We start from the raw sequence: 230686 nt of genomic DNA, 5'->3' as shown, positions 1-230686 counted from the left end.
GGGGCGCTGCGACAGCATCCTTTCAGGTAGAAGGAGCAGTTGAAGAAGATGGAAAAGGACTCTCAGTCATCGATGTAATGCCAAAGAATCCTGCTATAACAGATTTTTCTGTTGCTGTGGATCATTATCATCATATAGAGGAAGACGTTGCCCTCATGGCAGAATTAGGTTTGAAGGTTTACCGTTTCTCCATTGCCTGGACACGCATTTTTCCAAATGGGAATGGGGAGGTCAATCAAGCTGGAGTAGATTTTTACAATCGATTAATTGATGCCTTGATAAAACATCAAATTGAGCCGTTAGTGACTATATACCATTTTGATTATCCGCAAAGTCTTGTCGAGCAATACGGAGGATGGATTTCCAGAGAAAGTATTGAAGATTACCGGGCCTATGCAGAGTTTTTATTTAAAACATATGGGGACCGCGTCAAATACTGGCTGACAATTAATGAACAGGATCATGTTGTGCGTATCCCGTCGCGTCTGGGATTAACCGGCGAGGATCATTATGAACAGCTGAGGCTCGGATATCAGGCAAATCACCATATGTGTGTGGCAACTGCGTTGACTATTAAAACGTTCCACGAGTTGGGGATGGAAGGAAAGATTGGTCCTGCTGTTTCTTATTCTATGGTACATCCTGCAAGTTCTCATCCAGATGATATTCTTGCGAGCAAAGACGCCATGTTAATTAAACACAATTATCTAATGGATTTACATTGCTATGGAGAATATAGCTACAGCTTTCAAAGATATTTGGAGGAGAGAAATTTTACTCCAGCAATAGAGGAAGGCGATTTGGAATTAATGAAGCAATATCCTCCTACGATGCTGGGAGTAAACTATTACTTCTCTGAAGCGGTTCGCGCGTTTCCTGCTACAGAAGAATTTCCGATCGGTTACCAAAAGAAATCGCTTCTTCCGGAAGCAGAGGCTGGAGTTTTCGAGGTTGTTAAGAATGAAAATCTGGCTGCAACAGACTGGGGCTGGGAAATTGATCCTGTCGGGCTGCGATTGACATTACGGGAGCTTTACGATCGTTATAAGCTGCCAATGATTATTACGGAAAACGGCATTGGTGCCTACGATAAATTAGAAGAAGGTGACATGATCCGGGACGATTACCGGATTTCTTATTTGAGAGAGCATATTAAACAGGTAAAGCTTGCAATTAATGATGGAGTACCAATGTTAGGATACTGTGCATGGTCATTTATGGATCTGGTCAGCGGCCGGAATGGTATGGAGAAACGCTACGGTTTTGTTTATATTAATCGGGAAGATTTCGATTTTAAGGATATGCGGAGAATTAAAAAGGACAGCTTTCATTGGTATCAAAAGGTCATTGCTTCTAATGGCGAGGATTTGTAATTCTTAATAAATCATTCAAATAAAGGAGGATTTGGTATGAATCATCAGCAGTTGGCAAAGGATATTCTTTCTCTTGTTGGAGGAGAAGAAAATGTGGGAAGCGTTACCCACTGCTATACAAGATTACGCTTTAATTTAAAAAATAATGATTTAGCTGATAAAGAGAAGATTGAATCACTTGATGGCGTAATACGCGTCCAGATTCAGAGCGGGCAATTTCAAGTAGTTATCGGTAATGAGGTTGGAAAAGTATACAAGGAAATAGAAAAGCAGGGTAATTTTGATAGCGGAGAGAGTGACAACTCTCACGCTGTACAAGAGCAGAAAAAAGGAAATATTATTGGCCGTTTCTTTGAAGTAATTGCCTCTATTTTCACCCCGATTATTCCGGCAATTGCCGGGGCGGGATTAGTTAAAGGGATTCTTGGTTTGGTTACTACATTGGAGTGGGCTCCTGCAGACAGTGATATCGTAGCTGTATTAAACATTGTCGCAGATGCAGTGTTCTACTTCCTGCCATTCTTTCTTGCTGTATCAGCTGCCAGGAAGTTTAAAACGAATGAATTTATTGCACTTGCATTAGCTGGCGGGTTAATGTATCCAACCTTGATTGAAGGAGCTAAAGCAATTGCTGAAGGCGGAGCAGAAGGGATGGCGTTATTTGGTATCCCGCTTCCATTTATAAATTACAGCTCCACTGTTATTCCCATTATTATTTCTGTATGGCTATTAAGCTACGTATACAAATGGGTGGATGCTATTATGCCAAGTGCGGTCCGAATTATTTTCACCCCGACGATTGTATTACTCATTATGATTCCTTTTGAGCTGGTTGCAATTGGTCCGCTTGGATCGTATCTCGGTATCGGATTAGCAGATGGCATTACCTGGCTATTTGAACACGCTGGTATTCTCGCAGGGGGAATTCTGGGTGCAACACGTCCACTGTTAGTTATTGTCGGAATGCATTATGGATTAATGCCAATCGCGATACAAAATATTGCTGTTCTTGGTTTTGACTATTTGGTTCCAGTATTTCTTATGGCGAATATGGGGCAGGCAGCTGCTGCTCTTGCGGTGTTTATGAAGACCAAAAATAAAGATTTGAAAACAATAGCTGCTTCCTCTACGGTTTCTGCATTCCTTGGAATAACGGAGCCTGCTATGTACGGGGTAAACCTGCGGCTGAAGAAACCGTTTATTGCAGCATTAATTGGGTCCGGTATCGGAGGAGCCTTTATAACAGGGTTCGGCGTAACCGCATCTGCTTTCGTGTTACCAGGTTTAACAAGTCTGCCCGTGTTTAGCGGTCCGAAATTTATCTATTTGATTATTGGATTAATCATTACAATAGCAGTTACAATGGTACTTACCTTTGTACTGGGATTTAAAGATATGGAAAGTAAAAATGAAAAGAAAGAAGTAAAGGAAACTCCAGCTGTTAAAGATGAACAGCAGCCTGCAACCAAAGAAACAGCTGTAAACAGTCCGCTGGAAGGGAATATTATTCCGCTTCAAGAGGTAAGTGATCCAACCTTTGCAGAAGGTCTTTTAGGGAAAGGAATAGCTGTGGAACCAGACAAAGGGGAAGTTATTGCTCCCTTTAACGGGTCCATAGAATCGCTGTTTCCAACCAGGCATGCGATTGGTTTACGTTCAGAACAAGGTTTGGAGTTATTAATTCATATCGGTCTGGATACAGTAAATCTCGAAGGAAAGTATTTCGAAGCGCATGTAGAGCAGGGTCAAGCTGTCAAACAAGGAGATGTGCTTATTACGTTTGATATTGAAAAAATTAAGAGCGCTGGATATCCGACAGTTACCCCTGTTATTGTAACAAACAGTGCTGATTATCAGGATGTACTTGCTAATGATCAAACGGGTCAGATTAAGCAGGACGAATGGCTTTTAAAAGCAGTAAAGGAGTAATTTAGCGATAATAAATTTAAGTAAAAAAAACGTGCTGCATACCATATCACAATGCAGCACGTTTTATTTACTTTGTTTTTTTTAACCTAAAAAACAAGCTGATTTTCCTTCTCCTGAATCAATTCCACAATTTCATTCTTCTCATTCATCACAGCAACCTTTGGCACATGCTTTTTAACTTCTTCCTGGTTTAACTGTACATAAGAAATAATGATAATGATATCATCGATTTGTACCAGCCTGGCAGCTGCACCGTTCAGACAGATTTTACCGCTTCCGCGTTCTCCTGCAATCACATAGGTTTCCAGACGTGCGCCATTGTTGTTGTTCACAATAGCAACTTTTTCATTTGGCAATATATCGACGGCATCTAAAATATCGGCATCAATCGTGATGCTGCCAACATAATTTAAGTTAGCCTCTGTCACTCGCGCACGGTGAATCTTGCCGTTCATCATTGTTCTAATCATGATTGTCTCCTTTAATAATGATATTATCAATTAGTCTGGCTTTGGAAAATTTCACAGCCAGAGATATAAAAATTTGACCAGCGATCTGTGGCTGCTCCACCAGCTCCGGATAGCTGTAAACAGCGATATCCTCTACGCTTCCAGAAGTGTTTTGGGTAAGGTGCTCATTAATTATATTAATCAAAACAGCGCTGTTTCTTTCCCCGGCATCGTATCGCTCTTTTGCTTTAATCAGGCTTTGGTATAAATGGACTGCCTCCTGCCGCTCCTGTCCGGTTAAATAGACATTGCGTGAACTTTTGGCCAGACCATCTGCTTCCCTGATTGTATCAACCCCGATAATTTCAATGGGATGATTAAACTCTGCAACCATTCTTTCAATAATTGCAAGCTGCTGTGCATCCTTTTTTCCAAAATAAGCAAAATCGGGACGGATGATATTAAATAGTTTATTTACGACGGTAACAACACCGTCAAAATGGCCGGGGCGTTTGGCTCCTTCCAGTACTTCAGCCATACGGTTTACTTTTACCGAAAGAGCTAATGGTCTTGGATACATTTGCTCTACACTCGGATAGAAAACATAATCGGTTCCAAGTGCGTCCAATTTTTCCTGATCGCTGTCAATATCTCTTGGATAAGCATCGAAATCTTCATTCGGGCCAAATTGAAGCGGGTTTACAAATACGCTGACAACAGTGATGTCATTTTCTTTCAAAGAGGCCTTAACCATCGTTAAATGACCATCATGCAGGGCTCCCATTGTAGGGACAAGGCCAATTTGCTTTTGCTCTTTTTTTAATGCTCTTACTATATCTTTCATTTCTTGTACCGTTGTTATTCGTTGGGTCATGCGTCTACCTCATCCATAATTTGTTTCTTATACGTAAATTCAGGTGAAGGGAAGACGCCTGCTTTTACTTCCTCATGATAAGCTTTTAGTGCATCCACACCAGTTGTAAAGTCTCCGTAGCGTTTTACGAATTTCGGCTTACGGTCCACACCATAGTTTAACACGTCATGGTAAACAAGTACTTGCCCGTCGGTATCTGCTCCAGCGCCGATACCAATGACAGGAATGGATAAATTTCTGGAAATGGTGGCTGCAAGGTCACTTGGAATTGCTTCCAGGACAAGCATGACAGCTCCGCTTTGTTCGACCAGTTTTGCTTCTTCAATCAATGTCTCAGCTTCTTCTTTAGACGCTGCCTGTAGCTTATAGCCGGTAATGCCGAAGCTTTGAGGGGTCAAGCCCAGATGAGCGACGACCGGAATTCCATTCTGTGTGCATTTTTTAATTAAAGGAGCGGTATGTGCTCCCTCGATTTTCAGTGCATTGGCTTTTGTTTCCCGATATAATTCAACTGCATGCTGCATATCTATTTTTTCATCCACACCAGCTGCCCCAAATGGCATATCCACAACCATAAATGTATCATTTGCTCCCCGGCGTACAGCTTTGCCATGGTGTTTCATATCATCTAGTGTTACTTGAACGGTGCTATCATAACCAAGGACTGTCATGCCGAGTGAGTCTCCGACAAGGATAATATCCAGCCCGGCCTGCTCTGCCTGCTTGCCGCTCGGATAATCATATGCTGTGAGCATTGTTATTTTCTCTCCGTTATTTTTCATTTCCATGAAATCTTTAAGGAGTTTCACTTCTAAATCACCTACTATTTTTATTCTTCTTCTTATTATAAAATTATCTGTATAGATTCACAATGGCAAGTTATTAGCTTGAGGAAAAAGGTGGAGAAGCAGAAATGTATAAATTTGGAGTTATTGGACCCGGTGCAGTCGGTTCTGTCATCGGAGAATCCTTGCAAAACAGCGGATATCATGTGACTTTTATAGGCAGAAAAGAAGGAGATGTGTGTATTGAACGAGTAGATAAACCAGAAAATACCACTTTTCCTGTAGAAGCCATTTTTGAAGTGGATACGGTTTTTGACTATTTATTCATCACGGTGAAAGGAACACAATTGGAAGGGATTATGCCATATTTGGATAAGCTGACGCATGAAAGTACAGTTTGTATTCTTTGTCAGAATGGCTATGGACAGCTGGATAAATTCCAAATACCAGGTGATGTATATCAAGCTGTTGTTTATATTAGCGGGCAAAAGAAAGGAAATGTTGTCACGCATTTTCGTGATCGAATCTTGATTTTACCGGAGAATACAGTAACCAAAAAATTAACAGAAGTGGTTGCAGCAACTAATCTTGATATCCAATTACGAGCCAATTATCAGAATGAGATCTGGTATAAATTAATTGTTAATGTCGCGATTAACTCCGTAACAGCGCTCAGCAGAAATACGGCGCTTATTTTGCAGGAGGAAAAAGTACAGAACCTGTGTAAAAAGTTAATTCAAGAAGGAGTTGAAATTGCTGCTGCAGAGGGTGTATATTTCCAGGAAAAGATAACAGAGGAAATTATGCAGATCTATGCCGGGTATCCTTCTCAGATGGGAACAAGTATGTATTATGATATGATAAATGACCAGGCAATGGAAGTAGATTATATTCAAGGTTTTTTATATGCGAAAAGTAAAGAGCATGACCTTGATACACCTTGTTTGGATACGGTTTACAGTCTGCTTTTGGCAAGTGAGATGAAGGGTTAGTATATAGATGGTGTGTACAGTTTCTCTTTGTTCAGGAATGATAGTATAAAGAGAAACTGTATTTTTGCTGAAAAGTATTGTCATTATAGCAATCACCATTTTTGTGATATACGAACGAATCAAAAGTTACATGTGTTTCTGGGGAGTAATCTCAATAAAATGAAAAATAAGGGTTTACAAATAAAGCGGTTTCAATTAGAATATATTTAAATTGGTTATAACCAATAGCGATAATGATATAGCTTATAAGGATAAAGGTCTACTAGAAATTTAGAAGACCTTTTATAAATATCCAAATTGGTTATGTCAACATAACCAATTTGGATGAAATTTCTATACTTTATATAAGAAAGGAGGGAAAAGATGATTTATCAAGCGTTAAGCCAAAATACGATTCTATTAAATGAAAGCGCTGTCGATTGGAGGGAAGCAGCAAAAAAAGCCGGGGGACCGCTATTGGATAATCAATCTATTAAAAAAGAGTATATTGCGGATATGATAGAGTCTGTTCACGAGTTTGGTCCTTACATTGTAATCGCCCCGGGTATTGCGTTATTTCATGCACGACCCGAAGGAAATGTGAACGAAATTTGTTTAAGTTTACTTACACTTGAAAAGCCTGTTGAATTTGGAGCAGGTGATAAAGACCCGGTTGATTTATTATTTGCTCTGGGGGCTGTAGATCATGATTCTCATCTGCAATTAATGGCGGAATTGATGAAAATATTGAAGGATAGTCGACTAATCGAGAGAATCAGAACGGCAACAGATGCAAATAAAGTATTAGAAATGATTAAAAAGAAATTGGAGGAGTAGTCTATGTTATACAAACAATTTTTTTCAAAAGTAGAAGATATCTTAAAAGAAGTTTCACAGAAAGAAGAAAAGAATATTTTGGAGGCAGCTAAAATTATTGAAACATCGATAAAAGATAATGGGGTATTACACGTATTTGGTTGTGGTCATTCACAGATGTACGCAATGGAACTATTTTATCGTGCGGGAGGTTTAGTTCCGGTTAATGCAATTTTATCACCGCCGTTATCGTTGGCCCCTTCAGCTCCGTTAAGCACTTTTTCAGAAAGACAGGAAGGGCTGGCCAAGGTGATACTTAATAACGAAAATGTAGCATCACAAGATGTCATGTTAATTGTATCTACGTCTGGAAGAAACGCCACCCCGATTGAAATGGCTTTAGAAGCCAAAGAAAGAGGAATGAAAGTCATTGTATTAACATCAATGGCATTCACAGAAGAAGTGGAATCCAGACATAAAGACGGTAAAAAGCTCTATCAATTAGCTGACGTCGTACTGGATAATCATGGCGATGCCGGAGATGCCATTATGGAAGTTCATGGATTGGAAGCAAAATTCGGGCCTACATCATCAATTATTGGTTTTACTATCCTGCAAAGTGTTGTAGTCCAAGCAATTGATAATCTTGTCAAAAGTGGAGAGGCGCCTCCTGTATATGTCAGTTCCAATTTAGATCAAGGTGATCAAATAAATAGACAGCATATAGAAAAGTACCGGAATCGGTTAACTTGCTTATAAATCTATAAATGGAGGGATTCATAATGGAAATTATTACAGTATGTGGAATGGGATTTGGAACGAGTTTAATGCTTAAAATGACAGTTGACGATATATTGGCAAAAGAAGGGATAAAAGCAGAAGTAAGTGCACTTGACGCTGGATCGGCGAAAGGAAGAACAGCAGATTTAATAATGGCTTCAGCGGATTTAGAATCAGCGCTGGAAGGAGTAGAGATAGATAAAATATATATTCACAACCTAACAGACGATGATGAAATAGAGAAAAAACTACTTAGTTATTTAAATCAAAAAGAGTAAGGGGAGTTCATTTTTAAACGATGCTGAAATAACTGATTTGCCAATATAAGGAGGTCAAAAAATGTTAAGGGCAATAGCGGAAATTTTAACAGTACCGGCCATTACTCTAGGTCTTGTAGCATTGCTCGGTTTATTATTGCAACGGAAAGAAGTTACAGAAGTTGTAAAAGGCACGATAAAAACGATTTTAGGTATACTCATTTTAGGGGCAGGCTCATCATTAATCGTTTCAAATTTAGCTCCTTTTGCAGCCATGTTTGAAGAAGCATTTAATTTAAAAGGAGTTGTTCCAGTAGATGAAGCCATTGTAGCAGCATTGGTTGACTCTGTAGCAGCCATTGGAAGAATGACATCTTTTATTTTATTATTTGGTTTTTTAACAAATGTTTTGTTGGCTCGTTTGACACCTTTTAAGTATATTTTTCTAACTGGTCATATGATGTGGATCTTGGCGGGGGCTCTGGCTTGGGGTTTCTATGATTTAGGTGTATCTGAAACAAATGGAATTATTTTTGGCTCATTGATTCATGGAATGACATTAGTGTTATTGCCAGCAATCGCACAACCCATTGTCCGGAAAATTACAGGTAACGATAAAGTAGCCTATGGGCATCTGACAACTACTGGAGTCGTGTTATCTGCTTTGGTTGGGAAGGCGGTAGGGGATAAAGCACATGATAGTGAATCGATTAAAATGCCGGAGAAATTAAGCTTTTTTAAAGATACTGCCGTTTCCGTATCCGTTGTTATGTTTGTGATTTATATTATTACTGCTTTATTTGCGGGTCCAGAAGTAGTAAATCCATTATCTGACGGACAGAACTACCTTGTGTTTAGCACACTAAATGCCCTGGGATTTGCTGCGGGAGTACTTGTTCTATTACAAGGTGTCAGAATGTTTCTTGGTGAAATTGTTCCCGCTTTCAGAGGAATTGCCTTAAAGCTTGTTCCTGGAGCCAAGCCTGCTCTGGATGTGCCAATTTTCTTTCCATATGCACCGAACGCGCTGATGTTAGGGTTCATCTTTTCCATTATAGGTATGGTCATTGGCATGTTTGTTTCCATTCTATTTGGCACAATTGTTCCTCTTCCATCAATTATTGGTGGATTCTTTACAGGAGGTATTGCAGGTATATTTGGGAATGCCTTGGGAGGCAGAAGAGGAGCGATGGTATCTGGATTTGTTTATGGTATTATCCTGACAATACCAGTTGCGCTTTTCTATCCTTTATTTGGGTTAGATGTTTATGGAGTAGAAGGTCTGGCCTTCCTGGTTCCAGATGGCATCATTGTCCTGGCACTAATCAAATTGTTCTTTACTTTGAAAATACCGATTCCAGGATTTATATTAGCAGTGATTGCATTAGTCCTATTAAGTATTTTTTATAAGAAGAAGCAGGCATCTATTGAATAGATAAGCTCAATTTGATTTGAATATACAGAGTTAACCTTTGACTGAATGCGCTTCTTTATAATAGATAAAAACTTTTTTAAGGAGGAGCAACATACATGATTCATAAACGAAAGATTTTCTTTATAGGGTTGGTATTTTTGCTGGGTTTCACTTTTATAGATATCAAAATTGCAGCTGCAGAAGAGGAAGATGGATGGAAGTTGATGTACCATGAAGATTTTCGAGATGTATTATCATTTGATGAGATACCATGGGAAATAGACAGTTATGGAGATAACAGTCCTTGGCATGTAGATCATTTAGATGATGATGGAGAATTTTTTCAAATTCAAGGTGGAACTGATTTTGAGAAGCAGTTGGAAAGCTTTGATTTATTGAGGAAGCGGGCTAGCTTTGGTGAAGATGGATGGCTGACAGCCGAGTTTGCAGTGCGGGATTATGATAAAGATGGTCATCCCGATACAGAGGCTTCTTTTACAAATGTGAGTCAGGATAATCAACAAGCTGCTGAACTGACTACCAGCTTTGATTCTGGTTTGATTATTCGTTCAACAGAAGCACTTCCATCTGAATATCGTGTAGAATATACCCTGAAAGGCATAGATTTTGGAGGGAAGCGAGATGGATCCTTTGATTATGATGACAAACACAATGGGTATACAATCGATGAGAGAAAATCGAATTTCCCTTGGAAGCGTCAGGGAGATTTCTCAGGGGAATCCAGTCATCTGAATACGAACTTCGGGGATGTTACGCAAGAAAATGGATATTATTTCTTGTCCATTATGGATTATGAAAATCCGGCTCCACATAATAATATTTTTATCCATAATCACCGTAAAGTAGGAATGGATGCATATAATGTTAGTTCTTCATGGAATAGTGGTTATGCTGTTTGTAATCCGCAAACTGGAGAATTATACAGCCAGGCGGACGAGCAAAGTTCCAATAATGCAATTAATGGAATCTTTTTTGCGGGCGATACATTTAGAGATGAATCTATTGGCTATAATTCGTTTATGTTTGAAACAGAATGTGGTTCATTCTATGATGATGATACAGAATACTCTATTATTTCTAATGCAGAAATACAGCCTGAGCTCATGCCGGAAGAATCTTATACATTCGCAATAGAACGTACAGATAACAGCTATGTAATGGAGATGTCAGGCAACTTCAAGCATGTTGGTCAGCAAACATTTAGATATGAAAGAGATTTTATTGAAGATGGAAGACCAATTTGGCATTATAATAATACACCTGAAGAATATAACGGGGAATTTAATTCTACACTGACCTTTGAAGGCCCTCATGGAAACTATTCTGTTGAACAATGGCCGGAGGATTCTGCTTATCCAGATTATTTTCTGTTAGGTATACCTCATATTAATTATTATGAAGGTTCTGCGGTAATAGACGATGTGAAGCTATTTGTTCCTGGGCAGAATGAGTTTGAATAATAGGGCGATTATAGATGGGAAGTAATAGCAGATAGAGACTGTCGGTGCTTCAGTTTTGGCTTATCAACTGCGATATTTTATTGGCTGTTGCTAAATAAGCCGTATATATCTATTCTTTCCTATGATATAATCGCAGTAATTTAGCAGTATTTGATTAACCTCCTTTATTCATGTATGTATTTCATGAATAAAGAATATATGTGCAGGGAAGATATAAAGCAATGGATAAAAATAATAGATTGCCTCTTTATTTACAATTAATGGAGGATTTAATAAAAAAAATAGATGAAAGTTATTATCTTGAAGGAGAGAGACTGCCTCCGGAACGGGAGCTATGTGAGATTTACAAATTAAGTAGAATCACTGTGCGTCAGGCTTTACAAGAATTAGAAAGAGAAGGATATATTTATAAGGTGCGTGGTGCAGGAACGTTTGTATCAGCGAAACGCTACAATCAGCATCTTGTAAAACTTTATAGTTTCACAGAAGAGATGAAAAAGAATGGAAAAGAGCCATCTACGGTTGTCTTGGATTTTGAAGAGGCAGTCGTAGATGAACGGCTGGCAAGTAAATTAAACATTTCTCCCTTTGAAATAGTTATTAAAGTGATCCGACTGCAGCTTGCGGATGATGAGCCCTTGCTTTATGAGACAACTTATTTACCGAAAAAGTTTTTTCCAAACCTCTCAAAAGAAGATTTAGAGTCAAGATCGATGTACCAAATTTTTATAGAGGACTATTCGCTTGGAGTTACAAAAGCAATTGAAAGCTTTAAGGCCACAACATTACGTGAAGAAGAAGCGAAGCATTTTCAATTACCTCCTAATCAGTCAGCCATGATGATTAAACGATATGCATATCATAATGAGTATCTGATTGGTTATACACTGGGAATTGCGCGTGGAGATAAGTTTGACTATACAGTAGAATTGACCTAGCTTTTTTTACGAGGGTAATATAAAGAAATAAATTATATAAGAATATGGAGTTAAAAGGAGATTCAGGCAAATATCAGATGAAAGATCTGATATTTGCCTGAATTCTTTTTTCTTTATTTTTGAAGTCATCCTGATTGTAACATAATCTCTTTTTTTGTGACTAACATGCCATATGAATAGTAAATGTAAAATTCAATCGCAGATGGTCCATCTATAAAAATATGTTGAATGGAGTGTCGTTTTACCTTTCCATGTTTTGTAATTTTGCTTCTGTGGTATTAGTAGATGTGAAAAACATAAGTCATATTCGTATCTATTTTTTCTAATCAGATAGCAGAGAAAGGAGAACTTAACATGGAAGCGCCTGGACGACAGAAGAAAAAAAGCTTAGTTGAGAAAAGCATTGTTATTCCTTCTATTGTGATTATAGCAATATTTAGTGCTCTATTTGCAATGTATACAAGCGAATCTAAGCAATTATTGGACAGTATTTTTAATACATTAGTAGATTCCTTTAAATGGGGTTATTTATGGTATGCCTTGCTTATCGTTATAGCTGCAGTGTATTTTTCATTTTCTAAATATGGGAAAGTAGTTTTGGGTGATCCGGCAAAGAAGCCAAGATACAACTTATTTGAATACGCATCTATTTTGATTGCAATGGGGCTTGGTTCAACAATTATGCGGACGGGTTTGACGCAATGGAGTGAAGTTGCGAATGATCCGCCGTTTGGATTGGAAGCAGGATCAATGGAAGCAATTCTTGCAGGGAATTCCTACAGTATGTTTTTATGGACCTTTCAGACCTTTGCCGTTTTTGTTATGGTAGCGCCAGCGATGGGATATCTATTATATGTCCGGAAAAAACCAAAAATGCGTATTTCAGAGGCGTGCCGTGTTATATTCGGCGACAGGTTTACAGATGGAATTGGCGGGATTATTCTTGATATTTTATTCTTAGTCAGCATTTTAGCCGGGGCCGCAGTGACATTAGGTCTTGGTACGCCGATTGTTACGTATAATCTGGCGGAAGTATTGAATATTAAGGTGACATTTCCTTTTACAGTAATTGTTACATTAGTATGGGTTTTAGGGTTTTCCATCAGTGCTTATGTAGGTATTGATAAAGGAATCAAACGGTTAAGTGCATTGAATATGTATCTTGCAGGAGCTTTTGCTCTCCTTATTCTTGTCATTGGGCCAGGAATCTTTATTATGAATTTCTTTTCTGATTCCGCACGATATTTAATCAATAATTATATGAACTTTTCTCTGTACACCAATTCACTTGACATGGAGGGAGGTACACATATTGAGAGTCATACCGTCTTTTGGTTTGCTTACAATGCAACCTGGGCGATGCTTCATGGTGTTTTTGCGGCAATTGTATCCAAAGGCAGAACGATTAAAGAAATGATTTTAACGTATCTATTGGCGCCTACGCTATTATCCTGGATTGCGACAGGCGTTCTGGGAGGGCTGAGTGTTCACAGGCAGGTGACAGATGCAGTGCCAGTGCTGGATATTGTTCAAAATCAAGGCTTGGAGCAATCGATTCCTGCTATTTTGAGCTCGTTGCCATTCCCGGCATTAACTATCATCTTATTTACGATTATTGCGACGGTTTTCTTAATTACTACATTAGATTCAACAACTTACACTGTAGCTACCTATATGTCCAATCAGGATATGACAAAATCTACGCCATATAAGTCGTTAAGAATTTTAGTGGCAGTTTTAATTACTATGCTTGCTCTAACGCTTATGAGTGTAGGAGGTCTTTCTCCACTGGAAGTGCTATCGGGATTGATGGGAATACCAATCATTATTATTCAGGTGCTAACGGTCTATGCTGCTAAAAAAATGATGGACGAGGACCGGGCCTGGATTAAAAATGTTCGAAAAGCAAGGTATTCTGCCGAGAAGCAGACCGATTGATAAGCGTGAATTGTCAGAGAAGACAGGGCGCGTAAAATTATGCCCATGAAATAAATAAAACGGATCTTTCATAAGCAGGAGCGGAATTAGTCCGCCCGTCATGAAAGATCCGTTTTTATTTTATGAAATCCCGGTATTTTTAAAAGACCAGATGTCAATATATTCTACTGTCGCTTCCATTCCTTCTGTGTATAACTCTATACCGTTGCTTGCGAGGTCTGGATAAATTCGTGTGGAGAGCGCTGCCTCACCATCATTCACGAATACCTCAACAGAGCATGTATCGACAAACACATGAAGTGTAATTTCGTTATTGTCAGTGCGCAAGGGCGCTTTATTAACAGCTTTATGTGAAAGTTCTCCTGCATGTGTTGTATCGACCATTACTTCATTTGTTGCCGGATCATAGGAAACGATTGTTTGCTCAGAACCATCCTCTGATTGACGTAGACGTAAGCCGACTTTTCCGTCTTTTTCGTTCTCAAGTAATGTCCATTTGCATTTTAATTCATAGCTGTGTTTGAAAGTCTTATTGGAATTAAGATCATAAGCGTCCTCTTTTGATAGCGCAAGTTTACCATAATGCTTATGGATATCCCGTAGTGCACGTAGTTCCTGAACTGGATGAGAGCATACGAACCCGTCTTCCCCCAATGTGAGCTCGCGGGGAATTGTCATAGCACCGGACCACTTATCCACTTTGGATGGGAATTCTGTAAAAGGGAAATCCATCCAGGCAATAAGGATACGTCGTCCTTTATCGTCCTCAAAAGTCTGTGCAGCATAGAAGTCGATTCCATAGTCAATTTCCCGCTGTGATTCGGGTGTGAAAATGCCCTTCTCATAATCCATGCTGCCTGTCATAACCGTACTTTTTCCATTATCTGTGTTCATTGGAGATGTTATCAATACATACTTATCTCCAAGCGGAAATAGATCTGGACATTCCCACATATCCCCTTGAGTGCCGTCACTTTTCGCAGCAATGCCTACATATTCCCATTCCGTCAGATTACTGGATTTGTATAGTGCAATTGCGCCATCATTATCTACGGCTGTTCCCACAACCATATACCAGAATTCCCCATGTTTCCATACTTTCGGATCCCGGAATTCATTGCTTAAGCCCTCGGGACTTTTGCTGATAACTGGATTTGCAGGATGTTTTGTGAAATGTATCCCATCTGTTGAAGTTGCAATAGCCTGCACTTCCTTATTTTCAATACCTTCTAAATGCCCAGTATAGATCAGTGTCATGACATCTCCGTTCATTACGGCAGAGCCTGAGAAACATCCCATCTCGTTCTTTGCTTCATCATACTCATAGTCTTCAGATGGGGCTAAAGCAACTGGTTCATGGTTCCAGTGAACGAGGTCTGTACTTGTGGCATGTCCCCAGTGCATCGGTCCCCAATGAAAGCTATATGGGTTGAACTGGTAAAATAAATGGTAAACCCCGTTATGTTGGATAAGACCATTAGGGTCGTTTATCCAGCCTACAGGAGCCATAAAATGATAGTTGAGACGATATGAAGCATCCTTTAACTCACCTTTTAAATTGGCCACTGATTGATTGGCGAGTGAAAGCTGTTCATTGTGTGTCTTCTGCTGGTTCATATTGAATATCCTCATTTCGTTTTGATTTGTGATTACTTAAGAAAAAGATAGCAGCAACTGTGAAAACATAGACAATTGCGCCAAGGACGAAAAATGTCGTTATAAAACCTGTGTTATCATAAAGCTTGCCAATTACAGATGAAAAGGCAATAACACCGATTTCGCCTGATATTTTAAAACCAATCAGGTAAATTGTAGCAGAAAGCCTCTGATCAAAATTAAGTGCAATATATTTAAAAATAGCAATGAGCAGGATAGGCAGTTCAATCCCGTGAAGCAGCTTGATTAATGAAATAGCAATCGTACTGTCAACCAGTGCAGAGCCTATTATACGGGTACCCATAATAACACCGGCCAAAATCAATGATTGCTTTGCTCCAACTTTATTAACAATAAATGGTGCAGCAAACAGCATAGCTGATTCAAGAAAAACCTGGAATGAATTTAAATATCCAAATACTTGATATCCCATGTCCGTATCAGTGAAATGCTGTGTGAAATAAACTGGAAACAGCTGAACATCATAAATCGTGTAAATACAAGCAGTTCCAAAAAGGAATAGAACAAAATACCAAAACTTTTTCACTTTGACAATGGAGACAATATCCTTTATACGTAAACTTGCTGTCTTATCTTCTTCTGTTTCATTTACATCGACTTTAAAGAAGCAGTTTAAAAGAAAGAAGCCAACCCCTGCAACGGAAGCAATCCAAAAATTAAGATGGGGATTAATGCTGAGCAGTAATCCTGCAGTTAGCGTAGCACATGCGTATCCAATGGAGCCCCACATTCTTGATGTTCCATATTCGAAGTTGAATTTCCGACTCAGTTTCTCGGCGTATGATTCAAGGAATGCAACCCCTGCGATGAAACCGGCACCAAAATAAAAACCGCCTAGAATAGCACCGATCGTAAAGTTTGACTGCAGGAGCGGTTCGTATACATAAATGATAAATGGTCCTGTTCCGATAAGGAAAATACTCTGAAACCAGATTAAATATTTTTTGGTGCCAATTTTATCCTGAATAACACCATATAGCAGCATAAATATCAATGAAAGGAATGAATTGATTGAAAAAACGGTTCCTGTCTGAGAGCCTGTTAAACCGAGTGTCCCGTTTAACCAAATGGAATAAAAAGACCACCAGATTGACCAAGTTATAAAGAAAAGAAACAGATAGCCGGATGAAAACCAGTAATTTTTATTTTTAAACATATGCATTGTTATCACCTATTCTCTAAATGTAGTAAAATAATATTATAAAAGGGATGGTTTACGGGTCGAAAAAAGTAACAAATAAAGCTGAAAAGTTTTTTAAAACCTCCTTTGTGAATATATCAAGAATACGTATTCACTAACGATGTTATTTATTATATTCCTTGAAAAATAGTAAGTCAATGATTTTAGAAAACGATTTCTAGGTTAATCATGTATTTTTATTGGCATATGCTGCTTGCTGTTGCAATGTTAGACGGGAATAATTCAGACGGCAGTTGATCTGTAATTATGATAAAAATTTATGTTAAAGACCTTATATGAAATATTAATCTATTTATGAGAATACGAATTCACGAAAAGAAAGGGAGTCTGCTATGGCTAAATTGACAATGAAAGAAATTGCTAAACTGGCAAATGTTTCACAATCTACTGTCTCGCGTGTTATTAACGGGAATGAGAAAGTTAATGAAGATGCAGCAAAACGGGTGCTTAAGGTTATTGAAGATGTAGGGTATATTCCGAATAGCGCTGCACAAACTTTGAAAAGAAGCCAATCCAAAATTATTGGTGTGTGTGTCACAGAAACGTATAATCCTTATTTTGTAGAACTGGTTGATGTATTAGAATCCGAAGCTAGAAAACTTGGGTATAGTATTCTCCTGCATAATTCCAAACATAATCCAATTACAGAATGGGAGAGTATTCAGAATTTTATAGCCCGCCAGGCGGATGGAGTAATTTGTATACCTACGGGTGAGTACAACTTAAAACGAATGAATAAACTTGGTATCCCGACGGTAATCATTACACAGAACCATCAATCATTGGATAGCGTCGGTCTTGATCATATGCAGGCGGGGAAAATTGCCGCTGAAAAATTTATACATGCAGGGCATAAAAAATTCGGATTTATTGGGACGGCACTGGATGATAAATTTTTAGGATATAAAAGTGTATTGTACGAAAATGGCTTCGAGTTTGATTTGAACAATTTTATCCGCGTGGAAGAGACTTCTACGAACAATTATCTGATCCGGCAGGATATTGAAGCCTACTTAAAGGAGAAGCAAGAGCAGCTTGATTTCACATGTATTTTTGCCGGGAACGATTTGGTGGCTCTCGAATTTTTGGAAATGGCCCAGGAAAGAAAAATTCGTATACCTGAAGACATCAGTTTAATTGGCTTTGATGATACATACCTTTCTAAAATTATGGGGATTTCCAGTATTCATCAGCCGATTGAAGACATGGTGAAAACAACACTTGAGGTTCTTCTCAACCGTATTGAAAATGAAGTATCCACGGAAAAAGTTGATATCAAGCTGGAGCCCGTATTAATTGAACGGACAAGCTCTAATTATAAAAAGGTATAAAATAGATGTTTGTCTATAAAGTGCTTTTACTGGAGAGCTGTAAATATAATAAGCGTCTTGTTTGAGGATGCTTTAAAAGAAAAGAGGAGTTTATTCATGAAGAAGAAAGTATATTTAAATCATGATGGCGGTGTAGATGACTTGATCTCACTGTTTTTATTATTACAAATGGAAGATGTCGAGGTAGCAGGGGTCGGAGTTATTCCGGCAGACTGTTATTTAGAGCCGGCTGTTTATGCAAGCCGTAAAATTATTGACCGTTTTGGAAAAGGGCAGGATGTGGAGGTATCTGCATCTACTTCCCGCGGGAAAAATCCATTTCCAAAGGATTGGCGGATGCACGCTTTCTTCGTAGATGCACTCCCTATATTAAATGAGTCTGGGAAGATAGAAGCAAAGCTTGCAGAAGAAGCAGCACACGAGCATCTGGTAAAGGTACTACGTAAAAGTGATGAGAAAATAACACTTGTATTTGTCGGTCCTTTAACAGACCTGGCAAGAGCATTGGAAACCGCCCCGGATATTGAAGAGAAAATTGAAAAGCTTATCTGGATGGGCGGAACATTTCTGGAGAACGGCAATGTTGAGGAGCCGGAGCATGATGGGACCGCGGAATGGAATGCTTTCTGGGATCCGGAGGCTGTGAAAACAGTGTGGGATAGTTCGATTGAAATTGATTTAATCGCTTTGGAAAGCACGAATATGGTTCCATTGACAATTGATGTCAGAGATAGATGGGCGGCTGATCGCCGGGATATCGGAATTGATTTCCTTGGACAGTGCTATGCGATGGTCCCGCCGCTTGTACATTTTCAAACGAACTCCACTTATTTCTTATGGGATGTATTGACAACCGCGACAGTTGGAAAGCCTGATCTGGTAAAGAAAAAAGAAGTCAAAAGTATCGTTCATCCCGGTGGGGCCAGTCAAGGGAAAACCGAGATTACAGAGTCAGGGCGTCCTGTTCAGTTTGTTTATGAAGTTAATCGTGGTGCTTTCTTTGATTATATTACAGGGTTGGCAAGACAAGAAAAATAAGATGAATATGTATGAGAAAACCAAGTCTTTTTTTAGGAGGACTTGGTTTTTTGCGTGCCAGAAAAAATTTTACTCTAATAAAGAAACCAGAAATAAATCAATGCTCCAAGTAAGAAGCCGAAAATAAATAGAACCCCTCTTTTCATAATAACTCTCCTCGCTCTTATGTATTGTCTTACTTGTTATTGTACTAAAGAGAGGAGACGATGCAATTTCGGACATTAAAGATATAAAAAAGAGTCATTCAATTTAAAAAGGATGCTTAATTAGCGTAATACATAATACACATGATATCTCTATTATCTTTAAATAATTTGAACTTTAGAATATAGCCTGATAAAAAAATGAGATTTTATATAAGAAAAATTGACCTTCATAAGGTTACTTCTAATAGTTATAAAATATATGTCGAGAAAGCGTTGACAAAATAAAATAGCGATGTTAGTATCTTTTTTAGATTCAACTTAGATCTATGTTAGATTTTAGGAGGTGGGATACTTGAAAAGATTGATATTAGGTTTTTATGGTGACGATTTCACTGGATCAACAGATGCAATGGAAGCACTGGATCAATATGGGTTAAAAACAATTTTATTTTTAAAAATACCAAATGAAAAGATGATGGAGCGTTTCCAGGATGTTGATTGTGTGGGAGTAGCGGGAACTGCCCGTGCGAAAAATAAAAATGGCATGGAAAAAGAATTAGTTCCTGTTTATGATTTTTTTCAAAAAATAAATCCGTATTTTGTTCATTATAAAGTTTGTTCTACCTTTGATTCATCACCAGACGTAGGGAGTATCGGGTTTGCCGGTGATCTTGCCCGAAATTATTTTAATAAAGGCAGTTTCCCTTTATTAGTAGCGGCTCCTATGTTAGGGAGATATACAGTATTTGGGAACCATTTTGCTGCTTTTCAAGATAAAGTATATCGTCTGGACAGACATCCTGTAATGTCCAGACATCCAGTAACCCCAATGGATGAAGCTGATTTAGCTGTGCATTTGCAGAAACAGACAGAACAGCAGATAGATAAAGTCAGTATTTTAGACCTGGAAGAGCAGAATGTATCTGAAATCATTGAGAAGCATGCTGAAGAGGACAATATTGTATTGTTTGATGCACTAAATGATGTTCATATGGAGAAAGTATCTCAAATACTTTGGAAAATGAAGGGAACAGATACTCAATTTCTATTAGGCTCCTCCGGCATTGAATATGCTTTGGGAGATGCAATGAAAAGGAATCAAGCAGCTTCTCGGACAGGAAAGGACATAGTATACTCCAAGATAGAGAAAATATTCTCTGTTTCCGGCAGTGTATCCGAAGTAACAAAGCAGCAGCTGGAGAACGCGGAGAAGGCTGGATTCCATTTAGAACAAATACCGTATGAATTATTTACTGATGAGGAAAAAGCTGAGGAATTCCTGGAAAATATAGTGAAGAAAATAGAGCGTAAGAAAAAGGTAATTATTTATACAGCTAAAGGCCCTGATGACCCCATCATTGAAAAAACAAAACAGCATTTACGAAAAGAAGGTATTTCTAAGGAAGATAGAGGGATTTACATCGGAAAGAGATTAGGAGAGTGGACCAAGAAGGTTTTAGACCAGATAGAGATTAAGAGGTTAATTATATCTGGGGGCGATACTTCAGGGTTTGTTACATCTAATTTAGATATTTTTGGGCTGGAAGTGCTGGATTCTATTGCGCCGGGTGCCCCTTTATGTTTAGCATATTCAGAGAGACCTAAATTTGATGGACTAGAGATTGCATTGAAGAGTGGTCAGTTAGGCGGACCGCAATTCTTTGAGAAAGTCTATCATTCCGGTTCTTAATAAACTAAGGGAATGAGCGTAATTATGTTATTAAAAGATGTTGCTTATCAGAAAATCAAAGAAAGAATATTAGAAGAAAATTATGAACCCGGAAGATTCCTGTCAGAAAGAACATTAATAGATGATTTGGGAATGAGTAAGACACCGATAAAAAATGCACTGGTTCGATTAGAATCGGAAGGCTTTGTAACAGTTTCTTCAAAGCAGGGAATTATTGTGAATGATATATCTATTGAAAGAATCAATGATATTTATAATCTGCGGGTTGCTTTAGAAACTTTTAATTGTAATGAGATTTATAAACGCATAACAAAAGAACAATGCAATGAATTAGAAGAGATTGTCCATGCTACGGAGAAAGCGGCAGAGGAAGAGGATGTCAGCTTATTCGCAACACTGGATCATGAATTTCATTTAGCGATTAGTGAATTTGCCGGGAATACAGAGATTACTAAGATTTTATTAAACTATCAAGATCATTTGCGTAGAATTACGTTACGTCATTTAAAGAAAGATCCAGGAAGAGTAAGGAAGTTTTACCAGGAGCATATAGAAATCCTGGAGGCACTTAAAACAAAAGACAAACGAAGCTCAGAATTGATGAGAGATCATTTGATAGATTCAAAAATGATTTATTTCCAATAGATGAGTTTGGAATAGGGAGAGAGAATCATGAAAGCAGTATTTGTAGATGATGCAGAGAAAGTAGTTGTTAAAGAAGCAGCATTACCAGAGTTGAAGGAAGATGAGGTTCAGATCAAAGTGTCGGTAGCAGGGATTTGCGGATCGGATATTCACACCTATAAAGGCTTGCATCCTTTTAGAAAGCCTCCAGTTATTATTGGGCATGAAGTTGCTGGAGAGGTAGTCGAAGTAGGGGAGAAGGTAACTCATTTTAAGGTGGGAGACCGGGTTACTGTTGAACCTCAGATTGGTACAGGGGAAAGTGAAGGAATTATGACAGGGAATGTGAATTACTCTGATAACCGCTTAGCGCCGGGAATGGGAGATTGGCTGGGAACCATGGCAGAGTACTTTATTGCGCCGGAAACTCAGGTTCTTGCATTGCCTGATACAGTTACGTATGACGAGGGAGTGCTTGTAGAGCCTTTGGCAGTCGGTGTGCATGCTGCTTACAAGGGGGAAGTACAGCCAACAGACAGAGTTGCTATTTTAGGAGCGGGCCCAATTGGTCTATTAACGCTTATTGCTGTTAAAGATAGAGGTGCAGAAAATATTGTTGTTACGGATGTACTCGAATATTCTTTAGACAAAGCAAAAGAAATGGGAGCTTCCAGTGTCATTAATATTAAAGACAATCAAAATTGGGTTAATGAAGCGAAACAGACATTGGATAAGGGGTCATTTGATAAAGTTTTCATTACTGCCGGAGTTCCGGGGATTGTTAATGATGCGCTGAATTTATTAAAAAAAGGCGGTCGTGTAGTAACTGTAGCGATGTTCCATGGACAACAGGAAATTGATATTGAGCAGCTGCAGCAAAATGAAAAAGAAGTAGCTGGATGTATGACATACAATCGTCCTGACTCGGAGAAGGCTCTGGAAATCATCACAAAAGGTGAATTAAACGTTACCAAGGTTATATCTCATAAATTGCATTATGAGCAAGCTGGAGAAGGATTTAAGATGGTCGATAAAAAGCTGGACAATTCTGTGAAAGTTCTTATTTCTTTTGAATAGGAGGATAAAAATGAAATCAAAAATAGTATTTTTACTCTTATCAATAACGGCCCTTTTTTTAGCTGCTTGTAATCAGGGAACTGCTGATGGAAAAGAAACAAAAGTATTGCGGCTTGGACATATTCAAAATGAATCCAATGCTTGGCATAAGGGATCATTGAAATTTGCTGAGCTGGTCGAAGAAAAAACAAACGGTTCTGTCAAAGTAGAGGTTTACCCAAGCTCTACTTTGGGAGAGGATCGTGATTTAGTAGAGGGGATGCAAATAGGGACGGTAGATTTTGCATTAGTAGCCGGGGTTATGTCCAACTTCTATGAACCTTATTCTATTTTGGAATTACCTTATCTATTTCATGATTTAGATCACCTGGAAGAGTTTGTTTATGGCGATGATGGTAAGCGGTTGCAGGGGGATATGCTGGAAGAGACGGGAGTAAGAGGTCTGGAATTTTGGTTGCGTGGCCCCAGAGAATTAACCACGAATAAATTGGTAGAGAAGCCGGAAGATTTAAAAGGACAAAAAATTCGTGTACCTAATATTGAAGCATCTGTAGAAGGATGGAAAGCAATGGGAGCCAGTCCGACACCGATGAATTTTGGTGAGGTTTATTCCTCTCTGCAAACAGGTGTCATAGACGCACAGGAAAATCCAATAGAATTTACTGCCAGTGCCCGTATCCAGGAAGTGCAGGACTATCTGGTGATGACAGATCACGTATTTGGCTATGTTCAGCTTTTAATGAGTGATAAAACATTTGAAGGACTAACCGAAGACGAAAGAGATGCCGTTCTAGAAGCAGCAGCAGAGGCTAGAAACTATCAAAATGATTTGGTTTTTCAGGAAGAGGAAGAAGCTGTTCAAGCCATGCTTGATGCAGATGTAGAAATTATCGAAGTTGATCAGGAGCCATTTAGAGAGGCAGTGCAAGATATTAATGAAAAATTAGCTGACAAGTATGGGAGAGAGCTATATGACACCATACAGGGTATGAGGGAGTAAAGCTTATGAATAAGTATATTAAAATAATAGACAAAATAAATAGTGGTGTGAAGTATCTGTTAGCTGTATTGCTGGTTATTCTGGCTATATTAGTCGTATTACAGGTAACAACTCGTTTTATTATCAATATTCCTCTCAGCTGGACAGAAGAGTTAGCAAAATATCTAATGATCTATATTGTATTCCTTGGATCTGGTCTTGCTTTTCGTAACAATCAGCATATTGCAATTGATTTTCTTCTAGAGGTTTCAGGCCCGAAAACAAGAGAGAAACTGGGAAAACTTATTTTATGGATAAGTGCTATTTTTTGCTTGGCATTAGCGTACTTTGGAGCACATCTTACCTATCTGGTAATTGATCAGTCTACGCCAACTTTACAATATTCTATGGCTTGGGCTTATGCTGCTATGCCTATAGGTTCCCTTTTGATGTTCTTTAATATTATTGCAGCGGGAATAGACCCGGATAAAAAAAGTGTGGAAGGTGATGTCCAATGATTTTTGTTTTAGTTGTATCTTTACTCTTGTTATTTTTAATTGGTGTTCCAGTCGCCATTTCATTGGGAATTTCATCTAGTTTAGCACTTTTAGTAGCAGGAGATATTCCATTACTTGCTTTGCCACAACAAGCATTTGTCTCTCTGGACTCATTTCCATTACTAGCCATTCCTCTCTTCATACTGGCTGGATCTTTGATGGAGCACGGCGGGATATCACAAAGATTAATAAACCTGGCAAATGCTGCAACAGGCCATGTATCAGGTGGCCTGGCCATTGTAACAGTTGTAACTACAATGTTTTTTGCTGCCATTACTGGATCAAGTGTAGCAGCCACAGCGGCACTCGGAGCAATTTTAATCCCTGCGATGATAAAAAGAGGCTACGAAAAAGAGTTTGCCGGCGGCGTTCAATCTATTTCAGGTACACTTGGCATTATTTTGCCTCCAAGTATTCCATTGATTCTTTATGGTACAGCTGTCGGAGCCTCTATAGGAGACCTGTTTGTTGCTGGAATGGTTCCCGGGGTGATAATTGGAATTGGCTTAGTTATTACAGTATATATTCTTGCTAAAAAGAGAAATTACTCAAAGGAACCAAAAAAATCAGGAAAAGAAATTTGGAAAGCATTTGTAGAAGCGATTCCGGCCTTAATTATGCCAGTTATTATTTTAGGCGGAATTTATAGTGGCATTTTTACTGCAACAGAGGCTGCGGGAGTAGCGGTAGCATATGCCTTTATTGTGAGCGTTGTATTCTATCGGGCAATTACGAAAGAGAATATTAAAGAAATCTTAACGCAAGCATCTTTAACTACTGCTACACTTATGCTGATTCTTTCTACAGCAGGACTGTTCAGCTGGATCTTAACGATTGAAAATATTCCACAGCAGGTTGCTGGGTTCATAACCTCTATTTCAGATAATCCAATGATATTCTTAGGAATTGTTATCCTCTTGTTATTAATAGTTGGAATGTTTATGGAAACAAATGCTTCTATTATTATTTTAGCGCCAATACTTGTTCCGGTAGCTGCAGAGCTTGGAATTAATTCAGTTCATTTCGGTATTGTGATGATTGTAACACTGGCGATTGGAATGGTTACGCCTCCATTAGGACTGAACCTGTTTGTTGTATCGAAAATAGCTCACCTTCGTATAGACAAATTAACAAGGAGCCTCGTGCCATTTTATATAGCTATACTGATCTGTTTGCTTATAGTTACTTTTTTCCCGGGGATAACCATGAGTGTTGTGGAATGGATGAAATAAGTGAAGGAGAGGACGACAGAGAATGAATAAACAAATATTAAAGGAACTGCAAATGACAGGAAAGTTTATGATGGATAAAGATTTAGCTTGGGGTACAGCGGGAAACATCAGTGCAAGGCAGGGAAATGGATACATCATTTCAGCCACTGGTACGTACTTGGGAGAACTGGATATGGACAGCTTTTCTTTATGTGAAGATGGCAGTCAAATCGCCGGAGAGAAGCCTTCCAAAGAGTATCTGATGCACGAAGGAATTTATGAAGAAAGACCAGAGATAAATGCAGTTTTGCATGCATCTCCTTTCTACAGTACTTTGATTGCAAATTCTGATCTGAGTTTACCATCTAATTATTTTGTGGAGTCGATGTATTATCTTGAAAGAGTTGTAAGGGTTCCATTTTATCATCCAGGCAGTAAAGAATTAGCGCAGGCAGTTAAAGAAAGAGCGAAGGATTCTAATGTGTTTTTATTGGAGAATCATGGGATAATTGTCTGTGATACGAGTTTAAAAGAAGCTCGTACAGCACTGCAGACATTAGAATACACAGCTCGAATGCATGTTACAGCTCTAGAAAAGAATATTAACATGAATGGATTGAGTGAAGAAACAGTGTATGATTTCCTTCATCACTCAGGCTATAAACCTCTTCGGAAATGGCAATAAAATAACCATACCTCGTTGGAAGCAGATTTTAAAGGCGAAAGAAACATCGTGCTTTAAAAAAACTTCTATAGAGGTATGGTTTTTTGTATAATGATCTATTCACTGATATAAACGATTGAAGCAATTCTTGAGTATTTACTTAGTTTTAAAATTATTGTATGTATCAATTACTCAAGTTATCAAAATAGAAAAAGCACTATAAACAAGCAATAAGCCCATAACAATATTAAATATAGTCTGATAACGGGCTAAAAAATTTTGGAGGACTGAGCCAAATAAGCTCCATGTAATAGAACTGAAAATACCTACAATACCAAGAAAAAGGCAAAAGAGTATATAGCTTGAATAGGAGCTGTAATAAGGCAGCAGGAACGTAGATACAACTGCAATACCATATAAAATTGCTTTTGGATTAATAAATTGCATCAATGTGCCGACAACAAATAAATTCTTATGTGCTTTTGTGGAGGGCTCTCCGGTGCTTCCTGAGCTGGTGAATGTTTTAAAGGCAAGGTATAGCATGTAGAAAACACCCAAAAGTTTTAATGGTGTTTCAATGAAAGGCAAAATTTCAATTAAAGCCCGGTTAAAAAAACTGCAAATTAAAGCAATCAGAAAAAAACCTGAGCCAACGCCAATACAGAAGGAAATCGTATTTCGAAATCCATAGCGATTTGCAAAAGAAATAGCCATAAAATTATTTGGGCCAGGTGTAAAACTGCTGATAAAAACAAATGTGAGGAAAGCTGAAATTGGCATTGGTGTAAATCTCCTTTTGAATCATTCAGAATAACGTTTATTATACATGAAATAAAGCTGAGAACGCAGCTTTATTTATTCGTGTAAGGAAAAAATACATAAGAAAAAAGCCGAGTCTTTTCTACAAGGGCTTGGCTTTTCTTAAGTATCTGATTGGTTCGGATTATGGAAAATGAAATACAAAAGAGTATCTCTAATAGATTAGAATTTTTCTCTTGCATGTAAATATATGTAACTCAACTTTCGTACCCTAAAAAGTAACTTTCTTATCATAGTGATAGGTGTTGATCGTTCCTTCCATCTATCTCTTGACAAAGCGTAAACTCTAGCTGGAAAGAAGGTAACGTGTAAGGCACCGCTGCGGCGGACCGTTTTGCTTTCGACGTACAACTCTTTTCGATGAGGCGAGTAATCGCAAAAGCTCTTCGGTGGGACGAGTAACCGCAGTCCCAGTCCCAGGACGTACTAATGCAGGCGTTGCAACAACTCCTTTCGATGGGGTGAGTAATCGCAACCCCAGGACGTTGCGATCTTAGCCTGCCTAGGGGCATGCTCTTCAGCTAACTTTTGCCAAGAAGAGCACTTGGCAAAAGTGGATCTTCAGATGATGCTAATCCCTGTCCAGCTACAAGCGTCAAAAACTAGACAACTTCCCGACAGCGCCCTACGATAAAGAAGACTTAGCGACTGGCAAGCCGTCAGGCGCAGACAGAGCTAAAGTCGCGCTTATGCCCCGCGGGTGAAAGTCATCATCCGTTCGTAAACTCACGGTGATTCCTTTATCTCAGTTGCTTCGGTCCAGTTGTTACGTTTTTAAACGACGCTTTCCGCTTTCCTTTCAGGAGTCAAAACGGTCCGCCTCCGCTAGAAAGGGATTCTATACTGTTTAATACAACGGAGCCAATAGAAATTAGACCAGTAAAGAGCACATTTTTCGTGATGCATATAACAATGTCCCGTCACGATTACTTTTTGTTCATGAAAGCTATTCCTGATATTTACTATCCCATGCTATATCTTAATTTAAATTGCCAAAACAACCATTTGAAACATTAAAATGATCTTTTCATCAAGCAAAAGGCAATGATTTCATCCAGCTCCATCAGGATATGATTTCTTGCATTCGCTATACACAATTTTCATTTCTGTATGAAAGCGCCTACAGAATAAATTTCCTATGGGGGAGGAAATTTACCTAATATAGCGGCTGCCTTCATTATATTATAAATTAGATGCATAGGAAGGTTGGGATTAAGGTGAGTAAGAAACACAATCAATTAATTAACTTTCTATCAAATCAGGAACAGGAGTATATCCCTGCTGTCCAAATTGCTGAAGCTCTTGGGGTGACAGACCGGACGATTCGAAATTATATCAAGGAGATTAATGAGAAATCTAATCAAATTTCTATTGTTTCTTCCTCAGAAGGCTATAAGCTCCAAACAGACGATGTAAGTATGCTGATGGTTAACGAGACAGAGCTGGAAGAAACATTGCTGGACTTTGAAATTGTTCAATTTCTGATGACCAGAGATGATTATACGACTTATGATGAAATTGCTGATAAATTCTTTTATTCACCTCAAACCATTCGAAGCAGAATTCAGAAATTGACAATGAATATGGAGAAGATGGGGATCGATGTTGCAATAGACACGAAGGTATTTAAAGGAATTATGCTGGTTGGCACAGAGATACAAAAACGTGTTTTGCTGGAGAATCTTTTCACTTCTATTTCTGTAAAGAAGGAGGTTTATCAAGACTTTTTAACGCAGAACTTCTCTAATTGGGTTCAGGAAGATGTTATAGAAAGCATTTTAAACCTGGTAGAAGAAATCAATATAAAGTTTAATTTAAACCTGGAGTTTTTAATGTATAAAAAAATATCAGTTCAATTGGTTATTATGATTTCACGAATAGAAAGCGGTAATCATGTTGCTATTGAATTAAGCGAAGAAATGGATTTTAAAGATTTTAAAGAATTTGAAGTAGCAAATGCTTTTTGTAACGGTATTCACCAATATGTAATCGCTTCAGAAAGTGAATGTATTTATTTAACCAATTATTTAATGTCGCTGCACTTAGATTTAGAAGAACCTGGAGTAGAGAACAAAGATTTGCAGACTGTAAAGAAAATTGAACAGATTTTATGGAATATAGAGCAAGCTTACCAAGTACCAACCTATTCCCAAAAGAAATTTAAAAGTAATATTTTGAATCATATTTATCGAATTATTTACCCGGTATCCCATAACCTGCTTATTTATAATCCGTTTGTGAAGGAAACGAAATCAGAGTATTTTTTCTCATTTAGTATTGCTTCGAATATTGCATTGAAGATTGAAAAGGAATTTAATGTTGAAATTCATGATAGCGAAATAGCCTATCTAGCTTATCATATTCAAAATATCTTTGAAGCTCAGGATAAGAAAAGAATAAAAACAATCATTTTATACAGTAGAAATTATGAGCGTACTAAGCTGCTTTCATCTAAAATAGCAACCTATTTTAACGAATTGGAGATTTATAAAATAGAGAAATGCTCTCAGGACTATGCTTTTCATGAGAACTGTTTGTATATCGGTATCGATTTAGCGTTTACTCCAGAGACCGAAAAAGATATTATTATGATTCAAAATGGGCTTCACAATGGAGAAATAAAAAAGATCCGATTTTTTCTTGAATCTCAAAACTCGATCATAGAACGAGCTAATATCTTTTGGATAAACGAAAATAACCCGGAGCAAGCGATCCAACATCTTCTTCAAAGCAATCAACGGGAACAGTTTATTGAAGCGGTTATGAAAAGAGAAAAAATGTCTTATACCTCTATCGGTAATTTAGTAGCTATTCCGCATCCCTATTTTGAAATGCAGGAATATAAAGAAGAAGTCATCATTGGTATAAACCAGAAAGCGATGGAATGGGGAAATGAATTTGTCCAATTGATTATTATTTATTTACCTTCTGATGATGTGGAAAGAAATGAATATATATTTACGGAATTTTTTCAGAAAACGAAAAATATAAAAGATGTTGTGAAGCTGGTTCAAATGGAAACCAAAGAAGATTTCATACATTGTTGGAATCAAATTTAAATGAGGAGTGATGATGATGTTATTAAATATGAAAGATTTATTAAAAACAGCATATGAAAATCAATTTGCGGTGGGGTCTTATAATGTGGCTAATAGTGAGTTTGTAAGAGTAGTCATTGAGGCTGCGGAAGAAAAAAATGCTCCTGCTATTATCCAGATTCATCCAAACGAAATCGAACTGTTGGGAGATGAATTTACAGCTTACGTAAGAGAGATTTGTCAGCGTACCTCTATACCGGTAGCTATTCATTTAGATCATGGGGCTTCTGTTCAGGATGTTATGCGGGCTATTAGAAATGGTTTCACCTCTGTGATGATAGATGCCTCTCATGCTTCCTTTGAAGACAATATAGCAGTTACGAAAGAAGTAGTGAAGCTGGCACATGCTGTTAATGTATCCGTAGAGGCGGAATTGGGAACTATCGGATCGAATGATAACAGCTCAGAAGGCGGTGCAGACCAAATCTTATATACCGATCCTCAGGATGCGAAGATATTTGTTGAGGAAACTGGAGTCGATACACTGGCTGTTGCTATTGGAACCTCCCACGGTCAATATAAACATGCTGGGAAACCAGAATTAAAATTAGATTTACTTGAAGAAATTCATCAGCAAGTTGATATTCCTTTGGTTCTTCATGGAGGAAGTGACAATAAAGATGAGGAAATCTCTCAGACTTATCTTCATGGGGTTTCAAAAATTAACCTTTCAACCGACATGAAAAATGCTTTCTTCCAAGAGATGCGCAGCTTTTTAATTGAAAATCAGGATGCTTATGAACCGGACGTAATTATGCCCAGTGCTCGTAATGCGGCAAAGGAAGTTGTAAAGAAAAAAATGGATTTATTTAATTCAACAAACCATGCGCATCTTTATTTTAAATAAATAGCAGAGTGAGGGAGAGTAATGGAATTTATTGATATTCTCACAGAAGATAATATTATTTTAAATTTAAAGGGAAAAAATCAGGATGAAGTGATCAATGAATTGGTGGGAAGATTGGCTGATAATGAGCTTACCAGTAACCCGGAAGAATTTAAGCAGGCAATCTATAAAAGAGAAAGTGAAATTTCTACAGCTGTCGGGTATAGTGTTGCAATTCCTCATGCTAAAAGCAAAACAATCTCAAAGCCTGCTATTATATTTGGAAGAACATTAGAAGGAATTGATTATGGAGGACAGCATACCAATCTTATATTTATGATTGCTGCACCTGAGAATGCATCTGATGATCATCTGGAATTACTATCCAGGCTTTCAACTTTCCTGATGGATGAAACCTTTAGGGCAAAGCTGCTGGTTGCTCTGTCTGCCGGGGAAATTGTTGGTGCTATAGAAGAATACGAGAAACGAAAAAAAAGCGAAAATATAGAGAAAAATGACAGTGATAAGTATTTAATTGGAATTACAGGATGTATGACAGGGATTGCACATACGTATATGGCAGCAGAGGCATTAAAAGAGGCGGCCCGAAAACGGGGTATGAAAGCAAAAATACAGACAAACGGTGCAAATGGTCCTGAAAACAGATTGACTGCCAAAGACATTCAAAATGCAGATGCTATTGTAGTTGCGCATGACGTCAATGTGGATACATCTGGATTCAAAGGGAAGAAATATGTAGATGTACCTGTGAAGAAAGCGATTAATCATGCTGATGAGCTAATTGATCAGGCGCTAACCTATAATATAAAAGAGATAAACAGAGATTCTGCAGAAGTAAAAGAGGAGAAAGAAGAAGCTTCTGAAGAAAAAGGCGGCTTGCAATTTTATAAGCATATTATGAGCGGTGTTTCTTACATGATTCCATTCGTGGTTGTAGGCGGGATATTTATAGCGATATCCTTTATGTTTGGAATTTATGCCGCAGACCCTGAAAGTGAGCAGTATAATATATTTGCCCATTTCTTTAGCCAAGTCGGAGGAGATGCTGCCTTTGCATTAATGGTTCCGATTTTAGCGGGATTCATCGGTTATAGTATTGCGGGCAAGCTGGGACTAGCACCTGCAATGATTGGCGGGATGATGGCGAATATAGGAGATGCCGGGTTCCTTGGAGGAATGATCGCCGGTTTTGTAGGGGGCTTTGCTGCAAAATTTATTGCTCAGTCTATGAGAAAGATTCCGAAATCATTCCAAGGATTAATTTCTGTATTAGTTGTACCTTTATTGAGTACTTTAGTCGTCGGAGCTTTTATGTTTTTCGTTTTAAATACACCGATGGCAGCATTAAATGAATTTTTAGAGGGCTGGTTAAGAGGTTTAACAGGAGTTAATGCTGCTATTTTAGGAGCTTTATTGGCAGGAATGATGGCTTCTGATATGGGAGGTCCTATCAATAAAACTGCGTCTGCTTTTGGTTTAGCGATGTTTGCAGCTAATATTTTTGAACCTTCTGCTGCGCTAATGGTTGGCGGAATGGTTCCTCCAATTGGAATTGCTTTGGCAACGACGATTTTTAAAAATAGATTTACAGGCTCGGAAAGAGAGGCTGGAAAAGCCAGTTATGTACTTGGAGCCAGCTTTATCACAGAAGGAGCCATACCATTTGCTGCAGCAGATCCTCTGAGAGTTATACCAGCGAATATCATTGGAGCTGCAATAGGTGGAGGTATTTGTATGGCGCTGGATATTTCTTTGAAGGCGCCGCATGGAGGTATTTTTGTCATACCGATAGCAAGTAATAAACCTTTATTGTATATTGGATGTATTTTATTAGGTTCTATTATTACCTGTTGTATCTTAGGATTTTTAAAGAAACCTTTATCAGAGGAAGACAGGAAAAAAGGGAAAGAAATGAGCTCCATTTTTTAATAATGATATATTTAGAAAGAGTTAAGTGACTGGTCATGAATAAGCCGCTTAACTCTTTTTGTTTTGGGGTAATATATAATATAAATTTAGCTGTTGCGATGCTTCTCCCATTCTTAAATAATCTGTGTTATAATTCAAAACAACGCATAAATTTGCATAAAATTAGTATAAAAATACATTTATGATAGAATGAAATATTAGTATTAGGAGGTTTATCAGTAAATGTCATTAGAAAAAAACTATGAAGCTATTCAGGATGAGCTGATTCAAATCAGTAATCAATTATATGAAAATCCAGAATTGGGAGATCAGGAATTTGAATCCATGAAGTTACTGGTTAAATATTTAAAATCCTATGATTTTGAAGTAGAAACAGGTATTGTTGACCGCCCGACTGCTTTTCGCGCAGAGTATACAAGCAGTAAGCCGGGACCGACGATTGCTTATTTGGCAGAGTATGATGCACTGCCTGGAATTGGACATGGCTGCGGGCATAACTTAATTGCTACCTTTGCTGTTGGAGCCGGGGTAATTCTGCGCCAGCATGTAGATGAAATTGGCGGGAAGGTAGTTGTCTTAGGTACACCTGCAGAAGAAACGAGCGGCGCAAAAGTACCGATGAGCGAGCAGGGAACCTTTGATGATATTGATGTGGCTATGATGGTGCATGGCGCAGATGTATCTTCGGAAAGTGGTCCCATGCTGGCAATGGATGCCCTTCAATTCGATTTTACTGGTAAAGCAGCACACGCAGCAGCTTCTCCAGAAAAAGGAATTAATGCCTTGGACGCTGTGATTCAATTATTTAATGGAATAAATGCACTCCGGGAACATGTACCGGATGATGTGAGAATTCATGGGATTATTACAAAAGGCGGAGAAGCAGCGGGAATTGTGCCGGCAGAAGCCACAGCGCAATTTTACATTCGTGCTGATGAGCGGAAACTGGTGGATGAGCTTGGTGCAAAAGTAAGAAATATTGCGGAAGGAGCCTGCCTGATGACAGGAGCTTCTGTAGAGGTTTCAAATTATGAACTGAGCTACGATAATATGATTACGAACCAGGCTTTATCAGATACATTCACAAAGCATATGAAGGCATATAGCGCCAACCCTGTCTATCCAGCTGTTCCGGCAACAGGATCAGCAGATATGGGGAATGTCAGTCAGGTCGTTCCATCTATTCATCCATATGCGGGTTTGAATGAACCGGGACTTGTTTTCCATACAACGGAATTTGCAGAAAAAACAATAACGCCAGATGGAGAAGCGGCAATTCATGATGCAGTTCTATCTCTGGCACATACAGGATATGACATTATACTCAACAAAGATTTACTACATGCGATTAAAGAGGAATTTGAAAATCGGTAAGTATAGAATGGGATGATATTTCATTGTAACAGGTAGTTTATTTTTTTATAAAAGTAGTAAACTGCCTGTTTTTTTATCTGAAATTAGAGAGGAGATGCTGCCATGAGCGGTAGTGCAAATACAGCAGAAGGAAACACGCAGAAGCCGAAGAAGAAATGGGAATTTCCACATGTTTTTGCGCTTATGTTTGGCCTGATTATTATTACAGCAATATTGACATATTTTATTCCGGCAGGAGAATATGACCGGGAAACGAAAATCGTTGGTGATCAGGAAAGAACCGTTGTCATTAATGATACATACCATGAAGTGGAAGGCAGCCCGACCGGATTCTTTGAAATTTTTGAAACGGTTCATAAAGGGATGACACAAAGCGCAGATATTATCTTCTTTATATTTATTGTTGGTGGTGCTTTTGGAATTTTAAATGCAACAAAAGCGATTGAAACAGGACTTGCCAATTTATCGATGAAAATGGCGGATAAAGAAATTTATTTGATTCCGGTTATCATGACATTGTTTGCTCTGGGTGGAGGAACGTTTGGAATGTCGGAGGAGACGATTCCATTTATTATGATTCTGGTTCCTTTAGCAATGAAATTAGGTTTTGATTCTCTGACAGGGGCGGCTATGGTTATTATGGGCTCTGGTGCAGGATTTACAGCATCGTTTATGAATCCATTTACGATTGGAGTAGCACAGGGAATTGCTGAGCTTCCAACCTTTTCTGGAATGGCTGTCCGCTTAGTGATGTGGTTTATCTTTGTCGCATTAAGTATTGCTTTTGTTATGATTTATGCGAAAAAGGTAAAGAAAAACCCGGAAAAAAGCTTAATGTATAAAATAGATAAAGAAAGAAACTTTGATGATTCGTTAAGCGGGGAATATACGAAGCTTACTGCCAGACAAGGCATTATTATTGGATTATTAGCAGTTACAATTATTATTCTGGCAATTGGAGTCATTTATTTTAAATGGTTTATTATGGAGATAGCTTCTCTCTTCTTAATTATGGGTGTTATCGCCGGATTTGTCGGAAGGCTTCGTGTGAATGAAATTGCGAATGCCTTTATTGCCGGCTGTAAGGACCTGATTGTCGGGGCATTAGTTGTCGGCTTTGCATATGGAATTCTTGTTGTTTTAGAGGAAAGCAATACGATTGACACGATTCTGTTTGCTGCATCCAGTCTGGTAAGCCAGCTTCCAACTGCTTTTTCCGCAATTGGAATGTACGTATTCCAGAGTCTTCTTAACTTTTTAGTACCATCTGGAAGTGGACAGGCTGCTTTAACCATGCCAATCATGACACCTTTGTCTGATCTTACAGGGGTGAATAGACAGACTGCAGTAATGGCCTTCCAATTGGGGGATGGAATATCCAATGCGATTACACCAACATCCGGGGTTTTAATGGCTTCGTTAGCAATTGCAAAAATTCCCTGGACAACGTGGTTCCGCTGGGTTATTCCATTAATCCTTCTGTTTTATATTGCCGGAGCAATTATTCTTACGATTGTGCATCTGTTTATCTGGACAGTTTAACTGAAATACCAAACAAAAAAATTCCTTTCTGTAATCAGGAAGGAATTTTTTTGTTTGGAGGGAGAAAAGCATGAGATTACCTCTCATTCAATTAATGAAGCTTCCACAAAAGATTAACTCAATATTTTTTAATTATAGCATTTATTTGATTATTTTTACTTTGTGATATCCTCTTAAAATGATGATACTTTTGACCGATATAAAGTTTATGACTATTTATATACATACTAGGAGGATACACGATTGGGACAGAATGAAAAAACAAAATCATTAAGTTTAAGAAATAGGCTAATTGTATCATTTTTAATCATATTATTAGTGCCCAGCATAGCTATCGGGACTATTTCCTATCAAAGTGCAAAATCGAATATAGAAGACAGTATGCTGGATTCTACTCAAAAAAATGTAGAAATTATGCGGCAGACAATTGATCAATTTATGAATGATCAGATGGATAACATTGAATATTTATCAACAGCAATTTCAACAACTGATATTAAAAATAATAATGACGCGGCAACAAGTGAAATTTTAGGGGACATACAAAATGCCAAGGATGTTGCTTTTGAGCAAACCTATGTAGGAACAGAATCAGGAGAATTTATGAATTATCCTACATCCTTTAAAAATCCTCCTGATTATGACCCAAGAGAAAGACCATGGTATCAGCAGGCGATGGAACAAAAAGGAGAAATTATTGTAACAGATCCTTATGTTTCTGCCTCTTCGAATCAAGTGGTGGTTACCATTGCAAAAGCTGCCGCAGATAATAACGGCGTTGTTGCAGTGAACCTGGAACTTGGGAGTCTTACGGATATTATCAATTCAGTCACTATCGGTAAAAATGGCTACTTATTCTTATTGGATGGAGATCATAAATATATTAGTCATCCTGATATGGAAGCTGGAACAGAAGCAGCTGAAGATTTTTTTGATAAATTATATGAATCAGAAACAGGACAATTCAATTACAGCTTCGAAGGTGATCAAAAGCAATTGGCATTTGATACCAGTGAGATAACAGGATGGAAAATTGCGGGGACAATGTTTGATAGTGAGATAGCTGAAAATGTCAGTCCCATTTTAAATACGACTGTATTTGTTATTATTATTGCTCTTATTTTAGGTGCGGTATTAATTGTATTTATCATTCGTTCTATTTCTAAACCTATTAATCACTTAGCTGATGCAAGTAATACAATGAGTCAGGGAGACTTAAGTGTCAGTGTGAATTTAGATCGAAAAGATGAAATAGGGACTTTAGCGCTTTCATTTAATAAAATGCGTGAGAATTTAAATGGCATCATTCAGCAGGTTAGAGATAAATCGAATCATTTAGCTTCTTCTGCAGAGGAACTAAATGCAAGCACGGACCAGAACACATCTGCTACAGAACAAATTTCTGCCTCCATGCAGGAAGCTGCTGAAGGAATGAATAGCCTTAATACGAGCATTACACACAGTTCAAAGCTGGCACAGGAAATGACGGAGTCTATCTATAATATTGAATCCAGTTCCAACCAGGTTTCAGATACGGCAACAGATGCCATGATAGCAGTAAAAGAGGGAAATACGGCGTTAAGTACCACTATTGATCAAATGGAATACATCAAGAAAAATACGTATGAACTGTCTAATAGTATTCAAGGGCTTGGTAACCAGTCCGCTCAGATAAGTAATATTATTGACGTTATCACCGATATATCCGAGCAGACGAATTTACTTGCCTTAAACGCGACGATAGAGGCAGCGAGAGCAGGAGAGCATGGGAAAGGCTTTGCTGTTGTGGCAGATGAAGTCCGGAAATTAGCAGAGAAATCTTCTGATTCTGCGGAACAGATAAAAGACATGATTAAAGCAATTCAAAATGAAACAACGAATACGGTGAATGCCATGAAAGCTGCAACAGATGAAGTAGAAAAAGGAATCAGCATCGCCAATAATGCAGATAAATCGTTCACGAATATAACGGGCTTTGTAGATTCCATAACGAATCAAATCATGCAGGTTAATACTGGAATTCAAGAAATCGCAAGTACAACAAAACATTTTACAAATACATTTGAAGAGGTTGGGTCCATTGGAGAGACTGTGTCGCAGGAAACAGAAAATGTTTCTGCATCTACACAGCAGCAGCTTGCTTCCATGGAAGAGATTGCAAACGCAGCTTTGGGTCTGACAAGGGTTGCAGAAGATTTACAGCAGCTGGTGGAGAATTTCAAGCTGTCTGATCGTTAATAATTTACACATACAGTTAAATGTTGATTGGCAGTCTGTATAAACTTTTTATTTTTAATCGGATAGAGAGGGGAATGATTTCATTTTCTTTCTATCCGACAAAATAACTTTATAAAAGATATCGCAAAAACCTATTTTGATTTAGGCGGAACGGTTGTGGCCGGTACAGATACACCAGGCGGATTTTATACTTTTCCAGGGATGGGGTTACACAGAGAACTTGAGATACTTGTCGAGATTGGACTAACAGAGTCAGAAGCTCTTCAAGCCGCCACAATAAAAGCAGCCAGGTCGATCCATTTAGAGGATGTTGGTTCTATTAATGAAGGAAAAATAGCAGACTTACTATTATTAAATAGCAATCCCATCGAGGATATTAAACATACGAAAGATATTCATTCCATTATTAAAGGCGGTAAACAATATAGACAGGAGGAAATTTTGAGGAAATAGGCAGTTTGTTAAAAATATAACCCAAATAATATAAAATAGAGCCGCCCTGCTTTGGTATGTCAAAGCAGGGCGGCTCTATTCATTTTTTACAAGTTCTATTTACGAAATAGAAGCTTCATAGATAGAATCAACAGCTTTTTTCAGAGCTGTATCAAATTCTTCCTGAGATTGATTTGCATTTAAGTCCTGACTTAATGCTCTGGAGAAGCTGGCGATAAGTCCTTTATTGTCTTTCAGCTTCGCATTTGCATCATTAGTGGAATACCCTCCGGATAATGCAACAACACGGACGACATTTGGATGATCAATTAATTCTCTATATAGATTATTCTTCGTTGGAATAGTTAATTTCAGCATAACCAGCTGATCGGAATTGAGCTGGTTTAAATGCTCCAAGATTTCTGCTTTCAAAATATCTTCACAATCTTCTTTAGAAGGACTGTTAATGTCTACTTCAGGCTCGATAATAGGAACCAGCCCTGCTTCAATAATCTGCTTTCCAATTTCAAATTGCTGGTCGACTACCTTTTTGATGCCTTCACGGTTGTCTTCTTTGATCACAGAGCGCATTTTTGTACCGAAAATGTGACGCTCATTTGCGCGGTCTAATGTTTCTTGTAAATTATCAATCGGCTTCATCAGCTGAACGCCGTCTGCTTCTTCTGCGAGTCCTTTGTCCACTTTCAGGAATGGAACGATGCCTTTTTCTTCAGCGAGATAATCAGCTGTATATTTGCCTTCGATTTCACGATCCATGGTTTGTTCAAAAAGAATGGCACCAATAATCTGATCGGAATTAAAGGAAGGCGATGTAATAATTCTTGTCCGCATTTCGTGGACTAAATCAAACATTTCTTCTTCACCCTGATAAGTATCCTCCGGGATTCCATAGGCAGCTAAGGCCTTTGGTGTACTTCCTCCACTTTGATCCAGTGCTGCGATAAATCCTTTGTCATTTTTCATTTTTTCTAATTGGTTTTGCTGCATCACTTTCACTCCTTTTTTGGTTGAGCCGATATCGGCTTTAAAAACAGTTTGAAGTAACCTACATCTCTTATTGTAGCACTAAATTATGCTGGATTATAGTATTCTGCGTGAAGGAAAGATATTTTCTTTTCTCAGGTGCGAAAGTTGAGTTATTGAGATAAGCTTATCTTTACTTCTAACTTCTTGTAATATACAATTTATAGTAATTAAAAGATGGAATTTAAATAATTTTTACATATTTGAAAATATCTTGATAATCCTGGTAATGGAATGCTGCTCTTCTAAAATATCATATACCTTGAACATGGAAGGTGAATCTATGAATATTACCTATCTGCTCTTTTTTCTCTGTATTGTCGTGTGTACCCTGATTATTACTTATTGGGCAGCGAGACAAAGTAAAACGACGAATCAGTTTTATATTGCTGCCGGCAGCTTAACAGGTACTCAAAATGGGATGGCCATTGCGGGGGATTATATCAGTGCAGCTTCCTTCCTGGGTATTGTCGGCACCATTGCTATTAATGGCTTTGATGGTTTTTTGTATGCAATTGGATTTTTAGTTTCTTATTTAATTGTGTTATTTTTTATTGCTGAACCGGTGCATCGTTTAGGAAAGTATTCTTTAGGAGATGTTATTTGTGCACGTTTTCCAAGCTATAAAATGCGGGGAATAATGGCTGTTGGAGCTTTAATTATCTCCGTTTTTTATATGATCCCGCAATTAGTTGCTGCAGGGTTGTTAATCAGGTTATTGCTTGATATAAATTATTCTGCTTCTGTGTTAATTATAGGATTACTGATGACGATTTATGTTGTTTTTGGAGGGATGTTTGCAACCTCATGGGTACAAATTATTAAAACAGTACTGCTTTTATCCGGTACATTTTTGCTGGCTCTTATCGTATTGTCGCGGTTTAACTGGAGTATTCCAAGTCTTATAGAACAGGTTACAATCGGATCGCCCTTAGGAGATCAATTCTCATTGCCGGGGCATTTGTTTAATAATCCTTTGGAAACGCTTTCTCTTCATCTTGCATTAATACTGGGTACTGCCGGGCTTCCACATATTTTAATCCGGCTTTTTACAGTGCGGAATACGGTGGAAGTACGAAGGTCACTTTTAACAGCGAGCTGGATTATTGGTGCGTTTTATTTAATTGCTCTCATTTTAGGGTTAGGTGCAGTAGCTTTGGTGGGATTTGAAGAACTGGTTATGCTGGACCCGTTTGGGAATTTAGCTGCACCATTACTGGCAGAGAGCCTCGGCGGGGACTTTTTAATGGCATTTATCGCGGCAATAGCATTTACGACCATTGTTGCTGTTGTAGCTGGGTTGGTTATCTCAGCAACGACTGCTTTTTCCCACGATATTTATTATCATATTATTAAAAAAGGGAAAACCTCGGAAAAGCAGCGTGTACGCGCAGCACGCTGGACGGCATTTTTTATCGGCCTTCTATCTACTTTGCTTGCCCTTGGATTACGGCATATGAATGTAACCTTTCTTGTTTCCTTAACATTTATTGTGGCGGCATCCAGTAATTTGCCTGTGCTTTTATTTACCATCTATTGGCGGCGCTTTAACCAGACTGGAGCAATTGCCGGGATGATCTCAGGCTTAACAGTGTCCCTGCTGCTTTTACTTTTGGGACCGCATATCATGAATCCTGATGGCGGTTGGATTGCTGTCAAGCCTTTCATTCCGCTCTATAATCCAGGGATCATTGCGATTCCTGCCGGATTTTTAGGGGCATATCTGGGAACGAAACTGTCGCGGGAAAAAGAAAGTACAATTCCATTTTCATCATTCTATTTTCGTGCGCAAACAGGGATTGATTTAAGGAGAGATCAATCGTGATGAATTTGACAGTCGTTTTATTCGAACGTTTAGGTCTATTATTAGTTATTGCATTTGTTCTGACGCGAAGCCCTGGATTCAGGTCGCTGCTTTACAATGAGTTCAGCTTTAAAATGGCCGGGATTCATGCGTGTGTATTTGGTTTGTTCGGTATTGCCGGCACATTAACCGGAGTAGTGATCGGGAATGACTTTACAGTGGTGAATGAATTTGTCTGGAATGTTAAAGAGGACCAAATGGTGGTAAGCTCCAGCCTGGTGGCTATCGTCATTGCCGGGCTGCTGGGCGGTCCGGCAGTTGGTTTAGGAGCCGGAATTATCGCCGGTACACATTTATTTTTTCTCGGAGGAATTGGTTTCGTGGCCAACAGTCTTGTGAACCCGCTGACCGGGCTGCTCGCCGGATTTACGGCTCGATTTTTTTCACAGGAGCGTGTTATATCACCGATAAAAGCACTGTTTATCGGTATATTTCCTCCTATATTATTGATGCATTTATTACTTATTTTTGATTCGCAAGACAGAACAATGATTGAACTGATTAATGTTATCGGATTGCCTGTTGTCTTGTCTAACAGTATTGCTATTGCTATTTTTACAGCGATGGTGGCTATTGTTCTCAGAGAACAGGAAAATGAAGCAGCATTTGCAACGAGACAGGCATTAACTATTGCTGAGGAGGCATTGCCTTTTCTAAAGGAGGAATCGTTTCAGAATAAGGCAGAAGGAATCGCTGATTTGCTTTATGCACGTTTGAAATTAGCAGCTGTTACAGTGACAGATGAAAAGGAAGTGATGGCCCATAAGGGGTTGGGAGGAGACCATCATAAAATCGGCAATCAGTTAACGACACAAATTTCCAGGCAGGCATTAGTATCAAAGGAAATACTGGTCGCTTATTCTCAAGCAGAAATCCAATGCACGCATAAAAATTGTCCATTGGAAGCCGTAATTATTATTCCGATTTTGGAGGCGCAGCAAACCATTGGGCTGATTAAATTATACTTTCGCAAACCGCAGCATATCCGTCCGGTAGAATTGATGCTGGCGGAGGGGCTTGGTCAACTGATTGCTAATCAATTAAAAACGATTAAAGCAGAGCGGCTTGAACTACATACACGTGATGCAGAGCTAAGCAATCTACAGGCACAAATTAATCCGCACTTTCTATTTAATACACTGCATATGATTGCTGCACTATTTCGTAAAGATCCTGAAAAAGCAAGGCATATAACAGTTCAATTAGCGCAATTTATGCGATTTAATCTGAAGCTTGTGTCGACACAGCTTGTACCGCTTGAAAAGGAAACCGAGCATGTAAAAGCGTATATTGAGATTATCCAGACCCGATTTACGAGCAGACTGCAAATACATTTTATACAGCCGGACGGAATCTCTCACCTGTTAATACCGCCGTCATCGATTCAGCCTTTAGTTGAAAATAGTGTCAGACACGGATTAGAATATGTTTCTGAGGAAGGAAGAATAGATGTGAGAATGGAGCGGGCTGGGGAGCGGATAAAAATAAGTGTCCGGGATAATGGGCAAGGATTTCCCAATCATATTTTACTGCAGGCCGGTGAGACGGTGCTGGCAGAAAAACAGCATGGGGGAACAGGATTATATAATGTCAATCAGCGCTTAATTAATCTGCTTGGCAAAGAAGCACGCTTACACGTACGAAATTTACCTGAAGGCGGTAGTGAAGTATATTTTACCATTCCATATCGTGAACATTAGAAAGGGGGATTTTTATGATGAAAATCCATACTATGGTTGCTGAAGATGAACAATTGGCACGTGAAGAATTAATATATTTATTGGAAAAGGAGAAAGATGTAAAGCTTTTACCGAGTGCGGAGACAGGGGAGCAGCTGGTAAAGCTGTATAAAGAGTATGAGCCTGATGTTATCTTTTTGGATGTGCATATGCCGGGAATGCGTGGAGTAGAGGCAGCGAAGAAAATATTAGAGCTTGTTTATATAGAAACACCATTATTTATTTTTACAACTGCATACGATGATTATGCAGTCGAAGCGTTTGATATAGAAGCAGTTGACTATATGCTGAAGCCATATGATACAGAGAGATTTCAAAAGGCAATGAATCGTCTCCGCAAGCGGATGCAGCAATTGGAGAGTAAAGATACACAGTTATCAAAACAAAGTATCCCTTCATCAAGTAAGCTTTTAATCGACAATGATGACCGGACGATTGTCTTATCTCCTGATGCAATTTATTATGCTGTTCCGCATAAAAGGATGTTAGAGATTCATACCGAGGAGAAGGTGATTTACAGCAGGATGTCATTACAGGAGCTGGAGAAGAAACTCCAAGGTCATGCTTTTTTCAGGACACATCGCAGCTATCTTGTTAATTTAAATCACATACAAGAGATTACACCATGGTTTAATGGAGCAAGCAACATCACACTACAGGATAAAAATCAAACAACGATACCAGTCAGCCGGACAGCTCGAAAGCATCTTTTTGATTTGTTTGGCAGTTAACCATTGATTACAAAATTCCAACCGTTTAAACGTAATTTTAAACCATTGAAACAAATTCGCATACGTACGTATGCCTCTTCCTTTATAATTTAGAAAGCGTTTACAAAAGGGTTAATAAAGGGCTGAAGGAGGAATGCCAGGCTTTAGAAAATAATTATTTCTTTAATGCTTCTTAAAGAAAAGGGAAAAGAAGTGCTGGGAGAATCATAAAGAGAGAAGCTGGTAAGTCGCTTTTTGAACACGTATTTTTAGGAAATGAAAGGTTTTTCTGATGGAAGGATAGCGGTCTAAAAACCTTTCGTTCCGATTTTTCGAGGAGGATGCAGATGGGTGCAGAAAAAGAATATAAGCAGGAACCTGCAAAAGAAATAGATTTTGTACAAGTAACAGAAAGCAGATCCTTTAAAAAATTGATGCACGATCGAAAAAAATTTATTGTACCGTTAACAGTCTTTTTCATGATATTTTATTTCTTACTTCCAATTTTAACCTCTTATACAACATTTTTAAACACACCGGTAATCGGTGATATTTCCTGGGTATGGTTGTTTGCGTTAGCCCAGTTTATTATGACATGGGTTTTATGCACGGTCTATGTAAAGAAAGCAGCTGTCTTTGATAAGCAGGCAGATGAAATTATAAGGGAGATGGAAGAAGGAGGGAAAAGGCAATGAGTGCGACAGTTATTATCCTCTTTCTTGCTATTGTTTTATTGACTTTGGTTATTACGTTTTTTGCTGCTAAAAGGACGCAGACAGCAGGAGATTTTTATACTGCCGGCGGAGGACTTACCGGGATGCAGAATGGCCTGGCAATTGCAGGCGACTATTTATCAGCAGCATCTTTTCTGGGAATTGCAGGTGCCATTGCACTATTTGGGTTTGATGGGTTTTTCTACAGTATCGGATTTTTGATTGCCTATTTAGTTGTTCTGTTCCTTGTAGCTGAACCGTTGCGTAACCTTGGTAAATATACACTGGCTGATATGATTAATTCCCGTTTTGATGCCCGGAAGGTTCGGGGAGCAGCGGCATTGAATACGATAACAATCAGTACGTTTTATATGATTGCCCAGCTCGTAGGAGCGGGAGCCTTGATTCAGCTGTTATTTGGTATTAAATATTGGATGGCTGTTTTAATTGTTGGTGTGATGATGACGATTTACGTTTTATTTGGCGGAATGATTGCAACGAGCTGGGTACAAATTGTAAAAGCTGTTCTTCTGATGGCCGGTATGGTCATTATGACATTTCTCGTCTTATTAAAGTTTAATTTTAATATTGGACAAATGTTTACAGACGTGAAATCAGTTACAGCTCATGGAGAAGCATATTTAATGCCTGGGCTGCAATATACAGAACCACTCGGAACTATATCACTTATGTTAGCTTTAGTACTTGGAACGGCTGGATTACCGCATATTCTAATGCGCTTTTTCACTGTCCGGGATGCAAAAACAGCAAGAAGCTCTGTAGTTGTCGCAACATGGGTGATTGGAATATTTTATGTCCTGACACTATTCTTAGGTTTTGGCGCAGCTGCATTTGTAGGCCATGATACTATTATTGCGGCAAATCCGGGCGGCAATATGGCTGCACCATTACTTGCGCAGGCTGTTGGTGGCGACATCCTGTTTGCTTTTATCTCCGCAGTTGCTTTTGCAACGATCTTAGCTGTAGTGGCAGGGCTTGTGCTTTCCGGCGCCTCCGCATTTGCCCATGATTTATATGGCCAAATTATTAAAAAAGGAAATGTGACAGAGAGGGAACAAGTGAAAGCGGCGCGTTACGCATCATTGGCTGTGTCTGTTTTGTCCATTGTCTTAGCGTTATTTGCCCAATATTTAAACGTAGCATTCCTTGTGTCGCTGGCCTTTTGTATTGCGGCAAGTGCCAATTTACCAGTTATTCTTTACACAGTTTATTGGAAAAGATTTAATACTACAGGAGCAGTAACAGCGATGCTGACTGGATTATTATCTGCATTAATTCTTGTGTCGATTAGTCCGAGTGTTTTCTCTCCAATTGAAGGCGCTGCATTATTTGTAGGGGAGCCAATCTTCTCTCTAACCAATCCGGCACTTGTATCTGTTCCGCTTGGATTCCTGGGAGGATATGTAGGAACACTCTTATCGAAGGAAAAGGATATCAAACGTTATGCAGAAGTAAAGGTCAAAGCGAATACAGGGTATAAGAGCAGTGGTGTCAGTCACTAGAGAAAGCAAAGAAACGCCTGCAAAGATTTGTATGCAGGCGTTTTTGTATATTTTTTTCAAGAAACAACATGGAATTGCAGTATTTTTTAATCAAACCATTAGAGTATCCGAATTTTAAACATCGTGCCTTTCCCAACCTCACTCTTCATATCCACTTTGCCGCCATGCGCCTGAATAATATCTCTGGAGATAGCCAGTCCAAGACCTGTGCCTCGTGATGTGGTATTGGTCCCCCGATAATAACGGTCAAAAATTTGTGCCTGCTCTTCTTTTTTAATACCTCTTCCATTATCACGGATAATAATGCCGTTTTCTGTTACTTCTACTGTCACTTTTACATCGTCATCATTATGGATTAGGGCATTTAAAATAAAATTTAATAAGGCTCTTTTCATTAAATGCTGGTCTATCTCCCAGGTTAACTCAGGTGCATTGCTGCTGAAGTCAATTTCATGTGTTTGAAATTGCGGATCATTCAATAAATCAATAATTATTTTTCTGACAAAGCCTTCTACTCGAGTCTTCTGAAGGTTAAGCGACATATCCTGATTTCTGAGGCGCATAGTCAGGTTAAAATCATCGAGCAGCTCTTTCATATAAAGTGATTGCCGCTCAATAACCCCGGCATACTCCAATCTTTCCTCTGGAGAAATTTCGTCATTGCGCAGCAGTTCTGCATAACCGCGGATAGATGCGAGCGGTGTTTTAATATCATGAGAAACATTGCTGATCCATTCATTGCGCATTTGCTCCAGTTTCTGCCGTTCATTCTCGTGTGCCTGCAGGGTTTCAGATACGTCATTTAAGTTGGCAAATACACGTTTGAACACTCCTGGCCGTTTCATTTTTTTCGGCTGAAACTTTCTTTCCTTCAGCTCGCTGATACGTTCGATTATTCGCGAGACCGGCTTAGTCAGCACAGTACTGAACAGAAATCCGACAATAAAGGCGATAATTAAGTCAACGATAACAATTGCGCCTAAAAACTGGGAAACATACGTAAAAACCTGCTGCGGATCAGCCATAATGATTGTCCTTTGCTGCTTGGACTCTGGAACACCGACGATATAGCTGTAACCCTCATATTCTCCGATAAAATAGGTGTTAAAATCATTATCCATATATTTGTATTTATGAACTAATTCTACAGGTGTATAATGTGTGGCAGCACTTTCTGGTGCGTATTCATCTGAGATAACATTCCCGTTTTCATCTAATATCTGCAGCCAGGCTCCAAAGCGGGTCAGCGCATCCTTTCCTTCTTCTGAGACAACAGGTTCACCGTCTTCGATTGACAAATTTTTATAAAAGGCGCGAGTAAAGTTTTCCCCTGTATCATGTATAATATCTTCCGGATCCTCATTATGCTGGGAAAGTAATAACGCGATTAGAATAACTGTATTAACAATACTGACGATAAAGACAATACTGAGAATGGAAATAAGATAGCGGATAGTCAGTTTCCATTTCATGATGTATTTGCTCCTTTTTCAAAATCAAAAATGTAAAAAATGAATCCCCGTACCAGGGCATAAAATCTTAAGGGTTAAAACGATATCCCAGTCCTTTTACTGTAACAATATAAGCAGGAGCTGACGGGTTTTCTTCAATTTTTTCCCGCAGTCTGCGGATATGCACCATTAATGTGTTATCTGCTCCGTAAAATTCTTCACCCCATACGGTTTCAAATAAGGTTTCCTTACTTAAAATATGCTTTGGATTGCGCATAAAGCATGCCATTAATCCTACCTCTTTAGCTGTCAGCTCCAGAACCTCGCCATCCTTGCTTATTTCCGTTTCATCACTGTTGATTGTAAAGACACCAATATTTTTATCTGCCTTGGCCGGTGCATGAGAGCTTGCTGCTTCCATTGTGTAAATCCCTGCCCGGCGCAGCTGTGCTTTGACACGATAAGCCATCTCTTTTGGGCTGAATGGTTTGGTAATATAGTCATCTCCGCCAATAGCAAGTCCGAGTATTTTATCTATTTCATCTGATTTAGCGGATAAAAATAGAATAGGAATACGAGATGTTTCACGGATTTTCCGGCATAAATCATAGCCCTCTCCATCTGGAAGCATTACATCTAATATTGCCAAATCCGGTTCAAATTTAGTGAATTGCTGCCAGCCTTCTTTGATAGACCCAGCTGTGGCAATTTCAGTCAGCCCCTCTTTTTGAAGAGCTGTTTTCATTAATTGACATAAATCCTGTTCATCATCAACAATTAATATTTTTGGTTTTTCCATTAAAGTCCACACCTTTCATCATTTATATATCAAGTAAATTTGTATTTAGAGCAATATCATTGGGTGTAAGATTCCTGCATCAAAAAATAATGAAGCTTTCTTTTATTATTGGTTAAAACGCTGAATTATTTCTATAATAACAGGAATTTGTAAACTATGAGCGAGATTTAAACATTTTGTAAGGTTGTATTGATGGCTGTTTAAGGATGGGGGTCTATAGTAAAGGTATAGAAAGTTTACAAGATATATAAGGAGTGCAAAAATAATGGAACATTTATTAAAAGTAAATGATGTTGAAAAAATATATGGGAAAGGCGCAAATACATTCCAAGCGCTGAAGGATATCTCCTTTACAATCGATCACGGTGAATTTGTCGGGGTAATGGGACCATCTGGTGCAGGGAAATCGACGCTTCTTAATGTGTTGGCAACGATTGATACTCCAACAAAAGGTGATATTTATGTGGAGGAAGACAATATCGCCAAGATGAAAGAAGATAAGTTGGCAGATTTTCGCCGGGATCACTTAGGATTTATTTTTCAGGATTATAATTTATTAGATTCTTTAACAGTGCGCGAAAATATTCTTCTGCCGCTGGCTATTGCTAAAAAGCCGGCGAAGGAAATTGAAGAAAAGGTAAACACTATTTCCAAAACGTTTGGAATAGAGGATTTATTAGATAAGTACCCATACCAGATTTCTGGCGGTCAAAAGCAGCGTACTGCTTCCTGCAGGGCACTTGTATCGAATCCAAAGCTTATTTTTGCTGATGAACCGACAGGAGCATTAGATTCTAAATCAGCTACTGATTTATTAGAAAGCTTAAGCGGCCTGAATAAAGAGCATGAAACAACGATTATGATGGTAACACATGATGCTTATGCAGCAAGCTTTTGCAGACGTATCCTGTTTATAAAAGATGGAGGTCTGTCGCAGGAGCTTATCCGCGGTACATGTACAAGGAAGGAATTTTTCCAGATGATACTAGATGAATTGGCAGAAGTAGGCGGTGACGGGAATGACCTTGTTTGAGTTAGCATTAAAAAATATTCGCAGAAATATGAAGAGCTATGGACTGTATGTCGGCTCCACGGTTTTCTCAATTATTATTTATTTTACCTTTGCGATGTTAAAGCATAGTGATGATATCAGCGGGTTAGCAGAAACATCGAAACAAATGCAGGCAGTGATGAGTGCCTCGGCCTTTGTACTGATGATTTTTGTAGCAATTTTTATTCTGTACTCTAATTCCTTTTTTATGAAAAAAAGGAAGAAAGAAGTTGCTCTCTATTCTTTGCTTGGCGTACGCAAACGGTCTATCGGCTTTTTATTATTCTTTGAGAATATTGTAATTGGGCTGGTTGCTTTAGTTGTGGGTGTGGGATTAGGATTCTTGTTGTCTCAGGCTCTATTGTCCCTTTTATTAAAGTTAATGGGATTATCTCTTTCTGTCGGTTTTGCGTTTTCGATGCAGGCAGTTATTGAGACCGTGGTTGTTTTCTTCGTTATTTTCTTAGTTACCTCTTTGCTGGGGTATCGGGTTATTTATAGATTTAAACTGATTGATTTATTCCATGCTGAGAAACAAGGAGAAGCGCAGCCGAAAGCACGCACCATTTCTGCGTTAATTGGCGTACTTGCTTTAGCTGGAGCTTATTGGCTGGCGCTTCAGGATTTAATAAGCTCTCCAGCTTGGCGGATTCTAGGCTTGGCAATGCCGCTTGTGATTATTGGCTTAACGATTTTAGGTTCCTATCTTTTATTTAGCAGTGTGCTTGTTTATGTTTTAAACCTATTGAAAAAGAGTAAAAAGTGGTCTTGGAGAGGACTTAATCTGATGACTTCCTCCCAGCTCCTTTACCGGATTCGCGGGAATGCAAAAACATTAACCATTATTGCAACGCTGAGTGCGACAACCCTTACAGCTGGTGGAGCGATATTTGGAACGTACTATAATACAGAAAAAAGTGTAGAAGAAATGGTCCCTTTCTCGTTTATGTGGGAAGGAGAAGCACAGGATATTGATGCGGATATAGTAGAGGATGAGGTTAGCTTCGAGGCGAAGGATGTTACCGTACCAGGAGAATCATATGACCAGTCTTATTATGTCATTGACGAAAAAACATTTATGAAATTGGCAGAAGCGCTCGGCTGGGATGTAGAAAATGTCGATTTAACAAAAGATGAAGTAATTATGACGGATCCCTACTATGATGAACGATGGGAAGACAAAGCAGAAACGGTTGAAATAGGTGATGATGTAAAAACAGTAGATGCGTTTTATGAGGAACCATTATTCAATCAGCTTACCTTGCCAGGGCCGGTGCTAGTTATGGATAATGTATCATATCAAGAGCTGGAAGGAGAAAATACTGCTTACCAGGCCGTACAAATAGCTGATTATAAGAATCATTTAGATCTTTCAAAAGAGCTGGAAGCAAAAACAAAGGAATTTTCCAGTGCCGTTCAAAGTTATCAGGATTCTATTGAAGCCTCAGGAGCTATGTTATTTGTCGGCAGCTTTTTGGGATTAGTGTTCTTGGTGGCTACAGGCAGTATCATCTTCTTTAAAATGATGACAGAAGCAGAAGAAGATAAAGATAAGTATGCTGTTTTATATAAAATTGGTGTATCCAAAAAAGAAATGAAAAAAACAGTCCGTTATCAGGTTGGTCTCATTTTCCTGGCGCCGCTTATATTAGGGTTGATGCACGGAACGGTTGCTTTAATGGCATTTTCTAATCTATTGCAAATGAACCTGTGGGAGCCGGTTATTATTTGGATGGCGGCTTACACAATGATTTATATTTTATACTACGTGATTACAGTCCGGGGATTTAATAAAACAATTACTCAGACTGTCACACAGGAGGGTTAAAATGAAGAAAATAGTAGCTTTGGTGATTGGTGTAGTAGTCTTATTCGTGGCTGCTGTGGTTGTTTTGATGACAGTAGACTTTAACAGAGCAGGAAAAGATAATGTTTATGTACAGGTTGGCGAACCAGCGAACACAGAGGAAGATAAACTGGACACAGGAGAAGTAGTGAGCACTTATTGGTATGAGCTGCCTGCTTATACAGAGGCCGGAGAAGAAATTCAAGTTAAATTCTCTGCACAAAAGGAATTGCGTCAGGGAGCATATCTCATGCTCTATGTGAATAAGGATGATGAAGTTTCTTCGTATGATGAAGTGAAAGAAGAGGACTTGCCAGCTGCTGTGAAAGAAGCGCTGTAAATAATGAAAAAGTATTATAATTTCCAATGAAATTATAATACTTTTTCGCTTTACATATTACAAAATTATAGTGGTGCATTTGGTAGGCTGAATAATCAAAGCCGCAATTTATAAATAGCAGTTTCGAACTAAACTCTATTATGACAGTTATCGACATGGAATAGCATAGGAAGATATGATAAAATAAAAATACATGAGGTGATACGAATGAATCATAATTTTGACCATAATCGCGAAATGTTACACAAGTTAATTAATGACCTCCCAAAAGAAGACTTGCCAAAGGCCACTGAGATATTTGAAAAAATGGTCGGCAAAGAAACCATGAGTGATGAAGAAAAAAAGAATTGAATATCGCCCGAAAAGAAATTGAAAATGGTGAATCATATTCTTTCGATGAAGTGTTTGGGGAGATGGAAAAATAATGTACAGTATTATTTTTTCTAAACAAGCTAAGAAATTTATTGATAAACAGGATAGAGTCTCCAAGAAAAGACTAAGAAATGCTATACTATATTGGAACTGTCAGAGAATCCCTATAGGTTAAAAGATGTTAAGAAATTAAAAGGAGACAGTGCTTATAGAAAAAGAGTCGGTGATTTTAGAATGATTTTTGATATCATCGATCAGAAGCTTGTGATAAATGTATTAAAAGTTGATAATAGAGGTCAAGTTTATAAAAAATAGCCTCTTTATTTTCTGTTTTAATTAATTCATTGTTTAAAAATATGGTATATCATTTTTGGTGAAAAAGGATATAACCTGCCCCTTTCTCAACTCTTGTTCCCTTCATTTGCAATACCCCCTTTGTGTTGGTTACCAATATTGTTCGCAGGATAGAGTTATTTTTTCTGCTTTAAAAGATAACATTAGTGTAAAAGCTTTTCAAATCCTTCAATAGCAATTCTTCTAATATTATCAAAATCGTTCTTTACGTAATTTAAGAAAGCCTTTATGCTTAACAATAGATAATGAAAGTGGGTTTAAAGGAGAAGATTTTATATGAAACCTAAAATCCAGGATGTCGCGAAGGTAGCTGGAGTTTCCCCGACAACGGTTTCCCGTGTATTGAATGACAGAGGGTATATCAGCAGCAAAACGAAAGAAAAAGTATTTGCAGCAATGAAGGAAATTAATTATGTCCCTAATGACCTTGCGCGTTCTTTGTATAATAAGCGCAGTTATTTAATCGGTGTGATTGTTCCTTCCACCAGCAATCCTTTTTTTGGAGAATTAGTTGCCCATATTGAGAATATTTGTGATGAAAGAGGCTATAAAGTTCTGCTTTGCAATAGTCTTCATGAAGCAGATAAAGAGAAGAAATATTGGGAAATGTTGCGCCGCAACCAGGTAGATGGGGTGATCGTAGTCACTTATAATCGCGGATTAGTGGATAAGAAGCAGCAATTTCCTGCAGTGGCAATTGACCATTATTTATCGGAGAATATTCATGTTGTCAGCTCAGACAACTTTCAAGGCGGAGAAATGGCGAGCAGAGAGCTGATAGAAGCTGGATGCAAAAAAATTATTCACATTAACGGGGACGCCAGTTTGGAAACACCGGCAAATAACAGACAATACGCATATGAAAAAGTGATGCAGGAGTCTGGCAGAGCGCCGGAAACCTATCATGTTCCCGATGTTGCTTATTTAGAAAGTAATATTGATATTATAAAGCAGCTGTTCGAGGACCATCCGGATGTAGATGGTATTTTTGCAAGTGACGATTTGCTGGCTGTTCGTACAATGCAATATGCGAAGAGGTCAGGATACCGTGTACCGGAGGATTTAAAAATTATTGGTTATGATGGAACAGCTCTAATGCGTTCCCTTTACCCTGATCTGACGACTATTATCCAGCCGACATATCAGATTGCAGAAAATGCTGTGGATACATTAATTCAGGAAATAGACGGGGATCCGCAAGCGGAAAAAGAAAAAACATTCCCGGTCACAATTTGGAGAGGGGAAACAACAGGGCTGGTAACTTGAAGAATTATTGGTTATCCATCTATATAAGGTGAATTTAAAAAAAGATAGAATAGCACCTTATTAAGGAAATCTGCTATAATAATCGAATGATACTAGACGTAAGGAGTGATATCAAAGATGATAGGAGCAATTGAAGCAGGTGGAACAAAGTTTGTATGTGCAGTAGGTAATGCGGATGGAACGATTTTAGACCAGACTGCTTTTCCGACAACAACACCTGAAGAGACATTGGCAAAAGTGGAAGAATTCTTTTCAAATCACACGATAGAAAAATTAGGAGTAGGAGCTTTTGGGCCAATCAATTTGCGTACAGGCAGTGAAAATTATGGTGCAATTGAAAATACTCCAAAGATTCCCTGGCGTTATTATCCGCTTGTAGCAGAGCTTGAAAAACGTTTTAATGTACCGGTAGCAATTAATACCGATGTGGTTGCTTCTTGTATGGGAGAATATGAATATGGTATTGGAAAAGATGTGTCCAGCTGCCTTTACATAACAGTAGGGACAGGTATTGGAGCTGGACTTGTTCAGAACGGAAAACCGTTTCAGGGAAAAAACCATTCAGAGATGGGACATGTTTTATTAAAAAAACATCCGGAAGATGCTTTTGAAGGAGCATGTCCAAGTCATGGCTCCTGCTTAGAAGGGTTAGCTGCAGGACCGGCAATTGAAGCCCGTTATGGCCAAAAGGGAGCAGACTTGGCTGATCAGGATCATGTATGGGAGTTAGAAGCATATTATCTTGCCCAGGCAATAATGGACTATTTTGTTATACTTTCTCCAGAAAAAATCATTCTAGGAGGAGGAGTAATGAAGCAGGAAAAGCTCTACCCGATGATCCGGGAGAAATTTATGGAATTGTTGAATGGTTACATGGAAGTAGACAATGTAGATGAATTGATTGTTGCTCCAGGATTAAATGATGAGCAAGGTGTCAAAGGCTGTATAGCTTTAGCGGTAAAAGAATAATTTTTAAGCAGAGATGAATCAAAGGCAGAAGCTGCCGCCTGATTCATCTCTTTTTTATCAGGCTAAAAAATAATTTATAAAAATTTATGTCAACCGGTTGACATATTGATAAAAATATAAGATGATAGTACGTAGAAATTACTGATACCGTTTTCAATGGTTTTCATAAATATAGAATAATTTTAAGAGAGGAAGATTTCAATGCTATATCAAGAAAAACATCGTCCGCAGCTTCATTTCACACCAAAGGAAAACTGGATTAATGACCCGAACGGCCTTGTTTATTATGAGGGAGAGTATCATTTATTTTATCAACGAAACCCGCATGCTAGTGATCATGCAGATATGCACTGGGGACATGCAACAAGCACAGACCTGTATCATTGGGAAGAACATGGGATTGCGTTAGCTCCAGATGAATTAGGAACAATATTCTCGGGATCAGCGGTAGTAGATAAAGATAATACAAGCGGCTTGTTTGAAAACGTTTCCGGCGGATTAGTTGCAATATTTACACATGATGGCAAGAGCCAGCAGCAAAGTATCGCCTACAGCGAAGATAAAGGAAGAACATGGATAAAGTATGAAGGGAACCCGGTTATTCCAAATACAAAAATAAAGGATTTTCGTGATCCAAAGGTTTCCTGGCATGAAGACAGTAAGCAATGGATAATGGTATTAGCATGTGGAGACCATATTCAGTTTTATGGTTCACCTAATTTAATTGATTGGACATATTTGTCATCATTTGGAAAAGAATACCCTTCTCATATCGGAGTTTGGGAATGTCCGGACCTGCTTTATTTACCAGTAGAGAACAGCTCTAAAAAGGAATGGGTTCTTATTGTAAGTATTAATGCCGATGGCCCTAATGGCGGTTCAGCCGTTTATTACTTTACAGGAAGCTTTGATGGAAAAGAATTTCATCCGAATGAAAAACCGGAGGATGCCTTAAAATGGGCAGATACAGGGAAAGATTTTTACGCAGCAGTCAGCTGGGATAATACAGAAGACACATACTGGATTGGCTGGATGAATAATTGGCAGTATGCAGGGGTTGTTCCTGTATCTCCTTGGCGCAGTGCAATGAGTCTGGTACGGAAGATGTCTTTAAATAAAATAGGTGGAGATCTTTTCTTAAAGCAAGAACCGATTATCACAGATAACAATAAAGAAGAGAAATCTTATCAGAATATAGACATCCAGAATGATACGGCAAAAAGCTATGAAATTAGCGACACCGGACAAGTAGATTTACAGATTTCAAAAGCGTCAGCCAGCATGGAATGGGGCGTGAAATTTGTTACAGATCAAGATGAAGTATTCAGTTTAGAAGTGAATAAAGCGGAAGACACATATACGTTCTACCGTACAGAAGGATTAATTGACTTTTCAGAGGATTTCCCGGAAAAAATAAAAGGCAGCTTACATGGCCTGGATATTCAGGAACTGAAAGTGATTATTGACAGATCGTCCGTGGAGGTATTCTTAAATAATGGATTAAGTGTATCTACAAATCTGATTTATCCAGAAGGAACAGTAGGGCAGATGGAAATATTTACAGTAGATGAAGCATTGCAAATAGAAAATATAACATGTACAAGCCTGGATTCTATTTGGAAATAATAATGGCTGGGCAGAGGAGCAAGACTGCTCCTCCCCCGGTATATAAAGAAAGGATCTTATCGAAATGGATTTTTTAAAGAATAGCAAGTATTGGTTTTCATCCGGTTATCTCTTTTTCTTCTTTATTACGTGGTCTATCTGGTGGTCTTTTTATGCAATTTGGCTGAATAACAGTCTTGGATTGACTGGTGCACAGGTAGGGACAATTTATTCGTTCAACTCATTCTTTTCTTTATTCTTTATGATTCTTTATGGATATATGCAGGATAAGTTAGGCACGAAGAAGAACCTGGTCTGGTTACAGAGTGTGGTACTGGTATTTATCGCGCCATTTGTTATTTATGTATATGAACCGTTACTTTTAAATAATTTTTATGTTGGTGCAGCAGTGGGTGCTATCTATTTAGGAGCAGGTTTTATTGCTGGAGCAGGATTTTTGGAATCCTTTACAGAAAAACTTAGCCGTAAATACGATTTTGAATTTGGGAAAGCGCGTATGTGGGGATCCTTAGGCTACGCTGTTTCAGCCATTGGTGCTGGAGCATTAATGAGTATAAACCCGCATATTAATTTCTGGATTGCATCAGGAACAGGGGTTATCTTCCTTTTAATTAATGTATTTTTTAAAGTGGAAGTTTCCAAAACAGAGGAAAAAAGTGTTTCCAATATATCTATGAAGGATATCCGCTTTTTATTTTCAAATAAGGTATTCTGGTTCTTAATTATATATCTGTTTGGAACAGTATGTATTTATACAGTGTATGACCAGCAGCTCTTCCCGGTATACTTTGTTAGCCTGTTCTCCGGCGGCGGTACAGATGGGAATACAGTCTATGGAATTCTTAACTCTGTACAAGTATTCGTGGAAGCCATTTTCTTATTCTTAGCTCCATTTATCGTCAACAAAGTCGGAATTAAGCGTTCTCTTGTACTGGCAGGAAGTATCATGGCATTCCGTATTATCGGTTCAGCAACAGTAACTGGCGGATTTGGCATTTCATTTATGAAGATGCTGCACGCAGTAGAGTTACCGATTTTATTGATTGCAGTGTTTAAATATATTGCTGCGAACTTTGATGTGCGGCTTTCTGCAACCGTTTATCTAATCGGATTTAAGGTATCAAGTGAACTCGGTGTTATTGTCTTTTCGGCATTAGTCGGCTGGATTTATGATCAGACCAGCTATGAGACAACATTTTATATCCTGGGTGCGATTGTAGTATTATTTGTTATCTTCTCGGTATTTGCATTGAATAACAATAATAAAGAGCAAAAATTAGATGAACATGAATTTGCGATGGCAAAAAAATAACTGAATCAGGCAATGAACTGTTTAGGCGGTTCATTGCTTTTTATTTTTTAACCAATTTTTTAAGATAAAGATTCTTATGAAAGAAATGATAAAGTAGATTAAATAATACAGCACGATAACAAAAAGAATGGCAGCTAACATAGAAAAAATAATATTATCTAAGTCTATGTAAAGGCCTAAAAAACCTTTACCAATTGGCTGTGCAAGAATGATTGTAAGAATCATTGAAATGATATCAACGTATCTATAATTGCTTTTTAATAGCAAAACATTCACGTCCTTTGCGATTGGCTTAGTCATAACTATGTAAGTAGCATAACATATTTATGCTTAAGTTTAAGGGATATGTAAAAAATTTTTAAATTGTTTAGAATATTACTCAACCTTAGCACCTGGGAATAAACATCTATAACTTATCATACCAGGATAAGCATGTTCTCCATTATCCTGCTTGCATTTTGTCTCCTTTTTATTGAAATGCAGATTGTGTACAGCGCCGCTCCGACCAACCACTCCGCTTTCCATGGGGACGGCTTCAGCTAACTTGAAAAGAAAACCGCTTTTCAAGTGGATCTTCAGCTCGCCCTGCGATGCACAAATGTTTTCGATGGGGCGAGTAATCGCAAAAGCTCTTCGGTGGGACGAGTAACCGTAGTCCCAGTCCCAGGACGTGCAAGTGCAGGCGTTGTGACAACGCTTTTCGATGGGGTGAGTAATCGCAACCCCAGGAGTCACGGGTTTAGCCTGCGAACCACTTAGGAGTCTACGTGGTTGGTCTGCGCTCAGTCAGGCTTCCACAGTGTATAAAAGGAATCATATCCAGATGGAGCTGGATGAAAAAATTTTTATTGAAAAAGAAGGAGTTTACAAATAAAAGGCGAATTTAACTATATTGGAAGGGTTTTCAAAATCAAATAGAAATCATTTATATATGCTGTTCTCCTTGAAGAACTTTTTTTATAAAACAATACATTATAACGTTATGAATTAAGGTGAGCAGCATATATTATGAAGGAGTGAAGATATTTGGATATTTTGTTTAAGGGCGACGTGGAAAATCTGCGCTCAGGAATTGAGGAATTACAGGATGCTTATGGATTTACAGTTGTGGAACAAGGAGGAACCATACTGACGGGCAAGCAGGATGACCATGTCAAAGGATTAATAGTGGAGTTTGATAAAGGGGCCGGAATGATTACCTATCAGCAGCCATGTCATTTTTTTAGAGCATTGGGATTGGTTTTAGAAGCGTTAAGCAAAGGAAATAAGCAGATTCATATTCAGGAGGAGATGCAGTTTTCCAGTGTAGGCCCTATGTTTGATCTATCACGTAATATGACAATGAAGCTGTCTACTTTAAAGGATTTTATCCGGAAATTAGCAGTGATGGGTCATAATGCAGCCATGCTATATATGGAGGATACATATGAAGTAGAAGGAGAGCCATATTTTGGTTATATGCGCGGGCGCTATAGTGAGAAAGAATTGCGGGAGCTGGATGATTATGCAAATCAATTTGGAATAGAACTGATACCTTGTATCCAAACTTTGGCGCATTTAGAGGAATTTCTCAAATGGGATGCAGCTTATAAATATAAGGATACGCGGGGGGCTTTATTATTAGAGAGTGACGATACGTATGATTTACTGGACCGGATGATTGCTGCAGCAACAAAGCCTTTCCGGAGCAACCGTATCCATATCGGCATGGATGAAGCAGAAGAGGTAGGACGCGGCAGATATTTAAATATCAACGGGTTTAAAAACCGCTTTGATTTAATGAAAGCACATTTGGATAAAATTGTGGAGATAACAGATAAATATCATCTCCATGCCATAATGTGGAGTGATATGTTTTTGAAGCTGGCTTCCGAAACAGGGGACAGCTATGACAAAACAACTGATTTACCAGAGTATATTGTTAATCAGCTGCCAGATAATGTGCAATATATGTATTGGCAGTACGCTCAAGCAGATAAGGAGCATTACGGGCGGATGCTGCAGCAATTGAAGCGCTTCGGCAGTACACCGGCATTTGCTGGCGGGATGTGGGTGTGGAATACATTTGCCCCTAACTACCAAATTTCCCTGGCTGCCAGTGAACCTGCACTAAATGTCTGCAAGCAGGAGGGTATTGAAGATGTGTTTGTGACGCTTTGGGGAGATGATGGCTATGAGAACAATGTATTCAATGCTCTTTATGGACTGCAATATTATGCTGAACATGCTTACCATCCAGAAATAGATACAAACCATGTAAAGGAACGTGCTTTGTTTTGCACAGGAATTGATCCGGAGGCACTCCTGGCATTAAATAAAATGGATCAGCCGCCTGGCGTAGATGAAGGAAATACACTGCAGACCAACCCTTCTAAATTCCTATTATGGCAGGATGTACTGCTGGGCTTATTTGATAAGCATGTTGAAAAGAATGATGCAGGGGCCTTTTATGAACAGCTTGCGGAGGAGATCAGGCAATATAATCAGCAGACTCCGGGCGGTTTCTTTGATGTTCCGGAAAAGCTTTGCCGGGTCCTTGCGAAAAAAGGAAATTTAGGTGTTGAATTGAAAGCAGCTTATGATGCCGCGGACAGAGAAAAACTGCAGGATATTGCCGGGAGAGCTATACCAGAAGTAATAGAGCGTGTGAAGACACTCCAAGCTGCTCATCGAAAGCAATGGCTGTCCCTAAACAAGCCTTTTGGCTGGGAAGTAATTGATATCCGTTATGGAGGATTATTACAGCGGTTGGATACAGCTTGCGTACGGATTGATGAGTATTTAAAAGGAGATGTTGATGAAATTGATGAACTGGAACAGGAGAGATTATATTACTCCCCAAATGTAGAGGAATCCAGCGGTTTAGGCTGGTGCAGCTATTACTATCGGATGGCATCACCTAATGTATTCTTTCATGTACTGCCAATTTATTAAGCAGTTAAGATTGCTCTAAATTCAGCTGTAATAAGGAGGACATAGGATGAATAATCAGTATACAGAAGTACTTGTCGGCTGTTATGGGGAGAAGGATTCAGCATGTATCCACTGGTTAAAAATAGATGCCGAATCTGGTGATATTGAACGTTTAGGAGAGCAGGAGGGTATCATTAATCCATCCTTTTTAGCAAAGCACCCGATGAAAAATCGGGTGTATGCAGTCAGTGAAGTAGAGGACGGAGAAGTAGTCTGCTATGAACTGGATGGTGGAAATCGCCGGCTGAAAGAAAAAGGTCGTTTACCAACACATGGCGGACCATGTTATGCGGAGGTAAGTACCTGCGGAAATTATTTATTTGTCAGCAATTATTCGAGAGCGGGCGTTGTTGTTTATGCTCTGAATGAAAAGGGAGATTTGCAGGAAGAGGTGGAATATATTGATTTCACCTCTGCAAATAATCAAGTCTCTCATATACATACAGTCCGGCAAATTCCAAAGACTTCTTCTGTCATAATGACTGATATTGGCGAAAGTAAATTATATATTTATCAATGGGATGAAAAACAAATGCGCCTGCTGCCCTCGCAAAGCATTACGATACCGGAAAAAGTCGGGCCAAGGCATATTGCTTTTCATCCTGATAAACAGGTGCTGTATGTAGTCAATGAGTATCAATCAAGTGTATTTGTATATCGGTATGCTGAATCATCAGCTGCTATCCAGTGCATTCAGGAAATTGAAACAGTACAAGATTTGAAGAACTATGGTGCAGAAATTCAATACTTTGAAGGTAAAGTGATTACCTCCAACAGAGGAGCAGATTCATTGACTCTTTTTCATGTTAGAGAAGACGGCAGACTGGAAAAAGAGACCTCTATTCCAGTAAGTGGAGAATGGCCCAGACATTTTTGTAGTAATCAATCGATAAATAATCAATTATTTGTTTGCAATCAGAATAGTAATAATATAACAGTCCTCCATCAAAAGAATGATACATATTCAATGACAAATAATACATTTACTATTCAAAAGCCTGTGTGTATCATTGATATATAACTACTAGGTTATCCTTTGAGTAAGTGGTATTTTAAAGTTTAGAGCAGATTCTACAAAATAAGACAAAAAATTTATATTAATCATTATAATGTTATGTTGACACTTTAATAAAATAGTGATACTATTTTGAATAGGCAAAATAATATACATCTGAGATTTATTAATTTGGTAAAGGAGTGGTAGATTAAAATAGTGAAATATGGAAGGTGTGTCTAGTTGTTAAAGAAGCTTCTATTAAAGCCGTCCACATCGTATGGTGAACATAGAAGTCACCGCATTATGCGGGAGCTCGTTTTACATTTTTTTCTACTTAAAAAGGGGGTTCATTATGTTAAAGAAATTGTTTTTCTTAATAGCAACTCTTGCTTTTGTAAGCGCTTTATATGCGTGTGGCAATGATGATGGCGGTGATAGCGATAGTAAAAAAGGAGATGCAGCAAGCAGTGGTGACGTCAATGCGGAAGGGTTTCCGATTGTTGATGAAGACTTAGAGCTCACCTTCTTTGCGAACAAGCCTGCACAGAATGAAGGCAATGACTGGAATGATATTTTAATTTGGAATGAGTACAGAGATTTAACAAATGTTGATGTAAACTGGAATCTTGTCAGCCCGGATGCTCTAGAGGAAAATCGAAACTTAGCATTAGGAAGCGGTGACCTGCCGGATGCTTTCTTCTTAGCACAGCTGACGAATACAGATTTATTACGTTATGGTTCCCAGGGTTCTTTTTTAGCATTAAATGATTTAATCGATGAATATGCGCCAAATTTAAAAGAACTTATGGAAAATGATCCGACCATTGAAAAGGCAATTACCTTCCCGGATGGAAATATTTACTCTATGCCGGCATTAATTGAAGAGGATTTCCTTTCTTTACGGCTTAGTGCAAGACCTTGGATTAATGAAGACTGGCTGAAAGAACTGGATATGGATATTCCGGAAACAACCGGAGATTTCTATGAATACTTAAAAGCAGTAAAAGAACTTGATCCAGTAGGGAATGGAGATACGATTCCTTATGGCGGAACAGCAATTATTGAGCTTGTTCAATGGTTATCCGGATCATTTGGAGTAATGAATCATGGTCCATCGAATACAAACCTGGACTTAGATCCAAATGACGATTCTAAGGTTCGTTACTATGCAACAACAGATGAATATAAAGAAATGATGGAATATATTAATATGCTTTATGAAGAAGGATTAATAGATCAGAGTATTTTTACGATTGAGTGGGGACAATTCCTTGCAAATGCGTCTGATAATCTGTATGGAAGTATGATTTTCTATGATCCAATTGAATTATTTGGAGAAGAAATCGGCTCTCAATATAATAGTGTAGCAGCTTTAGAAGGTCCGGATGGACATCAGTCTTATAACAAGCTTTCGTCTTCTGTATGGGATCCTGCTAACCTGGTTATTTCCAGTGATAATCCGAATCCGGAGGCAACTGTACGCTGGATGGACTATTTCTATGGTGATGAAGGTGCAGAACTTTACTACATGGGAGTAGAGGGAGAGACTTTTGAAGTGGAAGATGGAGAAGCTGTTTATAGTGATCACATCTTAAATCCAGAAGGAGATATGACATTTGAACAAGCAATTGCCCAGGATCTGACATGGCTTGGTTCTATCAGTGGAATTATTAAAGAAGATTACTTCCAGGGTGGAGAAACAGCACCGCAATCATTGGAAGCTGCTGAAAAAATCCAGCCTCAGGTAATTGATGAGGTATGGCCAAGGTTCACTTTCACAGATGAGGAAAACCGTATCCTTCAATCAACAGGTGAAGATATTAACAAGTATGTAGAAGAAATGCGCGACAAGTTTATTACAGGTGATGAAGATTTAGATGGATGGGATAATTATGTCCAAACGATTGAGCAGATGGGAATGGAAGAATTACTGGAAGTTTACCAGGCTGCATATGATCGTTACCAATCTAACTAAATCGTAGAATAATTTATTTCGCGGGGCGAGAGATCAACATGTGTTCCTTCCCCTTTAACAGGGAAAGCATCCCGCTGAATATCACATCGAGAGGGCAGTATATCTCATGCCCTCTCTTTTTTTAAGAAAATAATAAAAAGCAGATATGTGATACATCATGAATGTGGGTTACATAAGACATGAAAACAGGGTTTTGCTGCGATGATATTCACAACCTGGTTGCAGTATTCCATATGAAGAAGGAGGCCTACTGAAAGATGGCAAAAGACCAATCCATACAAAGGGGTAAAAGAGCCACGATCAAGAAGAGTTTTCAGCGTAACTGGCAGCTTTACCTTTTCATGATGCCAGTCTTTTTGTACTTTTTTATATTTCATTATATTCCGATGTACGGTGTGCAGATTGCCTTTAAAGATTATTTTGCGACACTTGGCATCTGGGGAAGTGAATGGGTAGGATTTGAACATTTTGAGCGTTTCTTCAGTTCTTATTATTTTTGGAGGCTGCTCAAAAATACAATCATTTTAAACCTGTATATGCTTGTATTGTTCCCATTACCGATTATTTTAGCTCTGGCATTTAATGAACTCAGAAATGGTGCCTTTAAAAAATGGACACAGACTTTAACCTATGCACCACATTTTATTTCTGTTGTAGTAGTTGTTGGAATGCTTGTAGCTTTTCTGGATCCGAATACGGGTTTAATAAACCACTTATTGCGTGCACTTGGAATAGATTCAATTCCATTTTTAACAAGCCCGGACTGGTTCCGCCATATCTTTGTATGGTCAGGCCAATGGCAGACACTGGGATGGAGTACAATTATTTATCTGGCTGCGCTGGCAGGTGTAAATCCAGAACTGCATGAAGCTGCAAAAGTAGATGGTGCAACGCGTATGCAGCGGATTTTTAGAATTAATATTCCAAGTATTATGCCGACAATTGTGATTCTATTTATTTTAAATATCGGGAATTTCATGCAAATTGGTTTTGAAAAAGTGCTCTTGATGCAAAATACACTGAACTCAGAGACTTCTGATGTTATTCAGACGTTTGTGTATGAGACAGGTATATTGGAAGGTCAATACAGCTTTGCTGCTGCTGTAGGATTATTTGAATCAGCTATTAATATTGTCCTTTTAATTACCGTAAACCAAATTGCACGAAAAGTCAGTGAGAACAGCCTATGGTAGGGAAGGAGATGCCTGATGTCAAAATTCAGTTTGTCGGATAAAGCCTTTGATCGACTCAATTTTCTATTTGTCCTGCTTATAACGATAATCATTATTTATCCACTAATATTCGTAATTAGTGCGTCGATTAGTGATCCCCATGCTGTAAATACAGGAAAGATGTGGTTATGGCCGGTAGATGTGACATTCGAGGGCTTTCAACGAGTATTTCAGAATGATGCTATTTGGATAGGATATAAAAATACTATTCTTTACACAGTGGTCGGTGTTATTGTTCACTTGTTTGTTCTCTTACCGGCAGCCTATGCATTATCACGGAAGGAATTAATGGGCAAGAAGGCCTGGCTGTGGTTTATATTATTCACCATGTTATTTAATGGCGGATTAATTCCTACGTATCTAGTAGTCCGTAATCTGCAAATGCTGGATACGATGTGGGCTATTGTTATTCCTGGAGTAGTTGGTGCCTGGTCTATCTTAGTTGCAAGAACCTTCTTCCAGCAGACGATACCGGATCAGCTGGTGGAAGCAGCTAAAATTGACGGGGCCAGTGATATCTATTTATTTTTCAAAGTGGTTTTACCATTATCGATGCCGATTATTGCAGTTATGGCACTGTTTCACGGTGTCGCATTATGGAACCAATATTTTAACGCATTGATTTATTTGAGGACGGAGGATAAATTCCCGCTCCAGCTCATACTGCGGCAGATTCTGATACTAAATGAGGTAAGTGCTGATAGTGCGTCCAGTGCTGCAGGAAGTGCTCAATCCTTTGCAGATCAAATCAAGACAGCTTCTCTTGTAAAATATGCGGTTATCATTGTATCTGCGTTACCGTTGCTTATTGTGTATCCATTTTTACAGCGCTTTTTTGTAAAAGGTGTATTGATCGGATCAGTGAAGGAATAAATCGAGGTTATCTCAGTTCATATTTTAAAGAAAAGGAGAGATTATGATGGCAGAAGTTGCTCGTGGATATTATATATTTGCAATTTGGATAACCCGTCTTGCTTATCTGAATATATTATGGGTTTTATTTACGATTGCAGGTCTTCTTTTCTTTGGAATCATGCCTGCAACTGTTGCGATGTTTGCTATTGTCCGTAAGTGGCAGCGGGGCGAGGATGAGCTTCCTATTTTTACAACGTTTTGGGAAGTTTATCGCAAGGAATTTTGGAAGGCAAACAGTATCGGAATCATTTTGTTTCTGTTTGGATACTTCTTTTCCATTCAATTTCAAATTCTCGGTGCACAAAGCGCACTAGTCTATCAGATGGCTCAATTTTCTATCGTTATTGTCTTCGCTTTATTGGCTATGCTCGTAATATACTTATTCCCGATATATGTCCATTTTGATTTAAAAGCAATGCAATATTTAAAATGGCCGCTGATTATATCTATTGTTCATCCGATTCTTACAGTGTTTTTACTAGCTTGTATCGGCTTAGCGGGTTATTTTATCTTTCAAATATTCCCGGCGGTGCTTTTCTTTTTCGGGGGCAGCCTTTCTGCTTACTTTATTACTTGGGGTGTATCTAAAACATTTGCCAAGTATGAGGCCGCTGTATAGACAGAATTATAGATATAAGAAACAGTGTTGAGCGGAGGGAGATGGACGATGATACAGGTGATTAAAAATGTACTGCTGACAAATGGGAAAAAAGCAGATATTTTAATAGAAAATGGCCGAATTAAAGATATAGTTGCGAATGCAGGAGGCTTCTATCCAGTAGTGTCCGATGCAGAAGGAATGTATGCTTCCCCCGGATGGATTGACTTACATACACACGCTTTTCCGAAGTATAAACCGTATTGCGCCTCTCCTGATAAGATTGGTTATCAAACTGGTGTCACAACTGTAGTTGATGCCGGGAGCAGCGGCGCAAATACGATGGAGGAATTTTACCAAATTGCTAAAACAGCAAGAACTAGGGTGCTTGCATTCCTGAATATTTCACAGATTGGCTTAGAACGAATAGATGAATTAGCCAATTTAGATGAGGTTTCCTGGGATGCAATACACTATGCTGTAAATGCCTATCCATCCTTTATAATCGGCTTAAAAGCAAGAATGAGTGCAAGCGTAATAGGAGATAGCGGATTAAAGCCGCTGCAGCTTGCGGCAAAGTACAGTAAAAAGCTGAATAAACCGCTGATGGTTCATATTGGCAGTGCACCGCCAATGCTGCATGAGATCTTATCTTTGTTAGATAAAGGGGATATTCTCACACACTGCTATCATGGGAAAAGCCCCAATCATATTTTCCAGAGTAATGGGGAGGTTGATCCTGCTCTGGCTGACGCTGTACGAAGAGGAGTTTATCTTGATGTCGGTCATGGGAAATCAAGCTTTTCGTTTCCAATTGCAACAAAAGCAAAGGAAGCAGGAATATATTTTGATACAATCAGTACAGATATTTATGAGGATAATCAGATAAATGGACCTGTATACAGTATGGCTGATACATTAACCAAGTTTTTAAAATTAGGTTATCCATTGGAAACCATTATCCGGGCAGTGACAGAGACACCAGCACAAATTTTAAAGCAGCCTTGGCTGGGAAATTTTAATTGCGGCTCTTATGCAGAATTTACTTTTTTTACAATAGAGAAGGAAACGAAGGTACTGACAGATTCTTTAGGAAATGAAATAATCACGAATCAGGTCATTAAACCTCAGGGAGTTTTTCTTGGCGGTGAGTACATTGAACTCGAGAAGCATTATTCCTATGAAGTATAGAGAGTAGATATTTTTCGTTGTTTTATGTGAGGGAACAGGTACTATAGTTAATTGTTTATTATTTCTTTTGACTACAAAGTTTAGTGCAGTTATGATTACTGATACAATAAGAGGAAATAATGAAAAAATATTTACAGAATGGCTGCTTTCGTTATACTTATACTAAAGCTTATAGGATAATTATTCTCTCTTAATTATAATAAGACATCAAACGGAACGGATCAGTGGATTTGGATACAGAAGGGTAGAGATTACAATGAAGCTAAATTTAAGACAGGGATCTTTGTACTTGCAGGTAAAGGATATATTGAAGGAAAGAATTATCAGCGGCCAGTACCCGAAAAACAGTTTAATTCCTTCAGAACCGGAGCTGGAAAAGGAATTTGAAGTAAGTAAAATTACAATCCGCAGAGCGGTGGAGCAGTTAGCCCAGGAGGGATATGTGGAGAAGAGAAGCGGTATTGGTACTACAGTACTTGCTAACCAGGCTGTTTCTAAGCTTTCGAAGGGACAGCGTTTTTCTGAATATCTGATTGGAGAAGGTCATCAGTTAGGCAAAAAACTGATCGAGGTTAACAGAGTAGAGGATATCATGCCGCAGGTCAGTACGTTAGCAGGAGATGGCGCATATTGTGTGGAGCGTCTTTATACATTAAATGAAGAGCCGTATATCCATTTCAGGCATTATATCCCATCGTCTATTACGCTGCCAAATGACCCCAATGTATTTGTGAATTCATTATATGACATGCTGTATCAGGAAGGAATTCGTTTTTACCGGTTTAAGGATGAATTCAGTGTTTCTGTTCCAGAACCGGCAATTGCAGAGATGCTGGAGATTGAATTACAGCCATTATTACAGCGGGAACGTTTTTCGTATGATGATCGTGACAGGCTGGTAGAATATTCTGTTGCTTATTATCGTACGGATCTGCATAAGTATATCGTGAATTTTAATGTATAAATAAAAGCGTACCCTGTATTGATTTTCAGGTACGCTTTTGTTCTGTTCTAATATAGCTTGGCAAACTGTGAATTTAATCTGATTTAGTTGAAGGCAAGTCACTTTCCAGAACTTCCTTTAAAATCAGAGCATGATTATGCTCTTTATCCTTGGCTGCGTACAATAAGATAAGACGTTGCTTTTTTTGCAGGTCTTGAAGCTCAGATAATTTTTTTATCTTCTCATCATCATTTAGCAATTCTTTTTTATACGCTTTTTTAAAATCCTCAAATTTTTCAGGATCATGGTTAAACCATTTTCTTAAATCTGGCGTAGGTGTTACTTCTTTTGCCCAATCATCCAGCTTTGCCTCTTTTTTTGAAATTCCCCGTGGCCAGACTAAATCAACTAAAACCCGATAGCCTGTCTCATCCGACTTTTCATAGATACGCTGCAGTACGATAGACATTCATTATTCCACCTTTCAAACAATTATGTTCTTCTTCAATATATCATGCAGGTATTCAGAACTCTATTGATTGACTCTCAAGTCTCAGAAAATGTTGTAAATAAAACTTTGGCAAATAAATAGTTTATGCCTCGTGCTTTCTTTTTCTTGATAAGAACAATAGAGTACCCCCGGCTATAATTAGTACCAGTCCCCAGATACCTTTCTCTGCATAGTTCGAAGCGGTATCAGGCAGTTTTTCTTCTTTTTTCTTTATGGAATCTGCTTGTGATACTGATTCAGATTTAACCTCGGCATTTTTTTGCGATACAGCCTTAAATGAAGCTTCGTTTTCAACAGGAGCCTCTTTGTCATTTTTCTCAATGACTACAGCCTCTGATTCCTTGGAAGCCTCTTTTTGAATAGCATTTCCCGTATCAATAATAGTACTGGAATCTACCATTTCCCCGGAAATAATTATATCAGCAAGAAAATCTCCCTGCAGGTTGTAAATATTAATCTTCAAATTTGCGTTTTCAAGCCTTGTTAAATGGAATAATGTTTCCAATGATAGATTTTCTTCCCCTTGATCTGTAACAAGCACAAATTCTGCATGTAATTGGAGAATATCAAGAAAATCATGAAAGATAGACATTAATTCTCCGATTTGGCCCGGTGTTAGTTCCGTAATTGTTTCAAATTCAGAAAATGCCATCATCCGATCAGCTAAAAGCAACAATTTTTCAAGGGTTTCATCGCTTGTGATGTCAGGAATGTTAAGAATATGCTCTTCCAGCCGAAGCAGCTCGTCCTCTGTTAGATCGAATTCCTGCATGAAAAAGCTTAAATCAAAGAAATCATCGTCTTCCCAAAAGATGTCCCCATCTAAATCATAGGATAAATCATCTAAGTAGACATAATCATTTATATTTAATCCATTATCAGAAATAAGTTTAAGTATATCTTCTTGATCTAGGCCGAAATAGGGACCAACATTACTTAAATCCTTATTAATTATTTCTCCGATAAAGTCAGATAGCTCATCAACGGTTTTAAAATCATTTAAATTGCTCCCATAGAGAGCTAAGGAATTCTCAATATGATTTTGAGTAACCTGAAAGCCGCGAATTTTAGTTGCATCTTCCAGATAATCTGCCAGCTTTTGATCAAAATCAGGATCTTTTGGTATTAATATATATAAATATAAATCGATATTCATTTCGAGATCATCTAAGAAAACATAATCCTCCAACGTTTGTCCAAACTCAGCTAAAGTTTCATCAAGTGTAGCCCGGTCAATATCATAATCTTTATAAATCTGTTTTAAATTATTTCCATCTTTATGAATTACCTGTCCTAAGAATTCTTTTAAATCTTCGACTGTATCAAATTCCTCTAAATAAGACTCATAGAGAGACAGAGAGAATTCAATATCTTCTTTTGTGACTGTAAAACCTCGTTCTTTACTGATTTCTGTTAAATAAGTATCCAGATTTTTTTGGAAGCTGTTTGATTGTGCATCAGCAGCTCCAGGTAAAACGACAAATAAAAATAAGAATAATGCAAAAATTTGTGTCGATTTCCTCATTCATTCTCCTCTTTTCGATTAAAATAACTAGCTCAATGATAAAATTATAGCCTCGAAGTCCTTTTCTGGCAATCTATTTTTAAAGTGTTATTTCATTAACACTCCCAAATATCAAACATTTCAATCAAAAAATGGAAGTTTCTAACTTTTAATAGCAAACGTTTACAAAGTGCAAAGGTTATGTCACTATAGTGGTATACAAGTATTCACTAATAGATAAAGGAGCTAAGCAGCATGAAAGCATTTTATCCAAAGAAAAAACTAATGAATGAATCAAAAGGGGAACAAGTAGTTGCAGAGCTCCGGATGCGGATTATTTCTCGTGAAATAAAAGCAGGCACTGTTCTTTCGGAGAATCAACTGGGATCTTTATTTCAGGTCAGCCGTTCTCCAGTCAGAGAAGCTTTGCGTGTGCTGGCAAATGAGAATCTTGTCCGGCCGGAAAGAATGGGAGCAGTTGTCGTCGGTATGTCTGAAAAAAGTATTGAGGAAATTTATGATATACGCTTAATGATAGAGTCCTTTACCTTTGAACGTCTATTAAAGATGCAGACAGATACACTTGTTCAAGAACTGAAAAAGATGGTAGAAATGATGAAAATTGCTATTAAATATCAGGATGTTGATCAATTTTCCTTCCTTGATATTGAGTTCCATGAAACAATTATTCAATCGATTGATCATCACCATATTAAGATGCTGTGGAATAATTTAAAGCCAGTACTGGAATGCCTTATTATCCTATCGATGCGCTACCGGATGATGACAAATGAAAAAGATTTTGAACGTATTCTCTATAATCATGAGCTGATTGTAGAAGCCATTGATAAAAAAGAAAAGGAAATGGTGGATTTAGCTTTTGAGAGAAACTTTCATGATGTGCAAAATCAGGTGGAGGATCTCTGGATAGAGGAGGAAATAATGAAGACAGTCAGAGAGTATAGTGTGAAAGAATAATAAGCTATTTTGTTTCAAAATAGCTTATTATCATTATCTTCAAGTATTTTTCTTGTCAACGATTTTTCCATCGCGCATTTCAATGACCTCATCCACAAAATCGAGCATATCCATATCATGCGTGACCATTAAAACGGTAATATGCCGTTCTTTAGAAAGATTTTGGATCAGCTTCATCACTTCCTGAGATCGTTTTGAATCAAGACTGGCAGTGGGTTCATCTGCAAAAAGCACCTTAGGGCTGTGGATGATTGCTCTTGCCACTGCAACGCGCTGTTTTTCACCTCCAGATAATGAGGCGGGATAAGCATCCTTTCGTTTCCACATACCGACAAGCTCTAAAACCTGCTTTATTTCCTTTTTCTGTGTCTGCTTGGAAAGAGGAGATTCAGCAGTGTCAAGCATGAGATCCAGCTGTTCCTGTACAGTTAAAAAGGGTACTAAGTGTGCAAATTGAAAAATAAAACCAAAGTCTTTTGCCCGAATTTGACGGAGTTCTTCACTGCGCATGGATGTCAGCTCCTGCTGCTCGAAGGAAATCTGTCCATCGGAAGCTGTCTGTAATCCGGCTGCAATGGTCAGCAGTGTACTTTTTCCTGAACCGGAAGCACCTGTCAGGGCTGTGATTTTCCCCTGGGACAGGGAGATATTAATTCCTTTTAATATCTCTTCTTTTACCTCTCCATGAGCAAATGTTTTTCGGACGTTATCCATCGTAAATAAACTCATTTTACATCTCTCCCTGCTGTATAGCTTGTATTGGTTCTACACGTTTAATTTGAATGCCGGATAATGTTGCACCGATAAATCCAATGATGACAAAAACGAGAGAAAGCAATCCTGTTGTCTCCCAGGTTAAATGAAAAGGCATCCCGTTTGGTGCCAGCAATTGGAAAGCTTGACTGATAGATATAGACAATATCAGAGAGACAACAGAGATGATGAACATCTGTGCCCACATCATTTGAAACAGCTTGCCCGTTTTTACACCGATAGCTTTTAAAATACCGTATATACCAAGCTTTTGAACATTAATCATATAGAAGAAGATAGCAAACAGCATTCCGCTGATTACCAGCAGAAAGATAACTATCATATTCAATGACATTTGTTCCGCACTATAGCTGGGGATGGTATTTAAGAATTCATTGTTCGAGAAAGCTTGCAGTCCTTTAAAAACTGGTGCATCATCTGTATTTTTTATCGCAGAATCAGCAATAAAGGCGATTTGCATCGTATCGGTATGAAATAATGCCTGAAAATCATTTGGATTTATAAAAGCAGCAGGAGAGTGGCTGTATTTTTCTTGATCGACAAATCCTGCTACTGTTAATGATTGATCCCATTGCTCATTCGTTATCTCGTCTCCTACTGCTATTCCTTCTTCTTCAAGAGAGGCATCTAAAATAACCTCACCAGAATGAACTTCCTGAAAATAAGTACTATCTGACGCAGATACGTAAGCAACACTGCGCTGTTTATCAGAGGAATCTATAAAATTTCCCATCTGAATTGAGAAAAAAGCTGTTGCAGGCTGTTCTTCTGCTATTTCTTGCTGTTGTTGATCTGATAGACTGGAGAAGCTGTAGGTTTCATCCGCTTCCTCTTCCAGATAAAAAGTTCCATCAGGCAAATTTTTAATCAGCGAAGCATTATCCTGTGAGAGCCCGTTAGCCAGTCCAGATATAATAAAAGTTAATAAGCTGATCAGGAAAACAATCAAGCCTAAAATCGTATAACGTAATTTATTTTTCTTCATTTCCTTCCATGCCATTTTCATCCTGCTTAAACCTCCTATATCTTTCGTATACTAAGAAGTATATAAAGGGAATATGAACGCAGTATGAACAGGAAATTTCAATTTATAGAGAATCGTATTCCGGGGTAAATGTACTGGAGAATATCAATTAATCTTTCTGAAAAAATAAAAAGCCGGCTGATTTAACTTATTTTGAATCCTTGAATTAAAATAAGCTGAACCAAACGGCTGTTTTAAATTTGTATACAATCAATATAGTATGGACTGGTAAATCATAAAAAATATCAGCTTGTCTGTCCCTGCATAAACTTTACAGGCAATTGATAAAGATTATCCAGGTCCACATCAGCGTTATTTATCCGCTTTATTAATAAATCAATCAAAAGATCAACAAACTGATCAATTGGCTGTAATACTGTTGACAGCTGTGGAAAGTAATTCTGGACAAATTCCGTTCCGTCATAACCGATAACCTTTAGGTCTTCCGGAATTTTAAGTCCTAATTCCTGTGCCTTGTTAATAACTAAAATTGCTGTTAAATCATCTGTACAAAAAACACTGTCTATCTCATTTTTGGACAGAATCTGACGAATCTCCGTGGCTTTTAAAAATGGAGAATGATCCAGAGGGAATTGATAAACCATCGGCTCCAATTGATGCTCTTTTAATATAGATAAATACCCTTCCAGCCGCTGGTTAGTCGGTGAATCCGATTCATTTGTTCCTGTAATGATGGCAATTTTTCTTCCGCCCCGCTGATATAGATGCTCTGTTGCCAGGCGGCCGCCCTGATAGCTGTCGCTGGAAACAATCGGAATTCCTTCTGCCAAATAGCGGTCAAATGAAATAATAGGCAGTTCTACATTTTCATATTCAGGAATACCCAGATTATGAGCTCCTGCAATAATGCCGTCTACTTTATTTGCTGCCAGCATCCTAAGGTAGTCTCGTTCCTTTTCCTTATCATTGGCACTGTCACAGAGAATCGTTTTATATCCTTTTTCAAACAGCTTTGCTTCCATTTTGGAGGCTAATTCGCCAAAAAAGGGGTGAGATACAGTAGGGAATATCAGACCAATTAATTGTGTTCCTTTTCCTTGCAGTGAGCGGGCCATTGAATTAGGCTGATAATTTAATTCTTCCATCGCTTGATGCACCTTATCAATGGTTTTCTGGCTAAGGTAGCCATAATTATTAATTACCCTAGAGACGGTAGTTGCTGAAACGCCCGCCTTTTTCGCTACATCTGTCAATTTAATCCCCATCATGCTCTCTCCCTTTATTCATTACTCGTTCATTTCGCGCAGGGTCCAGAAATCCCCCGTATAGTCACCTTCAAATCCCTGAAGGAATATATGCGTCTGCTTAGGGTCTTTTAAAAAGACGCGGCTTGTCATGACACAATAGCCGTCGTTCACAAAAACCTCGCAGACAGAACGGTCTGCAAAAATGTGTAATGTCAATTTATCTTGTCTTTTTAATGCAGCAGTTCGAATGGAACCATAGGATTCTCCAAAAGGGATACCGGCCTTACTTCGATCCATGCTTATTGTATCATGTTTTGAATCGAAAGAAAGCTTCAATCCTTCTTTATTCTGTTCGTCTGCAAACAGATATAATGAACCTGATGTACTGGCATCTAATTCAAGTTTTAATTCGTAAACATTATTATCAGGAGAGTATAATAACAGATTCTTTGCCTGGGCAGTCCCTTGTAATATATCGTGATTTTGACGTAATTCCTGCATTTCTATAACCGGTTTTTGATACAAGTGCTGATTCTTGATCGACAATTCTTTCACGATACTAAGGCAGTGGGCCCAGCCTTCTTCAAAGCTCGGGTAATCGATTTCAGGAAGTCCAATCCAGCCAACACTCAATACACGGCCGTCCGGCGCATTAAAAGCCTGTGTCGCATAGACATCAAAGCCTTCATCCAGATTTACTAAGTCAGAAGCGTTCTCTACAGCAAGGGATTCCTTGTTAAAAGATGAACCAATAACATACATATTAGGATATATATTCTGATAAGAAGCAATGTCTTTGTCCAAACCTTGTGGGCAGAACAACAGCACCGGCTGATTGTCCACAAAAACCAGATTAGGACATTCCACCATAAATCCCATTTCTTCTGTTGTATAGCGGAGTTCACCAAGTAATTCCCAATCTGCCAGTTCATTGCTTTGATAAACTAATACAGCACCTTTTTCACTATCTGTTTGTGCTCCAATTGCCATTAGATATTGATCCTGATAACGAAATACCTGTGGATCACGAAATTCATGTGTATATCCTTCTGGAGGATTCTCTATTAATGGCTTCGTTATCTTTTCTACTTGCATGTCAGAGTTCATCCAGGCTCCTAACTGATAGGAGTGACGTTCCCATTTCTCATTTCGTACATTTCCTGTGTACATAAGAAACAGTTTGTCTTCCACTGTCATAGCAGAACCAGAATAAACACCATGACTATCGTAAGGAGAATCGGGTAATAACGCATAATCATGCTGTTCCCAGTCAACTAAATTATCAGATACCATATGATACCAGGATTTCACACCATGCACAGGTCCAAACGGATAAGCCTGATAAAACAAATGCCATTTTCCATCATAGAAGGAAAAACCATTTGGATCATTTAATAATCCTGTCTTTGGCTGAATGTGAAATGCTTGCTTCCAGTCTGACTTCTGGATTGCTCCTTCCAGCATATCTTGATAGGCTGCCGGCCAATGGTGATAGGGTTTATAGCGCAAAGGTGTTGTCCATTCTGTTATTAATTTCACACTCTCTCAACTCCTTTATATTCAATAATTTCCTTATATAGAACATATGCAATAATTCATAATATGTCAAACGAATAACATTAATAAAGCATTGATTAAATATGACTTTGTTAATTTAAAATGAAATTTATGATAAACGATTGACATATCCTGTTTTTATTTGTATGATATTAAAAAAACGGTTACAAGAGGAGGAACTAATCATGAATCACAAGCAGGTTGCAGAAGACATCCTGAAAATGCTTGGCGAAGATAATATTCAAGCCGCTGCTCACTGTGCCACCCGTTTACGTTTAGTATTAAAAGATGATAAAAATATTGATCAGCAAGGATTAGATAATCATCCGGATATTAAAGGAACCTTTAAGCAAAATGGTCAATTCCAGATTATTATCGGACCTGGCGATGTGAATAAAGTATATAAAGAATTAACAGATGCAACAGGAATTCAAGAGGTATCTAAGGATGCTTTGAAAACGATATCAGAGGATCAGAAAAAACCAAATCCGATTATGTCATTTATTAAATTATTGTCGGACATTTTCGTTCCAATAATCCCGGCATTAGTAGCCGGCGGTTTATTGATGGCTTTAAATAATGTCTTAACATCTCCAGATTTATTTGGTCCAAGGTCGATTGTAGAAATGTTTCCTGCCATAGAGGATGTAGCTGGTATTATTAATCTGCTGTCTTCTGCACCATTTGCCTTTTTGCCGATTTTGATTGGTTATTCCGCTACGAAACGGTTTGGCGGTAATCCGTATTTAGGTGCTGCGATGGCCATGGCTATGGTTATGCCCGACTTGGTCAATGGCTATGGGGTAGCAAATGCGATTGAGGATGGAACAATGAGCTACTGGAATATCTTTGGATTGGATGTAGCACAGGCAGGCTATCAAGGATCTGTATTGCCGGTATTGGCAGTATCATGGATTTTGGCTAACATAGAGAAATTCTTCCATAAACGGATGGCTAATGCATTTGATTTTACCTTTACACCAATGCTTGCTGTCATTATTACTGGATTTTTAACGTTTATTTTCGTTGGGCCTGTCATGCGTTCATTATCTGACGGATTAACAGACGGTCTTGTTTGGTTATACCAGACAACAGGAGGATTCGGCTTAGGAATCTTTGGGACGTTGTATTCCGCTATTGTTATTACCGGGCTGCATCAAAGTTTCCCTGCAATTGAAACGATGCTGCTTGCTGATGTAAGTGCAACAGGCGGTTCCTTTATTTTCCCAGTTGCTTCTATGGCAAATGTAGCACAAGGAGCGGCGTGTCTGGCAATATTCTTTGTGACAAAGAATAAAAAGCAGAAAGGTCTTGCGTCTTCGGCAAGTGTATCTGCCATGCTGGGTATTACAGAGCCGGCGATTTTCGGTGTAAACTTAAAACTGAAATTCCCGTTTATCTGCGGAATGATCGGAGCAGGAATTGCTTCTGCGTTTATTGGATTCTTTCATGTACTCGCAGTGGCAATGGGACCGGCAAGTGTGATTGGTTTTATTTCAATTGCACCTAACTCTATTCCAATGTTTATGGTCGGGATTGTCATCAGTATGGCGGTTGCCTTTACGCTAACCTTTATTTATGGGAAACGTAAATTAGCTGTACCGGAAAATGATCAAAGCCCGGAAGAACCTGCAAATGAAACAAGCCCTGCAGCTCCATCTGTTCAAGCAGATAAAGTGACAATCAGCTCACCGCTGACTGGAAAACTAATTCCTTTGCAGGATGTTAATGACCAGGTATTTTCTTCGGAGATGATGGGAAAGGGAATAGCTGTTTATCCGGAAAAACAACAGATTATCGCTCCGGCAGACGGTACGATTACTGTTACTTACGATTCAAAGCATGCTTATGGGATTCGTACCGATCAGGGAGCGGAAATCTTAATTCATATCGGTATTGATACAGTAAATCTGAATGGAGAAGGCTTCAGCTCAGAAGTAAGCCAGGAACAGCTAGTAAAAAAAGGTGATATTTTAGGAACTTTTAACATGGATGAGATTAAAAAAGCTGGTTATGACCCGACGGTAATGGTCATTATAACCAATACAGGCGACTATGCTGAAGTATTTACAGCAGATGAGGAAGAGATTGTTGAGGGTGACGATTTGCTTTATTTGAATAAATAAACCAAGAATGTTTTACTTCACAGTCCGTATGACCTCACATTGATTTTAATGTAAAGTGAACGAAAAAAGAAGAGGGAAAGCTCATTTGCCGTCCTTCTTCTTTTATTTGGGTTTTTAATATAGAAAAATAACAAAGAAAAGTGGTGGATGAAGATGGGAAATACACAGCAAAAATGGTGGCATAAAAGTGTCATTTATCAAATATATCCTCGCAGTTTTAATGATAGTAACGGTGATGGAATAGGTGATCTAAAAGGAATTATACAGAAATTAGATTATTTGAAGAAGCTGGGTATTGATGTCATCTGGTTAAGTCCGGTGTATGAATCTCCTAATGTCGACAATGGGTATGATATCAGTGATTATCGCTCCATTCTATCAGAGTATGGCACAATGGATGATATGAATAAATTGTTGCTGGAGAGTCAGGAACGCGGAATTAAAATTATTATGGATCTGGTAGTCAATCATACTTCCGATCAGCATCCATGGTTTATAGAGGCAAAGAAGAGAAGAGGCAACCCGTATAGAGATTATTATATCTGGCGTAACCCGGCGGCAGATGGCCGAGAGCCGAATGAACTGGAGTCTAATTTTAGTGGCTCAGCCTGGGAATATGATGAAAATACGGATCAGTATTATTTACATTTTTACAGCAGACAGCAGCCTGATTTAAATTGGGATAATGAAGAAATGAGAAACAGTATATGGGAAATGATGAATTTTTGGATAGACAAAGGAATCAGCGGCTTCCGAATGGATGTTATTGATTTAATCGGAAAGGACCCCGATAAACAAATTAAAGAAAACGGTCCTAAATTACACGATTATCTGCAGGAAATGTATCGTCAAACATTCGGAAAATATGATTTGCTGACAGTAGGAGAAGCGTGGGGAGCAACAACCGAGAATGCTAAGTTATACTCTTCTTCAGACAGAAATGAACTAAGTATGGTATTCCAATTCGAGCATATACATTTAGATAAAATCCCCGGAAAGCGCAGATGGGATTTAAAGAAATTGGAATTAACCGAGTTAAAGCAGGTTTTAAGTAAATGGCAATATGCCCTGGATCAGGATGGATGGAACAGCTTGTTTTGGAACAATCATGATCTGCCAAGAATTGTATCAAGATGGGGAAATGACGGAGAATTTCGAGTTAAATCAGCAAAAATGTTAGCAACGTTACTGCACGGGATGAAGGGCACACCGTATGTTTATCAAGGAGAGGAAATTGGGATGACGAATGCTGCTTTTGATTCGATTGATGATTATATCGATATTGAAACACAAAATATCTATCAGGAAAGAATCAAAGCCGGGTATAGCAAAGAGGAAATGATGAAAGCACTCTATATGAAAGCAAGAGACAATGCCCGGACCCCAATGCAATGGTCTGGCGAACCAGGCGCTGGATTTACTCAGGGGCAGCCTTGGATGAAGCTGAATCCAAACTACACTTCTATAAATGTTGAAGAAGCACTTGAAGATAAGGATTCTGTATTTTATCATTATCAAAAATTAATTGATATGAGAAAGCATAACAAAACACTAGTATACGGCACATACAATCTCTTAAATCCTGATGATGAAAGCATTTATGCTTATGAACGAATTTTGGAAAATGAAAGGCTGCTTATTGTATGTAATTTCTATGAGGACGAAAGAGAGTTTCGTTATTCAGCTGCAGAAGGTATGCAAACGAAAATCTTATTAAGTAATTACGAAGATTCTAGTTTAGATTTGAATATTGTTCACTTAAGGCCCTATGAAGCAGTTATGTATCAACTAAGTAAAAAAATATGAAGCGATTATAAATATTGAGTAATAATAAAAGACCTATAAAAAAAGAATCCTCATTAGATATCCCTTCCTTGTGCAGAATGGGTTCTAATGAGGGTTCATAATGATTTAGTTTTAAAGATTACCTGCTTCATAAAGGGAGTTTCACTGTGAAAATCGTACCAATGTTATCTTCATTAGCCTGAACACTGACCGTACCGCCATGCAATTCTACAATCGTTGCTACAATAGATAATCCTAATCCAGTTCCCTTTACACTTCTGGTACGGGAAGCATCTGCCCGGTAAAAACGGTCAAAGATACGTTTTGTTTCCTCATCGGATATACCAATTCCTGTGTCTATAAAGGAAATGGAGCACTGCTCCTCTGTGTAAGTGAGCTGGATGTCAATGCCGCCGCCTGGATGATTATATTTTAAGGCATTGGACAGCAGGTTATCCCAAACTGTATTTAACAGGGAGGGATCAGCGTCAATCTCCAGTTCAGGAAGTGTATAGCTCAGCATGATTTCTTTTTCTTGAATCAACCATTGATAGCTCATTAATAAATTTTTTAACTGGCTGCTGATATTAATCCGTTTCTTTTTCACAATCTGTTGATCCCGGTCAAGGGAAGAGAGAAGCAGAAGCTGTTCTGTCATGATGGACAGCCGGCTGATTTCTTCGTTAATAATCGAGGTATACTGATTCTTTTCTTCTTCTGAAGTCTCCTTGTCACTGAGTAAATTCGTATATCCTTTAATATTTGATAATGGAGATTGAATATCATGTGAAATATTTGAAACAAATTCCTTGCGCAGCCGGTCATTTTTCTCAATTTGTTCTGCCATTTGTGAGAAACTTGTGGATAACTCTCCTAATTCATCTTTCCGTTTCGTTTCTAAAGTTTTCACTTGAAAATTTCCTTTAGCCAGCTGTTTTGTTGCATTGCTAAGCCGGGAAATAGGTTTGACAAGATAAATTGTGCTAAGGAGAACAAATAAAATACTTAAAATAATCGTTAAAGCAAAAAGTACTCCAAATAGTAAATGCATCTCATTAAACAACAGCTTGATATCCGGCCGGATAAATAAAGCATAGGTTTCGTCCTGATATGTAATCGGAACACCGATAGAATTTTTTAATTCATTTGCAAAAAAGCCTGTTACAAAGGTTTGTCTGGGGAAATGAACCATCCCGTGGAAAATTTCTCCATCTAAAACCTTTTGTATTTCAGTATCTGTTAAATTGTTCTCCCGGAACTCTGCTCCAAAAAACTGCTCTTGGCCATTGTTATCCACAAGATACAGTTGATAACCGACATCTGCCATATTTGTTAAGTAGTCAGTAATCGTTATTTCTGGATTATTTTCAATAAAGGCAGCCATCTCCAAAGCAATTGACGTATTTTTTTCGTCGTTTTGGGGCTTGAGAGAATGTTGATAATAAGTGTTCGATACGAAAAAAGCGATAACGCCGCTAAGGACCATGATGCCAATGGTAACAGCAGCAAATTTTACATAAAGTGATCGCATCATTCCTCCGGCTCCAAACAGTATCCAATGCCGCGGACTGTTTTAATGGAGAAGGAAGAGGTCTGGGAAGAGAAGCGCTGCCTCAGCCGTTTAATATGCACATCCACTGTCCGTTCATCCCCATCGTAATCCATCCCCCATATTTTTTCGATCAGCTGTGTACGAGGAAATACATGCTGTGGATAAGTTGCCAATAATGCCAATAATTCGAACTCCTTTAAAGGGAGTAAAAATGTTTTATCCCCAATCTTTATCTCATAATTATTTAGATTGATTTCTGTATCTCCAAATTGTATGGTATGCGTGTTATTTTCCAGTTGATAGCGGCGCAGCAATGCCTGCACACGAAAGATCAATTCACGGGGCTCAAATGGTTTTACTAAATAGTCATCTGTTCCTGCAAGGAATCCTTCTTCTTTATCCTCAATTTGTCCTTTTGCTGTGAGTAATATAATTGGAATATCGTATTTTTTACGAATTTCTTTAGTCAGTTGAAATCCATTCATAAACGGCATCATCACATCAACAACAGCCAAATCATAATTTGTCTTTTTTAATATGGCTAAAGCTTCTGCACCATCCTTAGCCTCAGAAACGAAGAAGCCTTCCTTCTCCAGCTGAATACGGACAAGCTGAAGGATATGGGTATCATCGTCAACAATTAATATACTTTGCATGTGGGTAATCTCCATTCACATTAAATATTGCTTGTCCTAAGCTTACTGCAAATCAAAGGAAGCTGCCAAATTATTCGACTGGTTTTACCTTATTCACAGGTACATAACGAATATGCCAATAAATCAGTCCTATTCCTAATAATACACTGCTAATAGAGAAAATCAGCATCCCTAAAATACCAAATTTCAAATATCCAAAAAGGAGGCCGATAACCAGAAGGATAGGTGAGCTTAAGCGCAGCACACTGGTTTCCAGGGAGCTTCGCAGTACAGGTTCCTTCCAGGGAAAAAGTATAATAAAGGAATCGAATCTGAAACCAAGCCAGCCTGTTTTCGTGATATCCACAATGATATAAATGGAAGCAAGCCAAAATAAGCAACCGGTCCAGTATGGTGCAGCTAATATCAGCACAGCAATTAAAAGACTTGTGAGCTGAACAAGCGGCATCAGCACGGGTAAATTGCGAAAGAAAGATTTAAAATAGGCATCAGTAAAAATCATAGCGCTGTTTTGTTTTTGGAACATAACCTGTGAATTCTTCCAGAGTCGCACCGGTTTTGCAGAAGGCAGCTTGTAGCCTTGTTGATTAGCGTTTGTAAGTAAAAGGTTAGCCCATTTGCCTCTTGCCTGTTCATCCATTTCAGCAATTTTTAAAAAATGCGTTCCATCATATGGGAGTTTATAAGCCATGGTTATCACAGCAATAAAACTAATGCTTATCCACGATATCCACAGCAGGAAGTCGGATACAATAACCTGAGTTAGACTTATCCACAACGCAAGGACTATGATATAAGATAGCGTGCGTAAAATAACGGATGGGAAATGAATTTGTGCATACTTTTTCCACAACGTAACCAAACATGCCCCTGAGAGATAGTATAGCCATAGATATCCTGAAGAAAGAAGGGATAAAGTAAATATTTTACTTAGAAAAGGAACAGCGACTAGAAATAGCAATGTGCTGGTAAACAACACAATACTGATAGAATAGATGATTCCATATTGGGATACACGCCGCAATAAGGGAATATTTCTGCATAGAAAAAGCTGGTCTGCCAGGTATGTGAATAACTTTATATTATACAGGAAAAAACTTATCGCCAATATAATCATCCAGCCGTACCAGCCGATCAGATTTAAAATGTATGGTATATCACCGAGCCACTCCATATAGAAAAATGCACCAGCAGCGACTCCGGGGATTAATAAATAGATAAATAATGTCCAATCAAGTATCAGCTTACTCGCTTCCCATAAATTTTGAAAATCTGACTGGAGCCGATTGAAGAACAAGCTGCGTGCTGTCTTATTCATGATACACTCTCCTCCAGTAATTCATAAAAGCAGTCTAATAGAGATGTGCCGGCCGGTTGATTTGTTGCTGTCTGCAGCTCTTGTAAGCCCCCTTGAAAAACAGTGTGTCCTTCGTTTAAAAGAATAAACCGGTCACATAGTTTTTCTGCGGAATCAAGTACATGGGTAGACATTAGCAGAGCCGCTCCACGTTCTTTTTCCTGATGCAGCAGGGTGATCAGATGTTTTGTTGCTATTGGATCTAAGCCGATAAACGGTTCATCAATGATATAAATATCCGCTTCTGTCATAAAGCTGAGACAAATTAATGTTTTTTGCCGCATTCCTTTGGAAAAATGAATAGGCAGCTCATGCTCTTTGCCAGTCAAGGAGAATTTTTTTAGAAGATTCTTTGCCCGGGACTCCCAGACATCTTGCGGGATTTCATAAGAGGTGGCAGCGAGCCGCAGATGCTCCCAAAGTGTAAGACGATCATAGAGGATGGGCTCTTCCGGGATATATGCCAGCTGTTTGTCATCTTCTAATTTAATGTTTCCATGGAAGTGCTCTATGGTGCCGATAATAGATTTGATAGTCGTACTTTTTCCTGCGCCGTTTGCTCCGATAAGACCGACGATTTCACCGGGAGAAATAGTGAAATGAATATCTTTTAAGTAAAGCTTTTTTTGCTGATAGCCTGCAGAATCTATATGTACCTGTAGCATAGAATCCCTCCATGAGTTATAGGATATGTTTGTATTTATGTATATTAGATATACGAAAATCAAGCGGAAAAGTTTCGTTATCTTAGGATACAAAGACATTAAAAGCTATTTTCATATATTGCAGCAGCTGTAGTAACCTTGCTGCATTGGCAATTACAAATGAAGCTGGTCTTTATTTGTTTGCTTTCAGGTATGTTTCTCCATTAAGATAGATACAATAGAAATAATTAGAAAATTGTTACATAAGGAGGCTTATGGAATGGCAACGTATGAGGATTTTATGAAAATCGATTTACGTGTAGGTACTGTATTACACGCAGAACCGCTTGAAAAAGCACGTGTTCCTGCGATTAAATTACGGATTGATTTTGGAGAAGAGATTGGTGAAAAACAATCCTCTGCACAAATTACCAAACGCTATACACCTAAGGACTTGGTAGGACGTCAGGTTGTTGCAGTCGTTAATTTTCCGCCGCGCAGAATTGCCGGCTTTAAATCAGAGGTGCTTGTTGTTGGCGGGGTAGAAGAAGAGGGAGATGTCGTTTTACTTGGTCCAGATGAACAAGTGACAAACGGAACGAAAATTTCCTAATAAAAGAAGTGTCCATTCGCCTGAGCTGAAAATAACTCAGGCGAATGGACTTTTTTTATCCACTTTCATTTACGGGCTGCTCGATACTTCCCATAAATAAAATGATATTCTCTTCTGTATTGGTAATTGTGAATAGAAACGGGCGATCGATTTCCATCTGGAAGGTATCCTGTATAATTGCAGCAGTTTCTTCTATTGAAACAGAGGTAGCTCCAGCTGCTTCCGTACCTTCTTCGTTAACGTATATAAATGTTTTATGATAAATTTCGTCGATATAAGCCCCTTTATCTTCTATAGACGTAAACATATTAGAAAAATTAGCCTGGTCTGGAGCGAAGGCCTGTTCCATACCGAGATCAATAAAAAGATCATTGAGTTCAGATTCATATTCCAATGTGAAGGAGGGAAGAAATACAGTTCCTGTCTGTTTCTCCATATCCTCTGTCCATTCCTGCCATTTTTCTAATGAAAAGTCTTCCTGAAAATCTGCAAAGCTTGTGTCCTCATTAGGCAGGAAAATCTGCATTTGTATGGTTTCTTCCTCTTCATAAGGCAGGGAAACAACTTGAACATCATCATTTTCTGCGTAATTTAATTCCTCCTCGTACAATACCATCGTAGGTGTTTCGATAGTAGAGCCGTCTGCTAAATGAAATTTCTGATCCTCTGTTAAGCTTTCATCAAAAGGATAGGTCCAGTCACCTTGAAAGTAAACAGCATTGAGCAAGAATAAAATTAAATTAGGAGAAATCTCATCTATCATCTTATCGATTCGGTCATTTGTCTGTTCGGCAACCCAGTCATTGATTGCATCTTCTGTTGTCAGGGGCTCTATTTGCGCTAGATAAGATGTTTCCATCATTTCCTGGTAAGCAGATTCAATCTCCATATCTTCCCTGAACCAGATAGCATTTGCAAGATACAGCTCCAGTTCCTCATTATCCTCTGTCTGATTCACTAACAGATTGTGGTTCGCAGCAAGTAAGGCATCAGAATCAATATTCTCTATCCCAAGTACTTCAGCCATTTCTTCTTTTGTCTCTCCTCCGGCGCCATGATAGGCCATATTCAATGCAGTCCAAATACTGACAGGAGAGATAAATAAATTGCCATCCTCATCTTTGTCTAATCCGGAGAGTGCTTCAAAACCAAGCTGGTTCAATCCTGACTGGACGGTTTCTTTCGATGCTTTGTCCGGCTGATCCATATCGTCAGCTGGGTTTTCTTGTCCGGAGTTAGAGGAACTGCAAGCGCTTAAAAAAATGACTATAAAAAAACAAAGTAATTTTTTCATCATTTTAACAGCATCCCCTCATTTAATTTTGTTAAACATATCATACATGAAGGAGAGGAACAAGCGAATATGGAAGGAAATACTAAAACGAATAAAAAGAAAACCATAGTAAGCCGAGGCTTACTATGGCTGCTATTCCAGTTATGAAGATAGCTTTTTCTCAAAAATATCTAATAGTTCCGAAACCAATTCATAAGAGTAAGAAGCTTGGGAATAATGATCTTCTGCGTGAATAACCAGGAAAGGCAAATTTTCCTCCGAATTTTCAGATAGTCTGGAAAGAAGTTTTAAATGCACGCCCGACGCTTGTACAATTAAATCATTTGCTTCTTTTAACAGTGCGCGAGCTTCCTCATACGCATCTCCTTTTACCTTTTTCAAAGCGATTAATGTATCGCTTTTGGCCTGTCCGGCAAGCGCAATAATTTCGAAAGCACCCGCTTCTAAAGAAGGCGTTTCGTTTTGTTGATTCTCTTCCATGAATCGTGTCCTCCAATCAATATTTGAGAGAGTTTGAGGCAATTAGAAATCAAATGCGTCATCTTCCTCTTCTTCTTTCTCATTTTGTTCTTTCAGTAATTGAGCCTTCTCCATTGCTTTGAAGAAAGGAAAATAGATAAGTCCCATTACAATAATATTTACAAATGGCAGGATGACAGCTTTCCAATCAAGCGTCATGATAAATGCTCCAACACCGGGCGGTAAGAAACCAGGAGGCTCTACAATCGGGTAGCCAATAAAACCTGCACTGAAGAGCAGGTAGGAAATTCCGCCAATAATTGGAGGAGCAAAAATAAACGGGATAAATAAGAATGGATTCAATACAATTGGTGTCCCAAAAATGACAGGTTCGTTAATACCGAATAAAGATGGAATGAAAGCAACCTTTCCAATTGGACGTAATGTATCCGACTTGCTTCGCATCATTAGAAATACGAGGCCTAATGTAATCCCGGATCCAGTTACCGATAATATACTGTAGTAGAAGCCCATTGTAAAGATATGCGCGGCTTCCCCGCCAGCGGCAATGTTATTTGCGTTCGTCGCCATATAAGTTGTAGCGATTGGCAGCCAGACGCTTGATGTGATTGCGGCACCATGTAATCCAAAGAACCAGAGCAGCTGCGTTAAGAAAAGAATAAGCATTACGGCAAAAATATTGTCAATACTCTGAATTGCTGGAGCGAGGACGCTCATAATAACCTGCGGAAATGCTTTCCCGGCAAATTCAAAGGAAAGAATAGAGATAACTGTAAATACGACAATATTTATCACCATTGGAACTAAATTGTTAAAACTCTTGGCAACAATGCTTGGAACATCTTTTGGCAGACGAATGACAAGTGATTTGCTATTTAAGAAGCGGGTAATTTCTACGATTCCTAAACTGACAATAATACTGACAAACAGTCCTTGTGCATCAAGGTTTGCTGTTCCAAAACCGCCATCTATTACTTCTGCACCAACAATAAATTGGCAGATTACAGCAGTAATTCCAATCTCAATAGAGTTCATCTTATATTTTCTGGCCAGTGATTCCGCTATAAAGAATGCAGAGTATAATGAAATAATTCCCATCGTGAAATTAAATGGAAGCATAAATTTATCAAGGTGACTGCCGATAAAAGCTGCTACACTGTTTCCTTCTGGAAGAATATTCATTAAAGCAATAGATAATAAACAAAAAGAGCCGATAATAATGATGGGTACGATACTCATCATACCCTCTTTAACTGCTTGAATATGCACTTGGTTTTCTATTTTTTTAGCAACAGGTAATAAGTATTTCTGTAAGGACTGCTGAAATCTTGATTCTGTCTCGGCCAACGCTGTTCATCCCCTCTATAAAGCGTTTTATTTTGAAATAAGTTACTGCCTAAGAGGTACCCCTTCGACAGTAACTTATTGTCAGGACTACCTAGTTTTTGTACAATTTAATTGCTAACTTAATGATTGCCGGAGCATCTATACGCCCGTAATCTACTAGATCAATCGTGCCGACTTTTACTTGATGGCGCTGGCACACTTCATGAATGGAATCTTCTCTGGAACGAATTTGTGGAGCAATAAGCACCACATCGATATCTTTTGCTTCAAGGGTTGATCCCAATTGATTTACAGAGGTTGCTTCCACGTTCATTTCTTTATGCTTTAGCTTTTCATGCTCCGCGATAAACGCCTGCATTTTTTGAACTAAATAGCCAGTGGATGCACCTGCTTCACAGATTAAAAGAATATTCATTAATAATCTCTCCTTTAGTTAGAATCACAGCATGCTTTATCTAGCTTTATTCGTGTTTCAGTACTGCCAGGGATTGCTTTTAAATGTGGACTCTACAGCCTCTTCCGGATTATATTTCTTAAGAATTTCTTCATAACGTGCTTTGTAATCATTATCTACTTCTTTTTGAGGGATAACTTTACTTGCTTCATTTAGGAAATGGAAAGAATCGCGTCCCATTGCTTTTCCTTTTGTTGTATGTTTATCAAGAGCGATGTCTGGAATCTCTGGAAGGTATCCCATTGCAAAGCTTTTAGAAACAATATTTTTTAATAAGTCGCTGGAACGATCTTTTTCACACGCACATAGGTAACGAATGGCATGGAAGAAGAATAATGGACGATCGCCATCTGCATAAACGAACTTTTGACTCATATCATGTAAATTATTAATTAAGATAGCTGCTTGAGGGTCTCCCATTCCAATATCTTCTACAGAAATAGCAATTAAACGTCTCCATAGTTTGTCCTCTGCCTGTGGAGAAGTGATATAGAGCTCATATGCAAATTCGCAGGCATCCTCCTCTTTTCCTCTGCGGATACTTTTTTGTAAGCTTGATATTATTTCCTCGGAAATAAATCCGTTTCTTGTATAGGTTCTTGCCCAAGGGTCTTCTGTAAAATGCTGCATTTTGTTTCCTCCTCAAATCAGAATGTTGTGGTGCTTGTCTAATAAATATGTTTCTCTTTAAGACTGCTCCTGTTGCAATACGGTAAATCAAAGTATTTATAACTCAACTTTCGAACTTGAGAATAAGCATCTATACCTTACCATTCTAAGATGAACATGTTCTTTGCTATCCTTCTTGCTTTTTGTTAAATCACCTTACTATTGAAATGGAGATTGTGTATAGTTCCTGCAATTAACCAATACGCTTTCCGACGTACAAATGTTTCCGGTCGGGCGAGTAACCGCGATCCCATTCCCAGGACGTACTAGTGCAGACTTTGCAACAAATCGTTTCGATAGGGTGAGTAATCTTAGGCCCCAGGACGCTTGAGATCTTAGTCTGCCATGGAGACGACAGCAGTTAACTTGAAAAGATAACCGCTTTTTAAGTGAATCTTCAGCTCTTCCTGTTCCTATAGGAGTCTACTTGGTTAATCTGCGCTCAGTTAGGCTTCTACAGCGAATGAAAAAAATCATAACCTGATGGAATTGGATTAAGCAGTATAGAATACCCTTCTAGCGGAGGCGGACCGTTTTGACTCCTGAGGGATTAGCATCATCTGAAGATCCACTTTTGCCAAGTGCTCTTCTTGGAAAAAGTTAGCTGAAGAGCATGCCCCTAGGAAAGCAAAACGGTCCGCCGCAGCGGCGGCCTTACACGTTACTTGCTTTCTAGCTAGAGTTTATGCTTTATCAAAAGATAGATGGAAGGAACAATCAACACCTATCACTATGATAAGCAAGTTATTTTTTAAGGTTTGAAAGTCGAGTTATAAGAAACAACATTGTAAGCCCGGAATGGTTCCTGTACAATAAAATCTGTAATCGGTTTAAACAGGAGGCTCAGCAATGAATATAGAACATCTTTCCGATAAGCATCAATTAGATCATTTAGAAAAGAAATTATTAACTTATCTGGTTGATTATCCAGAGCCGTTAAGTAAGCTTGGTATTCGCAAAGCAGCGCAGGATAATAATACCTCCATATCGACCATTATTCGTTTAGCAAAAAAACTGCATTTTGAAGGATATACCGATATGGTGTATCATATAATTTTTTCGAGAAATCAAAAAAAAGAAACAACGAAAGGCGATTTGTTTACAATATCAACGGAAATGATCCGGCAATACAGTGGAGCCTTCCGGGAGTTATTCCAAAAATATCAATCCAAAAAAGTGGTTGTCTTCGGCCTTGGTTATTCACAGCTTATCGCCAATTATATTAATGAAAAATTACTGATAAATGGCTGGAACAGCATTTCAAATACACATCTCCAGCTTTTCTCAGAAGCTCATCAGGGAGAGGTATTGCTGATATTTATATCTCAATCAGGCGAGACACCGAGAGCGTTGGATATAGTAAAAAACGCCAGCCAAAATGGTATAGACATCATTTCATTTATTGGAAATGCCGGCTCGTCTGCAGTACCGTGCTCTGCGCTTCCAATTATAATTAACGAGTATAACCAGTTAGGAGATCTCCAATATATGCCGAATACATTTTTTGGTGAGACCATTTTACTTTTTGAATATCTGTTCAGTGATTTTTTGGAAAACTTAAAACAGTGTAATGAATAATACAATTTTATCGTAGCATAGGGGAAAGACATTTGAGTATAGGCAGAGGGAAACTTAAAACATGTTCTGAGTTTTGAAAAATTTTAGAGCTTTATTGCCTGTATTATTAATAAATTTTATGTAAATAACTGGATATAATTAAAAGATAGAAAAAATCAACAGCATCCTTATCTAAAGGGGAGCAAGTGACTTATTTCTATCTTTTCGTTTTTAGGCTTTAACACCTCTCCAAAATACCTTCCACATAGACTCTCCATGATTTTCGATAATATCCATATCATAGTAGCTTGTTTCATAAGATAAACCGTCCAATAAACCGTAAAAAGCTCGTGCTGCATCCTCTAGGGAAACTTCATCGGTAATATCTCCAGCCTTCTGAGCTTTTTTTATTTCTTCTTTAAATGCTTTCCTTGCCTGCTCCTCACTATCACGCAGTAATTCCAAAGTTCTGCTCTCAAACCCTTTTGGAGGATAGGAGGAGAAGCGATTATAAAATTCAATACTGCTGTCATGATTCGCCATATCCTTCACATGTGCTTGAAAGGAGAGATACAATTTTTCCTCTGTTGTCTGCCCGTCATTTTCAAAGGTGGACTTTACAAAGTATACATAATCTGCTGCAATCTTTGTCGTTACATCCATAAATAATTCTTCTTTACTGCTGTAGTGTGCATAGAGGGAGGATTTCTGCAGACCAACCCGGTCAGCGATCTTTGTCATGGAAGTTCCGTTATAGCCCAGTGTTGCAAAAAGCTCCATTCCTTCCATTAAAATTTTTTCTTTTGTGTGCATGGTAATTCTCCTTTGACAAAATAATTACTGTAGGTTACAATTTTCTTGAAAACGAACGGTCGGTAGGTTACGTTATTTCTTATTATAAAGCATGCTTAGCTGCATGTCATGTGAAAAATATATACAAAGCTTTTGATTATGAGTACAGCTTTGTTTTATCAGTAAAAAAAGTCGGAGGAAAGATAATATGGGAGGACAATCTTTATTTAAAAATCGTACATTTGTGCTGTTGTTTGTTGCGGGTATCTTTGGTGTAGTCAGCTTCAGTATGTTTTTGACAACCACGACATGGTTTGTGATCAGTGATAGCGGGTCTGCAAGCTCTTTAGGGATTGTATTAATTGCGGCAACTGTACCGAGGATAGCGATGATGGTTTTCGGAGGAGTGGTGGCAGACCGTTATAAAAAGACTACGATTATGTTTTTGGCAAATTTCGTGCAGGCAGTTCTTTTGCTTATTTTATATATTCTCATTAAAAATGATGGATTATCTCTCGGCTTGCTTTTAGTGATTGCAGCCGGTTTTGGGATGCTGGATGCCTTCTTTGGGCCGGCAAGCTCCTCTATGATTCCTAAAATTGTCGAGAAAAGTCAGCTTCAGCGTGCCAACGCCTTATTCCAGGGAGTAGATCAGGTTTCATTTGTTGCGGGGCCAATTATTGCAGGAGTACTGATGGAATCTGTCGGGGTCAGCGGCAGTTATTTTGTGGCAATGATTTTAGCATTACTGTCAGCTGTAATTATTTTTCCGCGTTTTATCAATGAAGGACCGGTTGCACTGCAGGAAAAACAAAAACCAATCAAGGAAATCAAAGAAGGTCTGGCATATATTCGTAATTCACGCTTTTTATTGACGGGCTTAGTCGTTTTAATATCACTGAACTTCTTTGTATTCGGAACCCTGCATATTGCGATTCCTTTCTTAGTAGAAAGCTATGGGGGAACACCGCTTAATTTAAGCTACATGGAAGCCAGTCTGGGGATAGGGCTAGTAGCTGGTACAGGTGTGCTCAGTACGGTGCTGATAAAAAGGAAAGGCAGAACCTCCTTGTTCGGCTTATTGGGGGCATTAATATCGTATGTAATTTTCGCTCTTGTTCCTAATTTAATGATGCTGACAATTGTCGTATTCTTTATTGGATTTTCTATGTCATTTGTATTTATTCCATTCTTCACAGCTGCTCAGGAGCAGACAGAAGACTATATTATGGGAAGAGTCATGAGCATTATCTTCCTGGCTATGAATGGGTTTGATCCGATTTCTTATGCACTTGTCTCCGGATTATCAGCTGCTGATATTCCTATTCAAGTTATTCTGCTAAGCTTTGCAGCGATTGGCTTGATTATTACAACAGTATTATTTAAAAAAGCGAAAACCTATCAAAGTATGTAAAGCTGCAGACTGAAAAACCTCTTATGCGATTTATGCCACTTAAGAGGTTTTTTTCATATAGTCATTTCCAGTTGATTCCGGCGCCATTTACCAATAAGAAGAACGGAAAGAGTAAGGATATTGAGGAAGATAAGCTGTCCATATTTCAGTGAAGCAAAAAGCTGTTGTACAAAAGCTTCTTCTAACAGCATCTTTCCCGCTGTCCATGCCAGTATACCTGCACCAATATAAATAATAATCGGGAAACGCTGGATTAATTTTAGAATGAGTTCACTGGCTGTTAAAATAATCGGGATACTTAAGATAATGCCGGCGATCACCAGCAGCAAATCGCTGTCAGCAATGGCAGCAATAGCCAATACATTATCCAGGCTCATAATTACATCTGCAAAAATAATAATCGTTATCGCCTCACGCAAGGAATTGCCGCTCTTCATCTGGCTTTCATCCTGCTTATCAACCAGTAATTTATATGCTACGTATAATAGTAGAAATCCACCGATTAATTGAATAAAAGGCAATTTCAATAGGTAAATCATGATAAAAACAAAAAGAATCCGAAGCGCAATGGCGCCAAATGTTCCCCAGCGAATAGCCCTGGACTGAAGCTGTTCAGGAAGATTTCGGCTCGCCATCGCAATGACAATAGCGTTATCTCCGCTTAATAAAATATTGATAAGGAGAATTTGTCCGACTATCTGTATAAACTCCAACATATCTCTCCTTTCCTGTCTGTTCGATATTTTAGTATATGAGCTTGTACGAGGAAACAGAACAGCAAATAAAAAACCTTTTATTCTCTTTATTAAAAAGAAAATAAAAGGTTTTGCACTGTATTATATGTACGCACACGCCAAAGAGACTTGCTATGTTTATTGGTAATGTCAACAGTAAAACTTGTTAAGATAAAATAATTAAATAAATGCTATATTGAATAGAAGCTAAGGACTTGAATCGATTGGAAATATGTAAATAAACTTAAAAGAAGAAAAATTTTATCAAATCTTTATGAGAAACTAACTATCACTGCGAAGACGTGCATAAATACCATTACGTCTATCTAAATCCAGCTTTAAGCCTGCATATGGATCAGCATGAAGATTCTCTTTGATCCATTTTCTTAATGCAGTAATAATTTGCTTGGTCATCCATTCCTGTTTTCCGGATGATGTTATGATTTCTGCTGAAAAACCAGTGTAATCATCATAAAACAACTCTACCTGGACGTCATCTGTTTTCATATTCTGTTCTTCAGCAATGTACATACATATAGCAAGCACAATATCCTCTTCAGGAATAATAAGTTTTTGCATACCACAAAATCCTCCTGCATATGGTTGAAAGGCTTATTTATTATTAAGTCTTTAGCAATGGTGCCCATTCTATTCTATCTTACTACAAATTCCCTATTTGCATGAAGCAGGAAGTAGTTATAGGGGCATAATCTTTCTTTTGACTCTTTTTACCAGGATCATTTTCTTGGACTTTTTATTTCGTAAGCCTTTGCGGGAAAAGAGCTGTAGAGAGAGCGAAGCTTCAGAAAAGCTTAGTCATTACTTCGTCTAGCTAATATTTCTAAATAGGAAGTATATCAATAGTATATCACTGTCTCTTTTGATTTAATAATGAGAGAGACTTCAATTTTAATCAAAGAAAAGCAGCTGTACTTAATCCGTAACAGCTGCTTCTATAATCGAAAAGGATACCTGTTGACAATCAATTTGGGCTGATCTTCCATATGGAATAGGTGTTTTGGGTTCCGTATGGCCAAAGGAAACACCATACAGCACTGGAAGATCAACCAGTCCATTTTCTGTTAAAACAGATAAGATAACTTCTTTATATGCCTCATAATGCACTTCTCCATAAGGTTTTGCAAAAATAATCCCGTTTGTCTGATGAAGAATTCCCTGGGCAGCATAGTTTCTGAGCCATCTTTTTATTAATTCCGGATCTGTCTGCTCCTCGGATGTTTCAAAGAAGAGAATGCTGTTCTGCCATGCTTCCTGCTGCGGCCAGATTTCTGTTCCTTTAGCAAACTCAAGTACTTCGATACAGCCGCCGATAAGGTTTCCTTGTGCAATGCCGTTTCCCTGCAAAAGTTCATAGCCTTTATTAGGATACATTTTTCTGGCAGTGGTTTTATTAACAATATCCCATTCCAGGAATTCACTTGTCCATTTTTCTGGTGCTGGAATATCACCGACTGCTTTCGTTTGAAAAAGCATGCTTTGAATCGCCTTCACCGTGTAATCATCCATCGCAACATTTTCTGCGAAATCCGTCATAATTGCCGGACCATAGAAGGAAGATAGACCCGTATGGAAGCAGAATAAATGAGCAATCGTCGTATCTGAGAAGCCCATGAAAATTTTAGGGTTTTGCCGGATAATATCAAAATCAATATAGGGAAGCAGACGGATACTGTCATCACCGCCAATATTAGAGATAATCCCCTTGATTTCAGTATCCTGAAAAGCGGCCATTAAATCCTCTGCCCGCGCCTCGGGATGTTCAGCTATATAAGCTTGTCCTTTTAAGCTGTTGGGCATTGGGACAACTTCAAGCCCGAATATAGTTTCTAAGCGTTTTACGCCCTGTTCATAACGCCAATGCAGTGCTGGTTCACCGGCCCCGCCCCAGGACAGGCTGACTGCAGCTACTTTATCGCCGGGGGATAATTTTCTTGGCTGAATAAGCATAAAAGATGCTCCTTTCTGTAAATGGCATATACTATGTATTCGCTAGTTATTTGAGAAATCCTTTTTCTAAAAAAGAATGTATTTAGCATAAGAGTATTCTCATAGTGCCCCGCAAGCTATATATACAGACAAACAGGTACAGAATAATCTTTGATAAAATCCTGCTTTACGCCTGTACACCCTTATGGTAATCTAAAGCTGATAAGTAAATACGCAATGATCCACTAGGGGTGCTTATAAAGCTGAGAGAGGCATGTATATACTGCCTTAACCCTTACCAACCTGATCTAGTTTGTACTAGCGGAGGGAAGTGGGCGGGAAATGCCTATAGGCAAACGAAATAAACCTTTCTGCCATCTTCCTTCCCAGGGAGATGGCTTTTTTGCGTGCTTTAAGAGGATGTTCAAAAAGTGCTTTAAAGGGGGTTCATTTGAATGGATAAAATAATTCAGGATGTATGGAACCGGGAGAAAGAGCTGGTAGAGCTTCTTAGTGATTTGATTCGCTTCAGGACGCCTGCTCCGCCTGCGCGGAATACAGAGGGTATTCAAGCTTATATTGCCAATTATTTAAAGGAACTGGATTTTGAAACAGAGCAGTGGGATGTGTATTCGGGAGATCCGAATGTTGTAGGGCGTCTGCATGGAACAGCTTCTGATACATATAACAGCTTGATCCTTAATGGGCATGTCGATGTTGCTTCCGTTGAGGATGATGAAAACTGGAAGCATGCGCCATTTCAACCGGCAGTAGAAGGCCGTACATTATATGGACGTGGGGCGGCAGATATGAAAGGTGGTCTCGCAGCCTGTTTATTTGCTATGCGGATTTTGCATGACCACCAGATTCAGCTTGGAGGAGATGTTATTCTTCAATCAGTCATTGGTGAAGAGGTTGGCGAAGCAGGGACGAAGCAATGTGGTGAGCGTGGCTATACAGCTGATTATGCGATTGTTGCAGACACTAGTCATTGTGAAATTCATGGACAGGGCGGTGTTATTACCGGCTGGATTACAGTGAAAAGTCCGATCACGCATCATGATGGTACGCGCAGACAGCTTATTCATGCTGGCGGCGGTATGAAAGGAGCAAGTGCGATTGAAAAGATGAACAAACTGATCACTGCCTTGCAGGAGCTGGAGCGCCATTGGGCAGTGACTAAATCCTATCCAGGGTTCCCGCCGGGCACGAATACAATTAACCCGGCAGTTATCGAGGGAGGAAGACATGCCGCGTTTATCGCAGATGAATGCCGGCTGTGGGTTACTGTTCACTATTATCCGAATGAGACAGCTGAACAGGTTGCAGAAGAAATTGAACTGCATTTACGAAAAACGGCAGAAGCAGACGTCTGGATGAGAGACAATCCGCCAGCCTTTGAGTGGGGCGGCGAATCGATGATTGTTGACCGGGGTGAAATTTTCCCGTCTTTCTCAGTAGATAAGGAGCACGCAGCCCTTGCTCTTTTACAGGAAAGTCATCAGGAAGCATTCGGTGAGGAAGCTGCCTGTCGTATGTCCGAAACCGTAACGGATGGGGGATGGCTTGCAGCATACGGTATTCCGACTGTCTGCTATGGACCAGGAGAATTAAAGCACGCCCATGCAGTGGATGAGCAGATAGATATAGATGAACTATTAAATTATACAACGTCATTACTGCGATTTATTTTGAAATGGTGTAATACAGAAAAACAGTAATAACATTTTAATAAAAAATATATAAAAAGGAGCTTTGATAACATGAAATTTTCAGAACGTATTCGCAAGACAGCAGACCCGATTTGGGAGAAAAGTCATCAGCATCCATTTGTACAGGGAATTGGTAATGGAACACTGGATATAGAGGCATTTAAATTTTATATGTGCCAGGATTACAAGTATTTAATAGAGTACTCCAAAGTAATTGCGATGGGGACGGTGCTTGCAAAAGATTTAGATACGATGTCCGGGTTTGCTAAATCACTGGATGAAACGTTAAATTTTGAAATGGACCTTCATCGTCAATATGCTGAACGTCTTGGTATTTCAAGAGATGAACTGGAATCTACTGTTCCCGGTCCGGTAACTCTTGCCTATAGCAGTAATATGCTTGCAGAAGCACAGAAGGGATCTTTAGCAGCTTTGATTGCGGCAATTCTGCCATGCGCCTGGAGTTATCATGAAATTGGTCTGGAGCTGGCGAAGAAGCCGGGTGCTTTAGAGCATGAGCAGTACGGAGAATGGGTGAAAATGTACAGCTCGGATGAATTTGGTTCCATCGGTAAGTGGCTGATTGAAAAATTGGATGAGCTGGCTGAAGGCTGTACGGAAACAGAATTGAATGATTTAGAAGCTATTTTTCTGAATACCAGCCGCTATGAATATATGTTTTGGGATATGGCATATAAGAGTGAAGGCTGGCCGATTTAGTGGCAGAGAGCTTCCTGTAAGATATAAACAGTTTGTGAAATAATGTATAAATAGGATGTTTGGTATAACAATATTGTCTATAAAATTGAAAAAAGTAGAATGGTTGGATAGACAATGAATAGATTCATGGTAAAATAAAGAAAACGGATACGGAAGATGGGTGAAGCAGATGAAGTTCTGGTGGAGAAAAATAGCAGTCGTATTTATAACAATCTTAACATTGGGTATTTATACTCCGACCAATCTATTAGAAGTCGATGCAGATAAGCGGGATGACAGCAATCTATCTTCTTCATCTGACATAGAAACTACATCTGTTATTGAAGAGACCACCCAATCATATATTGTAGAGAATCCGAGAGAAGCTTATCTGGAACATCTGCATAAAGAGGCAAAAGAATTGAGCCTGGAGAAGTTTGGACCAAGAATCACGGATAAAGTAGAAAACGAATTTGCTGCAGTTATTTTGCCGCAGATGGAAACATTGCTTGCAGATCTTGTTGAACATTCTGAGGAATATAAAGATATTGCTATTACGGAAAAGCCTTCGGAAGGCTATGGAGAGCGAATCTTTAATGTTTCCAATAACGAAACGAATGAAACCTTGGTAAAGTTTCATGTCCGTCGTGAAAACCGTCCATTAGAAGGACATTATTTTAACTTTCATTATCATTTAAATGAAGACAGATTCCAAAAGCATCATCACATCGGAGATATCTATTGGGATAAGAATACACCGCCGAAATGGATGGCATAATAACAAAATTATTTTTTTATATTAAGAAAGGCAAGAGAGGCGCCAAACGCTTCCTTGCCTTTTGTTTTTTTATAATAATTTATTCGTTTCCTCTAAATAAGCTCCAATCTTCCGGTCGAATACAACTAAATCTGCATAATTATCTAATGGTGTTTTCTCCTGATTCACAATGACGAGCTTGGCACCATTTTGTTTTGCGATTTCCGGAAATTGATTGGCAGGCGTTACGGATAGGGAGGATCCCAGCACAATAAATAAATCAGCCTGCTTTGCAAGTTCAAAAGCAGCAGAGAAGGCATCCTCAGGAAGCATTTCTCCAAATAATACAATAGAAGGTCTGAGTATTCCACCACAGGAACAGTAGTAATCTTCATCTACATAAGCAGAGCTGTCATAAACTTTTCCGCAACTCTGGCAATGAAGCTTCTGCAGCGTTCCATGAAGCTCATGAACATGCTCGCTGCCTGCAGCCTGGTGAAAGCCGTCTACATTTTGAGTAATGATGGCCTGAATAAGTCCATTCTTCTCCCAATCGGCAAGAATTTGATGGCCTTTATGCGGACCGAATTCTTTTACACCTAGAACACGCTCCCGATAAAATTCGGTAAAATCCTCTACGTGATGATTTAAGGCATCCACGCTTGCGATTTTGCCCGGGTCTTTTTTTCTCCAAATTCCTCGGTTTGTTGAACGAAAATCAGGCAGTCCACTTTCCGTAGACATTCCTGCACCAGTGAAAATAACGGTATGCTTGGAATCTTTTAACCATTCATGAAGCATCGAGACCCCTCCTCTTCTATATGGTTTCTATTATACATGTTGTTGGGTCTAGATGCGACTAATATTGACAGTTAAAATAGAATATGGTATTACATGTAATAGAGGTTTAGCACTCTGTGTGCAAGAGTGCTAAAAAAAGAAAAAGGAGAGGGAATGTCATGGCAAAGCGTAAATTTAAAGCAGAATCACAGAAGTTATTAGATATGGTGATCAATTCAATCTACTCACAACGGGAGGTTTTTCTGCGTGAATTAATCTCAAATGCAAGTGATGCGATTGATAAAATTTATTATAAAGCACTAACAGACGATTCTTTAACGTTTGACCAGAGCAGCTACTATATTAAACTGATTCCGAATAAGGATACTCGTACATTGACAGTTATTGATACAGGTATCGGAATGACAAAGGAAGAGCTGGAAAATAACCTTGGGGTGATTGCGAAAAGCGGCTCGCACACCTTTAAATCTGAAAATGAAATTAAAGATGGCCATGATATTATCGGCCAATTTGGTGTCGGCTTCTACGCTGCATTTATGGTGGCGGATAAAGTAACAGTACTTACAAGATCAATTGATAGTGAAGAAGGGTATAAATGGGTTTCACAGGGCTCAGACGGCTATACAATTACACCAATTGAGCGTGAAGAAGTTGGAACAGAGATTATTCTTGAAATAAAAGAAAATGAAGACGAAGAAAATTATGATGAATTTTTAGACGAATTCAAATTAAAACAAATTGTAAAGAAATATTCTGATTTTATTCGCTACCCGATTAAAATGGATGTGACCGAAAGCAAATTAAAAGAGGGTACAGAAGATGAGTATGAAGATGTCATTGAAGAACAGACGCTCAATACAATGGTTCCAATCTGGAAGAAAAATAAGAGCGAACTGACAGATGAGGATTATCAGAACTTCTATCAGGAAAAACATTACGGATTTGATCAGCCATTACGTCATATCCATATCAATGTAGATGGTACCGTCCGTTATAATGCTATTTTGTTTATTCCGGAGCAGGCACCGTTTAATTACTACTCCAGAGAATATGAAAAAGGTCTGGAGCTGTACTCGAATGGTGTATTGATTATGGAAAAATGTGCAGATTTACTGCCTGATTATTTCAGCTTTGTGAAAGGGATGGTTGATTCCGAGGACTTATCCTTAAATATTTCCAGGGAAATGTTGCAGCATGACCGCCAGTTGAAAATCATTGCGAAAAATATTCATAAGAAAATAAAACAGCAGCTGCTCAGCCTGCTGCGCGATGACAGAGAGAAATACGAAACATTCTTTAAAGCATTTGGTCAGCAAATTAAATTTGGCGTTTACAGTGATTTTGGCCAGCATAAAGAAGAACTGCAGGATCTGCTTCTGTTCCATTCTTCTAAGGAGAAGAAGCTGGTAACTTTAGAGGAGTATGTATCACGCATGCCGGAAGACCAAAAGTATATTTACTATGCTTCCGGAGATTCCAATGAGCGTATTGAAAAACTCCCACAGACAGAAATCGTTGCCGATAAAGGCTATGAAATCCTTTATTTCACAGATGAGATTGATGAATTCGCAATTAAAATGCTGATGAAATATCAGGAGAAGGAATTCCGTTCTGTTTCCAGCGGAGACCTTGGTATTGAAGAGGATAATAAAGAGGAAGAGAAGGAAGAAACAGAAAGTCATAACGAACTGTTCAAAGCAATGAAAGAGGTTCTCGGAGATAAAGTAAAGGATGTACGAGCTTCCAAACGTCTGAAATCACATCCGGTTGTCCTTTCTGCAGATGGCGAGATCTCTCTGGAAATGGAGAAAATTATTAATGCGATGCCGGATGACCAGCAGATTAAAGCGGATAAAGTGCTTGAAATTAATGTAGATCACAGCATTTTTAAAGCACTCGAAGCAGCGCAGGGTAATGATCAGGATAAATTAGAATTATATACAAACCTGCTTTATAACCAGGCATTATTGATTGAAGGGCTGCCGATTGAAGATCCGGTGGCGTTTACGAATGATATGAGTAAGATTATGGTTTGATTCTTAAAAAACATCGTGTTAGAGGTTACTTCTCTGCACGATGTTTTTTCATTCATTGATCAGTATTTTTGAATCTAAGTAGAAATGAATTGTTTATTTAGTGAATTCTGAATGTTAAAATGAAACTAACATAATTTCTTTTATATTCCAATGGAGGAGGATTATATGCAATCGAGTGTAGTTACAGATGAAATCAAAAAACAGGTAGAAAATTATTTATCTCTTTATCCTGAAGAGCAGGAAAGACTAGCACCACTTATTCATCAGCTTAACGAAAATAACACAGATATTTTTTCGAGAAAATCACTTCCGGGACATATCACTGCAAGCGCAATTATATTAAAAGAATCTGATCCTGATTATATGTTAATGATGCTTCATCAAAACTTAAAAAAATGGCTGCAGCCGGGTGGCCATGTAGACCCGGGGGAAAGACCAATTGAATCAGCTGTCAGAGAGCTGAAGGAAGAAACAGGAATGGATGGGGGAGTGGATGCAGCAGATTTTCTTGTCCCTTTAGATATTGATATTCATCCGATTCCTGCCAATCCGAAAAAGGGGGAGGGAGATCATCAGCATTACGATTTCAGATATATCGTGAAAGTGAACACGGATGTTATACCGGGAAACATAGAGAATAATAAAGTTGCCTGGGTACATATAAAGAACATAGATAATACCGGATTAAAAATATTGATAGAAAAATTGAGACAAAGTATGAGTTGATCGTTTCACCTCAAACCACTAAATATATTAAAAAATTGAAAGATAAGTCCTTGAAACAGAAATTTAAAGAAGCTTTTAAAGAAATTCAGCTAAATCCCCTTCAAACAGGCGAAAAAAAGAAAGGAATTTAGCTGATATTTTTGGTTATGACATATATCATCAACGAACCAATTATGAGATTGCTTATACGATAGATCGAGATGATAAATGGCAATAATGTTATCATTATCTTAATCGGAACAAGAGAACAATTTTATCAAGCGTTAAAGAGATATATCAAAGCATCAAAATAATTTATCATTTACTTCCGGTACATCTTAAACTGTAAAAACAGCTCATTATAAAACGCCAGATTTTCCTTCCCGAGATTTTCATAAACCTCAAGCTTATCCGTTAATGCAGCATCCGGATAAAAGCGCTCATCATTTACCATTTCTTCAGGCATATATTTTAAAGCTTCCTTATTGGGCGTAGAGTAGCTGACATATTCTGTGTTCTGCGCAGAAACCTCAGGGTCCAGCATAAAGTTAATGAATTCATGTGCACCATCAATATTTTTGGCTGTTTTAGGAATAACAAAATTATCAAACCAAAGATTAGAGCCTTCCTCAGGAACAACATAGTCCATTGCCTCATTTTCCCCCATAATATCTGCAGCATCTCCGGACCAGCCAACTGCTACGGCGGCTTCGTTATTCACCATCAGCATTTTATTCTCATCCCCGACAATAGCACGGATATTTGGAGTCAGCTTTTCCAAATGATCCAATGTTTCATATAGATGCACAGGATTTGTATCGTTCAGAGAATAGCCGAGTGTGTTTAAGCCCATGCCGATAATTTCTCTGGCTCCGTCAACAAGCAGAATTTGATTCTCCAGGCGCGGGTCCCATAAATCATGCCAGCCTGTTATTTCGATCCCCTCTGGAAGCAGTTCCGGGTTGAATATAATACCTACTGTTCCCCAAAAATAAGGGATTGAATAGCGATTATTCTCATCAAAAGGCAGATTTAAGAAGCGATCATCAATATATTGCAGGTTTGGAATTTTATCGTGATCCAGCTCATAGAGCAGATCTTCTTCTGCCATTTTTTCGATCGTATACTCTGAAGGAACGGCGATATCATACGTTGTGCCGCCCTGCTCAATTTTGGTCATCATCGCCTCATTGGAATCAAATGTTTCGTAAATAACGGTGATTCCTGTCTCCTCTTCAAATTGCTGAATGACATCCTGGTCAATATAGTCGCCCCAGTTATACACTGTCAGCGTATTGTCGCCGGAAAAGCCTTGTGCGGCATTCAGCCGGTTGATAATAATTAATAAGACAATGGAAACAGCAAGAATAGACAGAAACAAACGGTTTAAAGCTTTCATCGTCTAAGGTTCGCCCCCTTTGTACCTGAGCGGCTTGCCAGGTAATAATAGACAACAACAAAGATGACAGTAATAACAAACATCAGTGTGGATAGTGCATTAATATTTAAGGAAACACCTCTTCTTGCCAGGGAATAGATTTCTACAGACAGTGTTGAAAATCCATTTCCGGTCACAAAGAAGGTCACTGCAAAATCATCTAAGGAGTACGTTAAAGCCATAAAGAAACCGGCAAAAATGCCTGGTGCTATATATGGCAGTGTTACCTTCGTCAGTACATTCCAATGGCTTGCTCCTAAATCGCGTGCTGCATCCTCTAAGGAGGACGACATCTCCATCAGCTTTGGCAAAACCATCAATACAACAATCGGAATACTGAATGCAACATGAGATAAAAGAACAGAGTAAAATCCGAGCCGGACCCCTGCCATGGTAAAGAGGATCAAAAAGCTTGCCCCCATAATAACATCTGGACTGACAATGAGAATATTGTTTAATGAAAGCAATGTATTTCTAGTCTGTCTCCGTTTATAGGAGCGTATCCCGATAGCGCCGAGTACACCTGTTATTGTAGCAATAAGTGCAGATAATAAAGCAATTACGACCGTATTTAAGACGATAATTAACAGCCGGGTATCATGCAATAATTCGCGGTACCAGTCAAATGTAAATCCTTCAAAATGGCTCATGGTGCCACCGCTGTTAAAGGAATAGAAAATCAGATAAAAGATAGGTGCGTATAAAATAAAAAAGATAAACAGCAAAAAAAGATTAGCAAGCGAAGAAGATTTTTTCTCCATATTACACACCTCTCCTTCTGATCGAAGTCAGCGCCATAAAGCCGACCATGATAATAATTAAAAATACAGCGATAGTTGCGCCCATGCCCCAGTTCTGTGTCACGAGAAACTGCTGCTCAATCGCTGTCCCCAGCGTAATTACCCGGTTTCCGGCGATAAGCCGTGTCAGCATAAACAGGGACAATGCCGGAATAAAAACAACCTGGCAGCCTGATTTGACACCGTCCAATGTCAACGGGAAAATAACTCTCCGGAATGTTGTCCATTTAGATGCTCCCAAATCACTTGCTGCATAAAGCAGGCTGGGATTTAATTTATCCAGGGCATTAAAAATAGGTAAAATCATAAACGGAATAAAAATATACACCGCAACAAATACAAAGCTGAAATCGGTAAATAGAAGCTGTCTGGATCCAATGCCGGCCCACTCTAAAAATCGATTGGCAGCTCCATGCGTGCCAAAAATTCCAATGAAGGCATAGGCTTTTAATAATAAATTGATCCAGGAAGGAACAATAATGAGCAGAAGCCATAGCTGTTTATGCTTGGTACGCGTCAAAATATAGGCTGTCGGATATGCTATGAGCAGCGAAATGACGGTTATCAAAAAAGCATACCAGAACGAGTTTAAGGTCATTTGCAAATAAGTTGCAGTAAAAAAGTTTTTATAATTGGTTAAAGAGAAATTTCCATTAATATCAAAAAATGAAAAGTAAACAACCAAAAGAATCGGTGCAATAACAAATATAATAATCCACAGTGCATATGGGAGCATAAACAAGTTACGGAAGGTTTTATTTTGCATTGTTCTCATCCTCACCATAGGCATCGAGGCGGCGGTCGAAGTCCTCCTCTGATTCATTTAACCGCATAACATGAATGTCCTCAGGTGTGAAACGAAGACCGATTTTCTCACCAATATTTACTTTTTTCGTTGACTGAACAAGCCATGTGTTTTGTGCATCATCCATACAAGTAATTTCATAGTGCACGCCACGGAATAATTGGGCCTGAACCGTAACGAGGATGCTTCCCTGTTCTACGGAGGTAATTTCCATATCCTCCGGCCGGATGACGATTTCAACAGCTTCATTCGGGTCCATTCCCTGGTCTACGCATTCAAATTGCTTGCCGGCAAATTCGACCAGAAAGTCCTTAATCATCGTTGCCCGAATGATATTTGATTCACCAATAAAATCCGCAACAAACCGGTTAATCGGCTCATCATAAATATCGTTAGGCGTGCCGCTTTGCTGAATTTTCCCTTTGTTTAATACAAAGATTTCATCCGACATGGCTAGAGCTTCCTCCTGGTCATGCGTCACGAAAATAAAGGTAATCCCGAGGCGTCTCTGCAGCTCCCTTAATTCATATTGCATTTGATAACGGAGCTTTAAGTCCAGTGCAGAGAGCGGTTCATCCAGCAGGATAATAGCCGGCTCATTGACAATGGCGCGGGCAATCGCTACACGCTGCTTTTGGCCGCCCGACATACCGGCGATCTCCCGGTTTTCATAGCCTTTTAAATTTACAAAGCTGAGTGCTTCTTTAACTTTGGCATCCATATCTGCTTTTTTAACCTTTTTAATCCGTAACCCAAAAGCAACATTTTCATATACATTAAGATGTGGAAATAGGGCGTAGTCTTGAAAAACGGTATTAATTGGACGCTTATTAGCTGGCACATGATTAATTTTTTTTCCTTCAAAAAGAATATCGCCTGAAGTCGCTTCTGTAAATCCGGCGATTAAACGGAGAATCGTCGTTTTCCCGCATCCTGAAGGTCCGAGCAAAGTATAAAACTTTCCTTTTTCTATTTCAAAACTGACGTGATCCAAAACGGGGGCATCATCGTCAAATTGTTTCATCACATGATTGAATTGAATAATTGGTTTTTTTGCCATTTCAGACTCCTTTTTACATATAGATATCTAATAAAAAATCCTTTGCATATATTCACGTGTGAGCATAAGGAGTGCTATCATTCTTATCAGATTCGAAATAATTATACACGAAAATATATCATTTGAAATCAATTTTTTTAAGGTATTATTTTGAAGGGAAAAGCTGATAATGATATCGGAAGAGAAATAATCAATTAAATTTTAGAAATTCTCATATTTTGTTCGATTTTTAAGGTTATGAAATCGTATAACTAGGGAATATAAATATCAAGTCGGCCGTTAGGATGTAAGAATAAATTCGATGTTTATTTTTTATAAATGGTTTATAGGAAAGATAAACAGTAAATACTTATGAAAGATAGAGGACCTGATGCTTGCTTGACATACAATAGTCACATTTTATAAAAAAAGTGACACGATGTCATGAAATAAATTGACTTATGACACTGTGTCACTTAATATAGAATTAGAGTACATGACATTGTGTCACATGAGCTTATGGAGGAGCAAGAATATGCCTACATCTACATTTTTTAATTTGAACGACTCAAAAAGGGCTAAATTATTGCAAGCAGCAGAAAAAGAATTTGCAAGAGCTCCGTTACCACAAGCCTCCATTGCGAACATTGTAAAGCATGCAGGTGTTTCAAGAGGAAGTTTTTACCAATATTTTAATGGTAAAGAAGATGCTTTTTATTATTTATTAAAGCTTCATACAGATAAACGCCGGGCATATTTTCTAAAGCTGCTGCAGGAAAAGGATGGAGACCTGATGGCGTCTATGGATCAGGTTTTTCGGACGATGCTTATCGAGCTGTCTGAAGAGGAGCATTTACAGTTCTTGAAAAATGCCGTACTGAATGTCACACATGAAATTGAAGATTCATTTACGGAGTTATTCTTAGGGAAGCAGTCTGAGATAGATGCAGTGAATCAAGTAAAGGATCTGGTTGACTTCAAAAAATTGAACATTGATAATAAACAAGAGTTCTTCCATGTTATGCAGATTTTAACGTCTGTCACATTTCGAAATATGGTGGATCAGCTATCCAGAAATCTTTCTCATGAAGAAGCTATAGAAAATTTTCGTATTGAAATGGACCTGCTAAGCAAAGGTTTGTCAAAGGCAAATAAGCGGGTATAAACTGTTCCATTTGAATAAATGCAACAGTTTTAACAAGGCGGGTAATCGCAAACTCTTTATAATGGATACCAAGCCTTCTATTAACTTAATTAAGAAAAGAAACTATATAAAAATGGGGTATGATTAATGACGGTAACAATTTATGGTGCAGCATGTTCATCAACTAGGAAAGCAAAACAATGGTTTACGAAAAATGGAATTGAATATACAGAACGTAATGTAATCAGAGAACCTCTGACAGTTAATGAATTACAAAATATCCTCCGTATGACCGTAGAAGGAACCGATGAGATTATTTCAACACGCTCTAAAATTTATAAAGATTTGGACCTTGATATTGAAGCATTGCCACTGCAGGAATTATTAGAAATTATTCAGGAATATCCCCGTCTTTTACGCAGCCCGATTATGGTAGATGCGAAAAGATTACAGGTGGGTTATCATGAAGAGGATATCCGCCAGTTTTTACCGCGGAAAACGAGAGAAAATCAATGGCTGCAATGGAGAAAAAACCATTTACGTGTTGCAGAAAGCTGATAAAATGAAAAACTAACGGAGGAGACAATGCAATTTATTGCCAAACAACCGTATGTTAAAGTAGTCCGTCAAGTAAGCGTATTAGAACAGAAGGATACGGAAGAGCAACGTTATATGTATCTTTATGAAGATAAGATTGTCACACGATACCGGGAATTTCCAATTGAGACTGTGATGGATATTTCATATCGTCTTACCGGAAACAAGAAAAAAGGAATGCTTTATTTACACACTCTTAAAGGGGTGTATGCCTACATTATAAAATCTTCACCAGAACAGTTTATCGATGCCTTTAAAGCTCGAACACATAGTACCACCCATCGGGATTAAGGGCATATAATGAACAGCTCGAAGTTTTACAAGAAACTTCCTTCGGGCTGATTCTTCTGCGCCCAAAGCCTTAGCTCATCTTCCTCAGAGCTTGTGTGGCTTTATTCACTTTCAATAATATAAATTATGAAGGAAAACCTGAGTGAATGAGATGTCACTTAGGTTTTTTAATTGCTAAATCATATAATATTAGGCGAATAACCAAAATTCGTCCTATTTTTTTCTTTGTGCATAAGCTGATTTTAGAGGTGATGGAAATGGTATATCTGAATCGGCAAAAACGTATTTATGCAGACGATATAAAGGGTGCTTCGTCTAATCAGGAAACGTTTATTTATGCCCATGCAAATGAGAGAGAACAAAAACAGCTGGAAATGCAGAGGGAATCTACAGAAGTATTGCAGCAGCTACAGCGGGATGTTTTTGCAAAAAATCAGCAGCTGGAACGCATTGCGAAAAGATTAAAAGAAATGGACAAAAATAGAAAGAGTCATCAGCAGGTGCAAGAAAAGGTATTAGATCGATTAGATCTGCTTGATGAGAATTCAAAGAATGAAAGCGGGCAGCTTGCACAGGTTCTTGCTATTCAAAAGAAGGCAGAGACTGAGACGGGCGATATTAAGAATAATCAGGCATCTATTCATGTTAAACTTGAAAAAATGGAGGATATAAATGAGATAATATCGAAAAAAGTGGAGGAACAGGGAAATAAATTAGAAGAAATATATAATCAGACGGGACAAAGGGAAGAAGAACTCACACTGCTCCATGAAAGAATCGACACACAGGAGGCATGGCTTGAGAAATTGATGCGTCAGGTCCATGATTTACGTGGAATCATCTATGAGAGAGCAGATGAAGTGATAAAGAAGATAGAAAAAAGTATACAATTGTTTGGCGGTAAGTGGAACGTTGTTCATCGGGAAGATACAAAATCATCCAAAGAAACATTAAAGAAGTGAGCTGTTTCATATGAAGCAGCTCACTTCTTTAATGGATACATACGCGATTAAACAATTATGCTGCTTCATGTCCCTTTTGAGCGGCATAATTTCTCTTTAAGAATGAAAGTGATAAAATCAGATTGATACATTGTGCACTGAAACATAGAAATTAAATATAGAAGTAATGACGACAAATAAGGTGGGAAAAATATGAAAACAACAAGTTTTCGAGATACCTGGGCGGAAGTATCTCTGCAGGCTCTAGCCTTTAATGTAAAACAATTTAAACAGCATATTCGTAAAGAAGCACATTTTATGGCTGTTGTGAAGGCGGATGGATATGGTCATGGAGCTGTAGCAATTGCTGAAGAGGCATTAGCTAATGGGGCAGACTGGCTCGGGGTTGCTTTCTTAGATGAAGGACTGGCCTTGAGGGAAGCAGGAATTACCGCGCCGTTATTATTATTGGGCTATACACCGGATTATGCAGTCCATAAAGCAATAGAGCAGGATTTAACCCTGACAGTCTATTCGAAGGAAACAATAGCAGCAATTTGTCAGGCAGCAAGATCCTTAGGAAAAAAGGCGAAAGTTCATATCAAAGTGGATACAGGAATGACGCGTATTGGTATCCGTTCAGCAGAAGAAGCATTGGAATTATGCCAGGCCTTAGATCAGGAAGAAATAGAAGTGGAGGGAATCTTTACCCATTTTGCGGAGGCGGATAATGGGGATTCGAGTGACTATACGAATCAGCAATTTGAAAGCTTTCAACAAATTTATCAGGCAGTAGAAACGAAGGGGTATAAGATTCCTGTTAAGCATTGCTGTAACAGCGCCGGGACGATTGCATATCCGGAAATGCACCTGGATATGGTTCGTGTAGGAGTAAGCCTGTATGGTCTTTATCCGGAGCCGCATTTAAAGGAAATTCTTCCGCTGAAGCAGGTGATGAGTTTGAAAACAAAGCCTGTCCTTATTAAATCTGTTCCGGCTGGACAATCTATCAGCTATGGCAGAACCTATACAACAAAGGAAGAAGTAAAGATTGCTACCTTACCAATCGGGTATGCAGATGGATTATCACGTTTATTATCTAATCAGGGACATGTTACCCTTCGTGGGGTGGAATGTCTGATTGTCGGGCGCATCTGTATGGATCAGACAATGGTGGATGTTTCGAATGTAGATGATGTTCATGAGAATGATATTGTCACCATTTTTGGGGAGCCAAGCGAAGGATATATTTCTCTGGATGTTGTAGCAAAACAAATGCAAACCATTCATTATGAAACAGTTTGCTTGATTGGAAAACGTGTGCCGCGAAAATATGTGAAATAAAAAATTGGAATAGGAATGATAAAAGGATGACGCCTTTTACACAAGAAGTTATCAAAATAATACAGCAAATACCATCAGGAAAGATCATGACTTATGGCCAAATAGCAAAAGAAGCCGGCAATCCTAGAGGAGCAAGACAGGTTGTCCGGGTATTGCATTCTATGAGCAGGAAGTATAACCTGCCCTGGCATCGTGTAATCAATGCAAAAGGCCAGCTGGCAATTCCGAATGAAGAGGCAAATTGGGAGCAGCGCACCCGTTTGGAGGAGGAAGATATACTGGTAAGTTCTTCCGGGCGTGTGAATTTAAAAGAATACCAATGGATTCCAGACTGATAAGCATCTAACTGTATTTCTATCATTTCAGCCAAAAGGACTCCTTCCTCAAAAATACCATCGGATTTTAGGTGGGAGGTGAATTGGCGGTTTTAATACTTCATCCATTTAGCTGTTAAGAAAATCCAAAGAAATATCTAATAGCATAAGTATACCATGAACAGTCTAAAAAAGTTGTTATCCACTTTCAGAATAGTGGTATTTTTCCCCTTCCTATGATATGATGGAATAATAGGAACAAACGTTCTGTAAGGGAGGTGGAAATGAAATGGCTGCTTATCAAACCATGCAAATTTGGGTGAAAAAAAGTCACCGGATGCATCCGTATTTTCAAAATATGTGCCAAAACGCAAAGAATATGCATAACACAACCAACTTTTACATTCGGCAGGTTTTTACAGGTCTTAAACAAGAAAAGGAACTGCAGCCGTTACAAAAAGAAGTATTGGAAAGTCTCCAAACCCATTTGCCTGCAATCAATGCGAACCAGCTGCAGGCTTACCGACGAAGGAGTACAAAAGAACAGGAAAAAGCCAAGTCAGAACAAAAGGAAATCAAATGTCATTTATTTGAGATGCCCTCTAAGGATAAACCATATATTTCTTATCCTTTTTTGAATGCCTTGTTTAAATCGATGAAACAGATCGATTATCAATCCCTGCCGATCCAATCGAGTCAAGGCATCATGAGAACAGTTTTTCAAAACTGGAAAGCCTTTTATGGCAATTTGCGGGAGTATAAAAAGAATCCCACAAAATGGAAAACACGTCCTAACATACCAGGATATTGTCGTTCCAAAGAAAAGGAAATCATCTTCTCCAACCAGGATTGTGTGGTAAAAGACAAGAAATTCTTGAAGTTCCCTAAAACAAAATTGCGTTTGAACATTGGGAAATTAGGTTATTCAGAAGGGAAACTGAAGCAGGTTCGGGTGGTTCCAAAGTATAGTCATTATGTTGTAGAGTTAGTTTTTCAGGTTCCTATAGAAGTAGAGAAGAAAGAATCCAAAAACCGTCTTTTAGCTGTTGATTTAGGGATGGATAATCTTGCAACCATCGTCACGAATACTGGCAAAAGAGCCGTCTTAGTGAAGGGCAAAAACGTCAAATCCGTCAATCAACGCTTTAACCAGCTAAAAGCTTATTATACGGGAATCCTTCGACAAGGAAAACAAGTCAAAGAGGGTACCTTTACATCCAACCGTTTGGAGAAAATCAGTCATCATCGATTTCTTCAAATCAAAGATCTCTTTCATAAAGCCAGTTTTCAAATCGTGAAAATCGCCTTGGAAGAGAATATTGATACTCTCATTATCGGTCAGAATAAAGCATGGAAACAACACGCCGCTATGGGGAAAAGAAATAACCAATCCTTTACAAGCCTTCCGCACAGCCTGCTTATTCAAATGATCAAATACAAAGCAGAGGAGCATGGGATAACCGTGGTGTTGACAGAAGAATCTTATACGTCAAAAGCTAGCTTTTTGGATAACGATGACATCCCGGTTTATGGTCAGAAGAATAAAAACGCTGTATTTTCAGGGAAACGCATCAAACGTGGGCTTTACCTTTCGAAAAACAGGGAGCGCATCAATGCAGATGTAAATGGCGCTGCAAATATTATGCGAAAAGTTTTCAAAGATGCGTTTCATCGCAACTTTTCCAATATCGAGGCTTTACGAAGACCGGTAACTTTGGTTGTAAGATAAAAGTAGTCCCAAAGGCAGGACCAATGGGATAGCGGGGTTGGGTGTTTTCAGCACACCGATGTGTCAACTCCACTGGAGGTTAATCGTCATCTTGAAAGTCGACACCCCAGAAACCCCCACTTCAAATTTTGATAAAAATTAAGTGGCGGGAGTATTCATTTGTCAACTAGGTATAATACAGGTAAATAACTGCTTTTAAAGAGCATTTTCATTCCTGTGTGTTTATGTTCTTTTGTAACCATATGGTTTGGGTAACATAGAAGGCCAGGGTTATAAAGAAGTCTATTTAGGCAAACAGAGTAAATATACATCCTTGTGTCTGCATAGACTGATTAAGAATCAGATAAACATTCCTGGACAAAAAGAAATAAATTCATAATATAGGAGGATGCTCCATGAGAATAGTTGGTATCTCTGGTTCGACGGTTGGCTCAAAAACAAGAGTCGCAGTGGAACAGGCATTGAAATATATGGAAAAAGAGCATACGGAAGTAGAAATAGAGCTGTTAGATTTAAAGGAATATGATGTGGTGTTCAGTGACGGGCGTCCTTATAAAGATTATACAGGCGATACGAAAATCTTATTGGAAAAAATGATGCAGGCTGATGGAATCCTGATTGGCATGCCTGTTTTTCAAGCGTCTATTCCAGGAACATTAAAGAATATTTTTGATTTGCTTCCGGTCGATGCTTTTCGGAATAAAATGGTTGCAATTGTAGCAACTGCAGGTACAACGAAGCACTATCTGGTTCCGGAACAGCACTTAAAGCCAATTCTTCACTATATGCACGCTTGGGTAATTCCGAAATATGTATTTGTTGAAGAAAAGGATTATACAAATTATATAATTACGAACCAGAATGTTATTGATCGTTTAAATAAATTATCAGATGATCTTATTCATTATGTTGATATCCTGCAGAAGCATCCAGAGATAACGCCATTTATATAAAGTGAGGCTTTAGAATGCTATGCTGTAATAAAAATCCTTTTACGAATGACGTTTTCGCAAAAGGATTTTTTGCGTACTTATAGGCATATTCTTCTCATGAGCTGTTACCAGGCAACTCCTTTGTGTTTGGAATCAAGGGTAAACAAGCTATGGGCAATGAGGAACTGTGCACTATAATAAGTAAGCATAATAACTTCATTTGCAGCTGTAAAACTGGATATGAACATATTCCAGGCAAGTATGCTGTCGGAAATGATAAACAGGATGCTGCCCAGAATAGCCCAGCGGTTCCCCGTCATTACTGCTGTGAAGGCCATAAGCATAATGATTCCAATATAAGCGATAACAGGTATGATAAGCACATTTTGCCCATCTGCCTGAAGATGGCTCACGAGCTGATAGCCAACCCAGAGAGCAAAAAGAATGAGTGGTATTGCAACAAGACTTCGCGGTAAAGAAAAACGCCATTGCTTTAAAAATCCAATTGAATAGAATACATGGCCAATAAAAAATGCAGCCAGACCGATTAAAAACCAGTGCAGTGTTGCATCCCCGATCAGGCAAAATACAATACCTCCAATGATCCAATAATGTACAGCCTTTCGTTTTGGCAGGGATTGCTCAAAAGCATAGATCAGAATCAGCACCATTGGAATGACTTTAAAGAAAATACTGAATGCTAATGGTTCTGATGGTGAAATAAATATATAGACAATTCCTGTAGTCAGAATCAATATGGGTAGACGATAGAGCATCAAATTGAATACATTCCCTTCAATTATCAGGATGAGAATCTTCAGATAAGTTTAGTCTAATCATAGTAAAAAAATGCTTATATAACAAATTCTAGATATATAAACAGAATTCCTTTTTTATAGAAATATTTCAATAATTGAAGAGACACGGCCCCGTATGGAAGTAAATAATTGAAAAAATCTTTCATGAATTTTGAAAACATACAGGCTTCATATGGCTGTATGTTATTTGTATTTATTCGAAACAAAATACAAACAAATTACGGCGATAATTAAGAGAATAAAAGCATTTATAGCTATGAAGATGCCGTTTGCAAATGCGAAACTAAATGCTATAACAATTCCTGTAATCGTGAAGAGGATTCCAAATAAGACAAGAACGGTAAAGAAAATTTTTAATTTCGGATAGGCGAGCTGTTTACTGTCTTTTATGATTTTTTCTTGCAAATGTTCGTCTTCTTTTAATAGTTCATCGATAGAAATATCAAATAGATTGCTTATTTCAATTAACATTTCTACATTCGGATAGCCGGCTTTTCTTTCCCATTTGGAAATGGACTGTCTGCTAATATTTAACTTTTCAGCAAGCTGCTCCTGTGAAATATGATGCTTCATTCTTTCTCTTTTTAGTTTTTCATGAAAAGCTGCCATGAGATGATACACCTCCTGATATTATCATAGCCCAGTTATGACTATAATGAAAAGAACCGGGATGTGGCAAGGTGTCATCAATTAGTAGCATCCAAGTCAGAGGTATATTAATGCTCTTTTTTCTATTTGAAATAAAAAGAACTCCCTTTGCCAACCTTTAATGTATTGGACAAGGGGAGATGCTTTTATTGTTCGATAGAAACTTCTTTTAAATTTAACAGCTGTGTCGGTGATTGAGTCAATCCTTTTACGCTGTCATCAACACCTAATAAATATTGCTGATGGTGAATATAAACCATTGGCGTAATTTCAGCCAGTAATTCCTGTGTTTGACGGTACAGCTCTAATCGTTTGTCCGGATCGCCTTCCTGACGGGCCCGGTCTAATAAATCATCGAGCTCCGGATCAACTGTAAAAGTTCTATTGCCAGCTTCACCTAGATTATCTGAATGGAATAAAGGATATAAGCCATTATCTGCATCGCCGGTAACAGTTGTCCAGCCAAAGACAAACATATCGTGCTCACCGTTAGCAGTCTGTTCAAGCATAGAGCCCCATTCGACAGTCCTTACTTCTGCATTAATACCAATTTCCTTCAGCTGCGCCTGAATATTTGTTGCTGTATCAATGCGCTGACGATCATCGTTTGTCCAAATCGTTGTGGAGAATCCATCCTCCAGTCCTGCTTCAGCCAGTAATTCTTTAGCTTCTTCCACATTATATTCATGGTCCTTTACATCCTCACTGTAACCAAACACACTAGGGGCAATTGGTGTATGTGCAGGGATCCCGACATTATCATAAATACCGGAAAGAATTTCTTCTTTATCAATTGCTTTAGCAATTGCCTGGCGGACTCGCACATCATCAAACGGTTCCTTCTCCATATTAAAGCCTAAATAAGATAGTGCCAGACTGTCCTGAGCCTGAACGGATAGATGATCAGAACCTTCAATTTGAGCTACATCAGACGGGCTTAAGGAGTTTGCGACCTGAGAGTCACCTGTCTCTAACTCTGCAATACGGGTTAGATCCTCCGTAACTACTTTGAAGGTTACCGAATCCAGCAATGCCGGCTCACCCCAGTAGTCTTCATTATTTACTAAGCGTACGTATTGACCTGGCTGCCATTCATCGTATTTGAAAGGACCGGTTCCCTGCGGATTCACACTGATCACACTTCCTGCATCTTCTCCAGCTTCCATAGCTGCATAGTCTTCGTCAATCTGGTCCTTTGAAATCATAACCCCGCCTGGATGGGCAAGATGAGCCGGTAATGCAGCAAAAGGATATTCTGTTTTAAAATGAACAGTATAATCATCGACTACTTCAACTTCAGAAATCATATTGTACATAATTGCGCGCGGAGATCCTACTTCCGGATCAAGCGTACGGTCAATATTTGCTTTCACAACGTCTGCATTAAAATCAGAGCCGTCATGGAATTTGACATCCTGACGCAGCTTAAATTCCCATGTAGTATCGTCGATTTGTTCCCATTCCTCTGCAAGCAAAGGCTGGACCTCCATATTTTCATCCTGAGTAACAAGTGTTTCAAAAATATTTCGCTGTACATCACTGGACGGCGTGTCATTGGAAGCGGCGGGATCAAGTGATACAGCATCTGCTGGAGTGGTAATAGTTAAATCGCCGCCTTTTGTTCCTTCTGTTGAATCATTGCTGCCGGATTCATTGTTATCTGGTTCGTTAGCACAAGCAGCAAGAACTAAGCTCAAAAGTGCTATAAATGCGAGCGCATATATTTTTTTCTGTATTTTCATGAGGTGTTGCTCCTTTTTTACGTTATACTTTTTAAAATTGAATAAAATAAATTACAATAGCAAATGAAAATATTTATGATTTAAAGCCTGATTATCTCGTATAATCAGGCTTCAGATTACTTGAATTATTTGATTTTACCAGCCTGGAACGACAGAGCCGTTGAAGTTTTCTTCAATAAATTCTTTCACTTCATCTGTGTGGTAAAGATCAATAAATTGCTGAACTACTTCATCATCCTTATTTTCTGTACGAGCTGCAATTAAGTTAACAAAGGTAGAGTCCTGCTCGATAAAGATAGAATCATCTTTAGGCGAAAGGTCAGCTTCAATTGCAAAATTGGAATTAATTGCTGCTGCATCTACTTCACCAAGCTGCCTTGGAATTTGCGCAGAATCTAATTCAAGCAGCTCAAGATTTTTAGGGTTTTCAACAACATCATTTACTGTTGCGTTCACGCCCAAGCCTTCTTCTAATGTGATAAGTCCAGCTTGTTCAAATAACAATAAAGCCCGTCCGCTGTTGGTAGGATCTCCAGGAAGACCTAATGTTGCACCATCTGGAATATCCTCAAGCGAATCAACAGATTCGGAATAAACCCCCATCGGGAAAGTTACAGTATCTGCTACTTTCACAATATCTAAGCCTCTTTCTTCAACCATCGAGTCCATAAAAGGCTCTGTTTGGAAGCTGCTGATATCAATATCACCCTCATCCAATGAAACATTCGGCATGACATAATCACTAAAAACAACTGGTTCAATTTCCAAATCATCTTCAGCCGCAATTTCAGCTATTTTTTCAACGATTTCTTCATGCGGGCCGGCTGTGACACCAACTTTCAGTACACCATCCTCAAGCAAGTCTGATCCACTGCCGCTTTCGTCATCTCCGCCGCAGGCAGCAAGGAAAACGAGTAATAGAGCTGTAATACTAAGTAAATATTTCTTCATGATGGATTTTCCTACTTTCATTTTTATTTTGAATAGTCTTCAAGCTGTAAGAATGCACTAATCACTTTATCTGCATTGATTTCTTCTTTCATCAAATGAATAGATTCCTCTTCACGGGTAACTTTCTTCGCAATAGCATCCAACAGATCCTGATCATCTGTCCGTATGGAGAAATCTGCTAAGCTTGTCGGGAATCCCCACGCTTCATAATAATTCAAGAGCTTTTGGAGCTCTTCTGTATCCTGTTCTATGACAAGCTGAGCCAAAATACCATAGGATACGATTTCGCCATGAAGGGAATCGGCGATTTGCGGTGCTGCTGTTAAACCGTTATGAATGGAATGTGCACCGGCAATACGTCCAGCTTTCCCTCCAAAGCCTCCAACCATACCGCCTGTTGCGATAATAGCTTCGATAACACGAATGAGTGCATCTGTTACCTGATTATTTTCACAAGCTTTAATTGCTGCTTCACTGTCAGCCAGCAAAATATCTTTACAGGAACGGGCTGCGAATTGAGAGATTTGCAGCCAGACTGGAAGTATGCCTGCAGGATAGAAGGCTTCTACTAAAGAGCGGGCTTCGTAGAATTTTGCCAGCGTATCTCCAATCCCTGCTTTTAAATATTTTACAGGGGCCTCCGCTATAATTGCCGGCTCCACAACTACCAGAGTATTGGCTGCAGGAAATTCTGTATAATGAGAATGCGCTCCGTCTTCCTGATAAAAAACACTTAACGGGGTCCATGCTGCACAGGTAGCTGCAATGGTTGGGATTAAGATGCTTTTTATTTGTGCATTTATAGCTGACGCTTTTGCTATATCCAGAGCTGTTCCGCCGCCAATACCAATGACAGCGTCGATCTGCTGTTCCTGATAAATCTTTGCAAGACGATTGGTCCGTTCGACAGTACAATGCCCATCTGCAAAATGTATATCCCTCTCTTTTATGTTATCCGTGATTGTGGCCGGAAGATATGGCTTCGCCTTTTTCCAGGCAGTTCTGCCGGCAACAACTGCAATTCGTTCCACATGCAGATCATTCAAGTGTTCTGCAAGGTGTTTCAAAGCACCTTCACCAATTTGATAATGGCCGGGTGACCCCTTCACTGTAGCTATTTGCATGATCAGATATCTCCTTTAAAAATAACTTTAAATGAACGTTCAAAAAGTACGGAAAAATTCACCGTGTTATGTTTATTAGTCTTTTTTGAACATCCTCTTTAAGTGCTACATAAAAAACCTCTCTATTTGTTCTAGAGAGGTTGAAAAAGTTTATTCGCTAAACGTCCTCTCTTATTTTCCAAAGCACAAATTGCACTTTGCAGGATTTAGCACCTTTTTTAGAACGAATTCTAGAAAGGTTGCCGGGCTTCGTCGGGCCAGTCCCTCCGCCACTCTCAATAAGAGTTCTTATGTAACTGTTGTTATATCTTAATATGAAATATATGAAAAGTCAATGGCTTTAAGGGTAGGACTAAATTGTTGCCGGAATTAAGCTATATAAAGAAGCCCGCAACGATGGTTCTGCATCATTGCAGGCTTTTTACAACCGGATTATATCCGCTTTTATCTACTTTTTATCCTCTAATACGATATCTTTCTTTTTTTTCTTCAAATAATACGCACTCATCAGAGCGGAAGCCGGAATAACAATGGATATTCCAATACCGGAAATAAAAATTGTCAGCAATTCATCATTAAATACCTTTGCATTTATTATATCTCCGATCGTGTAATCTAAATCCTTAAACCAGATTAACAATCCCATATAGCCGCCGAAAAAAGCAAAGAACAGTGTATTGGTATTTGTTCCTAAGATATCTCTGCCAATACGGATACCGGCCAAAAATAGATTTTTTCTGGAAATATCCGGATTCTGCTCATAAATTTCACGCATTGGAGAGGTGATGGAAATAGCAGTATCCACAATTGCTCCAATCGTGCTCATAATAATAACTGCTGTGGCAATTTGTACAAAATTAAGGCCGATATGCACATTGAATGTGGTTATTTCACCAGATTCCTCTTCTCCAAGACCATAAATCATGGACTGCTCGGTCAAAATAATAATGAAAAAGATTAAGATAACCATTGTTACAATAGTCGCTAAAAAAGCAAGCACTGTTTTATTATTTACCCGGTTAATGAAAAAGAGACTGACTGCGCTGATAAAACCACATGCGATAAGCGCAATAATAATCGGGTTTCCGGATGGGTCATTCATGACAAAGACAGCCATCAGAACAATGAGGAAGTTAATAAAGAGTGCAATAAAGGAGCGTACACCCTTCATACCGCCGACCCAAGTCATTAATGCAAATAATATGATTGCCAGTAATATAAGTACATTCATAATTTCGCCTGCTTTCTGCGGATAAAGAAAATAGATATATATACAGCAATAGGAATGGTCAGAACGATACCAATCCCACCGACTAGAGCACGTGCTAATTCAAGGGAAAGGTTCATGGATACAGTAAAACCGAATGGTGCTGCATTTTTAAAATAAATTAACAGCATTGGAATCGAGCCGCTGACATATGCAAAAAATAAAATATTTGTCATTGTGCCCATAATGTCCTTGCCAATTTCATATCCGGCTTTTTTCAATGTTTCTATGCTGATATGATTATTTTTCTCATACATTTCAAACATAGAGGCAGATAGAGTAATAGCAATATCCATCACAGCCCCCAAAGAACCAATCAGCAGTCCTGCCATAAAGATGGTTTGCGGATTTCGGGTTAAGAAAGCCATCTCTTCATAGCGGAGCCCTTGCTCTCCGGTAAAACGAAGAGCCGCATAAGCAATGATCAGGGACACCCCTGTAGCAATAAGTGTCGTAAGAATCGCTGTATAGGTTTTTTCATTGAATCCCGTGGCCATCAGTAATGACAGCACGGTAAAAATAATAATGCTGATTAAGGTGATGAGCGACAAGCTGATACTGGGATGCTGAATATAGATGTCTAATGCAACGGATAAGATAACTGCATTGACAAGCAGACTCAGTGCAGATAAAGCTCCTCTGGACTTGCCGACAGCTAATAATATAACGAGAAATATCCATGCAGCAAACACAAAATATTTATCCCGTTTGATGTCACCAGCTGCATTACCATCCTGGGCCAGAAAAATCTCATCTCCGGCAGATAATTCGTAATCCAATGCCAGGGATTGCATATATTCATTGTCAAATTCAGTTGATTTTCCTTTATCTGACCCATTTTTTATTTCTCCAACGATATGCTGTGTAACATGCTCATCTTCGTTTCCGTGTGTATCCACCTGGTCTTCTCTGTTTATTTCCTGCACATCGGTTATTTGTACAATTGTTCTATCATATAATTCATAATTGTTATTGATAAAAATCATAGACGCTATAAAACCGATCAGTAATAAACAGACGGTAATAACTTGAGTCTTTGTCCGATTTTTTAACCATGCTTTCAATGTAATCACTCCAAAAATAGGGTTTCCTATTTGTATTTCTGAAAACATATACTATGATAACACTTTTAATTAGAAGGAGATACATACAGCTCCGGAAAATTTTCCAGTATAAAGCAAAGGGAAGATGCATAACCTTGTTATTTTAGTATGTACCAAAAGAGAAAGTGTATTTCACAATGTCCAAAGGTTTGGACATTGTGAAGGGGATAATGTTATAATTTTGTCAAATACTTTTGACAAAAGGAGCTTGGATATTGAAAAATTTCATCAAAAAAATAAGGAAGCAATCAAATATAACCCAAGCAAAGCTGGCTCTTCTTTGCGATGTTTCCAGACAAACAATTAACTGTGTTGAAAATGATAAATATGACCCCACTTTAGCACTGGCATTTAAAATATCCAGAGCACTGGATAAAAATCTGGAGGAGGTGTTTATCTATGACGAAATTTCATGAAGGGTACCGTATTACAATGAAAGACATTAAAAAAGAAGGGGCTTCAATTTTAAAAAAACAGCTGGACCCAGTGCATATGCCTGTTACTGAGGAAACGAAAACAGAACTGGAGTGTATGCTGGCCTATTTAAGAAACAGCCAGGACCCGGAACTGGCAAAGAAATATAAATTAAGGCCAGGCTCTGGGCTTTCGGCGAATCAAGTGGGTATTAATAAAAGAATGTTTGCAGCCCTTTACCAGACGGAAAAGGACGAAAGAATAGAATTAAAGCTGATTAATCCCAGGCTGATCAGTCATTCCGCAAATACCATCTATCTTCCGGAGGGAGAGGGATGTTTATCTGTAAACAGAGAAATACGCGGGCATGTGCCGCGTTATGAAAGAATAAAGGTGCAGGCCTTTGATATAGAGGGAAAGAAACATACTTATACCTTTAAAGGATACAGCGCTATTCTGGTTCAGCACGAAATGGATCATCTGGATGGAATCATGTTTTTTGACCGTATAGATAAAGAAAAACCATTTTTGAATTTGCAATAGGGGGCCAGAATTCTGAGAAAAGAGGTTTTAAAATGAATACATTAACCGTAATGTTACAAACAGAATATGATATCAATCCAATACAAATACAATCCAAACAAGGCGGATGGGCATCGCTTGCCTTTGAGATAAAAGCAGATGAAGCAGTTTATTTTTTAAAGGTATATGAAAAGAGCAGGGCATCGACACCAAAATTAACCGCATTGATTGATCAATATGTTCCGATAGTGGAGTGGATAGAACGGAACAGTAATTTAAAAGGCAGAATTCCAGTTCCGATGCAGACAAGGGAAGGTAACTACAAATGTGATGATGAGGAAAATATTTATTTACTGTATCCTTTTATTAATGGGCAAACAATAGGTGAATGGGACTTAACAGAGCGGCAGACAGAAGAATTGGCACATATAATTGCAGTACTTCATTCATTTGATGAGGAAATTCCTTTTCCAACAGAGGCTCTAATAGAAGATTTTGAGGTACCCTTTATAAGAGAATTGGAAAAGGTACTCGATTACAGAGAGGAAGATGTTCCAGAAGAATTGCATTTATTTCTGCGTGAGAACCGGGAGCGTATAAACAAATGGATTAGTAGCGTAAAAGAACTTTCAACAAAGCTGAAATCATTCTCATTAAACAGGGTGCTTTGTCATACGGACCTTCATCATTGGAACTTAATGCAGGCAGAGAACCTGTTGTTAATTGATTGGGAAGGTTTGAAATTAGCACCTGCTGAAGCAGACATGATGTTTTTGACAAGTGAGCCGTATTTTATGACATTTATGAAAGTCTATAGGCAATATCATAAAAATTATCATATAAATGAAGAAGCTATCACATTCTATCAATTAAAAAGAAGACTTGAAGATATTTGGGAGTTTATCGAGCAGCTGTTATATGAAAAGGTTAGCACAAAGGATAAAGATGAAATTATTGGTTACTTGAAAGGATTAACAGAGCATGAAAAGTAAATATTTATGACATTGGGTTAAACACGCTATAAAGAGGGAATAAGCAAAGGTATTTGTATTGTAATGAAGCTAAAGGGAAGTGAGTTCATGTTTTTAGCCTGGAATGAAATAAAGAATAACAAGCTGCGTTTTACATTGGTTATTGGTGTGCTGGTGCTTATTTCTTATCTGGTTTTCTTTTTATCAGGGCTGGCAAATGGATTAGAGCAATTAAACCGTGAAGCTGTTGATAAATGGGAAGCAGACGGGATTATCCTGACAGAAGAATCCGATTTGCGGCTGCAGCAGTCCGTCCTCTCCAAAGAGGATTTTGATGGGAGCGGCGTTGACGAATATACCGAATTATCTCAGCTGAGTGCGATTGCCAGTAACGGGGATAAAAAAGAAAATGTATATATTTTTGCAGTAGATCCATCTTCCTTTATAATGCCGGATGTGACAGAAGGAAATGCTTTTGTGTATGAAGGGGAAGTCATAGCTGATGATACATTAAAAGAAGATGGCTTTGAAATCGGCGATGAACTTTCTCTGTCTTCTACAGATGAAACGTTAGAAATCGTTGGATTTACGGATAAAGCAAGGTTTAATGCAGCGCCAGTATTGTTCACGGACCAGGATACACTGGATACCCTTCAATATGGTGAATTTGCAGAAGGGGATAGTGATGCCATTAATGCCTTTATTATTCGTACAGATAATTTAAATAATGTCGAAGCAGACGAAGCGTTACAGGTTATTGATACAGAAACATTTATAGAAAATTTACCAGGCTATACAGAACAAAATTTGACACTGACATTGATGATATACTTCTTATTTATTATATCAGCTGTGGTACTGGCAATTTTTCTCTATGTGCTTACAATTCAGAAGATAAGTATTTTTGGGGTGATGAAGGCGCAGGGAATATCATCCGGATATTTGGCCGGCTCTGTGGTGGCGCAGACATTTTTACTTTCTTTAGCTGGTGTTCTGATTGGGCTGGCTTTGGCAGTAATCACAGGCTTATTTTTACCTGCGGCAGTTCCGGTAGCCTTTAATTACATCGAAATGTTGATTTATGGGATCATCCTGATTATTGTGTCAGTAATTGGAGCATTAATCTCCGTACAGACCATCGTACGCATTGATCCATTAAAGGCGATAGGAGGGTAAGAAAGCATGGCTATTTTAGAATTGAAGAAGGTACAGAAAACCTTTGGGTCTGGCAGAACAAAAGTGGAAGCAATGAAGGAAACGGATTTTGAAGCTGAAAAAGGAGAGTTAATTGCTGTGATTGGTCCCTCCGGATCTGGAAAAAGTACATTTTTAACGATTGCAGGCGGGCTGCAGACACCAACTGGTGGAGAAGTGATGATTAATGGAACAGCTTTGACGGATTTAAAGGAGAAAAAACGTGCTGCATTAAGGCTGAAGGAAGTCGGATTTGTATTACAGGCATCTAATCTCGTACCTTATTTAAATGTCGGGCAGCAGATGCAGCTGTTAGATAAGGTGAAGAAAGGAAATTTACAAAAGGAAGAGGCGAAAGAGCTTTATCAGTCACTGGGAATTGATCATTTAATCCGTAACTTTCCGAGGGACTTATCCGGCGGGGAAAAACAGCGCGTTGCGATAGCCAAAGCACTTTATACCAACCCTAGTATTATTTTAGCGGATGAACCGACTGCATCCCTCGATTCTGATCGGGCGTTTGAGGTAATGAAGATGCTGAAGGAAATTACCAAAGAAAAGCAGACAGCGACCATTGTTGTGACCCATGATACGCGGCTGATTGATGATTGTGATAAAGTATATAAGATTACAGATGGTAAGATGGAATTACAGGAAAGAGTCCATGATATATTATAGTAGATGTAATAAAAAGTGATGCAGAGCCGGTTTGCGGCAATGGATCACTTTTTGTTTGAATAATATATATTTTGAAGCTCTGCTGTTAAAAAGTCCTTATAGAATAAAACACTATTATCTGTTTAAAATTAATTCATTTTCGACGCTTTACGAATAATAATCTGCCAATGAGGCCCTGTTTCAACATGATAAGCATTGGCAAAGGAACCCTGGTTGATGGCGACTCCTAAATTGTCTAATGAATTCACATATAGTAAAGGCTCACCAAGTCGAATTTCGGCAAAGGAATGTCTATATGTCATGATATTTTTATATACCTGCTGACGGTTAGTGGCGATGGTGACTTCAAAAGCATCACCATGTGCAACATCGATTTCTTGGAATAGCTCTCTGCTGATATTGGTCCATAGATTACCAAAACGAATATCCAATATATCAATATTACCGTAGACAATATCCTCTTCTATATATGCTTCTGGTTTTGTTAATTCAACAATATCCTCTGAATCAATAGCCGGACCGACTTCTTCAAAGGTAATCGTGTTTGATGCCAGTCTTGCACCGGTATACGCATAAACATCACGGCCATGAAACGTATAGGATTCGCCTGATCTGGGCAGCCTGTTTGTTTTCTCGTCGATGGTTCTTGCTTCCTTAATTCCGATATCCTTTTTAATATGGGTAAGTGTTCCATTATCTGGTGTTACGATATACTGGTTATTTACCGTTTTCACAACAACACTCAGTCTCGAAGTTCCAACTCCCGGATCAACAACAGAAATAAAAACTGTCCCCTCAGGCCAATACGGCAAAGTTTGGTATAAACGATAAGACCCCTCCCAAATATTATATTGCGGGATGTTGTGTGTCAGGTCGAATACCCGGAGATTGGAATCTACAGTAAGTGCTACGCCATACATTGCACTTACTGCACCGTCACTGATACCGAAGTCTGTTTGAATTACTAAATTTCTGCTCATTTAAAAACCTCCTGTATTTTTGCTGATGACTAGCTGGCTTATTCTTTCTGCTACAAGAAATTAAAAAACCACGCCCGTATCGAATAAACGATAAGGACGTGGCTGGAATTTACGTGGTACCACCTTATTTTACTGTATGCTCACACATACAGCCTCATCAAGTACGAAAGCATGGAGCTTTTATACTGTGGTATTGATAACGAGTACCAAATCTCGCCGGAACCTACTAGTACCCAAGGATACTTTCAGCACGAAGCTCAGAGGCCATTGTTCAGATTCTTATTTTTACTTCTTTTCAGCTACCGAAGTTCTCTGTGAAAAAATAGGTGAATCTTACTTTTCCTCTTCAACGCTTTTAATAAATAACAAATGTGAATTATCGTTATTATAAGTAATTGCCATATAAAATGCAAGCGGTTTTAGCAAAATGAAAACATGAAGATTTTATATTGAAATGGTGCTTGTGTATAGCACCGCTCCGACCAACCACTACGCTTTCCCTGGGGACGGCTTCAGCTAACTTGAAAAGAAAACCGCTTTTCAAGTGGATCTTCAGCTCGCCCTGCGATGCACAAATGTTTTCGATAGGGCGAGTAATCGCAAAAGCTCTTCGGTGGGACGAGTAATCGCAGTCCCAGCCCCGGGACGTGCAAGTGCAGGCGTTGTGACAACGCTTTTCGATGGGGTGAGTAATCTTAGGCCCCAGGAGTCACGGGTTTAGACTGCGAACCACTTAGGAGTCTTCGTGGTTGGTCTGCGCTCAGTTAGGTTTCTACAACGAATGAAAGAAATCATCAACACCTGTCTCCATGATAAGCAAGTTATTTTTTAAGGAGCGAAAGTTGAGATGGTAATATAGGATATTTCATAAGTTTATTTATTTAAATGATAAATGGAATATCCGTGCATAAGATAATAATAAAGAAATGATATTTTCATTTAAAACAGGACAAGCATAGAATGTAACAAGCGTGCATTTTTTCATCAGTTTGATTTTCTAATATTAAACCCTCTTAAAGATAATTTACATACTCTTTACATTAACAACAAACTATATTAATAATTCTTCTCTATACTTCAAAGTAAGGACAGAGGAGAAATGTCCAGTAAAAATACTAATGTAGATAAATTTAAGGGGGCCCTTTAATGAGCTTTAAACGAGTTACTTTATTCTTTTTTGTTTCTGTTTTAGTTTTCTTGGCAGCATGTGGTTCAGGAGATGCAGACGGTGCAGAAGATGCTGGATCTGAATCCGGCAGCAGCGAAGAATTATCAGGCAGTATTGCAATTGATGGTTCTGGTACTGTATACCCGTTAATGGCTCGCTTAGCTGAGGATTATATGATAAATGAACAGCAGGAAGTTTCTGTGGAGGTTGGTCGTGCAGGAACAAGCGCAGGCTTTGAAAAATTCTTAGTTGAAAACGGGACAGACTTTAATGATGCTTCCCGGGAGATAAAAGAGGAAGAGCAGACGAAGGCAGATGAATTAGGTTTTGAAGTTCAAGAGCTGAAGGTTGCATTAGATGGGTTAACGATTGTGACGCATCCGGATAACGATTGGGCGACAGAATTAACTCCAGAACAGATACAGGGGATCTTCCTTGGTGAATATACTCAGTGGTCAGACATCGACGATTCCTGGCCGAAAGAAGATATTAAAACATATGGTCCAAATGAAAATCACGGGACATATGAATTCTTTTACGAAACAATTTTAGAAGAACAAGACTTAGTAGAAGGTATTGATCTTCAAAAAGACTATTCAACGTTAGTAACATTGATTTCGGAAGATAAGAATGCAATTGGATTCTTCGGATTCGGCTACTATCAGAGTAACCAGGACAAAATCAATGCAGTATCCATTGATTTTGGAGAAGGAGCAGTTGAACCTTCACTGGATACTATTGCAGAGGATGGACCTTATGCTGACTATACACGTCCGGTATTCACTTACTTGAATGCCAGCCGTGCACAGGAAAAACCGGAAGTTCTTGATTATGCAAAATATGTTTTAGAAAATGCGAATAATGTTGCTGGCGAGACTGGATTTGCACCAATTCCTGATGAGGAAGTTCAGTCCCAGCTGGAAGCTTTAGAAGGAATTGAATAAGAAAAGAAGACAGATGAGTGGTAAGACTTCACCTCTCATCTTCCTCTTATTTTTTGATGAGGAAAGGTGGCATTTGAATAATGGCTGCAAATAATAAGAATCGTATGTCGGTTAGTGAAATGATTGAGCAGCAAAAGCAGAAGCGGAAATTTTTTAATCAATTAGAACGACTGGTACCCAGTCTATTATTAATTATTGCTTCCATATCGGTTCTTACAACAGTCGGGATTATTTATACTTTGTTTGCTGAGTCAGTTGCGTTTTTCCGAAATGTGCCGATTCTTGATTTCTTTACAGGAACAGTGTTAAAGCCGTTAAGTCAAAATCCTGAGTTTGGTGTATTACCATTATTGAATGGAACGATTATCTCAACAGTTATTGCAATGCTGGTAGCTGGACCAATCGGGATGATGTCCGCAATTTATTTAAGTGAATATGCTCCGGATAATGTACGAAGAGTATTGAAGCCGTTATTAGAGATTTTAGCAGGAGTGCCTACGATTGTTTACGGGTTCTTTGCATTTACATTTGTAACACCCTTACTAAGAATGATTTTCCCATCTATTGAAGCGACAAATATTCTTAGCCCGGGAATTATCATGGGTGTAATGATTATTCCAATGATTGCTTCGCTGTCAGAGGATGCGATGTCTTCTGTTCCGAACTCTATGAGAGAAGGAGCTTTGGCACTTGGATCAACAAAGCTGGAGACAACATTTAAAGTAGTTATCCCAGCAGCGTTATCAGGGATTGTTGCTTCCTTTGTGCTTGGTATTTCCCGGGCAATAGGAGAAACGATGATTGTAGCTATTGCGAGCGGAAGCTCTAAGAATTTCTCCTTCGACATTACCGGATCTATGCAGACAATGACTGCTTATATCGTAGAGGTTGCCGGCGGGGAAGCGGCAGCGGGAACAACGATTTATTACAGTCTTTATGCTGTTGCATTAACGCTATTTGTTTTCACATTAATTATGAATCTATTAGCAAAATATATTTCACGTAAATTTAGAGAGGAGTACTAAGATGACAACAAAATATATGGATGCCGAGCTGGTCGGGAAGCGTATGTCATCTCGTGTACGAAAGAATACAGGCTGGAAAGGCCTTTTCTTCGCCTCTACGTTGTTTGGTCTTGTTGTACTGGCAGTATTGCTTATCCGTATTTTTACACAGGGAATAGAATATATCAATATTGACTTTCTGATGAATCATCTATCAACGGATGCAAGCAGAGCAGGGATTATGGGAGCCATTCTAGGGACAGCATGGCTGATGGTAGTCGTTATTCCTGTAACAATGGTAATTGGAGTAGGGACAGCAATTTATCTGGAGCTTTATGCAAAGAAAGGAAAACTTCAATCCTTTATCGCAACAAATATTTCTAACTTAGCAGGTGTTCCATCCATTGTTTATGGATTATTAGGCCTGACATTATTTGTCCGCGCATTAGAATTCGGCAATGTTATTTTAGCTGGCGGGTTAACATTAGCGTTGCTTGTGCTTCCAATAGTAATTGTTGCAGCACAAGAAGCTCTGCGGGCGGTGCCGGGCAATTTGAGTGAAGCGTCCTATGGCATGGGAGCCACAAAATGGCAGACAGTACGCCGCATTATTCTGCCGGCAGCATTACCAGGGATTTTAACAGGAGCCATTTTAGCATTATCACGTGCAATAGGGGAGACAGCTCCATTAACTGTGCTTGGTATACCGGCTTTACTAATTCCGTTTCCAGAAGGTATTTTTGATACATTTACGGCATTACCAATGCAAATCTATTATTGGACTATTGATGCTTCTCTAGTCGCAGAATATGCAAACTTAGCAGCAGCAACAATTATTGTACTATTAGTTTTGCTATTTTTGCTAAACTCTATCGCAATTCTGATTCGAAATAAATTTCAGCAGCGTTACTAAATAAATGAACAGGGATATAACTGGCTAATATAAGAGAGGAGATTATCCTGAATGAGTACTGTAATGACAAAAGCAATTAATCTGAAACTTGTAAGAAACGAAAATGAAAGAAGCGAACCGGAAGTGCAGAAAGAAGTAGTTTACGATACAAAAGGATTGAATTTATGGTACGGCGAAACACATGCTTTAAAAAATATTAATATGGATATTAAGGAAAAAGAGGTAACCGCGATTATCGGGCCATCCGGGTGCGGGAAATCAACATATTTGAAGACATTAAACCGCATGGTGGAACTGGTTCCAATTGTAAAAACATCCGGCCAGATAACGTATAAGGGTAAAAATATTTTAGATAAATCATTTCGGGTAGAAGACTTAAGGACACAGGTTGGAATGGTATTTCAAAAAGCAAATCCGTTTCCAAAATCAATCTATGAAAATATTGCTTACGGTCCTAAGATTCATGGCATTAAAAATAAAAAGATACTTGATGAGATCGTTGAAAACAGCCTGCGCGGCGCATTTATCTGGGATGAATTAAAGGATCGCCTGAATGATAATGCATACGGGTTATCCGGTGGACAGCAGCAGCGCCTATGTATCGCCCGTTGTTTAGCTGTTGAGCCCAATGTTATTTTAATGGATGAGCCGACATCTGCACTGGATCCGAAATCAACCCTGCGTATTGAAGAGCTTGTACAGGAATTGAAGAAGGATTATGCCATTGTAATTGTAACGCATAATATGCAGCAGGCAGCCCGTATTTCTGATAAGACAGCATTCTTCCTGAATGGGGAAATTATTGAATATGATAAAACAGATCATATTTTCAATAATCCTGCTGATGAACGTACTGGGGATTATATTTCCGGCCGGTTTGGATAATAGAATAAGGCTTCTGTGAGAATGGCTTTCCGGGTCATTCTTTTTATTTGTTTAAAGAATATGAAGCCTTCCATAGAGAGGTAAGGACATTAAAAATGACTCACTATGTGAGGATTTTTTGAAGATATCCACAAATTGTGTATAACTGATAATTCGCGGCTATATGCGCATATTTTTTACGGTGCAGCTGATAGTAAGACTCTCTCGAAAAAAAGTGAAAATTAAACCAAAGCTAAATAAACCTGTACTTTATGAAACAATCAATCTATATATAATTCTAAATGCACCCGGGACAAGAATAACCAATGCTATAAAGAGATGGACATACTTTCTGGTTGTAAAACTGGTATAAGTCCATAACAATAATAAAATAAAAGCAGCCACAACCAACAGCTTTATGAAAGCCAGCCAAATTGTTGGATAAATCACGTATAGAATAGATATAAAAAAATAAATAATTCTGCTCAGGATAAAACTTTTTTTTAGCTAGAGCCATATTAATCTCACCTTCTGCTAAGCATAATCTTATAAATATATAATCAATCTTCCCTTATTATAAAAGGTCAAACCTGCTGTATATAATTAAGAAAGCGTTATCTTAGATATACTGTGATCCACGGGTTATAATAAGATTAGCTTGAAGATAAGTAGGTGAATAGCATGCGAATTAATTATAAAGAAATGAAAAAGCTGGATAAAAAGTCTCTGGAGGATTTATATGCGGACGTTGACTGGTCTGCTTACACAAAAGATTTGGATAAACTGCAGCAGTCTGTTGCAAATTCTTTATATGTTTTAACGGCCTGGCAGGAGGAAGAGTTAATTGGATTAATTAGAGTAGTAGGGGATGGCCTGTCTATTATCTATATTCAAGATTTACTTGTGAAGAATGCGTATCATAATCAAAAAATCGGTTCTGAATTAATACAAAGTGTGTTACATAAATATGCAGATGTCCGTCAAAAAGTATTGCTGACAGAGGAAGCTCCTAATACCAGATATTTTTACGAGAAAAATGGATTTAAGTCATGTGATCAAGGGGATGCAATAGCTTTCGCACGACTTGATTTTTAATCGGGCTGGAAGTTAGTTTGGTTATTTTCTGAAAGGGAACACTATAAAGTAGAAAAATTGTATGAAGGAGTTGTTAAGAATGAACGTAATTGTTATTGGAGCAAACGGACAAATTGGAAGGCATCTTGTTAATCAGCTTCATGCCAGTGAACAGCATGAGGTTACGGCAATGGTCCGAAAAGAAGAACAGAAAAAGGAACTGGAAGCAAATGGAGTTAATGCTGTTTTAGCAGATTTAGAAGGCAGTATTTCCGATTTGGAGGATGCTTTGAAGGGCGCAGACGCAGTAGTATTCACAGCAGGCTCCGGTGGTCATACCGGTCCGGAAAAGACACTGCTTATTGATTTAGATGGAGCTGTCAAATCAATTGCAGCTGCAAAAAATACAAATGTTGACCGTTTTGTTATGGTCAGTGCATTCCAGGCTCATAATCGTGACAGCTGGGAAGAAAGCCCAATTAAGCCATATATGGTTGCCAAACACTTTGCTGATGAAGCGTTGGTGCACAGCGGTCTTGATTATACAATCATTCGTCCGGGCGGCTTGCAAAATGAACCGGGTACAGGAAAAGTACAGGCTAGTGAAAATCTGGAACGAGGCAGCATTCCCCGTGAAGATGTAGCAGCTGTCATTGTCGAGGCATTGGAAGCGAAAAACACGTACCAAAAGGGTTTTGATTTAATTACCGGGAAAGATTCAATAAGCGAAGCTCTCAGGAAAATTTAAATGCTTAATCAGGCGCTCTATTAGGGGCGTCTTTTTCGTATGGTAACCATTAGTATGAAGCTGAAAAGTTATATTGATGATAGATAGTGAAAAATAAGAGAGAGGGGTTTAGGATGTTAGAAAACATAGAAACCGACTATTTCAAAAGTAATGATTCTGATCTGGGAAAAATCGCAGAATTATATTGTATGACTTTTTTTAAAGATGATTACTCGCTGGAGAATAAAGAAAATATTGTGAGAAATATAAGAAAGCATGCCGATTATGAAGGCTTTATTGGCTTGAAATGTAAAGATGCAACAGGGAATTTAATTGGTTTTGCATACGGTTATACAAGTTTGCCGAAACAATTTTACAGAAGAAAAATTGCTGATCAGCTATTAGAAAACGAAATAGACACCTGGTTATCTGATTGTTTTGAGTTTGTTGAACTGGCAGTTGAACATACTTATAAACGTCTTGGTATTGCGAGTAAACTCCATGATGAATTATTGATGAAAACGAATTGCAGAACCGCAGTATTAACAACTGGTGTTCAGAACAAGCCGGCAGTGAATCTGTATAAAAAGAAAGGATGGGAAGTTGTTAAAAAGGATGCGCCCATTATTTCAGAGGATAACCTTCAAGTAATTATGGGGAAGAAGGTAAACGGAATGCCCCCTCGGTTTCCTGAGTAATATCAATAGGGAAACGTAAGCATAGCTTATCGAGAAAAATATACATAAATAAGTTACCTATAAAAGGATTTTTTTCTGAACAAACGCTCACTTATCTCATTCTAAATGTTTCTGTAAATAAATAAAAAAGCATGGAATTACAAGTATTTACAGGGCAAAAGTTGAATTCCTCAAAAAAATAAAAAAATTTAAAAATACCTATTGAATTTTTATACATACTGTTGCATAATAATTCAATAACAGCACATTTACGAGAGGGGATTTTTTAAGTGGCAAAAGACAAGATCGTTTTAGCTTATTCTGGGGGATTAGATACATCTGTAGCGGTGAAATGGCTGCAGGATAAATATAATTATGATGTAATTGCAGTAGCGTTGGATGTAGGGGAAGGTAAGGATTTAGAGTTCGTAAAACAAAAAGCATTGGACGTTGGAGCAATTAAATCCTATGTTATTGATGCAAAAAAGCTTTATTCAGAGGAATATGTATTGCCGGCATTACAGGCTAACCTGTTGTACGAAGGGAAATATCCGTTAATTTCAGCTTTATCCCGCCCGTTAATTGCAAAAATATTAGTGGATATTGCAGAAGAAGAAGGGGCAGTAGCTGTAGCACATGGCTGTACCGGAAAAGGAAATGACCAGGTTCGTTTTGATGTTGCATTTACAGCGTTAAATCCTGAATTAAAAATTGTTGCACCGGTTCGTGAATGGGCTATGTCCAGAGAAGAAGAAATTGAATATGCGAAGGAACACAATATTCCGGTCCCAATTAAAAAGGAAAGTCCATATAGTATTGACCAGAACCTGTGGGGCAGAAGTAACGAATGCGGTATTTTAGAGGATCCGTGGGCAGAGGCGCCTAAGGATGCGTTTGATTTAACGCAAGACCCGATGGATGCGCCAGATGAAGCGCAAACAGTGCAGATTACTTTTGAGCAAGGGAAGCCTGTTTCGCTAGACGGGAAGAAATTAGACCTGGATCAATTGATTCTAACTTTGAATGATATTGCTGGAAAGCATGGAGTTGGAAGAATCGATCATGTGGAAAATCGTTTAGTGGGAATTAAATCAAGAGAAATTTATGAGGCTCCGGCAGCAATGACGTTAATTAATGCACATCAGGAACTCGAAGCATTAACTTTACCTCGTGAAGTAGCGGAATTTAAACCGATTGTTGAGCAGAAGCTGTCTCAGGCTGTTTATTATGGTTTATGGTACTCACCATTAACAGAAGCACTGCAGGCCTTTATTGAGAAGACGCAGGAGCATGTTTCTGGTACAGTAAAAGTGAAGCTGTATAAAGGTCATGCACATGTTGTTGGAAGAGAGTCTGCAAACTCCTTGTATGACTTTGATTTAGCGACTTATAATAAAGCTGATGCATTTGATCATGATGCAGCATTAGGATTTATTAAATTATGGGGACTTCCAACACAGGTACATGCTTCAGTAAATGGTCCTCAGGGAAAGAAATCGATTGAGAAAGTAAAACTAGAGGTAAAGGAAGCTGTTAATCCGTGAAATTATGGGGTGGAAGATTTACAAAACCAACGAATGAATTAGTCGACGAGTATACCTCGTCGATTCGTTTTGACCAGAAGTTAGCGAAGTATGATATTAAAGGCAGTCTGGCTCACGTTGCGATGCTAAAAAAATGTGATATCATTCCTGCTCAAGAAGCAGATCAGATTACAGAGGGTCTGAAAAAGGTCCTCGGTAAGATTGAAGCAGGAGAAGCAGAGCTGTCTGAGGCAGACGAAGACATTCATATGAATGTAGAGCGTCTGCTGATTGAAGAGATTGGACAAGTAGGCGGCAAGCTTCATACCGGGCGCAGCAGAAATGACCAGGTAGCTTTGGATATGCGTCTGTATGCAAGAGAAGCTGTTTCAGAATTGATTGCGCTGTTAAAAACAGTCCAGCAGGCACTCATTGAACAGGCGAAAGTAAACATAGATGTCATTATGCCTGGATATACGCACCTGCAGCGTGCACAGCCGGTTTTATTTGCGCATCATATGATGGCGTACGTATTTATGTTTCAACGCGATGTGGAGCGTCTGGAGGACAGCTTGAAGCGTATAAATAAATCGCCATTAGGTGCAGGGGCGCTGGCAGGCACAACCTTCCCGATTGACCGCAGTTTTGTAGCTGGTCAGCTTGGTTTTGACGGGATTTGTGAAAACAGCCTGGATGCTGTAAGTGATCGTGATTTTGTAGTGGAATTCCTTTCCAACGGTTCTTTAATCGGTACACATTTGTCCCGTCTTTGTGAGGAGCTGGTACAGTGGTCGAGTGCAGAATTTAATTTTGTCGAGCTGGATGACTCCTACACAACAGGAAGCAGCATGATGCCGCAAAAGAAAAATCCGGATGTAGCAGAGCTTGTCCGCGGGAAAACAGGACGCCTTTACGGTAATCTTATCGGGATGCTGACCACCTTAAAGGGCTTGCCTTTGGCATATAATAAAGATATGCAGGAGGATAAGGAGGGCATGTTTGACTCACATGAGACGCTGAAAGGTGCGCTGCAGCTCTTCGCCGGGATGATTGGATCAATGGAAATAAATAAGGAAAGTATGTACAATGCGGTTACGAATGATTACTCTAATGCCACTGATTTAGCAGATTATCTGGTGAATAAAGGGCTTACCTTCCGCGAATCACATGCCGTTGTCGGACAGATTGTTTTAAATTGTATTCAAGCTGGTATTTATCTGCTTGATCTGAGCTTAGAAGAGTTTAAACAATATTCAGAGATTATTGAGGCGGATATTTATGAAGCGCTGAAGCCGGAAACTGTCGTTAACGCAAGGTCAGCTGCCGGCGGCACGGCAAAACAAAGTGTGCTGGAGCAGATTGAGAAGGCAGAGCAATTATTGGAATCGCCATAAGGAAATAAGGTATAGTAGATAAGTGAGATAAAATAACGGGGAGCTCATATCAATTGCAGATGGGCTCCGTTGTTTTGTAATGAAAAATAAAATAGAGCGGATTAAAAATATCTGGGAATGGGAAAATAAAAGCAATAAGACAGAAAAGCACTGCTTTTTTCCTTTTTTAATATCGCGGCTGTTTTCAGGACTCTCTTTAGAGAATGTCTTGAGTTACCTGTTTTTTTAGCTCTATTTTATAGAAAAGGCGGTTGGATATAGTGAAATTAATTGCATCAGATATGGATGGAACATTACTTAATGAAAATGGAGAAATTAGCGAGGCAAATGCTGAAGCAGTAAAAATCGCCATTGATAATGGCATTGAATTTATTGTAGCAACAGGCAGATCTTATCATGCTGCGAATATCCCTCTGCAGGCGGCAGGGATAACCTGTCCGGTAGTCAGCTTAAATGGAGCTGTAACATACCTGGAGAATGGGAAGCAAATAAATAGTATTCCTATGGACAAGCAGGTAGCTGCGCGAATTGCCAATGAGTGCAGCAAGCTGGGGATGTATGTAGAGTTATTTACAAATAAGGGGGTTCTCTCTGAAAGCAGAGAACATTTTTTAGATGTACTTGTTGATATCATGCGTTCCGCTAATCCGGATATTTCCGACCAGGAAATGCGTGAAATGGTAGAACAGCGATTCCAATTAGAAGAAGTTTCCTTTGTGGAAAGCTTGCAGGCAGCATTAAAAGACGAGAATATAGAAATCTATAAAATTCTTACCTTTGCTTTTGAAAACAATCAGCTGGAAGAAGCTAAGAGAAAGCTTCGCGATGAAACAGGTGCAGTAATTACCTCTTCTGGAGATACGAATCTTGAATTTAATCATCCCAAAGCCCAAAAAGGTTTAGCTATTCAAAAATATATTGAGGATAAGGACTGGACGATGGAAGACGTCATGACAATGGGCGATAACTGGAATGATGCCAGTATGCTGGAAATGGCCGGACGTGGTGTCGCTATGGGCAACGCCGATGATAAAATTAAGAAGCTATGCGATTATGAAACGGTGGCAAATGATCAAGATGGTGTAGCAAAAGCTATTGAAGAGATGTTAAGAGAACTGGATAAATAAAAGAAAGATGCCAAGCTGAAAATAAGCTTGGCATCTTTCTTTTAATGTCTTTTGCTTAACCATAGTACACCGGATTTTGCGATTCTTGGCAATAGTCCGGTCATAGGCTTTTTAGCCATATTTCCAAAACCATCTGATTTCCCCAGGGAGCCTAAGGTCCCTTTTAACTTGATCGGTTTTGGCTTCTTCGGCTGTTTATCGTTTAAGACAGCAAGAAGAATTTCTGCTATTTGCTCACCCTGCAGTCCGGCAAGCTGTGCACTTGGTGAATATTCACTGGACGCACAGTCTCCCAGAACATATACAGAAGGATCTTCCGGGACCTGATAAAAATCATTAACGGCTACTTTCCCGTGCCGGTCTTTCGTATATGGAAGCTCGCGCACAAGCCGATTAGGCTGTACTCCGGCAGTCCAGATGGTAACATCATTTAAATAGCAAACGCCATTATTGCATACCCCATCCTGCTCTACATATTCTACTGTTGAATTGTGTATCACATCTACATTATTTTCTGTCATCCATCTTTCTACATAATCCTGGATTTTACTGTCCAGGGTTTTTAATACGGTATCTCCCCGGTCAAGCAGGCGGATATTTAAGTCTGGGCGGCTTTCACGAATTTCAGAAGCAACCTCAATACCACTTAAGCCCGCACCGATAACGGATACCTTTCCATATGCTTTTAAGTTCCCTACTGCAACACCAGCTTTTCTTGCTTTTGTAAAGGTTTGAACACTTTCTGTATATTCCTCTGCTCCAGGGATTCCATGATAATTGTCCTCGCAGCCTAATCCGATAATCAAATAATCGTAGGGAACAATGGAATCTTCATCTTGGATAATAATTTGTTTATTTTCCACATCAATTTTTGTGATTTCCCGAAAAACATATTTTATACGGGAATCATCCGGAAAATCAACGCGAACATCATGGTCCGCTGAAGTTCCTGCGGCAATCGCATAGAACTCGGTTTTCAGTGAGCGGAATGGATTACGATCAATTACAGTTATATGTATATTATCGGATAATGTTTGGCTAAGAAGGCCAAGAAGCGTTTTAACACCGCCATACCCGCCCCCAACAAGAACAACTCGTTTCATTGTGTTACACCCCTTATTTAATTTGAAACTCTTCCAAGTACTAGCGTAACAAATTATGAAGATGATGTCATTAAGATTAAGGCTGTAGTTTGTTAATCGTAAAAGGATAATTTATTCAAAAAAATCAATTTATTGTAGAGGGATATCGATTAAAGAAAGCTTTTTAATAAAAAAGATATTAAAAAAGGGAATAGCTTGCTAGAGTTTTAGAAATAATGGTACGATTAAGAGTGCTTTTTGATTAATACGTTAATACTAAAACCTTTTATAGATATAGAAGAAAAAGGAGTTGCCTATGGCAGGAATGAAATCAATCCCGTTTACTGTAGCAAAAAATGAGCAATTTTTTGATCGCCTGGGAGATTATATCGGCGATGTTTTTTATGATGTTTTACCTGAACAAGGCTTTGAACTGCGTGATGAACAGATTTATATGGCATTTCAGCTCGAGCAGGCTTTTAAGCATAAGAAGACGATCTTTGCAGAAGCAGGCGTTGGAACAGGAAAGACTATTGTCTATCTTTTGTATGCGATTTGTTATGCCCGTTACATGAGAAAGCCGGTTATTATTTCCTGTGCCGATGAAACATTGATTGAACAGCTGGTCAAAGAAGGCGGAGACATTGATAAGCTTGAAAAAGCTCTTGACTTAGAAGTGGATGTCCGTTTGGCAAAAGCCCGTGAAAACTATCTTTGCATGAAGAAGCTGGACCCTTTGTCTGAATACACAGAGGATGAAGAAATTCTGGATGTACATGATTCTGTGCCGGACTTTGTTTTTGATCAGGGCATTTCGATGCAGTCGTTTTATCCTTATGGGGACAGAAAAGATTATCCATGGCTTTCTGATAAGCAGTGGGAGCAGATTGGCTGGGATCCATTGAAGCAGTGTGCAACATGTGATTTTAGACACCGCAGTGCGCAGACATTGCATCGTGACTATTACCGCCACGCCCAGGATATTATCATCTGTTCACATGATTTTTATATGGAGCATGTCTGGACGAAGGAATCGCGGATAAGAGAAGGTCAGCTGCCATTACTTCCGGAAGCAAGCGCGGTTGTGTTTGACGAGGGACACCTGCTGGAATTTTCAGCACAAAAAGGATTAACCTATCGTTTTAATTACCAGAATATCACCAATGTCCTCACAGGCTACCAGGGGCAGGATGTTCGGGAAGAATCGCTCCAATTAGCGGAGGATATTATGGCGCTTCATGATGAGTGGTTTGATCTTATTACTGAGATTGCGATACGTGTGGAAGGGTCTAACAGGCTGGAGATTCCAAGAAATCCAAAAATGATTGAGATGGCCGGGCGGTTAGAGAAAATGGTTCAAGAGTTATTAGAACAGCTTGTTTTTGATGCAGAGCTGTTTACCATGGATGCTTACCATACAAAGATTATTGAAGAGTACCTGGAATTTTTCACGTATGGTTTATCGATTTTTCTGAAGGACGATGAAGGAGTCTACTGGCTGGAAGAAGATGGCGATGAAAGCAGTCTGGTTATTATGCCGAGGCTGGTGGAGGATGTTCTCCGGGAAGAAGTATTCCAAAAAAATATTCCATTTATTTTCTCTTCTGCGACGCTTTCCCAGAATGGAGATTTCTCGTATATTGCGAGGAGTCTGGGTGTTGATTCATATGAGTCATTTTCTGTCGAATCTCCATTTGAATATGAGAAGGTACGTACGATAAAAGAGCATAGCTATACGGATGAAACAGAAAAATTTGAAGGAATCGCACAGCAGCTTCAGGATAATGAAGGACATAGTCTTGTTTTATTCCGCTCTGAAGAAGAGATGCAGACATTCCGGAAATGGGCAGAACCAAAAAAATGGTCTTTTGATTTGTTGTTTGAAGGCGACAAAGAAATCAGTGAATTGGTTCGTACGTTTCAGTTAAACTTGTCCTCTGCTCTTTGTGCGTATCATTTATGGGAAGGATTGGATGTGCCGGGTGAATCGCTGGCGCAGGTTATTATTGCTTCCTTGCCGTATCCGCCGGATGATCCTGTTTTTAAAGCAAAACGCAAGCATGCTAAGAATCCATACGAAGAGATCGATTTACCTTACATGCAGCTTCGTTTAAAGCAGGGTATAGGCCGTTTAATTCGTACAGAGCATGATAAAGGAATTGTGCATATTTGGAAACAGGCTTAAATATGAGGCGCTCTGGTTTGTATTTTGGGGCTGGACAAAAGCATTTTAGATTAATAAGCCGTTTTAAAAAAAGACCTTTAATACGTGTATACTCGTATTAAAGGTCTTTTTGCTCGTCAATCAAGCTGATAAAGTGCATCAGGATCTTAGCAGTAAGTCCCCAGATAGTTTTATCATCATACCGGTAGAAAAGCTCTTCCAGAGCCCTGATACGCCATTCATAGTCCTCACCGCCGACAATAAGATGGTAAGGGAAGTTGTCCTCAGGCTGTATTTCCAGGTGCACCTTATATTTTTCAGGAGTATTCTCTAAGAAGAAGGAGAGTGGAACAGTAAAAATATGATCCACCTCGTCAGGATTTGGCTGGATATTTTCCGGATTTTCCAGCTTCCCGATAAAAGGATAAATGATTCTCCCTAAGTCATTTACAATATAATCGAGCGGAATTGGTTCGGATATTTCTTGTTTTGTTATACCGAGCTCCTCAGTAGTTTCCCGGATAGCTGTGTGGGCGGGGCTCTTATCCTCCGGGTCCATCCGTCCTCCCGGAAAACAAATATCTCCCGGCTGACTTCTTAAGTTCATCGAGCGGACTTCAAAGAGAATATGCGTTTCTCCATTTACTTCAATCAAAGGAATCAAAACAGAAGATCGCTTAAAGTGCTGATGTCCCATTAATGCAGGAGTACGATCTTTTAATTCGTTCAGAATATTTTCGATCTGCATGCCGTATCCTCCCTAAATCATTCTTACTATGTTCTAATTCCATTCTAGTATGCTTTCAGGCTGCTGTCATGTATAGCGATTAGAATTTATAGTATGAGCATGAGTTGGAATTTATCCCTTTTAGACAACATGTTAATATAAAGAGAACAATTTCTGTTAGAATAAGAATTAAAATGAGAAAGGCGGGTGCGAGATGAAGCATGCTATCTATCAAATGGATATTATCCCCGGGGACCCGGAAGGTAATCGTAAACGTATAAAGGAATGGCTGGAAAAGCAGGTAGAAACAGAAAAACCTGATATTATCGTCCTTCCGGAAATGTGGACAACAGCATATACCTTAACGCAATTAGAGAAAATTGCTGATTTGGACGGAGAGCCTACAAGAGGCTTTTTGAAAGAATTGGCTAAAGAGCATCATGTGCATATTATTGGCGGATCCTTTGCTAATAAAGTGGCTGGAGCAATCTATAATACTGCAATTGTTATCAATAATGAGGGAGAAGAGGTCTATACGTACGACAAAATACATCTTGTCCCTATGCTTTCGGAACCAGACTATTTAACAGGTGGGAAAAAACAGGCGCGTTTGTTTGAGTTAGATGGAGTAAAAATGGGTCTGCTGATTTGTTATGATCTTCGTTTTCCAGAGCTGGCCCGGGAATTGGCGGTAGCAGGAGCAGAAGTAATTTATATAACAGCAGAATGGCCATTAGCACGTAAGGATCATTGGAAGGCGCTTCAGCTGGCGCGGGCTATTGAAAATCAATGCTATATTATTTCAAGTAACCGGACAGGTTCTTATGATGGAGTTGATTTCTGCGGGACATCATTAGTTGTAGACCCTTGGGGGACCGTTATCAAAGCGGGATCAGAAGAAAAAGAAGAAACATTAGTTGAAACAATCGATATTTCAAATGTAGAGCATATACGCAGAGAAGTTCCCGTATTTAAAAGCCGAGTACCAGAACTGTATCGAGGCTGGAAATAAAGGCAAAAAAGGCTCCAATGTTAGTGCATCCCCCGAAAACCAGAATGTAAAATCTGGGCTTCGGGGGATAATCACTGTCGCATGGAGTCTTTTTTAGTGAATAGAATGATTATTGATATTTGGCGGTTCTTTTAATTCACCGGTGCAAACATTCTCTGTAATATGAACCTGTGACGTTTTCCCTTTATTGTTAATGAATTTGAAAACACCATTATTGAAATCTGTTCCAATCTCTTTATAGAAAATTCCCTCGTATAAATTATGCTTGGAACGGGTAAATTTCAAACGATATTGTCCGGGTGCTTCACTATCTTCCTGGATAAAGGCACGTACGCCTTTTTCATAAATGGTATCATCTGTACTTTTTAATGTACGGTCCACAGAAACAATGTGAAGGTCGATGAAAGAAATTTCCCGGAGGAGCACATTGACAAAAGATCCTTTTGTAATCTCTTCCCAGCGGTTTTGTGCACTTTGCCCAATAATAATTTGAGTGATATTGTGCGTATGTGCTACTTCTTTAATAGCTCTTACGGAACGTTTTTCTTTATCACGTATAATAAATTCCTCTACATCTAATTCCTCGCACAGTTCCTTCCAATGTTCGACAAAACCTGATTTATCCGCATCAAATTCATCATAAGGAAGGGCATCTACTGTTAAAACATATAATGGGCAATCCATGATTTGTGCCAGCTTATGGCCCCGGCGGATAAGGCGTTCTCCATTGGGACCATAATAAACACATACTAAAATACTTTCGTCCATGCGACCTCTGACTTTTTTCATCGTATCTACCGCACCTTTCTTTCATAGTCATTTACTATTTATATTTAAAAAAATCAATTTTTGTTCGAAAAGGAACCGAATGGTTTTATTATTAATTTAACCTTGAAAGAGAAGAGATAAACCTTCTCATGGCAGTTTCTTACCTTTAAACCGTATCATTTTAACATGTATTTCAATTTTCGTATAGTACCAGGAGAGAAAAAATTGAACAAGTAATGGACATACAAAAATTCTGGTTCTCTAATAAATATATTTCACCGCAAAAACTCCTGCAACCAGCTACTCCGTTTACCTTGGCAAAGTTTTTAAAATGAATTTTTATAAGGGAAACACAACGTCATACATGCAAGTGCAGATAAATTCTTGTATAATATTCATGTGTGATTATGAAGATTTATTGTTTTAGTGCGTGTTCCGATAAGGTTTATAAAAATATGCCCTGATAATAGATGCTGCAACGTCGTGTTTTTTATCAGACTTTTTGAACAACCATTTTAACACCTCATCATGCCTTTATTTTTTACTGCAGGAAAGGCTTATTAATTTTTACCACGATTTTTCACAGCATTAGTGTCCGTGAATTTCCCTTGGCCGGGCATAGAAAACATTATAAATACGTTGGGAAAAACGGCCCGCTAAATGAAGTTTCATTTGATCAAAGTGAGTAATATCCCTTTTCAATACAATTGAAGTTGCTCAATGAAGCAATAACCAGATATTGGTTTAACCACTTAACCGCTTTTTATTCAATCCACTTGCACTGTATGCTGAAGGCATTCTTTTTATATAATGTTGTTGTGATGAGAAGCATAGAGAGTCAACTGTATATGCTTTCATAAATAATATGTTTTTCTATCATTAGATTAGCATTTTACGGACAAAATAACCAATATGTTTGTGATGTTCGTTTTTTCGTTCATCAGAAAGGGTATTTAGTAAATAACATACTTGCCAATAAAGAATATGTGCGGATTCTTATACACATTGGAAAAAGAGTGTAAGAAAAACGATGGATTCGACCAAGTTCTCTCGGTGACATTGAGGTCAGCATCTTGTGTAAATAAAGGGCAGGCGGATACTTACGTTTTTCTAAACATAATCACGAAGAAAAGAAAAGCAATAAAATGATAGGAGGTTCTCGTTTGTCGACTTTAGTACTGGCTATATTTATACCATTTTTAGCTGCTGCAATTATACCCTTCTTATACAAATATTTGAAAAACATTCATGTCGGCTGGTTCGCTATCCTGGTGCCGACAGGTTTATTCATTTATCTTGCTTCACTCATCCCGGCCATTTCAAACGGTGAAGTTATTGTTCAGACAATAAATTGGATTCCCAGTTACGGAATAAATATAACAGCTTATCTGGATGGGCTCAGTCTTACACTGGCATTATTAATTTCCGGAGTTGGAGCCCTTGTTATTCTTTATTCCATCTACTACCTTTCATCTAAAGAACCAATAGGCACATTCTATACATACCTCATGCTGTTTATGGGGGCAATGTTGGGTGTCGTTATGTCAGACAACATGCTTGTGTTGTATGTTTTCTGGGAATTAACAAGTATTTCTTCCTTCTTATTAATCGCATTTTGGTATCAGAGAAAACGTTCCAGAGAAGGTGCTAAGAAATCATTAATTATTACGGTTTCCGGCGGTATCTCGATGCTGGTTGGTTTTATTATGGTCGGTTCCATGTCAAGTACGTGGAGTATCCGTGAAGTAATTGCCAATGTTGGATCAATCAGCGACCATTCTTTATTTATTCCGGCGATGCTGCTTGTCCTGCTTGGAGCTTTTACCAAGTCAGCACAGTTCCCGTTCCATATTTGGCTTCCAGATGCAATGGAAGCACCAACGCCGGTCAGTGCTTATCTGCACTCGGCAACAATGGTGAAAGCAGGCATCTATCTTGTTGCCCGTTTCACTCCTGTTTTTGGCGGAGAAGCAGTCTGGTTCTGGGCTGTTACAGGTGTCGGGATATTCACACTCTTCTGGGGCTCTTTTAATGCTGTCCGTCAAACAGATTTAAAAGCATTGCTGGCTTATTCTACAATCAGTCAGCTCGGAATGATTATGAGTATGTTTGGCATGGGATCAGCTGCTCTTTATTTAGGCTATTCAACGGAATCAGTGGTATATACTGGAGCAACATTTGCAGCATTATTCCACTTAGTGAATCATTCTACGTTTAAAGGTGCTTTATTTATGGTTGTGGGTGTTGTGGACCATAGTGTAGGTACACGGGATATCAGGAGGTTAGGCGGATTAATTACATTAATGCCGGTCACCTTCACAATCGCGACTGTTGGAAGTATGTCAATGGCCGGACTGCCTCCGTTTAATGGTTTCCTGAGTAAAGAGATGTTTTTTGTATCTACACTGGAAATTACAGAAGCAGGCTTTTTCGGTCTGGGAACATGGGGGATTGCTATCCCGATTATTGCCTGGGTAGCAAGTATTTTTACATTTGTTTACTCAACCGTATTTGTCGTAAAAACATTCCTTGGACCTTACAAAGAAGAAAAATTAGAGCATCCGGCACATGAACCGAATCCGGGCATGCTGATTTCACCAATTATATTAGGAATGCTTGTTATTACATTTTTCTTCATGCCGAATGTTGTTGGAGAGAATTTGATTGCTCCTGCTATGAACGGGATTTTCCCTACATTTGCTTCAGAAGGTGCGGAGCTTGGCACACATATCCATGCCTGGCACGGCTTTAAGCCTGAATTATTTATGACAATTGGAGTTATTCTGTTTGGGGTGTTTCTGTACTTAACAAGGAAATATTGGTCCGGCATATATAATCTGTTCCCGGAAAAATGGTCTATTAATACATTCTACGGCTTTGTATTGGATCAGATTGAAGATAAATCTACTGTTATTACAAATAAGTATATGACGCGTTATTTGCGTGATTATATGGTGTATATCTTTGCCTTCTTTATTTTAGCAATTGGCGGTATTTTCATTTTTACAGAAGCCTATTATTTTACACTTCCCGAGAATGCACCCATTTCTAATTTTGAAGGGCTTGTCATACTGGCTATGATGGTAGCAGGCATTACCATTTTATTTGCGAAATCACGGCTGACAGCAATTGTTTTAAATAGTATTTTGGGCTTCGGTATTTCGATACTTTTTGTCTTGTTCCGTGCGCCGGATCTGGCGTTGACACAAACGATTATTGAAGCAGTAACAACTGTTTTATTTCTTGTTGCTTATTATTTCCTGCCTGAACTGGATAGGGAAGATACAACGAAGAAAACGAAAAGTGTTAACTTGTTTATATCGATCGGTGTAGGAGTGGTCTTTACCACTGTAGCGTTAGGAGTCCAGGGGAACAAAGCATTTGATACGATTTCAACCTTCTTTGAGAATTCCTATGAGCTTGCAGGCGGTAAAAACATGGTAAATGCCATTTTAGGTGATTTCCGGGCTTTTGATACGATGCTGGAGGTCGTTGTTCTCTTAATTGCAGGTATTGGTGTATATACCATCATCCGGGTGAGAGCCAAGAAGGAGAGTGATCAGATTGAAGATAAATAATGTCATTCTCCGTACAGTGGCCAAACTTGTTTTCTTTATCATTCTGACGCTTGCGGTATATTTATTCTTTGCAGGCCATAATAGTCCGGGCGGGGGATTCAGCGGCGGACTGGTTCTTGCATCTGCGCTGGTATTATTATTTATTGTGTTTGATATTGAAACCATCCAAAAAGGTTTGCCGATTGATTTTAAGCTTGTAGCAGCCTTGGGAGCATTTTTATCCGTAGGTACTGGGTTTGGAGCATTAGTGTTTGGAGAAAACTTTTTAACACAAGCCTTTGATTACTTTAATGTACCGTTTTTCGGCGAAATAGAACTGACAACCGTTACGATTTTTGAAGGCGGCGTTGCCTTGGTCGTTGTAGGTGTTGTTGTAACAATCTTATTAAGTATTAGTGAGGATGAGTAAATATGGAAACGTTAGTAACCATCCTGGCAGGTGTATTAGTAACAGTAGCAACTTATCTCTTACTGTCAAAGAGTTTAATTCGTGTCATTATTGGAACTGCGATTTTAACCCATGCAGCGCATCTTGTTATTATGGCGGTTGCAGGATTAAAGACTGGGACGGTGCCGATTGTCGGTGAAGGTGATCCAGTAGATCCACTTCCACAGGCATTGATTTTAACATCTATTGTCATCGGTTTTGCGGTAACTGCGATTTCTCTCGTTCTTGCTTATCGGACATACCAGGAGCTTGGGACAGATAAACTAGATAAGTTACGGGGGAATCCAGATGAATAATATAATTGTTATGCCGATGATGCTCCCGGTCCTGCTCGGGATTATCCTTTTATTTTTAAGACCGTATGTAAAAACGCAGCGGACAATTTCATTATTGGTATTTCTTGCAAATATCGGTATCAGTATTTACGTACTGCAGCTGATTCAGCAAAATGGCGTTATGCGTCTTGATTTTGGCGGCTGGCAGCCTCCTTTTGGCATCTTATTTGTTGCCGATAGTTTTTCTATGCTGCTTGTATTATCGTCAAGTGTGGTTGCAGCAGCGTGTTTAATTTATTCCTTTTCTTCGGTCAAACCATCCTTTGAAAAGAACTTCTTCTACTCCTTTGTACTATTTCTGATAGCAGGGGTAAATGGTTCCTTTCTGACAGGGGATATTTTCAACCTGTTTGTCTGTTTTGAAATTATGCTTCTTTCCTCTTATGTGCTGATTGCATTCGGCGGAAGGAAAAGACAGCTTCGCGAGTCGATAAAGTATGTAATTATAAACGTTGTCTCCTCCTGGATTTTCCTCGTTGCTATTGCTTATTTATACGGAACTGTTGGAACACTAAATATGGCACATCTATCAGAACGTATTGCAGAAGTTGGGCAGACACCTATGATAACTGTTATCAGCGTCGTGTTTTTAACTGTATTTGCGTTAAAAGCAGGTCTGTTTCTATACTTCTGGCTGCCGGGATCTTATTCCGTTCCAATTACTCCAATTGCGGCTTTGTTTGGTGCTTTGCTGACAAAGGTCGGAATTTATGCGATGTTCCGTGTATTTACCCTGTTGTTTTACCAGGAGCAGCAGATTACGCATATGCTGATTGGAATTTTGGCGGCCTTAACTTTAATTGGCGGAAGTATTGGTGCAGTTGCATATAAGGATATTCGATTGGTCGCTTCTTATAATGTAATTATTGCTGTTGGTTTTATTCTGGTAGGCTTGGCAGTTGCAACACCATCTGCCATAGAAGGATCCATTTACTACCTGATTCACGATATTATTATAAAAGCATTACTATTTTTACTGGTAGGTACAATGATTGCCGTAACCGGGCAGACTAGAATGGACGAGATAAGCGGACTTATTAAGAACCATCCGCTGCTTGGGTGGCTGTTCTTCCTGACAACATTGTCCTTATCGGGAATTCCGCCGCTGAGCGGTTTTATCGGCAAGGTGCTGATTGGTGAAGGAGCTGTAGCAGCCGGGGCTTATGTTTTATTAGCTCTTGCGTTTATTTCAAGTATCTTTGTTCTATATTCGCTTATGCGTATTTTCCTTACCAGCTTCTGGGGGGAAACGATTATAAGTAAGGACGAGGAAGTACCGGCCAAGAAAGGATGGGTTGTTTCCACTTGTATTTTAGCGTTAGGAACGATTGCTTTAGGGCTGGGTGCTGAACCTATGTCTGTTTATATCCAGGATGCAGCTGAGACATTATTAAATCCGCAAATCTATATTGACGCAGTACTCGGGGGCAATTAATCAGCCGGAATGTAACATTTAAGCAGCCTTTTTGTAGTCAGTATGGTATTTCTGAGTCATTTTTTAAAAAACAAGGTGGTGAATGCAGAATGCCGGCACAGTTTTTACTAAATTTTTTTATTGCTGTATTATGGACGCTGATAAGTGATGAATCGGAACTTCGCTTTACAACATTTGTAGCAGGTTATATTGTTGGAATAGGTATCGTGTTTTTAATGCATCGATTTTTTGGAGAACGTTTTTATTTATCACGATTTTTTGCATTAATAAAGCTTATATTTATCTTTACTAGAGAGCTTATTTCTTCATCAAAGATGGTTCTTGGACAAATTTTAAAACCAAAGCTTTCCATTAAGCCGGGGCTGTTTAAATATGAAACAGTGCTGCAGGGAGATTGGGAAATTACAGCTTTGGCATTATTATTAACATTAACTCCAGGCTCTGTTGTCATTGAAGTGACAGAAGACGGAGATGCCTTTTATATACATGCAATGGATGTGGAAGAGTCGAAAGATATATTATTAAAGTCAATTGATAACTTTGAAAAAGCGATTATGGGGGTGACGCGCTGATGGTTCAGGGAATGTTGACGGTTGCCTTAACATTTTATGGAATATCGATTTGTATCAGTGTTTTTCGGATTATTATCGGTCCAAGCCTGCCTGACCGGATTGTGGCCTTAGATATGATTGGTGTAATGCTTGTGTCATCTATTGCCATCGTGTCTGTAATGCTGACAACAACAGCATTTTTAGAGGTTATATTAATCTTAGCTATCCTGGCATTTATCAGTACCATTGCCTTCTCGAAATATATTGAGAGGGGGGTCATTCTTGAATATAGACGGGACGATTGAGTTTATTGCTGCTTTATTTATGCTTGCCGGATCGATTATGGCGTTAATCAGTGCGATAGGAATCATTCGTCTGCCAGATGTCTTTACACGATCTCATGCAGGGACTAAAAGCTCTACTCTAGCGGTTCTGTTGACTTTGATTGGGGCATTTATTTACTTTGCTTCCAATCAAGGGTTTTACAGTGTTCGTCTGCTGCTGGGAATTGCCTTTGTATTTTTGACTGCACCAGTTGCCGGTCATGTTATTACCCGGGCTGCTTACCGGGCAAATGTGAAAATGGCAGATACGACTGTCGAGGATGAATTAAAAGATGTGATGGACCAGGTGAGAGAAGAGGCTGAAAAAGAGCGTAGTGAAACAGGTGAAGTAATTATAGAAGATGAGAAAGTATCAGACAAGGAGCATTCTAGATAGAGTGCTCTTTCATTATATATTTTTAAGGAAGTAGTGCATACTTAAAATGGCAGACAGGTTTTTGAGAGTGGTTTACAGGGAAGTAGGGTAAAGAAGTACATAGGGGGTTAGAAGATGGTAAAACCAATTGTACAAGATAAAGGAATGGACCATACAATAGATTTTTTAAGAGAGGGATATTTTTATTTCTCTAAGAGAATGAATGAATATCATGAAGATGCTGTCAAATCACGCATATTTGGCCGGAAATTGGTGATGTTACGAGGGGACGAAGCATCAAATTTAGTCATGGATCCGGTAAAGTTTAAAGCTGAAAAAAGTGTATCTGAATTGTCTCCCGGATTTTTGTCCAAAGAAAATGATGTGTTTTATCTGGCGGACATTGACTATTACCATAAGAAAGAGTGGTTTGAACAGGCCTTCATCGCTGAAAAAAGGAAAGAATTAGAGTCGATTATCCGGCAGCGCTGGCAAGAAAGGATAGAGGCATGGAAGACCAATCCGTCCATTAATTTTGCGACCGAAATGGAAGAAATGTGGGTTATTGCTGTTTGTAACTGGATGGGGATTCCAATCCGTGCGAATAACCTGAAGAAGCGTACAACGGATATTCAGGAATTTGTTCAACTGTTTTCAAAGTATGGATTAAATCGTTGGAAAAGGAATCAGGCGAAGAATCGAATTGAAAAGTGGCTAGTATTCTTAGTCCGTCAGCTAAGAGCAGGGGGAGTTCATGTCGATGAAGATAAACTTCTTTATAAATTATCCTGGTATGAGGATGAATCTGGTCGAATTTTACCGATTAAAACAGTGGTTGAGGAGCTATTATTACTTATCCGGATTTTTGTTACTTCCAGCCGGTGGGTTGTCTTCAGTCAATTAGCATTGATTGAGAATCCAGAGTTAAAAGAACGGCTGCAAATGGATCAAAAATACGTGAATTGCTTTATTCATGAGGTTCTTCGCTATTATTCCATTGTCCCTTTTTCAGCAGCAAAGACGCAGGAGCAATTTTTCTGGAAGGATATGTTCTTTGAAAAGAATCAGCTTGTCTTATTTGATATATATGGAACGAATCATCATCCCGGGAAGTGGAGTCAGCCTGAATTATTTCAGCCGGATCGGTTTTTAGAAAACAATATTGCACCTGATTCTGTGAAAGATAGCGTGACAGTGCAATTAATGAAAGTAAGCTTATCGTATCTGCTGCGGACAGATTGGATTGTACCGGGACAAGAGTTAACCTGCCGGGGGACGGAAATCCCTGCAAGACCTAAGAATGGCATTCATCTGGAGTTTTATCATGAAGGCTTTTTGGAGGACAATTAAAGAAACCGGCCTGAAGAAGGCTTTGAAAATAAAATGAGGCTTCCTTAGGAGATTGAATTTCTCTCAAGGAAGCCCATAATCTGTTTATTCATCCATTAACTCGCCCACAATAGAATAGGAGTCGAGTCTTGCTTGAATGTCGTAGATTTGTGATGTGATAATAATCTCATCAGCATCTGTTTCTTTTCGGAATGCTTCCAGCCCTTTACGGACATTTTCTTTGTTGCCGATAATCGTTGTTTTTGGACTTAAGGACTCTTGAACAGCAGCTTTTTCCGCAGGAGACCAGATTGTATCCATGTTTTCAACAGGCGGCTGCAGCTTGGATTCCTTTCCTTTTCGCAGATTTAAAAATTGCATCTGGTGGGAGGTAGCTAAGCGCGCTGCTTCTTCATCCGTATCAGCTGCAATGACATTTACTGCTACCATTGCATACGGCTTATCGAGTGATTCAGACGGCTGGAAACGGTCACGGTAGAGCTTCAGTGCCGGAACGGTATATGCAGGTGCAAAATGGCTGGCAAATGAAAATGGCAGTCCTTTTTCAGCAGCTAATCTCGCACTGAAATCACTGGAGCCGAGTAACCAGATTGGGATATCCAGGCCTTGTCCCGGGATTGCTTTCACACGGGATACCGGATTAGTTGAAAAATAGTCCTGTAATTCATTGACCTGCATTGGAAATTCCTCCGGACCGGCATGTAATGTACGACGTAAAGCAAAGGCAGTTGCCTGATCGCTTCCGGGTGCACGGCCTAATCCTAAGTCAATACGACCTGGATAAAGGGATTCAAGTGTGCCGAATTGTTCTGCAATGACCAGGCTTGCGTGATTTGGCAGCATGACACCGCCTGAACCTACACGCATGGAATTGGTATGGCCGGCAATATGACCTATTAATAAAGAGGTAGCCGAGCTTGAGATTCCTTTCATGTTATGGTGTTCCGCAAACCAATAGCGGTGAAATCCTAATCTTTCGACATGCTGCGCCAGACGCACGCTTTCCTGAAATGCCTGTGTGGCATCCCCGCCTTCAATAATTGGGGCAAGATCAAGAACAGATAAAGGTATATTTTGAAATGTTTTATATGATTGAGTATCCATTAAATCCCTCCTTACTTAATGAAAATAATAAAGGTTTCTTGTTACAGCGTCCAATGTTTAAGCTTATGGGGTAAAAAAGCAGGTGAAAACTATTTGCTAAGCTTGTCTTAATCAAGTAATATAGGGAAAGTAGAAAAAATGGAAATGAGGGTATATTGATGAGTAATTCATCTATCTACGGATTAACATATGAACAATTGAAGTCGTGGTTAATGGAACATGGTGAAAAACGGTTCCGCGCTGATCAAGTATGGAACTGGTTATATAAAAAGCGGATCAGCCGTTTTGAAGATATGAATAATGTCAATCAGTCGACAATTGATCTTTTGAAGGATAACTTTGTCCTGCATACAATGGGGGAAGAGATTCGTCAGGAATCAAAAGACGGCACAATAAAATTTTTATTTAAACTGGCGGACGGTAATGTGATTGAAACGGTTCTGATGCGTTTTAATTATGGGCTGTCTGTCTGTGTGACAACACAGGTGGGATGTAATATCGGCTGTTCTTTTTGTGCAAGTGGATTATTGCGTAAAAATCGTGATTTAACCAGTGGAGAAATTGTCGAGCAAATTATGAATGTACAAAAACATTTAGATGAGCGTGGAGAGGAAGATCGTGTCAGCCATATTGTTGTTATGGGAATTGGAGAGCCTTTAGATAACTATAAGAACTTAATGGATTTCTTATACATTGTGAATGATGATGGCGGATTAAATATTGGTGCACGTCATATTACTGTTTCAACTAGTGGATTGGCACATAAAATGTATGAATTTGCTGATGAACCGATCCAGGTGAATCTGGCTATTTCTTTACACGCACCGAATAATGAATTACGTACGAAAATCATGAAGATTAACCGTGCCTTCCCGATTGAAAAGCTGATGAAGGCTGTAGATTACTATTTAGAGAAGAAGAATCGCCGTATTACGTACGAGTACATCATGCTTCATGATGTCAATGATCATAAGAAGGAAGCACGTGAACTGGCTAAATTAATCAGCGGCCACCGTCACCTGGCTTATGTGAATCTGATTCCTTATAATACGGTGGATGAGCATATCGCATATCAACGCAGCAGCTCTGAGAATATTCAAGCCTTTTATGAAACCTTAAAAGCAGAGGGCATCCAATGTGGTGTCCGCTGGGAAAATGGTGCAGATATCGATGCAGCCTGCGGTCAATTACGCAGTAAGCAGATTAAAAAGGAAAAAGCAGTTTAATTTAAGAAATAAAAGGGGCTTGCTCAGGGATGAGTTAGCTTCTTTCTTTATATAAGCGGGGTGTATATTTTGAATAAATCTGTTGTAATCAGAGAAATCGAATCAAGGGATAATAAAGCCATAGAAGCTATTATTAAGCGTTCTTTAGAAAAGCATCATTTAGATCACGAGGGCACAGCTTACACTGATCCCCAGCTTGCACACCTCAGTACATACTATAATGAACGTTCGAAGGACAAATATTGGGTCATTGAGGTGGACGGAAAAGTAGCCGGAGGTATCGGGATAGGTGTTTATGATGAGAGACGCTCTATTTGTGAGCTGCAGAAGCTTTATTTAGCTCAGAATGCACAAGGCAGGGGTTTATCCAGGGAATTAATGAAAACAGCTCTGGACTATGCTTCTGTTCATTTTAAGCAATGTTATTTAGAAACAAGACATGAGCTGGAAACAGCTGGGCGCTTATATGAAAAATATGGCTTCCGTTTATTAGATAAACCGCTGGAAGGAAGCGGGCATACTGCAATGGACCGCTGGTATATCAAAGAACTGTAAAAAACAGAGTCAACTGATTGATGATATGGAAATAGTATGACCATGAAGGCTGATATAAAGGTGTTTGATAGCATTGGCTGAAAAACTTGTATGTAGCGCCTGCGGTACAGTGGATTCAGATGGAGAACGTTTTTCAAATGGAGATTGCCTTTGTCGTGAGTGTTATAATGCAGTCATTGACGTATTTTTCGAGCCAAAAGGCCGACTGGATACAACAAGGGCATATACATTTATGATTCCTAAAAGACCTATGAAAAAGGGAAAATAAGAAAAAATTTCATAAAGGAGCGATAAAATGAGCGACTTTGAAATGGTTAACGAGCTCCCGGAAAAGCCGATACAATACACGATTGACAGGGTATACATGGGCAGAATGGAAAGTGAAATAGATAAATTACTGAAAATCATGGCTGAACAGGATAAAGCCTTTAAAGAGCAAGGTAAAAAACCGATTCAAATAGAGTACGACGAAAATGGCTATATTGTCGTTGATATTAACGACAATCGCCAAATGAAATTGTGGTCAGAATAATATATCACAGCAACAAGCAACGATTGCTGTGGTGAGTGAAGCACTTGTTGTAACAAGTGTTTCCACGATAAAAGAGGACGGGATCAATTCCTGTCCTTTTTATTTTTTTTGCAAAAAGCTATCATGCTGCAGTAAGAAAAAAGGTGTTAGTCAACGGTAAATGTCTGACCGGAGCAATAGCGCAGGGAATTTAAGGAGTAATCTGTATTAAGAAAACTGTAAATTCGTTTGTAATTTATCGAATTCACAGTTTTTAATATTTATATGAATATCATTCTCCAAAAATCAGCTGTTATTTTAGCTTATTTAAGCTGTTGTTTTGTGAGATGATTTTATTTTTACCATTATGCTTGGCATCCAGTAGTAATTCATCAGCCTTCATATATGCTTTCTTAAGCTCCATATGATTATCATTGTATATATAACACATTCCGAATGAAGCAGTAAAGGGAATATTGACTTCCTTGGAGCGGAATTCAGTTTCTACAGGTGTATCCAAAATAGTGTTTCTTAATTGCTCCAGAAAGACAAAGCATTCTTCGTATGTTTTATTTCTTAAAATAATGGTGAATTCCTCTCCGCCTGTGCGGAATACATAATCACATGAGTCTATATTTTTTTGTAAAAGCTTGGCAAAGTGCTGAATTACGCCGTCGCCGATAATATGATTAAAAGTGTCATTGATAGATTTGAAAGAATCAATGTCAGCAATCACTACCGCTAGACGTTCTTCTTTACCATTTAATTCCTTCATTACCTTATTCATATATGCACGATTATGAATGTTGGTTAAAAAGTCTGTGTAAGCCATCTTTTTAAAACGCTCATTTTCCTGTTTTTGAAGTAATAGCTTTATGTGAAATATTCCTGCTCGGCCTACAATATAGCTTAATAAGAAAATCGCAATAACTGCCTCCCATTGCTCCATAGTAATGAAGGTGTAAAGCAGGGCATTTGTTAAGGCGTTTTTAAGCAAGTCAAGCATGCTGCGCCCCGTAATAAATTCGAACGCTTCCTGTTTGGATTGAACATTTTTAGTAATAAACATGATTACTAATATGAAACAGGAAGAAATAATGTCCATTAGAATTGTAAGAAAGAAAACGAATAACCAGAATGCAAAAGGAAGTGATGAAATCATTGGATATATAAGCTGAAAACAGTAAAATCCAAAAGAATGGAATAGGACCGGACCACCGATGTTATAAAAGGTATGTAATAGCTCATCCTCATCGGCAGTTCCTGTGATTTTCCTGTGGAAATACACATAAAAACGATTAACTAATTCAAATAAGAATAAACCTAAAGGTCCTGTCAGCAGTACAAAGGAGAAGCTGTAGGAAATACTGTAATCAACGTTCATTGATCCTGTTTTAACGAGGGTCCTTAAATGTACAAACAAAATAGAAAAGACTAGATACAATGCAAGTAATTTGAAATAGGTATTTACATCGACAAGTAATGTCCCATATTTAACGGCTAAGACAGCAGCTATAATAAAGATCGATATAATAACAAAGCGAAGATATAACCGTATCATAATAAGAACCTCTCCATTTCAAGAATAATAGTCAAGATATTATAAGAATCAAGTGAAAAAGGCTCGGGTTTATAGACCTAATTATATGATATGCAAACATAGTTGACCGCCTTTTGGTTGGGACAAGGGAATATATTTACAAAGTGAATTTTATTTAAGAATAGGAAATACAGAAATAAACATTTTATAAGTTATTAATGTTTATTTATCAAATCATATTTTATAGAAAATTGGGATATTTAACAAGTCTTTCTTATTATTTTTCAACGGAAGCAGCTGATTATAATTTATCGAAAATAGTATTTTTATAATTGTACACAAGTAAACGAATTTTGTGTACAATTATAAACAAAAATGTTTACTTGTATACAAAACTGTGTATAAATTGATTTAATAAGGTTTATTAATGTACACAAAAAAACAAACATGTAAACATTATGCTGAAATACTTGAGAAAATAGGTGAATACGTTTATCCTGGAAACATAGATTTTAAATTATATTATGTGCATTCGATTAGAAATAGTTTGATAGAATGTTCATATGTTTGTGTCTTACTCTTTTAAAAGACACATTATAAAATCTTAACTTTGAAGGGAGAATGAAAATGACAAAATCTAGAATTGCAGCAATTGATGTTGGGAATGATGCCTTAAAAGGTAATTTTGGTAAATTAGAAAATGAATATTACATACCTAATGTGGTAGCCCCGGATTTAGAGGATAGACCTGTAATTGGAATTGAAGAGCTGGATACTAAGGAAGTATTGGATAATATTCATATTCGTATCCACTCCCCTGCCCTGTCTGAAAATAACATTATATATAGAGTTGGAAATCTGGCTACAAAAACAACAAACTCTCAGGAGCTGGATCCAGGAAGCAGTAAATCAGAAGAAGATCAGACATTAGTTATGTTATTCGCTGCTTTAGCATTAGACGCGGTATCAAGCGACGCGTTCAAAGAGAAGAATGATGTTTATGACGCTCTTTATACATTAGGAACAGGATTGCCACTCAGGGAAGTAAAAGAAGGAAAAGATGTGGGTTACCGTTCACGTCTATTAGGGTCAGTGCATCAAATAGAATTTTTAGTTACACCTAAACATCAGGGCAAGAAAGTAAATATTAAATTTGATGAAGTAAAAGTATACCCGGAAGGATTTGCCGCTTACGTCAATTTAATTATGGATAACGAATTAAAAGTTATCAACAAGGAATTAATTGACAAACAAATTTTAATTCAGGATATCGGCGGTTTATCCACAGATATTGCAGTTATTCGCAATAGAAATGTGGATGACGACAAAGCACAGGGTTTTAATATCGGTGTTTCTGAGTCTCTGGAACAAATTCGTGAAGAAATAAGATCAAAACACGGCGTAGAGCTGGATAGCAGAAGAGATGTTGTAGATATAATTACAAGAAAAAATGATCGTAATCATATTATGGTAAAAGGAAGCCGTACGAATGTTCATGATATAACCGATCATATTTTACTGGAGCTTGCCAAGAAGGAATATCGCTATCTGCGCAATGTGTGGAGCAGAAATTCACAGACAGAGATTTGCTATTTTGTCGGCGGGGGCTCTGCAGTTCTTAAGGATTATATTAAAGCTCTAAACAATAAATTAGATGGCTACAACATCGAATTCTTTGAAGATGAGAGTGAAAGTATCTGGATGATGGCCAATGCGTATTATAAATTGATTACTGATTTTGTACAGAAGCATGAAAAGGCTGAGAAGAAGGAAGAGAAGACTACGAAAGCAAAGTAAGGTGATCCTATGGGAAAGAATATCGAAAGAGGTCAAACAATCACATTTCGAATTCCTTCAGATACTCCTGAATACTTACTGAGACAGCTGCAGCAATTGAAGGAAACCGAACGGAGAAACTTTTCAAGTAAAATTGCGAGTTTTGTCCTAAAAGGTGTAAATGATATGAGCGTGAAAGAACGAGAAACTGTTACAATCCCTTTACCCAGATCATTGACAAAAGAACAGAAGAGCTGGTTGAAGCATGAGCACTCTGAAGCTTTGATTGGAACAATTTTATATCAGTTATTAACCGATCCAATGCGTGCAACTGCCCTTTTAACTTCCATGAACAACAGCACAGATAATATATTTAGTGGCATAGAAGAACCGAAAAGCTATGTCTCAAACCAAGAGCAGGAAGTCACTCAAGATAATTGGAATATGGATGATTTAAATGCAGATGAATTAAACATTCATGATTCTGCAGAAGATGATGAAGACGAGGAAGAGCTTGATCCATTAAGTGATTTCTTTTCAAGTATGAATAAATAACAAATAAGAGCAGTTCCTGACATGTGAGCAGGAGCTGCTCTTATTTGTTATTTAACTCAACTTTCGTTCCTAAAAAAATAACTTGCTTATCCTGGAGACAGGTGTTGACCGCACCTTCAATTGATCTCTTGACAAAGGATAAACGCTATTTAGAAGGAAGATAACGTGTAAGGCTACCGCTACGTCGGACCGTTTTGCTTTCCTAGCTGAAGCCGTCCCCATGGCAGACTAAGAGTTCAGGCGTTCTGGGGCCTAAGATTACTCATCCCATTGAAAACATTTGTGCGTCGGAAAGCGTAGTGGTTGGTCGGAGCGGCGCTATACACAATTTTCATTACATATAGAAGGATGATTTAATAAAATGCAAGCAGGATATTAAAGAACATGTTTATCCTGGAATGGCAAGGTGTAGATACTTATTCTCAGGTGTGAAAGTTGAGTTATTTAATAAGTATTCACACTTTAAATTTATTTGGGGATAATACTGTGGAAAAGTATTGAATAACTTTTTAATATCCACATCTTATCCACAGGAGAAAATGTGGATAAAAAAATACCATTAAAAATCGTTTCTAAATACTTTTCTTTCTATTAATTTAAGCTATAATGAGAACTTGAGTTTAATAAAAATGAAATAGTAAGTAGTATCTTTGATAGAGATTTTATTGGAAGATAAAAACAATATAAATTTTATTTGTTTTTAAGTTTTTAATGAAAGCAGAAATTACCTGCCTTTGTGTGGGGAAAAAGATAAAAATAGAATCTAGTTAAAACAGACTATCTTGAATTAAAATCTTGCGTAGTTGAATAATCTATGATAGTGTTTAATACAAGATGTGGGTGAGAATAAAACTGATTAATACTATATATAGTGTCCGGCGGAAGTAAAAGGATAATTACTGAAATGTCGAAACTAGTATAAATCAAGGGTATCCCACCAACTTATGGTGTTCGAGAATGAGGCAATCTACTACATCTAGTATGGGTGGCAGATTGCTTTTAATAATAAAAAATATAAAACAGCAGATTTACCGGCAAGACGTTTATTATTTGTACGGAAGAAGCAACAGAATCGTTAGAAGAATACATAAGTAATTTTTTTGTATTTACAAATAATCGCTTCATAGAAATATATATGATTACAGGAGGCTTAAACATGACCATTATTATTAATCCGTCATCTATCCAAGAAAAAATTAATAAAGCATCGGAAGGCTTGAAAGTAGATGCTGCTTCTTGGTTTCAAAAAGCAGAAAAACAAACACAAGGTGTTACCTCAAATAAAAAAGTGAATGATACGCTGATTCAGACAGCTCTTGAAAATATAGATGAAGCAAATCCGGATTGGACATATGCAGCTGCACGTATTTATGTAGGGAATTTATATAAAGAAGCTGCTGCCAATCGCGGTTATGATGAAAATGAAAAATATGGGTCCTTTTATCATTTAATTAAAATGCTGACAGATGAAGGTATCTATACAACCTCGTTCCTGGAAAAGTACTCAAAAGAAGAAATAGATCAAATCGGCAGTCTGATTGTTCCCGATAGAGATATGTTATTTAACTATTTAGGTATTTATACAGTTGCAACACGTTATTTAGCAACAGATCATCAGAAGCGTGTATTTGAGCTTCCTCAGGAACGCTGGTTAGTTATTGCTATGCATTTAATGCAGGATGAGCCGAAAAATAAACGGGTTGAATATATTCAAGAAGCATATTGGGCTTTGAGTAATTTATATATGACCGTAGCAACACCAACATTAACAAATGCTGGTAAAACACATGGCCAGCTCTCCAGCTGCTTTATCGACACAGTCGATGACAGTCTGCAGGCAATCTATGATAGTAATACAGATATCGCCAAGCTTTCCAAAAACGGCGGAGGAATCGGCGTTTATATGGGTAAAATCCGTGCAAGAGGCAGTTCTATTAAAGGATTTAAAGGCATGTCGAGCGGTGTCGTTCCATGGATTAAACAACTGAATAATACAGCGGTTAGCGTTGATCAGCTCGGCACGCGTAAAGGTGCAATAGCGATCTATTTAGATGTATGGCATCGTGATATAGAATCATTCCTGGATTTAAAGCTGAATAATGGCGATGACCGTATGCGTGCTCATGATATCTTTACCGGAGTATGCTTACCGGATTACTTTATGGAGAAGGTTGACCAGCGTGGGGACTGGTATTTATTTGATCCACATGAAGTGCGTCAGGTAATGGGCTTTTCTTTAGAGGACTTTTATGATGAAGAAAAAGGTGACGGTACATGGCGTAAGAAATATGAAGAATGTGTTGCCAATGAAGATTTATCAAAAGAAAAGGTGCCGGCTATTGAAATCATGAAGCGTCTGATGCGTTCTCAATTAGAATCTGGAACGCCATTCATGTTCTACCGTGACGAAGTAAACCGTCAAAATGCCAACTCACATGAAGGTCTTATTTATTGTTCCAATTTATGTACAGAAATTACACAAAATCAGTCACCGACATCTTTTGTAGAAGAATTTTTAGAAAATGAAAATACAATTGTAAGAAAATATCAATCCGGGGACTATGTGGTTTGTAACCTGAGCTCTATTAACCTGGGAAGAGCTGTTTCTGACGATGTATTGGAACGTCTTATTTCTATTCAGGTGAGAATGCTGGATAATGTTATTGACATTAATACATTGCCAATTTTGCAAGCGACGATTACCAACCAAAAATACCGGGCAATTGGTCTGGGAACATTTGGATGGCATCATCTTTTGGCATTAAAAGGAATCAGCTGGGAAACAGAAGAAGCAGTTCAATATGCTGACGAGCTTTATGAAAATATTGCTTATTTAACGATTAAAAGCAGTATGGAGTTAAGTAAGGAAAAAGGATCTTATTCTGTTTATGAAGGCAGTAAATGGAGCACAGGAGCTTATTTTGACCAAAAAGGCTACACGGACTCTAAATGGACTGCATTAAAAGAAGAAGTCAAGGAGAATGGTATCCGTAACGGTTATCTGATGGCCGTTGCACCAAACTCTACAACAGCAATGATTGCCGGTTCTACAGCAAGTATTGATCCGATCTTCCAAGTATTTTATCATGAAGAGAAGAAAGACTTTAAAATACCTGTAACAGCTCCGGCTTTGGACCATAACACGTATAATATTTACCGCCGTTCTGCATATATTGTAGACCAGCGTTATTCAGTCAGCCAGAACGCAAAACGCCAGCGTCATATTGACCAGAGCTTATCATTTAACTTTTATGTTCCAAATACGATTCGTGCATCCGTATTACTGGATTTACACTTACAGGCATGGAAGGAAGGACTTAAAACAACTTATTATGTTCGTTCAACATCCAATGATGTCGAAGAGTGTGAGTGGTGTCAAAGTTGAGGATACTCATCGCGTATTTAAGCTACAGTGGTAATACAGAAGAGGTCGCTTCGTATATTGGGGAATTTTTAAATAAAGAAGGGTTAACCGTTGAGTGGCATCGTATCGGTATCGATGTCCTCAAGGATCCCGCTTATTATGATCTTGTATTTTTAGGGACATTCACTTGGGACAGAGGATCTACACCAGATGAGGTAAAGGATTTTGTCTTGGAAGTAGGATATAAACCTGGAAATATGGTTATTTTCGGAACTGGAGATACGCAATTTGGCGGAGATGATTTATTTTGCAGAGCTGCAGATAAATTAGCCCGTTTTTACGAAAGCAGTTTTCCGGTTCTTAAAGTTGAACAGTCACCGCGCGGTTCGCAGGAGAATAAGATCGAACAGTGGCTGGAAGGAGTGCTAGATAATGCAAAAAGTTATGCTTGAACGGGCCAAAACGCTTGAACCGCGTTTTCCAAATAAATCAACAGGCCTATTCGGAGGCAAATCAAGTGGAATTTTAAATTGGAATGATATTGCTTATCCACATTGGCATAAAATGTATAAGAGACTTGTCGGAAACTATTGGCAAGCGGATGAAATAAACATGTCCAGTGATGTAAAGCAGTTCTCTTCGCTCAGTGAAGAGGAACAGGATGCTTATTTGAAGATAATTGGACTGTTATCTACATTAGATGCGCCGCAAACAAGAACAGCATTGTTAATCTCACTATATGCAACAGATCCGTCTGTTCAATCTATTATGGCTGTTATTGCCCAGCAGGAGGCAGTGCATAATGAAAGTTACTCTTATGTGCTATCTTCTGTTGTTTCCTTGAATGAGCAGAATAAATCGTTTCAATTAGGCAGAACTGATGAATTACTGATGAAGCGGAATGAGCTGTTGACAGAGCAGTATAATGCATTTGTCGAAAATCCGACTTTGGAAAATATCCTTAAGACTTTAGTATATACTTCTTTATTAGAAGGAATGTTTTTCTATTCAGGCTTTGCTTTCTTTTATCACTTGGCCAGACAGAATAAAATGGTAGGGACATCAACGATGATTAGCTACATCAATCGTGATGAGCTGGAGCATGGCCGTTTTATTACAGAGCTGTTCCGTGCTACACTGGCTGAAAATCCGGAATACAATAATAAAGAATTCATCCAATGGATTTATGATCATTTCCAAAAATCCGTTGAACTGGAATTAGAATGGTCTCATTATGTACTTGCAGGTATTGAAGGAATTGACATGGATGAGCTTGATGGCTATATCAAATATCGGGCAAATAAAATGCTGCGTATGATGGGATTGGAAGAACTTTATCCAGAACATGTGGAGAATCCAATGAAATGGATTCGCGCCTATGTGGATAACGTTGATGGAACAAAGACAGATTTCTTTGAACAAAAATCACGTCAATATACAAAAACAAGTGATTTAAATGGTTTTGATGACCTGTAAAAAAAGCGCAAACTGCGCTTTTTTTTATGCACAAATTAAATTTGATAATTCCAGATGCAGCCTTTACCAAGCATATTGTCTAAGGCTCAATTCCCTATGCGTTAATTTAAATAACTCAACTTTCACACCTTAAAAAGAAACTTCCTATCCATAGGAGCAGGGGAGGATCATTTCTTCTATATATCTGTTGACAAATATAGAAAGTAAAGTGTAAATCGACCGCTACGGCGGACCGTTTTGCTTTCCTAGGGGCACGCTCTTCAGCTAACTTTTGCCAAGAAGATCACTTGGCAAAAGTGGATCTTCAGATGGTGCTAATCCCTCAGGAGTCAAAACGGTCCGCCTCCGCTAGAAGGGGATTCTATATTGAAATAAATAAATAAATAAAAGGCAGATCTGACAGAACGAATTTTCGTGTTGCATGGTAAAGGTAAACATGCTCGGCAATCCTTATTTTTGGTGCATGAAAGCTATTCTCGATATGGTTTATTCATGTTGTCGTGATTTGAACTGCTAAAAACCGTTTGAAACACCAGCATGATTGTTTATTTAGGCTAAAAAACGATGATTTCATCTAACTTCATCAGTCTATTATTTCTTCCATGTGCTGTAGAATCCTATTAGAGCGCAGGCCAACCACGTAGACTCCTATGGGAACAGGGCGCGCTGAAGATCCACTTGAAAAGCGGGTTTCTTTTCAAGTTAGCTGAAGCCGTCCCCATGGAAAGCGGAGTGGTTGGCCGGAGCGGAAGCTATACACAATAACCTGTTCAAAAAATAAAAAGATGAGTTAACTAAAAGCAAGCATGATAATTGAGACCATGTACATCCTTGAACAGCAAGGTTAGTATGTTTCTTCTTAGGTGCGAAAGTTGAGTAAATAATATTGACGAAATAAATTTTTATAATTATAATCAATTCTGGAAACCGTTTACATAGAATAATATGGTTGAACTAAAAAAGGGGAGAGGATGCTATGTCAAAAACTGTTAAGCTTACAGATTGGATTTTTGAAATATTCAGCCTGCAAATACTATGGATTATCCATATATTCAAAGGTTTTATTGTTCTGGGAATCTTTCCGTCTATAGCAGCAGTTTTTGCAGTGATCAGACACTGGCTGTTGAAAAGAGAAGTGGAGTCACTTCCTCATATTTTTAAGCAATACTATAAAGAAAACTTTAAAACAGCTAATATATTGGGCTGGTTTTTTTCAAGTATTACGCTTATTGTCATTGTGAACTTTATTTATACAGCTTACTATCCGGAACAAATTCAAATAATAATATATGCTGCTGTCATATTCATGGCGATTATTTTGCTGATTGTCTGGGCTTATTTATTTCCAGCTATAGTTCACTATAAATTATCAGTCTATGAATTATTTTTAGTCGTTTTAAAAGCCGGTTTTTCGTCTCTGAAGGGCATCATCTTTCAGCTGGTATCTGCTGTAATTATCTTTGTTATTATATTAAAATTACCAGGCTTATTACTGATTTTCGGGATTATTCCTTTCGCATTTACGCAGACGATAATTAGTATTAAAGTATTCCATGAACTTAATTAGACAATTGAAGCAAATCTGGATGCCGCCTTGACTTCTGGGATTCTAGTAAAAGATGTCCTATAAATCTGTAAAAAACGACATAATTGCAGAAAAAAACTTATCATGATTAATCTCAGGATATACATGAAGCAGTGTCAGTTTTGGAAACCGGTTTCTAAATAATTTGAAAAAAATATAAAAAAGTAGTTGTATTTTTATGAGTTAGGGAATATAATCATCATATGAAACCGCTTTCTGTAGAATATTTGGAAACCGGTTTCCGTAATATTTATATTTATGTTCATAAAGTATATGAAACATGTAAAGGGGGGCTATATTTTTATATTTACTATGCAGCTGCAAAGGCGGGTCATAAAGATAAAAAATAATAAATATGGAGGTAGAAAAATGAAACGAGTGCTCTCTTTATTAATCATTTTAGGTCTGGTATCTATACTTACTGCTTGTAATAGCAATAATGATGCGTCTGGTTCAGATGGTAAGGACTCAGAAGGGACCGTTACATTAAATTTTTGGACATTTGGAGCAACAGGATATGATGAATTATTAAAAGAATATGAAAAAGAAAATCCTAATGTGAAAATTAAATTTAAAACCTCAGAGAATGCAGATCATCATGATGCTCTATTTACGGCTATATCAGCTGGGACTGGAGCCCCGGATATCGCTATGGTAGAGGTTGATCAGTTAGACCGTTTTAAACAGGCCCAGGATCGCTTTGTTAACTTATTTGATCAGGGTGCAGAAGAAATTAAGGATCAGTATCAGGATTGGTCCTGGAATACCGGACAAAATGTAGACGGAGATTTTATGTTCGGGTTGCCTACTGATATAGGGCCGAAAGCTTTATATTATCGTACAGACGTATTTGAAGATGCGGGATTGCCAACCGACCCTGAAGAAGTGGCAAATTTGATTGATTCTCCAGAAGCTTTAAAAGAAGCAGCTATACAGGTAAAAGAAGAAACGGATAAACCGTTTTTGGATAGTATGGAAATGGCCTATCGGGCTTATCTGGATGCAGCACCAGAAACACATCTGAATCCAGAAGGTGAGTTAATCGTTGATCAAGAAGGAAGCCCTGTTAAACAGGCATATGATTATGCAGTAGAGTTAAATGAAGCAGGACTTATCGGTAATTTTGAAATGTGGAGTCCTGAATGGGCAAATGCGGTAAATAATGGTGATTTTGCTGCAGAACTGGGCCCAGGCTGGTTAAAAGGCTGGATGGAAGGAAATGCGCCTGATGCTTCTGGATTATTCCGGGTTGCAACGTTGCCGACAGAGTTTTCAGCAAACTGGGGCGGATCATTTCTTGCAATTCCGGCAGAAACAGAACATGCAGAGGAAGCTTATGATTTTATAAAGTGGTTAACATCTCCTGAAAATCAATTAGAATCCTTCAAGAGTCATGGACTGTTCCCTTCAGCGCCGGCAGTATATGAAATGGATGACTTCAAATCAAATGAAGATGAATTTTTCGGCGGCCAGGTAACCTCAGTGGTATTTGGTGAAGCGGCAAATGATATTACGGAGGCAGTTTATAAAGGTGAAAAATATGTTTCTGTAAACAATGAAATTTTAACGGCGTTAACCAACGTACAGGAAGGTGCTGACCCAGAGGAAGAATGGGATGCAGCAGTACAGCGTGCTGAGGACCTAGTCAGCCGTTAAAAAGGATGCTCAAAAAGAACATTTAGCATGGATATGGCGATGTCACGCCGTATCCATGTGCTTACTAGAAACGGGGTGAACGCATGGTCTCCTTAAAAAAGAAACAAAAAACGAAGAAAAGGTATCTGTCGGAAGAGAAAAAAGACATGATTTCGGGATATCTATATGTGTCACCGTTTTTTATTATTTTCTTTTGTGTGGGTTTTTTTCCAATCCTATTCAGCCTATATTTAGCCTTTCAGCAATGGAATGGGCTTTCGCCTATGGAATTTGTAGGGCTGGATAACTTTAAAATTGTTTTGACAGACTCTCTTTTTTGGAAATCTGTCTACAATACAATCGTTATGGGCTTATTGGGAACTGCCCCGCAGTTAATTGTGGGGATTATTTTAGCATTTTTATTAAATCAGGTATTTTTGCGGTTTAAACAATTTTACAGGGTAACTATTTTCATGCCCTATATTACATCGATGGTGGCAGTTGCACTGGTATTTAGTGTTTTATTCAGTAATCAGGATTCATCCATGGCGAATTATATATTAGGGCTGTTTGGGCTTGATCCAATAAATTGGGCTACTTCAGAATGGGGCACTAAAATTGCAATTTCTTTAATGGTTTTCTGGAGATGGATTGGATACAATACGATTATTTATCTGGCAGGATTACAAAGTATTCCCCGTGATTTATATGAAGCTGCAACGATAGACGGGGCAAGCAAATTCCAACAATTAAGATATATTACCATGCCGCTCTTAAAACCTTTTATTCTATTAACTGTTTTTTTCTCTACTGTTGGAGCTTTACAGCTGTTTTCCGAGCCAACTGTATTTCTTGGACAGAGTGCTTTTACAAGAAGCGAAGCAATGACCATTGTTATGTACTTATACCGTGATGCTTTCCGATTACAATCATTTGGCACAGCATCTGCAACAGCAGTTATCTTAGTAATCTTTATAGCAGTTCTGGCAGCAATTAATTTATATCTGACTTCAGGTATAGGGAGAAAAAAGAAAAGAGGTGCAGGTAAATGAAAGAAGTAGGTTCCAAGAAATTCTCATTCAGCAAGATTTTAATGTATGGTTTCCTGACGCTTGCATCTCTTTTATCTCTTTTCCCGTTTTACTGGATGTTTGTAATGGCGACACGACCAAGTGCGGCTTATAATTCTATACCTCCTACGCTTACCCCTGGAAATATGTTAGTTGAGAATTTCCAGAAGGTATTACAGCAAATTGATTTTTTTGGAGCAATGTGGAATTCACTGATACTTTGTGTAGTCGTTACGATAGTGGTTCTGTTGATTAGTTCTTTAGCTGGTTTTGCGTTTGCGAAATTTAAATTTCCCGGTAAGAATATCCTTTTTATTGCCATTCTATTGACGATGATTATACCGCCTCAGCTGGGGCTGATTCCACAGTATTTTTTAATCGCAAAAGCAGGATTACTGGATACCTTGCAAGGGGTTATGATTTTATCTTTTCTCAATCCATTAGGAATATTTTTAATGAGACAATATATCAGCGGATCGATTTCAGATGAATTAATTGAAGCAGCAAAATTAGATGGAGCCTCTAATTTTAAGATTTACTGGAAAATAGTGCTGCCGATTATACTCCCGGCTTTCGCAACTTTAGGCATTATTGTATTTACCTCCGTATGGGGAGAGTTCCTATGGCAGTTTACAGTTCTGCGTGATCCGGAGATGTACACGATACAGGTTGCATTAGCCTCCCTCAATAACACATTTAAAGTCGATTATGGTATGTTAATGTCAGGTGTATTTTGGGCGACGATTCCATTGGTTATCATCTTCCTCTTATTTAACAAATTATTTATAGCGAGCATTACAGAGGGAGCTGTCAAATCTTAAAATAACCTGGGATAAACTTTTATAGAATATTGAGGCGATTCCATGAAACTTACAATCAGAAATATAGCTGAGATAGCTGGTGTTTCACCATCAACAGTCTCAAAAGTAATGAATAATTATAGTGGTGTCAGTGAAGAAACCAAAAAAAGAGTAATGGATGCAATTAAAGAGAATAAATATCAGCCTACTTATACGGCCAGGACACTCTCAACGAAAAAGTCTAAGCTGATTGCTCTGATATATGCAGGTAAAATTAATGTCGATTTTAACCATCCTTTTTTCAGTGAGGTAGTCAGCGCCTTCAAGAAGACGATTGGAATGATGGGATATGATATCATCATGTTTTCAGATGAAAGCTTTGGACATGATAATGGGAGTTATTTGGCCAGATGCAGATATTACCATGTGGAGGGCTGTGTGATTATTGCCGGGGATGAAATTGAAGAAAGTACGCAGGAATTAGTCCAAAGCGGGATACCCTGTGTCGGGATTGATATTGAATTAAACGGCCCTGATGCCAGCTATGTCATGACGGATAATATTCAGCTCTCCACCAATGTTGTTCATCAATTATATTTGGATGGGATAAGAGACATTGGATATATTGGAGGAGTGCGTGATTCTGCAGTAGCCAGAGATAGGAAAACAGGCTTTGAGAATGCGATGGAGCAGTTAGGTATGGAAATAAATCGTGACTGGATGGGGTATGGAGATTACTACGAGGAAAGCGGTTATCTGGCTATGAGAAAGATTTTGGATAAAAAACCGTACCCAAAAGCTGTTTTTGCTATTTCTGATTTGATGGCATTTGGTGCTTTGAAAGCGATAGAAGAAGAAGGTCTGCAGGTTCCGCGTGATATTAGGATAATCGGCTGTGATGATATTAACGCCTGCCGCTACAGCAGTCCGAAACTGTCAACGGTTAAGCAATACAAAAGCAGGCTGGGAAAGCTGGCTGCGAATATTTTACATGATTTGATATCGAATGAAAAACAGATAGCGCCAGTTTTAATTGATTCTGAGTTAATCATGAGGGAGTCTTGAATATTATTATAAAGGTATTTAACTCAACTTTCACACCTTAAAAAAATAACTTGCTTATCATAGAGACAGATACTGATTGTACCTTTCATCTATCCCTTGACAAAGCATAAACGCTATCCAGAAAGAAGGTAACGTGTAAGGCTACCGCTGCGGCGGACCGTTTTGCTTTCGACGTACAGGACGTACTAATGCAGGCGTTGCAACAACGCTTTTCGATGGGGTGAGTAATCGCAACCCCAGGACGTTGCGATTTTAGCCTGCCTAGGGGCATGCTCTTCAGCTAACTTTTGCCAAGAAGAGCACTTGGCAAAAGTGGATCTTCAGATGATGCTAATCCCTGTCCAGCTACAAGCGTCAAAAACTAGACAACTTCCCGACAGCGCCCTACGATAAGTCATCATCCGTTCGTAAACTCACGGTGATTCCTTTATCTCAGTTGCTTCGGTCCAGTTGTTACGTTTTTAGACGACGCTTTCCGCTTTTCTTTCAGGAGTCAAAACGGTCCGCCTCCGCTAGCAGGATGTTCTATACAGGTTGAAATAGCTGACTAAATAGAAGTTAGATCAGATAAAATTTTTTCTTGACTCAAGGTAAAATATTCTGTCACGATGTCTTTCTGTCCATGAAAGCTATTCCTGATATTTACTATCCTTGCTGGGGTATCATTTTAATTGCCAAATCAACCATTTGAAACATTAAAATAATCTTTTCATTAAGCAAAAAGGGATTGTTTCATCCAATTCAATTCCATCAGGCTATGATTTCTTTCATACGCTGTAGAAGCCTAACTGAGCGCAGACCAACCACGTAGACTCCTATGGGAACAGGGCGAGCTGAAGATCCACTTGAAAAACGGTTTTCTTTTCAAGTTAGCTGAAGCCGTCCCCATGGAAAGCGTAGTGGTTGGTCGGAGCGGAGCTATACACAATCTCCATTTCAGTAGAAGGATGGTTTAACAAAATGCAAGCGAGATAATGAAGAATATGTTCATCCTAGAATAGGAAGGTATAGATGCTTATTCTCAGGTGCGAAAATTGAGTATTTAATATATAAGAATGCTTTAAAAAGGTGGTGCTCTAATGTACCAATTAACAGATAACAATGAATTTATGATGGAGGATTTTCAAAGACTTTCTCCTTTTTCCAGCTTTCTGCCAGGTATTGCCGGAAAGAATGGAATACCGCTCTGGGCATTTTATGTTAATCGCGGGCAGGCAATGGCTGGTTTTGGCATACGGGATAAAGATGCTGCTATAACAGAATTTTTTCCAGCTGATAAAGCTTATCAAATGGTTCCGCTCCAAGGGTTTCGAACCTTCATTAAACTGCGGACGAAAGAGAAACAGATTGTTTTTGAACCTTTTTCCTTCATTCATGATAATGAAACGGTGCAGGAACAGTTAAAAATAAATGAAAATCTCCTGCAGCTTAAATATTGTAATAAAAAGTATGGACTGGTTTTAACGGTTGAATATTTTACACTTCCAAAAGCGCCATTGGCGGGACTTGTGCGGGAAGTGTCATTAGAAAATATTGATAAGGAAGAAAAGGACCTTGAAATCGCTGATGGACTGGCAACGATTTTACCTGGAAGCCTGCCTAATGCTTCCTATAAAGAGATAGGCAACACGTTGAAAAGCTGGTTTGATGTGGAAACAATCGATAACCGGTTTAATTTTTATCATTTACGTGGAAGTACAGCAGATAATGCAAACGTTTCGCAAATATACGATGGAAATTTCTATAGCAGTTTAACCGTTTTAAATGGGGAGGAACGAATAGTAAAACCTCTCTATGATCGTGAATTGATTTTTGGGAAGAATCTTACGCTGCAAAATCCTGATGCCTTTCATTCAGAGTCTGCAGCTTCGATTATGGAAAAGAAACAAATTCCCGTCAATAAAGTGTCAGGAGGCTTTACAGTCTTAGCTAACAAGCTGGCACCAGGGGAGAAGCTTCATATTGTGTCTCTTATCGGTTATGGAGAAAACCGTGGAACAGTAAAAGAATTTATAAATAAAAATTTTCGATATGAGAAAATAATGAAATATAAAGAAACTGCGAAAACAATAACAGATAAGCTTACCAGTGTTGTCGAAACAAAAACGGCAGAGCCATTATTTGATGCTTATGTAAAGCAATGCCAATTGGACAATGGCTTGCGTGGCGGTTTTCCTATGATTTTTCAAAGTGAAGAAAAGGATCATATATTCTATCTTTACTCCCGGAAGCATGGAGATTTAGAAAGGGACTATAATTTTTTCTCCATCAGTCCGACCTTTTATTCTCAAGGCAATGGGAATTATCGTGATATGAATCAAAACCGGCGGCTTGATGTTATATTGAATCCAAAATTAAAAGATTATAACCTGAAGCATTTTGTTAATCTGCTTCAGCTTGATGGATATAATCCACTTTCTATTAAAGAGGTAAGGTATAGGCTGAAGGATAGAAAAATCGATTTTTGTAAATATGGCCTGTCGAAAGCACAGAATAAAAAAATTTATGAGCTATTAAGTAAGTCGTTTGCGCCAGGAGATATCTTACAGTTTGTACAGGACAATTCTATTCAGCCAGCTGTCTCCTTTGAAAAATTTTTAGCGGAAATACTTTCGATCAGTGAGGAATCATTAGAAGCTGAGCATGGAGAAGGATTTTGGGTTGATCATTGGACATATAATTTAGACCTTCTTGACAGTTACTTAGCAATATATCCGGATAAAGTGAAAAGTGTATTTTTTGATACTGCTTATCGATTTTATGACAGTCCAGCGTATGTAAATCCTAGAACAAAAAAATATATACAAACAGAAGGAAAGCTTCGTCAATACAATGCTGTCCAGGTTGATGAGGAAAAACAAAGCGATCAGGAAAAAAACAATAAACAATGGGTTCGAAGTAATTTTGGAGAAGGAAAAGTTTATGAAACAAACTTATTCTCGAAGCTTTTTTTACTTGCTGCTATTAAAACCTCCACAATTGCACCGTTTGGGTTGGGCATGGAGATGGAAGCGGGGAAACCTGGATGGAATGATGCCTTAAATGGATTACCCGGTATGCTTGGTGCGAGTACACCGGAGCTGTTCGAATTAAAGAGACTTTTGCAGAAGCTGCAGGATATTTCTGATGTGTCTGAAGCAAAGATTGTTCTTCCAGAAGAGGTGCGCGAATTTGTAAATGATCTGGCAACGCAGATTTGTCAGGCTGATCAAAAAAACAGGGAAGGGCAATTAAAATACTGGAATAAAGTAAGCCTGTTAAGAGAATCTTATCGATCTTCCATAAAAAAGGGTATATGTGGAGAAAATCTGGAATTATCATTGGAAGCTGCGATGAAGCTGTTAGGAATCTATCATCAGCAGGTGGATGCTGCAATAGAAAATATAGAGAGATATAAACAGCAAGAGCTCATACCAACATACTTTTATTTTGAAGCAGAAGCAGATGGTGAAAATCCAGGGGAGATAACGGAATGTAAGCCGCATGCAGTGACTCCATTTTTAGAGGGAATCGTTAAAAAGTTAAAATTAACTGATTCCAAAGAGGAAGCGGAAAGAATTTATAACGCTGTACGCCAATCTGATATTTTTGATGCGAAACTTGGAATGTATAAAACGAGTATGTCTATTAATGAAGATCCGGTTGAACTTGGAAGAATTAAGTTTTTTACACCGGGCTGGTTAGAAAATGAATCCGTATTTATGCATATGGAATATAAATATCTGTTAGAACTGTTAAACAAGGGATTATTTAAGCCATTTTTTAATGATATCCGATCTGCTTTGGTACCATTTATGGATCCCGCAAAATATGGCAGAAGCATTTTAGAGAATTCATCCTTTATAGCAAGCAGTGCAAATCCTGATTCATCTATCCATGGCAAGGGTTTTGCGGCCAGGCTGAGCGGTTCGACGGTAGAGCTATTAAATATGTGGGTCTTGATGTTTATTGGGAAACATCCATTTACGTATGACAGGGAGAATGATTTACTCCATTTTCGTTTGCAGCCTGCACTGCCGAGCTGGCTTTTTAAAGAGGATGGCACTGTTTCATTCAAACTTTTCAGTTCTATAGAAGTAATCTACCATAATGAAAGTCGTCAGGATAGCTTTGGAGAAGCTGGTGTTGTACCGGTTCGTTATGTCATGGTTTATAAGGATGGAAGAGAAAGAATCGTATCCGGATCCGAAATTAGTGGTTCATTAGCATATGACATCCGAAATCAATCTGTTGCAAAAATAATGGTAGAGCTTAAATAAAAGTTAATCCATCATTTTAACATTCCTCTTTCTTAAGCAATCAATAAATGCTTTAAATATTTAAAGCGGATTCAGTCAAATTGATAAAGTAGATACTAACTTTTCTAGGAAGGAAGAGATATTAATGAATAAGTATATTGCTTTTGATATAGGGGGTACAAAAGTCAAACACGCTGTTTTACTGGAGGACGGGACTTTTATAGAAAAAGGAGCGTATCCTACAAGAAAGGCCAATCTGGACCAATTTTTAACAGATATCATGCTGACCGTTCAAGCTTATCAGAATCGTTTTGATATAGCAGGGGTTGCCATCAGTATGCCGGGCTTTGTAAATATAAAAACGGGCTATACCGAAGATGCAGGTGCCATTACTATTTTGAACGGGAAAAACTTAAAGACGCTCTTAGAAGCGAGACTTCCATATGTTATAGAAATGGAGAATGATGGAAATTGTGTGGCGCTGGCCGAAAAATTTAACGGTAATGCAGTAAACTGTCAGGATTTCATTTGTATCACAATTGGAACAGGGGTAGGCGGCGGTATATTTTTAAATAACAGGATATTCCATGGTCATCAATTTAAAGCTGGGGAAATTGGCTATATGCTTACGCCGGGAAGTCAGCCCGGAAGTGAGATATGGAGTGACAATGGCTCTACTTCCAGTTTAATTAAAAGCTATAAGAAGCAAAAAGGGTTAGGAGAAAATGAAGTCATAGAGGGGATAGATATTTTTCAAGAAGCGGAAAGTAATGCAGAAACGAATCTCCTTGTGGACGAATGGATGAAGCGGGTCAGCTTTGGTATTTTTAACATAGCAGGGACGCTGAATCCGGAGAAGATATTAATAGGTGGAGGCGTAAGTGCCCGTGCAGAATTTGCCCAAAGAATAAAAAATCTTTTGGAGCAGCAGAAAGAATGGCAGTTTATAAAAGTTCCAATTGAGACTTGCAAGCATAAAAATGATGCAGGCATGTTAGGTGCATTAAAGCATTTTCTGACCCAAAGAGATATGGTGAAATAAAAAATCGAATAGGTATGAATACTGGAAAACAGGGGTTCAGTCTGTTGGTATTAAGCTGTTGTGAAAGGAGACACAGGATATGTTACATGAGAATCTGAAATCTTTCCCGAAGGACTTTCTATGGGGAGCTGCTTCGGCAGCATACCAAATAGAAGGTGCATGGAACATCGATGGAAAGGGTATTTCGAACTGGGATAAATTTGTACGTATACCAGGAAAAACATTTAAGGGAACAAATGGTGATATAGCTGTAGATCATTACCACCGCTATAAAGAGGATGTCCAGCTGATGGCTGAGATGGGATTGAAAACGTATCGTTTTTCTGTTGCCTGGTCGCGCATTTTTCCAAATGGGAAAGGAGAAATAAATCAAAAAGGGCTTGATTTTTATAATGATTTAATCAATGAGTTAATAGAGCATCACATCGAGCCGATTTTGACTATTTATCATTGGGATTTACCGCAGGCCTTGCAGGATGAGTACGGAGGCTGGGAGTCGAGACAAATCATAAAAGATTTTACAAACTATTGTATTACATTATATAAAGCATTTGGTGACCGGGTGAAGTATTGGGTTTCCTTAAATGAACAAAATGTTTTTACAAGACTGGGCTATCAGACCGCCATGCACCCCCCTGGAGTCAAAGATGATAAGTTATTTTATCAGGTGAATCATCATGCCAGCCTGGCGAATGCGGCAGCAATTAAAGCGTTTCGCAGCCATGTCCCGGATGGGAAAATTGGACCTAGCTTTGCCTACTCACCGGCATATGCTGCAACATCAAAGCCTGAGGATGTTCTTGCCGCTGAAAATGCCGAGGAGCTCGCAAGTCACTGGTGGATGGATGTATATACCTGGGGTACATATCCTCAAGCAGCATGGAATTATTTAGAACGAAAAGGAATAGCTCCTGAAGTAGAGGAAGGAGACTTAGAGCTGTTAAAAGAAGGAAAACCTGATTTTATGGGAGTCAACTATTATCAGACAACAACCTTTGAAAAAAATCCTTTACATGGCGGCACATCAGAAGGACATTTTAATACTTCCGGAGAAAAAGGAACATCAGAGGATACAGGTATTCCAGGTTTGTACAAAACGGTAAGGAATGAGAATCTAAACAGAACAAACTGGGATTGGAATATTGATCCCCAGGGTTTACGTATTGGTCTGAGAAGAATTACAAACCGTTATAAACTTCCCATCTTAATAAGTGAAAATGGACTTGGAGAATACGATAAAGCAGAAGAAGACGGCTCCATAAATGATGATTATCGTATAGAATATATTGAGTCACATGTGAAATCGATACAGGAAGCTGTAACAGATGGAGTAGAAGTAATAGGTTATTGTGTATGGTCATTTACGGACCTGCTAAGCTGGTTGAATGGATATAAGAAACGTTATGGTTTTGTTTATGTTAATCAGCATGAAGAAGGAGAGCATGATCTCCGGCGTATGAAAAAGAAGAGCTTTTACTGGTATAAAGCTGTTATAGAGAGTAACGGAGAAAACCTTAAATAATAAAAAATATATTAATGGCAAAAGGCGGTACTTATTTGTGCTGCTTTTTGCCATTTTTAGAGCAGAAACTTGTATACGTTTAGCAAATCATACCGGATGTGGATAAAGTCAATTTTTATACACAGCCTTACTCATCAAATGTGGATAAGTCCCCTGTGACAGCATCTACACCGTAAACATCACTAGTGACCTTTCCGCATAGACGGTACATATCCGTTTGCTGATCGTGGACATATACAGGCTCTAATTCAATATGCCCGTATAAGAGGTCAGCAGCTGTCTCTTTATCCACTTTCACAGATTCGGCTTCTGCAAAGAAGTCAAAAGCATCGAGTAAAGGAGTTTGGTCCATATAATTATCAACCTTAAATGTCACCGGATTCATCCACAGCATCAGGGATGGATAAAGAACCTTTAGAGTTTCTTCTGCGGGGTCCAATCTTGCCAATAAATAGCCCTGCTCACGTTTTACAGAGGTTAAGCGCCATAGACCGCTGTCGTCTGGGAACTTCATCCGCAGCATATTCGTAATCTCTGTTACCATTTGATCGATAGCATTATCGGAAATGGGTTTATTATTATCCTGAACCTCTCTTTTTTGGAAAGCTTCTTCCTCTGTAGTTGTATATTTTAAGTCAATTTCTTTTTCCTCAAACCTCTCTGTGGAAGGCTCTGTCCAGGTTAAGATAATATCGAGCGGCTTGTATGAAAGATTATTTTCTATTTCACTAAAATAAATAACAGAGCCCGGGGTCTGATTCGGAATGAGGAAACTGGATATAACATAATAGGGCTTCCAGGCAGCAGTTGATTCATCCGGAACTTCAATAACTTTACAATGCCGCTTCACTAAAGGCTGAACTGCCTCATCAATTAGATTAAAAGGTTCCCAATGAATTTGAGATTCATCTGCAAATAGACCATGTACAAAAAAGCCCGATAATTTTCCATCTTGGTTAAAGTGAATATCAATGGAACCTCCAGGGAAAAGCCTTATATTATCCACAGCTGCGTGAAATTCAATATTTTCTTTTGTTTCTTTCACAAGCTTGAATTGTCTGCCATATTCTAATTGTGTCTGCTCTTCAATCCATTCAATAATAGCTTCCATGTTATCCACTTGTGGAAATAGTTCTTCAGGCAATACATTTTTTTCATCCACAAAAACAATTTCCGTTATCTGTTTTGTATCGATATCCACAGATATTTCCACAGCTCCTGCTGGATTTGAGTCATCTGCCTTTTTACTGGATCCATTTGGAAACCAGTTCATGCTTAAAACAATTTGGTTATCATTATATTTCAGCAAATCATAGCTTTCTAAATAAAAATCATTCAGCTGAAATTGTTCACGAGTTTTTTCAACGATTTCTTCGATAGCGGGATGCATGACTTGACTATACCTCACTTTTGACTAATAGAATGTTTAAAGTATAACATGCTGTAAAGTGTTTCTAAAGGAATCTATCATTGACTAAATGAGCAGGATTAATCCTTGTAAAGAAAACGACCCCGAATCATTATCGAGGTCGTTTTATCACAACTGAGAAATATAATATTAATTTCCTAAATAATTAATCAATCCGTTGGTAACCGCCCGGGCCACACTAGATTGATAGTCCGACGTCTGTACGACAGTTAAATCATTCGGATTTGTAATAAATCCAAGCTCAATCAGTACAGAAGGAGCGTTTGTTTCCCGAAGTACTTTATATCCTGCCTGCTGTGTGCCTCTTGAAGGCAGAGAAACTGTGGAAGCTAGTGTACTGTCAAGCGATTTTGCCAATGCAACATCTGAATCTGAGTTATAATAAGTAGTTACACCGCTCACTGGAACAGCAGAAAAAGTATCATAATGCAAGCTGACAAAAGCATCGGTATTAGAGCTGTTACTGATTTGTACTCTTTCATCCAGTGAAACAAAATAATCGCCGCTTCTAGTCACAGTGACATTTGCTCCGGCTTCTTCCAACTGTTGGATAACATAATCAGCTGTTGAACTTACAATATCTTTTTCATGGACATTATTTAATCCGATAGCTCCCGGATCCTTACCACCGTGACCAGGGTCTATGACGATATTATATCCGGATAATGAGCCGGAACTGCTGGATTGTGTCTGAGCTGCTTTCACGGTTGGAGCAGAATCGCTACTGGTGTCTGCTTCTTCCGAACTGGTATTGCCGTCAGATGTCAGCCAGGCTGCAATCCACCCTGTTCCTCCCTGTGCTAAGGAAATTTCAATCCAATCTCCCGAGGTTGAGACAACATCAAATGATTCTCCTTTATATGCGTAGGAAATGATTCCGTCTGATGTACTTGGACCGGAACGGACATAGATACTTTCAGCAGAAACAGTAACTGTTCCGGACGCGCTTGAAGCTGCTTCTTCAGATGGTGCTTCCTCCTGATCGGAATTGCCGGTTGAAATAAGATGATGCTTGGCAATCCATACAGGTTCACCACCGTAATAAGTTTGCACCCAACCATGTTGTTCATCAAAAACGTTAATTTGATCACCTTTGGAAAGCTGCCCGACAACTGAAGCATCATTAGAAGGCTCACTCCGAATATTTAAGACCGGAGAGCTGACTTCATAACTATTACTATTTGCCAAGCTCAAAGCCGGCAAGAAAAAACTGATAATTAATAAGATTGCTGTTAATAGATAAATTTTTTTCGTTTTCTTTTCCATTAAATCCTCCTCTGGATGATTAAGATTAAGTTCATGGTTGGATATTAATAGAATAGCCTAAACACAGAGGAGTTTAAACATGAAAAGCTAAAAATAATTCAATAAGACTAGCAGTTATATATTCTTTTAGGATTAAATATTTGCTTTTGGTAAATAAAACCAATTATAATCTAAGTTCTTTTCTAAAATATGTGACCTGCAGGCAGGAGTTTATTATAATTTATTCATTGCATGCTCTTTGGTATTAAGGACTGCCGAATGACAGGATGCTATTGGCAGAATTTCATTGTCAAAGCATACAATCATTTATTATCCTCAAAAGGAATCAGTGTGGAAGCAGCTTTAAAAGCTCTTGTATCATTTAATATGTCACCTGGCTTGCTGGCTTTTCCAATAATGTAGCCTGCAAAATGCATTTTATAGAAATCACATATATATTGAAACTGCTGAATAAGCGGCAGCCCTTTAATAAATGGATTATCACCGCCGACAATAATCACATATACATTTTTTTTCGATAATTTCTCTCTGAAATCCGGATAATCAGAATCTCTTAAGATTTGCGACCAGCGGTCAATAAACAGCTTCATAAGCACAGACATACTGTACCAGTAAATAGGTGTGGCAAAAACAACTGTATCATGCTCTAACAGCTGATCAATAAGCTTTGTATGATGATCGTTTACAGGTGTGAACCCATTTATATCATGCCTCTGGTCGATAATTGGATGAATCGTGTAATCACGTAAATAGACATGTGTACCCTGATTCATAGGCACTGCCTCATAAGTCAGAAGCTCAGTATTGCTGTTCTTGCGTGTCGACCCATGGAAAACGATAATGCTCATAAACATCCTCCTTTTATATTGAAAGAAACGCATTTAGAGGAAATAAAGATAGCAGCTTACACTGATCAATATTAGTCTGTCTAAATCCTGTTCTTAATTAAAAAAGCAATATGATACAGGATATGTATGCTTCTGTCGGTGTATGCCTGAACATGGGAAATAGAGATAGGAGCGGGGAAGCTCCTATCTCTATTTCCATCATATTTTGCCTGTTCAGATCAAAGGCCGTTACGTTTAAGCATTTGCGGCCTATGGTCCTATGTTACATACGAATCCATTTCCAAATTTCTTTCGGAGTTGCATTTTTACCATATAAAAGAATTCCGACTTTGAAAATCTTTCCTGCCAGCTTCATAAAAATATAGATACTTAACATAATGACTGCGACCGAAATAATAATCTCTATCCATGGCCAGCTGTCTAACAAGGTCAGCCGGATCAGTAATGTTAGAGGAGCTGTAAACGGGATATAGGTGCCGACAGCAGCGACGACCCCGTCTGGATTACTGATAACTGGTCCGATGATAACAAACTGTAAGAATGGCAGCATCATGACAAGCCCCTGCAGGTTCCCTGCGCTGGAAACATCGGACATGGTTGCGCCAACACCAACAAAAATAGATGCAAACATCAGATAACTTAAGAGTGCAATAACTACAAAGAAAATCGTTCTCGGTACAAATAAATTTTCTAAAATTGGAATATCTGTCTGCCAAATAGCAAATGGAAGTAAAATGGCGATAAAAACTGCCACCTGTATAAGACCCAGCATAAAGTATCCAAGGATTTTTCCCTGCATCAGCTCAGATGGTGTTAAAGAAGATAAAATAATTTCTGCAATTTTATCTTTTTTCTCTTGAGATGCACTCTGGAAAATAGCCATTCCTGTAAATGTAATAGAAAGCATAATAATACCTGCAAAAATACCGGGTATCAGTGTTTCCAAAGGGTTTTCTAAATCAAACAGAGAACTTTCTTCGATATTGGAAGGGGGTTCTCCCTCTCCCTGAATTGTTCCTTCTACAAAAGAGATAGGTTCCATCAGTTGATTTATTTCCTGTTGACTGAGGCCGGCTGCTTCTGCCTTCATTACTTGTAAAGGAACTGATAATGTCTGTAATTGCCCAGGAAATAATGGATCCGCTTTTTCACTGGTGTATGTGGCAATCCGATTTTCCTGCAAGGATTGTTCATTAATAAATAAATACGCTGTATAGGGTTCATCAACCTCTGTTATTTCAGATTGGGGTGTATCTGTAGTCTGCAGGTCCCATCCAAAATCCTGCTCTGTATTTATGGATTCTATTTCTTCAAAAAAACCAATATCTTCATTAACATATACGGTCATATTTTCAGCATTGTCCGTATCATCATCAGAGTCTGAGAATAAAGAACCTAAAAAGAAAAACAAAATAAATATAGCTGGTGTAATAAATAATCCAATCACAAATGTTTTATTTTTTAAATTTCGTTTTAGTTCCCATTTTGCTACTTTCATGGAATTTTGCATTCTATGAACCTCCTTCCGGGGAAACAAGATGTTTATCAGTGGCAATATCAATAAAAATTTCGTGCAGGGAAATACGGTTAATATGTAGTTCCTGTACATCTAATTCGTCGGGTAATTGCTTTAACCAATGATGCGGAATAATCCCTTTTGGCAGATGAAGAATCGAGCGGCTTCCATTATATTCAATGCGATCGACTTCAGGAATTTTTTCTAACAGAGCGGGCGGGTTTTCCCCATGCAATACACACTTGAAATTAGCATATTGCTTTTTCACATCATCCAATGTTCCATAAATTACTTTCTGACCATGCTGTATCATAAAGAGACGGTCACACATCTGCTCTACCAGGTTCATTTGATGAGATGAAAGTAAAATTGCCGTTCCATTTGCTGCCAGAGAAGCGATTTCCTCTTTAAAAACCTCCTGGCTGACAGGGTCTAAGCCGGAAAATGGTTCATCAAGAATCAACAGCTCCGGTTCGTGAAGGATAGAACCGATAAATTGCACCTTTTGGCTCATCCCTTTGGAGAGCTCTTCTACGGAAGTGTTTTCCTTTCCTTCTAAATCGAATTTCTTCAGATACATGAAGATGCGTTCCTTTGCTTTATCTAATGGATAATCTTTTAAATCTGCAAGGTATAAGAGAATATCCATGACCTTTACATCCTTATAAAGGCCTCTTTCCTCAGGGAGATAACCAATTTTGGATTTGGGAATCCCTTTACCTGTCTGCTGATGAAAATGAATCTCGCCGCTGTCAGGATACATAATTCCCATAATATTGCGGATAGTAGTGGATTTGCCGGCGCCATTCGGGCCCAGGATAGCCATGATTTCTCCACGGTATACTTCAAAAGAGATTCCTTTCAGGGCTTCTTTATCTTTAAAGGATTTTCTAAGGTTTGCAACGGTTAATAAGGTATTCATATATATATAACTCCTTTCTGAATATTGGATTAAACACTTCTTTTTACTCCCAGCCTCAGCAATGATTTTATCGTTTATTCTCTTCTGTTTTTTTGCTGATTATATGATGAAGCGATATGATGCCCCGAATAATAATTGGGAGCGCGATCCCTCCAATAATCATAGATGCTAAGATTCGAATAGCATAACCTGTCTCAATAACAAAGAACATAATAATAACAGCGATCAATAAGAGCAGGGGCAGTGTCATTTTCCCTAGAGAGGCCAAACGGTGTTTTCCTTCTGTTTTCCATTTATTCGAGTACTGTGCAATTGCAGTCCAGGCTATAATAGCGACAAGTACACTGAAAATAACAGCTGCTGTAAAAAGGATTGAGTGTAAGACACCGGAGCTCATTATTGCTCCACCCCATAACAGTGCAGTTATAAAAAATAACGAAATTGCCATTTTTATCATAGGATCACTGGAGCTTTTATATTTTTCTGCTGTTGTATCAAGGTCACTGTAAATCGATTTTGTACCTGGTTCCGCCCGAAATAAGTGTATACCTGCTTCTGAGGCAACATGCGACCAACCGGAAGATAAAAAAAGGTCAAAGTATTCTTCTTCCTCTCCCTCTTCTAATGAACGGTAATCTAAATTGTAGATATAATCCGAGCTCTCTCCTTTTTCAAGAATATATCCCATAAATTTAAAATCACAGACATGCCAGCCCTTCAAAGATAAGCGGCGCAATTTTTCCATATCTTTCTCCTCCGAAAAGGCTAACCCGTCTGACATCATATATTTTGTCTGTCTCATTCCTCAACCTCCTTAAGTCCGGTTTCTGCTAATTGAATCATTTGTTTTCTCAGCTTCACATCCTCTGCTAAAACTTCTCTGCCGTTTTCGGTAAGTAAATATGTTTTACGTCTCGAATCTGATCCATCATGTAAATAAATCCATTCTTGTGTTAACAGCTTTTTAATAATGGTGTACATGGAAGCAGGACCTATTGAAATAATGCCACCTGTTGTTTCTTCAATAAGGCTCATAATAGCGTAGCCATGCCTCGGCTTCGTTAAAGCAGCCATAATATAAAACATGGAATCTGTTAAATGCTCCGACTTTTTCAACCAATCACCTCCAGTATCACTTTAAGATATATCATAAAACGATACAATGAAAATCTATCATAAAGTGATATATAAGTCTATAGTTATATCACAATTTGATACAAACATGAATATCCATAAATTACCTTCACATTTCGTTCAAAATATGTGAATAAATTCACAAAAAACTATTTACGTATTATAATTCACGTGTTATTATAAAAGTGTAATCAAGGATATCCTAAATAATAAATTGTGAAACATTGAACAATAAACTATTTTAAATAAAGGGAGAGATTGACATGATGAACTTTTTAAGAACAAACAAATACATTGCGGGGCTTTGGGTAGTGATTCGACTTTATCTTGGATACACATGGTTAACATCTGGCTTGGGCAAGATTGCAAGTGGAGAATTTGATGCAGGCGGTTTTCTGCAAGGTGCTTTAGGAAATCCGGATGTACCAGGCTGGTGGGCAACATTTCTTGATGCTGTAGCCATTCCGAATGCTGGACTATTTTCTATCGCTGTTATGTGGGGAGAAGTGTTTATTGGACTTGGACTAATCTTAGGTATTTTCACAAACCTTGCTGCACTTATGGGTGTTGTGATGAACTTCTCTTTCTTACTAAGCGGAACATTATCTACAAATCCGCAAATGGCTATCTTGGGAATCTTCATTGCTATCGCTGGTGCGAATGCTGGAAGATACGGTCTGGATCGCTGGGTACTGCCTTATCTTAAAGAAACCTGGAAACAGCGTGTAAGACATGGGAAAACAAAAGAAACAATGGCTGCCTAGTAACGGCAGATAAAAAAATATGTAAATGATAGAACAGGAGAGCAGGGAACCCCGCTCTCCTGTTCTATTTATGAGGTTCAAAGGTTCTGCAGGATTCAGCCGATAAATTGATCCGTTCATAAAGGATGTTCCAAAAGTCGCCAAATGATAAGCAGCGAATCTCTGCGTTGACGTGACCTTCTTGCTTCTAATTAGACTACTTTTGGAAAAAGGACTTAATACCTCATTTTATTGAATATCCTCTAACAAGCATTGGATCAAAACGGCACTCCGCGCTATATTTAAAACCCTTTCTGAATTGTTTTCATGTTATTTGTCCGGAAACTCCTGTATAATGGCTTAGTAATGACAAGATGAAAGAAAAGGATGTTGACAATGTCAGGGCAACCGCAAACACAATCACAGACAGTCTCGCAGAATGATAAGATTTTTTCGCGGGATTTTCTATATATATGGATAGCTAACTTTTTTATTTTCCTCGGTTTTCAAATGACTATTCCTACGATACCACTATTTGTGAAAGACCTCGGCGGCAGCGACCAAATGGTGGGAATTATTGTGGGGATTTTTACATTTTCCGCACTGCTGATACGTCCTTATGCAGGGCATGCTTTAGAAAGTAAGGGGAGAGGGTATGTTTACCTAATCGGGTTAGCTATTTTTGTCCTCTCTGTGGGGGCATTTGCATTTACGGCAAGTATGTTATTTTTAATTATTATTCGAATAATTCAAGGCGTCGGCTGGGGATTCTCGACTACAGCCGGAGGAACAGTTGCAACAGATTTAATTCCCCCAAAAAGAAGAGGAGAAGGGATGGGCTATTTTGGTTTATCCGGAAATATTGCTTTGTCTTTTGGACCCAGTCTGGGTTTAACCTTAGTCGTCCTTATTTCTTACCAGCAGCTTTTCTTATTATGTGCATTAGGTGGTGTGCTTGCATTTCTTTTTGCGATGCGCATACGTTATAAAAAAGTGGATCCGGCACATCAAACAAGAGTAGCACGTTTTGATGTATTGGAAAAAAGTGCATTACAGCCATCGATTTTACTATTTTTTATTACTTTTGCTTTTGGTGGAATAGCTACATTTCTGCCTCTGCATGCGATAGAAAGAGGCGTGGAGGGCATTCAGCTCTATTTCTTTATATTTGCTGTATTTATTATGATTTCCCGGCTTTTTTCGGGCAGACTATATGATAGAAAAGGTCATAAATTGATTTTCCTGCCTGCGGTATCCCTGATATTAATATCCATGCTTCTCCTGGCATGGCTGCCAAATACGACAGTTTTGTTAACTGCAGCAGCTTTGTTTGGCCTTGGGTTTGGAGCTGTACAGCCGGCATTGCAAGCCTGGGCAGTCAATCAGGCACCTGCTGACCGGAAAGGGATGGCAAATGCTACCTTCTTTTCCTGTTTTGATCTGGGAGTAGGGATAGGAGCAATTTTATTCGGGCAAATTGCAGCAATACTTAACTATACATCTATCTACTTAACAGCAGCAGCCTCTATCGTTATTTCTATATTGATTTATGTATTTACGGTCCTTGGAAAATCATCTGACAACGTAAAGGTGGGTTAACAGGTTTGAAACAAATAAAGGATATGAATATCAAAAATGCGTTTCCTGATAATTTTTATCGTCGTGGTCTAAATTATTTTAAAAATAACAAAGTGCATGACCTCATGTATGACTATAATAATTTAACCTGGTCGGCAACGGTACAAGGAACAGAGGATTACTTAGTAGAAGTGAATACAAATGATTTGCAGCAGGGCTCCATTGATATGCACTGCGATTGCCCGGCATTTGAGGTATATGGATACTGCAAACACATTGTAGCAACCTTATTAGCGGTTCAAAGCTATGAAAATAATGACGTACAGCCTAAAGTAAATCATTATCGGCTGAACCGTTTTATGGAAGCTATCCGGGGAACGAGAAATGTAACAGAAAACTCTTCCTACCAACAGCCTGTAAATGTAGAGTATATTATAAGCTGGTCTTATCTGAAGCACTTACAGATTGAAATGAAGATTGGTGAGAAGCATCGCTATGTAGTAAAAAATATAGCGGAGTTCTTAGAAAATTATTTTAGAAAAAGAGATAATTATTTCTCCAAGAAATTCACATTTCAAGCAGATAAGCATGTTGTAGATGAAGCAGATCAGGAAATTTTTGAGCTGCTGTATCAAGTATGCAAAAGCGCGGAGTTGTATGATTCCTATAATTATTCAGGAAGAAACAGTGAAAGATATCTTCTTATTCCGCCAGTACTTGCAAAAAAATTATTGTATCAATTAATGGAACGTGAAACCAGTGTAAAAACAGAACGGGAAGAATATAAAGAGCTGCAAATTGTGGAAGGAGAGCTTCCTTTTCAATTTGATGTCATGAAAAATGATCAGCATATTTCGCTCAATCTGCAGAACGGCAGTGCCATGACATTTTTCCCAAACTATGATTTGCTGTTTTTGGATGGTATTTTCTACTTCCCTGAAAGAGAGCAAGTCCCGGTATTGAAGGAATTGGAAATGTTTCGTTTAGAGAATATCTATTTTGATGTTCCTGTTGAACAGACGGACACCTTCCTCTCTGAAATTATGCCCGCGCTGGAGACAGTCGGCGAGGTTCAACTGGATGAACGCATTGCTGATGAAGTCATCAAGGAGCCGCTGAAAGCAAGATGCTATTTGGAATTAAAAGAGGATATGGTCATCGGTCGCCTGGAATATCATTATGGAGAACATGTCATTGATCCATTTCAGGGAAAAAAGGATTCTGATGTGATGCTGATTCGTGATGTGGATAAAGAACGTCTTATTATGCAGCATATAGAAGAAGCAAACTTCAGATACAATGGCAAAGAACTTTATATGTCCGTGGATGAAGAAGATTTATATTATTTCTTGTATAAGATTTTACCTTCCTTGGATAGAGATGTGGAACTATTTTTATCCAGTGAGTTTAAAAGGCTTTTCTTTGATTACGATCCACAGCCAAGCACAAGTGTTCATATGGAAGGACAAAATAATTTATTAGAAATTGGTTTTTCCATTGAAGGGGTAGATGATAACGAAATTAATCGTGTACTTCAGGCGGTGATTGAGAAGAAACGTTATTTCCGGCTGGATTCCGGGCAGATGATGAATCTGGATACGGAAGAATTTGCTTCTATTCAAAGATTTTTTGACGGATTAGGAATGGATAAGGATGCTGTTCACGATGGACAGGTGCAGATGCCTGTATACCGGGGTGCCCAGCTGGATGAGCTGCTCGATACAAAAAAACAGTATGATTCGAATTTCCGGGAATTATTAAGCCATTTGAAGTCACCGGAGGAGCAGGTATATGAGCTTCCTGAAAAACTGCAGGCATCCTTACGCACGTATCAAAAGGTCGGTTATCAATGGTTTAAATCACTAAGTCAGTATCAGCTCGGCGGTATTTTGGCAGATGATATGGGACTTGGAAAAACATTGCAGGCGATAGCGTATATTACCTCTGAATCAGAAGGGAATCCTGTTGGTCCGCATTTGATTGTAGTCCCCTCCTCCGTTGTGTATAACTGGAAAAGTGAACTGGAGAAATTTGCACCGCATTTAACTTCTGTCATTTTAACAGGACAGCCGTCGGAGAGACATGAGCGTATGAAGGATTCCATGGGAAAAGATGTCTGGATTACTTCTTATGCAACATTGCGTCAGGACATTGAATATTATCAGGAGATTACATTTCAAACATTATTATTAGATGAAGCGCAGTATATTAAGAACTATCAGACGAAAACATCCAAAGCAATCCGGACGCTGCATGCAACACGGAGATTTGCGTTAAGCGGCACCCCTATTGAAAATTCCATTGAAGAGCTGTGGTCTATTTTTCAGGTAGTCCTGCCTGGGCTGATGCCAGATCAGAAAACATTTAAACAGCTTGATGCAGGAAAGGTAGCTGCCATTACAAAGCCATTTATTTTACGGCGTTTGAAACGGGATGTGTTAAAAGAGCTGCCGGATAAAATTGAATCCGTTCATATTTCTGAATTAACAAGTGATCAAAAGGACCTGTATGTCGGCTATCTGAGGAGACTGCAGCAGGAAGCAGCTGCGTCTATGAAAGAGAATGCTTTCCAGCAGAATAGAATGAAAATCCTGGCTGGCCTGACAAGACTTCGGCAGATTTGCTGTCATCCTTCGACATTTGTGGAGAACTATGAAGGAAAATCCGGCAAGCTGGAACAATTGATGGAAACTGTTGAAACAGCAATTAATAACGGGAAGAGACTACTGATCTTCTCCCAATTCACCAGCATGCTGGAAATCATCCGTGAGCGGTTAGAGACGGCCGGTTATGATTATTTTTATCTGTATGGTGAAACACCTTCTAAAAATCGTGTCGAAATGAGCGAACGATTTAATCAGGGGGAAAAAGGTATATTCCTAATTTCTCTGAAAGCTGGAGGCACCGGTTTGAATCTGACTGGTGCTGATACCGTCGTTTTATATGATCTATGGTGGAATCCGGCAGTAGAAGATCAGGCGGCCGGCAGAGCACACCGGTTTGGACAAAAAAATGTTGTGCAGGTCATCCGTCTGGTGACAGAGGGCACAATTGAAGAAAAAATATATGAACTCCAGCAGAAGAAGAGAGAATTAATTGATCAGGTTATCCAGCCTGGAGAGACGATGCTTTCTTCGTTAAGTGAGGAAGATATTAAAGAGCTTTTAAGCTTGTAAACACTGGATCAAAGCTGTATTTGTCAAAAAAAAGACGGAACGCAACCGTCTTTTTTTATTGATTTAAAACAAACAGTTTCCGGGGCCTGCCTTTTATATACGGACTCTCTTTACCGGATATTTGAATAATTTCACCGGAAAGCAGTTTTTTTACTGTCCGCTCGGCACTGCGCTTGGTAACCTGATAAAAGTCTGCAATATCGTTTGATGAGAAAGGTTCATTGTTCCGTTCTACGATAAATTGAATGAAAAGGTAGGATAATTCATTGTTTAAGCGGGCTTGATGAACAAGTGCATAAAATAATTTATTCGTGTCAATATTTTTACGCTGGCCGATTGGCCCGATTTTTTCCTGACATTCATTAACCAGATAACTGAGACTGCCTTTATCGCTCTGACAGGCTTCTAGGGCCAGATAAGCATGCTTTTGAGAAGAAAGAGGATTCAGCCCCAGTCCAAATGCCAGTGCAATCGGGCTCCCGGCGATTTTTTCTATATCATCAATAAGCGGAAAAGCTCGATAATTTTCCTTAATAACTTTAATCAGCTTACTGGTTCCAATGATAAAATAATGGCTATTCTTCGTTGGTAAAAGCATAGCATCATACTTTTTGCAAAATTCGCTTAAATATTTTCTGATTTCTGTATGTACCTGATGATGCAGATGGATAGGCGGACTTTCTTTCAAGGATAAGATACCTGTCATGATGAGATTTGTAGAATAGCTCTCTATTTCCAGTATTTGCGCTGCTTTTTCTAATGCCTGGACAATGCACTTCTCAGCAATTTGAATAAAATGAACCGGCAAGTCTTCCTGTAAGAGTCCGATATAAACGTCTTTTCTGGAGGTTAGAATCAGATCTGTTTTTTGCTGATAAAATAATTCTTTATGAAAATCAATCAATTTTTGTATGTTTTCGACATTCTGTTTATTGTAATCGATAGAAAATAACTCATATCCTGTCAGCACCGTATCCCGGGTGAAATCAACCAGCTTTATATCTTCTGGGTAATCAATAGACAAGCATTTTTTCCGGGAAAGTTTTCCTGCATATAAGATAGATGACAGAATACTATATTCATCATAATCAATATAGAACATCATTTGTTTCTGCTTTTGTTTTACAGCTTCATGATAAGAACAATAATCTGTAAAGAGCAGTGCATCACACCTAACAGCTCCCTCTGCTTGAGTCAGAACATCACCTGGTTCAGATAATATAAAAGGGAGAGCTTCTATGGAGGGGAACTGTTTTGTGATTTCCTGTACTCTTTGAACAATGTTTTTTTCTCCCAGAATTCCTAATTTTATGTTCATTTATTTCCCCCTTGCATAGACCAGTATTATGAATGGGAAGAGAAATACGCTTCTATTTACCCTTTCAAATAATGGTATATATGTGCTCCTGCCGCCTGATGGAATTGCTGGCCTTCTCCATTATTTGCCCAGCCCTCGGTAAGCACAACAGCTTTGAGAAGCTTATCTGCTGTTTGAAATATAGCGGCATCATGCTCCGCTCCAGTCAGCTCTCCTGTTTTATGAAAAGTCCTGATAGTTGAATCATAGGAAGAAAAAGCGGTCAGCTTACTGTTAAACTGCTGGTTTTCTAAGACAGCTAAAATCTGCTGCCGGCGCTGTTTTGGCAGAACGCTGTTATCTTCTGTAAATAAGTCAAGCAGAAGCATAACATCATAGCAGGTTGTTACATTTTCCAATCCAAGCTTTATTGCTTTTTCATCCATCAGCTTTCTCTCTAATTTCGTATTTTCGCAATGAATTTTTTCGATAAAGGTCTGAATACTGCCCAGTCCGATGAAATCAATAAGGGCATTGGTTGCTGTATTATCAGAAACAATAATCATCAGTTCAAGCAGCTGCTGGTACGTATAAGTCTGTTTATCTGATAAATAAGCAACAATTCCGGAACCGCCTGTCATAGCTGATGCAGGGATAGTCACCTGCTTTGACAGATCAACATTTCCTCTTTCTTCTTCATAATAGGCAGCGGCAAGGATAAACAATTTAATAATACTGGCTGCGCGGAGCTGCTTCCTCTCATTAAAAGCAATCTGATGTTCCCCATGTTTAATAAGGTAACAAATTTTTACTGGCGGTAAGGGTTTTATAGAATAGATTGCATGCTTTAACAATTTTAATGACAAGCTTCCTCACCTCGTTTTAAAGTAGATTATTATAATTGTATGGAATATTCAAAAAATAGTCAAGAATTACTTGCAATTCGCATTGTGATGATAATAGAATATAGAGTATTTTCTCCGGGAGTATAACATACAATAAAAAAAGTTTAAAATACTGAAGATTTTATACATTAAAATGTAATCGCTTGCTATTTTAAGAATAATTTGACTTTAATGTTAATGATATTGTAAACTTATTACAGGTATTATACTTTTTTGGCAGTTAAGAAGGTCTAAACTTTCTTATTTGTATAAGCGCAACAAAGGTTGTCACTTAAAGGATTAGTGATGACCAAGTATTCTAATAAAAAGGGGGACTTTGAATGAAAAAGAAATGGTTAAGCCCGCTCGCACTTATTTTTGCATTATTCTTATTTTTGGCAGCCTGTGGCGGGGGTGATAATGATAGCAGCGAAGGAGACAGCAGCACTGATCCTGACATGCTTCAGCTTGCTACCGGTGGTACAAGCGGGACCTACTATCCGCTTGGTGGAGAAATGGCGAACATTATATCTAAAAATACAGATGTAACAGCAAATGCTATTTCTTCCAATGCGTCCGCAGAAAACGTGCTATCGATTGAAAATGGTGATGTAGATATTGCTTTTGTACAAACTGACGTTGTAGCACACGCTGTGGAAGGAATTAATGCTTTTGATGAGCCTGTAGAGCATGTATTAGCACTGGGTTCTCTATACCCTGAAACAGTGCAGATTGTAACGACCGGTGATTCTGGAATCGAGTCTGTAGAAGATCTCGAAGGACGAACAGTATCAGTAGGCGCACCAGGTTCAGGAACATATATTAATGCTGAGCAGATTTTAGAAGTCCATGGTTTAACAATGGATGATATTGATGCGCAAAATCTGGATTTCGGTGAATCTACAGGCGGTATTCAAGATGGTAATATTGATGCAGCATTTATTACAGCTGGAACACCGACGGGTGCTGTAGAAGGTTTATCCGCAACTGTAGATGTTGCAATTGTACCATTTACTCAAGATAAAATTGATGAGCTGGTGGATGCGTACCCTTATTATGCTCCAGACACTGTTGAAGCAGGAACTTATGGGCTGGATGAAGATGTAGAAACAGTAGCAGTCCTGGCAATGCTGGCAGTCAGCGATTCCTTATCCGAAGACCTTGTTTATGATATAACAAAGGCTCTTTATGAAAATGCTGAAGGAATGGCACATGAAAAATCTTCCTTTATCACGCTGGATAACGCATTAGATGGAATTGGCATTGATTTACATCCAGGTGCAAAGAAATATTTTGATGAAGAGGGAATTGAATTGGATAATTAACCTGAATAAGCCGGCACCACCCTGATGGATAGGGAAAGGCTGCCGGTTTTTTTAGAAAAAAATATCATAGAAGACTTGTCATAGAAAAAGCTATTATTTTAATTGAATGTTAATTAGGTGATGCTGAGATGCAAAGGAAGAAAGGTCTTATTTTGCTTGTATTAATTATCGTTATTGGAATTGGTATTGGCGTGAATTATCCGTTTCAGACAGCTTTGATCTTTCATGATGGTGAATCCGGAGAATTGACGGCCTTTTTACCTTTACATGAAAATGATTCTTTCTCAATTACCTTTACACATTCGATTCACTTAACGGATGTGGTTGAAAAATATAAAGTAACAGATGATTTACAAATTGAGCAATACGAAATTATATACGAAGAATTTGGTATCGGAATGCCCAGTAATGCCGGAGAGAATGAAGAATTTATCTATGAGGATGGAAAATATCATATCAGAAATATGAAGCATCAGTTTGAATCGTTAAATATCCGTAATGGGGAGGTTGTGTCCAATCACCGCTTAGCCTGGGGGGATAGGGACAGTAATGATGAGGCATGCTGTGAAGTACCTTTTAACGATTACTTTGAACCAGGTGACTGGTATCAAGTAAAAATAGATTGGATTACGTTATTAGATTATTGGGAAGGAGAGAGGATTCATGAGCGAGAAAAATAATGAAAATCTCTCAGAAAAAGAGCAGCAGGAATTATTAGAAAAATATGATACAGAATCAAAAACAAGAAATTTAAAAGGAATTATTGCCAGTGTTGTCTTCCTCCTGCTAATTGCATTTTCGATATTTCAGTTGTACACCGGTATTTTCGGGCAGTTTACAGCCTACATCCAGCGTACCGTTCACTTAGGCTTCGCGCTTGTACTTATTTTCTTATTGTTTCCGGCTGTCCGCGGAGCAAAGAAAGATACAGTTCCATGGTATGACTATGTTTTAATGGTTCTAGCAATTGCTGTCTGCGGCTATTGGCCGGTATTTTATGATACACTTGTTCAGCAATTTGGCGGGATTTCACTGGGGCAAATGATAATTGGCGGCTTAGCTATTTTACTTGTACTTGAAGCAGCCAGACGGGCAGTTGGACTTCCAATCATCATTATTGCGCTGCTGTTTCTTTGTTATGCACTGTTCGGTCCCTATATGCCGGGAGCTTTTGCACACAGAGGACTGTCGCTTGAACAGCTGATTCAATCGATGTTCTTTACAACAGAAGGAATATTGGGTACACCTTTACAGGTATCATCCACTATTATATTCTTGTTCCTTTTATTTGGAGCTTTCTTAGTACAGACAGGTATTGGAAATTATTTTAATGATTTAGCTATATCTATTGCAGGAAAAAGAGTCGGCGGACCAGCCAAGGTAGCTATCTTCTCCAGTGCTTTAAATGGAACAATTTCAGGAAGCTCAGTTGCGAATACAGTAACAACGGGATCATACACAATTCCCATGATGAAAAAGCTCGGTTATCGGAAGAACTTTGCCGGTGCTGTTGAGGCAGCCGCTTCAACGGGTGGACAAATCATGCCGCCAATTATGGGGGCAGCCGCCTTTTTAATGATCGAGTTTGCCGGGGAAAGCTACTGGAATATTGCTAAAGCAGCTATTATTCCGGCGATACTATATTTCGCAGGTATTTGGATTATGACACACTTTGAGGCAAAACGAACAGGCTTAGTTGGATTGCCGGATGAGGAAATACCGAGTAAGCGTACCGTTTTGAAAAAAATACATTTATTAATACCAATTTTAGCGATTGTCTATTTCTTGTTTGCGGGTATGAGTGTAGAACGTGCTGCTGTTTATGGTATTTTATCTATCGTTCTTGTCAGTCTGTTTCGAAAGGATACAAGGATTACGCCGACAAAATTTCTTGTGGCATTGGAACAGGGTGCCCGAACTGCACTCGGTGTAGCAGCAGCAACTGCATGTGCCGGGATTATTGTCGGTGTAGTTACTAAAACAGGGCTTGGCCTGACGCTTGGTAACAGTTTGGTCTCTATTGCTGGTTCGATTGCCAATTCACCAGAAATTCAGTTAATGCTGACACTTGTATTTACCATGATTACATCGATTATTCTTGGAATGGGATCTCCAACAACAGCTAACTATATTATTACTTCTACGATTGCCTTACCGGCTATTGTGGCACTGAATGGTCAGTTGGATGTTGCTATTCCAATATTAGCTGCACATATGTTCGTATTCTACTTTGGTATTGTTGCAGATATTACGCCGCCAGTTGCCCTGGCAGCCTTTGCAGCAAGCGGTATATCAGGGGGAGAACCAATTCGAACGGGAGCTAATGCAACCAGGCTTGCCATTGCTGCGTTTATCATACCATATATGTTCGTGCTGAATCCGACATTATTAATGATTGATTCGACAGTTTTTGAAGTAATTATGTCATTAATTACTGCCATGCTGGGAATGATTGCAATTGGTGCCGGTATGATTGGCTATTGGTATCGACATGTGAAATGGTATGAACGGATTATAGCAATTATTGCCGGACTTCTATTGATTTATCCGGAAGGGTACTCTGATACGATCGGATTTGTTATATTTGCTGTTATGTTTGTTATTCAGTACATGTCGAGGGATAAAACAGACCGGAACAGCAGGGTTCAAGCCAGTTAATATAAGTTATATGAAAGAAATGCTTATTATGTAATATAATAAGCATTTCTTTCTTTTTTTAAGAATTTCCCTTTATAATAAAAAACAAAGGGTATAAGAAAGAATCAGGAGTGCAGATAAATGGCGAAGAAATATGATTTTACAAAAGGCAGTATCGGGAAAAGTCTTTTTTATTTTTCAGGGCCAATTCTTTTGGCAAACCTGTTGCAGACATCCTACCAATTTGTAGATAGTCTGTGGGTGGGAAATTTGCTTGGTGCAAATGCTTTGGGTGCTGTTGCCATCTCCGGGAGCATTATATTTGTCGTACTTTCGCTTATTATTGGATTAAATAATGCCGCCTTAACTATCTTGTCCCAGCAAAAGGGAAAACAGAATGAGGAAGGCTTGAAGCGCTATTTGAACGCATTTGTTGTTCTTATGACATGTATTGCATTGCTGCTCGGTGTCTCAGGATTTATTTTTGCAGAAGTTCTGCTGAATTTACTGGGGACACCTGAAACGATGCTGGCAGATGCAGCAGCTTATTTACGGATAAATTTTATGGGAATCCTGTTATTATTCGGCTATAACTTTATAAGTACCGTTTTACGTTCGATAGGAGACAGCAAAACGCCACTCTATTTTGTAACAGCAGCAGTGATATTAAATGCGGTACTGGACCCGTTATTTATTCATGTGTTTGGATGGGGCATTACTGGTGCAGGATATGCTACAGTAGTATCACAAGGGTTTTCTTTTTTGCTCGGTTTCTTTTATATAGTAAAAAAGAATTTGGCTCCTTTTGCTATCCCAAGTCTGCCAAAATGGCAAGAAATTAAATTAATTCTGCATATCGGCATTCCTTCCAGCCTGCAAATGGCCGTTATTTCTGCCGGAGCAGCAGCGATTATTGGGGTTGTAGCTGCGCAGGGAGAGGCTGTTGTCTCAGGATATAGTGCGGCGCAACGCTTGGACAGCTTATTGATGCTGCCGGCACATGCTTTAAGCATTGCGATTTCCAGTATGGCCGGTCAAAATATAGGTGCACAGAATTGGGAAAGAGTCAGATCTGTTGCTAAATACGGCGTCATCTATAATTTTATTATTATGCTTTTGATTGGCATTATTGTCGCTGTTTTTGCTGAATATGGTGTAAGATTATTTATCCAGGACGAAGCATCAGTTCGATTTGGAACATTATATCTCCAGATTGTTGCACTATGCTATCCGTTTTTAGGAATTAACTTCATATTAAATGGAGTAGTCCGTGCAGCTGGCGCAATGTATCCGGTTTTGATGTTGAATATTATTTCCTTCTGGATTTTGCGCTATCCGCTTACAGCCTGGTTCTCCAATCTGTTTGGTGAGATTGGTATTGCATTCGGTGTAGGGGCAAGCTTTATCCTAAGCAGTATCGCAGCTATCATGTATTATCGTTTCGGGAAATGGAAAGAGAAGAAATTATTTGCAGATGCTTGAACAGGGAGGGACACCAAATGATTTGGCTGATTGGCACATATGGTCATGGATTATCTGGCTGTCAGGTCATATGGTATACGGATTCTCTGTGTGGGGGATGCTTAAGCTAGGGAAAGTTTCAAAGGAGAAAAGATAATGAAACGAAAGAAATGGCGTCAACTGGTAAATTTAATAAAATATCTAATGATAATCGGGCTTGTATTCGGTCTGTCCTTAATGATACTGTCCTTAATAGTTTATCAAATTACTGATAAGCCGGAGCAGGAGTTTGAAAGGGCTGATCCTGTACCGGCCTTAAATCAGCAGATTTGGGAATATAAACCATTGGTTGAGAAATATGCACAACAGCATGGAATTGAAGATCAGACGGATACGATTCTGGCAATGATGATGCAGGAATCCGGCGGTCGTGGTAATGATCCGATGCAATCCTCAGAAAGCTTATGCGGGAAAGTAGGCTGTATTGATGACCCGGAGCATTCTATTGAGCAGGGAGTATCCTTTTTTGCCTGGATATACGAGCAGGCGGAAGGTGATCTGGAATTAGCTGTACAAGCTTATAATTTTGGCCCCGGTTTTATTAAGTATGTTCGGGAGATGGAGGAGAACTATTCGGAAGAAGCGGCAATTGCCTATTCGCAAAATATGTATGAGGAGTCAGGGAAAGATAGCTCCATTTATTCCTGTCGCAGGGAAGAAGCGGAAGAATTAGATGCGTGCTATGGCGATATTTATTATGTTTCTTCTGTAATGACTTATAAGGAAGCAATAGAAATGGAATCGGAAAACTGATATGATAACAGTATACGAAATTCTCTTTATTAAGAGTTATTTCTACATACAAGAAGTTGTCATATCTTTTTTATGTGTGAAAATGTTTTTTTTTGCCGCTGGAAATTTCCAGGCAGATGATTGTGGCAACAAGATGTATTAAAAAATTGGGTGGAGGATGATTTTTTATGAAAGCTATTCAGACAAACAACGCACCAGCAGCAATTGGACCATACTCTCAAGCAATTGAGGCAGGAGATTTTCTTTATATTTCAGGACAAATTCCGATTGATCCGGCAACAGGTGAAGTAGTCGAAGGAATTGAAGCACAAACAAAACAGGTGTTAGCAAACTTACAAGCCATTTTAGAAGAGGCGGATTTGAGCTTTAACAACGCTGTGAAATTTACTATTTTCTTAAATTCAATGGAGGATTTCGCAACCGTAAATGAAATCTATGGAGCAGCTCTGGAGGAACCATATCCGGCACGTGCTTGTGTAGAAGTAAGTCGTTTGCCAAAGGATGTTCTCGTGGAAATGGATATTGTTGCATACCGTAAAGCGTAAGGAGAGATTACATGGAGAATTTTATCTATCACAATCCAACAAAACTCATTTTTGGAAAAGGTCAGATAGAAAAGCTGTCTGGTGAAATCCGGCCTTATGGCAGCCGCATCCTGATTGTATACGGTGGCGGAAGTATTAAAAGGAACGGCATCTATGACCGCGTATTAGAAGAATTGGAAAAAATCAATGCAGAGATTTTTGAACTGTCCGGCGTAGAACCAAATCCCCGGGTTTCTACTGTACGTGAGGGCGTCCGTATCTGTCGTGAGCAGAAAATTGATTTTATTTTAGCTGTAGGCGGGGGCAGTACGATTGACTGTACGAAAGCAATCGCTGTCGGTGCTGTCACAGATGCAGATATGTGGGATGTAGTGACGAAAAAAGAAAAGCCTGCAGGTGCACTGCCATTTGGAACCATTCTTACCTTAGCTGCTACAGGCTCGGAGATGAATTCAGGCTCTGTTATTACCAATTGGGAAACCAATGAAAAGCATGGATGGGGCTCTCCCTACACTTATCCAAGATTTTCTATTTTAGATCCTGTGCACACTTTCTCTGTACCGCATGATCAAACAATTTATGGATTAGTGGATATGATGTCACATGTATTAGAGCACTATTTTCACCATGAAGAAAATACACCAATTCAAGACAGATGGTGCGAAGGTATTTTATTAACATTAATTGATGTTGGCCCTAAGCTTTTGGCAGATCCTGAAAATTATGCCTACAGGTCTACAGCGATGCTTGGCGGAACGCTTGCTTTAAATAATATGTTGAATTTAGGCTATCGCGGTGATTGGGCTACACATAACTTAGAGCATGCGGTATCGGCAGTCCATGATATTCCACATGGCGGCGGTTTGGCGATCCTGTTTCCAAATTGGATGAAGCATGTGTTAGACGAGAATAATGTGCAGCGTTTTAAACAATTTGCTGTCCGTGTTTTTGGCGTGGATACAAGAGGGAAATCGGATAAAGTAGTTGCCTTGGAAGGAATTGATTGCTTACGTGAATTCTGGAATAAGCTTGGAGCTCCATCCAGATTGGCAGACTATAATATAGATGAATCAACCGTGAAAGAAATGGCGGAAAAAACCGTTATAGCGAATTCGACATTTGGTAACTATCGATCTCTAACCAAAAAAGACTCATTGGAAATTTTCGAAGCAAGTCTGTGATTTCCCGGGAAATATTGTCGAAATAAAACTAAAAGTGGAGAGCGCCCGTTAAAAAACGTAGAGATTGGAGCGGCGCAACTGAGATAAAGGAAACACGGTGAGGTGACGAGCCGATGTTGACTTATCGTAGGGCGCGACGTGAAATCTCCTAGTTTTTGGCGCTTGGAGCTGGATGTGGCTATTACTGAATAAGAATTAATTCATGTTAAATTTTATACTTTATTACCTTATGCAAAAAGAGCTTGCAGTTATTCATAAACTGCAAGCTCTTCTTTAATTTGCAAACGTATTTTATCAAGACATTCTTCCGGCGTCTTCCCAAATACACGTTTATTATTTACTAAGGCATATGGACGTACAGCACATAGGCCACAGAATGATAAGCATTCGTTCATTAGAACCGCAACCTCAGGGAATTCTTTCTCTAAGATGGATTCAATATCTATAGTAGTGATGGCATTTCCGTCACATATTTCGACGACAACGATACCCATTGCTATCACTTTCTTTCCATAATAATGTGTTTTCTATAAAAATTAACCTTGCTTTGTTAGTTTTAGCATAATTATAGAAACAAATCAATATTTTTATCTGGAGGAGAAAGTATGTGAATGGGATCGTTTTGTATTTGGTTCATGCTCATAGCGTAACCAGGCAATAAGCATAATAAAGCCGCAAAGGATAAGCAGCAGTCCTGTAGTTAAAAAGACAGAAGAAAATCCCCATGTGGCTGCAATTGTACCACCAAGCATCGGTCCGATAATATTACCGAAAAAGCGTAAACTTGTATCGTAGCCAAGCACTTCTCCTTGCGTAGAAAGAGGCGCTTCTTTGCGAATATACGCTACACGGATTGGAATAATCCCGCCAAGGAATAGTCCAAGTAAGAATCGTAAAACGACCAATTGCCAAATGTTTGTTATAAACATACCCGGCAGGTAAACTAATCCGGATGCAAACAACATCACAATCAATACTTTTGTATAGCCGTGGTTATCTCCAATCATTCCCCAGCGCCTGGTCATCATTAGATTTCCAACTCCTGTTGCTGAGAAAGCGATACCTGCAAAGAATGCCAGATTGACTGGTCCGTGAATTTCTTCAACAAATAGTGATAAGATTGGCTGGACACTAAAGTGTGCTATCTGTACAAGAGCTGACATCAATAGAACAATCAATAAGATTGGCTTATTAAGAATATACTGCAGAACTTCTTTTCTTGAGTAGTTCTTCGTATCTTCCTCTTTTGAAAATTTAACCTGCATTTCTTTAACCCCGAATATGACGAGCAATCCGGATATAAAGATAGTTACCGCCACCCATTTAAAGGTGCTGGAATAACCGAATGCGTCAGCAAGTGCTCCGCCGAGCAATGGTCCCATTAGAGATCCAGTAATCGTTCCTGTCTGCAGGGTTCCTAATACTCTTCCTGCAACTTCTTTTGGAGTTTGAGTTGCGATAAATGCCTGAGACATGGGAATAAATCCTGTTACAATCCCCATTAAAAGGCGTAAAATAAATAATTGCCATACCGTTGTCGCAAACCCCATTAAAAATACCGAAATACCAATTCCCAATGCTGACATAACCATCAGACGTTTTCTGCCAAAGCGATCACCGACTCTTCCCCAAATCGGTGCAAAGATAAATGCACTGATGAAAGTAACGGCAAAGGTTAACCCTGACCATGTTTGTACATAGGAAGCTGAAAAGTTTCCCATTGATTGAATGTACAAGGAAATAAAAGGTACAACCATTGTCATGCTTCCGCTAATAAAGAAATTAGCAAGCCACATAATCACCAAGTTCCGTTTTACTCCTGGATGTGTATTAATAACGTTCAAACCTTCTTTCTAGCTTTTTGCATAAACTGCAGATTCATATACATGTATTCAGAATGGTATAAGCGCACGAGTACATATGAAAAAGGCATAAGTGCCAATGACCCATACCTTCTCTAAAACAATCTGCAGCCGTCCGTTTAAGTTTTGCAAATTCGTTTGCGTTTACCATCTGTAGAATTCCTGTTCTTATCAAACAGGAGGATACGAAAATCCCGTAATCGTATCTTCATTTATTTCGCTACTCCAAATATACACAAACACGAACTAAATGAAAAGTTATCTGCTCATAAAATATAAATTAATTGTTTAAAAACATGTAAACATTTTTTCTACAAGGTATAATAGATGACGATAGTTGCTCTGCAACAAATATCAGAAGTAAGCGCGGATAGCCCTTACGAAGAAAAGGAGTAAACAAAATGAATAAAAAGTTAGTATCGGTGTTGAAATACGGTGCGCTAAGCTTGATATTATTTTTTAGCATCTTATTGCCAGTTTCAGCAACTTCTAATACTACAATTATCTATGGAGAAAAGCTTAATGACAGCCAGCGTACAGAGGTCAGGGAAATATTGGGCATCTCAGACGATGACACATATGAAGAGCATGACGTTACAGGCCAGGATTATGCTGATTTTATAAACGGAAATCCAGATTCAAATATGTACTCTTCTGCAAGAATTACTTTGGAGTCAGGCGACAGTGGACTGGAAGTGAATATTTTAACACCAGATAATATAACAGAGGTAACAAAAGAAATGTATATGAATGCCCTGCTGACAGCCGGGGCAGAAAATGTAACAGTGGATGTGGTATCTCCTGTGAAGGTATCCGGCCACTCTGCATTGACAGGAATTTATAAAGCCTATGATGTAGAAGGAGTAGAATTAGATAAAGACCGGATGGAACTGGCAAATGATGAGTTAGAAGTGGCAACTGACCTGGCAGACAATGAAGATGTCAGTGATGAAGATGTAAGTACACTTTTAACAGAAATTAAGAAAATGATTGCTGAACAGAATCCAGTTACAAAAGAAGAAGTGGAACAAATCGTTAATGAGCAGCTGAACAATCTTGATATCCAGCTGAATGATGCCGATCGGCAGATGCTTATTGATTTAGTAAATAGAATGAGGGATTTAGACATTGACTTTGGGTCAATGAAAGAACAATTGGAGGATATTACAAACAACCTTGTCGAAAGGGCAGAAGATTTAGGTTTAGACGAAGGATTCTGGCAGAAAGTAGCGAACTTCTTCAGTGATATTTTCCGTGCGATTTCAAACTTTTTTAGCAGCTAATTGAAGACTGGCAAGCGTTTGAGGAAGGGTTCTCTATAAAAAGAGAGCTCTTTTTTATTGTTACAGACCCTCCTGTTTGACGTTGATTTGTCATAAAACAAGTAGTACTGCTCGTTTCTATAACAGAATTGTTACAAATGTAATAGTAAACGAGTATTATGTAATCATTGTCATTCACACTTAACCGTCCTGTAACTGTATTCTCTTGTATCCTGTGATAGGATAGTGATTGTGAAAAAACAAAGGAGGTTATCAGATGAGAAAACTCGTAGCAGCATTATCTGCTGGAATTATTATTACCGGTGCAGCTGCAACAACAGTTTCCGCTGAAGAAAATGAACATAAGGTCGAAGCAGGAGAAAGCTTATGGAAGATTGCCGATCAATATGATACTAGCGTACAAAACTTACTTGATATAAATAGTCTTACAACAACGGTTATTCATCCAGAAGATGTTATCTATATAAGTCAACCAGATGAAGATGGTGAAGAATCTTCAGTATACACAGTTGAAAAAGGTGATACACTTTCAGATATCTCCAAAGAATTCGGTGTATCCGTGAAAGATATAAAAGAATGGAATAAACTTTCTTCGGACATCATTGTTATTGGTGCTGAGTTATCAATAAATGGAGCAACTGCTGAAGCTGCAGAACCAGCTGTAGAAGAGGAGCCCGCTGAAGAGCCGGCTACAGAAGAAGAATCTGCAGAGGAACCGGCTGAAGAGCCTGCAGAAGAAGAAGTAGTTGTTGAGCAAACTTCAAATGAAGAGTCAGCTTCTGAATCAGAAGAACAATCCTCTGATGAGTCTCCACAGGGAAAAACAATTTCTGTAGAAGCAACTGCATATACAGCAGGATGTAATGGATGCTCTGGAGTTACTGCAACAGGAGTAGATTTAAATGCAGATCCAAATGCAAAAGTTATTGCAGTAGATCCAAGTGTTATTCCACTGGGAAGTAAAGTATACGTAGAAGGTTATGGTTATGCAACAGCTGCTGATACCGGCGGTGCAATCCAAGGAAACAAAATCGATCTTCACGTACCATCCCAAGAAGAAGCATTGAGCTTTGGAAGACAGCAAGTTAACGTAACAATCGTTGAATAAAATCCCTTTAAAATAGATATTATAAAAGTAGCTTGAGAGTTTAGTAGAACTCTTAAGCTATTTTTTTTGAATAAGAAAGCAATGAAATATCTCCTCGGCAAGAACATCAGTATTTGAAGACCAAGTGATTTTCTTGACTTTTTAATGCATAAAAAAAGGTACCACACTTTATTATATTAAGAAGCATGACACCTTGTGCTATTTTTTTATTTCAGCTTTTTGTTATATAGATTGTATTTAAACATCCTCTTAAACATATATGCTTTTATCTAAAACTAATGAGTGCCTGATTGTTCCTTAGTTGCTGTGGATTTCTGTAGAAGTGGCAGCCGGATTTTGTTCAATTTCTTCATTATTATCGTTGTGAGCATTTGAATAACCCAAAGCTCCTACTGCAGCGATGACAAAAATGAACAAAGTAAGTAGAACCTTTCGCATGTTTCTTTTCAACCCTCCATCATAAACTTGAATAATAATCAACTCTCTAAGTATAGGCTAAAGTATACATCTTGGCTAGCAGGAAAAACATAAATTTTCGTATATATTCGCTAATTCTGTGAATGGTTGGATTGGATTACTTATATGTTATACTTGTAAGGGATTACATTTATGACGATTTAAGGGAGGATGAGGTGTATGACAAGTCGGAATTTAGACCAGTTTTTGGAAACAAACATTGCTGATTTGAAGGAAAATGGTCTGTATAACGAAATTGATACAGTAGAAGGTGCGAATGGCCCTGAGATTATGATTAAAGGGAAAAAGTTAATCAATCTTTCTTCCAATAACTATTTAGGCCTGGCAACGCATCCGGAATTAAAGGATGCGGCGAAACAGGCAATTGATTCACATGGTGTTGGAGCTGGTGCTGTCCGTACGATTAATGGAACACTGGATTTGCATATTGAATTGGAAAAAAGAATTGCTGCTTTTAAAGGAACAGAAGCAGCCATCGCCTATCAATCCGGTTTTAACTGTAATATGGCGGCTATTTCAGCCGTCATGGATAAAAACGATGCTATTCTTTCAGACTCTCTAAACCATGCCTCTATTATTGATGGCTGCCGCTTATCCAAAGCAAAAATTATCCGGTTTGAGCATTCTGATATGGATCATCTGCGCGCTAAAGCGAAAGAAGCAGTAGAATCGGGAGCATATAATAAAATTATGGTGATTACAGATGGTGTTTTCTCAATGGATGGAGACATTGCTAAACTGCCTGAGATTGTAGAAATTGCCGAAGAGTTTGATTTAATTACCTATGTGGATGATGCACACGGATCTGGGGTAACAGGAGCTGGCGCCGGTACTGTAAAACATTTTGGACTGCAGGAGAAAGTTGATTTTCAAATGGGGACGCTGTCCAAAGCAATCGGTGTCGTCGGCGGTTATGTTGCAGGAAAACAGGCGCTGATTGATTGGCTTAAGGTCCGCTCCCGTCCATTCTTATTCTCAACAGCCGTATCTCCGGCAGATGCGATAGCGAGCACAAGAGCGATTGAAATTCTAATGGAAAGCACAGAATTGAACGAGAAACTGTGGGAGAATGGAAATTACCTGAAAAAAGGATTAAGAGAACTGGGCTTTGATATTGGAGAGAGTGAGACCCCGATTACACCTTGTATTATAGGTGATGAGAAGCAGGCACAGACATTTAGCAAGAGACTGTACGAAGAAGGTGTATACGCGAAAGCAATTGTATTCCCGACTGTTCCAAAAGGTACTGGACGTGTCCGGAATATGCCGACAGCAGCACATACGAAAGAGATGCTGGATCAGGCAATGGATATCTATGAAAAAATCGGTAAAGAAATGAAACTTATATAAAGAGGACCTTCAAAAAAGTAAGAGGAGTTATCTGAGATGAAAAAAATTTTAGTGACCGGTGCATTAGGACAGATTGGGTCAGAATTAACGGAGCAGCTTCGCAGTACATACGGTGAAGATAATATCATTGCTTCGGATATTCGGAGGCCTGAGAATCCGTCAGGAATATTTGAAGAAATTGATGTAACGAAAGAAAAGGAAATATACGAGATTTCTAAAAAATATAAGGTAGATACCATCATCCACTTAGCTGCACTCTTATCAGCGAAGGCAGAGGCTTTCCCGAAAGTAGCCTGGGAAATAAATATGGGCGGGCTGGTAAATGCTTTGGAAGCAGCTAAGCAATTGGATTTAAAATTCTTTACGCCCAGCTCTATAGGTGCATTTGGGCCAAGTACACCGAAGGATAATACACCGCAGGATACTTTGCAGCGTCCGACAACAATGTATGGAGTGAATAAGGTAGCAGGAGAGCTTTTATGTGATTATTATTTTTCCAGATTTGGAGTAGATACAAGAGGTGTCCGTTTTCCTGGTTTAATTTCGTACGTAACAGCTCCCGGCGGTGGTACAACAGATTACGCAGTAGAAGTATATTACGAAGCAATTCGAAAAGGAACGTATACGTCCTATATTGCTCAAGGTACACATATGGATATGATGTATATGCCAGATGCTTTAAATGCAATTATTCAGCTGATGGAAGCAGACCCTGATCGATTAAAGCATCGTAACGCGTTCAACATAACTGCGATGTCTGCTGCGCCGGAGCATTTTGCAGCGTCAATCTGCAAGCAGATTCCGGATTTTGAAATGGATTATCAGGTAGACCCAGTCAGACAGGGAATTGCAGAGAGCTGGCCAGATTCTATTAATGCAGATGCAGCTAAAGAAGAATGGGGGTTTGAAGCGGCATATGATATTGATAGTATGACAATAGATATGCTGAAGAAGATTCGGGAAAAATTAAAGAAAAATAGTGCCTGACAGGATAAAATTGTTTGAGCTGTTTAGGTAAAAATGCACTTATATATAAATATTTTAAAACACTTCTCATTATTTGAGAGGTGTTTTTTAATGCGCAAAAAGCAGACATTATATAATGTTCTTCTAATTTTATCAAATAGATAAGAATGGAAGAATATAATCGTTTGAGCATATTTATACATGTTGTAAAAAAGAATAAACAGTAATAAATCTTTATAACAGCATATTGTTAGCGTTTTATTTTGAATTCTAATATAAAGTTTCCAAAAAAATATACTTGAAAATGTATATTTAATCATTTATAATCTAACCTAACAATCATTAGGTGGTGAATTTTTTGACTAAAGAAAAGATTTTAAAAGCTGCTATCAATCAATATTCGCTCCACAATTATCATGGTGCGACCATGAAGAAGATTGCAGATGAAGTAAATATCAAACCGGCTTCTATTTATTTTTTTTATAAGAATAAAGAAGAGCTTTTCTTAGCTGCATTTAAATGGATACTGGAATCTCATTTCACCTATATTCAGAATATTATGGGAGAGGTTATAGAACAGCCGATTCTGAAGATTTATCAAACAATTATTCGAAAAACGGTCGCATATCATAGTGAGAGACAGAATGAGACAAATGCTTATATTTCATTAGTTAACTCACCGCCTGCAGAAATTAAGCCATTCCTGCATCATCATATGCAGCATTTTGACAGCTGGATGGAGCAGACATTGACAGAACAAATGCAAAAAAAATATCCGGACATATCTGAGGAAAAAATAATAAAGATAACCAAACAATTTCTCATTATAATGGACGGGATATTCTGGGAGATAAATCTTTATGAAAAAGAAGAACTGGAAAGACAAATTGAATATGCAATAAATATCATCGAATGTTTATTGAGAGAGGAAGTTAAATAAATGAACAACGATTTCGCGAGAGAGCCTGTACCACAAGAAGAGAGAAAACATTGGTTTACGATTTCGTTAGTGTGGATCGCGGTAGGGATTGATTTATCAGCCGTTATTTTCGGTGTTGAATTAGGAAGCGGCATGGCATTTGGGGATGCACTGATTTCAGTTTTAATCGGCTCCGGGATACTTGGAGTTCTGGCGGCATTTTGTGCTTATGTAGGGACAGCAACCGGATTTTCTACCTCCATGATTTCAAGGTTTACCTTTGGAGTATCCGGAGCTAAGTTTGTATCCTTTTTTATGGCAGTTGCATTGTTAGGCTGGTTTGGTGTACAGACAGGATTTTTCGCTGAGAATGCCTCAGCGATATTTCAACATTCATTTCATATAAATGTGCCATTACCGTTATTAGCTGCACTTGGAGGTATCTTAATGACCTCAACTGCTATTTATGGATATAAAGCAATTGAAAAGCTAAGTGCATGGGCCGTACCATTATTGTTAATTCTTATTTTCTTAACGATTGGATTAGCAATTAACCAATATGGCACGGAGGCATTAAGTGCACCGGTTGATAATGTTTTTACAATGGGTATGGCGATTTCCTTAGCAATTAGTGTATTTATTACCGGAGCGGTTATTTCTCCTGATATCTCACGATGGGCAAAGACGAAGAAGGACGCTGTCTTAGCTTCTTTTATCGGTTTCTTTGTTGGAAACAGTTTTATGATTATTGTTGCGATGGTCCTTTCACGAATTATGAATGAAGGCAGTTTAACAACGATTATGATAATGGTGGGGTTAGGGGCTCCGGGAATTCTTGTATTAATTTTAGCGCAATGGACAACCAATACGAGCAATGCTTATTCATCAGGTTTAAGCTTTGCTGTTATTTTCACTAAGGTAAATAAAGGGTTATTAACCTTAATCGCAGGAATTTTAGGAACATTATTAGCTGTACTTGGCATTTATGATAATTTTATTAACTTCTTAACGATTATGTCGATGTTTATCACGCCAATTGCCGGTGTTTACACAGCATCCTATTATTTTGGAAAGCAGAAATATTTTACAGTAGCAGTAGGACAGGATAGAAATTTCAAGCTGCTGCCATTGCTTGCCTGGTTTTTGGGAGCAGTTGTGAACTGGATGACTTCTCCTGGGCCATCAGGACTGGAACTGTTCAATTTTACAACAATACCGGCATTGGACAGCTTTATTGTGGCCTTTATTGCACAACTTATATTTATTGTAATTATGAAAGCTAACGAACAGAAAGGAAGATAAATTGCATGAAATGGTTAAATGAGGAAGATATTCAGCATATTTCAATAGGGGCTGCTGTGTTAGGAACAGGCGGCGGTGGAGATCCCTATATCGGAAAAATGCTGGCTTTATCAGCTATCAAAAAATATGGACCGGTAAAAATGGTAACGGTAGAAGAATTGGAGGAAGATCATTTTGTTCTTCCTGTTTCCGGGATGGGTTCACCAAGTGTGCTGGTTGAAAAAATTCCTTCCTTCGATCAGTTGAAAGCACCATTAGAAGCGTATGAAGAAGCAGTTGGAAAGAAAGTTGATGTTGTGATGCCAATCGAAATTGGAGGAGTTAACTCGTTGATTCCAGTTGCTGTTGCAGCGATGAAAGGTATTCCTATTCTAGACGGAGACGCAATGGGAAGAGCCTTCCCGGAAGCACAGATGGTAACCTTTCATTTAGATGGCCTAAAGCCGGAGCTGGTAACATTAGGTGATGAAAAATCAAATGTCGTGTCCATCAACCCGGCAGACGGTATTTGGAGTGAAAAAATATCCAGACAAATTACCATTGTAATGGGAGGCTCTTCGATTGTTTGTGATTATGGGATCAACGGCAAACAGGCTAAAGAAAGTGTTATCCCGGATACATTGACCCTGGCACAGCAGATTGGCGCATTACTGACGAATGAACGGACAGCAAAAATCCACCCGATTGTACAGATGCTGGAAAAACTGAATGGATATAAATTATTTACAGGAAAAGCAATTCAAATTGAGCGCAAGATTCACGGTGGATTTACACGTGGAAAAGCAATATTTGAAGGTTCAGATGAGGATAAGGAAAGCACCTGTCAGTTATTTTTTCAAAACGAGCATTTGCTGGCAGAAGTGAACGGACAACCTGTTGCCATTACACCGGATTTAATTGCAGTTCTGGATGAAGAGACAGGAATGCCAATTACCACAGAGGGTTTAAAATACGGTGCCCGTGCTGTTATCGTTGCTTTCCCAGCCCATGAAAAATGGCGAACAGATATTGGTATTGAAACAGCAGGGCCTAAATATTTCAAGTATGAATGTGATTATATCCCGCTTGAAACGTTGGTAAAGGAGGTTAACCAATGATTAGATTAGGAATTGATGTTGGCGGAACAAATACAGACGGTGTAATTCTTAGTGCAGATAATGAAATCTTAGCAAGTACTAAATCGACTACTACAAAAGATATATTTTCTGGTATTAAACAAACGTTAAATAAACTGATGGAAGAGTCGAAATTAAATGCGGAAAAAATAGATATAGCGACGCTTGGGACAACCCACTGTACCAATGCTATTGTGGAAAGAAAAGGATTAAATCGTGTCGGTATAATACGGATTTGCCTGCCGTCGGGATCAGCAGTTACCCCCTTGTTGGACTGGCCGCAGGATTTAGTCGATCAACTGGACCCCAGGGTGCTTTTAATTCATGGCGGCTATGAATATAATGGGGAACCAATTGCTGCATTAGAAGAAAGTGAGCTGCAGGATGTGGTGGAGGCATTTAAAGGAGAAGTAGATTCCATTGCCATTACAAGTGTCTTCTCACCAGTTCAGGATGAACAAGAAAAATATGTAGCGGATTATATAAACAAGGCAATGCCTGAAATTCCAATTTCAATTTCAAGTGAAATTGGCTCTGTCGGTTTAATTGAACGGGAAAATGCAACGATTTTAAACGCAGCGTTAATGAGTACCATTCGCCGTGTATCAGAGGGCTTCCAGCAAGCTCTGGAACAGGAAGGTATTCAGGCAAAAATATTTCTCGGGCAAAATGACGGTACATTGATGACGAATGAATATGCACAGAGATATCCGATTTATACAATTGCCTGCGGTCCTACAAATTCTATTCGGGGCGCAGCACATTTAACCAATGAGCCTGATGCCATTGTTGTTGATATTGGCGGAACAACAACAGATATTGGTGTTTTGGCTAACAGTTTTCCACGGCAAACCTCTTTAGCAGTTGAAGTAGGAGGAGTGCGCACCAATTACCGGATGCCGGATATTTATTCGGTTGGATTTGGCGGAGGAACGAAGATTCACCGCAAAGATAATGGCTGGAAAGTTGGTCCGGATAGCGTAGGCTATCGTTTAATGGAAGAGGCCAAATCATTTGGAGGAGAGATACTGACCGCAACCGATATTGCAATTGCCAAGGGCCAGGTCTATTTTGGCCACCCAGATATTGCCTCCTTCAAAGACCTGCCCATAGATGATATTTATGAATCGATGACACATGTTGTAGAAGAAGCAATTGACCGTATGAAAACCAATAGTGAAGACGCAACTGTGGTATTAGTCGGCGGAGGAGCAGCACTTATTCCGGAAACCCTCAAAGGAGCAAGTAAAGTAATCCGGCCGGCTCATGCCGGCGTAGCGAACGCAATTGGAGCAGCTCTTGGTGATATCAGCGGTACAGTGGAACGGATTTATTTACTGGAGAATGAGAGCTATGAAGCTATTATGGAGAATGCTAAAGCGGAAGCAGTGAAAAATGCTGTTGCAGCAGGTGCAGACCCGGATCAGATTCAAATTATTCAATTGGAGGACTTCCCGTTGGCTTATTTACCGGGGCAAGCATTGCTTGTTAAAGTAAAGGTAGCTGGACCGCTTAAAATGTAAGGAAGCTTTATAAACACAATAGAACAATCAGTTAAAAATGTATAACCATAAGAAATTCATCTTACCGGATGGGTTTCTTATGGTTTTTTTACAGTAATTTTGATAAAGGATGTCAATATAAACCTTTACCAGTCCTGTATAGAATAAGATATTTAGTCCAACATAGAAAAAAGGAGGTGCGCGGTTGAAAAAGATATTATTAATCGTTGCCGTTTCAATTATTTCTTTCAGTTGTTTTGCGACTAATACTTTGGCTGAAGAAGATGATTTTACATCTAAAAAACCAATGAGTGAAGAAGAACTTTATAAGGCAATGGGATATTCAAAGGATATAAGTAAAATTATAAACAAATTTGAAGAAAAATTTGAAACAACAATCATGCTGCCTAATGAAATACCTTTTGAAGTAAAAAATAAATTTGCTAAAATTGACGAGCAAAATAATTTGGATATACGTTATAAAGGAAAAGATACAAAAGATAATTTCCAATTTAGAGTTAATCCGGAAGTGCCGGGGGATATAAAAAATAACTATAAATTAAAAGATGGCAAGGAAGTTTATGTAGAAATAATAAAATCAGGTGTTACTTCTCCTGTAATTGAACTTGTTTACAGGCAGGAGGAATTAGAATATATATTATATTTAATACGACAAAGAATCATTGATTAATATTGCTGAGTCTTTAGAATAATGCAGAATAGTATAAACTTTTTTCTTCTAAAAAAAGACTCCGGTAAATTCATTAACCGGAGTCTTTATGCTTTCTATAAAAAGCTTATATTTATGCTGTTACATACATTTCCTTCACTTGCTTTTGCAGCTTTTTATCCTGAACGTATTCATCATAAGACATTTCCTTATCGATAATACCATTCGGAGTAATTTCCATAATACGGTTAGCGATACTGTTGATAAATTCATGGTCATGTGATGTAAAGAAAATGGATCCTTTGAATTTAACAAGACCATTATTTAAGGCTTGAATAGATTCAAGGTCAAGGTGGTTCGTAGGCTCATCTAAAATAAGCACATTTGATTTGGAAAGCATCATTTTAGACAGCATACAGCGGACCTTTTCTCCACCGGACAGTACATTTGCTTTTTTCTTCGCCTCTTCTCCGGAAAATAGCATTCTTCCTAAGAAACCGCGCAGAAATGTTTCTGTTTCATCCTCAGGAGAATACTGGCGGAGCCAATCTACCAGCGTTAAATCAGATCCATCAAAGAACTCAGAATTATCTTTTGGGAAATAGGATTGGGATGTTGTAATACCCCATTTATAGGAACCTTCATCCGGCTCCAATTCACCAGAAATAATTTGCAGCAAGGTTGTGTTGGCGATGTCATCTCTTCCGACCAATGCCACTTTATCGTTCGGATTTAAAATAAAATTCACTTTATCTAATACTTTTACCCCGTTAATTGTTTTAGACAGGTCCTTCACCTGTAATAAATCATTTCCAATTTCCCGCTCTGGTGTAAAGGCAATGTATGGATATTTTCTGGAGGATGGTTTAATATCGTCCAATGTAATATTATCCAGCATTTTTTTACGGGAAGTCGCCTGCTTGGACTTCGAAGCATTCGCGCTGAAACGTGCGATAAATTCTTTCAGCTCGTTGATTTTTTCTTCTTTTTTCTTATTAGACTCTTGTGCCATACGGGAAGCAAGCTGGCTTGATTCATACCAGAAATCATAGTTCCCGACATAGAGCTGAATTTTTCCGAAATCGACATCCGCAATTTGTGTACACACTTTATTTAAAAAGTGACGGTCGTGGGATACAACGATAACCGTATTTTCAAATTGAATAAGAAATTCTTCCAGCCATTGGATTGCCTGAATATCCAATCCGTTTGTCGGCTCATCAAGAAGAAGAATATCCGGATTACCGAATAAGGCTTGCGCAAGTAGTACTTTTACCTTTTGTTCCTCAGGAATTTCAGACATTTTTAAATCATGAACAGATTCTTCTACACCAAGACCTTTAAGAAGCACGGCAGCGTCAGATTCTGCTTCCCATCCGTTCATTTCTGCAAATTCACCTTCCAGTTCAGCAGCACGGATACCGTCTTCTTCGCCGAAGTCTGCTTTCATATAAATAGCATCTTTTTCCTGTTTAACTTTGTATAAACGCTCATGGCCCATTAATACCGTTTCCAGTACAGGATGCTCTTCAAAAGCATAGTGATCCTGTTTTAAAACAGTCAGGCGCTGTCCTGGGGTCAGAGACACATTACCGGATTGCGGCTCAATTTCCCCAGAAAGAATTTTCAGGAAAGTAGATTTCCCTGCTCCATTTGCTCCAATAACGCCGTAGCAATTTCCTGGCGTAAACTTTAAATTTACGTCTTCAAAAAGCTTCTTGTCACCATATCGTAAACTAACATTAGTTACTGTTAACATTTTATTAATTGCCTCCATTAAATCATTATCAAAATAAGCTTACGTTATTTGCGGAAACAATGCAAGATAAGACCGCTATATCTATGAAAGTATCTTACTTTCCAGCTGTATAAAAATATAGACCTGAAGGCTTAGTTGAAAATATGACGCTGGGTTATTACGGATGGATAAGATAACCGGTAAAATAAAGACAACTTAAAAATAAAGTGGAAGAAAACCAGTCCTTATTATTTTATTTATATTCTTCATCATAGTGGAGAAGAGGAGGAGTACAAATGGGTGCAAAAAATTTGCAGCACACTGGTGCTATTTCAGATAATTTTCATATAATGATAAATAAGAACGAGCTAAAGAAGCGTTATGCTTCGGCAGTTTATTACGTCAGAAAAAGCGAACAGGAAAAAGAAGGAATAAGAAAGTTAATGGATATGCAATGTAAGCTGGAGAAAGCATACCAGCAAGAGTATATAAATGCACAGGAGAGTGCAGAGATTCAATTAGCGCAAATGAAGATAGCTGAACAGGATTCAGAAAAAGAGGTATATGATTTTGCACAAAGAGCGTACAAGACATATAAAAAGCGCGTGCAGAAAATGCAATTTTCATCAGAAGAAGCATCCAATCAGCTGAAATCATTGAAAAAGATATATCATGAAATGGACAGCCAGCTCAAAATAATGAAAAGAAATCTGATGAAACAGATGAATCATGAAAATATTGACATATTAGATAATCCATTGAAACTTTTTGTCATTTAATACGTAAATAAATGTATAACAGAATTAGATGAATCACCATTATTCATATCCTTTTCTTAATAGAAATAAATCTATTAAGAGGAAATATGCACCATATAAGGAATACACTTATATATTTTTGCACCAGCTATTGTATATTAAAATACTTTTGTATATATTAATAAAAAGGGGTATGTCCGAAGAGGGGGAACAAGTAGATGAAAAGCAAGACGGTTTATTTGCTGTTTACCGATACAGGAAGCTATCTATCACGATTGATTCATCTGTATACCCAGGAGCCTTTAAACCATGTTTCTATTGCTTTAGATAGAGAATTAACAGAAGTTTATAGCTTTGGAAGAAAACAGCCTGATAATCCATTTATCGGTGGCTTTGTGAAAGAGGATATTTTTTCACCATACTTAAATCGCTCTATTTGTGAAATTTATGAGCTTAAAGTGACCGAAAAAGAATATGAATATATTAAATCCTTTATTCAAAATATAGAGATTGACAAAGATAAATATCGTTATAATTTTATTGGGTTATTTGGAGTCATGATGAAAATAAAAATTACACGTCAGACAGCCTTTTTCTGTTCACAGTTTGTAGCAACCATTTTTCAGGATGTAACAAGCCTTTCTTTAACAAAAGACCCTTACTTTACAACACCGGAGGATATTCGTACTGCTCCAGACCTGAAGCTTGTTTATGAAGGGATATTGTTACATTATCAAGATAAGGATTCTTTATCGTCAACAGAGCAGCCATCATTATCTTATATTTCTAATCTATAGGTGTTGAGATAAAAAATCTTAAAAACCCGGGCATTAGTACTTCCCTTACCAGAATAAGGAAGTGCGGACTCTGCTAAAATATTATTGCAAAAACACGGAGCTTCCTAAATGGAGGCTCCGTGCTTTGTTATACTCTATCTTTCAAACAGGCTCTGCATTGCTTCTCTTGAAAAATCCTGGATGCCGAGTGTCTCATAAGGAACGACCAGCTTCATGGTAATATTATTTGCTTCTAAATCCATATGCTGTACAGCTACATCGAAATTTCCCTGCAAATTCATATCTGTTACAGCTACATAAATCTCCTGGCTGTCCGGATCTATCGTTACCCATTCAGGTGTCGGTAAAAACTTATCCATATATTCCATGATTTTTTTGTTTGGAAGCTCTAAAAGTCCAACAGAGATAGACTTCAACTGTAAAACAAGGTCTCCGTTAGCCTGTTCAATCGGTTCAAAACGGACTGAGAGAGGAACTGTAGCGGAGAAGACAGGCAATTCGCCCATCAGATGCACATCATCCTCAAGAAAAATACGGTAATGGTGATCAGTTCCCTCAAGTAATTTCTCAATGTAAGCATTGATCAAATTATTTAAGTTTTGCTTGGTCGTCTGAATATAAAACTCAGAGCTTTCCTGATCGTCTATCGCAGCGTTCTGCGGAAACTCATTTTTGGAAACCGGCCAAAAAATAAGTGCCAGCAGAAGAAGTAAGATAGCTGCATTAATAATAAGAAGAGCGAGAAAACCGGCTTTCCATTTATTATTTATTTTTATTTGTTTATTCTTTACTCTCATTGTGTTTCCATCCTAACCTAATTAAAATATTCCAGAATACGTTCAGCCATTAAATAATATCCATCATAATTAGGATGGAAGTTATCATCTGAGAATAAATTTGCACTGTCGTCTTCATCAAATAAATCATCAATTGGTACAAAGGTGCTGCCTTCGTATTGGTTGACCATCTCTCTTCCTATTGTATTCCAATCAGCGACAATCTGGTCCAATTCTGGTATGTCCTCGAAATAATTTTTAAAAGGATTAAAGATGCCTAGTAGATAAATAGAAGCATCAGCATTAATGGAACGAAGTTTATCAAATATCCCGCTGAGCCGTTCTTCGTAGAAAGACTGTTCGTCATTAAAATAGCTGATTTCCAAGTCCATAATATTTTCCTTTAATACCTGCATAATATCATTTGCACCAATGGTAATGATAATAATATCCGCTTCTTCTAAAGCGTTCGTCAGTTCGGGCTCTTCTTCCAGACGGGTCAACAGCTGATCAGAGCGATTTCCGCGTTTTCCAAAATTATCAAAATGGACATTTGTATCAAGAGCCTGAAGTGTTCTGTCTAATATTCCGACATAGCCTCCCTGGTTTGTGTCATCTCCCACACCCTGGGTCAGTGAATCGCCGAGTGCGACGATATCTACATCTTCCTCAGAAGCAAATTCAAATGTATTTTCAAAGGATTCATCTACAGCTAATTCCTCATTTTCTTGTTCATCCACATCTCCCATAACTTCCTCACTGCCGTCTTCTGTGTCTTCTTCATTTTCTGTTGATTCAGGCGTAATTTGTTCTCTCAGCGCTTCTTCTCTTTCCCGTTGTTCAGAGCTTAATTGAAAATATGGAAGCTGTAGAATCGAAAAAACAGCTATAATGATAATAAGAATGGAACTGATAAGAATAAGCCATCTTTTTTTTGTCATCTTCATAATCACACCTACGTGTTCTTTTCTTCTAGTTTATGTTGAAACAAATAAAATTACTTAAATAAAATAATTTGATAGAGTAGATGTTTTTATTTATATTCCTATTTTAATCAAGGATCATAAATAATAAACAGGTTTAAATGAAAAACGCCTTCTAATTTTATGTAGAAGACGGGATTAAATATTATTATAACATAAAAATACCCGTCTTTCTTAACGATAAAACATCAAATGCTCTATGGAAGAAAGACGGATACGGTATTATTTTTTAAAATTAATTTCCAAAACTGCGTAATTCCAGAGCAAACTGTGCCGGCTGAATATTTGAAAGGATAAATACTTCAGATGTTACTTCAGAGCTTGAGTCTGTGAATAAAATAATCCCCTGATAAGCTGCATTTTCTTCAGGGGCAGATGCCCCTTCCTGTAGCCAAATCGCATCTGCTCCGGTTAATATATCTGTGGTAACCTCATCTATATCTGCCGCAGAAATAACCTCATAACCTAATTTGTGAAGAGGAGCAATATCATCATCCGAAATACCAACAGCTATAATTCGTTTTTTACGGACACCTTCACTGCGGTCAAATGGAGATTGGAGCAAGTTCTTTACTGCTATTTCTTCTGCAGATTTCTGGTTGCCCTGTGATTTTCCGGTTGCTTTATCAATTGCCTGTTCCAGATCAGCTACAATGTCATCGAATGCTTCTAAACCAACGGATAGACGAATTAATTCTTCGGTAGTGCCGCTTTTTGCCAGGTCCTCATCCGTTAATTGCTGATGGGTCGTAGAAGCAGGATGGATAATAAGTGATTTTGCATCACCGACGTTGGCTACATGAGACCAGAGTTCTACATTATCAATTAAGGTACGGCCAGCATCACGGCCTCCTTCAATACCAAACGTAATAACGGAACCAAAACCGCCTTTTAAATACTTTTGGGCAAGCTGATGAGATGGATGTGATGCCAGCCCTGGATAGTTGACCCATTCTACAGCAGGATGTTTTTCCAGATAAGCTGCCAGTTTTTCTGCATTTTCACTATGTCTTTTGATCCGTAAATGTAAGGTTTCCAATCCTTGAATTAATAAAAAGGCATTTTGCGGGCTTAGAGCAGGTCCGATGTCACGTAATAATTGGACACGCAGCTTTGTGATAAAGGCAGCTGGTCCTAAGTCAGCATATTTTAAGCCGTTATAGCTTGCATCCGGCTCGATAAAATCTGGGAATTTCTCGTTGTTCCAGTCAAATCTGCCGCTGTCAACCACAACACCGCCAATAGTTGTACCGTGTCCGCCAATCCATTTCGTAGCAGAATGCACAACAATATCTGCACCCCATGTTAATGGCTTGGCAACATATGGTGTAGCAAAAGTATTATCAATAATTAAAGGGATGCCATGGTTATGAGCAATATCAGCAACGGTTTCTATATCAAAAACATACAGGCTCGGATTTGTAATGATTTCACCAAAGATCGCTTTTGTCTTATCTGTAATCGCAGCTTCAATCGCTTCTGGATCTGTTCCGTCTACAAATTTTACATCAATTCCATAGCGGGGGAGTGTGTTGGCAAATAAATTATACGTCCCGCCGTACAGATTGCTGTCTGCAATAATTTCATCACCGGCGCGTGTAATATTGAGGATGGCCATGGTAATAGCTGCCATTCCTGATGCTACACCTAAGGCTCCGACCCCATCTTCTAATTGAGCAATCCGCTGTTCAAACGTATCTACAGTCGGATTCATAATTCGTGTATAAATATTTCCCGGCTCTGTCAGCCCAAATAAATTTTGCGCATGCTCTGTGTCCCGGAATACGTAAGAAGTAGTTTGATAGATAGGCACTGCCCGAGAGCCAGTTGTTGGATCAGGAACCTGGCCTCCGTGTAATAAAATTGTTTCATCTTGCTGGACTGGATGATTTGACATTTTATTTCCTCCCTTTTTTAGATACCTTCTGTTAGTAAAAAGAACCCTCTTCTTAAAAGAAGAGAGCTCTTGTCGTCGACTTGGAACCCTCTCTTATCTTTCAGATTAATCTGTAGGATTTGGCACCAGTTTTTATTCAGGTTGCCGGGCTTCACAGGGCCTATTCCCTCCGCCGCTCTTGATAAGAGATTATGCTAAATATTTAGAAATTACTAGAGAGTATATAATTATAGAGATTAAATGTCAAGTGGTTTACTGTGGATTAATAACGTTTCGTTTAAAAAAGGGATTTTCCCATTGATTAAATGAAAAGAAAATAAGGAATATGTTCTATAAATATCAAGAACAAAAATAATAAAGCTGCCCCAATATAAACACATGGGGCAGCTCTATATAGCTGATATACAAACAATAAGGACCTTTTTATCTCCCAATGATCTTAATAGAAATTAAAATACGCGGGTTAGTTAAGCCCATTTTGCTCAATTAAATCTTTATACCAATAAAAGGATTTTTTCTTCGTCCGGTTTAAAGTACCTTTTCCTTCATTATCTCTATCAACATGAATAAGACCGTATCTTTTGGACATCTGTCCTGTACCGGCGCTTACAAGATCAATACATCCCCAGGCAGTATAGCCAAAGCAGTTTACGCCGTCTATTGTAATGGCGTCCTGCATCGCTTTTATATGAGCTCCCAAATAACTGATTCGATAATCGTCTATGATTTCACCGCTATCTTCTATCTCATCAACAGCACCAAGTCCATTCTCGACAATAATTAAAGGTTTTTCATAGCGGTCGTAAAGAACATTCAGGCCAAATCTTAAACCTAAAGCATCAATCTGCCAGCCCCATTCAGATTCCTCCAAATAAGGATTTCGTTCTCCAAGAATACCATTTCCTTCACTTAGATCTTTTTCTTTGTTATTACTCATAGTTGTAGATGTATAGTAACTAAACCCTAAATAATCACAAGGATAATCAGCAAGCAGCTCTAAATCTCCCTCAGCAAAATGCACATCAATAGCCTGGGAAGCAAAATAGGCAAGCATTCTTTCCGGGTAATAACCTTTTAGTTGTACATCTGCAAAGAAAAGCTTTTGAAGCTCCTTTTGTTTTGCCACAAAAACGTCTGCCGGCTTAGCAGTCAACGGATAGATAGGAGCATAACCAAGCATAGCACCAATTTGATTGTCAGGGTCCACTTCATGTCCATGCTTCACAGCCAGGGCACTGGCTATAAACTGATGATGGATCGCCTGATATTTTTCTTCATCTGTGGCATCGATACGAATACCGAGCGCCATCTGCGGCAGAAACATCGCCATATTGATTTCATTAAAGGTCAGCCAATATTTCACTTTGCCTTTATAACGCTCAAACAAAACTTTTGCATAATTAGCGTAGAAATCAATGAGCTTACGATTTGCCCAACCACCATATTCATCAATGAGGTATTGAGGCATTTCAAAATGAGAAATAGTAAGAATCGGTTCAATTTGATGCTTAATCAATTCGTCAATGACGTTGTCGTAAAATGCCAGCCCTTTTTCATTTGGCTGTGTTTCATCTCCGTTCGGAAAAATTCTTGTCCAAGCAATCGACATACGATACGTTTTAAAGCCGGCCTCTGCAAACAAAGCAATATCCTCTTTGTATCTATGGTAGAAATCGATTGCTTGATGAGACGGAAAATAGGAATCCTCCGGGGCATTCTTAGCATATCTTTTTTTGATATCTCTTGATGCAATCAGTCCGTCTACATAAGAAGGTCCTTTTCCATCTTCATTCCAAGCACCTTCAACTTGATTCGCGGCAGTAGCACCGCCCCATAAAAATCCTTCAGGCATATTTGTTTTAGACATGATTTATCTCTCCTTACTCAATTTCAAAAATAGTATTAGCTGGTGTGACCTCTTGATTGATATACTGTTTCTTGATGTTTTGGAAGTCTTGTGTGTTTGTAATAATCGTAATAATCGTCGGATCATAAAGCTCGGCAATTTTCTTCACTTCCATCGTTGCCAGCACTGTTCCTTTGCTTACTTGTTCTGTTGCTTTTACAGCAGTTTCAAAGTATTTTCCTTTCAGCTCTACTGTATCTATTCCCATGTGGATCAATAATTCAATACCTTCTTTTGTTCTCAATCCAATTGCATGCTTGCTGTCTGCCACATACATGACTTCTGCATCAACAGGGGCAACAACCTCTCCCGCAGTCGGCGTTACTGCATAAGAAGTTCCCATAATTTCCTTGGAGAATACTTTATCATTGATCTCTTCAATTGGAATAGCTTTCCCGGTAGCAGGGGAGGCAATTTCCTTTTTCTCTGTCAGTTTTACAGGAGCATTATCAATGTTCTCATCAGACTTTGAAGATTTCTGTTTGTCAGCTGTTCCCATTTCCTCTTCCAATTTTTCTTCAGGAATATCCTCGAACCCTAAAATAAGTGTAAGAATAAAGGCTAGCACAAAACTTAATGCAAAACCACTAATCGCAATAACCACGTTCCAGATATTTCCTGGTTCTACATAGGCGGTCAAAGAGATAATACCTGTTAAGAAGGCGAAACTCTTCAAGCCAAATCCTACAACGATTGCTCCACTGATTCCTCCGGCAATTAGACAGGCATAGAAAGGACGTTTCAGTTTAATATTGATCCCATACATAGCTGGCTCGGTGATACCTAATAAGGCAGACACACCGGATGAAGTAGCCAATTCTTTCATTTCTTTGTTTTTTGATCGGAAGGCAACGGCGAAAGCTGCTCCACTTTGAGCAACATTAGTAACTAATGCTACAGGATTTAACATTTTATCATGGCCGAGTAAAGCAAAGTTATTGAATACCAGCGGGAATAACGCATAATGCATACCGGTCATAATAATTAATGGCATCGTAGCCCCAAGTAAAAGCCCGGCAATAATTCCTGCATGATTAAACAGCCAGCTGATGGCAATCGCTAATACTTCACCAATATAGTTACCGAGCGGCCCTAATACAACTAAAGTGGCAACGATAACAATAATAAGAGTGAACATAGGTGTAAACATGATACTAAGCGATCTTGGTACTATTTTCTTGATCGCAGGCTCTACATAACTTAATAACCAAACACCTAATATAATCGGTATTACTGACGAACTGTAATTTAAGAATGGTACATTGACGAATCCAAATAACGTAATAGGATCTACTTCTTGTCCGGCTGATATTGCATTATAAGAGCCCAAAATGGTTGGGTAAAGCATCGAACCGGCTACGGTGATCGCTAAGAAGTTATTTGTTTTAAATATCTTGGCAGCTGAAGAGGCCAGCAAGAAAGGTAAAAAGTAAAACGCACAGTCAGCGACAATAAACAGAACCTTATAAATATCTGCTTCTTCAGCCAGCCAGCCTAACCCTGTACATAAAGTAAGCAAACCTTTCAATAGACCTGCTCCAGCGATAACTGGCAGGATAGGCGTAAAGATTCCTGAAATGGTTTCCATTATTGTTGATATAACACCTGAGCCTGATTTATTGGCTCGGTCTGATTGGCCGTTATTATTTCCGAGTGGTCCTGTAATTTCTGTAACTTCAGCATAAACTTTAGCTACTTTATTACCAATAATGATTTGTAATTGTTCCCCTGAGAATTGCGCTGTTACAACGCCCTTAATGTTACTGATTTTTTCAACGTTGACCTGGTCCTTTTTATGAACGAACATTCTAAGCCTGGTGGCACAATGCCAGACATCTGTAATGTTGTCCTTTCCTCCAACCAAATCAATAATCTGATTTGCTATATCTTTTTCCATTATTAATCTCCTTTATCCATGAGTCGAATGATATGGAATGTAAGATAAACCAATTCATCATCGGTTAAGGTCCATTCCATTTCTTCATACAGGTAGTTGGCAATCTTTTTACAGGTATTAAATGCCCGTGGATACTTTTCAGAAACAAGCTTGATAATATCCTTGTTTAATGGGTATTCCGTTCTTTCTTCTGTACTGTAACGCAAAAAGAAATAACGAAGATGCGTGATAAAACGACTATAGGTTGAACTGGTGTTATCCATTTTTTCATGAAAATCATATTGAATAATTTCCACAATCCGGCTCATCAGTTTTGTCATCTCCATTGTTTGTGAAACAACTTCCCAATTGTTTCTCACAGTAATAAAATGGAATGTTAAAAAAGAAGTTTCTGAGTCCGGTAAATGAAAGTCATAGTTACATTTAAGAAATTCAATGACTTTTTTTGAAAATAGATATTCCTTAGGGAAAAGCTTGCTGACTTCCCATTGATCCGTAGAGAGAGTATTTTCTTCTTTTGCTCTTAGCATGGCATGATGTAAGTGATCTGCCAGTGTAAGATAGTTGATAGAAGAAAAATTAATATCCAGCTCTTTCTTGGCTAATTGGGCAATATCCATCGTCATTTGGTGTTCTTCAAAGGTAATGCTGTGCAAAATTTCTTCGAGAGATATCTGATTATCTATTTCTGTTGAGACAAATTTCTTGCGGATATGGTCTTCTTTAACGATGTCACCATAATGCTTTTGAAACCCTATCCCATTTCCAATTACTATCCATTCGATCTGAGAACTGTCCTTCACCAACACGACATTATTGTTGAAAGCCTTTAAGAATTTCATAGTAATAATTATTCACCTCCTGTATGTATACACAAAAAAACCCATGCAAAAATGACAGCCGACGCGGCCTCGTTTTTACATGGGTAATGCCTACTTAAAGTAACAAATCCCGATTATATTTCACAAAAGATATATTTTCTCGAATAGGTACATTAAACCATTAATATTTGAGGAAGTCAACAAGTAAATGCTGCCTGCAGTATTTCTTTTTAAGAGGGAGCAGACACATAATATTCGCATTTACCGCAGTGTAATTTGCCTCACTTCAAACTCCTGCTGCTTCATGAAGCTTATTCATTTTCTGCTTTTTTTCTTGCCCGTGGCGCATCCCGGTAAATACTTGCCATATAGATAATAAGAGCTATCCATATAAGCGCAAACGTAATCATATGATGCACAGTAAATGTCTCGTTGTATAAGAAGACACCCAGGAAGAACATAATCGTCGGTGCAACATATTGTAAAAATCCGACCATTGCTAATGGAATCCGTTTGGCTCCCGCCGCAAATAGCAGTAAAGGAACTGCCGTAATAATACCGCCGCCAACTAATAACAGGTTATCCGATGCAAATAAAGGAGAAAAAGTAAATGATCCTTCCGATGGAATAAATATTAAATATAACAGGGCAATCGGAGCGACCACGAGCGTTTCAATCGTAAGTCCATACATAGCATGGAGGTTTATTGTTTTTTTTATGAGTCCGTAAAAACCAAAAGTCATTGCTAATAACAGAGAAATCCAGGGAAACACACCATAGCTCAAAGTTAAATAGAGTACACCAATACCGGCGAGAATAAAGGACAAAACCTGTCCTTTGGTTGTCTTTTCCTTCAATACAAAGACCGCCAATAAAATACTGATCAAAGGATTGATATAATACCCTAAACTGGCCTGCAGTACATGGCCATGCTGTACAGAAAAAATAAACAGAAACCAGTTAATAGATATAACAATAGAAGCTGTAATAATAGCAAGTGTTTTCTTTCTGTCCTTTTTCAACATCTGTACCGTTTCTAAGAAATGCCGCCAGTTGCCTGTAACAAGTACTAAGAAAATCATAAAGACCAGGCTCCACACGATCCGGTGAGCAAGTACCTCACCAGCAGGGACATTATCGAGAAACTTCCAATATATTGGGAATATCCCCCATAATAAATAAGCAACAAAGGTAATAATCGCCCCTTGTTGTAAAGGTTTATTTTCCATTTTTTATTCCTACCTTCTGAAAAAATCAAACTAAATCTAATAGTAAAACTTTATTGGGGAGGAATCAATGGCTTTTTAAAATTAAATTATTACTTATTTTCATAACAAGAAGACTTCTGTTTCATAAAGTGGGGTAAATTTCTGAACCGGAAACATTTCCAACAGCATAGGAATACTTTATTATAAATATATAGACTCATCAGAATTTATCATCAATAAAGGATGGGAGAGAAAACAAATGAGTAAAAAATTTAAACATATGGAAACAGAAATGATTCATGAGGGGTATGATTCAAAAGAAATGCTCGGCAGCTTAACACCGCCAATTTTTCAAACCTCTACATTTACTTTTGATACTGCTGAACAGGGAGCAGCACGGTTTGCTGGAGAAGAAGAGGGACATGTCTATTCCCGGATTAGTAATCCGACTGTGCAGGTGCTGGAACAAAAGCTGGCAGCACTTGAAAAGGCAGAGAAAGGTCTGGCATTCGCTTCAGGGATGGCCGCGATTTCGGCAGTTTTAATTGCTCTTACCAAAGCAAATGATCATATAATCTGCTCTTCCGGTTTATATGGCTGTACCTTTGGGTTATTATCTATGATGGATGAAAAGTATAATATCCAGACAGATTATGTAGATATGTCCGATGTGAAAAATATAGAAGCTAAAATAAGGCCGGAAACAAAGGTTTTCTATATTGAAACACCGATTAATCCGACAATGGAAGTGATTGATCTGGAGCTGGTCATTCATATTGCCAGGAAACATAATGTTCTCGTCGTGGTGGATAATACATTCTCCACACCGTATTTACAGCGTCCGATAGAGCTGGGGGCAGATGTTGTTGTGCATAGTGCGACGAAATATTTAGGCGGACATGGTGATGTCATTGCAGGATTAGCAGCTGGGAAAAAAGAATTAATGGAGCAAATCGCAGCAACCACACAGAAGGATATTGGCGGTGTCCTGTCACCATTCGATGCCTGGCTGGTTATCCGCGGGTTAAAGACATTACCGCTTCGAATGGATAGGCATTCTGATAATGCCTTACAAATTGCAGAAAAGCTGAAACAGCACCCAAAGGTGAAGCGGGTTTTTTATCCGGGGGATCCGGATGCTGCAGGATATTCTGTTATGAAGAAACAAATGAAATCCGGCGGAGGGACACTTTCTTTTGAGATAGATGGAGGAAAGGAAGAAGCGCAGGGCTTTCTTAATAATCTGCAATTTATCAGCATTGCAGTAAGTCTCGGTGATACAGAAACATTGATTCAGCATCCAGCCACCATGACACATGCAGTAATTCCAGAGGAGCGCCGCCAGGAAATGGGAATCACAGACGCTTTGATACGATTATCTGTTGGAATAGAAGCCTGGCAGGATATTTGGGAGGATCTGGAACAGGCTTTGAATTGCTAAAATAATTTATTTGTTTTGGGGAATAGTGAAAAATAGAGGAATTGCCCGAAGCTCTCCCGTCTCAGAATAAAGAAGAAAATGATTCTATTCAGGCGGGAGACCACGGACGATGATATCCCAATCTCGGGCTGTCAGTATTTTGGACGGGAAGTGGAATAGCAATGCTTTTTGACGGAGCGGGTAACCGCAAATGTTTACGATGAAACGAGTAATCCCAGTCCAGGGAAGCGTAAGAAATGCAGGGACTTTCACTGAAGGAAGTTCCATTTTGTGCTATTATAAAAACAGAACTCCCTTTTTGTTGGAGAAGAAGTGATAGGAGCAGGATATATGGGCGTTTACTCAATAGTTATTGGATTAATTTTTATTATAAATATTGCATTAGCTATTTCCATTATTTTTTTGGAGCGAAAAGATCCGACCTCTTCCTGGGCATGGGTAATGGTGCTATTGTTTATTCCTGTTTTAGGGTTTATTCTTTATTTAATTTTCGGACGGCCTATCAGCAATCGCCGTATATTCAAATGGGATCAGCGGAGCCGGATGGATGTGAAGAAGGCTGTACAGAAACAAATTAATGCCATTGAGGATGACACTTTCCAATTAAATCATGCGGACTTAAAAAATCATCAGGATCTAGTCTATCTTCATCTTCGTAATGCTAACGCTGTTTATACAGAAAACAATGGAGTAGATATATTTACAGACGGCCATGAAAAATTTGAGGCCCTCTTAGAAGATATCAGCCGGGCTGAGCACCATGTTCATGTGCAATATTATATTATGCGGAGTGACGGGCTTGGAAACAGACTTGCTAATGCCTTGATTAGAAAAGCAAAAGAAGGCGTATGTGTCAGACTCTTATATGACGATATGGGCTCCAGATCACTCAGGAAAAGCTACATAAAGAAATTGAAGGAAGCGGGCGTTCTTGTTGAAGCATTCTTCCCATCCAAATTTATAATTAATTTTAAAATTAATTATCGGAATCACCGAAAATTAACTATTATTGATGGGGAGATCGGATATATTGGCGGCTTTAATGTCGGGGATGAATATTTAGGCTTGAAAAAGAAATTTGGATATTGGCGTGATACGCATCTGCGGGTTATTGGAGATGCTGTTCAAAGCATGCAGACCCGTTTTGTATTAGACTGGAACCAGGCCTCCAAGCAAAGGATTTCCTATGAAGAAGAACATTTTCAAACCATTTCTGGAGGCAATACAGGCATGCAGATTGTTTCAAGCGGCCCGGATTCGGAGTATGAGCAAATTAAAAATGGATATATTAAAATGATTATGGAAGCAGAAGAATATATCTATATCCAGACGCCGTATTTTATCCCGGATGAAAGCCTGCGTGATGCTATTCGTATTGCTGTGCTGTCTGGAGTGGATGTGAAGATTATGATTCCGAATAAGCCCGATCATCCCTTTGTCTACTGGGCGACCATGTACTATTGTGGAGATTTGCTTGGTGCCGGCGCAGAGATTTTTATTTATCAGAATGGTTTTTTACATTCGAAAACAGTGATTGTCGACGGGAAAATAGCTACTGTCGGTACGGCAAATATTGATGTGAGAAGCTTCCGTCTCAACTTTGAAGTCAATGCCTTCTTATACGATATTGAAGTTGTCAAACGGTTGATTGTCGAGTTCGATAAAGATTTAAGGCATTCTACACAGATGACGAAAAAGTTATATGATAAACGTTCTATTGGAATCCGTTTTAAGGAATCCGTCTCACGTTTAATTTCACCAGTTTTATAAAAGGAATTTTTGAAAGTATAATAAAAACACTAGTAAGTAAACATAAACATAGCAGGAGGAAATAAAAGATGAATGCAAAACCTTGTTCCGCATCATTGGCTTTAAAAACAACACACGTACTTCCGCCGGATACAAATCAATATGGAACCTTATTTGGCGGAAAATTAATGGCGCATCTTGATGACATTGCTGCAATTGCAGCAGTAAAGCATGCAAATAATCCCGTTGTAACAGCATCTACGGATTCTGTGGATTTTTTAGCACCTGTAAGAGTTGGACAATATATTTCGATTGAAGCTTTTGTAACCTGGTCACATCATACGTCCATGGAGGTATTTATACGGGCAATTACAGAAGATATCCGGACAGGGGAGAGAACGGTTTGTACAACAGCTTTTATGACGTTTGTTGCCATTGATGAAAATGGGAAACCAATAGAAGTACCTTCTGTTTATCCAGAAACAGAAGATGAAAAAATGCTTCATGAAAGTGCCCCGCTTCGGGCCAATCGCCGTGCAGAGCGAAGAAAGCAGTCTAAGCAGCTGGCAGAAACGTTTGGAACAGTCTATCGGACAGAAAAATGAGAATTATAATGAAAAAAACCGGTTAAAATCTACTGTTTGATTTTAACCGGTTTTTCTTATTCTATATCCCGATATGAATACCAATCGGCAATGAGGTAGCTGTCAGTTGTACGCAGCTCCTTAATCACAAAATGCCTTCCGGAACCTTTATTTAAAATAGCCATATCAAGTGTAGCCAGGGCCTGCTTTCGGTGAAGCAGATGCTGCTTCTGCTGTAAAGCTTGTATTCTGCGATGGGGAATAATAGCAGTATCCTTGCTGACTAAGCGTGTCTGAACGGTTATCTGTTGTTCATCAATAGCATAACCGATCGAACGGAACACGGCAAAGCCCATAACCCCAAAGACCAGCATGATAATAACAGGTATCCAAATATAGGATGAAAATAAGATTCCCACGATAATAACAGCCAGTAATGGAATATTGATAGATCGCCACAAATAATAAGGCAATGCTTTTTTCGGCGGATGAATCAAATTATCCGTACTGTAATTATACTCCGGCAAAAATTCAGATAAAAAAGATGCAAATTCTTTTTTACGCAGTAACGGAAAAATAACCGTATTCACTTCCTGGCTGTTATCCGTATTCGCGCTGGCAATCTCAACATAAATTCTTGCAAAACCTAATAATTGATGAATAGGGGATTCTTTTATTCCGACAGCTTGTATTCGTTTTAGCGGAATCGTTGTTTGTTTCTTTTCTAATAAGCCCCGTGTAATAAACAATTCTTTTTCATAACGTGTAATGGTAAATTTCCAATCTTTAATCACCGTATAAAGAATGCTCAATATCCATAAAAATAAAATAACGAGGATTGCAAAAATAATCATAATTTGCATACCGAGTGACAGAGCCAGGCGCGCGGCATCATCATAAAACTGATCAGGGATTAATGCTTCCACCTGAGAGAAGGCGGCAGCGAATAGACCGATTAAAACCCCAAAGCTTGCTGAAGTGGAACCGGTAATAATAAGTGCTTTAAGCGTAATGGTTCTTTTAGGAAGACCGGATTCATCCGGTTCTGTCTGGTCTATATCAGCCTCTTCTGATGCTTCTGGAGATTCTGAGTCTGAAACACTTTTTTTATATTTTAACTCATCATGAAGCATGCGTCCGTCTTCCATACTGACAGCGGATAATGCGGCATCCGTAGAAGAATCATTCCCTGCTGTTTCAATAGCAACCTTTGTCAGACCAAAGATTCGATGAATAACATTCTGTGATAAATCGATAGACTGAATACGGTGCTTGGATATAGTCCGCTTTTTACGGACGATAATACCCCGCTCGATACGTAATTGGTCTTCCTCTAATTGATAGGTGAAACGAAACCATGATAAGACACTGGATAAAATAATTAATACAATAATAACCGCTGCACCAATTATCAGGTAAAATAAAGCGCCGTTGCTGATGGCAACAATAGCAATTGGCAAAATACCAAGAATCGATTGTTTCAAGGCCTGGATAATATCAAATAGGATTGCAGCAGGATGCAGTCGTTTCGGATTAGACATCATCTTGTTCCACCCTTGCTAATTCAGAGATTTGATCACGTAAATCGGATGCTTCCTCTTCTGATAGAGCAGGTATCTGATGGGTAGTTGCTGCAGTGGATATTTCCAAAGTTGCCAATTTATATTTCTTCAGAATAGGGCCCTGCTGTGTATCAACATGCTGAACACGAATCATAGGTACAATCGTCCGCGTTACAATAAGTACCCCATGCTGTATATATACTTCCTGATCATAAACCTGATAACGCCATCTGCGCCATCTCAGCTTAGGAATAATCAATGCTGTAATGATCCATTCCACAATAGTAAGGCCAGCAATGATGAAAATAATCCAGATTGGCAGAAAATCGAAAATAATATAAACGGCGATGGCTCCAATTGTGATTAATAAGAAGATAAGAGCATATATGTGTGCTGTAAGCTGCCATGCTTTGATAGCATCTGTGGCAATTTTTATATTAGGCTGTTCCCGCATGCATTTGCACTCCTTGTTATCAGACTGCTTCCATCATACTACAAATGGAGGAAATTTCGAAAAGATTTAAGAAATATAACTCAACTTTAACACTTGAGAATAAGCATCTATACCTTACTATTCCAGAATGGACATGGTCTATATTATCCTGCTTGTATGTTGTTAAATCATCCTGCTAATAGATTGGAGATTGTGTATAGTGCCTTCAACCAACCACTACGCTTTCCATGGGGACGGCTTCAGCTAACTTGAAAAGAAAACCGCTTTTCAAGTTAGCTGAAGAGCATGCCCCTAGGAAAGCAAAACGGTCCGCCGCATCGGTGAACTGCACCCTGTCAAGTAGACAGTAAAAAAACAAAAATCTATGCAACAGTCTGATACCGGTATTCTAACGGTGTCAGGCTATTTAAGTTCTCCTGGTAA

202 protein-coding genes, 3 riboswitches and 1 other annotated feature (1 of these 206 cut by a window edge) are annotated in these 230686 nt (G+C 38.6%); of the genes, 133 read left to right on the top strand and 69 right to left on the bottom strand.

The window, feature by feature from the left end; translation table 11 throughout:
• Both IEX29_RS08370 and IEX29_RS08365 read left to right on the top strand, forming a co-directional pair.
• A protein-coding gene (locus IEX29_RS08370; protein ID WP_188734010.1) for a glycoside hydrolase family 1 protein crosses the window boundary here: on the top strand, positions 1-1373 show its 3' portion. It extends 43 nt beyond the left edge of the window; only the last 1373 of its 1416 coding nucleotides appear in the window; its start codon lies beyond the left edge, outside the window; its stop codon occupies positions 1371-1373.
• 36 nt (positions 1374-1409) lie between these two features.
• Positions 1410-3302, top strand: a complete 1893-nt coding sequence (locus IEX29_RS08365) for a beta-glucoside-specific PTS transporter subunit IIABC (RefSeq protein ID WP_188734009.1) — start codon at positions 1410-1412, stop codon at positions 3300-3302.
• An 86-nt stretch (positions 3303-3388) separates the two neighbouring features.
• On the opposite strand, the gene panD is transcribed toward IEX29_RS08365, so the two are convergent.
• From panD to panB, 3 genes are read right to left on the bottom strand one after another with little or no spacing between them, the layout of a single operon-like run.
• On the bottom strand, positions 3389-3772 hold the full coding sequence (panD, locus tag IEX29_RS08360) for an aspartate 1-decarboxylase (RefSeq protein WP_188734008.1): 384 nt from the start codon (positions 3770-3772) through the stop codon (positions 3389-3391).
• Positions 3765-4625 (bottom strand): pantoate--beta-alanine ligase, encoded by an 861-nt coding sequence (gene panC / locus IEX29_RS08355; RefSeq protein WP_188734007.1) that lies wholly within the window; start codon positions 4623-4625, stop codon positions 3765-3767. The genes panD and panC overlap by 8 nt, the downstream gene beginning before the upstream one ends.
• Complete coding sequence (gene panB, locus IEX29_RS08350; protein ID WP_373290656.1) at positions 4622-5434, bottom strand: 3-methyl-2-oxobutanoate hydroxymethyltransferase; 813 nt, start codon at positions 5432-5434, stop codon at positions 4622-4624. The genes panC and panB overlap by 4 nt, the downstream gene beginning before the upstream one ends.
• 104 nt (positions 5435-5538) lie before the next feature.
• On the opposite strand from panB, the gene IEX29_RS08345 reads away from it, so the two are divergent.
• The 8 genes from IEX29_RS08345 to IEX29_RS08310 all read left to right on the top strand — a co-directional run bounded on the left by IEX29_RS08345 (position 5539) and on the right by IEX29_RS08310 (position 14005).
• Positions 5539-6402 carry an oxidoreductase gene (locus IEX29_RS08345; RefSeq protein WP_188734006.1) on the top strand — a complete coding sequence of 288 codons (864 nt, stop codon included), beginning with the start codon at positions 5539-5541 and terminating at the stop codon, positions 6400-6402.
• Between the two features lie 363 nt (positions 6403-6765).
• A complete protein-coding gene (locus tag IEX29_RS08340; protein ID WP_188734005.1) occupies positions 6766-7218 on the top strand; it encodes a PTS sugar transporter subunit IIA in 453 nt (150 codons plus the stop codon).
• A 3-nt stretch (positions 7219-7221) separates the two neighbouring features.
• Positions 7222-7956, top strand: a complete 735-nt coding sequence (locus IEX29_RS08335; RefSeq protein ID WP_188734004.1) for a sugar isomerase domain-containing protein — start codon at positions 7222-7224, stop codon at positions 7954-7956.
• Positions 7957-7979: 23 nt separating this feature from the next.
• A complete protein-coding gene (locus IEX29_RS08330; RefSeq protein ID WP_188734003.1) occupies positions 7980-8255 on the top strand; it encodes a PTS sugar transporter subunit IIB in 276 nt (91 codons plus the stop codon).
• Between the two features lie 61 nt (positions 8256-8316).
• Entirely contained in the window at positions 8317-9669 is a 1353-nt protein-coding gene (gene ulaA / locus IEX29_RS08325; protein ID WP_188734002.1) for a PTS ascorbate transporter subunit IIC, read from the top strand.
• 95 nt (positions 9670-9764) lie between these two features.
• Positions 9765-11129 (top strand): hypothetical protein, encoded by a 1365-nt coding sequence (locus tag IEX29_RS08320; protein WP_188734001.1) that lies wholly within the window; start codon positions 9765-9767, stop codon positions 11127-11129.
• 221 nt (positions 11130-11350) lie between these two features.
• On the top strand, positions 11351-12067 hold the full coding sequence (locus IEX29_RS08315; protein WP_188734000.1) for a GntR family transcriptional regulator: 717 nt from the start codon (positions 11351-11353) through the stop codon (positions 12065-12067).
• Positions 12068-12421: 354 nt separating this feature from the next.
• Complete coding sequence (locus IEX29_RS08310) at positions 12422-14005, top strand: BCCT family transporter (RefSeq protein ID WP_188733999.1); 1584 nt, start codon at positions 12422-12424, stop codon at positions 14003-14005.
• 120 nt (positions 14006-14125) lie between these two features.
• Here the strand turns inward: IEX29_RS08310 and IEX29_RS08305 are convergent, their stop codons facing one another.
• Positions 14126-15622: a glycoside hydrolase family 32 protein gene (locus IEX29_RS08305; protein WP_188733998.1), complete on the bottom strand. Its 1497-nt coding sequence runs from the start codon at positions 15620-15622 to the stop codon at positions 14126-14128.
• A complete protein-coding gene (locus IEX29_RS08300; protein WP_188733997.1) occupies positions 15597-16838 on the bottom strand; it encodes an MFS transporter in 1242 nt (413 codons plus the stop codon). The genes IEX29_RS08305 and IEX29_RS08300 overlap by 26 nt, the downstream gene beginning before the upstream one ends.
• 335 nt (positions 16839-17173) lie before the next feature.
• Here IEX29_RS08300 and IEX29_RS08295 point away from each other — a divergent pair, with 335 nt between their 5' ends.
• The 9 genes from IEX29_RS08295 (at position 17174) to IEX29_RS08255 (ending at position 26221) form a co-directional block, all read left to right on the top strand.
• Positions 17174-18214 (top strand): LacI family DNA-binding transcriptional regulator, encoded by a 1041-nt coding sequence (locus tag IEX29_RS08295; RefSeq protein WP_268239031.1) that lies wholly within the window; start codon positions 17174-17176, stop codon positions 18212-18214.
• A gap of 96 nt (positions 18215-18310) precedes the next feature.
• Entirely contained in the window at positions 18311-19252 is a 942-nt protein-coding gene (locus tag IEX29_RS08290) for a nucleoside hydrolase (RefSeq protein ID WP_188733995.1), read from the top strand.
• A 489-nt stretch (positions 19253-19741) separates the two neighbouring features.
• Positions 19742-21088, top strand: a complete 1347-nt coding sequence (locus IEX29_RS08285; RefSeq protein WP_229720140.1) for a four-carbon acid sugar kinase family protein — start codon at positions 19742-19744, stop codon at positions 21086-21088.
• 12 nt (positions 21089-21100) lie between these two features.
• Positions 21101-21733, top strand: a complete 633-nt coding sequence (locus IEX29_RS08280; RefSeq protein WP_229720139.1) for a GntR family transcriptional regulator — start codon at positions 21101-21103, stop codon at positions 21731-21733.
• Between the two features lie 27 nt (positions 21734-21760).
• Complete coding sequence (locus IEX29_RS08275; RefSeq protein WP_188733992.1) at positions 21761-22789, top strand: zinc-dependent alcohol dehydrogenase; 1029 nt, start codon at positions 21761-21763, stop codon at positions 22787-22789.
• Between the two features lie 10 nt (positions 22790-22799).
• Entirely contained in the window at positions 22800-23789 is a 990-nt protein-coding gene (locus IEX29_RS08270; protein ID WP_188733991.1) for a TRAP transporter substrate-binding protein, read from the top strand.
• A 5-nt stretch (positions 23790-23794) separates the two neighbouring features.
• A complete protein-coding gene (locus IEX29_RS08265) occupies positions 23795-24286 on the top strand; it encodes a TRAP transporter small permease (protein ID WP_188733990.1) in 492 nt (163 codons plus the stop codon).
• A complete protein-coding gene (locus IEX29_RS08260; RefSeq protein ID WP_188733989.1) occupies positions 24283-25557 on the top strand; it encodes a TRAP transporter large permease in 1275 nt (424 codons plus the stop codon). The genes IEX29_RS08265 and IEX29_RS08260 overlap by 4 nt, the downstream gene beginning before the upstream one ends.
• A gap of 22 nt (positions 25558-25579) precedes the next feature.
• On the top strand, positions 25580-26221 hold the full coding sequence (locus tag IEX29_RS08255) for a class II aldolase/adducin family protein (RefSeq protein ID WP_188733988.1): 642 nt from the start codon (positions 25580-25582) through the stop codon (positions 26219-26221).
• A 171-nt stretch (positions 26222-26392) separates the two neighbouring features.
• Here IEX29_RS08255 and IEX29_RS08250 read toward each other — a convergent pair whose 3' ends face one another.
• Positions 26393-26980, bottom strand: a complete 588-nt coding sequence (locus IEX29_RS08250) for a LysE family transporter (RefSeq protein ID WP_188733987.1) — start codon at positions 26978-26980, stop codon at positions 26393-26395.
• A gap of 1256 nt (positions 26981-28236) precedes the next feature.
• Between IEX29_RS08250 and IEX29_RS08245 the strand changes: the two genes are divergently transcribed.
• The 7 genes from IEX29_RS08245 to IEX29_RS08215 all read left to right on the top strand — a co-directional run bounded on the left by IEX29_RS08245 (position 28237) and on the right by IEX29_RS08215 (position 38500).
• On the top strand, positions 28237-30078 hold the full coding sequence (locus IEX29_RS08245) for a BglG family transcription antiterminator (protein WP_188733986.1): 1842 nt from the start codon (positions 28237-28239) through the stop codon (positions 30076-30078).
• Positions 30079-30094: 16 nt separating this feature from the next.
• On the top strand, positions 30095-30964 hold the full coding sequence (locus IEX29_RS08240; RefSeq protein WP_188733985.1) for a ketose-bisphosphate aldolase: 870 nt from the start codon (positions 30095-30097) through the stop codon (positions 30962-30964).
• Between the two features lie 21 nt (positions 30965-30985).
• Complete coding sequence (locus IEX29_RS08235) at positions 30986-32893, top strand: PTS fructose transporter subunit IIABC (protein WP_188733984.1); 1908 nt, start codon at positions 30986-30988, stop codon at positions 32891-32893.
• A 222-nt stretch (positions 32894-33115) separates the two neighbouring features.
• Positions 33116-34267: a M20 family metallopeptidase gene (locus tag IEX29_RS08230; protein WP_188733983.1), complete on the top strand. Its 1152-nt coding sequence runs from the start codon at positions 33116-33118 to the stop codon at positions 34265-34267.
• 102 nt (positions 34268-34369) lie between these two features.
• Positions 34370-35809 (top strand): YfcC family protein, encoded by a 1440-nt coding sequence (locus tag IEX29_RS08225; RefSeq protein ID WP_188733982.1) that lies wholly within the window; start codon positions 34370-34372, stop codon positions 35807-35809.
• 243 nt (positions 35810-36052) lie between these two features.
• A complete protein-coding gene (locus tag IEX29_RS08220) occupies positions 36053-38047 on the top strand; it encodes a methyl-accepting chemotaxis protein (protein ID WP_188733981.1) in 1995 nt (664 codons plus the stop codon).
• Between the two features lie 93 nt (positions 38048-38140).
• Positions 38141-38500: an amidohydrolase family protein gene (locus IEX29_RS08215; RefSeq protein WP_373290659.1), complete on the top strand. Its 360-nt coding sequence runs from the start codon at positions 38141-38143 to the stop codon at positions 38498-38500.
• 99 nt (positions 38501-38599) lie between these two features.
• Here the strand turns inward: IEX29_RS08215 and IEX29_RS08210 are convergent, their stop codons facing one another.
• Positions 38600-39487, bottom strand: a complete 888-nt coding sequence (locus IEX29_RS08210) for a fructose bisphosphate aldolase (RefSeq protein WP_188733979.1) — start codon at positions 39485-39487, stop codon at positions 38600-38602.
• Between the two features lie 319 nt (positions 39488-39806).
• Between IEX29_RS08210 and IEX29_RS08205 the strand changes: the two genes are divergently transcribed.
• The 5 genes from IEX29_RS08205 (at position 39807) to IEX29_RS08185 (ending at position 46072) form a co-directional block, all read left to right on the top strand.
• A complete protein-coding gene (locus IEX29_RS08205) occupies positions 39807-41348 on the top strand; it encodes a solute symporter family protein (protein WP_229720150.1) in 1542 nt (513 codons plus the stop codon).
• Positions 41348-43087 (top strand): LytS/YhcK type 5TM receptor domain-containing protein, encoded by a 1740-nt coding sequence (locus IEX29_RS08200; protein ID WP_188734131.1) that lies wholly within the window; start codon positions 41348-41350, stop codon positions 43085-43087. The genes IEX29_RS08205 and IEX29_RS08200 overlap by 1 nt, the downstream gene beginning before the upstream one ends.
• 14 nt (positions 43088-43101) lie before the next feature.
• Positions 43102-43857: a LytR/AlgR family response regulator transcription factor gene (locus tag IEX29_RS08195; protein WP_308423630.1), complete on the top strand. Its 756-nt coding sequence runs from the start codon at positions 43102-43104 to the stop codon at positions 43855-43857.
• Between the two features lie 326 nt (positions 43858-44183).
• Complete coding sequence (locus IEX29_RS08190; RefSeq protein ID WP_373290655.1) at positions 44184-44531, top strand: DUF485 domain-containing protein; 348 nt, start codon at positions 44184-44186, stop codon at positions 44529-44531.
• Positions 44528-46072 carry a solute symporter family protein gene (locus IEX29_RS08185; protein WP_188733977.1) on the top strand — a complete coding sequence of 515 codons (1545 nt, stop codon included), beginning with the start codon at positions 44528-44530 and terminating at the stop codon, positions 46070-46072. The genes IEX29_RS08190 and IEX29_RS08185 overlap by 4 nt, the downstream gene beginning before the upstream one ends.
• A 98-nt stretch (positions 46073-46170) precedes the next feature.
• On the opposite strand, the gene IEX29_RS08180 is transcribed toward IEX29_RS08185, so the two are convergent.
• Positions 46171-47544 carry a sensor histidine kinase gene (locus IEX29_RS08180; RefSeq protein WP_188733976.1) on the bottom strand — a complete coding sequence of 458 codons (1374 nt, stop codon included), beginning with the start codon at positions 47542-47544 and terminating at the stop codon, positions 46171-46173.
• A gap of 67 nt (positions 47545-47611) precedes the next feature.
• Positions 47612-48322, bottom strand: coding sequence for a response regulator transcription factor (locus IEX29_RS08175; protein ID WP_188733975.1), 711 nt, complete (start codon positions 48320-48322; stop codon positions 47612-47614).
• 265 nt (positions 48323-48587) lie between these two features.
• Here IEX29_RS08175 and IEX29_RS08170 point away from each other — a divergent pair, with 265 nt between their 5' ends.
• From IEX29_RS08170 to IEX29_RS08130, 9 genes are all read left to right on the top strand, one after another.
• Positions 48588-49355: an ABC transporter ATP-binding protein gene (locus IEX29_RS08170; protein ID WP_188733974.1), complete on the top strand. Its 768-nt coding sequence runs from the start codon at positions 48588-48590 to the stop codon at positions 49353-49355.
• The gene (locus IEX29_RS08165; protein WP_188733973.1) at positions 49342-51201 is read left to right on the top strand and encodes an FtsX-like permease family protein; all 1860 of its coding nucleotides are present in this window, start codon (positions 49342-49344) and stop codon (positions 51199-51201) included. The genes IEX29_RS08170 and IEX29_RS08165 overlap by 14 nt, the downstream gene beginning before the upstream one ends.
• A gap of 1 nt (position 51202) precedes the next feature.
• On the top strand, positions 51203-51559 hold the full coding sequence (locus IEX29_RS08160; protein ID WP_188733972.1) for a YxeA family protein: 357 nt from the start codon (positions 51203-51205) through the stop codon (positions 51557-51559).
• Positions 51560-51766: 207 nt separating this feature from the next.
• Complete coding sequence (locus IEX29_RS08155) at positions 51767-51910, top strand: hypothetical protein (RefSeq protein WP_188733971.1); 144 nt, start codon at positions 51767-51769, stop codon at positions 51908-51910.
• A gap of 165 nt (positions 51911-52075) precedes the next feature.
• Positions 52076-52246, top strand: coding sequence for a type II toxin-antitoxin system RelE family toxin (locus IEX29_RS27220; protein WP_188733970.1), 171 nt, complete (start codon positions 52076-52078; stop codon positions 52244-52246).
• A 315-nt stretch (positions 52247-52561) separates the two neighbouring features.
• Positions 52562-53551 (top strand): LacI family DNA-binding transcriptional regulator, encoded by a 990-nt coding sequence (locus IEX29_RS08145; RefSeq protein WP_188733969.1) that lies wholly within the window; start codon positions 52562-52564, stop codon positions 53549-53551.
• A gap of 117 nt (positions 53552-53668) precedes the next feature.
• Positions 53669-54520, top strand: coding sequence for an ROK family protein (locus tag IEX29_RS08140; RefSeq protein WP_188733968.1), 852 nt, complete (start codon positions 53669-53671; stop codon positions 54518-54520).
• A 201-nt stretch (positions 54521-54721) separates the two neighbouring features.
• Complete coding sequence (locus tag IEX29_RS08135; protein ID WP_188733967.1) at positions 54722-56146, top strand: glycoside hydrolase family 32 protein; 1425 nt, start codon at positions 54722-54724, stop codon at positions 56144-56146.
• Positions 56147-56210: 64 nt separating this feature from the next.
• Positions 56211-57458: an oligosaccharide MFS transporter gene (locus IEX29_RS08130; protein WP_188733966.1), complete on the top strand. Its 1248-nt coding sequence runs from the start codon at positions 56211-56213 to the stop codon at positions 57456-57458.
• Between the two features lie 30 nt (positions 57459-57488).
• On the opposite strand, the gene IEX29_RS26625 is transcribed toward IEX29_RS08130, so the two are convergent.
• Positions 57489-57758, bottom strand: coding sequence for a hypothetical protein (locus IEX29_RS26625; protein WP_229720138.1), 270 nt, complete (start codon positions 57756-57758; stop codon positions 57489-57491).
• 726 nt (positions 57759-58484) lie between these two features.
• Between IEX29_RS26625 and IEX29_RS08125 the strand changes: the two genes are divergently transcribed.
• The 8 genes from IEX29_RS08125 to IEX29_RS08090 all read left to right on the top strand — a co-directional run bounded on the left by IEX29_RS08125 (position 58485) and on the right by IEX29_RS08090 (position 68303).
• The gene (locus IEX29_RS08125; protein WP_188733965.1) at positions 58485-60392 is read left to right on the top strand and encodes a beta-N-acetylhexosaminidase; all 1908 of its coding nucleotides are present in this window, start codon (positions 58485-58487) and stop codon (positions 60390-60392) included.
• A gap of 46 nt (positions 60393-60438) precedes the next feature.
• Entirely contained in the window at positions 60439-61452 is a 1014-nt protein-coding gene (locus IEX29_RS08120) for a lactonase family protein (protein WP_188733964.1), read from the top strand.
• 328 nt (positions 61453-61780) lie between these two features.
• Entirely contained in the window at positions 61781-63403 is a 1623-nt protein-coding gene (locus IEX29_RS08115) for an extracellular solute-binding protein (protein ID WP_229720137.1), read from the top strand.
• 257 nt (positions 63404-63660) lie between these two features.
• Positions 63661-64596: an ABC transporter permease gene (locus tag IEX29_RS08110; protein WP_188733963.1), complete on the top strand. Its 936-nt coding sequence runs from the start codon at positions 63661-63663 to the stop codon at positions 64594-64596.
• 15 nt (positions 64597-64611) lie between these two features.
• Positions 64612-65508: a carbohydrate ABC transporter permease gene (locus IEX29_RS08105; RefSeq protein ID WP_188733962.1), complete on the top strand. Its 897-nt coding sequence runs from the start codon at positions 64612-64614 to the stop codon at positions 65506-65508.
• Positions 65509-65551: 43 nt separating this feature from the next.
• Positions 65552-66169, top strand: coding sequence for a YesL family protein (locus IEX29_RS08100; protein WP_229720136.1), 618 nt, complete (start codon positions 65552-65554; stop codon positions 66167-66169).
• A gap of 48 nt (positions 66170-66217) precedes the next feature.
• Complete coding sequence (locus tag IEX29_RS08095; protein ID WP_188733961.1) at positions 66218-67339, top strand: amidohydrolase/deacetylase family metallohydrolase; 1122 nt, start codon at positions 66218-66220, stop codon at positions 67337-67339.
• Between the two features lie 256 nt (positions 67340-67595).
• The gene (locus tag IEX29_RS08090; RefSeq protein WP_188733960.1) at positions 67596-68303 is read left to right on the top strand and encodes a GntR family transcriptional regulator; all 708 of its coding nucleotides are present in this window, start codon (positions 67596-67598) and stop codon (positions 68301-68303) included.
• 73 nt (positions 68304-68376) lie between these two features.
• Here IEX29_RS08090 and IEX29_RS08085 read toward each other — a convergent pair whose 3' ends face one another.
• Both IEX29_RS08085 and IEX29_RS08080 read right to left on the bottom strand, forming a co-directional pair.
• Positions 68377-68751, bottom strand: coding sequence for a DUF488 domain-containing protein (locus tag IEX29_RS08085; protein WP_188733959.1), 375 nt, complete (start codon positions 68749-68751; stop codon positions 68377-68379).
• 124 nt (positions 68752-68875) lie between these two features.
• Positions 68876-70318 carry a processed acidic surface protein gene (locus IEX29_RS08080; protein WP_188733958.1) on the bottom strand — a complete coding sequence of 481 codons (1443 nt, stop codon included), beginning with the start codon at positions 70316-70318 and terminating at the stop codon, positions 68876-68878.
• Positions 70319-70552: 234 nt separating this feature from the next.
• Between IEX29_RS08080 and IEX29_RS08075 the strand changes: the two genes are divergently transcribed.
• Positions 70553-71275, top strand: coding sequence for a GntR family transcriptional regulator (locus IEX29_RS08075; protein ID WP_188733957.1), 723 nt, complete (start codon positions 70553-70555; stop codon positions 71273-71275).
• Between the two features lie 39 nt (positions 71276-71314).
• Here IEX29_RS08075 and IEX29_RS08070 read toward each other — a convergent pair whose 3' ends face one another.
• The 4 genes from IEX29_RS08070 to IEX29_RS08055 all read right to left on the bottom strand — a co-directional run bounded on the left by IEX29_RS08070 (position 71315) and on the right by IEX29_RS08055 (position 75820).
• Positions 71315-72004: an ABC transporter ATP-binding protein gene (locus tag IEX29_RS08070; RefSeq protein WP_188733956.1), complete on the bottom strand. Its 690-nt coding sequence runs from the start codon at positions 72002-72004 to the stop codon at positions 71315-71317.
• Position 72005: 1 nt separating this feature from the next.
• Positions 72006-73055 carry an ABC transporter permease gene (locus tag IEX29_RS08065; protein ID WP_188733955.1) on the bottom strand — a complete coding sequence of 350 codons (1050 nt, stop codon included), beginning with the start codon at positions 73053-73055 and terminating at the stop codon, positions 72006-72008.
• A gap of 263 nt (positions 73056-73318) precedes the next feature.
• Positions 73319-74302 (bottom strand): LacI family DNA-binding transcriptional regulator, encoded by a 984-nt coding sequence (locus IEX29_RS08060; protein WP_229720135.1) that lies wholly within the window; start codon positions 74300-74302, stop codon positions 73319-73321.
• An 18-nt stretch (positions 74303-74320) separates the two neighbouring features.
• Complete coding sequence (locus IEX29_RS08055) at positions 74321-75820, bottom strand: sucrose-6-phosphate hydrolase (RefSeq protein ID WP_204799052.1); 1500 nt, start codon at positions 75818-75820, stop codon at positions 74321-74323.
• A 203-nt stretch (positions 75821-76023) separates the two neighbouring features.
• On the opposite strand from IEX29_RS08055, the gene IEX29_RS08050 reads away from it, so the two are divergent.
• Positions 76024-77964, top strand: a complete 1941-nt coding sequence (locus IEX29_RS08050; protein ID WP_188733954.1) for a sucrose-specific PTS transporter subunit IIBC — start codon at positions 76024-76026, stop codon at positions 77962-77964.
• 153 nt (positions 77965-78117) lie between these two features.
• A complete protein-coding gene (locus IEX29_RS08045; protein WP_188733953.1) occupies positions 78118-79770 on the top strand; it encodes a glycoside hydrolase family 13 protein in 1653 nt (550 codons plus the stop codon).
• A 127-nt stretch (positions 79771-79897) separates the two neighbouring features.
• Here IEX29_RS08045 and IEX29_RS08040 read toward each other — a convergent pair whose 3' ends face one another.
• From IEX29_RS08040 to IEX29_RS08025, 4 genes are all read right to left on the bottom strand, one after another.
• Entirely contained in the window at positions 79898-81283 is a 1386-nt protein-coding gene (locus IEX29_RS08040) for a sensor histidine kinase (protein ID WP_308423629.1), read from the bottom strand.
• Positions 81280-81957 carry a response regulator transcription factor gene (locus IEX29_RS08035; RefSeq protein WP_188733952.1) on the bottom strand — a complete coding sequence of 226 codons (678 nt, stop codon included), beginning with the start codon at positions 81955-81957 and terminating at the stop codon, positions 81280-81282. The genes IEX29_RS08040 and IEX29_RS08035 overlap by 4 nt, the downstream gene beginning before the upstream one ends.
• A gap of 70 nt (positions 81958-82027) precedes the next feature.
• A complete protein-coding gene (locus IEX29_RS08030; protein WP_188733951.1) occupies positions 82028-83275 on the bottom strand; it encodes an ABC transporter permease in 1248 nt (415 codons plus the stop codon).
• Positions 83272-83979: an ABC transporter ATP-binding protein gene (locus tag IEX29_RS08025; RefSeq protein WP_188733950.1), complete on the bottom strand. Its 708-nt coding sequence runs from the start codon at positions 83977-83979 to the stop codon at positions 83272-83274. Before IEX29_RS08025 ends, IEX29_RS08030 begins: the two co-directional genes overlap by 4 nt.
• Positions 83980-84238: 259 nt before the next feature.
• Between IEX29_RS08025 and csaA the strand changes: the two genes are divergently transcribed.
• Positions 84239-84571, top strand: a complete 333-nt coding sequence (csaA, locus tag IEX29_RS08020) for a chaperone CsaA (RefSeq protein ID WP_188733949.1) — start codon at positions 84239-84241, stop codon at positions 84569-84571.
• 55 nt (positions 84572-84626) lie between these two features.
• Here the strand turns inward: csaA and IEX29_RS08015 are convergent, their stop codons facing one another.
• The 5 genes from IEX29_RS08015 to IEX29_RS07995 form a co-directional block, all read right to left on the bottom strand.
• Positions 84627-85868 carry a serpin family protein gene (locus tag IEX29_RS08015; RefSeq protein ID WP_188733948.1) on the bottom strand — a complete coding sequence of 414 codons (1242 nt, stop codon included), beginning with the start codon at positions 85866-85868 and terminating at the stop codon, positions 84627-84629.
• 138 nt (positions 85869-86006) lie between these two features.
• Entirely contained in the window at positions 86007-86345 is a 339-nt protein-coding gene (locus IEX29_RS08010) for a PTS lactose/cellobiose transporter subunit IIA (RefSeq protein WP_188733947.1), read from the bottom strand.
• Between the two features lie 42 nt (positions 86346-86387).
• Entirely contained in the window at positions 86388-87692 is a 1305-nt protein-coding gene (locus IEX29_RS08005) for a PTS sugar transporter subunit IIC (protein ID WP_188733946.1), read from the bottom strand.
• A gap of 91 nt (positions 87693-87783) precedes the next feature.
• On the bottom strand, positions 87784-88107 hold the full coding sequence (locus tag IEX29_RS08000) for a PTS sugar transporter subunit IIB (RefSeq protein ID WP_188733945.1): 324 nt from the start codon (positions 88105-88107) through the stop codon (positions 87784-87786).
• Between the two features lie 57 nt (positions 88108-88164).
• Positions 88165-88776, bottom strand: a complete 612-nt coding sequence (locus IEX29_RS07995) for an AAA family ATPase (protein WP_188733944.1) — start codon at positions 88774-88776, stop codon at positions 88165-88167.
• Between the two features lie 888 nt (positions 88777-89664).
• On the opposite strand from IEX29_RS07995, the gene IEX29_RS07990 reads away from it, so the two are divergent.
• On the top strand, positions 89665-90393 hold the full coding sequence (locus tag IEX29_RS07990) for a MurR/RpiR family transcriptional regulator (protein ID WP_188733943.1): 729 nt from the start codon (positions 89665-89667) through the stop codon (positions 90391-90393).
• Between the two features lie 210 nt (positions 90394-90603).
• Here the strand turns inward: IEX29_RS07990 and IEX29_RS07985 are convergent, their stop codons facing one another.
• Positions 90604-91185 (bottom strand): TetR/AcrR family transcriptional regulator, encoded by a 582-nt coding sequence (locus IEX29_RS07985; protein ID WP_188733942.1) that lies wholly within the window; start codon positions 91183-91185, stop codon positions 90604-90606.
• Between the two features lie 187 nt (positions 91186-91372).
• Between IEX29_RS07985 and IEX29_RS07980 the strand changes: the two genes are divergently transcribed.
• A complete protein-coding gene (locus tag IEX29_RS07980; protein WP_188733941.1) occupies positions 91373-92578 on the top strand; it encodes an MFS transporter in 1206 nt (401 codons plus the stop codon).
• A 53-nt stretch (positions 92579-92631) separates the two neighbouring features.
• On the opposite strand, the gene IEX29_RS07975 is transcribed toward IEX29_RS07980, so the two are convergent.
• From IEX29_RS07975 to IEX29_RS07965, 3 genes are all read right to left on the bottom strand, one after another.
• Entirely contained in the window at positions 92632-93294 is a 663-nt protein-coding gene (locus IEX29_RS07975; RefSeq protein ID WP_229720134.1) for a TerC family protein, read from the bottom strand.
• Positions 93295-93594: 300 nt separating this feature from the next.
• Positions 93595-93891 carry a DUF2653 family protein gene (locus IEX29_RS07970; RefSeq protein ID WP_188733940.1) on the bottom strand — a complete coding sequence of 99 codons (297 nt, stop codon included), beginning with the start codon at positions 93889-93891 and terminating at the stop codon, positions 93595-93597.
• A 354-nt stretch (positions 93892-94245) separates the two neighbouring features.
• Positions 94246-95280 (bottom strand): S66 family peptidase, encoded by a 1035-nt coding sequence (locus IEX29_RS07965; RefSeq protein ID WP_188733939.1) that lies wholly within the window; start codon positions 95278-95280, stop codon positions 94246-94248.
• A 216-nt stretch (positions 95281-95496) separates the two neighbouring features.
• A riboswitch (TPP riboswitch) is annotated at positions 95497-95606 on the top strand.
• Between the two features lie 108 nt (positions 95607-95714).
• Here IEX29_RS07965 and IEX29_RS07960 point away from each other — a divergent pair.
• From IEX29_RS07960 to IEX29_RS07950, 3 genes are all read left to right on the top strand, one after another.
• A complete protein-coding gene (locus tag IEX29_RS07960; protein WP_188733938.1) occupies positions 95715-96980 on the top strand; it encodes an acetylornithine deacetylase in 1266 nt (421 codons plus the stop codon).
• Between the two features lie 42 nt (positions 96981-97022).
• Complete coding sequence (gene tenA, locus IEX29_RS07955; protein ID WP_188733937.1) at positions 97023-97691, top strand: thiaminase II; 669 nt, start codon at positions 97023-97025, stop codon at positions 97689-97691.
• Between the two features lie 169 nt (positions 97692-97860).
• Entirely contained in the window at positions 97861-98448 is a 588-nt protein-coding gene (locus IEX29_RS07950; protein ID WP_188733936.1) for a YpjP family protein, read from the top strand.
• 69 nt (positions 98449-98517) lie between these two features.
• On the opposite strand, the gene IEX29_RS07945 is transcribed toward IEX29_RS07950, so the two are convergent.
• Positions 98518-99228, bottom strand: coding sequence for an NAD-dependent protein deacylase (locus IEX29_RS07945; protein ID WP_188733935.1), 711 nt, complete (start codon positions 99226-99228; stop codon positions 98518-98520).
• 158 nt (positions 99229-99386) lie between these two features.
• On the opposite strand from IEX29_RS07945, the gene htpG reads away from it, so the two are divergent.
• Positions 99387-101264, top strand: coding sequence for a molecular chaperone HtpG (gene htpG, locus IEX29_RS07940; protein ID WP_188733934.1), 1878 nt, complete (start codon positions 99387-99389; stop codon positions 101262-101264).
• Between the two features lie 165 nt (positions 101265-101429).
• Positions 101430-101990 carry an NUDIX hydrolase gene (locus IEX29_RS07935; protein WP_188733933.1) on the top strand — a complete coding sequence of 187 codons (561 nt, stop codon included), beginning with the start codon at positions 101430-101432 and terminating at the stop codon, positions 101988-101990.
• 301 nt (positions 101991-102291) lie between these two features.
• Here the strand turns inward: IEX29_RS07935 and IEX29_RS07930 are convergent, their stop codons facing one another.
• The 4 genes from IEX29_RS07930 to IEX29_RS07915 are packed head-to-tail and all read right to left on the bottom strand — an operon-like array spanning position 102292 to position 106072.
• Positions 102292-103368: an ABC transporter substrate-binding protein gene (locus tag IEX29_RS07930; protein ID WP_188733932.1), complete on the bottom strand. Its 1077-nt coding sequence runs from the start codon at positions 103366-103368 to the stop codon at positions 102292-102294.
• Positions 103365-104168, bottom strand: coding sequence for an ABC transporter permease (locus IEX29_RS07925; protein WP_188733931.1), 804 nt, complete (start codon positions 104166-104168; stop codon positions 103365-103367). Before IEX29_RS07925 ends, IEX29_RS07930 begins: the two co-directional genes overlap by 4 nt.
• A gap of 1 nt (position 104169) precedes the next feature.
• Positions 104170-104973: an ABC transporter permease gene (locus IEX29_RS07920; RefSeq protein ID WP_147211754.1), complete on the bottom strand. Its 804-nt coding sequence runs from the start codon at positions 104971-104973 to the stop codon at positions 104170-104172.
• The gene (locus IEX29_RS07915) at positions 104963-106072 is read right to left on the bottom strand and encodes an ABC transporter ATP-binding protein (protein WP_188733930.1); all 1110 of its coding nucleotides are present in this window, start codon (positions 106070-106072) and stop codon (positions 104963-104965) included. Before IEX29_RS07915 ends, IEX29_RS07920 begins: the two co-directional genes overlap by 11 nt.
• 514 nt (positions 106073-106586) lie before the next feature.
• On the opposite strand from IEX29_RS07915, the gene IEX29_RS07910 reads away from it, so the two are divergent.
• From IEX29_RS07910 to IEX29_RS07875, 8 genes are all read left to right on the top strand, one after another.
• Complete coding sequence (locus tag IEX29_RS07910; protein ID WP_188733929.1) at positions 106587-107216, top strand: TetR/AcrR family transcriptional regulator; 630 nt, start codon at positions 106587-106589, stop codon at positions 107214-107216.
• A 126-nt stretch (positions 107217-107342) separates the two neighbouring features.
• Positions 107343-107753: a Spx/MgsR family RNA polymerase-binding regulatory protein gene (locus IEX29_RS07905; protein WP_188733928.1), complete on the top strand. Its 411-nt coding sequence runs from the start codon at positions 107343-107345 to the stop codon at positions 107751-107753.
• 27 nt (positions 107754-107780) lie between these two features.
• Positions 107781-108083, top strand: coding sequence for a hypothetical protein (locus IEX29_RS07900; RefSeq protein WP_188733927.1), 303 nt, complete (start codon positions 107781-107783; stop codon positions 108081-108083).
• A gap of 257 nt (positions 108084-108340) precedes the next feature.
• Positions 108341-109045 carry a hypothetical protein gene (locus IEX29_RS07895; protein ID WP_188733926.1) on the top strand — a complete coding sequence of 235 codons (705 nt, stop codon included), beginning with the start codon at positions 108341-108343 and terminating at the stop codon, positions 109043-109045.
• A 192-nt stretch (positions 109046-109237) separates the two neighbouring features.
• Positions 109238-110368, top strand: a complete 1131-nt coding sequence (gene alr / locus IEX29_RS07890) for an alanine racemase (protein ID WP_188733925.1) — start codon at positions 109238-109240, stop codon at positions 110366-110368.
• A 26-nt stretch (positions 110369-110394) separates the two neighbouring features.
• Positions 110395-110703 (top strand): MGMT family protein, encoded by a 309-nt coding sequence (locus tag IEX29_RS07885; protein WP_188733924.1) that lies wholly within the window; start codon positions 110395-110397, stop codon positions 110701-110703.
• Positions 110704-110971: 268 nt separating this feature from the next.
• The gene (locus IEX29_RS07880; RefSeq protein ID WP_188733923.1) at positions 110972-112411 is read left to right on the top strand and encodes an RNA-guided endonuclease InsQ/TnpB family protein; all 1440 of its coding nucleotides are present in this window, start codon (positions 110972-110974) and stop codon (positions 112409-112411) included.
• Between the two features lie 395 nt (positions 112412-112806).
• Positions 112807-113364, top strand: a complete 558-nt coding sequence (locus IEX29_RS07875) for an NADPH-dependent FMN reductase (protein WP_188733922.1) — start codon at positions 112807-112809, stop codon at positions 113362-113364.
• Positions 113365-113468: 104 nt separating this feature from the next.
• Here the strand turns inward: IEX29_RS07875 and IEX29_RS07870 are convergent, their stop codons facing one another.
• The 7 genes from IEX29_RS07870 to IEX29_RS07840 form a co-directional block, all read right to left on the bottom strand.
• Complete coding sequence (locus IEX29_RS07870; protein ID WP_229720133.1) at positions 113469-114098, bottom strand: lysoplasmalogenase; 630 nt, start codon at positions 114096-114098, stop codon at positions 113469-113471.
• Positions 114099-114344: 246 nt separating this feature from the next.
• Positions 114345-114770 carry a helix-turn-helix domain-containing protein gene (locus IEX29_RS07865; protein WP_188733920.1) on the bottom strand — a complete coding sequence of 142 codons (426 nt, stop codon included), beginning with the start codon at positions 114768-114770 and terminating at the stop codon, positions 114345-114347.
• A gap of 185 nt (positions 114771-114955) precedes the next feature.
• A complete protein-coding gene (locus IEX29_RS07860) occupies positions 114956-116551 on the bottom strand; it encodes a glutathione ABC transporter substrate-binding protein (protein WP_188733919.1) in 1596 nt (531 codons plus the stop codon).
• 135 nt (positions 116552-116686) lie between these two features.
• The gene (locus tag IEX29_RS07855; protein ID WP_188733918.1) at positions 116687-117502 is read right to left on the bottom strand and encodes a MetQ/NlpA family ABC transporter substrate-binding protein; all 816 of its coding nucleotides are present in this window, start codon (positions 117500-117502) and stop codon (positions 116687-116689) included.
• Between the two features lie 23 nt (positions 117503-117525).
• Entirely contained in the window at positions 117526-118626 is a 1101-nt protein-coding gene (locus tag IEX29_RS07850) for an iron-containing alcohol dehydrogenase family protein (protein ID WP_188733917.1), read from the bottom strand.
• Between the two features lie 168 nt (positions 118627-118794).
• Positions 118795-118911: riboswitch (SAM riboswitch) on the bottom strand.
• A 163-nt stretch (positions 118912-119074) separates the two neighbouring features.
• Positions 119075-119857: a YibE/F family protein gene (locus IEX29_RS07845; protein ID WP_188733916.1), complete on the bottom strand. Its 783-nt coding sequence runs from the start codon at positions 119855-119857 to the stop codon at positions 119075-119077.
• Positions 119854-120966, bottom strand: coding sequence for a YibE/F family protein (locus IEX29_RS07840; RefSeq protein WP_444544097.1), 1113 nt, complete (start codon positions 120964-120966; stop codon positions 119854-119856). Before IEX29_RS07840 ends, IEX29_RS07845 begins: the two co-directional genes overlap by 4 nt.
• Positions 120967-121211: 245 nt before the next feature.
• On the opposite strand from IEX29_RS07840, the gene IEX29_RS07835 reads away from it, so the two are divergent.
• From IEX29_RS07835 to IEX29_RS07815, 5 genes are all read left to right on the top strand, one after another.
• Positions 121212-121412 (top strand): helix-turn-helix transcriptional regulator, encoded by a 201-nt coding sequence (locus tag IEX29_RS07835; protein WP_308423628.1) that lies wholly within the window; start codon positions 121212-121214, stop codon positions 121410-121412.
• Positions 121396-121953, top strand: coding sequence for a peptide deformylase (gene def, locus IEX29_RS07830; protein WP_188733914.1), 558 nt, complete (start codon positions 121396-121398; stop codon positions 121951-121953). Before IEX29_RS07835 ends, def begins: the two co-directional genes overlap by 17 nt.
• 32 nt (positions 121954-121985) lie before the next feature.
• Positions 121986-122924 carry an aminoglycoside phosphotransferase family protein gene (locus IEX29_RS07825; RefSeq protein ID WP_188733913.1) on the top strand — a complete coding sequence of 313 codons (939 nt, stop codon included), beginning with the start codon at positions 121986-121988 and terminating at the stop codon, positions 122922-122924.
• An 87-nt stretch (positions 122925-123011) separates the two neighbouring features.
• Positions 123012-124079, top strand: a complete 1068-nt coding sequence (locus IEX29_RS07820; RefSeq protein ID WP_188733912.1) for an ABC transporter permease — start codon at positions 123012-123014, stop codon at positions 124077-124079.
• Positions 124080-124085: 6 nt separating this feature from the next.
• Complete coding sequence (locus IEX29_RS07815; protein WP_188733911.1) at positions 124086-124775, top strand: ABC transporter ATP-binding protein; 690 nt, start codon at positions 124086-124088, stop codon at positions 124773-124775.
• A 128-nt stretch (positions 124776-124903) separates the two neighbouring features.
• Here IEX29_RS07815 and IEX29_RS07810 read toward each other — a convergent pair whose 3' ends face one another.
• Positions 124904-125755 carry an SAM hydrolase/SAM-dependent halogenase family protein gene (locus IEX29_RS07810; protein ID WP_188733910.1) on the bottom strand — a complete coding sequence of 284 codons (852 nt, stop codon included), beginning with the start codon at positions 125753-125755 and terminating at the stop codon, positions 124904-124906.
• An 89-nt stretch (positions 125756-125844) separates the two neighbouring features.
• Positions 125845-126114, bottom strand: a binding site (T-box leader).
• Positions 126115-126901: 787 nt separating this feature from the next.
• On the opposite strand from IEX29_RS07810, the gene IEX29_RS07805 reads away from it, so the two are divergent.
• The 10 genes from IEX29_RS07805 to IEX29_RS07760 all read left to right on the top strand — a co-directional run bounded on the left by IEX29_RS07805 (position 126902) and on the right by IEX29_RS07760 (position 137170).
• Positions 126902-127867 (top strand): PstS family phosphate ABC transporter substrate-binding protein, encoded by a 966-nt coding sequence (locus IEX29_RS07805; RefSeq protein ID WP_188733909.1) that lies wholly within the window; start codon positions 126902-126904, stop codon positions 127865-127867.
• 80 nt (positions 127868-127947) lie between these two features.
• On the top strand, positions 127948-128892 hold the full coding sequence (gene pstC, locus IEX29_RS07800; protein WP_188733908.1) for a phosphate ABC transporter permease subunit PstC: 945 nt from the start codon (positions 127948-127950) through the stop codon (positions 128890-128892).
• A 1-nt stretch (position 128893) separates the two neighbouring features.
• Positions 128894-129784 (top strand): phosphate ABC transporter permease PstA, encoded by an 891-nt coding sequence (pstA, locus tag IEX29_RS07795; protein ID WP_188733907.1) that lies wholly within the window; start codon positions 128894-128896, stop codon positions 129782-129784.
• Positions 129785-129835: 51 nt separating this feature from the next.
• On the top strand, positions 129836-130669 hold the full coding sequence (pstB, locus tag IEX29_RS07790; RefSeq protein ID WP_229720131.1) for a phosphate ABC transporter ATP-binding protein PstB: 834 nt from the start codon (positions 129836-129838) through the stop codon (positions 130667-130669).
• A 660-nt stretch (positions 130670-131329) separates the two neighbouring features.
• Complete coding sequence (locus IEX29_RS07785) at positions 131330-131743, top strand: GNAT family N-acetyltransferase (protein ID WP_188733906.1); 414 nt, start codon at positions 131330-131332, stop codon at positions 131741-131743.
• A 79-nt stretch (positions 131744-131822) separates the two neighbouring features.
• The gene (locus IEX29_RS07780; protein WP_188733905.1) at positions 131823-132470 is read left to right on the top strand and encodes an SDR family oxidoreductase; all 648 of its coding nucleotides are present in this window, start codon (positions 131823-131825) and stop codon (positions 132468-132470) included.
• Between the two features lie 113 nt (positions 132471-132583).
• Complete coding sequence (locus IEX29_RS07775; protein WP_188733904.1) at positions 132584-133147, top strand: GNAT family N-acetyltransferase; 564 nt, start codon at positions 132584-132586, stop codon at positions 133145-133147.
• 269 nt (positions 133148-133416) lie between these two features.
• A complete protein-coding gene (locus tag IEX29_RS07770; RefSeq protein ID WP_188733903.1) occupies positions 133417-134670 on the top strand; it encodes an argininosuccinate synthase in 1254 nt (417 codons plus the stop codon).
• Positions 134667-136043, top strand: a complete 1377-nt coding sequence (gene argH, locus IEX29_RS07765) for an argininosuccinate lyase (RefSeq protein ID WP_188733902.1) — start codon at positions 134667-134669, stop codon at positions 136041-136043. Before IEX29_RS07770 ends, argH begins: the two co-directional genes overlap by 4 nt.
• 260 nt (positions 136044-136303) lie before the next feature.
• On the top strand, positions 136304-137170 hold the full coding sequence (locus IEX29_RS07760) for a Cof-type HAD-IIB family hydrolase (RefSeq protein WP_188733901.1): 867 nt from the start codon (positions 136304-136306) through the stop codon (positions 137168-137170).
• Positions 137171-137211: 41 nt separating this feature from the next.
• Here the strand turns inward: IEX29_RS07760 and IEX29_RS07755 are convergent, their stop codons facing one another.
• Positions 137212-138273: an NAD(P)/FAD-dependent oxidoreductase gene (locus tag IEX29_RS07755; protein ID WP_188733900.1), complete on the bottom strand. Its 1062-nt coding sequence runs from the start codon at positions 138271-138273 to the stop codon at positions 137212-137214.
• A 295-nt stretch (positions 138274-138568) separates the two neighbouring features.
• On the opposite strand from IEX29_RS07755, the gene IEX29_RS07750 reads away from it, so the two are divergent.
• Positions 138569-140437 (top strand): ATP-dependent DNA helicase, encoded by a 1869-nt coding sequence (locus tag IEX29_RS07750; RefSeq protein ID WP_188733899.1) that lies wholly within the window; start codon positions 138569-138571, stop codon positions 140435-140437.
• Positions 140438-140534: 97 nt separating this feature from the next.
• Here the strand turns inward: IEX29_RS07750 and IEX29_RS07745 are convergent, their stop codons facing one another.
• A complete protein-coding gene (locus IEX29_RS07745; protein ID WP_188733898.1) occupies positions 140535-141164 on the bottom strand; it encodes an NUDIX hydrolase in 630 nt (209 codons plus the stop codon).
• Between the two features lie 193 nt (positions 141165-141357).
• Between IEX29_RS07745 and IEX29_RS07740 the strand changes: the two genes are divergently transcribed.
• Positions 141358-142155: a carbon-nitrogen family hydrolase gene (locus tag IEX29_RS07740; RefSeq protein WP_188733897.1), complete on the top strand. Its 798-nt coding sequence runs from the start codon at positions 141358-141360 to the stop codon at positions 142153-142155.
• A gap of 93 nt (positions 142156-142248) precedes the next feature.
• On the opposite strand, the gene IEX29_RS07735 is transcribed toward IEX29_RS07740, so the two are convergent.
• Positions 142249-142944, bottom strand: coding sequence for an adenine nucleotide alpha hydrolase family protein (locus tag IEX29_RS07735; protein ID WP_188733896.1), 696 nt, complete (start codon positions 142942-142944; stop codon positions 142249-142251).
• Positions 142945-144086: 1142 nt separating this feature from the next.
• On the opposite strand from IEX29_RS07735, the gene IEX29_RS07730 reads away from it, so the two are divergent.
• The 8 genes from IEX29_RS07730 to IEX29_RS07695 all read left to right on the top strand — a co-directional run bounded on the left by IEX29_RS07730 (position 144087) and on the right by IEX29_RS07695 (position 151319).
• The gene (locus tag IEX29_RS07730) at positions 144087-146501 is read left to right on the top strand and encodes a Na+/H+ antiporter subunit A (protein ID WP_188733895.1); all 2415 of its coding nucleotides are present in this window, start codon (positions 144087-144089) and stop codon (positions 146499-146501) included.
• Positions 146488-146910, top strand: coding sequence for a Na(+)/H(+) antiporter subunit B (locus tag IEX29_RS07725; protein ID WP_188733894.1), 423 nt, complete (start codon positions 146488-146490; stop codon positions 146908-146910). The genes IEX29_RS07730 and IEX29_RS07725 overlap by 14 nt, the downstream gene beginning before the upstream one ends.
• 2 nt (positions 146911-146912) lie before the next feature.
• Complete coding sequence (locus IEX29_RS07720; RefSeq protein WP_188733893.1) at positions 146913-147245, top strand: Na(+)/H(+) antiporter subunit C; 333 nt, start codon at positions 146913-146915, stop codon at positions 147243-147245.
• A complete protein-coding gene (locus IEX29_RS07715) occupies positions 147238-148719 on the top strand; it encodes a Na+/H+ antiporter subunit D (protein WP_188733892.1) in 1482 nt (493 codons plus the stop codon). Before IEX29_RS07720 ends, IEX29_RS07715 begins: the two co-directional genes overlap by 8 nt.
• An 89-nt stretch (positions 148720-148808) precedes the next feature.
• Positions 148809-149291, top strand: a complete 483-nt coding sequence (locus IEX29_RS07710) for a Na+/H+ antiporter subunit E (RefSeq protein ID WP_077602392.1) — start codon at positions 148809-148811, stop codon at positions 149289-149291.
• Entirely contained in the window at positions 149291-149575 is a 285-nt protein-coding gene (locus IEX29_RS07705) for a Na(+)/H(+) antiporter subunit F1 (protein WP_147211798.1), read from the top strand. The genes IEX29_RS07710 and IEX29_RS07705 overlap by 1 nt, the downstream gene beginning before the upstream one ends.
• Positions 149553-149990, top strand: a complete 438-nt coding sequence (locus tag IEX29_RS07700; protein WP_188733891.1) for a Na+/H+ antiporter subunit G — start codon at positions 149553-149555, stop codon at positions 149988-149990. Before IEX29_RS07705 ends, IEX29_RS07700 begins: the two co-directional genes overlap by 23 nt.
• 114 nt (positions 149991-150104) lie before the next feature.
• Positions 150105-151319 carry a cytochrome P450 gene (locus IEX29_RS07695; RefSeq protein WP_188733890.1) on the top strand — a complete coding sequence of 405 codons (1215 nt, stop codon included), beginning with the start codon at positions 150105-150107 and terminating at the stop codon, positions 151317-151319.
• Between the two features lie 84 nt (positions 151320-151403).
• Here the strand turns inward: IEX29_RS07695 and IEX29_RS07690 are convergent, their stop codons facing one another.
• On the bottom strand, positions 151404-152423 hold the full coding sequence (locus tag IEX29_RS07690) for an LLM class flavin-dependent oxidoreductase (RefSeq protein WP_188733889.1): 1020 nt from the start codon (positions 152421-152423) through the stop codon (positions 151404-151406).
• A 158-nt stretch (positions 152424-152581) separates the two neighbouring features.
• On the opposite strand from IEX29_RS07690, the gene rlmN reads away from it, so the two are divergent.
• The 4 genes from rlmN (at position 152582) to IEX29_RS07670 (ending at position 154736) form a co-directional block, all read left to right on the top strand.
• Complete coding sequence (gene rlmN / locus IEX29_RS07685) at positions 152582-153649, top strand: dual-specificity RNA methyltransferase RlmN (RefSeq protein WP_188733888.1); 1068 nt, start codon at positions 152582-152584, stop codon at positions 153647-153649.
• A gap of 69 nt (positions 153650-153718) precedes the next feature.
• Positions 153719-154204, top strand: coding sequence for a GNAT family N-acetyltransferase (locus tag IEX29_RS07680; RefSeq protein WP_188733887.1), 486 nt, complete (start codon positions 153719-153721; stop codon positions 154202-154204).
• Positions 154205-154277: 73 nt separating this feature from the next.
• A complete protein-coding gene (locus IEX29_RS07675; RefSeq protein ID WP_188733886.1) occupies positions 154278-154472 on the top strand; it encodes a hypothetical protein in 195 nt (64 codons plus the stop codon).
• A 27-nt stretch (positions 154473-154499) separates the two neighbouring features.
• Positions 154500-154736 (top strand): hypothetical protein, encoded by a 237-nt coding sequence (locus tag IEX29_RS07670; RefSeq protein ID WP_188733885.1) that lies wholly within the window; start codon positions 154500-154502, stop codon positions 154734-154736.
• A 292-nt stretch (positions 154737-155028) separates the two neighbouring features.
• Here IEX29_RS07670 and IEX29_RS07665 read toward each other — a convergent pair whose 3' ends face one another.
• Positions 155029-156276, bottom strand: coding sequence for a GGDEF domain-containing protein (locus IEX29_RS07665; protein ID WP_188733884.1), 1248 nt, complete (start codon positions 156274-156276; stop codon positions 155029-155031).
• A 606-nt stretch (positions 156277-156882) separates the two neighbouring features.
• Here IEX29_RS07665 and IEX29_RS07660 point away from each other — a divergent pair.
• From IEX29_RS07660 to IEX29_RS07600, 13 genes are all read left to right on the top strand, one after another.
• Positions 156883-158052 (top strand): ParM/StbA family protein, encoded by a 1170-nt coding sequence (locus tag IEX29_RS07660; RefSeq protein ID WP_188733883.1) that lies wholly within the window; start codon positions 156883-156885, stop codon positions 158050-158052.
• Between the two features lie 9 nt (positions 158053-158061).
• Positions 158062-158586 carry a hypothetical protein gene (locus IEX29_RS07655; RefSeq protein ID WP_188733882.1) on the top strand — a complete coding sequence of 175 codons (525 nt, stop codon included), beginning with the start codon at positions 158062-158064 and terminating at the stop codon, positions 158584-158586.
• A 1156-nt stretch (positions 158587-159742) separates the two neighbouring features.
• A complete protein-coding gene (locus IEX29_RS07650; protein ID WP_188733881.1) occupies positions 159743-161971 on the top strand; it encodes a ribonucleoside-diphosphate reductase subunit alpha in 2229 nt (742 codons plus the stop codon).
• Positions 161956-162402 (top strand): flavodoxin, encoded by a 447-nt coding sequence (locus tag IEX29_RS07645; protein ID WP_188733880.1) that lies wholly within the window; start codon positions 161956-161958, stop codon positions 162400-162402. Before IEX29_RS07650 ends, IEX29_RS07645 begins: the two co-directional genes overlap by 16 nt.
• Positions 162383-163426 carry a ribonucleotide-diphosphate reductase subunit beta gene (locus tag IEX29_RS07640; RefSeq protein WP_188733879.1) on the top strand — a complete coding sequence of 348 codons (1044 nt, stop codon included), beginning with the start codon at positions 162383-162385 and terminating at the stop codon, positions 163424-163426. Before IEX29_RS07645 ends, IEX29_RS07640 begins: the two co-directional genes overlap by 20 nt.
• 976 nt (positions 163427-164402) lie before the next feature.
• Positions 164403-164993 carry a YesL family protein gene (locus IEX29_RS07635; protein WP_188733878.1) on the top strand — a complete coding sequence of 197 codons (591 nt, stop codon included), beginning with the start codon at positions 164403-164405 and terminating at the stop codon, positions 164991-164993.
• 387 nt (positions 164994-165380) lie between these two features.
• Positions 165381-166667 (top strand): ABC transporter substrate-binding protein, encoded by a 1287-nt coding sequence (locus IEX29_RS07630; protein ID WP_188733877.1) that lies wholly within the window; start codon positions 165381-165383, stop codon positions 166665-166667.
• Positions 166668-166750: 83 nt separating this feature from the next.
• Positions 166751-167698, top strand: coding sequence for a carbohydrate ABC transporter permease (locus IEX29_RS07625; protein WP_188733876.1), 948 nt, complete (start codon positions 166751-166753; stop codon positions 167696-167698).
• Complete coding sequence (locus IEX29_RS07620) at positions 167695-168537, top strand: carbohydrate ABC transporter permease (protein WP_077602376.1); 843 nt, start codon at positions 167695-167697, stop codon at positions 168535-168537. The genes IEX29_RS07625 and IEX29_RS07620 overlap by 4 nt, the downstream gene beginning before the upstream one ends.
• A 42-nt stretch (positions 168538-168579) precedes the next feature.
• The gene (locus IEX29_RS07615) at positions 168580-169581 is read left to right on the top strand and encodes a LacI family DNA-binding transcriptional regulator (RefSeq protein ID WP_188733875.1); all 1002 of its coding nucleotides are present in this window, start codon (positions 168580-168582) and stop codon (positions 169579-169581) included.
• Between the two features lie 1079 nt (positions 169582-170660).
• Positions 170661-173840, top strand: a complete 3180-nt coding sequence (locus IEX29_RS07610; protein ID WP_188733874.1) for a hypothetical protein — start codon at positions 170661-170663, stop codon at positions 173838-173840.
• A 124-nt stretch (positions 173841-173964) separates the two neighbouring features.
• On the top strand, positions 173965-174861 hold the full coding sequence (locus tag IEX29_RS07605; protein WP_188733873.1) for an ROK family protein: 897 nt from the start codon (positions 173965-173967) through the stop codon (positions 174859-174861).
• A gap of 79 nt (positions 174862-174940) precedes the next feature.
• Complete coding sequence (locus IEX29_RS07600; protein ID WP_188733872.1) at positions 174941-176383, top strand: glycoside hydrolase family 1 protein; 1443 nt, start codon at positions 174941-174943, stop codon at positions 176381-176383.
• Between the two features lie 127 nt (positions 176384-176510).
• Here IEX29_RS07600 and IEX29_RS07595 read toward each other — a convergent pair whose 3' ends face one another.
• The 7 genes from IEX29_RS07595 to IEX29_RS07565 all read right to left on the bottom strand — a co-directional run bounded on the left by IEX29_RS07595 (position 176511) and on the right by IEX29_RS07565 (position 183480).
• Positions 176511-177791, bottom strand: a complete 1281-nt coding sequence (locus IEX29_RS07595; protein WP_229720130.1) for a hypothetical protein — start codon at positions 177789-177791, stop codon at positions 176511-176513.
• Between the two features lie 150 nt (positions 177792-177941).
• Complete coding sequence (locus IEX29_RS07590; RefSeq protein WP_188733870.1) at positions 177942-179078, bottom strand: N-acetylmuramoyl-L-alanine amidase family protein; 1137 nt, start codon at positions 179076-179078, stop codon at positions 177942-177944.
• 302 nt (positions 179079-179380) lie between these two features.
• The gene (locus tag IEX29_RS07585) at positions 179381-179926 is read right to left on the bottom strand and encodes a flavodoxin family protein (protein WP_188733869.1); all 546 of its coding nucleotides are present in this window, start codon (positions 179924-179926) and stop codon (positions 179381-179383) included.
• Between the two features lie 262 nt (positions 179927-180188).
• Entirely contained in the window at positions 180189-181436 is a 1248-nt protein-coding gene (locus IEX29_RS07580) for an ABC transporter permease (protein WP_188733868.1), read from the bottom strand.
• A gap of 1 nt (position 181437) precedes the next feature.
• Positions 181438-182364 carry an ABC transporter ATP-binding protein gene (locus IEX29_RS07575; RefSeq protein WP_188733867.1) on the bottom strand — a complete coding sequence of 309 codons (927 nt, stop codon included), beginning with the start codon at positions 182362-182364 and terminating at the stop codon, positions 181438-181440.
• Positions 182365-182431: 67 nt separating this feature from the next.
• Complete coding sequence (locus IEX29_RS07570) at positions 182432-183166, bottom strand: DUF2812 domain-containing protein (protein WP_188733866.1); 735 nt, start codon at positions 183164-183166, stop codon at positions 182432-182434.
• The gene (locus IEX29_RS07565) at positions 183163-183480 is read right to left on the bottom strand and encodes a PadR family transcriptional regulator (protein ID WP_188733865.1); all 318 of its coding nucleotides are present in this window, start codon (positions 183478-183480) and stop codon (positions 183163-183165) included. The genes IEX29_RS07570 and IEX29_RS07565 overlap by 4 nt, the downstream gene beginning before the upstream one ends.
• Before the next feature lie 281 nt (positions 183481-183761).
• On the opposite strand from IEX29_RS07565, the gene IEX29_RS07560 reads away from it, so the two are divergent.
• The 3 genes from IEX29_RS07560 to IEX29_RS07550 all read left to right on the top strand — a co-directional run bounded on the left by IEX29_RS07560 (position 183762) and on the right by IEX29_RS07550 (position 188995).
• Positions 183762-184262 (top strand): DoxX family protein, encoded by a 501-nt coding sequence (locus IEX29_RS07560; RefSeq protein ID WP_188733864.1) that lies wholly within the window; start codon positions 183762-183764, stop codon positions 184260-184262.
• Between the two features lie 375 nt (positions 184263-184637).
• Positions 184638-185840 carry an MFS transporter gene (locus IEX29_RS07555; protein WP_188733863.1) on the top strand — a complete coding sequence of 401 codons (1203 nt, stop codon included), beginning with the start codon at positions 184638-184640 and terminating at the stop codon, positions 185838-185840.
• A 5-nt stretch (positions 185841-185845) separates the two neighbouring features.
• Complete coding sequence (locus tag IEX29_RS07550; protein ID WP_188733862.1) at positions 185846-188995, top strand: DEAD/DEAH box helicase; 3150 nt, start codon at positions 185846-185848, stop codon at positions 188993-188995.
• A gap of 55 nt (positions 188996-189050) precedes the next feature.
• Here IEX29_RS07550 and IEX29_RS07545 read toward each other — a convergent pair whose 3' ends face one another.
• Entirely contained in the window at positions 189051-190313 is a 1263-nt protein-coding gene (locus IEX29_RS07545; RefSeq protein WP_188733861.1) for a hypothetical protein, read from the bottom strand.
• A 56-nt stretch (positions 190314-190369) separates the two neighbouring features.
• On the bottom strand, positions 190370-191158 hold the full coding sequence (locus IEX29_RS07540) for a serine hydrolase (protein ID WP_188733860.1): 789 nt from the start codon (positions 191156-191158) through the stop codon (positions 190370-190372).
• Positions 191159-191517: 359 nt separating this feature from the next.
• On the opposite strand from IEX29_RS07540, the gene IEX29_RS07535 reads away from it, so the two are divergent.
• The 7 genes from IEX29_RS07535 to IEX29_RS07505 all read left to right on the top strand — a co-directional run bounded on the left by IEX29_RS07535 (position 191518) and on the right by IEX29_RS07505 (position 199138).
• Positions 191518-192501, top strand: a complete 984-nt coding sequence (locus tag IEX29_RS07535; protein WP_188733859.1) for a TAXI family TRAP transporter solute-binding subunit — start codon at positions 191518-191520, stop codon at positions 192499-192501.
• Between the two features lie 128 nt (positions 192502-192629).
• Positions 192630-193181 (top strand): DUF1850 domain-containing protein, encoded by a 552-nt coding sequence (locus IEX29_RS07530; RefSeq protein ID WP_188733858.1) that lies wholly within the window; start codon positions 192630-192632, stop codon positions 193179-193181.
• Positions 193165-195159, top strand: a complete 1995-nt coding sequence (locus tag IEX29_RS07525; protein WP_188733857.1) for a TRAP transporter permease — start codon at positions 193165-193167, stop codon at positions 195157-195159. Before IEX29_RS07530 ends, IEX29_RS07525 begins: the two co-directional genes overlap by 17 nt.
• Before the next feature lie 120 nt (positions 195160-195279).
• Positions 195280-196620, top strand: coding sequence for an MATE family efflux transporter (locus tag IEX29_RS07520; protein ID WP_188733856.1), 1341 nt, complete (start codon positions 195280-195282; stop codon positions 196618-196620).
• 135 nt (positions 196621-196755) lie between these two features.
• Entirely contained in the window at positions 196756-197412 is a 657-nt protein-coding gene (locus tag IEX29_RS07515; RefSeq protein WP_188733855.1) for a lysozyme family protein, read from the top strand.
• Positions 197413-197579: 167 nt separating this feature from the next.
• On the top strand, positions 197580-197957 hold the full coding sequence (locus tag IEX29_RS07510) for a RidA family protein (RefSeq protein WP_188733854.1): 378 nt from the start codon (positions 197580-197582) through the stop codon (positions 197955-197957).
• Positions 197958-197968: 11 nt separating this feature from the next.
• The gene (locus IEX29_RS07505; RefSeq protein WP_188733853.1) at positions 197969-199138 is read left to right on the top strand and encodes an iron-containing alcohol dehydrogenase; all 1170 of its coding nucleotides are present in this window, start codon (positions 197969-197971) and stop codon (positions 199136-199138) included.
• A 248-nt stretch (positions 199139-199386) separates the two neighbouring features.
• Here the strand turns inward: IEX29_RS07505 and IEX29_RS07500 are convergent, their stop codons facing one another.
• Together IEX29_RS07500 and IEX29_RS07495 are read right to left on the bottom strand one after the other, a co-directional pair.
• Positions 199387-199632 carry a YuzB family protein gene (locus IEX29_RS07500; RefSeq protein WP_042529296.1) on the bottom strand — a complete coding sequence of 82 codons (246 nt, stop codon included), beginning with the start codon at positions 199630-199632 and terminating at the stop codon, positions 199387-199389.
• A gap of 93 nt (positions 199633-199725) precedes the next feature.
• Positions 199726-200934 carry an MFS transporter gene (locus IEX29_RS07495; protein ID WP_188734121.1) on the bottom strand — a complete coding sequence of 403 codons (1209 nt, stop codon included), beginning with the start codon at positions 200932-200934 and terminating at the stop codon, positions 199726-199728.
• Positions 200935-201401: 467 nt separating this feature from the next.
• Between IEX29_RS07495 and IEX29_RS07490 the strand changes: the two genes are divergently transcribed.
• Entirely contained in the window at positions 201402-202283 is an 882-nt protein-coding gene (locus IEX29_RS07490; protein WP_188733852.1) for a DUF1002 domain-containing protein, read from the top strand.
• A gap of 256 nt (positions 202284-202539) precedes the next feature.
• On the top strand, positions 202540-203391 hold the full coding sequence (locus IEX29_RS07485; protein WP_188733851.1) for a 3D domain-containing protein: 852 nt from the start codon (positions 202540-202542) through the stop codon (positions 203389-203391).
• A 297-nt stretch (positions 203392-203688) separates the two neighbouring features.
• Here the strand turns inward: IEX29_RS07485 and IEX29_RS07480 are convergent, their stop codons facing one another.
• Positions 203689-203829, bottom strand: a complete 141-nt coding sequence (locus IEX29_RS07480) for a hypothetical protein (RefSeq protein ID WP_188733850.1) — start codon at positions 203827-203829, stop codon at positions 203689-203691.
• Between the two features lie 198 nt (positions 203830-204027).
• Between IEX29_RS07480 and IEX29_RS07475 the strand changes: the two genes are divergently transcribed.
• The 7 genes from IEX29_RS07475 to IEX29_RS07445 all read left to right on the top strand — a co-directional run bounded on the left by IEX29_RS07475 (position 204028) and on the right by IEX29_RS07445 (position 211713).
• Positions 204028-205218 (top strand): glycine C-acetyltransferase, encoded by a 1191-nt coding sequence (locus tag IEX29_RS07475; RefSeq protein WP_188733849.1) that lies wholly within the window; start codon positions 204028-204030, stop codon positions 205216-205218.
• A gap of 36 nt (positions 205219-205254) precedes the next feature.
• Positions 205255-206205, top strand: coding sequence for an L-threonine 3-dehydrogenase (locus IEX29_RS07470; protein WP_188733848.1), 951 nt, complete (start codon positions 205255-205257; stop codon positions 206203-206205).
• 337 nt (positions 206206-206542) lie between these two features.
• A complete protein-coding gene (locus IEX29_RS07465; protein WP_188733847.1) occupies positions 206543-207124 on the top strand; it encodes a TetR/AcrR family transcriptional regulator in 582 nt (193 codons plus the stop codon).
• Entirely contained in the window at positions 207125-208405 is a 1281-nt protein-coding gene (locus tag IEX29_RS07460; RefSeq protein ID WP_188733846.1) for a cytosine permease, read from the top strand.
• A 5-nt stretch (positions 208406-208410) separates the two neighbouring features.
• The gene (locus IEX29_RS07455) at positions 208411-209502 is read left to right on the top strand and encodes an S-methyl thiohydantoin desulfurase family protein (RefSeq protein ID WP_188733845.1); all 1092 of its coding nucleotides are present in this window, start codon (positions 208411-208413) and stop codon (positions 209500-209502) included.
• Positions 209499-211043, top strand: coding sequence for a hydantoinase/oxoprolinase family protein (locus IEX29_RS07450; RefSeq protein WP_188733844.1), 1545 nt, complete (start codon positions 209499-209501; stop codon positions 211041-211043). Before IEX29_RS07455 ends, IEX29_RS07450 begins: the two co-directional genes overlap by 4 nt.
• Before the next feature lie 184 nt (positions 211044-211227).
• A complete protein-coding gene (locus IEX29_RS07445; protein WP_188733843.1) occupies positions 211228-211713 on the top strand; it encodes a hypothetical protein in 486 nt (161 codons plus the stop codon).
• Between the two features lie 112 nt (positions 211714-211825).
• Here the strand turns inward: IEX29_RS07445 and IEX29_RS07440 are convergent, their stop codons facing one another.
• The gene (locus IEX29_RS07440) at positions 211826-213451 is read right to left on the bottom strand and encodes an ABC-F family ATP-binding cassette domain-containing protein (protein ID WP_188733842.1); all 1626 of its coding nucleotides are present in this window, start codon (positions 213449-213451) and stop codon (positions 211826-211828) included.
• 275 nt (positions 213452-213726) lie between these two features.
• Between IEX29_RS07440 and IEX29_RS07435 the strand changes: the two genes are divergently transcribed.
• Together IEX29_RS07435 and IEX29_RS07430 are read left to right on the top strand one after the other, a co-directional pair.
• A complete protein-coding gene (locus IEX29_RS07435; RefSeq protein WP_188733841.1) occupies positions 213727-214209 on the top strand; it encodes a hypothetical protein in 483 nt (160 codons plus the stop codon).
• Between the two features lie 197 nt (positions 214210-214406).
• Positions 214407-214985 carry a hypothetical protein gene (locus tag IEX29_RS07430; protein ID WP_188733840.1) on the top strand — a complete coding sequence of 193 codons (579 nt, stop codon included), beginning with the start codon at positions 214407-214409 and terminating at the stop codon, positions 214983-214985.
• Positions 214986-215119: 134 nt separating this feature from the next.
• Here IEX29_RS07430 and IEX29_RS07425 read toward each other — a convergent pair whose 3' ends face one another.
• The 7 genes from IEX29_RS07425 to rarD form a co-directional block, all read right to left on the bottom strand.
• Positions 215120-215782, bottom strand: a complete 663-nt coding sequence (locus tag IEX29_RS07425) for a YpmS family protein (protein WP_188733839.1) — start codon at positions 215780-215782, stop codon at positions 215120-215122.
• A 17-nt stretch (positions 215783-215799) separates the two neighbouring features.
• Positions 215800-216702 carry an SGNH/GDSL hydrolase family protein gene (locus IEX29_RS07420; RefSeq protein WP_229720129.1) on the bottom strand — a complete coding sequence of 301 codons (903 nt, stop codon included), beginning with the start codon at positions 216700-216702 and terminating at the stop codon, positions 215800-215802.
• 277 nt (positions 216703-216979) lie between these two features.
• Complete coding sequence (locus IEX29_RS07415) at positions 216980-218641, bottom strand: O-acetylhomoserine aminocarboxypropyltransferase/cysteine synthase family protein (protein WP_188733837.1); 1662 nt, start codon at positions 218639-218641, stop codon at positions 216980-216982.
• A gap of 90 nt (positions 218642-218731) precedes the next feature.
• A riboswitch (SAM riboswitch) is annotated at positions 218732-218829 on the bottom strand.
• A 275-nt stretch (positions 218830-219104) separates the two neighbouring features.
• Positions 219105-220508 (bottom strand): glycoside hydrolase family 1 protein, encoded by a 1404-nt coding sequence (locus IEX29_RS07410; RefSeq protein WP_188733836.1) that lies wholly within the window; start codon positions 220506-220508, stop codon positions 219105-219107.
• Between the two features lie 13 nt (positions 220509-220521).
• Positions 220522-222444, bottom strand: coding sequence for a beta-glucoside-specific PTS transporter subunit IIABC (locus IEX29_RS07405; RefSeq protein WP_188733835.1), 1923 nt, complete (start codon positions 222442-222444; stop codon positions 220522-220524).
• A gap of 2 nt (positions 222445-222446) precedes the next feature.
• Positions 222447-223286, bottom strand: a complete 840-nt coding sequence (locus tag IEX29_RS07400; RefSeq protein WP_188733834.1) for a PRD domain-containing protein — start codon at positions 223284-223286, stop codon at positions 222447-222449.
• Positions 223287-223576: 290 nt separating this feature from the next.
• Complete coding sequence (rarD, locus tag IEX29_RS07395; RefSeq protein WP_188733833.1) at positions 223577-224494, bottom strand: EamA family transporter RarD; 918 nt, start codon at positions 224492-224494, stop codon at positions 223577-223579.
• 238 nt (positions 224495-224732) lie between these two features.
• On the opposite strand from rarD, the gene megL reads away from it, so the two are divergent.
• From megL to IEX29_RS07380, 3 genes are all read left to right on the top strand, one after another.
• Positions 224733-225914, top strand: coding sequence for a methionine gamma-lyase (gene megL, locus IEX29_RS07390; protein WP_188733832.1), 1182 nt, complete (start codon positions 224733-224735; stop codon positions 225912-225914).
• Positions 225915-226244: 330 nt separating this feature from the next.
• Positions 226245-227684: a cardiolipin synthase gene (gene cls, locus IEX29_RS07385; protein WP_188733831.1), complete on the top strand. Its 1440-nt coding sequence runs from the start codon at positions 226245-226247 to the stop codon at positions 227682-227684.
• 68 nt (positions 227685-227752) lie between these two features.
• Positions 227753-228268, top strand: a complete 516-nt coding sequence (locus tag IEX29_RS07380) for an acyl-CoA thioesterase (protein WP_188733830.1) — start codon at positions 227753-227755, stop codon at positions 228266-228268.
• 56 nt (positions 228269-228324) lie between these two features.
• Here the strand turns inward: IEX29_RS07380 and IEX29_RS07375 are convergent, their stop codons facing one another.
• Together IEX29_RS07375 and IEX29_RS07370 are read right to left on the bottom strand one after the other, a co-directional pair.
• Positions 228325-229791: a PH domain-containing protein gene (locus IEX29_RS07375; RefSeq protein WP_188733829.1), complete on the bottom strand. Its 1467-nt coding sequence runs from the start codon at positions 229789-229791 to the stop codon at positions 228325-228327.
• Positions 229781-230263 (bottom strand): PH domain-containing protein, encoded by a 483-nt coding sequence (locus IEX29_RS07370; protein ID WP_188733828.1) that lies wholly within the window; start codon positions 230261-230263, stop codon positions 229781-229783. Before IEX29_RS07370 ends, IEX29_RS07375 begins: the two co-directional genes overlap by 11 nt.
• Between the last annotated feature and the right edge of the window lie 423 nt (positions 230264-230686).

This window comes from Oceanobacillus neutriphilus (assembly GCF_014645515.1).
In the GTDB taxonomy this organism is placed as follows: Bacteria; Bacillota; Bacilli; order Bacillales; family Amphibacillaceae; genus Oceanobacillus; species Oceanobacillus neutriphilus.
Note: the sequence above shows the minus strand (reverse complement) of the source record. Positions and strands in the feature narration are given on the sequence as shown.

Coding starts and splice junctions, on each gene's coding strand:
- IEX29_RS08090 (WP_188733960.1), top strand. CDS start 67,596: ATGAAGCTAAATTTAAGACAGGGATCTTTGTACTTGCAGGTAAAGGAT.
- IEX29_RS08240 (WP_188733985.1), top strand. CDS start 30,095: ATGTTATTAAATATGAAAGATTTATTAAAAACAGCATATGAAAATCAA.
- IEX29_RS08195 (WP_308423630.1), top strand. CDS start 43,102: ATGATGAAAATCCATACTATGGTTGCTGAAGATGAACAATTGGCACGT.
- IEX29_RS08135 (WP_188733967.1), top strand. CDS start 54,722: ATGCTATATCAAGAAAAACATCGTCCGCAGCTTCATTTCACACCAAAG.
- IEX29_RS08010 (WP_188733947.1), bottom strand. CDS start 86,345: ATGGAAGAGAATCAACAAAACGAAACGCCTTCTTTAGAAGCGGGTGCT.
- IEX29_RS07625 (WP_188733876.1), top strand. CDS start 166,751: ATGGTCTCCTTAAAAAAGAAACAAAAAACGAAGAAAAGGTATCTGTCG.
- IEX29_RS07460 (WP_188733846.1), top strand. CDS start 207,125: ATGAACAACGATTTCGCGAGAGAGCCTGTACCACAAGAAGAGAGAAAA.
- IEX29_RS07660 (WP_188733883.1), top strand. CDS start 156,883: ATGACAAAATCTAGAATTGCAGCAATTGATGTTGGGAATGATGCCTTA.
- IEX29_RS07655 (WP_188733882.1), top strand. CDS start 158,062: ATGGGAAAGAATATCGAAAGAGGTCAAACAATCACATTTCGAATTCCT.
- pstC (WP_188733908.1), top strand. CDS start 127,948: ATGGCTGCAAATAATAAGAATCGTATGTCGGTTAGTGAAATGATTGAG.
- IEX29_RS07510 (WP_188733854.1), top strand. CDS start 197,580: ATGAAAGCTATTCAGACAAACAACGCACCAGCAGCAATTGGACCATAC.
- IEX29_RS07665 (WP_188733884.1), bottom strand. CDS start 156,276: ATGATACGGTTATATCTTCGCTTTGTTATTATATCGATCTTTATTATA.
- def (WP_188733914.1), top strand. CDS start 121,396: ATGACGAAATTTCATGAAGGGTACCGTATTACAATGAAAGACATTAAA.
- IEX29_RS07715 (WP_188733892.1), top strand. CDS start 147,238: ATGAATAATATAATTGTTATGCCGATGATGCTCCCGGTCCTGCTCGGG.
- IEX29_RS08025 (WP_188733950.1), bottom strand. CDS start 83,979: ATGCTACAGGTACATATAGATTCTGCAGGCTATCAGCAAAAAAAGCTT.
- IEX29_RS08365 (WP_188734009.1), top strand. CDS start 1,410: ATGAATCATCAGCAGTTGGCAAAGGATATTCTTTCTCTTGTTGGAGGA.
- IEX29_RS07410 (WP_188733836.1), bottom strand. CDS start 220,508: ATGTCTAAAACAAATATGCCTGAAGGATTTTTATGGGGCGGTGCTACT.
- IEX29_RS08065 (WP_188733955.1), bottom strand. CDS start 73,055: ATGAAAATGGCATGGAAGGAAATGAAGAAAAATAAATTACGTTATACG.
- IEX29_RS08335 (WP_188734004.1), top strand. CDS start 7,222: ATGTTATACAAACAATTTTTTTCAAAAGTAGAAGATATCTTAAAAGAA.
- IEX29_RS08075 (WP_188733957.1), top strand. CDS start 70,553: ATGAAAGCATTTTATCCAAAGAAAAAACTAATGAATGAATCAAAAGGG.
- IEX29_RS08185 (WP_188733977.1), top strand. CDS start 44,528: ATGAGTGCGACAGTTATTATCCTCTTTCTTGCTATTGTTTTATTGACT.
- IEX29_RS07990 (WP_188733943.1), top strand. CDS start 89,665: ATGAATATAGAACATCTTTCCGATAAGCATCAATTAGATCATTTAGAA.
- IEX29_RS07470 (WP_188733848.1), top strand. CDS start 205,255: ATGAAAAAAATTTTAGTGACCGGTGCATTAGGACAGATTGGGTCAGAA.
- IEX29_RS07885 (WP_188733924.1), top strand. CDS start 110,395: ATGACGCCTTTTACACAAGAAGTTATCAAAATAATACAGCAAATACCA.
- IEX29_RS07905 (WP_188733928.1), top strand. CDS start 107,343: ATGACGGTAACAATTTATGGTGCAGCATGTTCATCAACTAGGAAAGCA.
- IEX29_RS07895 (WP_188733926.1), top strand. CDS start 108,341: ATGGTATATCTGAATCGGCAAAAACGTATTTATGCAGACGATATAAAG.
- IEX29_RS07640 (WP_188733879.1), top strand. CDS start 162,383: ATGCAAAAAGTTATGCTTGAACGGGCCAAAACGCTTGAACCGCGTTTT.
- IEX29_RS07735 (WP_188733896.1), bottom strand. CDS start 142,944: ATGAAAAAAGTCAGAGGTCGCATGGACGAAAGTATTTTAGTATGTGTT.
- IEX29_RS26625 (WP_229720138.1), bottom strand. CDS start 57,758: ATGACTAAGCCAATCGCAAAGGACGTGAATGTTTTGCTATTAAAAAGC.
- IEX29_RS07405 (WP_188733835.1), bottom strand. CDS start 222,444: ATGGAAAAAGATATAGCAAATCAGATTATTGATTTGGTTGGAGGAAAG.
- IEX29_RS07450 (WP_188733844.1), top strand. CDS start 209,499: ATGATTAGATTAGGAATTGATGTTGGCGGAACAAATACAGACGGTGTA.
- IEX29_RS07530 (WP_188733858.1), top strand. CDS start 192,630: ATGCAAAGGAAGAAAGGTCTTATTTTGCTTGTATTAATTATCGTTATT.
- IEX29_RS07980 (WP_188733941.1), top strand. CDS start 91,373: ATGGGAGGACAATCTTTATTTAAAAATCGTACATTTGTGCTGTTGTTT.
- IEX29_RS08255 (WP_188733988.1), top strand. CDS start 25,580: ATGAATAAACAAATATTAAAGGAACTGCAAATGACAGGAAAGTTTATG.
- IEX29_RS07370 (WP_188733828.1), bottom strand. CDS start 230,263: ATGCGGGAACAGCCTAATATAAAAATTGCCACAGATGCTATCAAAGCA.
- alr (WP_188733925.1), top strand. CDS start 109,238: ATGAAAACAACAAGTTTTCGAGATACCTGGGCGGAAGTATCTCTGCAG.
- IEX29_RS08085 (WP_188733959.1), bottom strand. CDS start 68,751: ATGTCTATCGTACTGCAGCGTATCTATGAAAAGTCGGATGAGACAGGC.
- IEX29_RS08320 (WP_188734001.1), top strand. CDS start 9,765: ATGATTCATAAACGAAAGATTTTCTTTATAGGGTTGGTATTTTTGCTG.
- IEX29_RS08260 (WP_188733989.1), top strand. CDS start 24,283: ATGATTTTTGTTTTAGTTGTATCTTTACTCTTGTTATTTTTAATTGGT.
- IEX29_RS08340 (WP_188734005.1), top strand. CDS start 6,766: ATGATTTATCAAGCGTTAAGCCAAAATACGATTCTATTAAATGAAAGC.
- IEX29_RS08270 (WP_188733991.1), top strand. CDS start 22,800: ATGAAATCAAAAATAGTATTTTTACTCTTATCAATAACGGCCCTTTTT.
- IEX29_RS07620 (WP_077602376.1), top strand. CDS start 167,695: ATGAAAGAAGTAGGTTCCAAGAAATTCTCATTCAGCAAGATTTTAATG.
- IEX29_RS07920 (WP_147211754.1), bottom strand. CDS start 104,973: ATGCAAAATAAAACCTTCCGTAACTTGTTTATGCTCCCATATGCACTG.
- IEX29_RS08080 (WP_188733958.1), bottom strand. CDS start 70,318: ATGAGGAAATCGACACAAATTTTTGCATTATTCTTATTTTTATTTGTC.
- IEX29_RS07935 (WP_188733933.1), top strand. CDS start 101,430: ATGCAATCGAGTGTAGTTACAGATGAAATCAAAAAACAGGTAGAAAAT.
- IEX29_RS07555 (WP_188733863.1), top strand. CDS start 184,638: ATGTCAGGGCAACCGCAAACACAATCACAGACAGTCTCGCAGAATGAT.
- IEX29_RS07500 (WP_042529296.1), bottom strand. CDS start 199,632: ATGGGTATCGTTGTCGTCGAAATATGTGACGGAAATGCCATCACTACT.
- IEX29_RS07810 (WP_188733910.1), bottom strand. CDS start 125,755: ATGAGCAGAAATTTAGTAATTCAAACAGACTTCGGTATCAGTGACGGT.
- IEX29_RS08100 (WP_229720136.1), top strand. CDS start 65,552: ATGATGGCAGAAGTTGCTCGTGGATATTATATATTTGCAATTTGGATA.
- IEX29_RS07380 (WP_188733830.1), top strand. CDS start 227,753: ATGAATGCAAAACCTTGTTCCGCATCATTGGCTTTAAAAACAACACAC.
- IEX29_RS07945 (WP_188733935.1), bottom strand. CDS start 99,228: ATGCTTCATGAATGGTTAAAAGATTCCAAGCATACCGTTATTTTCACT.
- IEX29_RS08145 (WP_188733969.1), top strand. CDS start 52,562: ATGAAACCTAAAATCCAGGATGTCGCGAAGGTAGCTGGAGTTTCCCCG.
- IEX29_RS08130 (WP_188733966.1), top strand. CDS start 56,211: ATGGATTTTTTAAAGAATAGCAAGTATTGGTTTTCATCCGGTTATCTC.
- IEX29_RS08030 (WP_188733951.1), bottom strand. CDS start 83,275: ATGAATAAGACAGCACGCAGCTTGTTCTTCAATCGGCTCCAGTCAGAT.
- IEX29_RS07880 (WP_188733923.1), top strand. CDS start 110,972: ATGGCTGCTTATCAAACCATGCAAATTTGGGTGAAAAAAAGTCACCGG.
- IEX29_RS07695 (WP_188733890.1), top strand. CDS start 150,105: ATGGTAAAACCAATTGTACAAGATAAAGGAATGGACCATACAATAGAT.
- IEX29_RS07475 (WP_188733849.1), top strand. CDS start 204,028: ATGACAAGTCGGAATTTAGACCAGTTTTTGGAAACAAACATTGCTGAT.
- IEX29_RS07785 (WP_188733906.1), top strand. CDS start 131,330: ATGCGAATTAATTATAAAGAAATGAAAAAGCTGGATAAAAAGTCTCTG.
- IEX29_RS08345 (WP_188734006.1), top strand. CDS start 5,539: ATGTATAAATTTGGAGTTATTGGACCCGGTGCAGTCGGTTCTGTCATC.
- IEX29_RS08095 (WP_188733961.1), top strand. CDS start 66,218: ATGATACAGGTGATTAAAAATGTACTGCTGACAAATGGGAAAAAAGCA.
- IEX29_RS07420 (WP_229720129.1), bottom strand. CDS start 216,702: ATGACAAAAAAAAGATGGCTTATTCTTATCAGTTCCATTCTTATTATC.
- IEX29_RS08290 (WP_188733995.1), top strand. CDS start 18,311: ATGAAGAAGAAAGTATATTTAAATCATGATGGCGGTGTAGATGACTTG.
- IEX29_RS07375 (WP_188733829.1), bottom strand. CDS start 229,791: ATGATGTCTAATCCGAAACGACTGCATCCTGCTGCAATCCTATTTGAT.
- IEX29_RS08015 (WP_188733948.1), bottom strand. CDS start 85,868: ATGATGAAAAAATTACTTTGTTTTTTTATAGTCATTTTTTTAAGCGCT.
- csaA (WP_188733949.1), top strand. CDS start 84,239: ATGGCAACGTATGAGGATTTTATGAAAATCGATTTACGTGTAGGTACT.
- IEX29_RS07525 (WP_188733857.1), top strand. CDS start 193,165: ATGAGCGAGAAAAATAATGAAAATCTCTCAGAAAAAGAGCAGCAGGAA.
- IEX29_RS07740 (WP_188733897.1), top strand. CDS start 141,358: ATGAAGCATGCTATCTATCAAATGGATATTATCCCCGGGGACCCGGAA.
- IEX29_RS07600 (WP_188733872.1), top strand. CDS start 174,941: ATGTTACATGAGAATCTGAAATCTTTCCCGAAGGACTTTCTATGGGGA.
- pstB (WP_229720131.1), top strand. CDS start 129,836: ATGAGTACTGTAATGACAAAAGCAATTAATCTGAAACTTGTAAGAAAC.
- IEX29_RS07430 (WP_188733840.1), top strand. CDS start 214,407: ATGAAAAGCAAGACGGTTTATTTGCTGTTTACCGATACAGGAAGCTAT.
- megL (WP_188733832.1), top strand. CDS start 224,733: ATGAGTAAAAAATTTAAACATATGGAAACAGAAATGATTCATGAGGGG.
- IEX29_RS07455 (WP_188733845.1), top strand. CDS start 208,411: ATGAAATGGTTAAATGAGGAAGATATTCAGCATATTTCAATAGGGGCT.
- IEX29_RS07900 (WP_188733927.1), top strand. CDS start 107,781: ATGCAATTTATTGCCAAACAACCGTATGTTAAAGTAGTCCGTCAAGTA.
- IEX29_RS07850 (WP_188733917.1), bottom strand. CDS start 118,626: ATGCAAATAGCTACAGTGAAGGGGTCACCCGGCCATTATCAAATTGGT.
- IEX29_RS07975 (WP_229720134.1), bottom strand. CDS start 93,294: ATGTTGGAGTTTATACAGATAGTCGGACAAATTCTCCTTATCAATATT.
- IEX29_RS07415 (WP_188733837.1), bottom strand. CDS start 218,641: ATGTCAAATCATCCAGTCCAGCAAGATGAAACAATTTTATTACACGGA.
- IEX29_RS07425 (WP_188733839.1), bottom strand. CDS start 215,782: ATGAGAGTAAAGAATAAACAAATAAAAATAAATAATAAATGGAAAGCC.
- IEX29_RS08050 (WP_188733954.1), top strand. CDS start 76,024: ATGAATCACAAGCAGGTTGCAGAAGACATCCTGAAAATGCTTGGCGAA.
- IEX29_RS08140 (WP_188733968.1), top strand. CDS start 53,669: ATGATAGGAGCAATTGAAGCAGGTGGAACAAAGTTTGTATGTGCAGTA.
- IEX29_RS07560 (WP_188733864.1), top strand. CDS start 183,762: ATGATGAACTTTTTAAGAACAAACAAATACATTGCGGGGCTTTGGGTA.
- IEX29_RS08200 (WP_188734131.1), top strand. CDS start 41,348: ATGAATTTGACAGTCGTTTTATTCGAACGTTTAGGTCTATTATTAGTT.
- IEX29_RS07720 (WP_188733893.1), top strand. CDS start 146,913: ATGGAAACGTTAGTAACCATCCTGGCAGGTGTATTAGTAACAGTAGCA.
- IEX29_RS07480 (WP_188733850.1), bottom strand. CDS start 203,829: ATGCGAAAGGTTCTACTTACTTTGTTCATTTTTGTCATCGCTGCAGTA.
- IEX29_RS07495 (WP_188734121.1), bottom strand. CDS start 200,934: ATGTGGCTTGCTAATTTCTTTATTAGCGGAAGCATGACAATGGTTGTA.
- cls (WP_188733831.1), top strand. CDS start 226,245: ATGGGCGTTTACTCAATAGTTATTGGATTAATTTTTATTATAAATATT.
- IEX29_RS08160 (WP_188733972.1), top strand. CDS start 51,203: ATGAAGAAAATAGTAGCTTTGGTGATTGGTGTAGTAGTCTTATTCGTG.
- IEX29_RS08205 (WP_229720150.1), top strand. CDS start 39,807: ATGAATATTACCTATCTGCTCTTTTTTCTCTGTATTGTCGTGTGTACC.
- IEX29_RS07985 (WP_188733942.1), bottom strand. CDS start 91,185: ATGCACACAAAAGAAAAAATTTTAATGGAAGGAATGGAGCTTTTTGCA.
- IEX29_RS08045 (WP_188733953.1), top strand. CDS start 78,118: ATGGGAAATACACAGCAAAAATGGTGGCATAAAAGTGTCATTTATCAA.
- IEX29_RS07745 (WP_188733898.1), bottom strand. CDS start 141,164: ATGCAGATCGAAAATATTCTGAACGAATTAAAAGATCGTACTCCTGCA.
- IEX29_RS08170 (WP_188733974.1), top strand. CDS start 48,588: ATGGAACATTTATTAAAAGTAAATGATGTTGAAAAAATATATGGGAAA.
- IEX29_RS08210 (WP_188733979.1), bottom strand. CDS start 39,487: ATGCAGCAAAACCAATTAGAAAAAATGAAAAATGACAAAGGATTTATC.
- IEX29_RS07805 (WP_188733909.1), top strand. CDS start 126,902: ATGAGCTTTAAACGAGTTACTTTATTCTTTTTTGTTTCTGTTTTAGTT.
- IEX29_RS07970 (WP_188733940.1), bottom strand. CDS start 93,891: ATGCAAAAACTTATTATTCCTGAAGAGGATATTGTGCTTGCTATATGT.
- IEX29_RS07690 (WP_188733889.1), bottom strand. CDS start 152,423: ATGGATACTCAATCATATAAAACATTTCAAAATATACCTTTATCTGTT.
- IEX29_RS07750 (WP_188733899.1), top strand. CDS start 138,569: ATGGCAGGAATGAAATCAATCCCGTTTACTGTAGCAAAAAATGAGCAA.
- IEX29_RS07570 (WP_188733866.1), bottom strand. CDS start 183,166: ATGAGACAGACAAAATATATGATGTCAGACGGGTTAGCCTTTTCGGAG.
- IEX29_RS07505 (WP_188733853.1), top strand. CDS start 197,969: ATGGAGAATTTTATCTATCACAATCCAACAAAACTCATTTTTGGAAAA.
- IEX29_RS08040 (WP_308423629.1), bottom strand. CDS start 81,283: ATGATGCGATCACTTTATGTAAAATTTGCTGCTGTTACCATTGGCATC.
- IEX29_RS07485 (WP_188733851.1), top strand. CDS start 202,540: ATGAGAAAACTCGTAGCAGCATTATCTGCTGGAATTATTATTACCGGT.
- IEX29_RS07610 (WP_188733874.1), top strand. CDS start 170,661: ATGTACCAATTAACAGATAACAATGAATTTATGATGGAGGATTTTCAA.
- IEX29_RS08000 (WP_188733945.1), bottom strand. CDS start 88,107: ATGAATATTCTTTTAATCTGTGAAGCAGGTGCATCCACTGGCTATTTA.
- IEX29_RS07995 (WP_188733944.1), bottom strand. CDS start 88,776: ATGCAGCATTTTACAGAAGACCCTTGGGCAAGAACCTATACAAGAAAC.
- panC (WP_188734007.1), bottom strand. CDS start 4,625: ATGACCCAACGAATAACAACGGTACAAGAAATGAAAGATATAGTAAGA.
- IEX29_RS07580 (WP_188733868.1), bottom strand. CDS start 181,436: ATGCAAAATTCCATGAAAGTAGCAAAATGGGAACTAAAACGAAATTTA.
- IEX29_RS07650 (WP_188733881.1), top strand. CDS start 159,743: ATGACCATTATTATTAATCCGTCATCTATCCAAGAAAAAATTAATAAA.
- IEX29_RS08165 (WP_188733973.1), top strand. CDS start 49,342: ATGACCTTGTTTGAGTTAGCATTAAAAAATATTCGCAGAAATATGAAG.
- IEX29_RS08190 (WP_373290655.1), top strand. CDS start 44,184: ATGGGTGCAGAAAAAGAATATAAGCAGGAACCTGCAAAAGAAATAGAT.
- IEX29_RS07860 (WP_188733919.1), bottom strand. CDS start 116,551: ATGAAAATACAGAAAAAAATATATGCGCTCGCATTTATAGCACTTTTG.
- IEX29_RS07865 (WP_188733920.1), bottom strand. CDS start 114,770: ATGGCAGCTTTTCATGAAAAACTAAAAAGAGAAAGAATGAAGCATCAT.
- IEX29_RS08070 (WP_188733956.1), bottom strand. CDS start 72,004: ATGAGTTTATTTACGATGGATAACGTCCGAAAAACATTTGCTCATGGA.
- tenA (WP_188733937.1), top strand. CDS start 97,023: ATGAAATTTTCAGAACGTATTCGCAAGACAGCAGACCCGATTTGGGAG.
- IEX29_RS07910 (WP_188733929.1), top strand. CDS start 106,587: ATGCCTACATCTACATTTTTTAATTTGAACGACTCAAAAAGGGCTAAA.
- htpG (WP_188733934.1), top strand. CDS start 99,387: ATGGCAAAGCGTAAATTTAAAGCAGAATCACAGAAGTTATTAGATATG.
- IEX29_RS08225 (WP_188733982.1), top strand. CDS start 34,370: ATGAGCGGTAGTGCAAATACAGCAGAAGGAAACACGCAGAAGCCGAAG.
- IEX29_RS08115 (WP_229720137.1), top strand. CDS start 61,781: ATGTTAAAGAAATTGTTTTTCTTAATAGCAACTCTTGCTTTTGTAAGC.
- IEX29_RS07585 (WP_188733869.1), bottom strand. CDS start 179,926: ATGAGCATTATCGTTTTCCATGGGTCGACACGCAAGAACAGCAATACT.
- IEX29_RS08275 (WP_188733992.1), top strand. CDS start 21,761: ATGAAAGCAGTATTTGTAGATGATGCAGAGAAAGTAGTTGTTAAAGAA.
- pstA (WP_188733907.1), top strand. CDS start 128,894: ATGACAACAAAATATATGGATGCCGAGCTGGTCGGGAAGCGTATGTCA.
- IEX29_RS08310 (WP_188733999.1), top strand. CDS start 12,422: ATGGAAGCGCCTGGACGACAGAAGAAAAAAAGCTTAGTTGAGAAAAGC.
- IEX29_RS08330 (WP_188734003.1), top strand. CDS start 7,980: ATGGAAATTATTACAGTATGTGGAATGGGATTTGGAACGAGTTTAATG.
- IEX29_RS08060 (WP_229720135.1), bottom strand. CDS start 74,302: ATGATGGGGATTAAATTGACAGATGTAGCGAAAAAGGCGGGCGTTTCA.
- IEX29_RS07435 (WP_188733841.1), top strand. CDS start 213,727: ATGGGTGCAAAAAATTTGCAGCACACTGGTGCTATTTCAGATAATTTT.
- IEX29_RS07915 (WP_188733930.1), bottom strand. CDS start 106,072: ATGGCAAAAAAACCAATTATTCAATTCAATCATGTGATGAAACAATTT.
- rlmN (WP_188733888.1), top strand. CDS start 152,582: ATGAGTAATTCATCTATCTACGGATTAACATATGAACAATTGAAGTCG.
- IEX29_RS08180 (WP_188733976.1), bottom strand. CDS start 47,544: ATGAAATGGAAACTGACTATCCGCTATCTTATTTCCATTCTCAGTATT.
- IEX29_RS07950 (WP_188733936.1), top strand. CDS start 97,861: ATGAAGTTCTGGTGGAGAAAAATAGCAGTCGTATTTATAACAATCTTA.
- IEX29_RS07710 (WP_077602392.1), top strand. CDS start 148,809: ATGCCGGCACAGTTTTTACTAAATTTTTTTATTGCTGTATTATGGACG.
- ulaA (WP_188734002.1), top strand. CDS start 8,317: ATGTTAAGGGCAATAGCGGAAATTTTAACAGTACCGGCCATTACTCTA.
- IEX29_RS08235 (WP_188733984.1), top strand. CDS start 30,986: ATGGAATTTATTGATATTCTCACAGAAGATAATATTATTTTAAATTTA.
- IEX29_RS08230 (WP_188733983.1), top strand. CDS start 33,116: ATGTCATTAGAAAAAAACTATGAAGCTATTCAGGATGAGCTGATTCAA.
- IEX29_RS07520 (WP_188733856.1), top strand. CDS start 195,280: ATGGCGAAGAAATATGATTTTACAAAAGGCAGTATCGGGAAAAGTCTT.
- rarD (WP_188733833.1), bottom strand. CDS start 224,494: ATGGAAAATAAACCTTTACAACAAGGGGCGATTATTACCTTTGTTGCT.
- IEX29_RS08110 (WP_188733963.1), top strand. CDS start 63,661: ATGGCAAAAGACCAATCCATACAAAGGGGTAAAAGAGCCACGATCAAG.
- IEX29_RS08280 (WP_229720139.1), top strand. CDS start 21,101: ATGAGCGTAATTATGTTATTAAAAGATGTTGCTTATCAGAAAATCAAA.
- IEX29_RS08175 (WP_188733975.1), bottom strand. CDS start 48,322: ATGGAAAAACCAAAAATATTAATTGTTGATGATGAACAGGATTTATGT.
- IEX29_RS08300 (WP_188733997.1), bottom strand. CDS start 16,838: ATGTTTAAAAATAAAAATTACTGGTTTTCATCCGGCTATCTGTTTCTT.
- panD (WP_188734008.1), bottom strand. CDS start 3,772: ATGATTAGAACAATGATGAACGGCAAGATTCACCGTGCGCGAGTGACA.
- IEX29_RS07825 (WP_188733913.1), top strand. CDS start 121,986: ATGAATACATTAACCGTAATGTTACAAACAGAATATGATATCAATCCA.
- IEX29_RS07755 (WP_188733900.1), bottom strand. CDS start 138,273: ATGAAACGAGTTGTTCTTGTTGGGGGCGGGTATGGCGGTGTTAAAACG.
- IEX29_RS07605 (WP_188733873.1), top strand. CDS start 173,965: ATGAATAAGTATATTGCTTTTGATATAGGGGGTACAAAAGTCAAACAC.
- IEX29_RS08120 (WP_188733964.1), top strand. CDS start 60,439: ATGAATAATCAGTATACAGAAGTACTTGTCGGCTGTTATGGGGAGAAG.
- IEX29_RS07855 (WP_188733918.1), bottom strand. CDS start 117,502: ATGAAGAAATATTTACTTAGTATTACAGCTCTATTACTCGTTTTCCTT.
- IEX29_RS07440 (WP_188733842.1), bottom strand. CDS start 213,451: ATGTTAACAGTAACTAATGTTAGTTTACGATATGGTGACAAGAAGCTT.
- IEX29_RS07615 (WP_188733875.1), top strand. CDS start 168,580: ATGAAACTTACAATCAGAAATATAGCTGAGATAGCTGGTGTTTCACCA.
- IEX29_RS08315 (WP_188734000.1), top strand. CDS start 11,351: ATGGATAAAAATAATAGATTGCCTCTTTATTTACAATTAATGGAGGAT.
- IEX29_RS07515 (WP_188733855.1), top strand. CDS start 196,756: ATGAAACGAAAGAAATGGCGTCAACTGGTAAATTTAATAAAATATCTA.
- IEX29_RS08155 (WP_188733971.1), top strand. CDS start 51,767: ATGAATCATAATTTTGACCATAATCGCGAAATGTTACACAAGTTAATT.
- IEX29_RS07630 (WP_188733877.1), top strand. CDS start 165,381: ATGAAACGAGTGCTCTCTTTATTAATCATTTTAGGTCTGGTATCTATA.
- IEX29_RS07400 (WP_188733834.1), bottom strand. CDS start 223,286: ATGAAATTCTTAAAGGCTTTCAACAATAATGTCGTGTTGGTGAAGGAC.
- IEX29_RS07965 (WP_188733939.1), bottom strand. CDS start 95,280: ATGCTTATTCAGCCAAGAAAATTATCCCCCGGCGATAAAGTAGCTGCA.
- IEX29_RS07875 (WP_188733922.1), top strand. CDS start 112,807: ATGAGAATAGTTGGTATCTCTGGTTCGACGGTTGGCTCAAAAACAAGA.
- IEX29_RS07545 (WP_188733861.1), bottom strand. CDS start 190,313: ATGAACATAAAATTAGGAATTCTGGGAGAAAAAAACATTGTTCAAAGA.
- IEX29_RS07490 (WP_188733852.1), top strand. CDS start 201,402: ATGAATAAAAAGTTAGTATCGGTGTTGAAATACGGTGCGCTAAGCTTG.
- IEX29_RS08305 (WP_188733998.1), bottom strand. CDS start 15,622: ATGAACCAGCAGAAGACACACAATGAACAGCTTTCACTCGCCAATCAA.
- IEX29_RS08250 (WP_188733987.1), bottom strand. CDS start 26,980: ATGCCAATTTCAGCTTTCCTCACATTTGTTTTTATCAGCAGTTTTACA.
- IEX29_RS08035 (WP_188733952.1), bottom strand. CDS start 81,957: ATGCAAAGTATATTAATTGTTGACGATGATACCCATATCCTTCAGCTT.
- IEX29_RS07705 (WP_147211798.1), top strand. CDS start 149,291: ATGGTTCAGGGAATGTTGACGGTTGCCTTAACATTTTATGGAATATCG.
- IEX29_RS07820 (WP_188733912.1), top strand. CDS start 123,012: ATGTTTTTAGCCTGGAATGAAATAAAGAATAACAAGCTGCGTTTTACA.
- IEX29_RS07845 (WP_188733916.1), bottom strand. CDS start 119,857: ATGAATGTACTTATATTACTGGCAATCATATTATTTGCATTAATGACT.
- IEX29_RS07575 (WP_188733867.1), bottom strand. CDS start 182,364: ATGAATACCTTATTAACCGTTGCAAACCTTAGAAAATCCTTTAAAGAT.
- IEX29_RS07815 (WP_188733911.1), top strand. CDS start 124,086: ATGGCTATTTTAGAATTGAAGAAGGTACAGAAAACCTTTGGGTCTGGC.
- IEX29_RS07780 (WP_188733905.1), top strand. CDS start 131,823: ATGAACGTAATTGTTATTGGAGCAAACGGACAAATTGGAAGGCATCTT.
- IEX29_RS08105 (WP_188733962.1), top strand. CDS start 64,612: ATGTCAAAATTCAGTTTGTCGGATAAAGCCTTTGATCGACTCAATTTT.
- IEX29_RS07775 (WP_188733904.1), top strand. CDS start 132,584: ATGTTAGAAAACATAGAAACCGACTATTTCAAAAGTAATGATTCTGAT.
- IEX29_RS07925 (WP_188733931.1), bottom strand. CDS start 104,168: ATGGAGAAAAAATCTTCTTCGCTTGCTAATCTTTTTTTGCTGTTTATC.
- IEX29_RS07670 (WP_188733885.1), top strand. CDS start 154,500: ATGAGCGACTTTGAAATGGTTAACGAGCTCCCGGAAAAGCCGATACAA.
- IEX29_RS07960 (WP_188733938.1), top strand. CDS start 95,715: ATGGATAAAATAATTCAGGATGTATGGAACCGGGAGAAAGAGCTGGTA.
- IEX29_RS07930 (WP_188733932.1), bottom strand. CDS start 103,368: ATGAAAGCTTTAAACCGTTTGTTTCTGTCTATTCTTGCTGTTTCCATT.
- IEX29_RS07635 (WP_188733878.1), top strand. CDS start 164,403: ATGTCAAAAACTGTTAAGCTTACAGATTGGATTTTTGAAATATTCAGC.
- IEX29_RS07590 (WP_188733870.1), bottom strand. CDS start 179,078: ATGGAAAAGAAAACGAAAAAAATTTATCTATTAACAGCAATCTTATTA.
- IEX29_RS07535 (WP_188733859.1), top strand. CDS start 191,518: ATGAAAAAGAAATGGTTAAGCCCGCTCGCACTTATTTTTGCATTATTC.
- IEX29_RS08265 (WP_188733990.1), top strand. CDS start 23,795: ATGAATAAGTATATTAAAATAATAGACAAAATAAATAGTGGTGTGAAG.